We start from the raw sequence: 176,621 nt of genomic DNA on the forward strand, positions 1-176,621 counted from the left end.
TAACAGTTCATAATCCACGCCACATTCTTTAAGCACTTGAATATCACGCTGTACTGCATCAAGTTGAGCTTCATTACGGAAGACTTGTAGTGTGCCTTTTGAGCGATGTTCGTAACTGATTCCCGTCTCTTTTCTAAGCTCTCTTAAACAATCACGGCTATATTCTGCAACACGGGTCATGCGCTCTTTATTAATGGCATAGCTATTTGGATTGCAGTTTTTAAGCATTTGCGCCATCCAATTCAACTGCCACATACTGCCATCAATATTAATGGCAAGTGGCGCATGATGTTGGAACATCCATTTTACAGCTTTAAAAGGAATCCCTGGTGCAGCCCAAGGTGTAGAATATCCAGGTGAGATTTGTCCTGCATTACCAAAACTGGTTTCTTCTGCTGGACCTGATTGGCGGTCCAAAACAGTTACGGTTGCTCCCTGCTGCGCTAGGTAATACGCACTTGCAACACCAATAACACCACTACCTAAGACAATTACACGCATCGCTCTTCCTTTACGTATATTTAGTTTATTTAACTAGTATATTTTGCAATAAATAGTTTTTTTCACTGTTTTAATCACTATAATGTAGTTAAATTAATAAATTCAGTATGAAATAACCCTAAAAAAAGGAAAAAACTCATGCGTAAATTAGATCGAATTGATCATCAAATTTTAGAGATCTTGCAACGTAATGGGCGGATTGCAATTAGTGAGTTGGCATCACGGGTTAATTTATCGACCACACCCTGCTCTGAACGTGTGAAGCGTTTAGAACGGGATGGCATTATTATGGGCTACTATGCTCGACTTAACCCTGAGCTGGTAAATCGTAGTTTATTGGTTTTTTTAGAAATTAAATTATCGGCGAAATCGGGTGATGTATTTGATCAGGTTGCCCGTGATTTAGTAGAAATTCCAGAAGTCTTAGAATGCCATCTCATTTCAGGTGAATTCGATTATTTGGTCAAAGCACGGCTAAAAGAAATGAGCGCCTATCGTCGCTTACTAGGTGATTTACTGAAGAAATTACCCTCTTCCGCCTCATCGCATAGTTATATCGTGATGGAAGAAGTGAAAGAAACACTGTACCTCGATTTGAGATAACATTTAAGACGAATAAGACGAACTAAAAATCGTCTTAAATGTAAATCTCAACAAAACTTTGCTGTAAAGAAAGCTGTTTATGCGTCAACAATCACGCAATAGCTTGATCAGGTTAATGCCCGACATGATTCAAAATTTCTGAAAATTGTTGAATTCGTGCTTTGGGTTGTGCCGCATCCAACTCTGCTTTTGAACCATAACCATATTCCACCGCAATGGTTTCTATTCCATAACGACGCGCACCAAAAATATCATGTTCACGGTCACCAACCATCAAACATTCAGCCGAATCTAACTGTTCTTTTTTAAGAATATATTCAATCAAATCGCCTTTATTGGTACGCTCCCCGTTTAATTCGCTGCCATAGGGATATTCAAAATATTGCAATAAATCAAAATGCTCTAAAATTTGTCGTGCATACACTTCAGGTTTTGCCGTTGCTAAAAATAGACGATAGCCTTGTTGTTGCAATGCTTTTAAGGTTTCAGCCACTTGAGGAAAAACGTGGTTTTCATATAGGCCCGTAACCGCAAATCGTTCACGATATCCCATCAAAGCTTGTTCAGCCAAAACATCATGTACATCGACATTTAAAATTTTTGCCAGAGAGGCTTTTAATGGCGGGCCAATAATCCAATCAATATTGACATCATCGGCAATGGGATGACCAATTTTATTTAAACCATAACGTGCACTGGTGGTAATCCCCACTTTGGGATCCGTAAGTGTTCCATCTAAATCAATCAAAATATTTTTAATCACAGACTGACCCTTTTCACTTAAATTTTTACTAAATAAATACTATCGAGACTTGGCTCAAATTTGCCTATACTAAGGCAAATTTTGTCAAGAAGGATATCATGGTGCGCCCTACTGTACTTTGCTTTTCTGGTTTAGATCCATCAGGCGGAGCTGGCTTGCAAGCAGATATTGAAGCGATTGGTCAAAGTGGTGCACATGCAGCCATTGCGTGTACCGCCCTGACAATTCAAAACTCGCAACAAGTGTTTGGCTTTACAGCGACCTCTAAAGAACTTTTACTTGCTCAAGCCCATGCTGTGGTCGGCGATTTGCCCATTAAGTGTGTGAAATCTGGCATGCTCGGCACCACGGATAATATTGCGGCTTTGGCTGAATTTCTACGCGAGCATCCAGACTATTTATATGTGCTCGATCCTGTACTCGTTGCCAATAGTGGCGGTTCACTAGGGAATCAGGAAACATTGGTTAAAGCTTTTGTAGAGCTCGTTCCTTTGGCGACTGTGATTACTCCAAATACTGTTGAACTGCGTGCTTTAACTGGTGAACAAGACTTAGAAAAAGCCACAGCGAAACTCTTCGAAATGGGTGCTCAAGCCGTTTTAATCAAAGGTGGACATGAAGACACCCCTGACTATATTCGCAATGCTTTATACAGCAAGGGTCAGATGGTTTCTGAAACTCGCTGCCCGCGTCTGGAAGGGGAATATCACGGTTCAGGTTGCTCATTGGCGAGCTTTATTGCAGGGCGTTTAGCGCAAGGTGATGAATTAAAAGTTGCTGTTAATCATGCTGAAGCATGGCTCTTTGGCGTACTGAAAAATGCTGAAATGCCTGTGCCAAATGGGCAGAGAATTCCCAAGCGCTTTTAATCCTCAAGCGATTAAAACCTGTTCATCCATTCGTTTATCGCTTGGAGATCAGGTTTTATCCTATTTTAAAAAGCGGCAACAGGTGTTTCATTGATCTATAAAAAAGTATGTATTCATACATACTTTGATGTACATATGGCTTTAATTTAAGCTGTTAAATCTTTAATTGTCGTACTTGAACCATTACTTTTGACCGACTCAATTCCCTTTTCACGCGATTGCTCAGTTGAATAAAATTGACTGGTTCCAATAATTTGATGATTAACCGCTTTTAAATTAAAATAAGGCTTACCATTTTTTGCTTCCTTGCGTTCAAAATGACCATCATCTGCACTATTTTTTTGTACCGATTCAATCCCATTTTGTGCAGAGGCTCTCGCCTTATATAATTCACTGGTCAAAATGACTTCGCCATTTCCTGCTTTTAAAACAAAGCGATATTGTCCGTCACTACTTTGACTCAATTCATACCATCCAGACATTGTGAATACCCTCTTGTTATTTTAAAGTTTATAAAAAGTATTGTGTTGATTAAAGATTAATCAATTTGTATTCAATATAAATGACTTTTTGCTTTTTCAAAAGTATGTTTTGTTACGAATTGATAATGTGATTTTTTCTTAAAATATAGCTTCAACAACCCAAATTATTGAATAATTGGGATTGAGTCATCAAATCATAAAAGAGAATGAAATCTAGGATCTCATCCTCTATTTCATCCTATTTACTTCTACAGATTAGACAATTTTTTTGCTGTATGTTTCTTTCTGCATTTCTAAAATTTCTACACAAATTTGCAAACTCAATTGGCTTTGCTTAGGCAAATGCTGCTCAAGTATGCTTAATAATAATTGGGAAATTTCCTGTTGTAATTCCACACTTCGCCCTGTCAATAACGAAACTTTGGCGTGTACATAAGCTTGTGATTCATCCCCTAAACCAATGACATAATCATGCTGACAAACAGCACGACTTTTTACATCATTGGCTGAATGCACATACGTGCCATCGAGCAATGCTTGGTTTAAAGCAAGCAGAAGTGGTTGCGGTGCTAAGTTTTCAAGATTGGCTGAATATTCCAAATGAATATGTGGCATAACAAAAATCCTTTAAGATCATTGCTTCGTTATAGCATGCTGTGTGCTGAATCAGCAGACCAATCTATTCATATTTAATCAATCGGTTCAGTAAATTCATTACGCCCGCTTAAAAAAAGCCCTCACATTTTAGCGAGGGCTTTTTTAACTTCAAACGATATTCATTAAGCTTTTTTTACAAACTCAGATTTAAGTTTCATTGGACCAAAACCATCTACTTTACAATCAATATCATGACCATCACTCGCATCTGTCAATAAGCGAATATTTTTCGCTTTTGTACCCACTTTTACTACAGATGAAGAGCCTTTAATTTTCAGATCTTTAACGACTGTCACCGTATCACCATCACTGAGGATATTGCCATTTGCGTCTTTAATGATTGTGACTTCTTCAGCCTTGCTTTCACTCTCTTTCCATTCATGAGAACATTCTGGACAAATCAGCAAATCACCATCTTGATAAGCATATTCTGAGTTACATTTTGGGCAATTTGGCAAAGACATAAAAAACCTCAAAAATACTAATATAACATTTTATCCCTAAGTCGATTGCTAAAACCCTATTTATTTTATGGAATAAATCAGACTTCAACCGACTTATCCATCTCTGAAGCGACTGTATAAATACGTTTTATATAGATATTCATGAGGATCTATCCGTTAAACATATTAACTCTCCATCGAAATGCCAACTAAGGTCTCATCACGATCCAGTTCTACACACAAAACATATTGAGTTACCTCTTCTGGTAGGGTGAAATCAATCCGATAATTTTCATCCCCCTCAAGCACCCAATCAATATGTGGACTTAGTTCTAGTACCTTTAAAACCTGTAAAGGTTGAGGTGTTACAGTCCCCAAGTTTTTAAGCCAATACTCTGGCTCAAGCTCCTCTAGATGATGTTCAGCATATAAGCGAACTTCATTTTCATCAGCAGCACTCTGATAGGCAGATAAGATTGCAGCTCGAGCTTTCTGTTCTAATCTTTGAATTTGTTCAGTATTATTCATCTATTACTTCTCTGTTTTTTATTATGTTTACGCTTATATGTCATACGAGTAAATATACATTAATGAAATTCACTCAAAACATAATGAACTTTTATTAATCGGGAATTTCAGGATTAACCAACAAAGCCAACAATTGCAATGACTCTTGCCATCCTAAATAACAGGCTTCAACTGGAATAACATCGGGAATACCCGATTGCGTAATATTAACCTCCGTCCCCACAGAAACGGCTTTAAGCTGAATGATCACTTCAATTTGTCCTGATAAATTCGGATCATCAAACTGGTCGGTATAGCGCAATAACTGGTTGGGAACCAGCTCATGATAGGTTCCACTAAAACCGTGACTCGAACCTGTAGAAAAATTACCAAAGGACATTTTATACGTTCCACCCACTTGAGCATCAAGATGATGAACTTTGGCGGTAAAGCCATGCGGTGCCATCCATTTCACTAAAGCATCTGGGTCAATAAATGCTTTAAATACCCGTTCTGGTGGCGCACTGAATACGCGATGCAATTTCACTGTATGACTCACGATCTCATTCCTTATTTTTGTTTTATCAGGACAATATTTTACGCTGTATCACTTTAACTTTTGTATCGTTTTGGCTTGTGTATGGTTTTAGTTGGATCTGGCATGGATAAAAAAGCATGATCTTGCCAAATTTTTTAATATTTACCATTTCGTTTTAATACTTACCAGTAACTGGTTACAAACTGTTGAAAAAGCTATCAGCAACACAACATTAAACGTATGAGTCATATAGGGCATAAGTAGATGATGTACAGGAAGCTTTAGGCTCTGTGGTAACGTCCTAATCGCTCCCTGTCATGTTTTTCAAGTCAATTTCTTATCCGTAATTTGGACTTTATTAAGAAAAATCTAATTCTTTTTCAAATGCCTTTAACTCATAACGAGCCATTGCTAAGTTCGATTTAGAACGATCCAACACTAAATAAAGAAATAATGCATCATTTGAATCTAAAGGACGGATTAAATGATATTGCTTACCCAACGTAATTAAAATATCTTCAATATCATCATTTAGTTGCAATGTTTTAGCAACCTTACGTTTTGAACGAATAACTTCAGTATTACCTGCTGCAGCCAGCTCTAAATCTACACCACTCCCCTGTGTTGCCAAAGCTAATCCGCTTTCACTATCCACCAATGCAGCTGCAACAAAACCATCTAAATTTGTTAATGTATCTAAACCAATACGTGCCATTTTTTACACCTCAATAATAGGGTTTCCCCTGAAAAATTTATTTATAAGCCAAGTTTCTTTCGAAGCTTTCCAAAAAAGCTTCGAAGTTTATTTGTCTGACCCATTTCAATCTGGTTTATATCTGTAAAAAACTTAACTTCATCCGATTCAACAAACCGCCCCAATTGAAGTAAGCTTGCACAGCCAATAAAATTTAATATTTTTTCATCGGTTAACTTCAGATGTTGTTTAACAGCCTCAATATTGGCACCTTCTGAAAAACAGGCTGCAATTTTCAAGTAATCTCGTCGACGTATATCTCTTTCAAACTGTGGCCAAATCTCTAATTTAAAATTCTGATTCAGTTCTACTTTCGGAAGCTGCAACATGGAAGACTGACTTAAAATTAGCCACAACCAAACTCGCAAATCATAAATTAACTTGCCTTCTGTTTGCTCTTGAACAATTTGACTCGTTGCATAGGTTTGGTTCAAAGACTCGTTAAACTGTAATCCAGTCATATTTGCTTCAACCCATACACGCTCTGTCCGTGTATCGATAAGTGCAATAAAACCACTGGCATCAAACAATTGAATATACCCATTGCGTGGCGTAAAGATCTCTGCAAATACGTCTTCTATAGTCGCATCAGGTTTCAAAGCGACAGGAAATTTACTTCTTGTATCAAGATAAAATTGCTTATCATTTCGCTCAGATTCGATAGGCTTAATATCAGACAAAATTTCTTGTGCAAGCCACTCATGCAAGTATTTTAAATCTGAAAAAGGATAGAATAATTGATCATCAATAATTCGCCCCAAATCACTATTCGACTTGGTTAATCTCAAATATCGTTTCGCTCTTTCTTTTAATACCTTTTGAATACCAATCGAATTAAAAAAAATATCACTAACGAATAACACATCAATTTTATCCTCAGCAATATTGACCCACTTAAGATGAGTATCTGAAGGCAGACATAACAAAATCTGAGTCTTGAATAGGTTTAGGTCTGTCGTGTTTAAACCAAATATCGCTATTTTCAAAGCTTGTGTCATTTTAAAACCATATTAAAATCATAATATTAGCTATATTCAAAAGAATTAAACCTCTGATCTCAGCTACTGAATATTTAAGACACTTTTTTAATTTGAGGCTTTGCTAAACTATCACTCAACTTTTTGAAGTAATACAACATTTGCCCCATCAAAATGTCTTTATTGGTCACAGCAACAATCACCATAGGATGCTGCGGATGGTCTACAGCAGTTAAAAAAACTTTGCCATTTTCCGCATCTAAAGTAATTGTTTGACATCCGAACAATTGAATTTCGGATATGAAAGCGGAGACCATGGCTAAAATTGAGCTACTTACGGCAGCAATTTTTCCGGTGTTCTCTATATTTTTTTTTGAAGCAAGCGACAGCTCAAAACCATCAGATGAACACAACATAACAAAATTTACACCACTCACTTCATTTAAAAATTCGTGCAATTCTTGGCTAGAAAATGCTTTGAATTCTTGTCCTACTTCACGTGAATTAATCATTTTCTGACCTTTTATATATTTATTGCAGGTTGCATTTCTAATTTCGCGATGAGCGTTTCTATCATTAACAAAACATCATCTTTTTTACGTGCATCAACTGCAAATAAGGGGAATTGTTTTTGATGAATTTGCATCCAATCCCGATATATTTTTAACTTTTGATCATGTTCTAAATCTAAATGTGTTACCCCAATGACAATATTCGTACCCAAATCTTCAAATGCTTTTAAATAGAACTCTAAGTCTTTTAATCTTTGGGAACTACTGTGATCAATTAAAACGACAATACCTATTGCACCTTTACATACAATTGACCACATAAAATCAAAGCGGTCTTGTCCGGGTGTACCGTATAAACCTATCTTAGTACCGTCATCTAAACTAATTTCGCCATAATCAATGCCGACAGTTGTTAAGGCTTTTTGATGTGCTTGAGTGTCCGTATTAACTGCTTCTGTGCTTACAACACCAGTATCAGATAATGCTTTTATGGCAGCAGATTTTCCTGCTCCCATTGTTCCCCCGAAAACAATTTTATATTGCTGCAATATCACGATGTAAACCTTATTTTTTAGAATTAATGCGACATGTTTCACATTATATTTCAAATACGAGTTCAAAAAAAGGAATTTTAATAAATTTATTTAATTTTTCTTTTTAAAATCAATGATTAGTTAGCAAAACTTCACAATCAACCAAGTCCTGCTTAAGTGAATCCTTTTCCCCCACTGAATAGTTGGTTTATTTTAATGACATCACTCATCAGCGCATAAACTGTGCATAAATTCCTGCCAAATAAAAGTTATGGAATCCATCCATAAATGAGTATTTTCCTAATACTTCATCAGGGTAAAAGTCAGGTATGTAATGTGAGTTAATCTACATTCATCAAAAAATTATTTGCGAAGAGCAAGTCTTTTAAAATTTAGGAAGGTTTTGAATAGTTTATTTTTATACGGAGTTCATGCGCTAAAAAACTTTAAAGTTATTGAATTGAAGGCATTAATACCAAATACAAATGAATATAATTTCTGAAAGACTCAGCTGAGATAATCGGGTTCTGATGCATGCACCCTGTTGTTTTAGCGTTTTCCAATAAATTGTGCTTCAAAATACTGAAAAATATCATCAATAATACAAAATAAAGCCGTATACGCCATATATGGCGTAAGTATATGATGGCTAGAAGCTGAGGTCGTAGTACTTCCTAAGGGTTTCTAGCCATCTTTTTCAAGTCAATTTCTATCTAAACTTCGGATTAAATAACCAAATAAACTCATCGTTTAGATTGATTCTTCTTCAACATCTTCGTCATCGTAGACATAAGCCATGCAGCCCCAACCGTCGTATTCACCGCCATGCTGTTCTGCAATTTTGCCAAACCATTCTTCTAAATCCACGATGTCTGAATATTCAGGCTCCATATACACATAAATCGTAATCACCCATTCTGCTGTGTCAGAATCTTCATCTTCAAACATGCTGATTTTTTGTTCTTCTTTAAGCAAATAAAGTGCACATTTTTCAGCTTGTTCTTCAGTTTGAAATGCAATAGAAAATTCAATTTCATGCGCTTCTGTTAGGTCGTCACCATCTTCAACCATTTGCCACAGTACATTGCCATTGTCATCATCTGGAAATTGTTCAAAATTACGTGTCATGGGGAGTTTCCTTATCTTCATTATGTACAGCTATACCATTGTACGTAGATTAGCTCAAGTTTGTTTCAGTTTAGCGATTTAATCCAATATTGCGGTTCAATCCTGATCAATAGATGAGGTACATAAAGCAAAAAATATTCAAGATTCGATTCTTTAAAATTCGATTCTGTAAAATGAGTACCACCTAAACGTTTTTTTAATTTTCGCTTTACGAACCACTCTTATATTGACTCAAAAATGACGTATCAATGAAGCTGATTATGATTCTAAAATCATACACCCACAGCAATAATCTATGGTTGTTTTACAATCTACACTTTAAAATGGAAGGCTTCCTCTTATTTCAACCTCCACCCCACTCAACGGCTGCTTAAATGCCAAATAACTCGCATGTAATGCCATACGTTTCAATGGTGACTGTTGATAGTCAGGGTGATAAAACTGATCTCCTGTAATGGGATGTCCTATATATTGCATATGCACACGTAACTGATGCGAACGTCCAGTCACAGGAGTCAGTAATACGCGAGTGATATCGTCTGCCTCGAAATACTCCAAAGCTTGATACACGGTTTTTGCCACTTTCCCCAATTCAAAATGCACCATCTGACGCGGACGGTTTTCCCAGTCGGTCATCAGCGGTACATCCACACTGCCCTGACCTTCGAGTTTGCCTTGTACCAGTGCAATATAATTTTTTTTCACTGTACGCGCTTGAAACATTTTGCTCACTGCCACTTCGGCATTTCGGTGTTTGGCAAACATTAAAATACCCGAGGTTGCCATATCTAGGCGATGGGTGATTTTGGCATGAGGGTATTTTTCAACCACACGTAAATAGGCACTGTCTTGATGCTCAGGCAAACGCCCAGGTACAGACAATAACCCCGCAGGCTTGTCAATCACCACCAAATCATCATCTTCATAGACGATGCAAAGTGGTTTCTGCGGAGGCATATAAACAAAATGGTTTGGAGGCATGGTGTACAGGGTAATCGAAAAATTTAAGGCCGAAAATAACAAGGCAGAATTCAGCTGTCAATCACTGCATAAGGCCGTATCAGCTTAATCTGCTAGATAATAATCCACTGTTGACACGACCCGTACTTTCTTTAAATATGGTGTATTACTGTCCCGATCTTCAATACTAAACAAGCCTTGATTTGCCGATTTAATTTTGCCTAAACCACTTTTAGAATCGGCAGCAAATTTCTCTGCAACACTGCGTGCATTTTGAGTTGCTTGCTCAATCATGGCAGGTTTAATTTCATTCAATTTGGTAAATAAATATTCGGTTCTTTGTCCAGAGTCATCGCCACCAAAGGCAATGCCTTTTTTACCCAATACCACTAAACGACTTTGCGCCCCACGTACCGCATCTATTTTATGGGTATATACAGTAATGGTTTGCTGGGCGGTATAACGTAGCGCAACATTTGCATCGCCACCATATTGTTGGGCATATTTATCGGTGGTGCCGGGGGCAGCCGTGGTAATTTCCTCTGCCGTAAAACCTTCGCTTTTTAAGAAGGCCTGAATTTGTTGAGTATGAGTTTCCATCGTGTCGTATAACTGGGTCAGATCTTGATTGGCTGAACTAAAACGAATGGGCCATACGGCAACGTCGGCTTTCACTTCACGCTCCGATAAACCTTTGACTGAAACAATCCGTTCATATTGTTTAATTTTCAGTGCGCTATTGGCTAAAATCCAGCCCGCGATAATCATGCCTAAGCAAATTAAACCACCTAAAATAAGTGAAGGTTTGAGTTGATTCATTGGACTAAACTCCTTTTACCCATTATTTTTATCTAGCTTTTGTGCTTGTGTTATCGCTTATACAGCAGCATAAAAATTATTTTTAATATAAATTCAGGCTATATCACGATTCCCTGCATATGCAGCGGATGACCTTTAAAGTAACAGATTTGATCTAGGGATATGAATGGTTCATTTGTATCTATACTTTCTAATTTAAACTTTATTCTATGATTTTGATTTGTCATTATTTTTATATTGTTATGCTGTTTTATTTGATAGCGAATTTTTTAGGGTGTTGGGGAAAACATCATGTTTAACTTCAACAATTATAGCTTTGTAAGCGACAACTTTTAGCCTATAAACTTGTGATCTATAGCGTCCTAAGCAGAATCGAGACCTTTTGGGCGAGTACTACACTGACTTTATAAGTAACTGGTAGCATCTACTCTTTTCGATCCCCGTCACACCCTTGAGATATAATTTACCAAGATCACTTCGGGATTATTTCCCTAAGAAAAACTAATTCTTATATTTTTCAGTAATTTTTTTCACTTAAATTATTAAAAACAGTATTTATTACCATTTTAGATAAAATAATGATTTTTTATTGCATAAAAATACAATTTATTGGAATTTTAATCATTCTAAAACAACTTCACTTTAAGCAAAACAAATTGTGGTTTGAGATTTCCCTAAGGCTTTCGCTTGATACATCAGTTGATCTGCTTGATGTGTTGCATCTTCGCAATCTTTAGGCAAGGTACTAAAAATACGAATCCCCATACTAAAATCGATGCCAGACTGTTGTTTTAAGCCGCTGTTGAAAAACATTTCCCGTAGTTTTTCTCATTACGATGAAATACCCGACGTGGTTTTACTGTGTAAAGTAATTGTTTTTAATATATTTTCATAGTCAAAATCCGACCAAAATTTAACTTGTTTTGGGATAAAATGGCTGAATAAAATTGAGTGATTTTTCTTGATTATCGACCATATCGCCAATTGAATGCACGGTAAAATTTAAGCGTGTTAAAGCAACTTGAACGCGATGAACGGCACAAGATTCAGTAGCAGGATGCCAATTTTATAGACCGCCATCGCTGAATAATGAATTGCATCAAAGTTTTGATCCGACAGATTAAACCATTGTCTATGCAATTTTTTCATCCAGTTTTTAGCAAATGTAAATGCGAAAAACCAAATGAATAGAATGACATAGTTAATCAGCGTGCAATAAAGCAGGAAATCTGTAAGTTGAGCGATATTCATTATACTCACCCTGTTTTTCTTTATTTTCTGTGTTTATTTTAGGCTGAATTTAGGTGTGATATACAGTTTTGTAGTTTAAATTTTGAGGGGATAAGTTTTAAAAGCATCTCATTGCATAACAAGCGTATTGAAAGTTGCTGATTTTAAATATTTTCATGTAAAGTTGGCACATTGCTTTCAAAGAATATCATCATCATGAAAACAAAAATGGCGCTCTTGATTATGCTTATGGCACTCTCACTGAGTTCATGCAAAGTATTAAAAACACATATTGTAAAAGTGACCAGTTCAAGTGAACCACAAGCAGATGATGTTTTATTAAAAACTACCAAAGGCTATGTATATTTGTCCACACAAAAAATGACAGATAAACAAAAAGAAATTTTAAAAAACCTCCGCCCTTTTCAATGCTTAGAAATTAAAACGCCTGAACAGTTTGCAATGCAAAACAGAGAAGTAAGATTTTATGATTTTAAAATCAGATCCTTAGTCGAAAGCGATAAAGAATGCCGAAAAATTAAAGTCACGACACGTATTGAAGTGCATTAATTTTAAAGACGTTTAAACAATTTTCCGTCATGATCTCCAAGCTTATGGAGCGTAATTGGTTGTTATTGTTTTATCTAATTTAATTATAAATTAACAAAAAGCCCTATGGAGTAATAGGGCTTTTCTTTAAAACAGTGGGTAACTGTTTAAATTGTTCAGCTTAGGCATTCTTATTGTTAAATTGATTGCCTTGGCATTTGGTACACGGGGGTAAACGGTCTGTACCAATTTCTAAGTAAGTGCGATGCCCGCACTGGACGCAAAAATAGAAGCCTGTTCCGGGTTTAGAGCCAGCAGTAACCATTTTTGTTCTCCATGTGTTTTTAGAAATGGTGAACCTAGTATATTCCTTTTATGATGGTTGTCTATTGTTCATTTCGACGAGTGATGGTGGCGTTTGAGCAAAGCATAATTTTCAAATAAAATTTGACAACTTTACAAAGTTTTGCTGAGCTAATTCTCGACTGTTAAGTCTTCTAATCCTAAAAATTCTTTTCCAATGTTGGTGACTATAAGCCACTCGTTAGCGCGAGCATGCGCTACTAGCCATAAGTCATTGTTACAAATGATTTGGCTTTGTTTCTACAATTGATCATATATATCACTGTATTGAATCTGAAATTTGTATTTTTTGATAAGCCTGTTTCTGCTTTAGAGAGTAATTCACCTGAAATGATAATGGCTAAGAATAAGTTTTAAAATGAGACTAACTAAACTTACTCTTTAGCTCTAGTGACTAATATTTTGCGGTGTAACTATAAAATCTAAGCTTATTAAAATTTTATTTTTTTAATCCGATTTTTTTTGTCATCATTTTTTTTAATTCGGTTAATTTAAATAAAGGATTTCCTTTATGTAACATGCGATGACAATTAGAACAAACTATTGCTAAGTCTTCTAATTTAGTTTCAATTAATCCATCTGCTTGATGTAATGGAACTAAATGATGAACCTCACAAAAACCTTCACCTATTGCACCGTATGTATTTTTAAAATTAAAAGAACAAACCTCACATTCAAGTTTTCCTGTTTGAGAAAATACTATTTGCTTTTTTTCTTTCACTATTTTTCTATTTCTCTCCCTAATCAGATGTGTCTTAAATCTAGGATTTCCTTCCAGCCCAACACCCCCATCAACATCTTGAAAAATATCAACAAAGTCTCTATTTTTGATATATTTTTGTATTCTACTAACAAGATTTTTAGCCTCAGGTGCTTGAGCATACCATACATTACTTTGACCGATTCCACCTTTAACTGCTCTGGGAATTAATATAGCCCTATCATTAACGGGGATAAGATGTGCGTCAACAGAATTAGCTTCTATTAAATAAAAATCAAGTTTATTTTCTTTATGAATATTAGATAGTTTTAATAATTTTTGAGGCTCTTTATAAACTTTAGCATTTTTATACCATCCAACAACCACAGTTCCTCCACTATCTGGTCCTGCTGTCCATACTATAGTTACCCCATCTGCAAACTCATCCCCCTTACCAGCTCCTAACTTTTTAATATTTATTTTTCCTGAGGATCGAACATATCCAAATATTTTTCCATCTATTTCCGTAAAATTACATACTTCATGACCAATTGAATGATCATTAAAAGCTCCTCCTCTTTTAGGTATATCTCCTTTAGCTCCATTATAATTATTCATCCAACCTACATTACAAAATAATATTGCCATAGCTAATCCTTAATTTTCTTTTTTAATAAACAAACCCCACTTAAAAGTAGGGTTTTTCCAAACAATATCAATTACTTTCAACTTAAATACCCCTAGCCCCTCTTTAAAAAAGAAAGAGGAACTCCCTCCTTTGAAAAAGGAGGGTTGGGATGGATTAAAAAGAAGCAACTTAAATCAAGCCACATTCCCTTCCAAGAAATCCTGTGCAAAGCGCTGCAATACCCCACCCGCTTCATACACATGCACTTCTTCTTCGGTATCTAAACGACAGGTCACGGCAACTTCAACCACTTCATTTTTACCATCTTCAGTGGCACGCTCAATCACTAAAGTCAGGTCAGAACGCGGTGCAATATTACCTATTACACTATAAAGCTCCGTACCATCTAACTTTAAGGTTTTACGGTCTACACCTGCTTTAAACTCAAGCGGTAATACGCCCATACCGACCAAATTGGTACGGTGAATACGCTCAAAACCTTCGGCAACAATCGCTTCCACACCTGCCAAACGCACACCTTTCGCAGCCCAGTCACGGCTTGAACCCTGACCATAATCTTTACCTGCAATAATAATTAGCGGTTGCTTACGGTTCATGTAAACCTCTATCGCCTCCCACATGCGCATGACTTCGCCTTCAGGCTCTACACGTGCTTTAGAACCCTGCTTCACCGTACCATCTGAACGAAGAACCATTTCATTAAACAATTTCGGGTTAGCAAACGTCGCACGTTGTGTGGTTAAGTGATCGCCACGGTGCGTTGCGTATGAATTAAAGTCTTCTTCAGGTACACCCATTTTCGCCAAATATTCACCCGAAGCACTGTCCAATACAATTGCATTCGATGGTGATAAATGATCGGTGGTGATGTTGTCGCCTAAAATTGCCAACGGACGCATATTGGCCAAAGTGCGTGGTGCAGCCAAAGCCCCTTCCCAATATGGCGGACGGCGGATATAGGTACTTTGCGGACGCCAGTCATAAAGTGGGCTTGCTGCTTTTTCATTGACACCCAAATCAAACATTGGAATGTAGATTTTACGGAACTGTTCAGGCTTCACAGCAACTTTAACCAAAGCATCAATTTCCTCATCAGACGGCCAAATGTCTTTGAGGTAAATTGGATTGCCATCTTTATCGTTACCGAGTGAATCAGTTTCAATATCAAAACGAATGGTTCCCGCAATGGCATAGGCAACGACTAAAGGTGGTGAAGCCAAGAATGCTTGTTTTGCATAAGGATGGATACGACCATCAAAGTTACGGTTGCCCGAAAGTACCGCAGTCGCATACAAATCACGGTCAATAATTTCTTGCTGAATTTTTAGATCTAAAGCACCTGACATACCGTTACAGGTGGTGCATGCATACGCGACAATTCCAAAACCAAGCTTTTCTAAATCATGCAATACTCCTGCTTCTTCTAGGTATAAAGCCGCAGCTTTAGAACCCGGTGCAAAAGAGGATTTCACCCACGGTTTACGCATTAAACCCAATTCATTGGCTTTACGTGCCAACAAACCTGCGGCAACGGTATTTCGTGGGTTAGATGTATTGGTACACGAGGTAATGGCTGCAATAATCACCGCGCCATCTGGCATTAAACCATCAGTACGCTGTTCAACCACACCTGCAATGCCTTTGGCTTTTAAGTCAGCAGTCGATACACGCGCATGTGGATTTGATGGCCCTGCAATATTACGGGTCACAGTCGATAAATCAAAACGCAGCACACGTGGATATTCTGCTTGTTTCATCTCCGATGCCCAAAGACCAATTTCTTTGGCATAAGTTTCAACCAGTTTCACTTGCTCTGCTTCACGGCCCGTTAAAGTCAAATAATCAAGCGTGTTTTGGTCGATGTAGAACATGGCAGCCGTTGCGCCATACTCAGGGGTCATGTTGGAGATGGTCGCGCGATCGCCCACCGACATACTGTCTGCACCTTCACCAAAGAACTCAAGGTACGCACCGACTACACGTTCTTTACGCAAAAATTCAGTTAAAGCTAAAACGATATCGGTTGCGGTAATGCCAGCTTTACGCTGCCCAACCAATTCCACACCAATAATGTCGGGTAGACGCATCCACGATGCACGACCCAACATCACATTTTCAGCTTCTAAACCACCCACACCAATTGAAATCACACCCAAAGCATCGGTATGCGGGGTATGTGAATCTGTGCCCACACACGTATCTGGATAAGCCACGCCACCACGGTTTTGAATCACTGGCGACATTTTTTCCAAATTAATTTGGTGCATGATGCCGTTGCCAGCAGGAATCACATCGACATTTTCAAATGCTGTTTTTGTCCATTCAATGAAGTGGAAACGGTCTTCATTACGACGGTCTTCAATGGCACGATTTTTCTCAAAAGCATCTGGGTCAAAACCGCCAAACTCCACAGCCAATGAGTGATCGACAATGAGCTGTGTCGGAACCACTGGGTTGACTTTTGATGGGTCACCGCCTTGGTCGGCAATTGCATCACGTAAACCTGCAAGGTCAACCAATGCTGTTTGACCTAAAATGTCATGGCAGACCACACGTGCAGGATACCAAGGAAAATCATGCTCTTGACGGCGCTCAATCAGTTCTTTTAAAGATTGTTCTAAAATGACAGGGTCACAACGGCGTACGAGCTGCTCTGCAAGTACTTTTGAGGTATATGGGAGTTTTGCATATGCGCCTGGCTGAATATCTTCTACGGCTTGGCGTACATCAAAATATTCGAGCTGGGTTCCACTCAGTGGTTGACGATAATTGTTATTCATAGCGTACTTGCCTCTTGACTCATTTTTTACTGCATGTTTTTTTGATGACTAGTCACAATCGGTTCGTAGGCATTGTACGCTTTCAAAAAGCCATTTCCCAAATCGTATATATTTCATATAGTTAAATATAAAAATAGGGGTTTTTGAAACACTTAGTTACATATATTTTTTAATATTTACTCTAAATGTGCTTTTTTCTGCAAAATAGTGGAAAATTAGGCTAATTCTTTAGTATTAGATTCAGTATTGGTGAGCGATAAATGAGCAATTTAGCTTTTTCCTCATTCACACTAAACGGTGTGGATGCACAAAAATTCCTGCAAGGACAAGTCACACTCAACGTTGCAGCTTTGGCTGAGAACGTAACACGCTATACCGCAATCTGTAGTTTAAAAGGTCGGATTCAGTTTGGTTTATGGTTAAAAAAGCTTAATCCTGAAAGTTTTGAAATTGTCACAACACAAGATCAAAGTGAAGAGTTTGCCAAACATATTAAAAAATTTGGTGCATTTTCTAAAATGAAATTGGAACAAGCGGCACAAGTTTTCCCCACTTTAAATGATGACAGCACTGATTTCAGTTCGACTGAAACAGATGTTAATGTATGGCAACGACAAGCCATTGAAGCAGGTCAAGCTTGGATTTCGGCAACGACTGCAGAACTGTTTCAACCGCAAGAATTACGTCTGCATCAACGTGAAGGTGTGCATTATGACAAGGGTTGTTATATTGGTCAGGAAATTATTGCGCGTCTTTGGTTTAAGGCAAAACCGAAAAGTTGGTTGCATCTTGTTCAAGGCACAGGTGATGTTCCTGCCCCTGCAACTCAATTGAATAAAGATATCCAAATCGTCAATAGTATTGCGATTGATGGTGGTTACAAAGCATTGGTTGTGGCTAAACCTGCCGCACTTGAAGAGCTGGGTTTACAGGTTTTAGCTTTACCGACAAGTTTAAATGGTGATGTAGCTCGTCCGCAGTAAGTTCAAAAAACTTAGACAGGCTCTCTCCTTCTGACATAATAAATCACACCGCCTTTGTCATCTGAAAAATAAAATGATTGATCATCAATTCGATAGATATCACAAGGGCGGCCATACACAGTTTTACCCACTAAAAATCCATCCATAAATGTCTGTAGTTTTTGTCCTTTACGCATAATCACAATTTTATAGCCATGACCTATCGTGGCATCCGTAGAACCATGCAAAGTAACTAAAAAAGAATTTTTGATCATATCATCAGTACTTGTCTGATCAAAATAGTCAAAGCCAAGCGCCGATGAATGCGCAGGGAAATAGGCATAGGGAGGCAACACATTTTTACAACCTGACGGACGTTTAAATTTTGGATCTGCAAAAATTTTACCATTCGACGAATAACACGAAGCCCAACCATAATCAGTATCTCGTTTGAGTGCATAAAAAGTTTCATCAGGCTTATTTTTACCCAAATGGTCTGCACCTTGATTGGTGGCAAATAGAAATTTACCGATCCATTTCAAACCGACTGCATTGCGCAAGCCTTTGGCGAAAATCTTTTGTTCCGAACCGTCAGGATTCATTTCTAAAACGGTCGCTCGAACTTTTTCTTTCTCGGTGCAAGCATTGCAACTTGATCCAACTGAAACATAAATTTTCCCGTTTCCACCGACTGCAATCGTCCGCGTTAAATGCCAACCACCATATTTATAACTCAAACCGTAATCGGGAAAAGTCGCTAAAACTTCCGCTTTAATCGTGGGTTTAATTTCACCTTGGGTAAATTTTCGTCGGGTGAGTTGGTGGGTTTCAGCCAAATACAACCAATCTTGTCCTTCAGAGTCGGTATAGAACTGGACTGAATTTGGATTCCTTAAGCCTGTCATATAAGGAATGATTTTTCCGAATTGACCCGTTTCAACATTCCATTCATCCAGAATATAAATGCTGCCTTTTTTATTGTCGGTCAAATCATGCATATCCGTGATAAACATTCTGCCATCAGGCGCTTTAGCGAAAAAACGAACTCGTTTTAAGCCCTCTGCCGCTGGAATAATTTCGTAATTTGGCGGGAGATTTAAAGAAAAATGCGTCCCGTTTTTCAAGTTTACTGGATGAGGAACAAGTTTTGGCTGCCCTGCTAAACTTGTCACTGAACAAACTAAACTTATAAATAAGATTGACAGTATTTTTATCATATTTGAATATGCCTCAATTAATCTTACGAAAAAGAGTCTTCAATTTTATGTTATATAATTTGAATGAAGAGTACATAGCCAAATGCTTTAAGTTAAAAAAACATTCAGACAAATCACTGAAAACAATCAAAATTTTGAGGAATCACCATTAACGACCTATTTATCTGTAGTCGTAACCAATGGCGTAGTCCTGAGTGGTACTGCCACGCAAGGGAATGATTTTTTCTGTTGGCTTTGGCATACAGACACGCTCGGCTGGAACCAGCAAACAGGCAAAATATCAAGTGTCAGCCAAAGATATTGTTTGGGCAGATCTGATTGCAGTGATGGAATACAAACACAAAGAAGCTTTGCAGGAAAAAAATTTAAAGCAATTGAAACACAAGACCGTTATTGTTCTAGATATTCCTGACGATTATCATTATATGGATGAAGAACTCATTGAAATTTTTAAACTTTCAATGAGTACACATTTAACTTAATACTTTTAAAAACAGAAAATTACATCTATTAAAAATCATGAAACAACTTATTCATATCTTTAATCACATAATCTTTAAAATGAAAAGCACGTGCATGTTTTGCATCAAATTTCGCAGTATGACCGTCTTTTTCAAAAATATAGACCCGATCTTCTTTACTCACTAAAAATTCCGCACCCAATTTCATTAATAACGCATCAATCTTATCTTCATCAGCAATAGATTCATCCTGACTTACTTTTAAATAGTTACGCTTAATGCCTTTAATGAACATGGATCTACTCGCTATAAAATTCAACCGAGATTTAAACAAAGATTGGCTAAAAAGCAAAGTTCATTCTGATACTCATTTGATCTAAGCAGATTAAACTTCAATTTTTAACTTGAGCTTTCAAGTAAAAGGGAACATTTCTTCACATTGACTTAACATTCATTATGCAAATAACTACGAAATTCTATTGCAATACACAAATCATATATTTACATTCACACAATTAAACTTATGATGTTGTACTTAAGTCTTCCCTATACCCCCTAAACACATAAATGGAATTATGTGCATGTTTATAAAAGGTTTTTAATACTATGAAAAAAATCATACTTGCTAGCATCATCGCATTATCTTCAAATTTTGCTTTGGCAGAAACGGCAAAACCGTCTATCGATCCTGCCTTTGCCAAAATTGAAACCATGGTCAAAGCCAAGGATATGAAGGGCGCATATCAAGAACTAGATAAATTAGCAAAAACAGGCAACCCTCAGGCCATCTATAATTTAGGTTACCTCACGCAAACAGGTCAAGGCACCGCCAAAGATGAAAAAAAGGCGATTAAGCTATACGAAGAGTCTGCCAATAAAGGCTACCCTGTTGCCAACTATGTACTAGGCAAAAACTATATGGCGGGTACTTTGGGTCTTAAACAAGACATCAACAAAGCCAAACAGTATTTAGAAAAAGCATCTAAACAAGGTTTTGATGATGCCACTATCGATTTAGCCGTTTTGCTTTTTGCTGAAGGCACGCCTGCATCAGATAAATTGGCATTGCAAAAGTTAGACCCTTTAATTAAAAAGGATAACTATCAGGCCATCCATGCTAAAGCCTTATATGACATTAGTTTAGGCTTTAAAACTAAAAATGAAGCATCGATTAAACAAGGCTTAAAAGGCATGCAGGACTTAGCACAAAACGGCTATATTCCAGCGTTGATGGCAGTCGGCAATATGTTTACCAATGGTAAGATTGTTCCGCAAAATCTTGTAGAAGCGAAAAAGATTTTCTCAGCACTAGCAAAAGAAAATGTGCCTCAGGCAAAAGAGTCTTTAGCGGTGGTGGATAAAATGATTGCTGAAACCGCAAAAAATCCGCTAAAAGCTGAAAAGAAAAGCTAAAGCGTCTCAAACCATAAAACAGCTAAATGAATTAAGCCCCTAAAAATGAGGGGCTTTTTACTGTCACCAGAATTTACCACCACAGTGTAATCAAACTACTGATGCCAATAAAACCCAATATGGTACTTAACATTAAAGCAGTTAAGGCTTTATCGCTCAGTCCATAGTTTTGCCCCAAAATACCCAATACAATGGGCATGGGTAATGCAGCAAGTAACGTCCCTGCATAAAGCATTTCTTGGCTAACATTGGGTAAAATACTGAATAAAACAAAAATCGTCAGCGGCATCAGTACAATTTTAAAACCGACTAAAATCACACTTTGTATATTCAGTGCTTTTAAGCTCATTCCGACCAAACTTGCCCCAATCACGAACAACGCAATTGGAGAAGCTGTTTTACCTAACATTTCCAAAACTTGAACCACGTAAAATGGCAGCTGAATATTCAAAACGACACAAAACATTCCCAGCACAATAGACAAAATAACGGGGTTTTTAATGACATTGTACAAGGTTTGTTTAAGCAACTGAGATGTCACTTGATGTTGCTGCATCCCCACTTCAGCAATGACTAAAGTTAATGCCACAATCAGTAAGTTTTCAATAATCAAGGTCAAAGAAAGATAGATTGCGGCATGCTGCCCAATCAGCATCGTCAGTATCGCTGTGCCAATAAAACCTGTGTTGGACATCGATGCACCCATCGCCAACACCCCAGATTCGGTCAAACGGCATTGAAAATATTTACGATACAAAAGAAAAGCCAAAGCAAAAATAATCAGTGAACCGCCACCATAAGCAATGAAATAACTGGGATTCCAAATTTCATCGAAACGCTTACTGGCTAAAGCTTGCAGTAAAAATGCAGGTAATGAAATTTTAAAAACAAACTGACTTAAACCTGTAATATGCTCAGGTAAAATAAATTCAAATTTTACACAAATAAATCCCAATAGAAGCAGCAGGCATATCGGTAAAATAACAGTTAAAACCACAGCGACTCCCTATCTTGCAAAAGACCTCAGTCGACTTCATCTCTGCCATTTTCTGCAAGCACATTTTAAGGTTGAAAGGGTTTAAACAGTGATTTCACGCCATGTGGCTGGCAGCGTAAATACTGTGGTGCAATTTCAATTTTCGCACCCAATGTTGCAGCAGCATGCCAAGGCCAACGTGGCTCATAAAGCAGCGCGCGTGCCAAAGCAATCGCATCGGCTTGTCCCTTTACAAGAATACTTTCTGCTTGCTCCGCTTCAGTAATTAACCCCACCGCAATCACTGGAATATGAAGCGCTTTTTTAACGGCTTCAGCAAATGGCACTTGGTAATTGGCACCTATCTTAATGTCTTGCTGGGCGTGTAATCCCCCACTCGAAACATGAATATAAGCTGCACCTAAATCTTCTAATCGTTTCGACAATGCAACGCTTTCTTCTAACGACCAGCCTCCTTCAAACCAATCTTGGGCAGAAAGACGTACACCAATGGGGAAATTTTCAGGAACAGCAGCTTTCATGCTCTGAAAGGTTTCTACCGCCATCCGAATACGGTTTTCAAAGCAACCGCCATATTCATCACTGCGCTGATTCACTAAAGGCGACATAAACTGATGTAATAAATAACCATGCGCGGCGTGTAACTCAATTAACTCAAAACCCGCGTCAACCGCACGAATCGCCGCATCGCTAAAGTCTTGAATAATTTTTTGGATGCCATTTTTTGACAGTTCCTGTGGCGCATGATCGTGATCATTAAATGCAATATCACTGGCTGAAACAGTTTGCCAACCATGCTCTTGATCGGGGCTAAATTGACCTTTGCCATCCCAAGGTTTATCCGTAGATGCCTTCCTGCCTGCATGCGCCAACTGAATAGCAAAAGGCATAGGCGAAAGTGTCTTCACTTTGGTCAGTAATGTTTTGATTTGATCACGCTGTGTATCATTCCACAAACCTAAGTCAGCATAACTAATACGACCTTCTGGCTGTACAGCTGTTGCCTCAACCACACACAACCCTGCCCCAGACAATGCATAATTTGCCCATTGCTGTTCATGCCAGTAAGTCACTTCGCCCTGCTCGGTTGCAGAGTATTGACACATTGGGGCAATCACAATTCTATTTTTTAGTTCTAACTGACCAAACTGAATCGGTTCAAATAATAAAGACACTTTTTACTCCTTAAAATGCTTTGGTGATGCTTAAACCCGCGCTCCAATTCACCCCATCTGCGGGTTCAAAGAATCGATTATTGCCATCATTGACAATCACTGAACCGACATAGTTTTCATCAAACAGGTTATCGATACGTGCATAACTACGCACTTTCCAATCCTTATTTTTCCAGACATAGCCGATATTTGCCGAGGTCACGGTATAGCTAGGTGCTACATCGCTATTGGTGTCATTGACATAAATTTTATCCATATAACGCACATCAATGCCCGCATTAAAGCCCGTTTCAGGCTGCCAGCCTAAAGCAACATAGGCCTGATTTTTTGCAACACCGGGAATGTAGTTACCGCTATAAACAACTTTTTGAGGATCTGAATTCGGAATATCGGCATCAAATGTTGCATCTAAATAGCTATAACTGGCTTGTGCCGTCAAATCACGCCATAATTTTTTATTCCAAGACAGCTCAAGCCCCTCTCGTAAGGTTTTATCGGCATTCTGGAAGGTTGATCGACCATCGAATGTTCCTGCTGAAACAATATCGTCTTGAGTTTCACTGTGGAAAATTGCTGCGGTAAAATTACCAAAACTATTTTGTGCTTTTAAACCCAATTCATAGTTGTCACTGCTTGAAGGTTTTAAAGCAAAATTAATCCCAGACGTTCCTGTGGTTGGGTAGGCCATTTCAGTAAATGTCGGTGTTTCAAACCCCTTGGCATAACTCAGATACGTGCTCAACTGAGGGCTTATTTCCCAAGTGAATGCAGCGGAAGGCAAGAGCTTGTCATAGTCAGTCTTACCACTGTCATCAACATTTGTCCCTTGAATATAGTGATCTTTAGATTGGTAATGCACGTTGCTATAACGCAAACCTGTGTCTAAGCGCCAAGTGGGTAAAAACTGCCAAGACGCTTGTAGGTATGGATCTAAATTCCATAAGGTATTATTTTCATCACGGCGTAAATTGCCTTTTACCCCATAATTTCCTGCACTATCAAAGTTTTCATAGCCTTGACGGTCTTCATCCATGGCATCAAAAGCAAATCCTGCGGTAAAACGTGTATTCGGCAATAAGTCTTTGCCTGTCCAACGCAGATCAGTCCCGTAATAGTCACGGCTAAAATCAATCACACCACCTGCATGACGTGCATTAGCTTGAGCTGTGTTTGGAATGGATTGATATTGAGTGACTTCACGATGTCCCGCATAAGCCATGGCATAAAGCTCATGTTGGTCATTAATCGGCTTCGTCCACGTTAGTCCTGTTTGGGTTTGATTAATCTCTTTACGGACATCATAAATATTTTTTGCATCATTTACTTGTTTGGGATTGGCTTTCCATTGGTCTCGGGTTAAACCTTGCGGATCATCGGCATTCATATCCACATGATTCACAATCCAGTTTACTTTAGAACCATCGTCTAAATCCCAAGTCAGTTTGGCATTGCTTAAAACTTTACGCGCTGCACTGTGGTCACGATAACCATCGGTATCAAAATAAGAAGAACTCACCACATAGCTCGGCTCACCCGCTTTATCTGCACCACCTTGTAAGGTCATATTGGCACGACCTTTGTGATGACTCCCCCCAGCATAGCCTAACTCGATTGAATCACGCCCCTCACCCTGCTTGGTGCTGGTTAAAACAGTACCGCCAGAAGAATTACCATATAGCGATGAAAATGGTCCACCCAAGACTTCAATGTGATCGAGACTGCTTAAATCAATATTCGAGGTTTGTCCCTGACCATCAGGCATGGTGGCAGGAATACCATCGACATATAAACGAATCCCACGCACCCCAAAAGTAGAACGCGCACCAAAACCACGCATAGACAATTGTAAATCCTGTGCATAGTTTTCACGGTTATTTAGCTGTAGACCCGGTACGCCTTTCAAGGTTTCAGATAAATTAACCGCAAGATTATTTTCATTATTTTTTTGTTCAATACGATAGACCGATGCTGGGGTTGCTAACCAGTCGGTATCGGTACGTGCGGCTTGTATTTTTAAGGTTGGAAGTAAAACAGGTTCCGTAGAACCTGCTTCTGCATAAAGATTTTGACAAATACATGCCGTCAAGCAAAGTAAAGTCATATTGATGGACTTTATCGGTGATTTACTTTGCATTGAGCAGCCTCTATTTCGGATTAAAAAATGATTTTAGAGCTTAAACCAACTATCAGCGTATTATCAACTTTCCGTAACAGCAGAATTGATCACATACTGTAACAAAGGGGCTAACATGAATAATTTCAATGAATACTATGAATCGTTGAGCTGATTTTTAATCTATTTTTGAACTCAGTTTCTTACAGTATGTGCACGACTCATCTTATGCTTTAATTAAAACTTGTATTCTCGACCATTCATCCCGATATTAGCCATAATCCATTTTAATTTGCTAAAAATGCCTGAATTACCTGAAGTTGAAACCACAAAAATCAGTTTATTGCCTTTAATTGAGCAAAAAGTCATTTCTGTTGAAGTCCGACAATCCAGTTTACGCTGGCCGATTCCTGAAGATATTCAAAAACTAACTGGGCAAAAATTGCTTAAGCTTACCCGACGCTCTAAATATATTTTGGCGGAATTTGAGCACGATAGCATGTTATGGCATTTGGGCATGTCGGGGAGTTTTCGCCTGTGTGAACCCCATACAGAATTACGTAAACATGATCATTTGATCATTCAGTTTGAAGATGTAGAACTGCGTTACCATGACCCACGTCGTTTTGGCTGTATTCTCTGGTTAGATCAAAACTCTCAAACCAAGTTAATTGACACTTTAGGCCCTGAACCTTTAAGTGAAGCCTTTAATGCGGACTATTTAGCGAGCAAATTTAAAAAGAAAAATGTGGCTGCCAAAGTTGCTATTATGGATAACCACATGGTGGTTGGGGTCGGCAATATCTATGCCACTGAAAGTTTATTCAATTTAGGCATTCACCCTGCCCAGCCCGCATCCAGTTTAAGTATGCAGCAAATTGAAAAATTAGTAATCGAAATCAAACGGATCTTAAAACAAGCGATAGATTTAGGCGGTTCAACCCTACGTGACTATAGTAATGCCATGGGCGAAAATGGTTATTTCCAACAAACCCTATTGGCCTATGGCCGTGCGGGTGAAATGTGTGTGAACTGTGAAACCACTTTAGAAAATTTGAAACTCGGACAGCGTGCCAGTGTATTTTGTCCGCAATGTCAGCCTTTAAAAAACGTTAAAATGCTCACCAAGACACCATCTGAAGGGAATAAAGCATGAAATCTGCCATCGTGCGTCACATTTTAGTCAAAGACAAAGAGTTGGCTGAACAGTTAAAAAAGAAGATTAAAGCAGGTGCAGACTTTGCCCAAATTGCCAAACAACATTCCACCTGTCCTTCAGGCAAAAAAGGCGGTGAACTGGGTGATATCAAGAAAGGACAACTGGTCGGCCCGATTGATAAAGCAGTATTTACCTTAGCTGAACGTGAATTGCATGGCCCAATCAAAAGTCAGTTTGGTTGGCATTTACTCGAAATTAAGTTCCGAATGGATTAATCATCCTAAATTCCCTTTTTTCAAACAGGGACTTCTCCTTCCAGAGTAAGTTTTAAAGCACTACTGGAAAATAAAGTGCAAGAAAGGAAGATTGGAAGAAATTCAATTAAAAAACGGCACTACACGTGCCGCTCTTTTATCCTTCCACAATTTAAACTTGTGGACGACGTTTCAACTCATCACGGATTTCACGTAACAATTCGATATCTTCTGGCGTTGCAGCGGGTGCTTCTACAGGCGCTTCTTGTTTACGCAAACGATTCATGACTTTAACCAGTAAGAAAACCACCCAAGCTAAAATTAAGAAATTAATAAATACTGTTAAGAAACTACCATACTGTAAAACATTGACCCCTGCTTTTTGTAATTCCTCAAGCGTTTGTAAATTATTCGGGTTATCTCCCAATACAACGAACCATTGTGAAAAATCAACATCACCACCTGTAATCACAGAAATTAAAGGCATCAATACATCTTTTACCAAGGAATCAATAATTTTACCAAAAGCACCACCAATGATGACACCAATCGCCAAGTCCATCATATTGCCTTTAATGGCAAACTCTTTAAATTCTTGAACGATACTCATGAAACTCTCCAGCTCGCTTTGTCATATTCTTTTATTAAAATATTTTTAAACCGTTCCATATCAAAAATGTGAAACAGTTCATATAGATGAGTAATTTACTCGGAATTAAATGCTTTTAGAATATTTAGTTGCTCATTTCAAACAAAAAAAATGCTATCAACGAATTGATAGCATCTCTTTATGACCAAACGCAGTCACGGACAATAATTAAAAATTATTTTCCACGGTTACGTTTACGTTCGTTTTCAGTCAACCAACGCTTACGAATACGAACTGACTTAGGTGTAACTTCAACCAATTCGTCATCTTCGATGAACTCAAGCGCTTGTTCAAGCGTGAAACGAATTGCAGGAGTTAACGTTAATGCTTCATCTGTACCAGATGCACGCATGTTGGTTAACTGCTTCGCTTTAGTTGGGTTAACCGTCATGTCGTCAGAACGTGAGTTCATACCCACGATCATGCCTTCATAAACTTCTAACTGTGGTTCAGCAAATAGACGACCACGGTCTTGTAATGTAAACAATGCAAACGCTAAGCAAGTACCGTTAACCATTGAAACAAGTACACCGTTTTGACGCTTCGCTACAGTACCAGCTTTCGCTTTACCATAATGAGAGAAGCTTGAAGTCATAATACCAGTACCAGAAGTAATGGTTAAGAATTCAGAACGGAAACCGATCAAGCCACGTGAAGGAACAGTTGCTTCAATACGGATACGGCCTTTGCCGTCAAGTTCCATATTGGTCATTTCGCCTTTACGGAAGCCCATTTGCTCCATGATTGAACCTTGATGTTGTTCTTCAACGTCAAAAGTTACATTTTCATACGGCTCTTGGATTTCACCATCAATTTCTTTCATGATTACTTCAGGACGAGATACACCCATCTCGAAGCCTTCACGACGCATGTTCTCAATAAGAACAGACAAATGAAGCTCACCACGACCAGATACTTTGAAACGGTCTGGAGAATCAGTATCTTCAACACGTAAAGCTACGTTATGAATCAATTCACGGTCAAGACGTTCACGAATGTTACGTGATGTTACAAATTTACCTTCACGACCAGCAAACGGTGAGTTGTTTACTTGGAATGTCATCGAAACTGTAGGTTCATCTACAGACAATGGCGGTAAAGCTTCAACATTTTTCGGATCACAAATCGTGTCAGAAATGTTCAACAAATCAAGACCTGTGATACATACGATATCACCTGCAGAAGCATCTTCAACGTCTACACGGTCAAGACCATGGTAACCCATCACTTTTAAGATACGGCCGTTACGTGTTTTGCCATCTTTGTCGATTACAGTCACTTGCGTGTTTGTTTTAACCGAACCACGTTGAATACGACCAATACCGATTACACCTACGAAACTATTATAGTCAAGAGATGAAATTTGCATTTGGAACGGGCCATCAACGTCAACTTTAGGTGGTTCAACGATGTCAACAATGGTTTCAAACAATGGCGTCATATCTTCAGCCATTGCTTCAACATCACGACCAGCAATACCGTTAATTGCAGAAGCATATACCACTGGGAAGTCTAATTGCTCATCTGTTGCACCAAGGTTATCAAACAAATCAAATACTTGATCCATTACCCAGTCAGGACGTGCGCCTGGACGGTCAATCTTGTTTAATACAACGATTGGCTTAAGACCACTCGCAAATGCTTTAGATGTCACAAAACGAGTTTGTGGCATTGGACCGTCTTGTGCATCAACGAGAAGTAGTACGCAGTCAACCATAGACATTACACGTTCAACTTCACCACCGAAGTCAGCATGTCCCGGGGTGTCGACGATGTTAATGCGGTATTCAATATCTGTACGTTTGTCTAACCATTTGATTGCAGTGTTTTTTGCAAGGATGGTAATACCACGTTCAGACTCAAGCGCGTTAGAATCCATAACACGTTCAATCTCGCCCGCGCGGTCACCGAGAGCACCAGATTGTTGCAAAAGTTTGTCTACAAGAGTGGTTTTACCATGGTCAACGTGCGCAATAATGGCAATGTTGCGGAGAGTTTTAATATCTGACATGTAAATTCGATACGCTTTAAATTTGAGGGCAAATTATACAGAAAAATACTCACTTTTAGTAGTGACAGTTTATTGACAGTTACAAGTTTTTTTAAAAAATCGCTCTTTTTTTGGTTTGTAAAGTCCTGTAACTCGATTAGAATAGCCATAAATTGCTGCTGTACCGTTTTCAAATGTCTGATTTAACAAACTCTCCCGAGCAAAAAGATCATCTTGATTTGGTTTATGGATTGAACGACCGTCCAAAACCATTCATCGCTTTTTTAGCTGCACTGCAACATTTATTGGCCATTATTGTCCCGATTATCACACCCGGCTTACTGATCTGTTTAGCTTTAGGCGTCTCAAAACAAGATACCAACATGATTCTTTCCATGTCTTTGGTGATCTCGGGGATTGCGACTTTTTTACAATGTAAAAAAGTGGGTCCATTTGGCGCAGGCTTACTGATTGTTCAAGGCACCAGCTTTAACTTTATTGGCCCCATTATTGGTATTGGTTCTGCCATGGTTGCAGCAGGTACACCTGTTGAAGCGGTCATGGCCTCAATTTTTGGCGTGGTCATTGCGGGTTCATTTATTGAAATGGGCGTATCTCGTATTCTGCCTTGGGTGAAAAAACTCATTACCCCATTGGTGACGGGTATTGTGGTGCTGCTGATTGGTTTGACTTTAATTAAAGAAGGTCTTATCAGCATGGGTGGCGGTTATCAAGCCATGAGCGATAAAACGTTTGCCAATGCCGACAATCTCATCATGTCATGTACAGTATTGGCGATCATTGTTGTTTTAAATCGTATTCGTATCGTCTGGGTCAAAAGCTCGGCTATTCTCATTGCTTTAGTGATTGGTTATGTTGTTGCTGGTTTTATGGGACATCTTAATTTTTCAAGTTTAGAAGATACGCCCCTCATTCAAATTCCAACCCCGATGCATTTTGGTTTAAGTTTCTCATGGAGCTTATTTATTCCAATGGCATTTATCTATTTAGTGACCTCTTTGGAAGCCATTGGTGATGTCACCGCAACTTCAAAAATATCCAATCAACCTGTAGACGGCCCAGTATGGATGGAACGTATTAAAGGTGGTGTACTGGTCAACGGGGCAAATTCATTTTTGGCGGGTATTTTTAACACCTTCCCAAGCTCTGTTTTTGCACAAAATAACGGTGTAATTCAACTAACAGGTGTTGCAAGCCGTTATGTCGGGATCTGGATTGCAGTATTATTGGTCATTCTGGGTTTATTTCCTGCTGTTGCAGGCGTGATTCAGGCCGTACCACAAGCTGTACTGGGTGGTGCAGTCATGGTGATGTTCGGTGCTGTTGCAGCTTCAGGCATTAATATTCTGTCGGGTATTCAACTTGACCGTCGTGCATTACTGATTATTGCCATTTCCTTGGCATTAGGCTTGGGTGTGGCACAAGTACCTCAAATTCTTGAACACCTACCTGAATTAATTCGTAACATTTTCAGTTCTGGTGTTGCGACAGGCGGTATTGCAGCATTGTTATTAAACATTATTCTTCCTGAATCGAAGAAATAATTTCATTTCAGCATCAACCCTGCCCAGCATTGTCTGGGCAGAGTTTTTCAATGGCGAGATAAAAAATGGATCCTAGAAGTGAAGTTGTCATTCGACAGCACGAATATCTGTCTGGACGTGTACTACTCATTAATGCACCTACGGATGACTTACTGTCCAATTTAGAAAAAGACATCACTCCATGTATATGGACATGGAACTATAACGAATTACAATATTTTCAGTCCCAACAAGCCAATGTACATTTTGGTGTTGATCTTCCTACAGATGATTTTGACCAAGCGATTATTTTTGTCCCGAAGTCCAAAGAGCTGCTTAATTACCTCCTACATAATGTGGTCAGCCGTTTAAACGTCGGTGCTTCAGTTTTCCTTGTTGGAGAAAAAAAAGCGGGTGTTGAACGTGCAGCCAAACAGTTACTACCGTTTGGTCCAGCCTGTAAATTAGATAGCGCACGTCACTGTCAGATGTGGCAAATGACGGTTGAAAAAACCGTGACAGCGAAAAAACTGGATGATTGGGCACAACAATATACCGTTCCTACACCCAATGGTGACTTAAAGATCTGTGCCTTACCGGGCGTATTTAGTCAGAATCGTTTAGATATTGGTACTGCGGTGCTCTTACCTTATTTATCACAAGTCACTGCGGGTAAAATTGCCGACTTTGGTTGTGGTTCAGGTGTCATCAGTGCTTATTTAGCAAAACTCAATCCGAAAAATCGGATTTTTGCCATGGATGTTGATGCTTTTGCTTTGGCTTCCACCCAAATGACCTTTGAAAAAAACAATCTTGCGCCAGAACAACTTGAAATTACAGCAGTGACTGGTATTGAAGATGCACCGCTATTCTTGCATGCCATTGTCAGTAATCCGCCATTCCATCAAGGTATTCAAACCGATTACAACGCCAGTGAGAGTTTATGCAAAACGTCACGACGTCATTTAAAATCGGGTGGTGAATTATGGATTGTAGCTAACCGCTTTCTAAATTATCCATTATTAATTGAGCAAAATTTTGGTCAATGTACAACCAAAGCCGATCAACAAGGCTTTAAAGTGCTGTTCGCCAACACTCAAAAGAAACCTAAGGAACAATAATGAGTGAAATTGATCAACCACACTTACAGCGTAAACTTGGTGCTCGCCATCTAAATATGATTGCGATTGGTGGCTCCATCGGCACAGGTTTATTCCTCGCTTCTGGTGCAACCATTGCCAATGCCGGTCCCGGCGGTGCATTACTCGCTTATGCGCTTATTGGTGTAATGATTTATTTCTTAATGACAAGTTTGGGCGAACTTGCCACGCACAATCCCACTTCAGGTGCATTTTTTACCTATGGTACTAAATATGTTGAAGGTGGTTTTGGTTTCGCCTTGGGTTGGAACTATTGGTACAACTGGGCAATCACGGTTGCTTTTGAACTGGTTGCGGTTCAGTTCATTATGAAATTTTGGTTTCCAGATATTCCCGGCTTCTACTGGAGTGCCATTTTCCTTGCAATTATTTTTGCAATTAATTCACTGACCGTGAAAAGTTTTGGTGAAAGTGAGTTTTTATTCTCACTGGTCAAGGTCATTGCGATTATTGTCTTTATTATTATTGGCATTGCCATGATTGCAAAAATCATCCTAACACCGAATATGGTCACTTTCTCCAACTGGACCAAAGGTGATGCACCTTTTGTCGGTGGACTACAAGCCATGATTGGTGTGGCCATGATTGCAGGATTCTCCTTCCAAGGTACAGAAATGGTCGGGGTTGCCGCGGGAGAATCTAAAGATCCTAAAAAAACCATTCCTGTTGCCATTAAGCAAATTTTCTGGCGTATCCTATTATTTTATGTGGTGTGTATTTTCATTATTGGCACACTTGTCGCTTATGATGATCCTCGTCTTTTACAAGCCGCGGCTAGTGACAACATCACCCTTTCGCCATTTACATTATTGTACGAAAAAGCAGGCTTTGCTTTTGCTGCAAGTTTAATGAATGCGGTGATCTTAACTGCCATTTTATCTGCGGGTAACTCGGGAATGTATTCATCTACACGCATGCTATTTGATATGGCACGTGAAGGTCGCGCACCGAAATGGTTTGCAAAACTCGATACTCGTGGCGTACCGATGAATGCACTTTATGCAACGACTGCAATTGCGGCACTCTGTTTCTTAACCACATTTATTGGTGAGCAACAAGTGTTCAATTGGTTGCTTAATATGTCAGGAATGTGTGGCTTTATCGTCTGGTTAGGCATTGCGATTTCACACTATCGCTTCCGTAAAGGCTATTTAGCGCAAGGTCATAAACTGGAAGACTTAGCCTATACAGCAAAGTTCTTTCCCTTTGCACCATGGTTTGCCTTTATCCTCTGCTCGATCATTATTCTCGGTCAGAACTATGAAGCACTGATTGGTGGAAAAGTAGATTGGTTAGGTTTAGTTTCGACTTACATTAGTATTCCGCTATTTCTTGTCATCTGGTTAGGTTATAAATGGAAATATAAAACCAAGCTTATTCCATATAAAGACATGGATGTACAACCTGTCAATGTAGAAAATGATTAATTTTTACTTAAATAAGAAGCAGCCTTCGGGCTGTTTTTTATTGTGCAAAAATCATAAAGGTCTGGGTAACTTGGTCTTTTAATATAGCTATAGCTCACTTCTCAATAAGCGACAATCATGCAAAATAAAACGCTTTTAAATATGGTTGTTCTGATGCAGATATGAGTAAAACTTTAACCACTTTTATGCGGGTGAAATGTCTTGAGTCACAAAGGCTAGGTTCAACCCTAGAGCAGAGAATTACATGAGTAAAAATTAAACTCAGCATGTAATAACTCCGACTTTGAATTATTAGATTTCTTTCATCAGTCACTTTTCGATTAAAATAAGTGGCTTGTAAAGCCAAAATCAAAAATTGAATCCATCAAATGATGGCTGTGCTGCTTTTAAAAAACAAATATTGAACATTTTTTGATTTATGCAAATTATCTATTATAGAAATAAATTTTTCTTCATAAAAAAAGCAGCCTTACGGCTGCTTTTTTTAACTCAGTTCAATAATAAATTATTGAGCTGGTTGAGCAATTACAGTACGGCTACCAGAAATAGTCGCGAATACACGACGGTTCATAGCACGACCTTCTTTAGTTTTGTTGTCAGCAATCGGTTGATCCCAAGCAAAACCTTGAGTAGACAAACGAGCTGGATCTACATTGTATTCATTTACAAGTGAAGATTTAACAGAGTTAGCACGAGCCAAAGATAAACGTTCGTTTAATGCACGTGGACCAGTGTTATCTGTGTGACCTTCGATGCGAGCAGTAGCGTTTGGATATTCAACTAACTTTTCAGCAACTTTAGCAATTTCTGGTTTGTATTGATCTTTGATGTTTGATTTGTTTGTATCAAAGAACACACGAAGTTCCATGTTAAGGTCTTCAGTCAACTCTTGTGGAGCTGGTTGAACTGGAACAACAGGTTCAACTACAACAACTTCAACTACAGGTGCAGCTGGTTTCAAGTGACCACCAAGAACAACATTTAGACCAGCCAAAGCTGTGTAGTTCCAGAAATCTTCATCGATGTTGTAAGTAGCACGAGCTTCAGTACGTAAAGACAAAGCATCGTTTAAGCGCCAGAAAGCACCAAGACCAGCATTACCTAAAGTACCTTCTTCTTCAAGACCACGGGTATCACGACCAGCAGCGGTATCAAGCTCATATTTATAGTGACCAGCACCTAATAATACGTACGGCTTAATTTTGCTGTCGTAGTTTTTAGTGATCAAATCAGAAGTAGCATAAAAGTTACCATTGATTTGAGTTTGTTTATATTCGCCCTGATTAACGTCTGAATCACCTTTAACTTGGTTATATTCAGTTTCGAAACCTAACCATGGAGTCAATTCAACACCAATCGCAGCACCAACGAATAAATCGTCTTGAAGTTCTTGACCATTATTAGTTAGGTTGCCACGGCTGTTGTTGTGTTGCGTGTCTTGGAAAGTATAACCAACCATTAATGGGGTAATAGTTACGCCAGCATTCGCAGCAGCTAAAGGTGCAGCAACTAGCATAGCTAGTGCAATACGACTCATTTTCATGGATTTATCCTCCAGAGATAACAATTGTTGTTCAAGCTCAAGCCTAAAATTTGGCTATCCTGAAATAGGTTTTCTAATACCCAGTTTTATTTTTAAGCTACTCACTATGAATCATACAAACACTTTCTTTTTTTTCCAAGTGCTTGATAAATTTAATCAAGTGAATTATTGACAAAATTACTTACAATTTCCGTTGTAATTCGGTAATTTTTTACTCAATTTTTTGTTGCGAATAGCTTATGGTCACTTGCGAATTATTTTAACAGTTTTCTTAAAAGTTAAGTAATAAATATTACTTGCAGAAAAAACGATTAAAAACAAAACATTAATAACATAAACAATTAAAAAAATACACCAAAAGGTTAATTCAATGTTTTTTAAACAAAAAAATGGTTTTACGCTCATAGAGCTAATCATGACGGTCGCTATTTTAGCGATTATTGCAATCCTCGCTCTACCTTATTTTCATGAAGTCATGGCCAAACAAGAAACAATAAAAACCACCAACAAACTGATTTCAAGCATTCAATTGGCAAAGTCACATGCCGCTCTTCAACATAGCAATGTGGTTGTTTGTCCCAGCCAAGATAAATTAAATTGTCAAGTGAACCATTGGAATTCAGGTTTTATTATTTTTATCGATTCTAATAAAAACCGACAGGTGGATGCCAATGAACACATTATCCTGACCGAATCAACCGATTTGAAATATGGAAATTTAAATTGGAGAGGAACACTAAGCATTCCCAGTTTAACTTTTCAAGCAGCAAATGGTCTTCCTATTGGTTCGAATGGTAGTTTTTATTATTGCTCCACTGCTCAGCAAGCATCGCATAAAATCATACTCAGTCAGATGGGAAATATTCGTATTGAAAAGCCCTTCACTTGCTAAGAACCCATGAGTCTACAACTAGAGAACAATCAGACTTTATTCCTCTGTTTTTTTCAATATACTGCTTAAGTTTGGAAAATAATTTAGTTAAAAGTAAATATCGGAGCAAAACAATGACAGACATCGTAATTGTAAATGGTGCACGTACAGCAATGGGCGGTTTTCAAGGAAGTTTAGCGGCTGCAACAGCACCAGAACTAGGTGCAGCATCCATTAAAGCAGCGATTGCTCGTTCAGGATTACAACCAACTGATGTCGAAGAAGTCATAATGGGTTGTGTACTTCCTGCTGGATTAAAGCAAGGCCCTGCACGCCAAGCAATGCGCCAAGCGGGTCTGCCTAACTCAACAGGTGCAGTCACCATTAACAAATTATGTGGTTCTGGCATGAAAGCGGTCATGCAGGCAGCAGATATGATTAAAGCTGGTTCTGCTGAAATTGTGGTCGCAGGCGGTATGGAATCGATGACCAATGCACCTTATGTGTTACCCAAGGCACGTGGTGGTTATCGCATGGGTCATGGTGAAATCAAAGATCATATGTTCCTTGATGGCTTAGAAGATGCTGAAACAGGTCGCCTAATGGGTTCCTTTGCTCAAGATATGGCCAATACACGAGGCTATACGCGTGAACAAATGGATGATTTTGCCATTCGTTCACTCAAACGTGCTCAAATAGCTATTACCGAAGGCTATTTTGCAGATGAAATCGTGCCTGTTACAGTTTCATCGCGTAAAGGTGATGTTGTCATTGATAAAGATGAACAACCGTTTAATGCCAATATTGATAAAATTCCAACGCTGCGCCCTGCCTTTGCCAAAGACGGTACGATTACAGCTGCAAATGCCAGCTCTATTTCTGATGGTGCTTCTGCATTAGTATTAACGTCTGCGGACAATGCAACAGCAAAAGGTTTAAACCCGCTTGCAAAAATTGTGGCTTATGCATCAAATTCTCAGCACCCTTCAGAATTTACCATTGCACCAGTGGGTGCAATTCAAAAAGTTTTGGATAAAGCGGGCTGGACGGCTTCCGATGTCGATCTTTGGGAAATCAATGAAGCATTTGCGATGGTTACCATGTGCCCGATTGATGACTTTAAATTGGATGCTGAAAAAGTGAATATTAATGGCGGTGCTTGCGCACTCGGTCATCCTGTCGGTTCTACAGGTTCACGTATTATTTTGACTTTAATTCATGCATTGAAACGTACTGGCGGTAAAAAAGGGATTGCTGCTTTATGTATTGGTGGTGGTGAAGCAACTGCTGTAGCGATAGAGTTACTATAATTTCCGCCCCTCTATCTAGCTCTTTCCCATAGGGAGAGAGCACTTTATCCCTCATTATTGAGGGATTTTTTTGATTACAATTTATTCATTAATATTTAACATATGAGCTGGTAAGTTGTATCTGTCAAAACAACAATATGGACACATCAAGATGCAACTCAATCATTACCTTAATTTTCAGGGTGAAGCCGAAGCCGCATTCAACTTCTATAAATCTGTTTTTGGTGGTGAGTTTTCCAACCTGACCCGTTATGGTGAATTACCTGCTGAAGAAGGTGTCACCTTATCAGAAGCCGATAAAAATCTTATTCTGCATGTGTCACTCCCCATCAATAAATTTACCGAATTAATGGCATCCGATACCAATGATCAATTCTGTGCAGCAAATACTGTCTTTAGCAAAGGCACTAATCATTATATTTCAATTAATTTAGATGCCAGTGAGCAAGTAGAAGCAAAACGCTTATTTGATGCTTTATCCATAAATGGTCAAATTGAAATGCCTTTAGAAAAGACATTTTGGGGCGCATTGTATGGCACTTTTACCGATCAATTTGAGGTGAAATGGATGATTAATTGTCAGCTTGAACAGTCATAGCCAGCTTAAAATAAACGGTTCATGAATGCATATTTATGAACCGTTTGCTGATTAGCTCACGCCATTCAAAGTTTGATTTAAAATTTTCAAAACATTCTGGCCTGAGAATATGTCGGGATATCGTTGAATGAGTTTAGGCAATACCCGTTCTAAATTCTGCTTTTGCTGTGGCTGCCAATGTGGCGGATAAATTGCATAATTTAAATGCCATAATTGTCTTTGTACAAAGTCATCATAAATTATTTGCTCATCGGCATTATGGATAAAATCCCATTGCAATACATACCAATACAGCTGTTCCCATAGATTATATCCAGTAGCCAGTTCTAATCTCTGCAATAGCGACACAGGCTCATCCATTAAATCTATAAAGCTTTCAATTTCATGCAAACTCAATTGCTGACCAGAGATTTGCTGGATTTTTGAAAAAACGAGGAATGTTAGATTTTGCTCAGTCCGATGATAATAAGAAACAATCTGCTCAAAATTTACATATTTTCTTTTCAATGCGAATTTCATCACTGCATTGGCAATCACATTATTGTCTAAAGCTTGAATAATGTTAAAAAATTCAGTCTGCGAACCTTGCCTGATCACCCATTGATAGCCTCGAAGACGTAAAGACTTTTGAGACAAATTTTGAATTGAATGTTCCTGAAAATATTGATCAAAATCAAAATACTTTTGCCTTAATGCAAAATCCGCATAATCCATTACAGCCCAATATGGACTATGCCAAAATTGAATGAGATCACTTACAGTGAAAACATTTTTATCCCATAAGGCATTAAATAATGTGTACTGCACATCTTTTCGTTGCGTATTTTTTAGAATAGAGACCAGTTGCTGTTCAGAAGCCGACTGCATTATTTTATCCAGCCAATACTTACGAACCAGCTGATCGTTAGCCTGTTCGCACAGATGCATTAATTCATCATCTTCTAGCCATTGATATTCCGAAGCAAAAGCCAGAATAACTCTAGGCAGACGACCTTGCTTTTGTGTTAAGTTTTCCATCAGATAAAGTTTATTTTTTCCAATACTGTCTAAAAGTAAATGGAAGATTTCAGGGTTGACCCGCAACCGCTTTTGTAATGCCGTAATGTCAAAAAAATACTGCGTACACACAACTAAAAACTCTGGGCGTACTGCCCAGCGCTGTACATGATCGATGGCTAATTGCCGATTAATTTCAACACAGTCATTTAAACGCCACAACAAATGCGGAAATAATTCAGGATCAAAGCATTCCTTCAGATCTTCTAATATGGCTTGGCGGATATGGCCATCGTAACTTCTTAGTCGCAATAATGACTTTTCAAATTTGGATAAGCTTGGATCAACATAATAATAATTTTGATAATTGCCGTCATCATGTAAATTATCTGGATGTGCCCCCAATATAAGTACTTCAGCACTATTTCCTACTATGACTGCGTCATATTCCGCCTCAACTGCTGGATAAACTTGCTTAGGCGATAGCCACTTTTTTAAAAAATTCCACATCATTGATCTCTATCGATTCTTTTTTGAATACTAATAGCATAATTTTCTTTTCTTATTGAATAAAAAAGCCTCCATCTGGAGGCTTTTTTATTCAGCGTTTATGCTTTTTTTAGCTCAAGCGCCCGTTTGATAACTTGCTTGTGCAACTGCCGTCGATGCTTGGTACGGATGTTTAAAATCATGTAAACCTGCTGCCGCTTCATGAATATCTTTACCTTCTTTCACCACGAAAGTATCGAAACCCGAACGCTTCAAATAGTTCAACACATCTTTAAAAATATCACCTGTCGCACGAAGTTCGCCTTGATAGCCTTGACGACGTAATAGCGCTGCAAATGAATAACCACGACCATCGTTAAAGCCTGCAAACTCAATAAAAATTGCATCGAGTTGATCCAGTGGAAATTCGTTCACTTCAGGAGAAGCATCCACAGTAATGTAAAGCGCTTTTTTACCCGATACATTTGCAATTTGGTCTAACTGTTCAACGGTTAAAACCACATCACCTTGTGGCAAGATGCCATCTTCACCAATCACTTGATAAGTATTGTCTGCAATCGTGCCATCTTTAGCGAGCACTTGAAGTGCGGTATTAAGCATATGCACGCTCCTTGAAGGGTTGAATGCCAACACGGCGATAAGTTTCGATGAATTCTTCACCCTCGTTTCGAAGATCAAGATAGGTATTTAAAATTTCTTCAACCACGTCAGGTACACGGTCTGCTGCAAATGATGGTCCTAAAATGTCACCAATTGAAGCATCATGATCCGCGTTGCCACCTAAAGTAATTTGGTAGAATTCGGCACCTTTTTTATCGACACCTAAAATACCAATATTCCCCACATGGTGATGACCACAAGCATTCATACAGCCAGAGATATTGAGATCCAATTTACCTAAGTTGTAAATCGTGTCTAAATCATCAAAACGGCGTGAAATCGCTTCAGAGATTGGAATAGATTTCGCATTTGCCAATGAACAGAAATCACCGCCTGGACAGCAAATAATATCGGTGACAAAACCAATATGTGCACGCGCCAAATTATTCGCTTCAAGTGCTTGCCATACTGCAAATAAATCTTTTTGCGGCACATCAACCAATGAAATATTTTGTTCGTGCGTGGTACGAAGTTCACCGAATGTATATTGATCTGCAAGATCTGCGATCAAATTCATTTCTTCAGTGCTCATATCACCCGGTGCAATACCTGTACGTTTCAGTGAAATCGTAACGATACGATAACCTTTTACCTTATGTGCATTGGTGTTGATATTAAACCATTGCTTGAATTTCGGATAAGCTGCAAACAATTCAGTAAAGTCTTCATCTGCATAATCTTGATAATCAAACGGCGTAAACTCTTGGTCTAATTTTGTCAAAATTTCAGGCTGAATTTTTAAAGTCTGAATGGTATGAGCAAATTCAGCTTCAACTTTTTCCGCGAAAACTGCTGGCGTTAAAGCTTTGACCAAAATTTTGATACGCGCTTTATATTTGTTGTCACGGCGACCATGCAAGTTATAAACACGTAAAACCGCTTCTAAATATGCAATTAAATCTTCACGTGGTAAGAAGTCACGAATAAAGCTACCAATGACTGGTGTACGGCCTAAACCACCACCGACTTTAATTTTATAGCCAATTTCGCCTGCTTCATTCTTCACGATATACACACCGATATCATGGAATGAAACCGCTGCACGATCCGTTTCCGCCAATGCAGAGACGGCAATTTTAAATTTACGTGGCAAGAAGGCAAATTCTGGATGGAATGTTGACCATTGACGAATCAATTCACAGGTTGGACGCGGATCTGCAATTTCACCAGCAACCACACCAGCATATTGGTCAGTGGTGGTATTACGAATACAGTTACCTGAGGTTTGAATGGCATGCATTTGAACCGTCGCAAGTTCTGCCAACATGTCAGGCACATTTTCAAGTGCTGGCCAGTTAAACTGAATATTTTGACGTGTTGATACATGGGCATAGCCACGATCATACTCTTTTGCCAAATCCGAAATTTTACGCAGTTGATTTGAGTTCATTAAGCCATAAGGCACAGCAATACGTAACATTGGCGCATAGCGTTGAACGTATAAACCATTTTGTAGACGTAGCGGACGGTATTCATCTTCCGTCAATTTACCCGCTAAATAACGTTCCGTTTGGTCACGGAATTGTGCAACACGTTCATTGATCAGTTGCTGATCAAAATCAGTATATAAATACATGGCGTACAGCTAGTAGTTTCTATTATAACGATGCACAGCATAACGAGATTTAACCTATCAACAAAATGCGTTTTTTACATATTTAATAGCGGTTTTATTGATAAGGGTGTCAATGTTTCACAGATAGCGCGGGATACAGCAAAATCCTGCTGCCTTTATTCGATTTGATGTTCTTTTCACTTGTTTATCATTATTTCTCATATACAACGTAAAGATTCAAATATAAATAAGAAAATATATTGCAAGACAGAATAAACCCAATAAAAAAGCCTGACGAATCAGGCTTTTAAATCAACTATTTACAACAGATTGTTTTTAATCAGGTAAGGCATAAGCCACCAGTGCATCACCCATCTTGGTGCCAAATGAGCCATGACCACCCGCCATGATCACCACGTATTGTTTACCGTTGCTTTCATAGGTCATTGGGGTTGCTTGTCCACCTGCTGGCAAACGACCTTTCCAAAGTTCATCACCATTGGTCACATTGATTGCACGAATGTAATCATCCTGAGTACCACCGACAAACATCACATTACCCGCAGTAGAAATTGAACCGCCAAGCATTGGCACACCCATTTTAAATGGCGGTAACGGAATACCCGGCATACTGTCACGAATTGTACCAATACGACGTTTCCAAGCCACTTGATGCGTATTTAAATCGACACCGGCCACATAGCCCCAAGCAGGTTGTTTACATGGCAAACCGAATGGAGACAAGAACGCACTAATTTCAACACCATAAGGCACGCCATACATTGGCTGAATACCGGCTTCAGTACCCGCGCCTTTGGCCGTTTTTGGACGGTTCGGATCAGCTGGAATCAGTTTAGAGACAAATGGTAAACCAATTGGATTCATCACGGCAATTTGACGGTCTGGGTTGACTGACATACCACCCCATTCAAATACACCCAAGTTACCGGGGAACACCAAAGTTCCATTTTCAGAAGGTGGAGTATAAATGCCATCGTAGTTTAATTTATGGAAAGACACACGGCAGATCAATTGGTCAAACATCGTGGCACCCCACATTTGTTTATCCGTTAATCTTTCTTTTGGTGCAAGATCAAAATCAGAGAACGGCTGTGTAGCAGCATAACGCTCACCTTTGGTTTGAGGACCACGTTTCACTGTTTGTGGCACAGGTTTCTCAGTAATTGGAACAATTGCTGCACCCGTACGACGGTCTAAAACAAAAACATTCCCCGTTTTAGTCAATACATAAATTGCTGGAACGGTTTGACCCGATTGATTTTTAATATCAGTCAATGTCGGTTGAGCTGGTACGTCCATATCCCACAAATCATGATGCGTGGTTTGGAAGTTCCACACCAATTTACCTGTCGTTGCATTAATTGCCAACATCGAGTTTGCATAGCGCTCATGCAACTCAGTACGGTTCCCACCCCAAATATCAGGCGTACCGACACCCGTTGGCACATATACGATATCCAACTTCGCATCATAAGCTAAAGGTGCCCATGCGTTTGGCGAGTTTTGAACATATTTTTGACCCGGTGCAGGAATGGCATTTGGATCTTCTGCGCCCGTATCAAAGACCCAAAGAAGTTCACCTGTATTGACATCATAACCACGGATCACGCCCGATGGCTCTTCAGTCGAATAGTTATCTGTGGTTGAACCGGCAATAATAATGGTTGTACCGGTAATCACTGGCGGTGACGTTGGGATATAGCCCCCCGGATAAGGAAATGGCATGTCTTTTTGTAAATCAACTTCGCCATTTTTACCAAAATCGGTACAGGCTTTACCCGTTTTGGCATTGATCGCAACCAGACGACCATCATTGACAGGTAAAATGATTTTTTGAGGACACTCTGCTGAAGTGGTTTTTTTCACAGCTAAACTGGTTTCGAAACCAGCGGTATTGCTTGCATCAAAATACGAAACACCGCGGCAGGTTAAATGTTGGAAGGTTTTATCCGCTCTTAATTTCGGATCAAATGTCCATTTCGCCTGACCCGTTGTCGGGTCTAGCGCAACCAATTTTTGGTGCGTTGTACAGATGTACATATTGTCGCCAACTTTAATTGGAGTCACCTGATTGGTTGTTTCACCTGAGTCATTTTCAGTTTTAAAATCGCCTGTGTTATACGTCCAAGCGACTTTTAAGTCTTTCACGTTTTCTGAATTAATTTGAGTTAATGGCGAATAACGTAGACCTGACTGAGTGCGACCATAGGCTGGCCAGTCACCGTCTGCAATACCCGGAATCGGCTGTGCAGTGGCAGGCTGCTTAGTGGTTAATTCACCGCGAATTTCTTGCGGGTCATTAAATACCGCATAGATCATCACTGCAATAGTGATAGCCAATGTACCAGTCAGGGCAATTTTTGCCCCTTTGGTATTGTTAAAACCACGAGTGACCGCTGGAATTAACAATAAAAGACCAAATAGACCCAAAATATCTAAACGAGGAGCCAATGCGAAGAAGTCAGAACCCACTTCCCATAAGCCCCACAGCACTGTACCCAATACAAATAGTGCATACACAATCAGTGCCGAGCTTTTTAATTTTTGCAATAAAATTGCAGTCGCGATGAAGAATAAACCTGCAATGATGTAGTACCAAGACCCACCAAGCACTGCAAGATAAATCCCTCCAATCAGCAAGACTAAACCGAGAATAATAGCCACTATGGCTAAAATCGTTTTTAATCCTGAACCTGAAGATGGAGTATTCATATTAACCACCTATTTCTAAAATTCTTAATTGAAAAGCTCATACTTGTGAACAAGTATGAGCAGCTTTTTTTATTAGTTTTTAGATTTTAAATACCTAAGTTTAAATACCTAAGGCTACCGATATAGCATGTCTGAAAGCGCAAAAAATTCAAGGCTTCAGTTGTTACTCAAGTATTTATTATCTACAAACTAGAATGCTGTTTGGAACTTAACCCCGCCCACCCAAGCATTTTCGCCATGCTTATATGCACCGACATGACGAATATATTGAACATTCGGACGAATGGTTAACCAGTTGGTTGCATGTAAACCGTAGTAAACTTCTGCATCATATTCTTCGCTACGACCATCATTTAGATCATCGTTCAAATTGATACGTGCAAGACCTAAAGCCATTTCGTCTTTAGGACGTGAATCCATCGCACCTTTATAAACCAGACCGATATTTTGCATATCGCTAACGTTATTGGTTGCTGAATCATGCACAGTCAGGTTGACAAAACCAGTAAGACCACGAGAGACATCACCTTTATGTGCCGTTAATTGTTGCTTCGCAACAAGCCAACCACCTTGATGCTGATCTTTTTGATCTTGATGAGCAATCACTACAGCATCGGCTGTGCTGTAGTAAAAACCAGCACGGTATTCACCCGGAAGTTTTTGTTCACCTGTTTTCGGTGTCCAAACCAGTTCAGCAGGAATAATGGCACCATGAGAACCATCAGTGCTGAGGTTAAAGCCTTTACCGCGCTCTAAATTTTCAGGATTGTATTCGTATGCACCCAGCTGTGCATAAAGGTCTGGCGTGACGTTATATTTCACCCGTGCAGCCCATTGGCTGACTGGCCAGTTGTACCATTGATCACCAACCCAGTTACCCACTTGCGAACCACAAAGAGCCAAATTCTGGAAATCACAGTCAAAACTATTAAAGTCTTCACCTTCACCAAAACGGCCCACTTTCACATCTAATTTTTGATCTAAGAATTTTTTCTTGATCCAAAAATCAGTTAAACGCCAAGTTTGCCCACGCCCCCAAACTTCTTGTGTCGAGCTTAAATGACCATTTTCAACACCCGTAGATTGACCATTTAAAGCATCTGAAGTTTGTGAAAGTGAACGACCATTACGCTCAGTCACGGTAATTTGTGCTTCAGTATCTTGCCAACCTAAGATTTTGTTTAAATCGAAATGAGCACCAAGCGCGAATTGATCTGCATATTCAGTCCCATGGCTAGAAGCATGCTTTGCATCAAGCAAGGTTGCCACTTCACCAGTATAACCTAGGCTAAAATCATAACCTTTCATCTGTAATTCAGTACGTTGACCATTCCAATCACCGAACATCCAAGGGCTTTTAGATGAAAAAGTAGTATTAGCAAAAGTACTCTGTATTGCACAACTGACTGCTAAAAAGCTAATTCCAAAAAATATTTCCCTGCTATATTTATTCATCATTAGTGACCTTTTCAACAATATGTAACCTACGTATAGGTTACGCCTATTATTTGTTAATAATGATTTTTTTTGTTGTTTTTTGTTTAAAATTGACCATATTTTATCACATTGTGATATTTAAAAAGAATCTTCGCCTAATTTTTTGCCAATATGCTTGTAACTCATTTTTGAGCGTGAAAATTTAATCGGACATGCTAACTGAGGTTCTGTCTGTGTACTTTGCTCAGCAAGAGGAACATCAATCACCCATTGCCGTTGTTTTGCCAATGCAGAGTTTAATGCTTCATCTAGTTGCAAAACGGGTTCTACGCATACATCTAGTTTTGCAAAAATGGATGTCCATTCTGTGCATGTCTTGGTTTTAATTTTTTCTTGCAGCGCTTGCTTCACTATTTTTTGATCGGTTGCATCAAAAGAAGCGCCTTTTTCTAAAAGGATCGGCAGCTCTAAAATGGTGGCTAATCCCGACATAAACTGTGGTTCAATACTGCCTACCGATAAATATCGACCATCCAATGTCTGATAATAGTCATAATAGGTCGCACCATTTAAATGTGATTGTTCCGCATACTGTTTGGTTTCTCCAGCTAAAACTGCGGCGGCTGCCATGCTATTTAAAGTAGCCACACAATCGGTCATTGAGATATCAATATACTGCCCTTGCCCACTGCGTTGACGTTCAATCACCGCAGATAAAATACCAATCACCGCATGTAAAGAACCACCCGCAATATCAGCAATTTGAATGCCCATCGGCGGTGGGCCACTGTCTTGTCGACCGCTATGCCCGACAATCCCAGAAAGGGCGAGATAATTAATGTCATGACCGGCCTTATCTTTATAAAGTCCTGTCTGCCCATAGCCTGTAATGGAACAATAAATCAATCGTGGGTTAATTTTTGCGAGCGTTTGATAATCCAAACCCAGTCGTTTCATCACTTCGGGCCTAAACTGCTCCACCACAATATCAAAATCAGCAATTTTACTTTTAATCAACTCAACATTTTGAGGATCTTTTAAATCTAAGGCTATAGATTTCTTATTACGATTCAAATAACTATGTGAAGTTGCTTGTCCATTGGCATAAGGTGGGAAGAGACGAATCAGATCTGGGCGTGAAGGCGATTCGACATGAATCACTTCTGCACCTAGATCTGCTAAATACAATGTGGCAAATGGTCCCGGTAAAAGTGTGGAAAAATCGAGGACTTTCAATCCCTTTAAAGCTGTATCCATGTTATTTTTACTCACTCTATGTTGATTTTTTATCCATATTAGAAATATAAAAGTCATAAAACAATGTCATGTTCAGCCATTTACCTTGATCATTTCGGCAATTTAAGATGTAAACAAGGCAAAATACCCATTGTAAATTGCTACTCAAATAATTTTTAGCGTCATTTAGGTCAACTAAAAGTGAATATAAAAGAGACTGAAGGATTTAACATGAGTCGCGATACGATTAGTATCCACTTTGTCAATGCGGCTCTCACAGGTGTCAAACGTCTAGGCATGGACGTTGAAACTTTATTGTCCCATGTCGGCATAGAGGCAGAGTTATTACGTCAGCCTAAAGCACGTATTTCCCCAGAACAGTACACTCGTTTTATTAAAATGTTGTGGATGGTAACCCAAGACGAACATATTGGCTTTGATATTCAGCCACGTCGTTTAGGCACTTTTGCCATTATGTGTCAGCTCATTATCCACGCCAAAACGCTAGGAGATGCTTTAGAACTTTCATCGCAGTTTTATAAACTGTTTGGTGATGAATGGTCGGTCGCCCTAGAACGCGATAAGCATGAAGCACGTCTTGTTCCCCTGATTCCAAAAAGTCTAGATCCAGATCATTTCATTACTGAAAGCATGCTGATGATTTGGCATGGCTTAGCCTCTTGGTTGATTGAACGTCGTCTGCCTTTAGAACGCGTGCATTTTGGCTATCCTCGTCCTGCGCATGCAGATGAATACGATGCACTGTTCTTTGCACCTGTCATGCAATTTGATGCACAGCGTACCGAAATTACCTTTGCTGCCGACTATCTAGATTTACCGCTTCGTCAAACGGAAGAAAATCTTGAAGAATTCCTGAAAGCTGCACCTGCTCAGCTTTTGGTTAAGTTTAAAAACACCAACTCTTTAACTTCACGTATTCGTGACGTATTAAAGAGCCAAATTGGTGAAGAAATGCCAACCTTGAATGATGTCGCTTCGATGCTCTACCTTTCACCGCAAACCTTACGTCGTCGTTTGGCTGCGGAAGGTAAAAGTTATCAAGGCGTGAAAGATGCCTTACGCCGTGATGCTGCAATCCATCTATTATTAAATCCAAATTTAACCTTAGAAGATGTAGCACAACAAGTTGGCTTTAGTGAAACCAGTACCTTCCATCGTGCATTTAAAAAATGGACAGGTGTCACACCGGGACTGTACCGTCAATTACACGGCTATCATTAATTTCTCATGAATTGATAAAAAAGCCTGAGGGTTGCTCTAATGCCAGTCAGTTAAGAAATTGACTGGCATTTTTATTTTAAATTCATGATGTTATTCGATACGCGTAAACGTCATTCGCAATTGTTCGAGGCATGAGGTGTATACACCGCAAGATTGAAACAGTAAGGTTTCTGCGATGAATTGATCAATAAAAGGTATTTGACGAGTTTTGCGGTGAGGCGCACTGCGCCGCAAGATGCCTTTCTTGCGAACTCAAAATATATTTTGAGGATTCTCATTTGGGCTTATCCAAAGTAATAGATGAGCTTCAAGTATTTGATTTAAAGATATAAGACTCCGTCGTGAATAACTAAAAAGCTAAGAAGTTAATTGTAAAACCCCCTTAACTGATCAGCATTATGAGTATTACTCAGGCTTTTTTATTTCAATTGAAATCGCTCAAGCATTTTAAAAACTCTTGCGCCTGCCTAGGTGATGTTAAACGAATGAATTGAATATGTTGATATTTGGAGTCTTGCATCATGGCGACATATCTTTGTTTATTTTGTGGATATTTCTGAAACATCCAGAGGAAAATTGATTTTCTGGATAACATCATTTTCCAGTTTTCCCTGTTGTTAGAATTTTCCCATAATGGTTTTTGACTGATAGCACGAGATAAAGTCCGTTTAGTCAGACGATAAAAATTTAGTGAAAATGAATAATCCAACCAAATGACCGTATCAACCTGTGACCAGATCATTTCAATGCTTCGGGTATAGAGATTATCAATCACCCAACCTGTTGCAGCTGTCTCCATATTCGATTTAAGCTTGCAAAAGAAGGCATCATCTGCTGATTCCTGCCAATCGTCTAGCCATAATAAATTATCAAGTTCAATATATTGTAATTGTTGCTTTTGTGCCAATTTTCGGGCAAACGTCGATTTACCTGAGCCTGTGGTACCAATAATATTAATAAATTTCATTTTTTATCAGCACAATAAAAATGGCAGGCGAGTTTAACCAACTTGCATCTGCCTGTGAAGCATCAGATGCAAGTTATTCAAATTATTATCTTTCTCTTGCAGCAGTAATTAATTTCACTGCATTCTCACCTGTGACTTGCCAAGTCAGACAACGTACGCTGCCGCCCATAGGACAAACACTTTCCGCATTGATCGGAATCACTTTTTTAGTAGTATTCTGCTTGATAATGCTCAATGCTTTTTGATCATGTGGCATATTAAAGGTCGGTACATAAATATTATTATAAGTCACGGTCGAGTTGAGATTAACCCCACAAGCAGATTCAAATCCGTCCCATTGTCCTTTGGGATTGGTTTTATATTCAACAGGGACTTCAACTATTTTTGCTGATGGAAATGAAGACCTTAACTCATCCATGACCACCGTTCTAAATGATGGTGTTTTTGAGTAATCATTGACCAGCAGTGTGTTTTTATCCACCCAGCTGACCATTCCATCCGAGTGAGCGAGCACGTCTTCATCGGGTTCTAAAATTGCAACTTGACTCGCACCCAAGGTCTTTTTTAATTCTTGTTTTGCTTGCTCATAGCTCAGCGCATTATCTTCCATAAAACGGGTGGTGGTGATCACACGACCTGCATAATCATCGACAAGATTGCCACCATCAATCATTAAATCAGTTTTGGCTCTTTGAATCTGATAACGATCTGCAAAACGACTAAAACTTTTTTGCACGTCCTTACTTTGCTTCTGACTCATCGAAGCCCACGTATAGGTAAATTGTACAGGCTGTTTTGGATTAATGGTGGTGAAGTCACGCATCCAAATATCACGCACGTCATCCACCAGTAAAATATCTTCGGGGACTTTGCCTGTGAAATAAGGCTTGGTGTCTTCATCGACTAAAATCACCACATTATCATTGCCTAGAATTAATTTTGCATAATTAATTTGAAAATCGACAATGCGTTGAAATGCTGATGCGTAGTAAGAATCATGGATGGATGGTGCAGACAAGACCAAAAGCATTTTGTCATTGGCCACCTGATTCGAATAAGTCTGACTCATTTTATTTTTGCTCTCTGCAACATTATTTTTTCCAAGATCACCACCAGATGAATCACAACCAAATAAAGACAACGCCAACAAAATGACAGCAGAGCGACTTTTTCGTTTTATCATCCTCTTTACCCCATGTAATCAAGCAAAAGTATTGAAGATGCAGTCTAATTGAAAGCGAGCAAAAACTCGGCTAAAAAAGACAAAAATAAACAGCATGGCTGATCACAGCACAATTCCATCAGGTTGGCTAAAAAACTCATTTGATCTGATTCGTTCTGGTCATTGCACTTCAACAATTAATCATTAAAATCGAAAAAGCATAACAATTTTAAAGTCATAAAAAGGATATTGTATGAGCGAGGCTTACATCATTGATGCCATTCGCACACCACGCGGAAAAGGAAAAAAAGACGGTTTACTCTATGAAGTGAAACCTATCACTCTACTGACAACTTTACTCAATGAACTGAAAGATCGTCATCAACTGGATACCTCTAAAGTCGATGATATTGTGTTGGGCTGTGTCACCCCCATTGGTGATCAAGGTGCGGATATTGCCAAAACTGCGGCCATTGCGGCAGGTTGGGATAACGATGTGGCCGGTGTACAAATCAACCGTTTTTGTGCTTCAGGTTTAGAAGCCGTCAATATGGCTGCGCAAAAAGTTCGTTCAGGATGGGAAGATCTTGTGGTTGCAGGTGGGGTTGAGTCGATGTCTCGCGTGCCGATGGGTTCAGACGGTGGCCCTTGGGCACTGGATCCTGAAACCAACATGGCGGCAAACTTTGTTCCCCAAGGCATTGGGGCAGATTTAATTGCCACCATTGACGGTTATACGCGTTCTGATGTCGATACTTTTGCCGAGAACTCACAAAAGAAAGCTGCTGCTGCACAAGCCAAGGGTTATTTTAATCAATCGATTATCCCTGTGAAAGATAAAGCAGGTGTGACAATTTTAGCTGAAGATGAATTTATTAAACCCACTACCACTGCGGAAGGTTTAGCCAAACTCAATCCAAGCTTTGCCATGATGGGTCAAATGGGTTTCGATGCCCTTGCGCTACAGAAATATCCTGAAGTTCAAAACATTAATCATGTGCATCATGCAGGGAATTCATCGGGCATAGTCGATGGTGCGGCTGTGGTATTAATCGCTTCTGAAAAAGCCGTCCAAGAACAAGGACTCAAACCGCGTGCCAAAGTCTTGGCAACAGCATTGGTTGGTAGTGACCCAACCATCATGTTGACTGGCCCTGCGCCTGCTGCACGTAAAGCTTTAGCCAAAGCAGGCTTAACGATTGATGATATTGACCTGTTTGAAGTCAATGAAGCCTTTGCTGCTGTGGTCATGCGTTTCATCACAGAACTTAAGGTTGATCCCGCCAAAGTGAATGTCAATGGCGGTGCAATTGCAATGGGGCATCCGCTCGGTGCAACAGGCGCAATGATTTTAGGCACCTTGTTGGATGAACTAGAACGTCAAGGTAAAAAGCGTGGGCTGGCAACCTTGTGTGTCGGTGGTGGTATGGGTATCGCAACCATTATTGAATTGGTATAACCCCTTTCTCGTAGATATTTGATACACGCTGGTCATACGCAACTTGAGCAAAAATAAAGCACTGCTTTGTTTTTGGCGCAAGGGAAAACATGCAGCAAACAAATAGGTTTTGCGTATGACAATGGTTTTCTTGCGGAGTATCACTCCTCATTTTTCCGAATGAGAAATACCATTTCGCAAGGTAGGTCGAACCTGAATAAAGTTTAAGCACTGCTTTAACTGCAGTGCAAGAAGCTCTAGCAACCCGACATTAAATGGAAATTGGAAAGACTCCGCTGTAATAAGTAATTTTGAAATTAAGCAGCGATTGCCAATACCAAGTTCATTCTAAAAACATTTGGATAAAAATTTATGAGCGCAATTCAATATGAAAAAAATGCCGATAATATTGTCATTTTGACTTTAGATTCTCCAAATCAATCTGCCAACACCATGAACGCTGATTTCCGTGTGGCACTAGAAGATATCGTTTCCAAGCTACAAGCCGATGCAGAAATTTCAGGCATTATTTTCCGTTCAGCGAAAAAAACCTTTTTTGCAGGGGGTGACCTCGATGAACTGATTCAGGCAGAGCCAGATCATGCCACAACATTTTTCAACATGATTGAAGAAATGAAAGCCAAACTACGTTATATCGAAACGCGTGGGATTCCTGTGGTTGCAGCCTTAAACGGCACGGCACTAGGTGGTGGTTGGGAACTGGCTTTAGGCTGCCATCATCGTATTGCTTTAAATGATGCTAAAGCCAAATTTGGCTTACCTGAAGTCACTTTAGGTTTACTACCGGGTGGTGGTGGTGTGGTACGTATGGTGCGCCTACTCGGTCTGCAAAATGCTTTTCCTTTCTTGATGGAAGGTAAGCAGTTTGGTGTTGATAAAGCAAAATCACTTGGCTTAATCCACGATACAGCCGAAACTGAAGAAGCACTATTTGAAAAAGCACTAACTTGGGTCAAAGCCAATCCAATATCACAACAACCATTTGATGTAAAAGGTTATAAAATCCCCGGTGGCGACCCTAAAACACCTGCTGTTGCGCAAATTCTGGCGATTGCCCCTGCCATGCTACGCGATAAAACCAAAGGTTGTTACCCTGCCCCTGAAGCCATTATGGCAGCAGCCGTGGAAGGTGCTCAGGTCGATGTTGATACGGCTCTGACCATAGAATCACGTTACTTTACTTACCTTGCTACAGGTCAAATTTCCAAAAATATGATTGGCACCTTCTGGCACGGCTTAAATGCGATTAAATCGGGTGCAAGCCGTCCCAAAAACATTACCAAATGGAAAGCTACAAAAGTCGCTGTGCTTGGTGCAGGCATGATGGGTGCAGGAATTGCCTACGCAACGGCAAGTAAAGGCATTCACGTTGTACTCAAAGACGTGACGCTGGAAAATGCAGAAAAAGGCAAAGCCTATAGCCAAAAACTGCTGGATAAAAAAGTATCCCAAGGACGACTGACTGCTGAAAAACGTGATCAGGTTTTGTCTTTGATCACCGCAACGGCTAATGCAGCAGATCTACAAGGCTGTGATTTAATCATTGAAGCTGTTTTTGAAAATCCAGAACTGAAAGCTAAAGTCACCCAAGAAGCTGAAAGCTATTTAGTCAATGACGGTATTATGGCTTCCAATACCTCAACCTTGCCGATTACCGAACTGGCCAAAGCCTCTAAAGACGATAGTCATTTTATTGGTCTACATTTCTTTAGCCCTGTCGATAAAATGCAACTGGTTGAAATTATTAAAGGCAAAAACACCTCAGCCGAAACATTAGCCAAAGCCTATGACTATGTACAGCAAATTGGCAAAACACCAATTGTCGTCAATGACAGTCGTGGTTTCTTTACCAGTCGCGTCTTTGGTACGTTTGTACAAGAAGGCTTACGTTTACTCGCAGAAGGTGTGCATCCTGCCAAAATTGAAATGGCGGCCCTTAAAGCAGGTATGCCTGTAGGGCCACTTGCCATTCAGGATGAAGTATCGCTGACCTTATCTGAACATGTGGCAAATGAGACCCGTAAAGCCCTGCAAGCTGAAGGCAAAGACCTGCCACGCTCAGGTGCAGATGATGTGATTGAAACCATGATGCATCAATTTCAACGTAAAGGTAAAGCCGCGGGTGCTGGTTTTTATGACTATCCTGAAAATGGCAAAAAACATTTATGGGATGGTTTAAGCCACTGGAAAAAAGACACGGAAATTTCCGAACAGGAAATGATTGACCGCTTTCTGTTTGTACAGTCTTTAGATACTTTGCGCTGTTTTGAAGAAGGTGTTTTAGAATCTGTGGTCGATGCCAATGTCGGTTCTATTTTTGGTATTGGTTTTGCGCCTTGGACGGGTGGTGCGTTGCAGTTTCTAAATCAATATGGTTTAGAAAAAGCCTTAATCCGTGCCAATACACTAGAAGTAAAATACGGTGCGCGTTTTAAAGCGCCACAACTGCTGATAGATAAAGCCCATGCTGGCGAAAAAATTGCCTAATATGCGCTGATAAATACATCATATGATCGCTCTTTTCTTGATTCAAGATTAGGGCGATCATGTCTCAAACCGTTGCTTTTTCATTCAAAACATATCCCCTCTTTAACGTCCTCATATTCAAACCAGATTTGAGTTTTATTATATTTAAACGAAAGCTCGGGATTTTAATATTGACTTTAATCTCTTATTCAAATGAAGGGATTCGTTATTTAAGCATCGGCTTTCAAACAATAATGTGTTATAAAGTTACATAGATTCTGATTTATTTTTATCCATTTTGGTACTTTCTCATGACTAATAACACTTCTCCTGAAAAATCGCCTTGGGGTTGGAAAGCGCTCATTATTGCCTTTATTTTAAGTGCTTTTTTCCTCGGCTTTTTCTATCTTGCTGTAACCAATGAACCTGATTATATGCCAAGCCAGAAACGTGCTGAGAGCAATCAGACTGCTTTTAAAAATGCACCTGTTATGTCTCAAGAAGCACTGGCTGAAGCTGAAAAGCAAAAAAATACGAGTGGTGCAAGTGCGCCAGCAAGCACAGAAATGCATCACATGTCAGCAGGTGAGCATGCTGGAATGACAGAAAATAAAATGGCAACTGAACCTGAACATGGTCATTAATCTTTAGATTCAGCAAATAAAAGCCACTTTTCGTGGCTTTTATTGATTCAAAATCAATCATTCCATCAAGTCAATAAAAGTCGCATATCCACATGTGGAATGCCACAATCCAAATATTCATCGCCCTGCACGTTAAAACCCAAACTTTGATAAAATGCGATGGCATGCACTTGTGAAGACAACTTTAAAAATTCACGCTGTTGATGTTTCGCCTGTTGAATAATTTCAAGCATCAACAAACGACCAATGCCCTTGCCGCGATATTCTTTCAGTACAGCAACACGTCCGACACTGTTATTGTTCAAAAGTCGTGCTGTAGCAATCGGCTGATGCTGATCTAAAACCAGAAAATGTAAAGCAATGGCATCTTCTGCATCCCATTCATCTTCAGGAGTAATCTGCTGTTCATGAATAAACACCTGTTCACGAATCAGTCTTGCATCATTTTGCAATTCATCCCAACTGCCTGTGCGTATCATAAATGGGGTCATCAAAAATCATTTTCCTAGAAATAAAAAGCAGCCTTACGACTGCTTTATTCATTTTAAACTAACACTTTTCACCAATATTTTGCTGATCCCACTGATGATTTAGCAGCAATTCAAGCGAGTGTTTTTGAATACCATACATTTGCTTTAACGCCACAATTTGCGCCAAAACAGCCTGATCAGGGGCTTCAAAATCTTGACGTTTGGTCGCCAAAATCATTTTATTTTTACTGGTATGTTCCAAAGCCACAAACTCAAAAACTTTGGTTTCATAGCCATAGGCTTTTAACAATAAGGCACGAATGGTATCGGTGAGCATTTCCGCTTGCTGTCCAGCATGAATCCCAAATTGCAACATCGGCTTCAACACACTTGGACTTTGCATTTGTGGACGTAATTCTTTATGGCAACACGGCGCGCACATAATCATTTGTGCGTTTAAACGAATTCCGGTATGAATGGCAAAATCAGTAGCAACATCACACGCATGTAACGCAATCATCACATCTAAGTGTTCAGGCTGATAGGTACGAACATCGCCTTGGAAAAAATCCAGTTGGGTAAATTGCGACGCTTGCACCACCTTTTGACAAAATTCGACCATTTTAGGGTTCAGCTCGACTCCCGTGACAAATGGCGTTTGACCTTGTTTGGCTAAATAATCATATAAAGCAAAGGTCAAATAACCTTTACCCGAACCAAAATCAACCACCCGTAACGTATGCTCTTGCGCTGTGATTTGATCTAAAGCACCTGAAAAAATTTCCACAAATTTATTAATTTGTTTCCACTTACGCGCCATACTTGGAATAATTTGTGCTTTGTTGTCGGTAATCCCTAACGGTTGTAAAAAATAACTGTCTTGGTCAACATAACGATGCTTGGCACGATCATGTCCCTGTTGCTGTTCTAAAGTCTGAGCCTTTGCGGCAGCTTGATTTTTAGTGACCGTCAACATGGCTTTTTTCTTATTCTTTTTCAGTTGCAGCTCTTCTGTATGGGTAAAAAGATTGGCTTGTTTACAGTGCGCCAATAAATCGTGAATGAGTTGCTGCGCTTCTGCCAAAGGATAATTTTTGGTGACATCTTGAGTCTTATAACGATACAAAGCACTTAAAACAGGCTGATCTTGTAATAGAATGACGCGTAACGTGATTTTCTCTAAATGTTCTAATTCACCTTTATATTGGCTTAGAATTATTCGATCAAAATTTTGTTTTTCAATGGCTTGCTGAAAGGCATCTAAAAATTGTTGTTCCTGAATAAAAGAAGAAGCCAATTGCGACATGAAGATAACTCGAATAAATTAAGCTGTGAGTGTAAAACTTCTTACTTTAAAGGTAAAATTTCATTACTATACAAGTGTATTTTTAATCATAGAAATCCACCATGACGACCTCCAATATGCAATCTTACGATCCACGTGAAGAGAAAATGAATGCAATGAGTCATGCACTTGGCGCAGTACTCGCTGTCATTGCGAGTGTCTTGCTGTTGATTAAAGGCAGTGATTTACCACGAGGACAATTCCTAGGCTTATGTGTCTATGCGCTCAGTATGATCCTCCTTTTTTCAAGTTCTGCCCTTTATCACTTTGCCACTGACGACACCAAACGTTATTGGTACAAAAAACTGGATCACACTGCTATTTATTATTTGATTGCTGGAACCTATACCCCTTTTCTATCCATTGCGATTCCCACAGCAAAAGCGCATTACTTGTTAATTGCACTTTGGGTGATTGCCGTAATTGGTACACTATTCAAGTTAGTTTTCATTCATCGCTTTCATAAAATTTCACTCTTCGCATATTTGCTGATGGGCTGGCTTGCAGTACTGGTCATGGATGATATGCAACACTTTTTAAGTAAACCAGCGTTAACCTACCTCATCATTGGTGGGCTTGCTTACACCGTTGGTGCATTGTTTTATGCCTTAAAAAGAGTAAGATACACCCATGCTATCTGGCATGTTTTTGTATTGATTGGTGCTGGATCACATTTCTTAGCCATCTATCTTTACGTGATATAACCCTCTATTTCTACATTTTTTAGCAACCCTAAATCCGTAGATCTAAGTCGGTATTTCGTATTTTTTTAAGAAATTACGCCTTTTTTAAAAAGATTACCCTTTTAAAATTAAGTTTTTTTATTTTTACTAAGTGTAAGGTTCTTATGGCGTCATCAAATTTTATCGCTGCTCCAGAAGTAGCAACCAACTCAAAATTCCGTGTACTTAGCGCAAGCCTTGTCGGTACAACAATCGAATTTTTCGATTTTTATATTTATGCCACAGCTGCGGTCATTATTTTCCCTCATCTGTTCTTTCCTGCAAGTACAGACCCGACGACAGCAACCATCCAGTCCTTAGCCACATTTGCTATTGCCTTTATTGCTCGCCCGATTGGTGCAGCACTGTTTGGGCATTTGGGTGACCGAATTGGTCGTAAAGCCACACTGGTTGCGGCTTTACTGACCATGGGTATTTCCACCGTTTGTATCGGTTTACTGCCCACCTATGCGCAAATTGGTCTTGCCGCGCCACTGCTACTGGCACTGTGTCGTTTAGGACAAGGGCTGGGTTTAGGCGGTGAATGGAGTGGTGCTGTACTGCTTGCCACTGAAAATGCACCTGAAGGCAAACGGGCTTGGTATGGCATGTTCCCTCAACTTGGGGCACCTATCGGCTTTATTTTAGCCACAGGCTCCTTTTTAACCCTAGGTGCATTGATGTCTGAAGCAGACTTCATGCAATGGGGCTGGCGTATTCCATTCATTGCCAGTTCACTACTGGTGATTGTCGGTCTTTGGATTCGTCTAAAACTGCACGAAACACCTGCATTTCAAAAAGTCTTGGATAAGCAAAAAGAAGTCAATATTCCATTTAAAGAAGTCATGACCAAACATTGGCGCATGCTTATTTTGGGTACAATCGCTGCAATTTGTACCTTTGTCGTGTTCTATTTAACCACAGTCTTCGCACTCAATTGGGGAACCACAAAACTTGGGTATACCCGTGCTGAATTCTTAAAACTTCAATTGGTTGCGACATTTTGCTTTGCGGCATTCATTCCGCTTTCTGCTGTTTTTGCTGAAAAATTTGGTCGTAGAGCCACCTCAATTGGTGTCTGTATCGCCTGTGCATTCTTCGGTTTAGTGTTCTCGAGTATGCTTGAATCTGGCAGCACAGTCATGGTCTTCCTGTTCCTGTGTTTAGGTTTATCCTTAATGGGCATGACTTATGGTCCTATCGGAACAGTACTGTCTGAAATCTTCCCGACTTCAGTTCGTTATACCGGTTCGGCATTAACCTTTAACCTTGCGGGTATTTTTGGGGCATCTTTTGCGCCATTGATTGCAACCAAACTTGCCACCACGTATGGTTTACAAGCAGTCGGTTACTATTTAACTGCTGCATCCATCCTGTCACTGCTGGCTTTTTTAGCCATTCGTGAAACAAAAAATGATGACGTGAACAACCAAGTTTAAGTTCATCAAAGCCTAAAAAAACCAGCGTCATTTCACGCTGGTTTTTTTATATGATGTCTTATGAGGTTGATATGATTTTTTCAGAGATTGTTTTCTCAGATACGGTTTTCTCAGATTTGTTCATCACTTAACATTTCTTGATAGATCTCTTCAAAGACCATGCGATCACCACCGGCATTGTAATAACTCGGAACAATGTAAGTCACCAGTTGGCGATAGCGTTCTGTGCCATATAAATGCTCAAGCAACGCTTCCACATTATTTTCATTGAAGCCAAATGCCGCGATCAGTTGCTCAAACTTTTGATAAAATGCACGCGCAAATTCTGGCGTATTCACCTCATCCGCTGCTGCTTGCTGAAAGTCCTGTTCTAAACGGATAAAACCCGCTTCGAGCTGTGCCGATTGCGTTTCTGTTAAAGCAAAAAACTGTCCCACTTCTTGCGAAAAAGACATTGTCTCCTCCTATGGTTCTTATTTGATCTTTATCATATCGCAAATATTCAACACGCAAATTTATATTTCAGCGTTAAACCAACTCAATAATATCAATGGTTGGGGGGACACGAAAACGAAATGGTACACCCACCATTCCTGTTCCAACCGTCACAAACACATCGGCATTTTCGTGTTGATACAGCCCCTTTTTATGTCCAAGAATAGAGACTTTCTTCATAATATAATTGGTCAGCCACGGCAGCTCAACTTGTCCACCATGCGTATGCCCAGACAACATTAATGGCCGTGTTGGCAATTTTGGCACCATATCTACTGTATCGGGATTATGTGATAAAAGTACCCATGGCTTATCTTGCGGTAAGTCTGGCATATAACGCATATCGGTTTTTCCCGCCCATAAATCACCGACCCCAAGCAAACGAAATTCATCGAACTCCACCATCTGACCTTCAATATCAATCACATTATTGACCATCAAAGCATGTCTTAATAAATTTTGAATTGGGGGTCCAGGATACTGTTCATCATGATTGCCATTCACCGAATAAACGGGGGCTTTGATCTGTTTTAAAATCGCTAGTTCATCGGCAAGTGTGTTTTCTGGTTCATAAGTCCAATCCCCAGCCACCACCACTAAATCTGGATTCTGCTGATTAATTTTCGCGACAATAATATTAAGTTGACGTTCATGTCCTGAAAATAAACCAATATGTAAATCGGCAATCAATGCAATTTTAATCGGCTGCTGCATTTTTTGATCGGGATTCAATTGATATTGCATGGTTTTCACCCCAACATGATGGGGTTCAATAAAGCGCGCATAAATTAGCAGACAACTGAGTACAAAAATAAAAATGGCTTCATGAAGAGAATAATAGCCACTCCACCCTGCATACAAGCTAAAGAAAAATAAAGGGAAAAGTAAATAAGATAAATAAAATGCCAATAAATGAACAAAGGCTTTAAAGGGATGAATGGTTTCAGTACGCGTTTGGCTTAGCCATGCCTGTGCCACACCCCAAAGTCCGATCACGACAAAACTGATATAAAAATAAAAAACGACGGAGTGCGTATCCCACATAATAACTTCTCTAATGATAACGATGATATGACATCATTCATCTCTTTTGATATTTATCTTTTCACAGCTGGCACTTATACTCAAACCAATTTTTGGTATTGTTTATAAAATATGGCGCGATCTCCCCAACAAATAGCACAATTAAACAGCGGCAAAGGGTATGGTTCTTCTACCTATAGAACAGCGGTATTGTTGAGTTGTAGCCTCATTTTAGGGATTCCTGCATGTTCAACGCTCCCCAAACAAACACCTCAACCGATGGAATATGCGTTCGATACCGAAACAGAACAAACCTCACTGGCTAAAATCGTTGAGCCATTAAGAGAACAAAATCCTAATCTTACTGGTTATCATGTTTTATATGATCCGCTTGAAGCTTTAGCAGCGCGTATACATCTCATTGATAAAGCAGAAAAAACATTAGATTTGCAATATTATATTTGGGATAACGATAGAATTGGCTCACTGGCACTTTATTCTATTATTAAAGCGGCTGATCGTGGTGTAAAAGTCCGTTTATTGATGGATGATAACAATGCAAAAAAAATGGAAGGGATTTATCTTGCACTCGATCAACATCAAAATATTGATGTCAAACTCTATAACCCCTACCGATTTAGACATTACCGTGCCATGGATATGGTGCTCGACTTAAAACGCATTAACCGTCGTATGCATAACAAAAGCTTTATTGCAGACAATCAAATTTCTTTGATTGGTGGCCGCAATATGAGTAATCAATATTATAACGTCAGTGACAATTATCAATTTTCCGATGTCGATGTCATGCTGGTCGGCTCTGCATCTGATGAAATTATTCATTCTTTTGATGAATACTGGAATGATGAATATGCATTTCCAGTAAAACAGATTGTTAATTCAAGACACTATGCCTTACGTTTTGAAAGTTTAAAACAACAACTCAATACTTATTATCAAGAGATTACCGTACAAAATTATCTTGATTTAGCCACCCGATCCCATAATGTTGAAAAGTGGCTCAATAATAGTATTCAATTTGATTGGGTCAAGGCCGAAGTCGTTCATGATTCACCAAGTAAAATCAAATCTAAAGCCAAAAAAGAACAATATTTAAATTTTCAGCTAATTAATCATTTAGAAAACCCAGAACACAGTGTGGATATCGTTTCAGCTTATTTCGTCCCTGAAAAGAAAGGCGAAAAAATGCTTAGCGATCTAGCACAAAGTAATATTCAAGTCCGTGTCCTGACCAATTCTTTTAAAGCCAATGATGTCGCTGTGGTCCATGCTTTTTATGCTAAATATCGCAAAGATTTATTAAAAAATAAGGTAGAACTGTATGAGTTTTTGTCTGCACCTGAAGCTGAAAACTTAAATGCCAATACAGAGGAAATTGCGGAAAAAACCAAAGTCAGCTTAAAAGGTTTAAGCCGCTCTAGCCTGCATGCAAAACTCATGGCGATTGATCAAAAACAAGTCTTTATTGGCTCTTTCAATTTCGACCCTCGTTCTGCCTATTTAAATACTGAAATTGGCGTTCTACTGAATAGCCCCAACTTAGCCAAAGCAATTCATCAGACCATGGATGAAAATTTATCTAAATATGCCTATAAACTGGTTTTAGATGCCAATCAAAATATCAACTGGAAAATTAAAAAGCATAATGGCGACATTAAAATCTATCACAAAGAACCAAAAATGAAATGGTGGCAAAAAGCTGGGGTAAAAATCATTTCATGGCTGCCTATTGAAGGCTTTATGTAAGCCTTCCTGCTAGACGCACTGTTTTCCTTAGCCGTTCATCTTTAGTCATTTACGCTGTCGGTTTGCAGAACTCGGTGCTGCAACTGCGCTAAACCTTCGACCATTTTAGTTTGGACTTCTTGAGTTAAAGTCTCAACGGTATGCCCCTCAACCGAAATTGCTGGCAATGTCATTAAATGAGCGGTCACTTTAGGCATTTCCAAGACATTTTTGACATGGTCGACAAAACTCAAGTGACCGACAAACGGCGCGACCATATCCAGTTGTCCATGTTGATTCACATAACAAATTAAGCAAATTTGTATCGGACGATTGGCCTCAATCGCTGCACCTAAAATACGCCCATAGATTTTTTTTATTTTTGAACCATCGGAAGTGGTTGCTTCAGGAAAGAATAGCACTGGAATATCTTGCTTTAAGAAGGTGGTAATTTGTTCACGAATTTTAACTGAATCACCAGAACCCCGTTTAATAAACAGTGTTCCGCCCCCTTTAGCCAATTTTCCAAATAATGGCCATTTTTCAATTTCAGCTTTTGCCAAAAAGAACACCCGAGCGCCTGAGCCTAAAACAGCAACATCTAACCAAGAAACATGATTACTGACCCATAACGCAGGTTGTCTTGGAATCTGCCCATGAATTTGAACTTCAATATTAAACACTTTGCTTAACTGGCGGCAAAAGTGTTGCACATAGCGCGTATTATTTGGGTTGTTCGGATCTTTATATAAACGATGACGAAAAACCAAATAAAACCCTTGTATAATCGCCCCTAGACCAGCCAACAATTTTTTACTATATAACAAAAACTTAGACATGCTATTTAACGACGAACTTTCAGTTACAGAGGATTGAGTCATAGATTGATCACTAATTACCAGATACAGCATTAATCGTTCATGTACTGTCATTCTATACTGTTCATTTTCATCTTGCATTGATCATAAAAACCACCAAATACTTTTTTGCTGCATGATGAAAATGACTAAGTCTACGCTTTAAGCTAAAACACCCATTCTAACCATAGCGATATCGCCAGAATAAACATCTTCAAGCCTTAAAATGATTAATACTGTCAGCCAGTTAAAAACCAATTAAGGCTAATCATACTGACAAATTATGGCCTTATTTTTGTTCACTCAACGTTTTGTTACGATGCATGCTGAACTTTTCGCTATTTTTTACTATCAGCAGTAATTTTCCACTAAAATAAAGTTTTCATGTCGTTGAGATTGCATTTAGTGGAATATATTGAACAACATCAAGATAGCAACCGCGCCATATTAGTCAGTGTATCCGTACAACTGTTAGATGACCTTGATGTTGAAGAATTTCGCTTATTAGCTAAGTCTGCTGGTGCTGAAATTCTAGAACACATTACCGCTCAACGCATTAAACCAGATCCTAAACTGTTTATCGGCTCAGGAAAGGCTGAAGAAATCGCTGAATTAGCAAAAGCTTTAGAAGCAGATTTGGTAATTTTTGATCATACCCTCAGCCCCTCGCAAGAACGTAATTTAGAAAGAGTGATGCAATGTCGTGTCATCGACCGTACTCGCCTCATTTTAGATATCTTTGCACAACGTGCACGTACCCATGAAGGTAAACTGCAAGTTGAATTGGCACAATTAGACTATCTGTCTTCTCGACTGGTTGGTAGTGGCATTAGTTTAGACAGCCAAAAAGGCGGTATTGGTTTACGTGGACCGGGTGAAACGCAATTAGAAACAGACCGTCGCTTACTACGTTTACGCATTGGACAGCTAAAAGATAAGCTGGAAAAAGTTCGCCAAACCCGTATCCAAGGTCGTGCTGCACGGCAAAAAGCCGCTATTCCCACGGTCTCTTTGGTAGGCTATACCAATGCGGGTAAATCTACATTATTCAATATACTCGCCCGCTCTGATGTTTATGCAGCAGATCAATTGTTTGCAACACTTGACCCCACGCTGCGCCGTTTAAATTGGGATGGGATTGGTGCTTTAGTCCTTGCGGATACTGTGGGTTTCGTTCGTAACCTTGCACATGCTTTGGTGGAATCCTTTAAAGCCACACTTGAGGAAACTTTAGAGGCGACTTTACTGCTCCATGTCATTGACTCCAGTAGTCCCGATATGATGGAGCAAATTGAAGCAGTTGAGAAAGTTTTAAAAGAAATCGGGGTGGATGTTCCTGTACTGCGTGTTTATAACAAAATAGATGTTAGTGGTGAAGATGCCAAAATTGTCTACGCTAAGCCGCATGTCCCTGACCGTGTCTATGTCTCGGCACATTCTAAACAAGGCTTAAACCTATTACGCCAAGCCGTTCAAGAATGCTTGATGGGACAACTGCAAAGTTTCGAGCTGGTGTTAAAACCAGAATATGGAAAATTGCGCACTCAACTGTATGCTTTAAATGTCATTCAAACTGAAAATTATGATGATCAAGGCAACCTGCATTTACATGTCATTATTGCACCACAAAAGCTGGAACAATTGATTAAGCAAGCCCATCTACCGATTGATGAAATTCTAGGTCATAAAGCGACCCAGTTTAAAAGAGCACTTGAGGAATTTGAAATTAAAAGATAAATCGGTTAAAACGTGATAAGTATAATTTTAAAGTTTGGTAAACATGGACTGGATAAAAACAATCGACTGGCCTGCATGGATCGGTACACTGGCATTAATCATCTGCTTTCGTGAGGGAGCAGTCTGGTTAATGACACAATTTAATCATCCTGAATTAGGCAATTTAGTCGGTTTAATTGCTTTATTAATGACATTACTGGTTTGGAGAAATGTGCATAAATTACCAGCCCGTTTAGTCGATACCAACAATAAAATTATGAAAGAAAGTGCTTTTGCCTTTTTACCCATTAGTGCAGGTTCACTGATTATGTTGGTACAAATGGGCAAAGAGATTCCGCTTTTTCTCATCGTCATGTTCATCAGTACCCTTATTCCATTATGGGTGTATGCAAAAATGGCTAAACGCTGGTTATAGGGAAATCATATGTTCGCAGTACTTTCTGGTTTTATCATCACGCTCATGGCTTATCTGATTGCTAAACCTATTAATAAAAAACTTCCACAAGTTCCAATCATCGTAATTGGGATGTTCTTCATTATTGGGCTGTTGTTTGTATTTGGTATGCCTTATCAATCCTATATGACCCAAGTTAATCCGCTTTTTAATCATTTGCTCGGTTACGTCACGGTTGCCTTAGCCATTCCGCTAGCAGCAATGCGTTATGACGACTTACCGCTCAAAGCAATTGTGGGTATTTTGGTCTTTGCCAGTATTAGTGCAGTTGTATTACCTATGGGACTTGCTTATTTATTGCATATGTCAGATGCCAGTATTATGGCATTTGCAACACGTGCTGTGACCACGCCCATTGCAATTAATATTGCTACGCTACTGCATGCCCCACTCAGCCTAGTGATTCTGATTGTGATTTTATCTGGCGTGATTGGTGCTGCATTTTCTCCATTTATCTTACGTCACATTCATGATGAAAGAGCATCTGGTTTAGCATTAGGTTTAGCCGCACATGCCATTGGTACTGCACAAGCATGGCAAAGAGGCAGCGTGGCTGGACGCTATGCTGCTTTTGGAATGGCTGTAAATGCCGTATTTACAGCAATTTGGTTGCCAACTTTTATACTTTATTTACAAAAAATGTGATTGAAAAATCATAAACTAATGATTGTTTAGTATAAAAAATAACCTTAGAATAAAAATGAGTCAAAACATTATCAAAAAGGAATTTGTTGATGAAAAGCATTAAAATTGTAATGGCGTTGGTTTTTTCTTCACTTAGTAGTCTTGCATTTGCAGAAGACATTACGGGGACATGGAAGAATATTGATGATAAAACAGGCTCATCAAAAGCAGTTCTTGAAATTCGTCAAGAAACAAATGGTACATATACAGCAAAAGTTATAAAAATAACGCCACGTCCAGGCTACACCCCAAAAGAAATCTGTGTCAAATGTCCCGCACCTTATACCAATAAACCCATTCTGGGGATGGATGTGTTAACTGGTTTAAAATATGCTGAGGGACTCAATTTCAGTGGTGGTAAAATTATCGACCCACTATCTGGCAATATTTACAGCATGAAAGCAAAATTGAGTGCTAATGGAAAACGGCTAAATTTACGTGGTTATGTCGGTATTTCAGCTTTGGGACGTAGTCAGACGTGGATCAAAAATGATTAATTTTGACAAAAAGCCACACTATGTGGCTTTTTTATTCACAGTTATTTAAATCATTCACATTATTGTTCTTTTTTATGACGCAATATATTGACTAATTCCCAGACAATCATAAGATGTGCTTAATGGATACAAAAATTACTCTCCATAAGCAAAGGAATTGATATGAAAAAGAATATTTTGCTTGTTACTTTTGCCAGTTTATTTTTCAGTGGAAATGTATTGGCACAAGATCTATCAGGGATATGGCAACAAATTGATGATAAAACAGGCTCTCCAAAAGCGATTATTGAAATTTATAAAAGTCTAAATAATACCTTTACAGGAAAAGTTGTTAAAATCACCCCTCGCCTAGGCTATACCCCTCGGGAAAAATGTGTCAATTGTCCTGCTCCTTATACAGATCAGCCCATTTTAGGTTTAGAAGTCTTCAAAAATTTAAAATTTGAAGGAGAAAACCTGTACGCTGGCGGTCAAATCCTTGATCCACTTTCTGGTAAGATTTACAATCTGAAAGGAAAACAATCAACTAATGGTAAACGCCTGCTTTTAAGGGGCTATATCGGCATTTCTGCTATTGGCCGCACGCAAACTTGGATTCGCCAAGAATAGGCTTTTGCGCCAATTGAAGTTTTAAAGTGGCGATGGAATCGCATAGGAATATTTATGAAGCTAAATTTGAAATTGGGACTTCTGCTGCTTGGTGCTGCAATAAGCGGATCTGCATTGGCGCAGGATTTAAGCGGTACGTGGCAACAAATTGATGATAAAACAGGCTCTCCAAAAGCAGTGATTCAAATCAATAAAGAAAGCAACGGCACCTATACGGGCCAAATTGTGAAAATCACGCCTCGTCCGGGTTATACACCAAGAGAAATATGTAATAAATGCCCAGCACCATACACCAACAAACCTATTTTAGGCATGGAGCTTCTCAAAGGTTTGAAACATGTGGAAGGCACCAACAACTATGAACATGGCCGCGTGATTGATCCACTTGCGGGAAAACTCTATGATGCAAAAATGAAATTGAGTGCATCAGGCAAACGCTTAACCCTCAGAGCCTATATGGGTGTTTCAGCACTAGGTCGTAATCAGACTTGGATTCGAATAGACTAAACTAAACTGCTCGAACCATCAAAAAAGCCGCAAAATTGCGGCTTTTTTTATTTCAACAAAATACTTAAAACTAAAAATCACAGCACTGGATTATCGACTTTAAAAAATTCCTTATCTTCTAGGCGATAAGCGATTAGTTGATTGCCCCATACACAACCACCATCAACATTCTGAATTTGTGGATTAATGGTTTTACCCTGTAATGCCGCCCAATGACCAAAAATAATCTGATGCGTTTTGGCAGCTTGTGATTCAAATTCAAACCAAGGCTGAAAACCAACAGGCATCGGATCATCAAGCGAATCTTTAAAACTAAATTCCATTTTCCCTTGCGCATTGGTTAAACGCATACGGGTTAAATAGTTGGTAATACAACGAAGGCGTGCATTATCCTGAAGATCATCTGACCATATATCAGGCTGTTTACCATACATCTCGGCTAAGAAGGTATCCACCAAATCAAAATTATCATGACTAATCATGGCTTCAACTTCTTTAGCAAAAGCAAAAGTTTGCTCTGCCGACCAAATACATGGAATACCCGCATGTGTCAAAATAGTTTGATCATTCGGAAAAAGACATAATGGCTGTTTACGTAACCAATCAATCAGATCATCACTGTCAATTGCATCAATCACATCACGTGTATTGTCTTTATCCTTTAGCTCTTTTAAACCACGTGCACAGGCTAAAAGTGTTAAGTCATGATTACCCAATACTGTTGCAGCAACACCCCGATCAACCAATTTTTTAACAAAACGGAGTACACCAATTGAATTTTCACCGCGGGCAACCAAATCGCCTGCAAACCAAATAAAATCCAGATCGGGATCAAACTTAATTTCTTTTAGCAATGCTTTCAAGGCTTCGAAACAACCCTGAACATCACCAATCACATAATTGTATCTAATCTCAGAGCGAACCACTTAATCCACCATTTGGTCTGACAAAGCCACAAATTGAGCCATTGTTAAGGTTTCTGGACGCGCCATTGGATCAATCCCAACATTCTCAAAACCATTTTCTACCAACATTCCTTTCAAACTATTACGCAAAGTTTTACGACGCTGCGTAAAGACATGTGAAACCAAACGTGCCAAAGCTTTTTCATTTTTTGCCACAATCGGTTTGACTGCATATGGTTCTAAACGGAAAACAGCCGAAGTGACTTTCGGCGGTGGATTAAAAGACCCAGGTGGTACTTCAAACAAAAATGTCGGTTTACAATAATACTGAATCATGACCGACAAACGACCATATTCTTTGGTATTTGGAGCGGCAGTAATACGATCAACGACTTCTTTTTGCAACATAAAGTGCATATCTTTAACTTTGTCACCAAATTGTAAAAGATGAAAAAGTAATGGCGTTGAAATGTTATACGGCAAGTTCCCGACTACACGTAATGGGCGATCTTCTTGAAATAATGCGGTATAGTCATATTTCAAAGCATCTGCTTCAATAATGGTTAAACGCTCAGGATGTGGCACACGACCTGATAAGCCAGCTGCCAAGTCACGATCCAGCTCAATCACCGTTAAAGCATCACACTCACCAATCAAAGGTGAAGTTAATGCTGCAAGACCGGGACCAATTTCAACAATATTTTCACCTGCACGCGGGTTGACCGATCGCACAATTTTGGCAATCACACGTTGATCATGTAAAAAGTTTTGACCAAATCGTTTTCGAGCCTGATGCCCTTCTTCTTTTGGGTTTAGGGCATTAATCTGATACATAAAAACAGTTCCAACGTGAAGGTTATTCACCAAAAAATCAGTGACGGGCTAAATCAAGGGCTAAATCGACAGCAACGTGCAAACTTGAACTTTTTGCCAGTCCAGTACCTGCAAGGGAGAGCGCTGTACCATGATCTACAGAAGTACGAATAAACGGTAAGCCTAAAGTAATATTAATGGCTTCACCAAATCCCTGAGATTTTAACACAGGTAAGCCTTGATCGTGATACATCGCCAAAACTGCATCTGCACCTTTTAAATGTTCAGGAGTAAATAAGGTATCGGCAGGAAGGCTTAAACTCATATCAATGCCTTGTGCACGATAGGTTTCAAGCACTGGATTAATCACTTCAATTTCTTCACGACCTAAATAACCGTCTTCACCTGCATGTGGATTTAAGCCACAGACCAAAATATGCGGCTGATCTATCTTAAATTTGGTTTTTAAATCATAAATTAAAATATCAATCACTTGATGCAGACGCTCTGCGGTAATGGCATCTGGTACATCGCGTAATGCAAGATGCGTGGTCGCCAATGCAACCCGTAAAGTCTTGGTTGCCAACATCATCACCACACGTTCAACAGCCGCAAACTCTTGATAATATTCGGTGTGCCCACTGAAATGAATGCCTGCGTCATTGATAATTGATTTTTGTACGGGTGCCGTTGCAACGCCGACACTTTTACCCTGCATGGCATAATCGGCTGAACGACGTAATTGTTCGAGTACATAAGCTGAATTTTGAGAATTTAATTTTCCTAAAACTACCTCTGTATTTAATGCAACATGCTCCACATAAAGTTGCCCCTGTGCAGATGTATCAGATTGTCCTTGATACTCAATCAATTCTACATGCTGATTTAAAATTTCAGCCCGCTGCTTCAGCATATGAATATCTGCCAAAACCACAATTGGACGCTCATCAACCCGATCTGCCAAACTTAGGCAAATATCAGGACCGATACCAGCAGGCTCGCCGCTGGTGACATATAGAGGAAGCATGGCTGACCTTATGCAGATTTATTTCAGTACCGCTATTTTACTGAATCTAGAAAATAAATGCCGTTGCTTTTTATGTTTTTAGCTAGGATGATGGTGGAACAATAGCACCAGATAAATAAGCAATAAATAATACAATATAAATGAAAATAGCGATAACAGAAGCAATGCCACATGCTTTAAGAAGCCAATGCAGCATGAGCGGAAAAGAGCGATATAGCAGATATACAAGGCTTAAGGTCCTCATCAGAAAGAGACTGTAAGCAATCGGTACTCATAAAATAACTGTACAATCTGCTAAAGTAAAATAGGCAATAAAGCCAAGCCCCACGTAATAGCAACCATTACAGCCAATAAGACAAAGATAATCCACACCCCTGCATTAGTTTGAATTATAAGATAATACAAAGGGATACATAATGTCGGCAAAATATGCGCAAATAAAATTAGCCCAATAAATTGAACTTTAGTACTCCCAACTGTCGTTTTTATTTTGGCTTTCAGCATTTTTATTTCAAATCAAATCATTGATATTCATTAAAATAAACAAATAGCACAATATCTTAAAAGTCACTAGTCAAATATTGAGCAATAGCCTATAATACAGCGCTTGAAATTCTATATTTTCATTGTGATTCACCTGTCTTTCAGGTAGAATTCGGTCTCCTTTTGTTTGGACAGATTCCATAGTCCAAACCAACTATAATAGGTAGTGGTTTAATGAAAACTCTCAGCGCTAAGCCTGCTGAAGTTCAACATGACTGGTATGTTGTTGATGCTTCTGGCAAAACTTTAGGTCGCCTTGCGACTGAAATCGCTCGTCGTTTACGCGGTAAGCATAAAACGTCTTATACTCCGCACGTTGACACTGGCGATTACATCGTTGTTATCAATGCTGAAGAAATTACTGTAACAGGTAAAAAAGCTCAGGATAAGAAATACTATCGCCATACTGGTTTCCCTGGTGGTATCCGTGAGACTAACTTCGAGAAGTTAATTGCTCACAAACCTGAAACAGTTTTAGAAAAAGCTGTAAAAGGTATGTTACCAAAAGGTCCTCTTGGTTATGCAATGATCAAAAAAATGAAAGTGTACGCTGGTTCTGAGCATCCTCATACTGCTCAACAGCCACAAGTTTTGGACATCTAAGGGATAACAGCACATGGCTACTAATTATGGTACAGGTCGCCGTAAGACCGCAACTGCACGTGTTTTCCTATCAGCTGGTACTGGTAAACTCGTAATCAACAACCGTACACTTGAGCAATATTTCGGTCGTGAAACTGCTCGTATGGTTGTTCGTCAGCCTTTAGAACTTCTTGAAGTTACTGAAAAGTTTGACCTTTACATCACTGTTGCTGGTGGTGGTATTGGTGGTCAAGCTGGCGCTATCCGTCACGGTATTACTCGTGCGTTGATCGCTTCTGACGAAACATTAAAACCTGCTCTTCGTCAAGCTGGTTTCGTTACTCGTGATGCTCGTGAAGTTGAACGTAAGAAACTTGGTTTACGTAAAGCACGTAAACGTCCTCAGTTCTCTAAACGTTAATTCGTTTACCGAATCGGACAAAAAGCCTTGGTTTATCCAAGGCTTTTTTATGTCTTAATTTTTGTACATAGTCTAAATATTTTAAATTTTCATGTTCAACTCATTAGTTGAAAAAACAATACCGCAATTACCACCACCACCCTAAAAAACCCATGCTCAATAAAATCAAAGACAACCGCATAAATTATTGCTTCACCACATCTGATTAAAATTTCTATCATTTGTTCTCGTGATTTTCATGCTGAATTTTAGTATCCTATTCTATTCACTTTGCTTTGTTTGGGATTATGTCCGTCGAAACCGCACCTCTTCAAGGAATTACACTGTATAGCCATGCAGATGACTTTCGTTCACATTGGATTCGTTATGTCCTTGCCGAGAAGCAAATTAAATATCATCTTATTATGGTGGATGAAGACGACGAAGATCTCGCGAGCTTAAATCCATACAATCAATTGCCAATGCTGATTGAAAACGAACTCAAACTATTCAATACGGGAATTATTTCTGAATATTTAGATGATCGTTACCGTCAAAATAAACTCTATGCAGATGCTCCTGCACCTCGTTCAGAACAACGTCAATATATTTGGCGCTTCGAGCAAGACTGGTTAAAACTTGCCGATATTATGTTGCGTCATCCTGATAGCTTGAATGAAAAAGAAAAAGCCAAAGCCCAAAAACAACTGCGCGATATACTGATTTCCTTAACCCCGCTATTTCAGCATTTCCCCTATTTCATGTCGGAAAATTTCACCATTCTAGATTGTATGTTAGCCCCTATCTTTCTACGGTTAAATTCAATGGGGATTGAACTGCCAAAACAACATTGCCGACCCATTTTATTATATTGCCAACGTATATTTAGCCGTCCTGCTTTCACCAAGTCCATGACCATGCAGGAAAAAAACAAATATCGTGATATTTTAATTAATCAATAGAGTATTTTTCAATGTCTGAACCAGAATTAAACCTCACTCCTACACGCCCTTATCTTGCTCGTGCAATTTATGAATGGATTTGTGACAATAACCTCACTCCTCACTTATTGGTCGATGCCACCCAGCCAAATACCATGGTTCCAGAACAATTTATTCAAGATGGGCAAATTGTTCTCAATCTAGCACCTCATGCCGTACACCAATTAAATATGAGCAATCATACCATCACCTTCTCTGCTCGCTTTGGTGGCGTTTCTCGTGATATTTACATCCCCTTAAATGCCGTAATTGGGATTTATGCACGTGAAAATGGTCAAGGCTTATTCTTTGACCCAAATGAATATGAAGATACCCAAATCCCTGAAGATACTTTAAAATCAACTACACAGGCAGAAGAAACCAAACAACCTAAGAAAAAACCGAGCCTACGGTTATTAGACTAAAATAATATGGAGTAAGTTGATGGCTTTTGATTTAGTACAATATTTTGCTGAGCAGATTTATACTCAGAAGCCTCAGCTTCTCGAAAAATACAGCAAAGAAGAACGAAAAGAGTATTTATTAGAAATTAATGCGCTGGTATTAGGTAAGTTAATTACACTCTGGCGTACTGATGACAAAAAAGTTTATCAAGAAATAGCGTCACCCGATGAACTCTTTATCCAAGAGGTGGCACGTCATCTCACCACTTCTTCAAACAATCAATCCATATTACCTAAAAAGGAATTAGAGCAAACCGTCACTGAGATATTAAAATTACAATTGGCTGAACTTAAACAACTCAATGATATTGGCAATCTCAAAATTCACGGATTACATGAACTGCTTATCGGACAAATTGAGCATCTTTCAGGTCAAGCCGCTGACTGGGTTTGGCTAACAAATGGTCTGTCAGAACTAAAAGGCTCTAAACCGATCATGCAAGAAGAGATATCATTAGACTCAACAATGAAGGAGTTTAATCAAATGGTCAGTCAACCACAAATCCATGCAAATGAAGATCTACACAATCACTCAGAAACTTTAACAGTAACTATTCCAATGTGGTCGAAAATTTTTGAACCTATAGTCGCACTCATTATTCTTTGGGTTTTATATTGTGCAGCAACTCAAATCTTTGTTTAATCACGAAAAAAGATAACCTATCTTTAGGTTATCTTTTCAATGACCTAACATTCAAAATTACTCTCTTTGAAACTCCCGCCACGTACTAATATGTAACTTTGCGTTAAATCATGTAACTTTATAAGTTTTTCACTAATTTTTACATTTTTTTACATTATCAAATAATTCCAAATATTACAGTAAAACAACACAACGAACATGCACTTATTTAGAAAAAATGTGAACCAATATACATTTAAACTGACTAAAATGATCAACTTTTTAGCTCTACTTTCGATAACATTGGGTTAGAAAATTAATTACATTGATAAAATTAATCGCACTTCTATAATGAAATTAACTTGTTAACCAACAGTTCAAGCAAGCCAAAAACATAATCAAATAATTCTTTATAACAATCAGAGAGAGAAAATAAATATGGCTAAAATATCACTTGATTCATTAACAAATATCGATGGCTTCCATGCGGCTGCATTAGTTGACGGTGAAAGTGGCTTAGCACTTGCAACACAAGGTGGAGGTGACATTGATCTAGAACTAGCTGCTGCTGGTAATACAGAAGTCGTTCGTTCTAAACGACGTGTGGCAAAAGCCTTAAATTTGAATGATGCAATTGAAGACATCTTGATTACTCTAGGCAAGCAATACCATATCATTCGTCCACTTGAAAAAAATGAGAATGTTTTTCTTTATCTTGTGCTTGACCGTTCTAAAGCAAATTTAGCCATGGCACGTCATGAATTAAAAGGCTATGAAAAAGGACTAAATTTTTCTTAAGCCTGATAAAAGCCTTGTATATTTAGATCTACAAGGCTTTTTAGTTCTTAAATTCCCCTAAACCTAATTAAACAGGGTGAGCATATGAATAAGCAAAATCTCAATATTGCGATTGCTGGATTAAGTCTCAATCATTCTGAAGAATTAAAAATTCAGCTCCGTAGCTTAATCCCACAAAACTATATGCTCCAATGGGTTACTGCTACAGATCCCAATATTGATTGCCTATGTATTGATGAAAGCTTTTACAAAACAGAAAACATACAGCAAATCATCAATAAAAAATGCTTTCCTTGGTTAAAAACATCAATACCATCATCAACCCAAGTACAGCTTGAAAATAACATCTTATTTTTACCTGTAACTGAACAAGAAAATTTATTTGAATGGATCAATCGCTCTTTGATTAGTACTCCCCATAAAGAAACGCTATCTGATGAACTTCTGATTACAAATGAAATGGAAACTGAAACTTTAGATAAAAAGTTTTTTCTTAATTTATATGACGTCCAACATAACTCAAAATTACATTTACACGATGATGCTGGAACCTTAGCTGTCATAAACCCCGCTCAAAACACGGCTTGGCTAAATACGCAAAGGACGATCAAAAGTACAAACCATAGTTTTCATTATAATTTAGCCAATACAACGGATCTAACCAAAGTTTCACGCAAAGATAAGTTTATATTACAGGATTGGCTATGGAATCTATTTTGGAACTCACCTGAAGTTATTGACAATTTAGCTCCTGAAGATGGTCATTATAAAATCCATACATGGCCAAAACCATCGGATCAATCTAATCGGAAAATTATTTTTCAATTATCCGCCTGCTTTATACAAGGCGGGAAAATTTCAAAAATAGCAGAACAACTTAATTTGTCTCAAAATACTGTACGGCACTTTATCGCAACCAATATTGCAGCAAATAATATTGAAAAAATAAATATCTGGGACAAGCATTACGCCCCACCACCGCAGGAAATCAAACAAGAAGAGCAAAATACGATACAAAGCTTTTTCGGTAAATTACGCAGAAAATTTGGCTTTTAAGGAATAAGTTATGATTCTACAACAATACAAAATAGTTTTTGCAGGCTCAATGGGAGCTGGTAAAACGGAAGCCATTCGCTCACTCTCAGATGTGCCTGTTTTACTGACTGAAGCATTTAATACCGATCAGCAAAGCCACAACAAAATGGAAACCACAGTCGGCATAGATTATGGTGAAGTAACCCTTGAGGATGGTATTAAAATCGGTTTATACGGTACTCCAGGGCAAAGTCGTTTTGATTTTATTTGGTCTGTCATATGTAAAGGTGCCATTGGTGCCATTATTTTAATCGATCATACCGTTGAAAACCCAATTGAAGAACTCGAAAACTACCTCGATACATTTCAAAATCATACTGACAATATTGCAATTGGTATTACACATACAGATGTAGACAATACAAAATCAACTTTAATTTACAAAGATTGGCTGATTAGTCAGGATCTATATTCCCCTCTATTTTTTATTGATGCTCGAAAAAAAGAAGATGCACTGCTTTTACTTGAAGCATTAATCACCTCTGTAGAAGTTAATCATCAAATAACTGCATAAAGGAGTCATTATGTTTGCACTTAAAAATAACAGAGCAGCATCACCTGAGCTAATTCAATTTGCTAAATATCAAATTCAAGAAATTATACATAGTGTTAGAGGTGTTAACTTTATTATGCTGTGCTCAACGGATGGTTTTGAGCTTGCGACCATTCATAAAAAAGACAATTATAATAATGGCAAATTAGCTGCCGTCAGCAGCTCAATTCTTGCGATGGTTTCCGCTTTTATGCAGGAAATCCACTTAAATGGTTGCCAATCGATCACTCTAGATGCAGAAAATGGCAAGGCTATCTTAACCTCTGTTCCTTCTGCGACTCATCCGATGATTATTATTGCTTTAGCAGAGAAAGATATTCTTTTAGGGCAATTATTATACATGCTAAAAAATAGCAGTAATTTAATACAGCAAGAAGCTTCATAATAAAGGTGCTGGAGTTCTTGAGTATTTTTACTCCCCCCTAATATTTGATTTATCAACTTCCGCGCATAAAAAAACACCCCAACTCGTTTGAGTTGGGGTGTTTTCAGGAATAATGAGCTGGCGATGACTTACTCTCACATGGGTAACCCCACACTACCATCAGCGCGAAGAGGTTTCACTTCTGAGTTCGGGAAGGGATCAGGTGGTTCACTCTTGCTATTGTCGCCAGCACAACTGTTTATGGATACTTGCTTGGGTCTTATTGATTCACTTTTCAGTGTATGCCTTCGCTTTTTCCAAATGAGTTATTAACAGATTATGCTAAATTTGAGTTGGTATTGTAACTAGCTTTTGAACTAAATCAAGTATTTTGTATCGAATTAGAAGAGCAATACAACTGTTTGGGTGTTGTATAGTCAAGCCTCACGAGCAATTAGTATTGGTCAGCTTCATGCATCACTGCACTTCCACATCCAACCTATCAACGTCGTAGTCTTCAACGGCTCTTTAGAGGACATAAAGTCCTTGGGAAATCTTATCTTGAGGTAGGCTTCCCGCTTAGATGCTTTCAGCGGTTATCCCTTCCGAACATAGCTACCCGGCGATGCGACTGGCGTCACAACCGGTACACCAGAGGTTCGTCCACTCTGGTCCTCTCGTACTAGGAGCAGATCCTCTCAAATTTCCAACGCCCACGGTAGATAGGGACCGAACTGTCTCACGACGTTCTAAACCCAGCTCGCGTACCTCTTTAAATGGCGAACAGCCATACCCTTGGGACCTGCTTCAGCCCCAGGATGAGATGAGCCGACATCGAGGTGCCAAACACCGCCGTCGATATGAACTCTTGGGCGGTATCAGCCTGTTATCCCCAGAGTACCTTTTATCCGTTGAGCGATGGCCCTTCCATACAGAACCACCGGATCACTAAGACCTACTTTCGTACCTGCTCGACTTGTGGGTCTCGCAGTTAAGCGCGCTTTTGCCTTTATACTCTACGCGTGATTTCCGACCACGCTGAGCGCACCTTCGTACTCCTCCGTTACTCTTTAGGAGGAGACCGCCCCAGTCAAACTACCCACCAGACATGGTCCTCGCTCCAGATAATGGAGCAGAGTTAGAACCTCAATATTACCAGGGTGGTATTTCAAGATTGGCTCCACTCGAACTAGCGTCCGAGTTTCAAAGCCTCCCACCTATCCTACACAAGTAAGATCAAAGTTCAATGTCAAGCTGCAGTAAAGGTTCACGGGGTCTTTCCGTCTAGCCGCGGGTACACCGCATCTTCACGGCGAATTCGATTTCACTGAGTCTCTGCTGGAGACAGCGCCCCCATCATTATGCCATTCGTGCAGGTCGGAACTTACCCGACAAGGAATTTCGCTACCTTAGGACCGTTATAGTTACGGCCGCCGTTTACTGGGGCTTCGATCAAGAGCTTCGCTTACGCTAACCCCATCAATTAACCTTCCAGCACCGGGCAGGCATCACACCCTATACGTCCACTTTCGTGTTTGCAGAGTGCTATGTTTTTAATAAACAGTTGCAGGGGCCTGGTTTCTGTGGCTGCCAACCGCTCAGGGAGTAAATCCCATCACCGTCGGCAGCGTACCTTCTCCCGAAGTTACGGTACCATTTTGCCTAGTTCCTTCAGCAGAGTTCTCTCAAGCGCTTTGGTCTACTCGACCTGACCACCTGTGTCGGTTTCGGGTACGATTCCTGTGTAACTGAAGCTTAGAGACTTTTCCTGGAAGCATGGTATCAGCCACTTCACTGTACAAGTACAGCTTGCTATCAGTTCTCAGCATAGAGTACCCCGGATTTGCCTAAGATACATGCCTACAACCTTTCACCTGGACAACCAACGCCAGGCTGACTTAACCTTCTCCGTCCTCTCATCGCATTACACAGAAGTATTGGAATATTAACCAATTTCCCATCGACTACGCCTCTCGGCCTCGCCTTAGGGGTCGACTCACCCAGCCCCGATTAACGTTGGACTGGAACCCTTGGTCTTTCAGCGTGCGAGTTTTTCACTCGCATTGTCGTTACTCACGTCAGCATTCGCACTTCTGATACCTCCAGCAGACTTCTCAATCCACCTTCATCGGCTTACAGAACGCTCCCCTACCACTTGCAATAAATTGCAAATCCGCAGCTTCGGCATATAGTTTTAGCCCCGTTACATCTTCCGCGCAGGCCGACTCGACTAGTGAGCTATTACGCTTTCTTTAAAGGGTGGCTGCTTCTAAGCCAACCTCCTAGCTGTCTATGCCTTCCCACATCGTTTCCCACTTAACTATAATTTTGGGGCCTTAGCTGGCGGTCTGGATTGTTTTCCTCTTGACTACGGACGTTAGCACCCGCAGTCTGTCTCCCGGATAGTACTCATTGGTATTCGGAGTTTGCATCGGTTTGGTAAGTCGGGATGACCCCCTAGCCGAAACAGTGCTCTACCCCCAATGGTATTCGTCCGAGGCGCTACCTAAATAGCTTTCGGGGAGAACCAGCTATCACCAAGTTTGATTAGCCTTTCACCCCTATCCACAAGTCATCCCCTGGCTTTTCAACGACAGTGGGTTCGGTCCTCCAGTTAGTGTTACCCAACCTTCAACCTGCTCATGGATAGATCACCTGGTTTCGGGTCTATACCCAGCAACTAATTCGCCCTATTAAGACTCGATTTCTCTACGGCTCCCCTATTCGGTTAACCTCGCTACTGAATATAAGTCGCTGACCCATTATACAAAAGGTACGCAGTCACCGGACACAATGCCGGCTCCCACTGCTTGTATGCATGCGGTTTCAGGATCTATTTCACTCCCCTCACAGGGGTTCTTTTCGCCTTTCCCTCACGGTACTGGTTCACTATCGGTCAGTCAGGAGTATTTAGCCTTGGAGGATGGTCCCCCCATATTCAGACAAGGTTTCACGTGCCTCGCCCTACTCGACATCATTATCTAAGCCCTTTCGTGTACAGGACTATCACCCACTATGGTTGCACTTCCCAGAGCATTCCACTAGAACTTAGATAACTTAATGGGCTTTTCCCCGTTCGCTCGCCGCTACTAAGGGAATCTCAATTGATTTCTTTTCCTAAGGGTACTGAGATGTTTCACTTCCCCTCGTTCGCTTCGCATGACTATGTATTCATCATGCGATACCTACCTTATGGTAAGTGGGTTTCCCCATTCAGAAATCTCCGGATCACAGGATATTTGCCGCCTCCCCGGAGCTTTTCGCAGGCTATTACGTCTTTCATCGCCTCTGACTGCCAAGGCATCCACCACATGCACTTAATTACTTGACTATACAACCCCAAACAGTCGTTTCAACACTACAAGTTAATGTTGATGACCTTGCTTCGAGTTTTGTAGATTTAACTACAGTACAGCTTCAATCTAGTTCGTTTTCCAAAACGCTTGATTCAGTTAATCGCTAGTGCTCAGTTCTTTATTTCATTTAACAGTAACAAGTTACTGCTAAATTCAATTCAGTTCTGAGTTTAAACAATTTATTTCAACTCAAATTTATAATCTGTTAATGATTAACTACGTCTTCGTCAGATCGTAGGTAACTGTGATAAATCACAGAATTTAATAAACATAATACCAATCAATCATTTGATTGTATATTTACTAAATTCTGTAATCACCTAGCTTTATATATGGTGGAGACTAACGGAGTCGAACCGTTGACCTCCTGCGTGCAAAGCAGGCGCTCTACCAACTAAGCTAAGTCCCCAGCTTATCATTAGATTCGATATATCTTCTTCTCTGTCTCTCAATGAATTTCTTCATCTTCGTTCGTTAGATTGGTGGGTCTGACAAGATTTGAACTTGTGACCCCACGCTTATCAAGCGTGTGCTCTAACCAACTGAGCTACAGACCCTCAGATACATCTTCATGAAGAACAACTTGTTGTGGATTCTTACCGATCGTCAATCTTTCGTTAAGGAGGTGATCCAGCCGCAGGTTCCCCTACGGCTACCTTGTTACGACTTCACCCCAGTCATCGGCCACACCGTGGTAAGCGTCCTCCTTGCGGTTAGACTACCTACTTCTGGTGCAACAAATTCCCATGGTGTGACGGGCGGTGTGTACAAGGCCCGGGAACGTATTCACCGCGGCATTCTGATCCGCGATTACTAGCGATTCCGACTTCATGGAGTCGAGTTGCAGACTCCAATCCGGACTACGATCGGCTTTTTGAGATTAGCATCCTATCGCTAGGTAGCAACCCTTTGTACCGACCATTGTAGCACGTGTGTAGCCCTGGTCGTAAGGGCCATGATGACTTGACGTCGTCCCCGCCTTCCTCCAGTTTGTCACTGGCAGTATCCTTAAAGTTCCCGGCTTAACCCGCTGGCAAATAAGGAAAAGGGTTGCGCTCGTTGCGGGACTTAACCCAACATCTCACGACACGAGCTGACGACAGCCATGCAGCACCTGTATGTAAGCTCCCGAAGGCACCAATCCATCTCTGGAAAGTTCTTACTATGTCAAGACCAGGTAAGGTTCTTCGCGTTGCATCGAATTAAACCACATGCTCCACCGCTTGTGCGGGCCCCCGTCAATTCATTTGAGTTTTAGTCTTGCGACCGTACTCCCCAGGCGGTCTACTTATCGCGTTAGCTGCGCCACTAAAGTCTCAAAGACCCCAACGGCTAGTAGACATCGTTTACGGCATGGACTACCAGGGTATCTAATCCTGTTTGCTCCCCATGCTTTCGTACCTCAGTGTCAGTATTAGGCCAGATGGCTGCCTTCGCCATCGGTATTCCTCCAGATCTCTACGCATTTCACCGCTACACCTGGAATTCTACCATCCTCTCCCATACTCTAGTCTCTCAGTATCGAATGCAATTCCTAAGTTAAGCTCAGGGATTTCACATCCGACTTAAAAGACCACCTACGTACCCTTTACGCCCAGTAAATCCGATTAACGCTTGCACCCTCTGTATTACCGCGGCTGCTGGCACAGAGTTAGCCGGTGCTTATTCTGCGAGTAACGTCCACTCTCCTAGAGTATTAGTCTAGGGAGCCTCCTCCTCGCTTAAAGTGCTTTACAACCAAAAGGCCTTCTTCACACACGCGGCATGGCTGGATCAGGGTTCCCCCCATTGTCCAATATTCCCCACTGCTGCCTCCCGTAGGAGTCTGGGCCGTGTCTCAGTCCCAGTGTGACGGATCATCCTCTCAGACCCGTTACAGATCGTCGCCTTGGTAGGCCTTTACCCCACCAACTAGCTAATCTGACTTAGGCTCATCTATTAGCGCAAGGTCACAAGTGATCCCCTGCTTTCCCCCGTAGGGCGTATGCGGTATTAGCATCCCTTTCGAGATGTTGTCCCCCACTAATAGGCAGATTCCTAAGTATTACTCACCCGTCCGCCGCTAAGATAAGGTGCAAGCACCTCATCTCCGCTCGACTTGCATGTGTTAAGCCTGCCGCCAGCGTTCAATCTGAGCCATGATCAAACTCTTCAGTTTAATATTGCTTAGCACCTTAAAGGGTGCCAATCTTGGCTCATCAATTTTCTGACAAATATTTCTCAAATAAACTTCGAGTAATTTCTACCATCAATCAATGAAAATAATTTCGATCAATCAACCAGTAAAAATCCACACAAGTTGTTCTTCATAATCTCTTAATGATCTTCTTGCTGATTCGTCATCAACAAGCTAGGTCGGCTATACTACTCTCTTTCCAGAGAAAGTCAATAGGTTTTGTTAAATTCTTTTCCGACAAACCCAAGCTTAATTCCAATCTTAAAATCTCATTCGAAATCTTAACAATCCAACCAACTTATTGATTTATCAGAGGTTTTATTTAACATCACCGCCGATGGATACGCATTATAGGCCAAAAAAATAACCATGCAACCCTTATTTGGCATATTTCATTTTACATGCTTGATTTTCAAACCACAAAACACATATATAACTGATATATAAGCTTTATTTATTTTTAGTGTTTTTATAATTTTTTAGATCACTCATCAATATTTGCAACAAATAAACATAAGATGTTGTTTTTTATTGTTAAATTTACACTAATATGTTTAATCTGAAATTTATCGTTTAAATTTAACACCAATCTTGCTGTATTCTGCATCACATTGGCTGTTTAATCATCAGAACCCCGTTTTATATCCCAGATACTCTTTTCAAACTTTAGGCTCAATATCACTCAAATATGCATTTAGGTAGCTCTAAAAAAGAAAACCGCCATTTCTCAACAGCGGTTTTCCATATTTATAAAGATAAAATATTAAAATTTCATACTGATTCGTGCCCAATAATTACGACCGGTATTGTTGAATTGTTCATTACTGGCAAAACCAAAACCTGAACTTCCCGCTTTATTTAAGTGTTCGGTGTAGGTTTTATCTAAAATGTTATCCACGCCAACGGCTACATCAACATCTTGCATTAAATTATAAGAAGCATTTAATGCCAGTGTGCTAAATGCTTTGCTCTCATTTATGTCATAGCCCACGATATTCCCTTGATTTAAGCTAATACGATCTTGTTTCGCCACCACACGCCACAACATGCCCAAAGTATATTTATCTTGAACATAGCGCAGATTAAAGCGTCCTTCTAACGGCGCGATTTGCGGTAATGCTTTGTTGTCTGCGGTGTTTTCACCCCATGCATACATGGCACTCACATCGACCTGAATGGCATCACTAAATTGATAGCCTAATCCTGCTTCCGCCCCTGCAATGGTGGCATCGACATTTTTCGCCCCTGCACTGAAACTTGAGCCATGACCATGCCCACCTGAAGTCGGATGATTATGATAACTCATTAAAATATAGTCATTAATCAAACCTGCATAAGCTGAAACCCATGAATTAAAAGCACCATGTTGATGTTGATAGCCCAAATCCAACTGCAAGGTTTTTTCAGTATCCAAATCATTAAACGTAGGTTTTGACATGCCTGAATTACCATGCGCAGTACTGAATAACTCCCAATAATCAGGCACACGCTCAACATAACCTAAACCAATATAGCTTTTGGCATCATGTTCAGGATGTTGATTTTCCAGACGAATAAAACCACTCGGTAAAGTTTCTGAACGTTCATCATTGAGCTTCAGCGCATCAATTTTCACTTGGTCAAGTCGTGCACCTGTCACCAGTTTTGAAGATTCACTGAATTGATAACCGAGTTCACCAAATGCACCATAGGACTGGAATTTCATATTGGTGGTCAATGGCATGTCCATCATCAAGGATTTCATACTTCCTGCATGATGATTCTGCTGAGAGTCAATTCCAGTGATTAAATTCAGTTTGTCCCACGCACTGGTCATGGCGAAACGGGTATTCAAAGTACGACGGGTGACTTGCATTTCTGATGGATTGGATACCATTTGATGCGTCATCATGTCGTGTGTCATTGGTGGTGTTCTTAATCTAAAGTTATCCATGACATGGTCGTTATAACTATAGTTCACCTGCCCTTCGACTTTCTGAATCACATCGGTCAGGTTTTTCTTTTCAAAACGCAGTCCTAAACTTTCACGTGCGAATCGCGAACCATCCATATCACGACCTGCATACAAAGCCTCACCATCCGACTTTCCACCCGTTAGCTCCAGCCATGTATTTTCATCTGGTGTCCACCCCAGTGCAACATCGGCATTCCAGCGCTCCCAAGCAGAAGGGACTTTATTACCATCGCCATCTTGATAACTATTCGATTCTGAACGATTGGCATTTAAACGGATATATTTTTTTGCATCCCCGAGCGTTGTTTCCACATTTTGATCTAGTCGCCCAAAGGAACCCATTAGTACACTGGCTTGACCTTGATAAGGTTTTGCAGCAGTGAGTTCTGGTTTTTTCCGTTCAAAAATAACCGTTGCCGCTGAGCCTGTATTGGCGTATTGCACGGTTTGCGGGCCTTTAACCACAGAAATTTGATCATAACTTTCGGGCTGAATATAAGACGTCGGTGCATCCATACGTGCTGGACATGCACCTAGACTTTCAGAACCATCGGTTAAGATTTTAATGCGTGAACCAAACATGCCACGAAATGTGACATCGCCATTGGTTCCACCATTTTTAATTGAACTAAAGCCCGGAATACTTTGTAAATAATCTGCACCATCGGTGGCAGGAATCGGTTGAATCGGCTGTTTAGGATCGGCCCGAATAATCAGGCCATTGGCATCATTTGCAGTCTGAGCTGTCACAACGATTGGCGCTAAACGTTGTGCTACATGGACTTGCTCCGCAGCAAACGCTGCCCCTGAATAACACGCAACAAAAATTGCAGCCGATAAAGGCTGTAAAAAGAATTTTGGCTGAGCCATTTTCATCTCTCTTAAATCATAAATATGAGCTGCGAATAAAGCAGCACAAGATCTAGCGTCTTAAAGACCCTAAAAATTAAGTTTTGATTTAAGCAAAGTGTGGTGGGGCTCGCCCTTGAGGGAGTAAATAGAGGCGTTGCAGAACAAAATAAACATGTAAAAATGCTTTTTGAAAGGCAACTAAACGAATCTGTATCCGATCTAACACTTCTTTGACATTCAATTCAGGTGGCAAAACCAAATTGCCATAAACCGTACAGTACTGACATTGATGATTGGCATCGTGATGATGTCCTGCATCTTGGCTATGCAGTTGACTGTCCTGATCAACAGTATGATGAGAATGATCGGAAGATTGATGATGGGACTGATGAGAAGCCGCAGGCTGAAGCAATAATGCACGCGTAATGGTTTCACAGACCGGAGCAATCTGATACTGCTTCGGTAACAAGGGCTGTAAAAAAACAGCAATCTGTAAAAACACGGCTATACAAGATAGCAATAACCCACTACGTAACAGCAAAAAGTGAATCCTGCAATTTTTCGCGCCACAAGTATAACAAAGCCCAATCAGAATTGGGCTTTGTTTGAGATATTTTTTCTTAAAGCAGTAACTTAACGCTTTACTGTGACTTTGTCTTTTTGGCGCTGACGAACCACTTTTTCCACTTTTTCACGTGCACGTTGACGCTTTAATGGCGATAAATAATCGACAAATAATTTACCATTTAAGTGATCCATTTCATGTTGGATACAAACAGCGAGAAGTTCGTCTGCTTCTACCTCAAATGATTGACCTTCAAGGTTAATGGCCTCAATTTTTACGCGTGACGCACGCTCAACTTTATCGTATATTTGAGGCACAGATAGACAGCCTTCTTCATAAGGCTGAGTTTCTTCAGTTAATGGCGTAACCTTCGGATTAATAAACACCATGGGTTGATCTTTGTGTTCAGATAAATCCATGACAATCAGCTGAATATGTTGATCAACTTGTGTCGCAGCCAAGCCAATGCCCGGAGCTTCATACATGGTTTCAAACATATCTGCTGCAAGCTGACGAATTTCATCAGTGACTTCTTCGACTGGTTTAGCAATGGTGCGAAGACGGGGATCCGGGAAACTTAAAATAGGTAATAAGGCCATACGGTGTCCTCACTTATGCCATTGATCAAAAAACAAAATGAAGGAATGCTTCATCAAAAAAATGTGTGTAATATCGTTATTATAACGCAACTACATACATAATTTTAGGAATTATGATAATGAAAAAGGTTTTTAAGGGCATGCCAACTTTTAGTGCCTTGGGGTTTAAAAAACAATTATTGGCACTTGCTGTTTGTGTAAGTGTTGGGGTTGGTGTCGTCAATGTTGCTGAAGCGGCACCTGCTCGCAATGTCAATCCACCTGCGTTAAAAGCGGGTGCACCACAGGTCTACGTGGTAAAAAAAGGCGATACGTTATGGGATATTTCAAAACGTTTTTTAAAAAACCCTGTGCGTTGGCCTGAAATTTGGGCAAGCAATAAACACGTAAAAAACCCACATTGGATTTTCCCCGGTGACCGTTTATTGATGTGTACCTATAATGGCCGCCCAATTATCGGTAAAGATGAGGGTGATGGTTGTGAAGGGATTATCCGTCGCTATACAGGTGGCACCAAGCTACAACCTCAAGTTCGCATTGAATCTTTAAATAATGCCATTCCTGTGATTCCACTGGAATATATCCAACACTGGTTAGAACGTACCAGTGTTGTTGCGCCTGAATCCATTCAATCTACACCTTACATTTTAGGCACCGCCGACCAACGTGTCCTTGCGGCAAAAGGGCAAACTGTTTATGCCCGCGGAAATGGTCTCGAAATTGGTCAACGTTATGCAGTTTACCGTGAAGGCGAACCGTATATGTTTACTGGTGCAAATGGCAAAAAATTTAATGCGGGTCTTGAACTCATTCAAGTGGCCGCAGGCGTTGCTATACGCGGTGAAAATGACATTACCACCCTTGAACTGACTGACACTTATAATTCTGAAGTTCGTCGTGGTGACCGTGTTCTGCCTGAATATGATCCAATGTTACCGACATTATTCTATCCAACCAATGCCGAAGATGTTGTCGCTGGTGGTCAAGTGGTTCGCGTGATGGGCTCCATTGGTACTGCTGCAAAAAATAGTGTGGTGACGATTGATCGCGGTAGCTTACAAGGTGTTCAAGTCGGTCATGTGTTCAGCATTAACCAAAAAGGTGAAGTGGTCACCGATCCAAAAACCAAAGAACGTATTCAATTACCTGGACAACGCATTGGTAATGTCATGGTGTTCAAAAGCTTTGATAATTTAAGCTATGCTTATGTTCTTGATAGTGAATTACCGATTAAAGTTGGCGCTGGTATTCAACCACCGCTGATGGATGACTAATTGATATAAGGTCATTTTATGTTGAATCATTTGTCAGCAACGCAAATTGAAACGATTACGTTATGGTATTTGGTTCAACATTCTCTATCGAGTTTTTATAAACTAGAACAACGCTTTGGCAGTGTTCAAAACGCAATTGATCCTAAAAATTTCCCGCAATGGTCGACACTCGCATTACATAAAAGTCACTTACAGCGCCTCAGTGAATTTCAGACCGCAATAGGGCAACAAAAATTCCAAACCCTATTACAAGACATTCAGAAAAATAGCGATTTTATTCTGACACTGGATCATCCAGCCTACCCGCCCCAACTGCGCCCTTATTCAGATAAACCACCTATTTTATTTGGTCAAGGTGATGCCCAAGCCCTATCACAACCCCAAATTGCCATTGTCGGCAGTCGAAAACCCAGCGCTCATGGACGACAAGTCGCCTATGACTTTGCGTATTATTTAAGTGAAAAAGGCTTTTATATTAGCAGCGGCTTGGCGCAAGGCATTGATGAAGCGGCACATCAGGGAGCTTTAAGGCATCATAAAACCATTGCAGTGATGGGCACAGGTTTAGAACAGACTTATCCCTCACAGCATCAAGCATTACGACAACAAATTCTTGCCCATTCAGGCACAGTCATTACTGAGTTTTTACCCGGAACCCCACCTTTACAACATCATTTCCCACGGCGTAATCGAATTGTCAGTGCTTTAAGTTTAGGCGTAATCGTCGCTGAAGCCGCACTGAAAAGTGGCTCACTGATTACCGCAAAACTTGCGGCTGAACAAGGTAAATTGGTTTTTGCTATTCCGGGACATATTTATAGTGAACACCATCAAGGCTGCCACCAACTCATTCGTGAAGGTGCGATTTTAGTTGATCATCCTGAGCAAGTGCTTGAAGACTTAGCACTGCCAACACAATGGCAAAATCAACAACAGATTGAACAATCAAAAAGCATTCCTGAGCTTGAAGTACAAATCGAATTGCCTACGCACTTAGCAGCGTTGTATCAGCAACTGGATTGGGTTGGGCAAAATATAGATGAGCTGATTGCCAAACTGCGATTAGAAATCGGCACATTGACCAGCCAACTTATGGAATTAGAGTTACTGGGCTTATGTATACAGCAAGCAGGTTTGTATCTCCGTTGTCGTCTCAGCAAATAAGGTTCACAATAGCCCTTTAAAAAACTTGACGAGATAAAATCTAATGATTACCACCTCTGTTGCCGAAGCTGCTGAATGTTTAAAACAAGGACATGTTTTAGCATACCCGACAGAGGCCGTTTGGGGCTTAGGCTGTGATCCTTTTAATGAACTCGCTTTTTTAGAAATTTTACGCTTAAAACAACGTCCAATTGAAAAAGGCGTTATTTTATTGGCGGCACAGATCACACAAGTCGAACATTTATTAGAACACCTCAGTACAGAAATGCGCCAAAAAGTCATCGATTCTTGGAGTCACCGTTCACCCACCGAAAGAGCAACCACATGGTTATTGCCTGCGGGTGACAATATTCCAACATGGATTAAAGGCAACCATCCCAAAGTGGCTGTACGCGTCACAACCCATCCTTTATGCATGGCGCTCTGCAATGCATTTCATGGTTTTATTGTATCGACCAGTGCCAATCCTGCGGGTGAAAAACCAGCCCTTTCACTACAACAGGCCAACCAGTATTTTTCAAATCAAATTCATTATTTGAATGGTGATTTAGGGCTTAGCCAAGAAGCAAGCCGAATTATTGATGCTGAAACAGGTGAAATTATTCGTGCTTGAGCATGATATCTGAGTTGACAAAAATTGAGATAAAAAAAAGCTCAACCATATAACATGGTTGAGCATAAAAAAGGATGTGCATAAACACATCCAGAGGGTCTATCAATCTGGCGGTAAAAGCTAAGTAATTATCAAAAATAACTTAAATATTTACGATATGCGTATTATGTAATAAATTGTTTTATTATACAAATATATTATTCATCTTATAAAAAATTTGAATATGAGAGTGGATTGATCACTTTTTCTTAACAATTTAAATTATCTCACTATTTTTTAATAAACTTTTGTTAAAAAAAATATTTTAAAATGATTATTCACACTCTCATTCCATTAAAAAGCAGTCAAAAAAATAAATTTGTTTGGTTGTTTTTTAATCTAATCTTACATTACACATTTAATTTTGCGACTTTGACTGCCCCATCTTTCTTTTGTGCCAATAAAATGCCCAGTAAAATGATCACACCACCTATACTGTGATAAACCGTCCATGCTTCTGCTAACCAGATATTAGCAATAATCGCGGTAAAAACCGGCATTAAGTTCATAAAAATACTGGTTCGATTCGGGCCAATCATTTGCACTGCCAACATCCAAACCAAAGGGGCAATCAGCGATGGAAAAATACCGGCATACAGCACACTCCCCACATTTTGTGGATTAATTGCATCTAGTCCTAACCATAAAACAAAAGGCAGATGGTACAACAATGCAAAAATAATCTGCACATACAGACTAATCATCAATGGAATTTGCAACTGCCATTTTTTCAAAAATACGCCATAAAAAGCATAAAAGAATACCGCAAGCACCATCATGACATCACCTAGATGCCCCCCAGATTGCACCAGATTGAGCAGATTTCCTTGTGCCATCACATAGAGTAAGCCCGCAAAAGATAAAAGACTTCCCACCACAGCAAAACGGTTAGGAATGTCCTTCAGCATCACCATAGAAACAAAAATGGTAAAGATTGGAATAAAAGCATTGATAATGCCCATATTGGTCGCAGTGGTATAGTGCGCTGCGGTATAGCCCAAACCTTGATACAGCACCATTCCAAAAGCAGCAAGTACCGCAAGCTGTTTCCAATGTTGCACCACCAACTGACGTTCACGCCAAACTTTAGCCGACATAAAAGGGGTTAAAACCAGAAAAGCCACCAACCAACGATAAAAACTAATACTGACGGGAGAAATATAGTCCACCACATAACGTGTCACAGTAATATTCAATGACCAAATTAAAACGGCCAACAGCGGTAAAGCCAACGCCCACCAGACTGTTTTGTTTTGCTGCGTCATGTCTTCTCCCGATGTATGCATATTCTCAGTATTCATTTTCACTGAAGTCTGAAATAATTAGAATATCGAATTTCAGACATCAATATCGCGCTACAGACACCGCGATATTTTTTGTTTTGTCGTTCAATCAAATGTCTACGCACTAAGAAATGGACATATAGATAGATAAAAAAAGCAAAAATGAGGACATGGATATGTTGCTGCCGATTGAACAATATATAGAAGTGGATGATTTTTTTTATCAGAAAGATGAAATTGTGGCACCGCATAGTTCGCTATGGGGCGATTTTAATTTTAGTCTGAATGGTATTTTAGAATATGCAATTGAAGAACAAATTTATCTGTCACCACCAAATTATGGTTTATGGCTGCCCCCGCAAACAGCACATACCTCCATCGCTTTAGATGAACAAATCACGCACTATGTCTGCATTCGCATCCACCCATCCCTCTGTGGAGATTTTGCATCTTGCACCAAAACTTTAAGTATTCGCCCTTTTCTTCGCCATCTGGTACATGAAATTTTAGAACAAAAACAAAAAGGAAGTGCAACAGCGGATTATCGCCATTTATTACAGGTATTAGTCGATCAATTGAAGGCCGCTCCCGCCTATGAACATTATTTACCTCAGAGTAACCATGTTTCACTCAAGCCACTTTTACAACAGTTATCCAGTCCTGCGCTCTTTCATAAAAGCTTACAACAACTGCTCAACAATGCCTCGATGAGTGAACGACATTTGCTGCGTTTAAGCCAACAGGAATTACAGCTAAGCTTATCGGAATGGCGCAATCGCGCTAAAATTTTATATGCCATTACGCAAATTCGCCAAGGTAAAACAGTAAAAAAACTCGCCTATGAACTGGGGTATCAGCATAGTTCCAGTTTCATTGAGTTCTTTAAACGCTATACAGAACAAACACCTGCTCAATTACGTGATGTTTAATTTTTTACCAGTTTCAATCAGCATTTTTACAACTTGCAGCAGCTGAGCAACAAAAATAGCCTCTTCAAAATAAAGATCCAGATGTGATTTTTATTGCCATATTTAATTGAATAAGTGCGCTATTTTTAAATCTAAAAAATAGAATAAAGCTTAATAATGAAATTAAACCTATGCGGCTCAATATTAAAAACGATTTAAAAACAGTCGAGCAAAAATCCATAGATTGCTAAAACAACACCTATACTGTGCCCACAATCTCGAGCTGATCATGCAGAATAGCGCTATTAAGTTGTTTTCTTATTCTTTTATCACACAAATATTTATACACAAATCATAATAAATGCTTGTCGATATACCCAATAACCGTTACAACAAAGCAGTAATAATCTCAAGTATTTAAGGACAAGCGAATGAGCCATTCTGTTTATGACATCCCAGTCAAAACCATTCAAGGCAATGAAACCACACTCAACCAATATCAAGGTAAAGTACTGTTGATTGTAAATACCGCATCGAAGTGTGGTCTAACACCACAATATGAAGGCTTAGAAAAACTATACCAAGACAAAAAAGAGCAAGGACTTGAAATTTTAGGTTTCCCTGCCAATAATTTTTTAGCACAAGAACCTGGTTCTGATGAAGAAATTCAAGAATTTTGTTCATTGAATTATCAAGTGGCTTTTCCACTGTTTTCTAAAATTTCAGTCGCTGGTGAAGATAAACATCCGCTTTATCAAACTTTAACTCAAGCGATTCCAGAACGTATTGGTGAAGGCCCTTGGTGGAAAGACTTGGTGGATTATGGTTTAACTCCAAATGAACCACCAGAAGTGCTATGGAATTTTGAAAAATTTCTAATCAATAAAAAGGGTGAAGTGGTGGCACGTTTCGCGCCCGATATTACCGCAGATGATGCACGTATCGTAGATGCCGTTAACGCAGAACTTGCTAAGTAATTCATCACAGTAACGTAAGCATTTATACACGCTATAGCTGCTTACGTTTTTCATTACTTAGATTCTCAGACGAAGTGCAACAGAGCTGAATGACATAAAAATAGAATTTAACACTTCATACTTTGTTCATTATTTTAATACTTCAACAACACTTTATTCATGGTCTATCAATAGCTTAGAAATAAGATAACAGGATAAACAAACCACCATGAAGATAATTTAAAATATGAATACTCTCATCAAAGCCATCATTTTATCCTTATCTACTGCTTTAGTTGCAGCCCCTGTGATGGCTACTCCACAAGAGCATCATTCACAGCAACACCTAGCTCAACATCATATTAAAAAAACAGAACGTCCTTCGCACGATTGGCAGAAAGGTCACAAAGTACCAGCCCAATATCACGGCAACAGCTTTAAAATAGATGCCAGCAAATATAAAAAGCTAAGCAAACCGACTAAAAATCAGCAGTGGATTAAAGTGAATGGTGATTATGTGCTTATGAACACCGCGACATATAAAGTGATTAAAGTCATTCAAGGTTAAAACACACCTACCATTCGGTGAAAAGAGTGCTTTGGCACTCTTTTTGAGTGTGATGAAGTAAATTTGTTATTGCTTTGCAACAATCCGTTTTTTACCCATATTTCAGTCTTATATTCACTCTAATCTAGAAATAATATGAATTGAGTTATGAAAAAATTCATCCAAAATGCAATTTTACCTTTTGTGATGTTAAGTGCAGGCATTTTATTGAGTGGTTGTGAACAGGCTTCTGAACCTCAGTCTGATGACATTCGAACAACACAATCGACTGATACTGCCATGAACCAGCCCACCGAAACAACAGCAACAGCTGATTTAAAAAGCGGTAATATGTTTTATATGGTTCGTGATGTTGCCGATATGCAACTGAAAGCGGGTGATTATGTTGCCCAACTCAAGCAAACTCAAAATGAGTTGCAAACGGCAATCAATGACAAAGATCAGCAGCAACTACAAGCGACAGCCAAAACCCTGCAACAACAACTGACTGGATTTAATCAGGCACTGACCAGCTTGAACTTAAAAAGCCAAGAAATTGATTCAATTCGCCAAAATATTCTGCATGCCAATCAACAAGTCCTTGCTACACCATTTTTAAATGGCAATATCGATTTAAATCAGCTCGATTTCAAGAAAATTGAACAACAAATGGGCAGCATACAAACAGAAATGATCAAATTGGCAAGCATGATGATTCCACAAGGACAGGATAAGCAAGATCAAGAAAGCTAATATTCAAAGTCACTCAGACCAATTCATTAACACTGAATTGGTCGAGTAGAATGGATTGTTAAAGTCTCATATCAATAACAATACGACCATCAATTTTGCCCTGCTCCATGCGGTGAAAAATATCATTAATATTTTCTAATGGTTCGACATGAATATGTGCTTTGACCTTCCCACGTGCCGCAATATCCAGTGCTTCTTTCAAATCCAAACGTGTTCCGACAATTGAGCCACGGACTGTAATCCCTTCAAGCACCATATTAAAAATAGATAAGTCGAATGTTCCGGGTGGCAAACCATTCAAGACCATAGTGCCGCCACGACGTACAATCGCAACAGCTTGTTCAAAGGCTTTAGGCGATACCGCGGTCACCAGCACACCATGACACCCCTCACCAGCTGTGGCTTTTAGTACTTCTTCTTTCACATCAGCTTTAAGCGCGTTAATGGCGACATCGGCACCCAAGTTTTTGGCCAGCTCAATTTTACTGTCATCAACATCAATCGCGACCACATTAAAGCCCATGGTTTTGGCATACTGAATCGCCACATGACCCAAACCGCCAATTCCGGAAATGGCAACCCAATCCCCAGTTTTGGCTTCAGTCATTTTTAAGCCTTTATAGACCGTAACACCAGCACATAAAATCGGTGCAATTTCCAGTAGATCCACACCGTCAGGAATCAGCCCGACATAATCACCATCTGCAAGGCAATATTCGGCAAAACTTCCGTTGACCGAATAACCTGAATTTTGTTGTTTCTTACATAGCGTTTCCCAGCCTGCATAACAATGATCGCAATGACCACAGGCCGAATAAAGCCATGGAACCCCCACAATATCACCAACTTTTAAATGCTCAATTCCTTCACCTAGCTCAACAACTTCACCCACACCCTCATGTCCCGGAATAAAAGGTAAAGTCGGTTTCACAGGCCAATCCCCATGCATCGCATGTAGATCGGTATGACAAACACCTGTTGCAATCATTTTCACCAGCACTTTACCCGAACTGATTTTAGGAATTTCGACCTCTTGTATTTGTAGCGGTTGATTAAATTCAGTGACTACCGCTGCTTTCATCATATTCGCCATTGTGATGTTCTCCATATTCCAAATACCGAGAAAGTTCTTTTTTTAAGAACCATTATTTTAACTATATAGAATAATAAATAATCAAGAGTGGCGAATTTGTAGCGGATTCGATGGGTTGAGATGCCTATTACAGTTCATTTGTAGGCTCAGTTTTCATTACAATTTAAAGTGATGATTTTTAAAGTCTGTCCAGCTTTAAAATGCAGATCACCATTGATCGTACCCATCCAACTCTCGAGCAAAGTGCATATTATATGTAGCGTACTCAAGCGGTTGGCTTGGAAGTGATTTATTATTATTTTAACGCCAATTTAAACTGTCTCTTAACTACGAAATTGCTTCCGAAGAGTGAAAGCTATTTGTCTAAAATAAATGTACCTGCAACTCATCAAAGCTAAAACCATTCAGTTGAAATGAACGCTTTGATGAAATATTTAAGGCTAAAATGATGGGTAATGGTGAATGTTGTATTCAACTTTTTTTACTGCATAAACATGGTTTAACTTTTTTGACTGTCCTGCCAAGCTTTAAAAGCCAACTGCATAGCCTGTCGTTCATTAGGTTTGGCTAAACGGGATTCCATCTCGGTAAAATCACCCCGATAAGCTAAAGTAACCATAGACTTTGCCAAGGTTACAATACTTTCACGACCGCGATGTTCATAAGCCAAAATTTCATCCTGATTGAGCACCAAATCCCAACATGACACCACTGAACTCATATCGACAGCAATACTCAAATAATACTGTTCAAAATCTTGGTACAGTTCCCAAAAATGCGGTTCGTGTTCGATGATATTCATTAATAATCTTTATACAATTTCCTAAAAGCTTAACTCAATGCAAGCCTTAAACGAATTCAACTTTAGATATAATTTTTTATTCTTTCTTGCATCTGTCTGCATTCTAAAAAAGTCTGTCAGATAAAAAATTTAGTCTTTACGATAAAGCAAGGGCATTTTTCTTAATGGGTTGAATCCCATAAATACCCTTGCCATTCAACATTAATTTTAAAGTTGAATCGTTGCTTTACTACATTGACCAGATGAAGCTAGACTGTACTCAGTAATTGCTTTTTTACCCTGAGTATCATCTACTAATTTTAAATCTGCACCACCCACAAAAACACCGGGCTTAATATATTGCTGAATAAAATAATTTTTGCCGCTTTGTGCCTCAATTTTCAAATGATTTGGAGAAAATTCTGATTCAGTTGAAACTGTGTGATTTTGATTTCCTGCTACTTCTTTATAAAAAAATACACCTCTCGCCGTTTCACCCAAGCACTCCCCATCAACCCAAATATCTTTTTTTAATGCTGAACCCACAATATTATTAGAACGATAAACATATAGACCAGCTTTGCCTTCTTGAGGTGCTGTTAATTCCTTCATATTTTGAGACAGCTGTTGATCTACTTTAGGTACTGATGCACACCCAACAAATAATGATGCGACAAGCACTGGAAAAATTAATTTAATGGTCATTTGATGCCCTATTTTTAAGTTAAATATATAAAGTTGTAAAATAAGTAATTTTTAGAAAGATGTTATTTATAATAAAAGAAGCCACCTTTCGGTGGCTTCTTCAATCTCGAACCGTCTCTTATTGAGCGCGGTTTTTGATTTTGCGGATGGTTTCCAACTGTGCAGCAGTTTCTGCAAGAGCAGCCAATGCAGCAGCAGAGTCCAAATCGCTTTTTTGATTCGCAAGCAATGTTTCAGCGTTTTTACGCGCTTCAAGAATTGCTACTTCATCTAAGCTGTCAGCACGAACTGCAGTATCTGCAAGAACAGTAACAACATGCGGTTGAACTTCTAGAACACCACCAGATACATAGATTAACTCTTCTGTACCGTTTTCTAGCAGAACGCGAATCGCGCCCGGCTTAAGCAAAGTTACCAGTGGAGCATGGCCAGGCATAATACCCAACTCACCACCAGCACCTTTCGCAATTAGCATAGTTACAGTGCCAGAGTACAAAGACTCTTTTACACTTACAACATCACATTGCATAGTCGCCATGAGAATCTCCTAAATTAGAGTCGCTAATTAAAGTTTCTCTGCTTTAGCAATAACTTCGTCAATACCACCAACCATATAGAACGCTTGTTCTGGAATGTGGTCGTATTCACCAGCTAGAAGACCTTTAAAGCCACGAATCGTTTCTTTAAGAGATACTAATTTACCAGGAGCACCAGTAAATACTTCAGCTACGTGGAATGGTTGAGAGAAGAAACGTTGGATTTTACGCGCACGGTAAACAACCAATTTATCTTCTTCAGCCAATTCGTCCATACCCAAAATTGCAATGATGTCTTTAAGCTCTTTATAACGTTGCAAAATGTTCTGTACAGAACGTGCAATTTCATAATGCTCAACACCAACAACTAAAGGATCTAGCTGACGTGAAGTTGAATCTAGTGGATCGATCGCTGGGTAAATACCAGAAGACGCGATATCACGGCTCAATACAACAGTTGCGTCTAAGTGAGCAAACGTTGTCGCAGGCGATGGATCTGTTAAGTCATCGGCAGGTACATAAACCGCTTGGATCGAAGTGATCGAACCAGACTTAGTTGATGTAATACGCTCTTGAAGAAGACCCATTTCCTCTGCAAGTGTAGGCTGATAACCTACTGCAGATGGCATACGACCTAGAAGTGCAGACACTTCGGTACCAGCCAATGTGTAACGGTAAATGTTGTCAACGAACAACAATACGTCACGGCCTTTACCGTTTTCGTCTTTCTCATCACGGAAATATTCAGCCATGGTCAAACCAGTCAACGCTACGCGTAAACGGTTACCCGGTGGCTCATTCATCTGACCGTAGACCATTGCTACTTTGTCTAGAACGTTAGAATCTTTCATTTCGTGATAGAAGTCATTACCTTCACGAGTACGCTCACCAACACCAGCAAACACAGATAAACCTGAGTGAGCTTTCGCGATGTTGTTGATCAATTCCATCATGTTTACAGTTTTACCAACACCGGCACCACCGAACAGACCAACTTTACCACCTTTCGCAAACGGGCAAAGTAAGTCAATGACTTTAATACCAGTTTCTAAAAGATCAGTAGAAGCAGCTTGTTCTGCATATGAAGGTGGTTGACGGTGAATCGGCAAACGCACTTCAGTTGCAACTGGACCAGCTTCGTCGATAGGGCGTCCTAAAACGTCCATGATACGACCCAAACATGCTGTACCTACTGGTACAGAAATCGGTGCTTCAGTATTGGTCACGGTTAAACCGCGCTTAAGACCTTCAGTAGATCCCATTGCGATGGTACGAACTACGCCATCACCAAGCTGTTGCTGAACTTCTAAAGTAGTTTCAGTACCAACAACTTGCAGAGCGTCATAGATCTTAGGAACGCTATTACGTTCAAACTCGACGTCGATAACCGCGCCGATGATCTGAATGATACGACCGCTATTCATTGCTGTCTCCTCAATTCAAAATAATGTTAAACGGCAGCGGCACCACCAACGATCTCAGAAATTTCCTGAGTAATCGCGGCTTGACGCAGCTTGTTATAAATAAGTTGTAGGCTCTTAATGATGTCACCCGCATTATCCGTCGCTGCTTTCATAGCGACCATACGTGCAGATTGCTCACATGCGATATTTTCAATCACACCTTGATACACCACAGACTCGATATAGCGAACCAATAAGCCATTTAAAAGCTCTTCAGCTTCAGGCTCATATAAGTAATCCCAACCGTATGAACGGTTCAGATTATCGCCTTCTTCAGCCGCAGCCAAAGGAACGAGTTGCTCAATCTTTTGATTTTGAGTCATGGCATTCACAAAGCCATTCGATACAAGATAAATACGATCTAACTCGCCTTTATCAAATGCATCCAACATCACCTGTACAGAGCCAGATAACTGTTCAAGACTTGGCGTGTCACCGACATTTGTCGTTGCACCAAGCACTTTACCGCCGTAGTTTTTAAAAAACGAAACCGCTTTTTGACCAATTAAAGCAAATTGAACTTCAATTGACTGCTCTTGTTGTTGCTGTACGTGTTTAACAACTTTCTTGAACAAGTTAATGTTCAAGCCACCTGCCAAACCACGATCTGAAGAAACAATGATATAGCCAACGCGCTTTACAGGACGTTCAACCATATAACGGTGTTTGTATTCAGGGTTCGCTTGTACCAAATGAGCAATTACACGGTGCATATTTTCGGCATACGGACGGCCTTGAGCCATGCGCTCTTGCGCACGACGCATTTTAGAAGCAGCCACCATTTGCATCGCTCGAGTAATCTTTTGCGTGCTCTTGATACTGGCTACTTTGGCGCGAATTTCTTTTAAATTTGCCATACGCTTAACCTAGTATTCGAAGGCTTTTTCAAGCCTCCGAAGGTTGATCCGTGAACCAAACTTAACTAGCTTTTAGCAACTGCTAAAATTAGTAAGTTTGAGTCGCTTTAAAGCTTTCAATACCTGCTTTAATTGCAGCTTCGATGTCTTTGTTGTAATCACCAGACTCATCGATTTTTTGCATCAACGCAGCATTTTCTGAACGGAAGTAAGAAATTAATGCAGCATCAAAGTCTACAATTTTCTTCACTTCAACATCAGTCATATAACCTTCGTTAGATGCATAAATTGAAACAGCTTGGTCAGCGATTGAATATGGAGCATATTGTTTTTGCTTCATTAATTCAGTTACACGTTGACCATGTTCAAGTTGCTTACGTGTTGCTTCATCAAGATCAGAAGCAAACTGAGCAAATGCTGCCAATTCACGGTATTGCGCCAAAGCAGTACGGATACCACCAGACAATTTTTTGATAATCTTCGTTTGCGCAGAACCACCAACACGAGATACAGAGATACCCGCGTTCACAGCAGGACGAATACCCGCGTTGAATAATGATGTTTCTAAGAAGATCTGACCATCCGTAATCGAAATTACGTTAGTCGGTACGAATGCAGATACGTCACCCGCTTGAGTTTCAATAATCGGCAATGCAGTTAATGAACCAGTTTGGCCTTTAACTTCACCGTTAGTGAATTTCTCAACGTAGTCAGCAGATACACGCGAAGCACGTTCAAGTAGACGTGAATGTAGATAGAACACGTCCCCTGGATACGCTTCACGACCTGGTGGACGACGTAAAAGCAATGAAATTTGACGATACGCAACTGCTTGTTTAGACAAGTCATCATAAATGATTAACGCATCTTCACCGCGGTCACGGTAGTATTCGCCCATTGTACAGCCAGAATACGGAGCCAAATACAGCATTGCTGCTGGATCGGCTGCACCAGCAGCGACAACAGTTGTATACGCCATAGCACCAGTTTCTTCTAGCTTGCGTACAACGTTAGCGATAGTCGATTGTTTTTGACCAATAGCTACGTATACACATTTAATGCCAGAGTTTTTCTGAGCGATGATCGCATCGATCGCCATTGCTGTTTTACCAGTTTGACGGTCACCAATGATCAACTCACGTTGACCACGGCCGACTGGGATCATTGTATCTACTGATTTATAACCAGTTTGTACAGGTTGATCCACTGATTGACGCCAAATTACACCTGGTGCTACTTTTTCAACAGCATCAGTGAGTTTTGCATCAATCGGGCCTTTACCATCAATTGGGTTACCCAAAGCATCTACTACACGGCCTAAAAGTTCTGGACCAACCGGAACTTCTAATACACGACCTGTGCAACGTGCTTTTTGACCTTCTTGAAGGCTTAAGTAGTTACCTAAAACAACGACGCCCACTGAATCCTGTTCTAGGTTCAGTGCCATACCGTATAAGCCGCCGTCGAATTCGATCATCTCACCGTACATTGCATCAGCAAGACCGTGAATGCGCACAATACCGTCGGAAACCATAACAATGGTCCCTTCGTTTTTAGCAGTCGCGCTGGTGTCCAGATCGCCGATACGCTGTTTAATGAGCGCACTGATCTCGGATGGATTCAGTTGTTGCATTGCGCTATACCTCAATCTTTTATTAGTTCAGTCTTCTTCGAGCAGTTATGCAAGAAGACGAGTCCGCATTTTTTCAAGCTTGTTAAGCGCAGAGTCATCTATCACTTGGTCGCCTGCACGAATAACAACACCCGCGATTAACGCTGGGTTAACTTCAACAGAAACATTTACTGCAGCGTTAAACTTTTTCTCTAACGCATGAGTCAATAATTGTTCCTGTACAGAAGTCATTGGGAATGCTGATTCAATCACAACATCCACAGTATTGTTATTCTGTGATTTGAGTAGTTCGTATTCTGCTTCAATTTCAGGTAACAACGCTAAACGCGCATTGTCCGCAAGAAGCGTCAAAAAGTTTGACACTGCTTGTGTTTGGTTTTCACCTAAAACTTTTGCAAAAATACTCACCTGCTCAGCAGGAGTAAGCTCAGGGCGATTCAAATAAGCGGAAAATGCTTCGTCTTGCACCGCAGCACTAAGCACTTGTAACGCATTCGACCAATTGTCAGTTGCACCTTGCTCAGAAGCGAAAGCAAATGCTGCTTTGGCGTACGGGCGTGCCAACGTCAAGAGTTCAGCCATATTTCGCCTCGCTTAAAGTTTAGCAGCCAGCTGAGTTAGCATGGCATTGTGAGCTTCTGCGTCAACTTGCTGGTTTAGAATTTTTTCTGCGCCAGTTACTGCTAAAGCAGCCACGTGTTGACGCAATTCTTCGCGAGCAGCATTGATTTCAGTATCAACAGTTTCTTTCGCCTGTTGACGAATACGCTCACCTTCAGCAGATGCTTGGGTACGCGCTTCTTCGATCAATTGTGCGCCACGACGGTTCGCTTGTTCGATCAATTGAGCCGCTTGTGCTTTTGCTGCGTCTAGCTCTTGCTTCACTTGTGCTTGCGCATCTGCAAGGTCAGCTTTTGCTTTTTCAGCAGCATTTAGGCCATCAGCAATACGACGCTGACGTTCACTAATCGCATTGATTAGTGGTGGCCATACAAATTTCATACAAAATGCGACAAACATCGCAAATGAAATCGCTTGACCAATCAATGTGAGGTTAATATTCATTGCTATTCCTCAATAGTTTAATTTAGGAATTAAGCTGATTAACCTACAAATGGATTAGCAAAGATGAAGAACAAGCCAATACCAACACCGATCATAGGCACAGCATCAAGAAGACCTGCGATTAAGAACATACGAGTTTGAAGTTGTGGAGCCAATTCTGGTTGACGAGCAACAGCTTCAAGGAAGCGGCCACCTAAAAGACCAAAACCAATTGCAGTACCTAAAGCACCAAAAGCGATTAGGATTGCAGCAGCAATAGCAACTAAACCTGGAATAATAGTTGGTTCCATGAAAAATTCCTCAGAGGTTAGGTTTTCACCTAATTAAGTTTAAAAAACTGTACCTAACCATCTCGTGATAGTTAGGCAATACCATTAATGTTTTTCGCTTGCCATGCTCAAGTATACGATAGTCAACATCATGAAAATGAATGCTTGTAGCGTAATAACAAGAATGTGGAAAATCGCCCAAGGCACAGACAACGCCCATTGGATCCAGAACGGTAATAATGCGATCAAGATGAAGATTAACTCACCTGCATACATGTTACCGAACAGTCGTAGAGCCAATGAAACTGGACGTGCAAGGAAAGTTACTAATTCCAAAATAAGGTTTACTGGAATAAGCAACGCTTTTGCAACTGGGTTACTTGGGTTAAATGGGTTGAGTGCCAATTCACCGACGAAACCGCCGATTCCTTTTTCACGAATACTATAGAACAAAATCAGAACAAAAACTGACAAAGACATACCTAAGGTAATGTTTGGATCAGTAGATGGAACGATTTTAAAGTAAACGTGGTGAGGATCCATACCAAATACATTTGCACCAATCAGTTGAGCCGTATACGGGATAAAGTCAACAGGAATTAAGTCCATTGCGTTCATGAGGAAAATCCACACGAAAATGGTCAGTGCAAGTGGTGCAATTAAGCGTGATTTGCCATGGAATGTGTCACGGACACTTGAGTCAACAAACTCGATAATCATTTCGATTGCAGACTGGAACTTGGTCGGAACACCAGAGTTAGCAGCTTTCGCTACGCACCAGAACAACAAACAGAAAATCACACCAAGGGTGATTGACCAACCCATTGAATCCAAATGAATAGCAGTGAACCCCATCTGTTGAGCTTCATCAGCAGTCTCAGCCAACTTCCATGAACCATCTGGCATTTTGCCATAGGTCAAATTGGTCAAGTGATGCTTGATATACTCGGTCGAAGTAAGGGCATGTTCTTCAGCAGCCATAAATCACACCTGGTCAATGTCAAATACTAAATAGAGTGAACGAACATCGCGTGCTGCTTGATATCTCGTTCATCTCCTAAAAAACTTTTCAATTTTTTGTTGCGCCTATACTCGTTTTTGTTGCCGTGACACCCAAAATGGCGCGACCCACGACATGGCTTGAACGAGAATAAAACCACAAAACAATGCCGCCGCTGACAACGGCTTAACAGTGTTTAAAATTAAAATGAAACCAACAATCACAATTGCAAACTTGCCCATTAGCCCCCGATACATGTTCGAAAGAACTTGTTTTGTGGCTCGCGCACCTGCGGCTCGAAACGATTGCCAAGAAAAATAACAACTGGCAAGCCAACAAACCAACGCACCAAGTGCGGCGCTTAAAGCTGCAGTTGAGTCTTTCAAGACCCACGCTATCAAGGCTGAAACAGGGATCATGCCTGCTTGTAAAATGACTAAAGCTTTCGCTAATCGTCGGTCAACCATGCGACTAGTTCGGCTCATTATTTATTCACTCACAGCATTCATGCTTGACAAGTCTAGCTGATGATCGTTTTTAATCGCAGGCATTATAGAGTTACACCCCTGAACATGCAATCTTTTCCCGACCTTAGTCGTGTTTTTTTCGAAGTTCAGCCTGCTTTACTACAATCATTTTTTGTTTATTTTTTACCTTACTTTCGTGCATTTTGCACACAGTTAGAGGTTTTCGAAGCCAATGCTTTCCATGCCAGCACAAAATCCCCTGCCCCGCTCATACTTTCATCGACCGCTTGAAAGGTAATAGGATTTAGCTTCTGATACTGATTTTTACTGGCATGTCCCTCTGCCAAGAGGCACATATTTCGATTTGGACGACTGTCATTTAGGTATTTAATTTGTGCAAGGGTCGGTGCAACATGCGGATCATCCGTCAACGCTCCAGCAAATTTTAAATTTAAGGCGCGCTCTAAATATTGATAAGCATCATGATATGACCAGTAAGTCTTCAAAGATGAGTTGCTATTATAGTGTTGTGCCGTTATTAACATTTCTTGGGCAAAACGTTTTGCATTCGCCCAATACGCCTCTTTTTGTTCAGGGACTTGTTGTGAACGCAATGCAGCAATAAAAAAACCAATCCGTACCGCATTATTTGGATCAAGCCAAACATGGGTGTCGACAGTATTGTTTAAAGCAACACCACGAGTATTACGCTGCGGTAGCGTTTGAACAATATCTGAACCTAAAATAGAAATCGCTTTAGGATTATCTGATAATAACTTATCTAACGGTGCTTCATGGGCCTTACCCAACCAAATCACCAAAGAGGCATCTTGAATTGCCTTGCGATGAGCAGGTGTTAAAGTCACATCGTGTCCAGTTTGGTTTTCCAACAACAGTACAGGTTTTTCAATACCTTGCGTGATTTCTTGCGCAATCAAATAAATCGGATGCGTTGAAACCACTAAACTGTGTGACCAGCCTAAGGTGCTCAATAAAGCCAGTGTACAAAATGCAAAAAAACGGGACATGAAGAGGATCACCAAATATTCATTAGGTGTTATAATATAACAAATAGGCAGAAATACATACGTCTAATCGAAACAGCTGGCGCTTCATGTTAAGATTTCATGTCATTTTGTTTTTATCAATTTCGCTCTTGAGGTTTTGCTATGAGCTTATGTTCACATGAACATCACAATGCATTACATGGCGTACATGACCATCATAATGTCGAAACACGTCTTGCTGAAGCAGAAAACCTCTGTGCAATTGTTGGTGCACGCTTAACGCCCTTACGTAAAGAAGTCCTCGAACTGATTTTAAATGCGACAGGCCCAATGGGTGCATACGACTTGTTGGCAAAAATAAAAAGTGAATCTGACCGACCTGCTGCCCCACCCACGGTATATCGCACTTTAGACTTTTTATTAGAAAAAGGTTTAATCCACCGTTTAACTTCAATTAATGCGTATATTCCGTGTTGCCATCCGCGTGAAGGACATCAAGCAGCTTTTTTAATTTGCACAGAATGCAAAAATGTTAAAGAAGCATCTGCACAAGGTTTACTTAAACAACTAGATGAGCTTTCAGCATCTGATCAATTTACTGCACATCACAGTATTATTGAAATTTCTGGGATATGTCAGCAGTGTCGCAACAAATAGTCACAGCGAATACGCTGATTGCCTTAGATAAAATCAGTGTGCGAATTGATGAAATCGACATTTTAAAAAATGTCGATTTTACGCTACATGAGCAAGAAATTGTCACGCTGATTGGTCCCAATGGCGCAGGGAAATCGACCTTAATCAAAGTTCTGTTAGGCATTGTAAAAGCCAATTCAGGCAAAGTTTTGAGCCAGCAAAAATTAAAATTTTCTTATGTGCCACAAAAGTTTAATCCATCGCATAGCTTACCGCTGCGCGTACAGGATTTATTGGCTTTAGAAAAATGTGATGCGATAAAAAAAGCAGAAATTATTCGCGATACTGGCATTACTCAATTACAGAATTCCAAAGTGCAACAACTCTCTGGTGGCGAGCGACAACGGGTGTTATTGGCACGAGCTTTATTGCGTCAACCCCACATTTTAGTACTTGATGAACCGATGCAAGGTTTGGATATTCAATCTGAAGCCGAACTGTATGATTATGTGCGTAGCCTGCCACAAAAATATGGCTGTGCTGTACTCATGGTTTCACATGATTTGCAATGGGTGATGCAAGGAACCCATCGGGTGGTCTGTTTAAATAAGCATATTTGCTGTAGCGGCTTACCTGAAAACGTACAACAACACCCAGAATATCAAGCTATTTTTGGCACCAATCGTGTGTTCTATCAACATCATCATGACCATTGTGGACATGGTGATAGTGCCGTTCCATGTCAACATGATTCACGACCACACATTCACCCTGAACCGGAAGCCTAAGCCATGATGGAATGGTTACAACTCTTGTTACCTGCATGGACAATGGGCACTTTATTGGTGTTTCTCACTGCGCCACTGGGTTGCTTAATGTTATGGCGACGCATGTCTTTTTTTGCCGACACCATGGCGCACGGAACTTTACTGGGTGTAGCCATTGCAGGGGCTTTAAGTTTACCGCTTTGGCTGGGTGTGACTTTTTTAGCCTTTTTATTGGTGGCTATTTTATGGGTACTCCATGACCCTCGCCTCCCGAATGATGCTTTGCTTGCGCTCTGTTCAGCTACCCTACTTTGCTCAGGTTTATTGTTTATTCAACATATTCCAAGCTTGAGACCTGAATTACTCAGCTACTTATTTGGCGATTTACTACAAATTTCATGGTCAGACTTGCCCATGTTTGCCTTAGTGATTATTGCTGCTTTAGCTGTGCTCTATAAAAATTGGCAAGCGCAAATTCAAATTGCCATTGATCCTGATATTGCTGTAAGCGAAGGGGTAAATGCGCAATGGCAACGCTTGGTGTTTATGTTGCTGTTGGCATTATTTACTGTATTGGCTTTACGTGCCGTCGGTTCATTATTGATGGGTGCACTGCTGGTTATTCCCGCCTTAACGGCACGTTTACTGGCACACTCGCCGAAACAGATGGTGGTTTGGGCCTTTGTGATGGCGCAAATTGGGGTGACGGTTGGTTTATGGTCAAGTGCTGGTTTAAATATTTCCACTGGTTTAAGTATTGTTCTCACCATGGCTATTTTATTTACGGGGATTTTTATTTTTCAGAAAATGAAGAAGATGGCTTAAAGCCTATTTTTTAGTTCCCCTTCCGTAACAGAAAAGAATGCTTCTCTCCAGATGACTCAGTGGAGCATGCTTTTCTGTTTAAAGCAGATGTTTTAGACAGTTCAATTATTGATGCAGCATACTTAAGAACAAAGCCGCACAGCTAAATAACACGGCAAAAGTACGATTCATATATTTTTGTTGCTTTGGCGAAGTTAATAATCTAAGCACCTTCGCAGCTAAACCGGTATATCCAGCCATGACAATCAGATCAATTGTAATCATGGTCACAGCCATAATCAGGTATTGAATCCACTGCGGTTTAGACAAATCCAAAAACTGCGGTAACACCGCCAGTAAAAAGACAATCGCTTTTGGATTACTTAAATTGACCCAAAAACCAGCCAAAACCAATTGAGAAATAGACTTATTCGGTTGCTCTATTTGAATATCCAGAGATTGCGTCGGTGCTGTCCACTGTAAAAAAGCCAAATACAGCAAATACAAAACGCCAAACCATTTCACCAGCATAAAAGCCCAAGGGCTTGTGGAAAATAATACCCCAACCCCAGTCGCGACAATGCCGATTTGTAGCAATAAGGCCAATTGCAAACCTAAAGCATTCCAATAACCACGTCGAAATCCATAATTTAAACCACTCGACATGGATGCAATTGCACCTGCACCAGGTGAAATGCTAATCATCCAGCATGCCAACATATAAGCCAGCCAAACTTGGTAAGACATATTCAACAGCGCAAGAAAAAGACCTTCAGATTATATGATGTTTCATCTTTTAAATGCGCAAATATCCACCCACTAAAATAGAACTTTAGGCTATTCACTCTCTTGATGATCAGGCACAATAAAAGCTAGCCACGTATTTTATAAAAATTTTAGGAGCCATAAATGACCGCCCAATCTGTAATTTTGCCCTTACCTTCAGATCATGCTCGATTTATTGTTCTGCGTTTAAAAGACTTAAGCATTCAAGAATTAAAAGAAAAATTTGAAGATTTATTATCAACACGTGATCGTTTAATCACGCAATATCCTCATGCACAAATAAAAACAGCCATTGCTTTTGGCCCTGAGCTTTGGGCACAAATTTATCAACAAGCACCTGAAGGTTTTAAACCATTAGCCCCCATTCATGGTTCTTTTGAAATGCCTGTAAAACCTGCCGATGTGCTCATTCATATTGCAGCGCAGCGTACAGATATCTGTTTTGCACTGAGCCAAGCTTTTTTTGAAGGGATTACGGACAAGGTTGATGTACTGGATGAACGCGTTTGCTTCCGTAATTTTGATGGTCGTGACTTGACGGGTTTTATTGATGGTACTGAAAACCCTCAATTCCCAGATGACCGTGCTGAAGTTGCTTTACTGGGTGAAGATCAGGGTATTTTTTCTGATGGGTCATTTGTATTTGCGCAACGTTATGCACATAACTTAGAAAAATGGAAACAGCTGAAAGTTGATACACAAGAACAGGTGATTGGCCGTACTAAATTAGAGTCTATCGAACTTGATGATGAGATCAAACCTGAAAACTCTCATGTGGCCCGTACAGTAGTTGAAGATGCTGAGGGAAAAGAAATGGAGATTCTTCGTCATTCACTGCCTTATGGTGATGGTAAAGGTGATCAAGGTTTATTTTTTATTGCTTACACCCAAGATTTAAACATTATTGATGCCATGTTACTTCGTATGTTTGGAACCAGTGGTGATGGTATTCATGACCGATTGCTTCATTTTGTCAGCCCAATGGATGGAGCGTATTACTTTGCACCAAGTGAAGAATTATTAGAAGAAGTGTTGGTGGGGTGAAATGAATAACCCAAATCCTGCTTAAATCAATATTTCATGAACTTGAATCGTTGACTTAAGCAGGATTCAGTTTAGTTACAATTTTTAATTAAAATAGATTTAGGGATTTTTTGCTTAAAAAGTTTGAACTTTTTAGCGATACTCTTATTTTTATTTCCAATAAAATATTTTTTGCTAACTAGCTCCATATCATTGTCATTTGAAACAGTATTGTCATCAGCAATGAGATCTTTTAAATCATCATCAGTGACTAATAAACCATTCTTATATCTATAAGTTAGATGAGATGTCTTTATCAAATCATTTGCTTTAAATTGAAAATTGTAACTTTCCTGACCAGACTCATTATAAATATTAAGTATAAGAGAGCAGTTATTTCCACTCTTTTGCAGTTCAATTGCCCCTCCTTCTGCACTTATTTGCTCATTAGTTAAGTCCAGCTCAAATATTTTATTTTTTTGAGTATTCTGATTTGCAGAACTACTACATGCGACTAAAAATATGAATAGAAAGATATAAGTTTTGCTAAAAATTTTATTCAACATCATATTTTACCTTTAAAGGATTTCCACCTGCACTTTCAGTTAACGCCCTTAATTGCGACATCGTTTTGCCAGTTTTTAGTTGGAAGTGCGGATTATCAACTATTGATTTCCAATCTCCTCCCCATTCAAGTCCAATACTTTTACCTACAGACGAAATTTTTCTAAGAATCTCAATATTTTTCTTATCTGACTTTGCATCCATATGCAACTTGCCATCATTCCACAATGGAAAAACATCAACAGCTAAAGCAAAGTTATGATTACTTTGCCCTCCTTTTGCATTTGTTACAATACTCCCAGATGTAGTCCTACCTTTTGCATATAAAGCATCTTGTTGTGCATATGTACGATAGTCCTGAACTATAACGAGCTGTACCTGATGCTTTATGTATACATCATTAATAAACCGTCGTATCAACCCTCTTACTTGAGGATGTAATCTAGCTATTGATTTTTCATTTCTTTGGGAAACTTTTAAAAGTACTGTAGTACTAGATTCTACCTTTGCTACTGGTGCTTCTTCTTTATTTTTAGATGCATCTTGCTTAACCATTAGTTGGCTTGTTGGCTTATTTTCTTCCTTTTTATTCTCTACTTGAGACTCTGACACTATACGCGTAACTTTACGGTCATAAACTGTTAATTTTTGATTTTGAATAAGTTTACCACTACCTAAATTATTAAGTTTTTTAATTTCATCTACAGTATTGTCTGTAAGTTTGGCAATTAAAGGTAAATTATCTTTTTGCTGCACAACAATAACCTTTATTTTTTCTTGCGGGCTAGACTTTTTTACTTTAGGTTTATTTTCAGACTGTGAAGTAGATATTTCATTCTTTTTAATAGGAATTTTTAGTACTTGTCCTGGATGAATATCTGTCTCACTTTTTAAATTATTGATTGTGACGAGTACTATTGTAGTTGTATCGTTATCATTGGCTATTCGGGATAAATAATCACCTTCAGCAACAATATACGTTGATCTTAAATATGTGCCTGTCACTACATCTTTAGCAGATAAATTTACCCCCTTCAGTAACACTTTAGGACTACGTACAATGAATGTGGTCTTATCTCCTATCAGCTGTATTTTTACCTTAGATTTATATTCTGCCGATACAAGATTTCTTATTTTTACATCAATAATTGTACCTATTGGACGTTTAATCCAGACAGACTCCCCGTTATCAAGAGTGATATGATCAGATATAAGTAATGAACCAACCCACAGTTGATGAGCTAAGGCATTAATTGGCTGATCAAGAGCATCTAAAAATTTAATATTTGCTAAGCAGTCCATAATTATATCTCCCTCTCATTTTTAAGATCAGCATGTGCCCCACAACTACAGCTATATTCGAGATCATCATCCTCACTGTCATCATCTATTGAAACCATCCATTCATCATCCGTTCCAATCAAAATGTCATGATGTTCATTAGTCATTGTATTCATGCGCTGAGTTCGGCCATGCTCATCTAAAACCCCTGAAATATAAGTATTATTTTGATTATTAATTAATTTATATCCCACATTCGAGAAATCCGTTTCATAGAATAAGTCATAAAAATCCCACTTATTGGTAAATACTTTTATTTTATTTATACTTGACAATGAAACTATTTCTGCTTTTACTTTCTGCCCCCCCACAAAACTATGCTGCCCCGCTTTACTCTCAAACTTTCCACCCGTCGTGGTAAAAATACCCTGAGCATTAATTTTGATTTGAGAACCACCAGCAGTCAGTACAATTTCTTTTGGGCTAGTTATCTCAATTTTTTCTTCAGTTGAAATCAGCTTTATAACTTTACGTGCAATCACTTCAATCGCATCATCCTGAGCTTGAATTTCGACCTTGCCTTTCGCAGCAAAGGCTTTGACTCCTTTTTGTGCTGCAAATAAACTAATCTTCTCTTGAGCATGTGCCACAATGTTTTTCTGCGCACTTAAGTTAATTGAACCTTGTGCACTCGTCACAACATCCTGAGACGCTTGTAAAATAATGTCTTCAGGTGTGGTTAAAGCAATACCATTCGGTGAAGCCAATAACATCAGTGCTTGTCTAAACAATTTTCCTTGTTGTTGTTTTTCAGTATCACGACTGCTTTCTAAACCTTGGGTATACCCCTCCATAAAGCCTTGTAATGAACTCAATGCCTTATTTGGTGTGATGTCTAATTTGTTGCCCTTACTGAACGTGCCACACGTACTCCTCATGTCAAAATCTTGGATATCAACATTTGCCAACACTTTGCTCACTTCTTGTAAACTGCCGAAAGGATTCGATTCAATATTCTCCCTTATACTCGCAAGTTTGCCTTTGATCAGGTCAGAACCATATTCTTCGACATTTTCAATAAAGTCTTTTAAATTTTCGACTGCTTCTTTTGCATCGGTAAAAAAATGATTAAATTCATCAACCACGCCTTTGCTATGTTCAGCAAATTGCCCCATATCCTGAATAAAACCAGCACAATCTTTTAAAGCATTCAGTGGATCACGACTGACACCCTGTTTAAATAAATCAAGTGTGGTATTCAAGGCTTGACTGGTACTTTTGAGTTCCAAAGATTGAATCAATTTCGGTAAGCGACCAATCACATTGAGTGCATCGGTTTGCTGTTTAACGGCAATGTCACTCAGCATTTTCATGCTTTCATGACCTTGGGTGAGTAAAGACTGAGCTTGTGCTGCATCTAAATGATCTGCAATGGCTTGTTCCTGAGCATAGGTGCTGATTAACATCCCTTTACCCGCTCGAACAGCACCGTACTGATCCGTTCTGAGTTCAAAGCCTTCTCCTCGACCAACACTGGTCTCGGCAGTTTTAGGATGACTTAAATGCCCCAAATTGAGCTGACTCGCGCCATGACTACTCTGCAATTGGGTACTGATTTGTCCCGTCGTATCATCAAAACGCAGCTGGTTAAACCCCAAACCACTAACCTCTTGTGAACGGATACCACTGAGTTTTTTGGTATCGGGTAACTGTCCTTTGCTATCAAACATGGTCTGATGTCGTTCAGCTTCATGAATACGCCCCACCACAAAGGGACGATCAACATCACCTTCAAAGAAATCAATCACTACAATTTCACCAATTCGTGGATGAAATCTCGCCCCATAGCCTTCACCTGCCCAAGGAGTCAACACATCCACCCAAGCAGAATCGGCATCATTGTCATTGCTTCCCGCACCGCCATCATGTGCATGGTCATCGGCACGGGTAAACATAAAGCGAACTTTAATCCGTCCCCAAGCATCGACATAAATCGTTTCACCTTCAGGTCCAACCACTTTGGCACGTTGTGGATAGGCTGCTGGACGATGCTGTAAAGGATGATATTCAGGCACAACGGCAATTGTACGACGTACCACATACAGCTCATTGGCTTGTCGTTCATCCCCTTGATGCTGCCAATGACTTAAACTTAATAGATGATCGAATTGTGGGAAAATATCTTTGGGCAAATTGTTTTGCTGATAAAAATTTTTGCCTAAAATTAGAAACTCTTTGTCTGAACCTGAATGTGAATCAATTTCAGGATGATCAATCAATTCAAACCAGTAACCGACCTGTGCATCACGTACACTACTCTTGGCAGTAAAATATTTGGATTGTAAGTTCTGATATTGCGACAGTTTTTGACTAAGCTTATCTAATTGCTGACTGCCTGAAACCGTGCTTTGATCTGCCCCTGTTAAATCAGCTGTCCATGCGGGACTGAGGCTCCAAGCCTGTTCCAAACTTAAACTTTCATTGTCTTGTACATCACTATGCTGATGCTGAGTCAGTAGACTATTGCTTTGATCCTGAGATAGGCGATTGGCTTGCCAACGCTGCGTCTGTATAGCCGTTGCTTGTAAATAACGTTGTCCAGTAAAACTGGTGATGCTATCTAAACGTTCTGTGGCATGACTGCGATGAAAACGAATGCATCTTCGGTTTAAAGCACTATATTGTTGATGATCATCAATTAAACGTAATTTTTGTGCTTGAATCGCTGCCGCTGAAGTCATCACCATATGCTCAGCTTCATCAACCAGCCAATTGATGCCTTCACTGCGCCAGAGTCGTGTTAAAAACTCATAATCGGTTTCATTGGCTTGCATGACAAAAGGACGCACGTCATATTCTTGGCTTAAGCCCTGCGCATTTAAACTTAGGCTTGCTGCAAATAATGCACTCTTACTTTGCCATTCTTTAAATAAGATTTCACTAATCTCAGGCACAGTTTTGTTCATAAACACGCGACTATTACGGCGTTTGTGCCAAAGTGTGGTGGCATCTTCAAGGGTCAATTTGTATAAAGTTAATGCACCATCACTTTGCCCTTGGCTCGCCCCCGTAATGATGCCTGTGATTCGGTACAGTTCACCTAAATCCGTGACTTGATCGACTGCCACTTGGGCGCCAATAAATTGTTTTAGTGGAATATATGCATTACTCGATAAGCAAATCAGTTCAGCTTTAAGCCCCTGATTGATACGATGATCGCCTTCAATTCTTTGAATCAAGACTTGAGGATTGAGTAATTCATTGGAAAAATGGATATGCAGGGCGCGCTTTTGCAAACTTAAGCCCATAGCCTCCATAACAGCATGGATTGTTTTTAGCATCATAATTTATTGTTGTAAGGGTATTATTTTAATTAGTGGCTGCATTCTAGAAAATGTTGTTTTTTTAGTCTAGTTAATTTTTGATTAATTTTAGCCAAAAAAGAAATTCGGTTAAATTTATGCGTCAATTTTAAAATTAAGCGATTAAATTTTCAGGTTTATTTTTCTATTACGAGGTTACTGGTACACTCAAAAATGATCAAAATACATTAAAAGAGTTCGGGTCATGCTTCAGCTCCATTCCAAACTACCTGCACAAGGGGTCACGATTTTTAGCGTGATGACCGCCATGGCACAGCGCTTAAATGCTTTAAACCTATCGCAAGGCTTTCCAGACTTTGCTGCTCCGCCTGCACTACTTGAAGCCCTCAGCCAAGCCACTTTGGATGGATTTAATCAATATGCTTCGGGCGATGGGCTGATTGCACTGCGTGAACAATTGGCACAGCAGTTTTTAAAGCGCGATCAACTTATCATTGATCCTTTGACTGAAATTACCATTAGCTCTGGGGCAACCATTGCCATTTTTTCCGCTATTCAAGCACTCATCTCTACCGATGATGAAGTGATTATTTTTGACCCCAGCTATGACAGTTATGCACCAAGTGTGCAACTGGTCGGCGGTAAAGCCGTCCATATTGCTTTAACGCCAGCAAATTTTTCGGTGGACTGGAATCAAGTCAAAGATGCGATCAATGACAAAACCCGAATGATCATTGTCAATACTCCGCACAACCCAACAGGTGCAATTTGGTCACATCAAGACTGGCTAAATTTAATTGAATTAATGGGGGATAAAAACATTGTGCTGCTGTCCGATGAAGTCTATGAACATCTGATTTACGATGATCAAAAACACTATTCAGCGCTGTCTTTTGCTGAATTGCGTGATCGCAGTATTGTGGTCGGTTCATTTGGAAAAACCTTCCATGTCACGGGATGGAAAACGGGGTATTGCATTGCTGCCCCTGAACTGACGAAAATGTTTCGACAGGTTTATCAATTTGCCAGTTTCTGCGCTGTCACACCAGTACAAATGGCATTGGCAACTTTTATGCAGCAACATCCCGAACATATTGAAGAATTGGCGAGCTTTTATCAGCAAAAACGCGATCTGTTTAATTCAGGATTGAAAAATTCACGCTTTCAATTTACCCCCTCGCAAGGCACCTATTTTCAGAATTTAGATTACAGTGCGATTCGCCCCGATTTAAATGATGTGGAGATGTGTACCTTTTTGGCCGAACAGCATGGCATTGTCGCCATTCCGATTTCGGTTTTTTATCAACAAGCGCCCGAAAATTTACGTTTAATCCGTTTTTGTTTTGCGAAAAAAGATGAAACACTCGAACATGCCGCTGCCATTTTATCGGCAGTTTAAAGCTATTATTACTGGATAAATTTGTGCCTTAGTTACCTAAAAGCTAAGGCTTTTTTTAACCAACTCAGGTAGTGTAAGTTTAAATCTGCAAAATGATAAAAATATACTGACAGGACGTTCAATGCCTAAAAACCAGCCGATGGTTAATCAACACAATTTATGGAAAACATTTTTTATTTTTCTCATGCCCTTGATTGCGACTAATATTCTGCAAAACCTGTCAGGCACCATTAATACCATTTTTGTCGGACAAATGATGGGCGTCAATGCGATTGCTGCCGTGGCGGTATTCTTCCCCATTTTATTTTTCCTGATGGCTTTTGTGATTGGACTCTCCGCGGGTGCAACGGTCTTGGTCGGACAAGCTTGGGGCGCACAAAATATTGAAAAAGTCCGCTGTGTCGTTGGTTCAACGCTATTTATGACTTTAATTGGCGGCAGTGTGATTGCGTTATTAGGTGTGGTGTTTGCCAAACATATTCTGCTGGCTTTAGGCACAGACCCAGATGTGATGCACCTGTCCTTGCCCTATGTACAGTGGATGCTGGCAGGAAGCCCACTGCTGTTTCTCTATATTATTTATACTTCTATTTTACGCGGTGTTGGTGACAGCACCACACCGCTGATTGTTTCAGGGATGACCATTTTAATTGGTTTATTGATTACCCCTGTGCTGATTGCGGGTTATTTTGGCTTTCCAAAAATGGGCATTATTGCCCCTGCAATTGCCACCATTGTCGGCTATTTTGCCGTACTGATCTTTTTAGTACTGTACTTAAATAAAAAAGATCACCCACTCAAACCAGACCATCTGCTGTTGAGTCATATTCGCCATCATCCCGAACTGAGTAAAATCGTGCTGCGTTTGGGGATTCCAACAGGCATCCAAATGGTAACGACATCCGTTGCAGGTTTGGTGATTGTCGGTTTAGTCAATCATTATGGTTCAAACGCAACAGCAGCTTATGGTGCCGTCAATCAGGTGTTGAATTATATTCAATTCCCTGCCCTGTCTATTTCCATTGCTGCTTCAATTTTTGCAGCGCAAGCCATTGGTGCAGGAAAATCGGATTTACTCGCGCAAGTAACGCGTACCGCACTGAGTATGAATATTTTGGTTACGGGCACTTTGGTCACTTTAGCTTATCTATTCTCCAAATATTTAATGGCCTTGTTCATTACTGACCCTGAAGTGGTGGCACTGGGGCAACAGTTATTGTTTATCGTGTTGTGGTCCATTCTATTCTTTGGTGCCAGTTCGATTTTTGCCTCAATCATGCGTGCCAGCGGCACGGTCACTGTGCCCATGATCATTAACATTTTCGCTATTATTGCCATTGAAGTGCCATGTGCCTATTTATTTAGTCAATGGTGGGGGCTGCAAGGCATTTGGTATGCCTATGCTTTGGCATTTGTCTGCTTATGTGTTCTGCAAGGTCTGTATTATCAATTGGTCTGGAAAAGAAAAACCATTCAAGCGTTGATTTAATGCCAAGATCAATCTGATTGAGATCATGTTTGAGATAACATCAGTATTTTTTATGCTGTTTGATTTTCAACAATCGCCCATTTTTACTGTTTATTCTTAAACACATAAAAACTTTATGTGTTTCAAGTAACTGTTTTAATTCATTTTTATATTTGGCATAAATATTGAAAGATGTACTATTGAGAAAAATACAATCAATAGGATAGAACAATGTCAAAACGTCAAATTAAACTGGGTGCCTTTATTCCAACCACCTCACAACATGCCGCAGGTTGGCGTCATCCAGAGTCACGTCCGCAGGATCACTTAAGTCTAGCTTATGCCATTGAACTGGCGAAAACTGCTGAAAAAGGTTTATTTGATGCCTATTTTCTAGCAGATGGTTTATCGGTGCGTTGGGGTTCTGCACAAGAAGGTGAATTGGGCTTAGGCGATAAAGGTGTTGGTTTTGAACCAGTGACTTTATTTGCCGCACTTGCCACTGTAACCCAAAATATTGGCTTTATTGCAACGGCTTCAACCACTTATGAAGAACCTTATCTTTTAGCACGTAAATTTGCATCGCTAGATCATATTAGTCATGGTCGTGCGGCTTGGAATGTGGTGACCACAGCCTCTGCCGATACCGCGCGTAATTTTAGTTTAGCACAACATCCCAGCCCTAAAATTCGCTATGAACGTGCCGATGAATTCATCGAAGTGACGCAAAAATTGTGGGATTCTTGGGAAGATAATGCCTTTGTCTATCAAAAAGAAAATGGGCAATTCTTTGACTCGCAAAAACTGCATGAACCTGAACATCAAGGCAAATACTTTACTGTCCAAGGGGCATTGAATGTCTCTCGTCCACCACAAGGCTACCCTGTGATTGTGCAAGCAGGTCAGTCTGAAGATGGCCGTGAACTTGCAGGGAAATATGCCGAAGTTATTTTCACCGCTCAACAAAATTTAGCCGATGCACAAGAATTTTACCGTGATGTTAAAAGCCGTCTAAGCAAATATGGTCGTCATGCCGATGACTTAAAAATTATGCCCGGCGTTTCGATTTTTGTGGCAAAAACTGAACAAGAAGCACAAGAGAAATATGAATTACTCAATAGCTTAATTCATCCCAAAGTAGGTTTAAGTTTATTGTCAGGTTTATCGGGAGGGATTAATTTAGATCAATATGATTTGGATGCACCCTTTCCGAAACTTGAAGATGCCGACATCAATTTCTCTAGTCGCCAGCAAATGATGATTGATATTGCCAATAAACATCACTTCAGCATTCGCCAACTGTATGAATATATTGCTTCTGCTCGCGGTCACTGGACTTTAATTGGTACAGCCGAACAAGTGGTCGATCAGCTACAGCAATGGTTTGAAAATGAAGCGGCTGATGGTTTTAATATTTTGCCACCGACCACGCCCGCAGGTCTGAATGACTTCGTCGCGTTTATTGTGCCGGAATTACAGCGCCGTGGTTTATTCCGCACAGAATATGAAGGCACGACCTTACGTGAAAATCTGGGGCTAAAACGACCTGAAAACCAATATATTTTAAAGCAGAATACCGCCCAAGCATCATAGTTTTTGCTAGTCCTCCTGATCAAAGGGGGACTTTTTTAGAGCAATCCCGCCAATAAAAAAGCCCGCATTGATTGCAGGCTTTTTTATGTCCCCCGTATTACCATGCAAACTGATAATCAGCGAATTGCTTTGGTGTTGAATCAAGTAATTGGTCTTTGAGTGGGTCGCTAAAATCAAGCAAGATATTATTTTTAATGTTGGTTAAACGGACATCTTCACGTTTCCGTGGATGCGCGACAGGCACATCCACAATACGTTTAATCCGTCCCGGATGCGGCTGCATCACCACGACTCGGTCACCCAAAAATACCGCCTCTTCAACATCATGCGTGACAATAATCATGGTGATTTTTTCCACCTGCCAGATGCGCTGTAGCTCATCTTGCAGGTTTTGCCGCGTCAAGGCATCCAAAGCACCAAAAGGTTCATCGAGCAATAAAATCTGTGGACGATTGACCAAACTACGGGCAATCGCTACACGTTGATTCATCCCCCCAGAAAGTTGTGATGGATAAGCATCTTTAAACTGGGTCAATTTGACCAATTCTAAATGTTCATCAATCAATACATCTTCTTCAGCACGACTTAAATTGCTCTGATGTAATGCAATCCGAATATTTTCTTTCACGCTTAACCACGGAAATAAGCGGTGATCCTGAAAAACAATGCCACGATTCAAACTGGTGCCAGCAACCTGCTGACCTTCAACTAAAATTTGCCCTTGATATTTATGTTCTAAACCCACCAATAAACGTAATAACGTCGATTTACCACAACCGCTACTGCCCACAATACTAATAAATTCACCCGATTTAATTTCGAGATTAATATCTTCTAAAACGGTGAGATCTTCATGATATTGTGTGGGATAACTTTTGCTTAATTGCTGAATGGACACAGCACCTGCATCATAGGTCATCGTCTAATTCCCTTATTGAGGAAGCAATTTTTGACTGCTTAAAGTTTAGCCAAAGACACTTCAGTCGACTTGATCAGTACAACAACCTCGGAACCGACTTTTAAATCTAGATCCTTAACAGATCGTGTACTGATAATCGAGGTAAACGTCCCCGCTTTGGTTTCTACATTCACTTCAGAAACCACGCTGCCTTCTACAACTTCCTGAATAACGCCTTTAAATTGGTTACGAACATTGACGGATGTGATAGTCATTATAATTACTCTGTTGTTTATAATTGTCTTAATATAAAATAATTTAAGGTGATTATTTATCTTGATTTAATATTTAGTTATCGTTGCTGTATTTATCTTTTATCCATATAAATATTGCTATATTCACTTTATAGGGTAAATGGATAATCAAATACTGATTTATTATTTATATTTTATATTTAATTCTTTCATGATGATGAGCATTTTAATATATCGCAATAAAAATCATGACTATACTTACTCATCCTTATATTCTTCCTACACGACGTGTAGAAAAGGCAACCGCCACCGTTTTTGAAGACCCGTTATCCAAGGCTTTGCTGGATCGAATTCAGCAAATTGCACCCAGTGAAGCCAATGCTTTAATTATTGGAGAAACGGGCACAGGAAAAGAATTGGTGGCACGTCAAATTCATGCCTTAAGTAACCGTGCCAAAGGGCCTTTTATTGCAGTGAATTGCGGTGCATTAACCGAAACTTTGGCCGAAAGTGAATTATTCGGACATGAAAAAGGGGCATTTACAGGGGCTATTCACAGTCGGGTGGGTTGGTTTGAAGCTGCACATCATGGCACTTTATTTTTAGATGAAATTGGTGATTTATCCCTGCCAATGCAGGTCAAATTATTACGTATTTTACAAGAGCGTGAGATTGTCCGTGTGGGTTCACTCAAACCCATTCCAATTAATGTACGTATTATCGCTGCCACCAATGTCGATCTGGAACAAGCCGTGCTCGATGGTAAGTTTCGTGAAGATTTATTTTATCGCCTCTATGTTGCGCTATTACAGATTCCTAAACTGGCTGACCGCCGTGATGATATTTTACCTTTGGCAAATTTTTTTATCGAACGCTATCAAACCAACCCGCATTCAACCACTTTGCGTATCAGTGCCTTGGCGGTTAAAAAATTAATTCAACACCGTTGGCCGGGTAATATTCGTGAACTTGAAAACACCATTCATCATGCCGTTTTAGTCAGCCAAAATGGAGTGATTGAACCTGAGGATATTAGCTTTTCAAATTTGCTCAACAACACAACTTACCGTGGGCATATTTCATCCTCACTTGAAAATGAAGATGCACCGCCTTTTGCTGCAAGTATTCACAGTACTCAAGATGCCGAACAACTTCTACAAGCGACTTTTCAGCGTCTCTTTTTAGCCTCACAACAGCTCACTGAATTAAATATAAATGAGCTAATTGAAGAACAGTTTATTCGCAGCGCCTATACATATTGCCAGTATAACCAAGTGCATACTGCACGGATGTTAGGGGTGACTCGCAACGTGATTCGTACTCGCTTACTTAAATATGCCTTGCTATAAATTTATTATTAAAGCATTTTTATATTTAAATCAATGAATGTTTTTTATTATAAAAAAACCAATCCAATCATTTTATCTAAAATTTTACTTTATATAAAAACGAAATCAATATGATTAAAAAATCACTCTTCATTTTATAAAAAACCAACTCTATTTTGAGTTGGTTTTTTATTTAAAAATATGATCAGTGTAAAAAGTAAAAGTATTATTCAACTGGGATTTTTTTCCATGCCGTAAAATATTTTTCGATAGCCAATAAAATATAATTAAAACTTAAACCGACCAGTGTAATCACTAAAATCCCCACAAACATTTGCGGAATTTCAAAGCTATATTGTGAATAAATAATCAAGTACCCCAAGCCAGCTTTAGCACCAAACATTTCGACCGCCACCAAAGCTAAAATTGAGATTGCCCCTGCTAAACGAATACCGACAAAAATCGTGGGCACGGATGCAGGTAAAATCACTTTGATAAACAATTGATGTGGTTTTAGCCCCATAGTACGGGCAGATTTAATCAATAAAGGATCGACCGTTTGTACCCCAGTAATGGTGTTCAGTAAAATGGGCCATGTGCAGGCATAAACCAATAAACTGATTTTGGATGCTTCACCAATTCCCAAGAACAAAATAAACAAAGGCATTAAAGCCAAGGCGGTGGTATTACGAAACAGTTCTAATAGTGGATTGAGTGTTTCTGCGACCAATTTGTACCAACCAATCACCAGCCCCAAGGGAATAGCGATGGCTAAAGCCAAAATAAAACCAATCAGTGAGCGTTGAATACTGGCAAAAAAGTGGATGCCCAACTGACCAGTTTGATAAAGTTGCCATGCCGTATCTAAAACCACAGATAGAGGTGGTAAAAATGCCGGACTGACTATGCCTAAACGTGGCAAGCTTTCCCAAAGCAGTAAAAACAAGACAATTGCAATGCTGCGTTTAAAAATAGTATTGACCCATGTAAATGGTAAATGGGGCTTCAAACTGCGATAACTTTCATTATAGCCAATGGCTTGTTTAGTCGATGACATATGGATAACCCTCAAATTGATTTATATATGTGCAAGCTGTTTATCTTTTTCGAGCGCTTGCGCTTTAATGACTTCTTCACTGAGCAATGACCAAATATGGTGGCGAATTTTCCCATAATCCGTACTGGAGCGAATGTCTTCACCTTTACTTTGTAAGCTCGCTGGAATTTCAATAATTTCTTTAATCCGCCCCGGTCTTGAGGTCATAATCGCCACGCGCTGACTTAAATAAATGGCTTCATCAATACTGTGGGTAATAAATACAATGGTTTTTTGCGAAGCCTGCCATATTTTAAGTAACTCCTCTTGCAAGGTTTCACGGGTCTGTGCATCCAGTGCGGCAAAAGGTTCATCCATGAGTAAAATTTCAGGTTCATAAGCGAGGCTACGGGCAATCGCTACACGCTGTTTCATCCCCCCTGAAAGCTCATTCGGATAGTGTTTTTCAAACCCTGAAAGCCCGACCAGTTGCAGGTAGTACTGTGCTTTGGTACGGCGTGTTTTTTTATCTACCCCTTTGGCTGCTAAACCAAATTCAATATTTTCTAAGGCTGTCAACCATGGATATAACGCATATTGTTGAAAGACAATGCCACGATCTAAACCCGGCTGCGTGATTTGTTTGCCACTGAGTAGAATTTGCCCTGCGGAGGGCTTGGTTAAACCAGCAATTAAATCTAATAACGTCGATTTTCCGCAACCACTTGGTCCCACAATCGACACAAATTCGCCTTGTTTAATATCTAAACTGACATTTTCAACTGCAACAAATTCAGGTTTGTAATGTTTACTATTCGGATGATTTTGCGCAGGAAATACCTTACGCACATGGTCTAAATTTAATGCACTGGTCATGGTTATTGTCCTTTTTAATTTTCATTGAGTGGGCTTGCATATGAATTAAATGCATTGCTATAAATTGTGTTTGGATCAAGTTGTTGTGGCTTTAATTTTTTCTCTTTCACCAGCAAATCAATCCAAGGTTTAAAGTCTGCTGCTTTTTGCAGGCCCCCTTTTGCCGATATGCCATAACTTGAAAAATAAGGCATTAAGGCAAGATTTTCATTACGCTGACGTGAACGAATAATCTGACTGAAACGAGCGCGTATTTCTTCTATTGGCGTGACCTGTAGCCATTCATGGGCTTTGGCAATACCCGTCACAAAAGTTTTTGTGACTTGCGGATTTTGTTGAATAAAGTCCTTACGCATGGAATAACTACCAGCAGTAAATGAACCGTATAAATCGGTATCGGCAAAGACACGGCGTACCCCGCCATGCTTTAAGGCAATTTTTTCTAAAATATTGGTCAGTACAGCAACATCAACCTGCTTATTCCTTAAAGCCTGCTCAGAACTGATCGGCGGTAGCATAATCAGTTCCACCTGACTAATTTCTTTTTGCGTCAGACCATTACGTGCCAAATAGTCTTTTAAAACAAAATCGTAATGCGCACCAAAGGTATTCACAGCAACTTTTTTACCAATCAAATCACGTGCGGTACGAATTTTACTGCCTTCAAGCACATAAAAACCGACATTTTGTGCTTCATTACTGCCATACGATGCCACCACAGGCACAATATCTAAATCCGCTGCAATCACCCTCACCACCGCCCCATTAAAGGCACTGGCAATATCGACATCACCTGCAACCAGCGTTAGTAAGTCTTGTGGCCCGCCTTGTACTGAACCGACATAGTTCAGTTGAATATCACCGAGATAACCCAAATCTTGTGCCAATTCAGGCAATGAAACTAAGCCTGGATAACTTTGATAACGTAATTCTGTGACTTCAGCTGCATGCTTTTGCTCAACTTGCGATGTGCTACAGCCCACCATCACACTGCCAACTAGTAGCAGGCTCAGCAGGGTTTTGTGCCATATTTTAGGACGTATTTTCATTATTTTTCTCCTTATATGGGCTGCTGCCAACGCAGTAATTTGCATTCAAACCAAAGCAAAGTCGCATTTAACAGAACACCGACCAAGCCAATCAGCAGCATGCCAAAAATAATTAACGGCACATCAAAAGCTTGGCGACCTTGAATCACAATATTGCCTAGACCATTGCCATAACTCGCCAATAAAAATTCTGAACCAATGGTTGCTAACCAAGCAAAAATTAAACCCAGTTGTAAGCCGACAAAAATCTGTGCCGCGGCACCCGGTAAAATCAATTTGCGAAATGAATAGCTTCTGGGAAATTGGTAAACCTGAGCCACTTCACGATATTTATAAGAAATACTGCTGACCCCTTCCAAGGTATGTAATGCAACAGGATAAAAAACCGATAGCGTAATAAATAAAATTTTGGCGCTGTTGTCATAGCCTAAAAAGGTCGAAATTAGCGGTAACCAAGCAAATAAAGACACCTGACGTAAAATGTGAAAACTGGGTGCAAACAACCAATTGGACATTTTTGATAAACCCACCCAGACCCCAAACAGCACACCAAGCAAAGCGCCCAAAACAAAACCAATGACATTGCGCGTTAGGCTTTCAGCAAAGCTCAGCAAGAAATTTTCCTGCTGAATCACCAAGCCAGCTTTTTCTAGCACTTGCAAAGGTGAGGGAATCAGCTTTGGATCTAAACCATGAAATGCTGAAGAAAATGCCCACACAGCAATAAAAAGCACAGGAATCAGCAAGGATTTCGAAACGCTCTTCAACAGCACATAAAGGTTGAGCTGGGCAGATGTTTTTTGAATCGTACTCATGCTTTCGCTCCTACTCGTGTGGCGTAAAAACGCGCTGCTTTTTCCGCAATCGCCAAACCGCTATCGAGGAAATAACCAGTTAAACCAATCAGCACAATCGCCATAAAAATAATATCCATTTGCAGCAACTGACGGCCCCAAACCATCAAATAACCAATGCCTTCACTGCTGGCCAATAATTCAACAAACACCAATGCGAGCCATGCCTGCATAATGCCCTGCCGTAAACCGCTAATAATCGATGGCAATGCTGCTGGTACAATGACGCGTTGTAGCTTTTGCCATTTGCTGAATTGATAGACCTCTGCAACTTCAAGTAAATGGTTTGGCACATTGGCAATGCCCTTGTAAGTCGCAATCAGTACTGGTGGAAATACAGCCAGTGAAATCGCGGCAATTTTCAATGCTTCATCAATGCCTAAAAAAATCATCAATAAAGGAATCCACCCCACAATGGGAAACTGGGCAATTAAATTGATGCTGGGAAAAACATAATCACGGCTACGTTTTGCCACTGCCAACCATGTGCCCAAAAATAAGCCGACACTCGCGCCAATCAGCACACTCCAAAAAATTCGGCTTGCACTGACAGCAAAATGGAATTGCAACTCCCCCGACTGCCATAGCTCAACAGTGGTACTCCACACCAATTGTGGTGCAGGTAAAATTTGTTCAGGTAACCAGTGTTGCTGGGTTGCCATAGACCACAAACAGAGCATCAGAACCGGCAAAGCGAGTCCACAGATCAGTTGTAATCCGTGAGAGAAATAAGGTTTTATTTTGTCTAAAGCACGACGGTCGCTTTGCCAAGTGACCGATTGCGCCTCTGCTTGAGTTAGGCTCATGGCTCTTGCCTCTGTAATGGTGTGATTGAAGAATCTTCTTGTAAAAATTGTTGAAAACTCAGATTACGAAAAACGAAAATGGTTAAAACTAAAAATACGATGCCTATCGGCGCAAAGATCGCTTGTAAGCCAATATGCTGACCCAATGCTGCGCCAACCAAACCGCCCAATAAGCCACCCGCTGGACCCACCATCGCCAATAAAGGTGAAATTTTACTCATCGAGGTTTGCTCCCCAACTTTGGCAAAAGACATAAAGTTGGCAATGTGCAACATGCCCAAACCTAAACCGAGCGACACGCTTGCAGGCCATAACCAAAATGACTGAGTTGCGAGACTTAAACTCAATAAGGCAAAACTAATCAGGGCTAAACCAATCACATAAAATTTGTGATACCCCATCGTTTCAGCCAAAGCACCTAAACTAAATAAGCTCCCCACAAACACTAAACCTTGTGTGGTAAGCAGCATCACGGCCCATGATTCATGTAAATGAAAGCTTTGAATCGCAATCACCACAATGAAGAAACCAAAATAGTTATTGGCGATGTTGCTCATGAATTCCATGCTGCAAATCGTACGTAAATGCGGATGCTGCTTCACCAATCTTAAAGGCGCTAAAATTTCGTTCAATTGAAATTTGGGTGGCGCAGTCGTCGATTTTTCTTTTTCGGCAAAGCAGGTTGGAGCAAAAATCATGGCGATTAGAAACAGCACCGCCACTGCAAAAAAAGCACCGTGATAATTCATTTTTTCAATCAAAAAAATAGTCAGTGCAGGTGCAATTAAGAAAAAACCCATCATATGTGAACCGCGGAACCAACCTGCCTTAGTCGGCCCTAAGCGCTTTAAATGACTTAAAAAAACGGTATGAATAGAGACAAAACGCATCGGTAAAATAAAGCTCACCAGTGCGGTCAAAACCAGTAAATACCAAGCATTGGTATAGAGTGATTGCAGGCTATAGAAGCCTGCCCCCAACACACTGCCCAAGGCAAAAATTTTTAATGAACCAAAACGCTGTACCAGCACCCCCACAGGCAAAGCCATAAACAGCAAGCCTATGCTTTGTGCTGCGGCAATTAAGCCCAACTGTAATTCTGTCGCCTGAATATGCACGGCATATAACGAGGTCAGCACACGTGCCACCCCTACACCCAATCCCGCTAAAATGGTCAGCACAATAAAACTGCCAGCGAATTTCAGACTGATAGGTTCTAATGCAGGGTTATGATCAACAGGCATCATTTACAGTCCTTACTTCGGTTGACCATTGGCATTAAATGAACGCCAGTAGTTCTGTAAATTCAAATCTTTAAGTGCATTGTTTAAATATTTAGGTTCGTACCACGTTTTGGTATCGACATCACGGCGAATCAGCTTGGCTTGTTTGGCAATCTGTAGCGCACTGTCAATTTGCGAACGATGAAATTCATCTAGTAATGGGGTATTGCGATCTTTTAAGTTCCAACCATCCCAAGTACGCTGATAATCGACTAAAGGAATCCCACTTTGTGCCCACAGCTTATATTGGGTGGTACGATTGGCTTCCTCAGAACTCCACTTGGCCTGCTGAATCAGGGTAGTCACAACACGCTGTACCACTTCAGGATATTGTTTTTCAAAATTTTCGGTGACCCAAAAATGCGTCAGTGCAGCAACTTTAGGATCTTTAATTTCAAGTAGTGTTTTTGCGACTCCACGTGAAACAAGGCTGAAGGGTGAAGTAATCGTGGCATCAATATCCCCTGTTGCTAAGGCGGTACGTGCAGAATAAGAATCCTGATTAATGACACGTAAATCACGTTCCGTTAAGCCATATTTTGCCAAAATGCGGTTAAATACGATCTGACCATTGGTGCCTTTAAAGATCGAGAATTTTTTACCTTTCAGATCAGCGAAGCTCTTCGCACTCGAATCGGCTGGAACAGCCACATAAACAGGGCCAAAACGTCCAGTTGAAAAGAGAACTTTGGTTTTTAAACCTGTTGAACGCCCAACCAAAGAAGGCAGATCACCCTGAAAAGCAAAATCGACTTTACCATTGGCTAAAGCTTCATTGGTCGCAGGACCCGCACCTGGGAAAAAGAGCCATTTCACATGAATGCCATCTTTTTTAAATTCCTGTTCAAGCACACCACGAGCTTGTGCTGTCGCAATCGAAAAACCGCCTAATTTGGGTTTCCCTCCTTCTCCCGCACCAGATAAAGAAATACGAATTTCTTTTGGATTCGCTGCATGAATCTGCAAACTTAAGCCAAGTGCAGAGAGTGCTAAAAATGTTGCGGCTATTTTTTTAGAAAAAATTGGCATCGGTTGTTTTCCTTTAAGTCATTAAATTGTAGAAATTAAAATGTGTATTGCAGTTGCCCTTGCAACTCATTGGTGTCTTTTTGCGTCGTGGTTTCGATGTCGTATATGTAATGATTCAGCTGTAATTGAAACTTGGTGGTTTGCGCAAAAAAGAAGTTCAAACCCAAGGAATGAATGTCATATTCACCCACTCGACCACTGCTGACATCGAGAAAGTCTTTTTGATTTTTATTGGGATTAAACAGGTCATAACGGTAATAACCTTGAATAGACTTGGGCCAAAAATCATCAAATTTGGCATTTGACTTAATACTGTTATAAAACTGATCACCCAAGGTATAGAACGCAGTAAAGGTGTGACCTTCTGCTTTGGCTTCTTTGACCGATGCACTCGTTGTATCGATATAATCGGTTTTCCCTTGCAGATATTCATAGGTCACGCCAAAGGGCGCATGGTTATAATAAATATCGAAGCCTAAACGATCACGTTTCGCTTTTTCATCGCTAATCCCCGCACCTGAAATTTTGGCTTCACCTTGAATATAAGAGGCGCCAAACTTCAGCTCACGCAACCAACTGGCATAGTCCACCGGCAAGGTAAATGCCACCCGCCCAATGTAATCTTTTGCATTGTTATCATCGGCCTTATTGCTTCCATTACCATTGGTGACCCCAAGCGCATATTCAAATAATGGCGCACGATAATTCGACCCATAATCTACAAATGGCTTTAAATCACCTCGTGCAATCAAACCATTTTGACGGGTAAATAAACCCAAGTAGGTTGATGCCGAAGCCGTTGAAATTGTGGGACGTAAATCCTCAGGTGATTGCACATCTAGACCAAAAGGCAATAACTGTTGCCCAAGCGTAAAGTTCAACTTGGGGGTTTCTAAGCCTGCATTGGTGGAAAATGCGTGATAACGTAAGAAACCATCGAGCAGATTAAAGTTACTGTTATTGGTGCCATCATTGCGTTTGCTATAACCAAAAGATAATTGGTAATCTAAGTTTTTACCTTCGTTATAATCGCGAAATAAATTACCGCGCACACCAATCAGTGCCGTACCAATATCAAAGCTTGATTTTGGTGTATTTGGCGCATTATGGTTATCTTGCGCATTGGCACGTACTTGTACTGTTCCATACAACGTCGTATCACGTGTCGACTTTACCGTCTGGCGCTCATACTGACGAGACTGATCATATTTATAGTTTTCAACATCACTACGTACCCCATCAATATCATCTGACGTGGCAGGTAGCACTTCTGCCGCCAATTCAGTTCCTTCTTCGCCTTCAGCATGAGTAATATCACTTTGATCTGCCGCACCGACCTGTACCCCATCCGACAGACCAATTGCTGTTGGCGATTGAATACTTAACTTAGCTTTTGACTCCACAGCATTTAAGCGTTTTTGCAACGTTTGTATGTGTTGCTTTAGCACCTGCAATTCTTGCTCTAAATCGGCCTCTTGTGCAAAGCTGAAAGTCGAAGTCGTCGTTAGAATTAAGCCTATTGCGGTGGTTAAAATCTGTTTTTTCATTCTCTATTTCACTTTAAAAATAATCCCAAAAATACAAAGCTCCCCCAACCCCATACAGCATTGCGATGAGGTATTTTATTTTTGGAGGGAAAATTAAGCGGTCTGATGTTGCTTCAATTTTTCGTCACAGCATGCTGCTGGCTGTTTTAAAGCAACAATATTGCGCAATAGCGTCTTCGTGTACTGGGCTAAATTGATTGCTCTTAACATCAGTCATGATCACTGGGTCAACCGACTGCACTTTTAGCTCTGTGGAGCGGAATTTTCTGACTTTTAAATCGTGTAGATTGCTCATCGGTAGTCTCAAATTTTCATTGTTCTGTTATTCTTATTTAGCAACAAGCGTGCCAACATAATAAGTATTTGTTTTAATTAATTTTATTGTTAAAATCCTGACCAGATCTGTTGGTTTTAATACGCGATTGATGTTGATTTTCCAACACTTGCTTATTTAAATTCAGCTGCTATTTTTCTTTTTATTGCTGATTTTTAGCTATAACGCCGTTTTTAAGCCCCTCTGTTACCACTTCAATTGATATGCTAAAACCACATCAAAACCGATTTTTAGTGCAGTCCAAAAACTCAAATTTCAGACACAAAAAAACCCGCCATTCTGGCGGGTTTTCGAAGCGATTTTTTTATTTAAAACGCTTACTCCATGTCGTTGCCATTGCAGTTACTTTTTGATAACCAGTTGGTAAAACACGTTGAATTAAATCTAAGGTTTTTGCATCGTTACCAATCAATAAACGACGCTTATCTTTTTGTACAGCCTCCAAAATTTGACGCGCTGCTTCTTCAGGTGGACAACGCAATAATTTATTGAACGTCTTTGCCGATTTTTCAGGATTCATCCCCAGTGCTTTTAAGCTGTCATTCATTTTTGCTGCATTGGCAATATTGGTCCGAATGCCTCCCGGATGAACGCACAACGCACTCACGCCACAATTTTCAATATCCAGTTCTTGACGTAATGATTCAGTAAAACCACGCACCGCAAACTTAGTCGCATTATAAGCAGACTGCGTCGGTTGAGCCGTTAAACCAAAAAGACTTGAAATATTAATCACATGCCCTTCACCCGATTTCTTGATCAGCGGTAAAAACTCTTTGGTGCCATAGACCACGCCCCAAAAGTTAATATTCACAATCCACTCCAGTTCTTCATAAGAAGCCCCTTCAACGGTTGAACCCAGTGCGACCCCCGCATTGTTAAAAATCATGTTGACTGAACCATGATTGTGTACCGTATCAGCAGCCCAAGCTTTCATGGCATCACGGTCGGCAACATCTAACTTTTGCGTCGTGACACGAACATTACTTTTTTCTAGCAATTCAACGGTTTGTGCCAAACCTTGTGCATTGACATCACTCAATGACAAATGACACCCTTGTTTCGCCAAAAGAACAGCCAATTGCTGCCCAATGCCCGAACCTGCACCTGTAATTGCTGCAACTTTATTTTTAAAATTTTTCATGACTCATCCTTATTCAATTCTTTCTGCATCATCAAGCCAAACAGATTGGTTATTTTTTTACTGCAATGATGTACAGTTCATCCACCCAATATAATTTTGACAATACTCATTGTCAATATAATATTAGATCAACAACAGAATAAAGACCCTCCACCCATTTCCAGCATAGGTCTACGCACAAATTATTGTTAACATAGGGCAAACCTTGATTGCATTTGGCACACGACTTTTATGACTGAACCACACGACCATCTCCAAGAAAAACAAAAGAAAACGTCCAAAACCAAAGAACGTCAATTTAAAGGCTTATCTTTAACTGAACGTAAACAAGCACGTCGTGAAAAACTGATTGAAGCGGGCATTGAAGCTTATGGGACACATGGTTTTTTTGCGGTTACGGTCAAAGATATTTGCAATGAAGCCAAGCTTACCGAGCGTTATTTCTATGAATCTTTTAAGAAAAGTGATGAACTTTTTCAAACCATCTTTTTAACCTTAATTGATCAATTACAACACAATGTGATGCAAGCCATCATGCAGGCATCCACCGATCCACGAAAAATGATTGAAGCAGGTTTAACCGCTTTACTCACCACATTAAGAGATAATCCACGAATGGCACGGATTATTTATATCGATGCCATGCTGGTTCAAGAACTACATAATCAAGCCACCATTCATGAAACCATGTTACGTTTTGACCGAATGATTCAGGCCTTTGTCATGCTGATGATGCCGCATATTGATCGCTCAGAACGTGAAATTTCCTTCGTTGCTACGGGTCTAAATGGTTATGTGACTCAAATTGCGATTCGTTGGGTGGTCAGCGGCTTTAAACAATCGCTGGAAGATGTTTTATCCTCATGTAGTATCGTTTTTTTATCACTGCTGAATACTTTTTCAGAAAAAGGAAAAATATTAAAAAAAGAAAATCCTTTATCATGAGCATATCAAAAAACACTCAATACACTGAATTTATTATATTTATATGACTGATTTATTTTAAAATCTTGATTTTATCAGATAAAAATTGTCACATTTATTTGCTAAAATGGGCAGAGTGCCCTTTTCTGCAATGATACTGTCATAATTAATCTTTGTAATAAGCCTGTCATAAATACAAAACGGTTCACCGTTAACATCAAATAGGATATTGCGTTGTGAAAGATGACTATATTTTAATCGTCGATGACGAACTTCCCATTCGAGAGATGATTCATACCTCTTTAGACATGGCAGGCTTTCAATGCTTACAAGCAGAAGATGCGAAACAAGCGCACCAAATGATTGTGGATCAACGTCCTGCACTTATTTTACTCGATTGGATGCTACCGGGTGGGATCAGTGGCGTTGACTTGTGTCGCCGCTTAAAACGTGACGAGACACTGACCGAAATTCCAGTGATTATGCTGACCGCACGCGGTGAAGAAGACCATAAAGTTCAAGGTCTCGATGCTGGTGCAGATGACTATATGACCAAACCTTTCTCTACCCGAGAATTGGTGTCACGCATTAAAGCCGTGTTACGTCGTGCCAATGCTCTAAGTGGCGAAAAAACCATTGATGCCAATGGTTTAATCCTTGATCCAGTGAGCCAACGTGTGAGTTTTGGTCAGAATATTTTAGAGATGGGCCCTACCGAGTATCGTTTATTGGCCTTCTTTATGACCCACCCAGAACGTGCGTATACGCGTGCTCAATTGCTGGATCAAGTTTGGGGTGGTAACGTATATATTGAAGACCGTACCATTGATGTGCATATTCGACGTTTACGCAAAGTGCTCGAACCATATGCTGTAGACCGCTTTGTCCAAACGGTTCGTGGCACAGGTTATCGTTTTTCTACCCGCGCGGATATCGCTTTAGGTTAGCCGTTTTTTAGGTAAATTGTGTTTTATGTATGAACCGTACCCTGTCCCAGAATTGACACGAGAACATCAAAAATTTCGCTACAGCAGCTTATGGACTTTTGCGAAGCAAGATTTACGTCTACTCGCCTTTCTCCTGCTGATTGCCAGTTGCATTGGCATCGGGATTGGGTATTTTTGGATTTTAATTTTTATCGCCTTTAGCATCTTTTTTGTCCTGCAATTACGTTCATTGTATTTGGTCAATGAATGGATTTCCAATCGTCCTTATGATGTGCCGCCTAATTTAGATGGCATTTGGGGTGCACTGCTGTTTAATGTTTATCGTGCACAGCGCCAAGAACGTATTGTACAAGCAGAAATGGTCGGCTTAATTGATCGTGCGCAATCCTCACTGGTGGCATTAGCAGAAGCTGTGGTGTTAATTGACGAAGCACACCAAATTGAATGGTGGAATCCAGCAGCGGAAAAATTGCTGGGGATTCAGCCTTTAGACCGTGGGCGTAATATTTTAACCATTCTACGTCAGCCTAATTTTATTGAATATTTTAACCATATTGACCAAGCACCTGACGGTTTAAAAATGAAATCTTCAGCTTTTGAAGATCATTATGTGCAAGTTAAAATGACCCGTTTTGGTGGGGAAAGTCGTTTATTGGTCGCCTATGACGTGACACGTATGCATAACCTAGAACAAATGCGTAAAGACTTTGTCGATAATATTTCCCATGAATTACGCACGCCACTGACTGTGCTGAGTGGTTATATTGAAACCTTTACCGATCAAGAAGATTTAAACCCACGCTGGAAACGTGCCTTTGACCAAATGCAGGCACAAACCAAACGCATGAATGCCTTGGTCAATGACTTACTGCTGCTATCCCGTTTAGAAAGCAACAAACAAATTGCCAAAAATCAGATTATTGAAATGCCTAGTCTAATGAACCAATTATTTGATGATGCGCAAGCCTATAATGTTGATTATGGGCATACACTGAACCTCGAAATTGACAGTCATTGCGACCTGATTGGTTCGGATATGGAACTTGCCAGTGCGTTTAGCAACCTTATTACCAATGCTATTAAATACACCCCAAAAGGGGGCACTATTACCATGGGCTGGCACGATGACGGAGTACATGGGTATTTTACCGTTGAAGATACTGGCATTGGCATTGACCCCAAACATTTACCCCGTTTAACCGAACGTTTCTATCGTGTCGATAGCGCACGTAGCCGTCAAACTGGGGGAACGGGTTTAGGTCTGGCGATTGTCAAGCATGTGCTCATGCAACACGGCGCGCACTTAGAAATTGAATCGAAAGAAAATCAGGGTTCAACCTTTAAGGTGGTGTTCCCGAAAGAACGTCTCTACCATATGAGCTAACGATATAAATACTTTATAGTGCCTGTTTTTTTAAACTCGGTATCAATAATAGACTTCTTTTACAAGTCGTTTTTTCATCAAAATGAGTAGTTCGTAAAGCCAAAATTTAAAACAAATTTTAACAGGTATTGGATTCATGAGTATGGCATGGATGCCACACGTTTCCCATCCTTGCGCTGCGTTTTAAAGCAGTGCCTTAAAACTGGCTCAGGATGTCGTGTATGGGAAACAAAAGGTTTTTCTTGCGGACTCAAAATATATTTTGAGGATCCTCATTTTGACCTTTCAAAAGTAGAAATTATGCCTACGCAAAGGCATAAAAATTGAATTCATCAAATGAGGCAGTGCTGATTTTAAAAAATCAAATATTGAACATTTTTTGATTTATACAAGTTATCTAATTTAAGCTAAAGTTTGTTCTTTAGCGCGTGCACGTTGAAACGCGGGGCGTTGTGCAATACGTTGTAGGTATGCCTTGATATTTGGATAAGAACCCGTTGTTCTGGATTGAATCGCTTCTAATGGAAACCACATTTGAATATCCGCAAAAGAAAATGTACCCGCAAAATATTCATGCTTGGATAAATAATCTTCCAAATATTCAATATGATCTTTTAAACGAGGGCGAATAAATCCAGTCTTGACCCCGACTGTTATTTTTTCTGCAATGGGCTTAATCAGCCACGGCACATGTTTCGGTACATTATTCATCACCAATTGCATCACCAATAAAGGCATTAACGAACCTTCGGCATAATGCAGCCAATAACGATACTGCTGCTGCTCTGCTTTATGCTGCGGTTTAAACTGCTGCCTTACATCATAGCTTTCTTGCAAATACTGTAAAATCACCGCAGATTCCGCAATCGTTTGCTCGTCATCGGTTAATACCGGTGCTTTAGCCAAAGGATGCACCAATTTTAATTCAGGGGGTGCAGCAAAAGTCGGTAAGCGCTGATAAAACTGCACTTGATAATCAAGTTCCAATTCCTCTAAAGCCCATAAAATTCGAAAAGAACGTGACTGATCTAAGTGGTGTAATGTAATCATTTTTTGACCTCTATTTTTATGCTTTGACTATACGCATCGCTCTAAAAAAATGACACCCTGCTTTACACAAAATGTCATAACTATCGGGTCATTCAACAAGTACGGTCTTTATCTCTACACTACGCAACAAGGTTTTGGTCACAGGCGTTTTACTGCTCATCTCTAAAATTTTTTGCTTCAGTGCCTCAGGTAGCGGCTGTGCAAAAGATAAACGACGTTCAATCCATTCTTTGCCTTCTTTATTGGCATAAAAGTCAGCTTCAACCGAAAACTCACCCAACTCGATCCCTTTATGGCTAGCGTACATGCGTAGCGTGATCATGGTACAAGAAATCAGGCCAGCACAAATCAAATCATAAGGTGCAGGCCCTTGATCTTGTCCACAAAAAGACTCAGGTTTATCGGTGATAAATTGGTGTGTGCCACTTTTCACCTCACCCGACCAAGGTTCAGCAAGCGTTCGTACTTCTGCATTTGCAATAATGGCCATAATCATGAATCCTCCATTTTGTTTTTATCGCGATGCACGCATTTTATCTGGAAATGCTGGTGCTTCTAATCTTGGACCTAGATAATCCGCAATATCACCAAAGCGTTGATCTTGATTAATCCATTGATCTCGAGCAAGGCTTAATTCTTCCTGTGTACGTCCAACAAAATTCCACCATAGCAATATCGGTGACTCAAACGGTTCACCGCCTAACAATAAAATACGGCTACCAGCATGCAACTGAATTTCAATTTCAGCCAGACCAGGTTCTAACACCACCATATTGTCTTCAGTCAATTCATGACCATTGACCACAGCCGTCCCATCCAAAGCCATAAAACCATGTTCAAATTTTGGATTGAGTTGAAGTCGTGTGCTGGTCGATTCTTTTGCTGTTAAATCGACACCGAGTAATTCGGTATGCACCGCGACAGGCGATTTGGTTTTTAAAAATTCACCGACCAAAACGGTAAATTCGACCTGATCTTTTTCGACTACGGGAAGTTCTGGATAATGGTCAAAACGCGGTGCCATATTTATTTTATCATCAGGCAATGCAATCCAAAGCTGAGCAGCATGCATATGGGTTTCCGTTTCTGGCGCAACTTCAGTATGCGAAATACCATAACCTGCGGTCATCAAATTGACCTGCTTCGGGCGAATCAATTGTTTGGTGCCTAAGCTATCAGTATGCATCATGGTGCCTTCAATCATCCAAGTGAAGGTTTGTAAACCCATATGTGGATGTGGACCAACATCGAGGCCATCCCCTTGAGGAAAAGTGACTGGACCCGCATGATCTAAAAAGCACCATGCACCAATTAAGCGTTTGTGGCGACTCGGCAATGCACGTTTAATGATGGTTCCCTGCCCAATTTCTGCACTACGCAAAGGGAACTCCTGAATAAATTGATTCACGTATTTTTCACAATCGTCTGAGTTAGAAAGCTCTATATAGTTGCTATTGGTCATATTCTTATCCTAAGTCTTACGGACTAAACCGTGCTTTTAATGTCTTCATCTATTCTTATCATCATATAGACTCTTACAAACTCAGCCTATAAGTCACTTAATACGCTGAATACTATGTATAGGACAATATCATTTTTGAAACTTTTCTTGATGAGCAATCCTTTGCCGATTGATCCAATTGAATATTCATCTCTTATTCATATGAACTTTATACATATAAAAAAAATTGTCACAATTGTACTCACCGTTCAGTATTTATCTTATATACAAGATTTATTCTTCAGCATATGATCTTTACGTACACCCCATACAGGGCTGATTTAAATGTTTAGGAGAGATCAAAAAAGCTCTCGTGACAAAAATGATAAAAATAGTCATCATTTTAAAACACCTAGAGAAAAAAAATTCAACCATGAAACTGCTTATATTTTACCAGAGCAGGTATGTAGTGCTGAAAATCGAAAAATAATAGAACAGGCATTAGATGCTCCTATCACGCGTATTCCAGTACAATTTCAGCAATATTACTTAAACTATCAAAATAAACACCAACGACAATTTTTAAAATACGTTAATTACATTGGTCAACTTACATTTTTAATCTATTTTTTTGTAGATTGGTTCTTATTACCTGAAATCGTTATGATTTCTGCCATCTCACGGCTCGGTCTGGTACTAGGCGCAATATTCATCAATATCTTCTTCTTCCGTTACTGTAAAAATATTAATATTTTAGACAGTTTACTGCCTATTTATGTCGCAATAGCCGCGGTCATTTGGTTAGGACTATTATATTTATCACAGAGTCCGCTCGTTCATACCTATATCTATGCTTCTGTTATTTTTATTTTATTGGGAAATTTATGTATACAAGTCTCCTTTCGATATTCCATATTTACCTCTTTACTCATTAGTGCGGTCATTTTTGCAGGGGTATTTAACTTAGTCAGTTTTCAAGAAACCATTCTATTTTCATTAACATATATCCCCGTTTTATTACTCAGCATGTATATCAGTTGGAATAATACTTTAAATTCAAAACGAAATTTTTTACGCGTTTTATTAAATGATTGGAATTATTACGCTTTATGTCAACTCGCTCATACCGATGAATTAACCCAACTCAATAATCGTAGACAATTTATGCAAATGGCTGAGAAAACCATTCAGAAATGGCCAAAATATAATTTAGCCTGCTTACTCATGTTTGATATCGATTTTTTTAAAAAAATTAATGATACCTACGGTCATGATGTCGGGGATGAGGTTCTTCGTATACTGGCCGAGATTTCTCGCCAAGAAATGCGCCATACCGATGTACTCGCTCGTTTTGGAGGTGAGGAATTTATTGCATTACTGCCCAATACCACACTGGATGAAGCAATTATTATTGCCAATCGCTTATGCCAGAAAATTGAAAACCATCAAATTTGTGTTCAAAATAAATTCTTTTTTAACTTTACCGTGTCCATTGGTATCTCTCAACTGCAACCACAACAAAACGATTTAAATTTACTGATTAAAAATGCAGATATTGCACTCTATGAAGCCAAGAAAAATGGGCGTAATCAAGTCGCCATTTATACGTATAAATAACTAAAAATTTTCTTCGTCAAAACGATCCTGATCAATTTTGTAGATATGGAAGCTACGTTCGATTTGAACACCTAAGCCAAACTCAATCATCAGTGATGTGAGCTTCTCACCATCAATGAACACAATTCCCGATTTTTTAGCAGATTCAATTGCTTCTTTACTGAAACTTGAAGTCGTTATAAAAACACCTTTTTTCGCAACTTGATCCGCCAAAGCACCTTTGAATTGTTGAATATCAGGACGTCCGACAGTATTTTCCCAGCGCTTAGCTTGAATATAGATTTTATCTAAACCTAAACGATCTTCACTAATCACACCATCGATACCACCATCGTTGGTTTTACCAATCGCTTGAGCTGCATCTTGATGTGAACCGCCATAACCCATAGCAACCAGTAAATCGACAACTAATCTTTCAAAAAATGATGGCGAATTGTTTTTAATTAAATTCAATAACTCATCTTTCAGATCATTACTTAATATTTTTGATTGCTGGTAAATAATCTCAGGAGGTGTTAATTCCTCAGAGTTCGCACTATCTTTTTGTATATTTTCAGTTTTTTGTGCTTTTTCAGTTTTTGAATTTATTTTTCTAAACTCACTAAAACTATCAAATCGAGATAAATATTTCTTATCTATTTTTTCAATCCCTTTTAAATCTAAACCTCTCCCTACCTTAGATAAATTAAAATGCGCCCTTTTAGAATAATCAATTAATCCTGCTTTTTTGAGGTAAGTTTTCGCCCATTGTAAGCGATAAAAGATGACATTTCGCCCATCTTCCATTGTTTCATTTCGTTCTTCTTCTGAACATTTTAATTCTTGAAGTAACGCTTCATAGGCTTCTTTTAAACTATAAGTCACATCATGTGATTGCATAATACGAAGCAAAGGTAACATTAGATCATAATGTGTATACATACAAACTCAAATTTGAATCCCCATTTTCAAACAGTATAAAAAGAAAAGAGCGCCTAAGCGCTCTTTTTTAAAGATAATTTTCGTTAGAAAATTATTCCCACTCAATCGTAGCAGGTGGCTTAGACGACACGTCATAAACAACACGTGAAACGTCAACAATTTCATTCATGATACGAGTCGAAATTTTGTCAACTAAATCATATGGAAGATGTGCGAAACGTGCTGTCATAAAGTCAACCGTTTCAACTGCACGAAGCGCAATCACCCATGCATAACGACGACCATCACCTACAACACCAACTGATTTAACTGGTTGGAACACAGCAAATGCTTGCGCAGTTTTGTCATACCAACCACTGGCACGAAGCTCTTGCATGAAAATATCATCAGCAAGACGAAGAATGTCAGCATATTCTTTTTTCACTTCACCCAAAATACGCACGCCCAAACCTGGACCTGGGAATGGATGACGATATAGCATCTCAAACGGTAAACCTAAAGTCGTACCTAAACGACGGACTTCATCTTTAAACAAGTCACGAATTGGTTCAACCAATTCAAAGGCTAAATCTTCTGGCAAACCACCCACGTTATGGTGTGATTTAATCACGTGTGCTTTACCATTTTTAGTTGCCGCAGATTCAATCACGTCAGGGTAAATTGTCCCTTGTGCAAGGAAGTTTACGCCATCAAGCTTACGTGCTTCTTCAGCAAATACGCCAATGAATTCACGACCAATGATTTTACGTTTTTTCTCAGGATCCACTTCACCTTTCAGTGCAGTTAAGAAACGCTCTTCAGCATCGGCACGAATCACACGGATACCCATGTTTTTTGCAAACATGTCCATCACTTGCTCGCCTTCGTTCAAACGAAGTAAACCGTTATCTACAAATACGCAAGTCAGCTGATCACCAATCGCACGGTGTAAAAGTGCCGCCACTACAGATGAGTCAACACCACCTGAAAGACCTAAAAGCACTTTTTGATCGCCAATTTGTTGACGTAATTGTTCAACACGGAGGTCAATAATATTTTCAGAGTTCCACAGATTACGACATCCACAAATGCTGTGCACAAAGTTAGACAGTAACTCAGCACCTTTTGCAGTATGGGTCACTTCTGGATGGAACTGTACACCGTAGAAACGACGTTTTTCATCGCTTACTGCTGCAAATGGGCAGCTTGGCGTGCTTGCAGTGACTGAGAAACCTTCAGGGATCGCAGAAACTTTATCGCCATGGCTCATCCAAACATTGAGTTTGTTGTCACCACTTTCAGAATCAGCATCGTTTAAATCACCAAGAAGCTGATCACGCACTAAAACATCAACTGCTGCATAACCAAACTCATGAACTGTACCTGGCTCTACTTTACCGCCAAGTTGCTCTGACATGGTTTGTAAACCATAGCAAATCCCTAATACAGGTACACCTAAGTTGAACACAACTTCTGGCGCACGTGGACTACCTTCTTCATGCACACTTTCAGGACCACCAGACAAGATGATACCGTTCGGATTAAACGCACGAATGTCTTCTTCAGACATGTCATAGGCATACATTTCAGAATAAACACCAGCTTCACGTACACGACGTGCAATAAGCTGACTATATTGAGAACCGAAATCCAAAATCAGGATGCGATCTTCAGTAATTTGGGTATTGGTAGTCATGGATAAACCACTATGCAGGCAAACGAATATAAGCGCGACATTCTATCATTTTTATCTGCTAGACGCACACCATTCATACAAGGCGCACGCTCAATTGATTGCATTATATTTCAGCACTAAAAAAGCACCCATTTTCGGGTGCTCCATGCCAATCAATCCATCACTTTTTCTATTTTAACCACTTCAATATCGGTTGGTTTATAACGATGTTTATCTACTTCACCAATCGCTATAATTTTGTCACCCACCTGAACACCTGCCGACTTCCAAAGATCATCATCTATTTCAAGTAAAATTAAACCTGTGCCATCATTAAACTCATAATGCTCTTGCTTTAAATGCTTCACCAAAGTACCAGTCAAAGTGACGGCAGTTTCATCTTTTAAATTTTTAACCTCTGCCACTTTTACCTGATTGCTTGCAGCTTCTTGAATAACAATATGATCATCCTTACCCGCCCAAGTATTTACCGTTGTAAAAATAGAACTGGTGTATAGAATAACCATCAAAATCTTATACATATTTATTTTCCTATTCTAAAGTGCGCTAAAATTTTATCTAAACAAAATTTGCACTGGCTGTACGCTGACTTTTTGTAATTTCAAGGCCATTGAATCTAGATAAAATCACCCTTTATAACGCTCAAAATCCATCTATTATTTTTCAATATGATGATCTAAGCTGAATTTACCCGCACCGTGTAACATCAAGAACAATAGCCCACCCGTCATGGCCATATTTTTCATAAAATTGATGCCATCTTCTGCACCATTATGGAAAAGGAAAGCCGTGATCAAACTAAATATCGCTAAGCCCAATGCAGCAAAGCGTGCTTGAAAACCAAATAACAACGCCAGACCACCTCCAAACTCAACCAAAATGGTTAAAGGTAGCATAATGCCGGGTACACCCATCGACTCCATATAACCAACGGTTGCACTATAAGCCGTGATTTTCCCCCAGCCTGCAATAATAAAAATATAAGCCATCAAAACACGCGCAATGAAACTGATCAAAGCATCGGCCTGTGGGCCTTGAAGCAAATTTTTTAGCACAACATTCGGATTTAACATGAGATGACCTATTCAATATTTTTGTGATGATGGATTCATACTAGGCTGTTTTTTTTGCTGAATAAAGCTGCTATCTGTAGATACATCGTTGCAAATATAGAATGATTAAACTGGAATTTATTTACGTTTTTATACTGACTTTCATACCTTAGACTGCTAGGATTTCAACACATTTTCGCTGTCTGTGACCCCATGGAACTGATTGATTTTATATTACATGTTGATGACCATTTACTCGAATTTATCACCAATTATGGCATCTGGATTTATGCCATTCTTTTCTTAATTATTTTTGTAGAAACGGGTTTAGTGGTCATGCCATTTTTACCAGGTGATAGCTTATTGTTTGCCGCAGGTGCGCTAGCTGCTTCAACGGGCGTGATGGATCCCTTTGTTTTGGTGATGCTATTGTTTATTGCGGCTGTACTCGGCGACACACTGAATTATCATATTGGTAAACTTATCGGGCCACGTGTATTTGAGATGGAATCACGTTTTATTAATAAAAAGCATTTACATTACACGCAAAAATTCTTTGAGAAACATGGTGGCAAGACCATTATTTTTGCACGCTTTGTTCCTTTCGCTCGCACTTTCGCTCCATTTGTGGCGGGTGCAGGCAATATGAATTACAAATTCTTTCTCAGTTTTAATGTGATTGGTGCAATCTGCTGGGTTGGTTCATTTATTACATTGGGCTATTTATTTGGCAATATGCCGATTGTCAAAGACAATTTTACCCATCTTATTTTTGGCATTATTATTCTCAGTGTACTTCCCGGTATTATTGGTTTCATTCGTCAAAAACTGAAAAAGCACCATTAAATACGCGTGTGATAAAAGGTGTAAGCGTTAAAAAAACCGCATCACCACGGGCAACATACACAGCAGCAATAACATGGCCGATCCTTTATATAAAAGATCGGCTTTTTTTTGCTTGGATTGATCTGCCAAAATCGCACGTCCAAAAGACATCCAAAACATCACCGTTGGTAAAAGTACCAAAGCAAAGACTGCAAAAACTAAAATAAAATTGCTCGGATTCTGCCAAGTTTCAGGCGGCAATACGCCCGCAGCAAACAATAAAGCTTTTGGATTTTTTAAGGTCGAAAAGAACAGTTGGCGAGGTCGAATAGATGGATAGCGTTGACTATGCTGTTCCAAATGGGATGTTTTCCATAAATGAAAAGCCAGCCAAAAAACATACAGCGCACTGAGTAAATGTAATAAGTTGATTAAATGTGGCCACGTTGGACTACATAAATGGATAAATAATGCCCACAAATTAATGGCATAAAAATAACCCAATAGCTCTGCTGGAATAAAAAGGCTGGTTTTTGCCAGCCCTTTTTGATGTGCCGAGCTTGCAAGTAATGCATTGGTCGGACCGGGAATCATCAGAACCGCAATCACTGCCAATACAAAAAGCCAACTCTCAATCATACAGACCTAACATCACCATTAAACAGTGACACACCTTATATGAAAGTCATAAAAAGTGACAAGTCTTTCGATCAAAAAATATGACTTCATGCGTTTAAATATCACTTTAAAAACAATTAAGTAATTGATATTTAAAATATATATTTGAAACATTTTGCTAATATTTTATCACTCTGCTGTTTCTCAAAGAGTAACAACAGAGTGATCCTTACGACCATTATTGCGCTTTATTACGAATAATAATGGGACAATTTTTGAATTTTGCCGCTTGAACCACAGCTTCTTGCTCGCCTAAAAGACGTGCTAATTCAGTATTTTTCGTATTAGAAGACTGCCCCATGTTTACTGAAACACTTGGACCAATGCCCCAACCGCCACGACTGCCCCAGCCCCCACCTAATCCAACACCAACACCTACGCCAGTACGCTTAGCGGGTTGCACACCATTATCGACATATTGCTGAATACGGTTATATTCACTTTGTAATTGTTGGCAGTTCAAAGCTTGATACTGCGTGGGTGATATATAAGTCGGCTTTACTGTGGTCGCACATGCACCTAATAAAACGCTACTTGCCATGAATAGGCTGACATAAATTTTTTTCATAGGAAATCTCAAATCTTATTTTGCTCAATTTCATTGAACAACGATTGATAGGCTTGCGTCAATTTATGATCAGTAGCCAAATGAATGAGAGGCTGATTTTTAAAATGAGATTCCTTCATCAAAATTGACGGCGGCAACATGCTGGCTAAAACGGGTAAACCTTCATCTTTAAGTTGCTGTACCACTTCACGTGGTAATTTTGCTTGTGCTTGAAATTGATTCACCACAATACCTTCAATTTCCAAGCGATCATTATGATCGTCTTGTGTTTCGATGACATTTTCAATCAAGGTTTGTAAAGCACGTTTTGAGAAAACATCACAATCAAAAGGAATCAATACCCGATCCGAAGCAATTAAAGCTGATAGGGTAAAAAAGTTAAATGCTGGCGGTGTATCAATATAAACACGCTCATATTCTCCCTCCAACTGCTGTAAAGCATCACGCAATTTATAAATTTTATGTTTCGATTCTAAAGCATAGGCCAGCGCACCCAACGTTGGGCTTGCAGGAATCACATCTAAATTTTTAAAAGGAGATGAGTGCACATAACTTTGTAAACCTTTGGTACGATTTTTTAAAATAGAACCAATCGCGTTGCTCAAAAGTCCTTTACTTTGTGTTGTACCTAGCATTTCTTCAAAATAATTTTCAATATTCGGCTCCAAAGCGGGTTTATCCGCCGAATACGTTGCATCATCACCCAATAAATATTGGCTAGAATTGGCTTGTGGATCTAGATCAATTAACAAGGTCTTAAAACCTTGATATGCACTGATTGCTGCCAGATTCACGGCAATACTAGATTTACCGACCCCACCTTTTTGATTAAAAACCACACGTGTCCGCATTAATAACCTCCATGCTTTATATTTATGTATTGTTTGCAGTTTAACCTAGACCGATTGCTGCATAAATAATAATGTCTAACAATTAGCCGAAATTAGGCTTTAGCATCACCAAACCGATTATCGCAATCAGTGCCACCACAGCAATGGCTAAGCCTGCACGACGTTGTAGCAATAAAATATGATCATCTTTTTTATAAGCTTTGATTAAAGATGAAAATAAGACCAGAAATAATACGACTTTGGCATAAAACCATGATTGCACCTCAAAGTTTTTAATAACTAAAGAGGTCAGACCCGTCAAAACAATTAAAGTCATTGAAAGATGTTGTAATGCCACAAAAAGTTTACGTGCTACAGGATTCGGTTGATTGCCCTGAACGCCTACAAATAAAGTAAAAGCGCGCGCAATAACCACACCAATCAGTAAGGTCACACTGATCATATGCACAATTTTAACCGTCAGCTGCATGTCCATTTTTCAATATTCCTTATTTAGATTTGGGTGCATGCGCACATTCAGGGCTAGCAGTCGCTTGACCTTGCCATTCCGAAGCAACAAAAGCATGAATCGCTAAAGCATGAATCGCTCCAGGACTGAGTAAGTCGCCTGCGGCAGCATAAATTTTTTGATGACGCTGTACCAAACGTAATCCTTCAAAAGCATCACTCACCACAACCACTTTAAAATGTGACTCTTTACCTGGGAAATAACCACCATGACCAGATGACTCATTCACCACTTCTAAATGGCTTGGTGACAAACTTTGTAATCGTTGAATTAATTGCTGTTCTAAATTCAAAATAATACTCCCAAAGGCTCTAGTTCTCGCTTCAGTATAACGTGTTCTGATTCAATCTTTTGCCTGTCGTTCCAGAATCATTCATCATTTTCCAGCTCAAATTTTTCTTACAGCTATCAACTTTGCTGATAAAACAACCCATTTTTAGAAAAATGGTTTTATTTTATGCAATTGATACAAGTTTTTTCACAAAACGATTGACCACATTTTTACATGCTGTATTATACACGGCATGCGGGAATAGCTCAGTTGGTAGAGCATAACCTTGCCAAGGTTGGGGTCGAGAGTTCGAGTCTCTTTTCCCGCTCCAAATTTTTTAGTGTAAGTTTTTATTAAAAACTGCTCAATAAGCGGGAATAGCTCAGTTGGTAGAGCATAACCTTGCCAAGGTTGGGGTCGAGAGTTCGAGTCTCTTTTCCCGCTCCAAATTCAAAAAAGGCCCTCATCGAAAGATGGGGGCTTTTTTTATGTTTAAATATATTTTCTATTTTTAAGTTAACCTATCTCATGCAGATTGATTCTTTCTTGGCACAATATAATTTACCTCAATTCTGCTTAAGCGAACGACTCTAAAACTTCAAATTTAATGGTTTCATCTTAAAAAAATTATAAAACAAAGTCATAGATACTTAAAAAGCCTGACAAACCAAGTTTTTGATTCATCAAGCCACTTTAACGAAATTAAACTACTTTATAAAATAGGTAAAATGGATGGAATCATATCCTGAATTGTTTTGCCATTACAGGTTTCGCCTAATGCAGACATTTTCCATGCACCATTGTGACGATAAACTTTAGCAATAATTAACGCGGTATAATTACCTTTTGCTGAAAGATTATATTTTGCAATTTCAACATTTGTGGTCGCATCAACTACACGGCAAAAAGCATTTTCAACTTTCTCGAAGGTCTGCCCACGAAAACTACTGATGGTAAATACAATTGATTTTACTTGGCTAGGAACTTGAGTCAGATCCACATGAATCGCCTCATCATCACCTGCGCCATCACCAGTACGATTGTCACCAGAATGTTTGATACTGCCATCACGACTCTGTAATTGACCGAACCAAATGCTATCTAAAGCTTTGTTATTCTCATCAAAAAGGATTGCAGAGGCATCGAGATCGATTGAGTCCCCACCGCCACCAAACATACCCAGTAAACCGCCTTTTTTTGCGACATCCCAACCTGCGCCAAGAAATATTTTAGTTAAAGATGAACCATCACCTTTCTCTAAAGAAATTTTTTGACCTTTAACTAAACTAATGCCCATTGATAATTCACCTCAGTTTGAATTTGAATGACCACGACCTAAAGCCGTAGCTAACCACTGTAAATAACTCGCACGATTACGTGAACACACAATCACTTTGCCATGCCCACGGAACTTAATCACTAAACCTTCACCACTGGTAAAGCTATTGACGATATTGCCAACAAAACCACCACTGCCTGAACTTGGAATGCCAATATTATAATTTAACGATGCATCCCAAGCGGTAACATGACCATTGTCGATGGTGACTTCACCTTGCTCTGGTGTAATATCCAGTTCGAGTAAAGTTCCACTACCAGAAATACACACTTTACCCTGCCCACTGGTTTCCATGACCACAAAACCGCCCGTGCCTCCAAACAATGCACCGCCTATATTACTTTGCACTTTTGCTTTGATCATGGTGTGTTCGGTTGCTGCAACAAAAGAGCCATCAGATAAAATATACTGTCGTTGACCCACATCCAGAATCTGCATATCACCATCCAAATTCGGTGATAATAGACACTCTCCTGCACCCTTCACGGCTTTAATTTGCTGTTGAAACAAAGACTCTCCAGAGGTAAATTTACGCATAAATGCTTGGAAAATTCCGCCACGTAATTTACCGCCAACCTCAAGATTCTGCTCAACCATAACCATGGCATCAGATTCACAATAGATTGCTTCACCTTGCTTCATACTGACATGTAAAAAAGGTTCTGGGCTGCCAACAAGATTAAATTCTGCCATTATATTTACCTATCCACTCACGATATTTTTATTTTTTGCTTCTGTTAACCATATCGGAAATTCTTGAAGTAAAAAATCGTATAACATTGATTCAGAAATACTTTTAATATTATCTATTTTAAAGAAATTACAATTATCTACCACTCGGCCTTCCATGGTATCTAATTTTTCTAACACACCGTAATTTCGCCCCCCAATACCTACAAATTGCCAAAATATAGGTTGTGATGATGCCTCTTGTAAAATTTTCTTAATTTTTCTCGCTTCAGAAACACCACCATCAGAAATAAAAACAATATAGACAGGTAAGTTTGATGAACTGTCTTTATTAAAATAAGCCAATACTTCTTCAAGAACGGCAGGCTCATTATTATAGCCAGCTCCCGCATTCCATTTTTTATAGCCTCCTTGTTCTGAAGCTATATAGTTATTTAAATTATCAAGACGCACATCATTTAAACGTAGTGCTTTTTCTGCAAATGCCCAGCACTCAAAACCCCCATCATCATCAAAATTCAAAGCCAAAGGCATAATTCGGTCTAGCACTTGTTGTACATCACCCGATTTATATTGTTGGTTCATTGAACCTGAATAATCGAGAACCAAAGCAACACGCGCTTTGATGCCCAACAAATTGTTTTTTTCTAAACTAATCAATGATTTTTTAGTAAGATCTAATAGATGTGGCGCCACATTTTCAATTTTATCTAAAATCACTTTTTTCTTTAAATCAAGTTTAGCAGCGGGATGGATAGGAGAAGAGATCTCTTCAGCAACCTCCCCACCAAAATAACCAACCAAAGCCTTTAATCCGCCATTAAAGCCTTGTCCGATAGCAGCCATTCGCCACAGATCATTTTTAAAGTAAATTTCAGTCAGCATGACTGCTTTTTCTTGGCTAAAATTTGATGGATTTAATTGGTAATTTGCCAAAACTTCGCCTTGCTGATTCACAAGGGAAATTTGACCACTTTCAATATTTTGCATCATGGCTTGATCATTCGCCACTGTTGCACAAATCACAAATCGTGGGGTCTGTGCTACGTTGATTTTACTTAAATCAAAAGTAAATAAATTCAAATTTTCTTGCTGACGATATTGCACTTCACCGTAAGGTGTCTGAGGTTGATTATAAAAGGTCATATAATCATCATGGAAAAGTTTATCGTTCTGTCCCACAGCAAAACTTGAGATATCTACATCAAATGATGCGTTAAAATACACACGTAAAGTAAATGTCGTATCATTTTCAATCAGTTGATTTAGCGCTATTTTTTGTCCAGAAACTAACTGCATTTTGATTCTCTAATTTAGTACTTGAAAATAATTCAATATAAATAGATCTATATCAATTAATTACTTTCAAGTACTAAAAGATGACTCTTTTAGTACTTCATTTACTTACTTAAACTGCAACACCATAACTTGCTGCTAAAGCGCCAAGGCCACCATTAAAGCCTTGACCGACTGCTTTGAATTTCCATTCACCATTGTGACGATATAATTCACCAAAAATCATCGCAACTTCAGTGCTACCATCTTCAGATAAATCAAAACGAGCCAATTCTTCTGCATTCGCATCTTGGTTAATCACACGGATATAGGCTTTATCAACCATACCGAAGTTTTGACCATTTTGCTGTCCTTCATGAATGGTCACAGCAAAGACAATTTTTACAACTTCTTGAGGAACCTTAGAAAGGTCTACAGAAATTGTTTCATCATCGCCCTCACCATCGCCAGTACGGTTATCGCCTTTATGGTTAACCGATCCGCATGGTGATGTTTTTTGATTGAAGAAAATAAATTCACCATCTAAACGAACTTTACCATCCTCACCTGTTAAGAATGCGACAGCATCTAGATCGAATGCTTTACCATCAGTTGCGCGTGGATTCCAACCTAAACCCAAGTCGACTTTATTCATTGTCGGAGCAGTTTTGGAAAGATTGATATTTCCGCCTTTTGATAAATTAATAGCCATTTTTGTTTCCTTAACTTTCGTTTATGAAGATTGTTGCTTTTTACTATATGAAATTGAAGAGATAACCGCCCAAACAATGAAGGCAACCCCCACCAATCCTGTAATAACCTCTGGAATATGTAGTCCTGTGCCGCTCGCCAGCATAATGAACGCAAGTGCACCAATTGCATAATGTGCACCATGTTCTAAATATACATAAGCATCAAGCGTACCTTTTTCAACAAGGTAAATGGTCATTGAACGGACAAACATCGCACCAATGGCAAGACCCAGCATAATAATTACCACATCACTGGTAATTGCAAAAGCACCGATTACACCATCGAAACTAAAAGAGGCATCTAATACTTCTAAATATAAGAAACCGCCAATACCACCTTTGACAATCGTACCTGTTGCAGTTGCGCCATTTGATTGCTCAGATTCATCATCGTTGCTACTGCCTTCTAATAGATGACCAATGACCTTCACCCCCACATAGACGACAATACCCCAAATTCCAGCCATCACTACCACCAAACGTGATGCATCAGGGATGTAGCTTGCGAGAATAAGTAGAACCACCAATGAAATGAAGACTGAAATCGCTTGAATATTGCCTAAATCGGCTAATCTGGATTCAAGCCAATGAAACCAATGTTCATCTTTTTCATCATCAAACAAGAAATTCAGAAATACCAACAATAAGAACATACCACCAAATGCTGCGATTTCAGCATGATGAGCCATCAGTTTTTCTGAATAAGACTTGGGATCATTTAACGCCAATTGAGCAACTTCAATCATGCTCATATCGGCTGTGACACCCACAATAAGCAAGGGAAAAATTAGTCGCATGCCAAATACAGCAACGATAATCCCCACTGTTAAAAACAGGGTACGCCAAAATTGGTTCCAATGTTTCAATACAGAGGCATTGACGACTGCATTATCAAAGGAGAGTGATACCTCCATGACCGCTAAAATTGCAGTAATAGCCAATACTTTGAACATTGCCATTAAGCCTGCTTGGGGACCATGGGTAAAACCCCAATAGGCTGAAATGGCCAAGCAGATAATGCTAAAGATTATCGAAAAACGGAAATGTTTCATTTTTCACCTAAAAATAGCGTTTAAATACTGATGCCATATTGACGGCACATGGCACTTAAACCACCGTTATAACCTTGGCCTACAGCTCTGAACTTCCATTCACCGTTATGACGATATAACTCGCCAAAAATCATCGCTGTTTCTGTCGAGTAATCTTCATTTAAGTCAAAACGTACAATTTCAACATTCGTTTGATCATTGACGACGCGAATAAACGCATTTTGCACTTGTCCAAAATTTTGACCACGGCTTTCTGCATCATGAATGGTGACGGTAATGGCAATTTTTTGAACTTCAGTAGGTACTTTAGCCAAATCAATTTTAACGGCTTCATCATCACCATCACCTGCACCCGTACGGTTATCGCCAGTATGTTCTACAGAACCTTCTGGAGAGCGCGTTTGGTTATAAAAAATAAAATCTGTTTCACCACGAACTTTGTCGTTTGCAGCCAATAAAAATGCCGAAGCATCCAAATCAAAATCTGCGCCATCAGTAGCCCGAGCATCCCAACCCAGCCCAATCAAGACTTGGTTGAGTGATGGATCTGTTTTACTTAAAGATAGATTTCCACCTTTATTTAATGAAATCGCCATAATTTTCCCTCTTCTTTATTACATGTAAATTAAATTGATACGGTTAATCTTTTGAGCCTTGAGTCCAACGGAAACCAAAGCGATAAAACTGATCTAAAAATTGTTGGTCTTTGAAATAACGGACTTCTCGATTGGCTTGAATTTCGCCATTTATATTTTTTAATTCTACAATTGCACAAGTCGTTAATTGATTACCTTCGGTTAAACGCACCTCAATTTCAGGTTGATCAGGAAGACGGATGGTTACTACGCCATCTGTTGCTGCCCATTGTGCTGCACCTTCATAAATATAAGCATAGATGACAATTCGCTCAATGCGATCCCATTGATTGCCATTAATATATAAATTTTCACCATTAATAGATGCGCCTGTACGGTCATCTGCATCTAATTTGATATAAGGGACTTGTTCAAAATGACCAAAGCGATTTCCAAGCGGTTGGACTAAATCAATACTGCCATCTTTAAGCTGCACCATTGCCCCTAAATCTAGGTCGATTGAATTAGAACGGGTTAATTTTTGGAAAAAGGATTCTGATTTAGCTGCGGATTTATTCCAGTTTAAATTCACCGAAATTTTGCCAAAACCTGCACCTTTTTTAGTTAAATTAATTCTAGAATTATTTTTATCTAACTTAATTTTTGACAAATTAAGACTCGACTTTGTTGGTGTTGGTGTTGGTGTTGGTAGAATGTTACTTTGAGTCTCTTCAATCACCACACCAAAGTTTTCAGCCAAAGGTTTCAAACCGCCATTAAAGCCTTGATTGATAAATCTAAATTTCCACTTATCGTTATGCTTATACACCTCAGCCAAAATTAAGGCTTTTTCAGTTTTGGCTTGAGTCTCTACGACTGCATTGGCGATCATTTGACTACCCGATAAAAGTTCCATCTGAATAGGAGCTATTCGACTAAAATTATTCGGTTCATTGAGCGTTGCACATAAGGTAACTTTTTGAATTTCTGGATCAAGCAATGCTGTATTAATTTTAAGTTGAGTTAAATAGGGATCATTTGAACTAGATTGAACTAAAACAACACTCTGATTCGGAGTTTGAGGCTGTCCATAGAAAATCATATCTTGGTCACCCCGCACTTTTTGCGTACTTTGTGCTAAAAGATATGCCGTAAGATCAAGCTCAATTTGTGTAGAAACACTTGTTTTTATGAGTATTTCAACAGTCTCAGAGACTAAACCAATATTCCCACCAGCAACAAGTTGCATAGACACCCTCTTAAGAGATCGTAATATTTTTTTAATTCATTAAATATATGAATTATTAATATAAAAATTGAGATTACTCGTCAAAAAACGAGTTAAATAAGCTTCTATTGTTTTAACATATTTTTTTTAAGCTCAATAGCAAAATTGAGTTTTTTAATCAATTTCTGCAATTGCATATTTGGCCTTATAAAATCATTGCGTCAACAGCATGAAAAATTATATATTCCTGACGCGGTATATATCAAAAGCACAAATTAATACTTGTTATTCAAGAAAATTGAGATCAAATCAACTGTGAAATCGCACTACAACATCTGGATTGCTGAAAGTTATTCCTGTCAAAATGACATTATTCAATTATTAAAACGCTCAAATTTAACTGCCCATCTGACAATTTTTTGTTCTCATAGTAAGCAACGCCCTGAACTAAAACTGCACGCAGATCATTTTTTTCAACAACCTCCCGTTGAAGACAGCGCAACTTGGCTTTTAGAACAATGTAAAGTGCACTCCATTCAACTGCTATTTTGTGGAAAACACAGTCAATTTATTGAAAAATTTCGTGAAGAATTTGCTCGGCATGATATTCAACTGGTGACAGGTGCCACTGGCATAGCGCAGCATGAAAACATGAACAATAAATTCCTATTTGGAGAAATTTGTGAAGCTTTAAACTTACCGAACATTCCTGCTGCAAAAGTGGATCATGTTGTTGGATTAAAGCAAGCAATTGCTGATTATCAAAAAAAATATTCACATATTTGTGCAAAACCTGTGTACGGCGTATATGGTTCTGGTTTTGTCCAACTGCGCAATGAAGTTTCATATTTTAAGCAATTTCAACTCAATACGCAGTGTAATACGCAACAATTTATAGAAGCCTATGCTCAATTAGATCAACCTATTGAATATTTAATTATGCCTTTTTTAACGGGACAAGAATGTTCTGTGGATATTGCCTGTAGCCATGGGCAAATTTTAGCCTTAGTGACTCGAATTAAATTTAAATTTTATCAGCAATGCTATATCGAGCATCCTTGTCATGAAATCTGCAAAATTCTGGTGCAACATTTCCAATGTGATGGATTGATCAATATTCAATTTAAGCAAGACGATCTGGGGGTATGGCATATTTTAGAAATTAACCCGCGTCCCGCAGGCGGTTTTGCCTATACACAACATACGGGTATTAATTTAATTGCAGAATTAATTGCTAAAAAATTGCAATTAACACTGCAACACACTGAACTGGTTCCCGTCGTTCAAGTTTTACCCATTACACAAAGTATAAAAATGGATTGTAAGCATTGATAAAACATATTGATTTAAGTCGTGGTCGTATTAGTGTGACTGTGAATCAGCATCATCCACAATGGAAATTGGATGATCTGCTCAGTTTTGCAGAAAGAATTAATCCCAAACGTGCATTTTTATTTGTTTCTAAAGTTCTTGGAAAACATATCCCTGTTGCACCGTCGACTATGCAAAGAAGTTATCAAGACCTTGCTGCAATCGTTCCTAAAGATCTGCCCTACCCCATTAGTGTGATTGGTATGGCAGAGACCGCAGTGGGTTTAGGGGCAGGTGTTTATCGCGAACTCAAACAAGATTTTGGGCAAAATGCCCTCTTTTTAACCACCACGCGGCATCCGGTTGAAACATTGCCTACGCTAGGTTTGTTTTTAGAAGAACATAGCCATGCACAAGATCAATTTATTTTATCTAGCCATGATCCGCTTAAGCATCAACATATTATTGCATCAAAAACGCTCATTTTAATTGATGATGAAATTTCAACAGGAAAGACCTTTAGAAATTTAATCTTGAGCCTGAAAAAATCGGGTTTACAACAGGTAGAACGGATTATTTTGGTGACTTTGGTCAATTGGGCGGAACAACATTTAGTCACTGATGACTTAGGGATTCCTGTTGAAGTGGTGTCATTATTACATGGTCATTGGCAGTGGCAGCCAAACCAACAACCTATTGACATTGACATGCCCGATGTGAGTTCAACCCAACAGCAAGCACAAAAAATTATTGCCCCTCATGATTGGGGACGCGAACCGACCTTTCTCAATTGTAGCGCTTGGCAAAATATTCAACCACCTCTGCCTCATGAAAAAATCTTGGTCTTAGGTTCAGGGGAGTTTAGCTGGATTCCATTTCTGATTGCCGAGCAATTAGAGCAGCAAGGGGCTGAAGTTTATTACAGCTCAACCACACGCTCTCCCATCAAGCAAGGTCATGCCGTTGAAAGTATTTGTTCATTTAAAGACAATTACGGACTGAATATTAATAACTATGCCTATAACGTTAAACATCAACAGTTTGATCGAGTTTTATTGGTCATTGAAACAGCACAGAATAGCGTTGACCCTCTCCTGTTTGAACAAATAAAGAATTTGGAAATTATTAGTTATGAATCCTAAGCCGTTAATTTTTGTTGACTTAGATGACACGCTGTTTCAAACAAATCGTAAAAGTACCCCGACACCACTACATAAAATTGCCACACTAGATCAATTTGGCGAGCCGCTGTCTTATATGCTTCCCAAACAGCAAATTTTTGTAAATTGGCTGTTGGCATCCGCAGATGTTATTCCTGTGACTGCACGCTCAGTTGCAGGCTTGCAGCGCGTACATCTTCCTTTTCTGCATGGTGCGGTATGTTCACATGGTGGAACTATTTTAGCGGCAGATCAACAGGTTGATCAGGAATGGCTTGAAATCCAGCACAAGGCGGCAGCTGAACTGGATGAGTTACTGAGTAATTTACCAGCGCTATTGCTCGATTATGCCAAACCATTTGGTTCAATTCGGACGTGGACGATGCAAGAAAATGGTGGGAAAATTTATACCGTTGCCAAGCAAAATGATCCTGCACCTTTATTTCTGCACCAAATGATTGAACACTTACCTGCTGAAGTACTTGAACACTGCTATGTCCATATCAATGGCAATAATTTAGCCATTCTTCCCAAATTTGTGTCTAAACAAAAAGCGGTTGAGTTTTTTATCAATAAATATGACCCAAATCGCGAACGTGCCATTTTAGGTTGGGGCGACAGTTTGTCTGATGCAGGCTTTTTAGGCTGCTGTGATTGGTTTGGTATGCCTAAAAATAGTCAGCTCGATAAGTTTTTAATCCAAAATTTAGTACAAGATCATCATGCAAAAGGATATTTAGGACATGTATAAAAACCATGCGTTAGCATCTAGTCTTAAAACACTGGGTTTCCATGGCTCTTATCGACCTGAAGATGTGACCTTTTTGCTCAATATTGATGAAATAGACCCGACACCAGTCGCTGAAAAAGAATACCTGATTCAATCAGGTAAAAAACATTACTCCCAAATGATTAGTGTTGAGCATCCGCCTACAGATGAGCAAATGCGACATTTCGAATACGCTTTTGAGCAAGGTGCTGAACGTCTGGCTAATGATGTGCAAAAGATTGGCAACTCATTGCTGAGCCGATTTAAAAATCAACCAATTATTTTGGTTAGCTTAGTGCGGGCAGGTGTTCCTTTAGGGGTACTACTGAAACACTATATTGAAAAACATCAGCAGTGCGTACATTACGGTATTAGTATTATTCGTGATCGCGGCATCGACTTTGCCGCCTTACATACCATTATTGAGCAACATGGCGCGGAAAATATTGTTTTTGTCGATGGCTGGACGGGTAAAGGCGCAATTTGTCGAGAATTGACCCAAAATTTAGCAGATTATCCAGCATTGTTTGATGCTGGATGGGAAATTCCACGCCTTGTCACCTTAGCCGATTTAGGTGGCTATTCATGGTTAAGTGCCAGCTGTGAGGATTGGCTAATTCCGTTTGGTATTCTAGGATCTGTGATTTCCGGTTTAATCTCACGGACGATTTTAAAAGACACCATCGATTTCGATCTGGCAAAAAGAAATTGCTCCGATCCAAATAATTGGCATAGCTGTTTAGTTTATCAACATCTGGCTCAGCATGATATTTCCGTCGAGTTTATAGACAAAATTTTAAATCTTATTCAGCAGAATCCGCATAGCGATTTGGCAGATTGGAATAATCACATTCGACTCAAACAACAAAAAATTTGTTTAGACACGATTGATTGGATTTCTGACACCTATATGATTAAAAATATTAATCATATTAAACCCAGCATTGCAGAAGCCACACGTGCTGTATTAAGACGCATTCCTGAAAAAATATTAATCCGTGATCCTTCCAATCCGCATGTACAATTGCTACTCCATTTTGCCAAAGAACAGAATATTCCCGTAGATATTTTAGGTGCCCAATTAGGTCCATATCATGCAGTGACTCTGATAAAAAAAGTCGAGAAAAATAAATGAAACAACTGCAACATGCGATTGAACTGGGTGCAACCATGTACATTCCTGCAACCCATGAGCAATTATGGAACGTTACTGAAGGCATTAAATTTCCAATACTAAAATCGATTGCGGTCTGTTTAGAAGATGCCGTGTTGGAAAAAGATGTACAAACTGCAATGGTCAACTTAAAGCACTTATTACAAAAGCGCTTAGAGCAACCAAACTTAAAAGCACCTGCGCTCTTTATTCGCCCTAGAAATATTGAAATGGCGAAACACATTGTCGATTGGGACTTAAATCACACCTACAGTGGCATGATTTTACCCAAGTTTACGCTGCACGATCTAAAACAGTGGATGGACGTGCTACCGCCCAACATTAACCTGATGCCAACGCTTGAAACCAAAGAAATTTTTGATATGGGGCATAATATGGAGCTTAATCAAGCACTCAAATATGACTTTCATAAAACCCTCTGTCTAAGAATTGGCGGTAATGATCTGTTGTCCTGTTTGCATTTACGCCGCCCTAAAAACAGCACAATTTACCAAACGCCAGTGGGCATGTTAATTTCACAATTGGCAGGCTTATTTATTCCATCTGGCTTTCAACTCAGTTCACCAGTCTGTGAACATATTGACCATACGCAATTGCTGATGGATGAATTATGCCAAGATATGAATAACGGCATTTATACCAAAACGGCCATTCATCCCTCGCAAATTGAATATATTCATCGCGCCTTTCAAATCAATAGCGAAGAATTTCATGAAGCAGAGCAAATTTTATCGAAAGATGCTAAAAGTGTATTTAAAAGCCACGGCTCCATGTTAGAACCAGCGACCCATCGTAATTGGGCAGAAATGATTTTATTACGCTATAAAACTTTTGGTTTATGTAAGTCTCAACCATCTATCCAAGATAAATTCATGCTCAATACATTTTAACGCTAAGCTTCAACCATCTGTACGACAGCCAAACGGCCACCCTCTTGTTTTGAAAGTAAAATTTGAACGCCATTTTTGAGTTCAATTTTACCTCCAATCGGGATCACCGTTTTGGTTGTCACATCCGTCAAATCTGTAAGACCCTCATTGACTAACCACCAACGCTCATTATGCAAGACAAAATACCCTTTACGTGTCGTTTGTTCTGATGTTAAACGCTCATTGGGTGCAATCATATTATTGGCATGCCATGCAAATAAAGACTGTCCTGTCCAAACCATTAAACGATGATTATCGGGTCTATAATTCCCTTGTTGACGTGCTGAATAAAGATTCAAAATCGGTAATTTACCGATAAAAGCGGTATTACAAAATGGGCATTTTGGCTGAGTTGTGTTATCAAATACATACCATTTTTGACTACATGCTGGATTGTGACAGGGTTGGATTAAATCGACCGTTTTAACCAAGGCTGTTTCCCAATCATTGGCAGATGGACGTTTACTTGGCTCATGTAAACCCTCAATAAAACTCTTGTTAAATAATTCTGTTAAATAGGGTCCAGTGACTTGATATGAAATTTGACTGGGATCAGCCCAAGGCAATTGTGATGATTTCAGTTGATTAGACTTCACCTGATTACTATGATCCGTTGGGTGTTCAACAAATAATGCTTTTTCCCCCATGCCAATATTTTCATCTTTTTGTGGATCATCCATATCATGAATTTTGCCACCGCGCAGTGGATGTCTGTATAACAAATACATATAGATCAGCACAGCTAAAGCATGTTTATCCGTTGCAATACTGGGCAAAAACCGCTTTGGATCCTGTTTAGATAAATGATTGGTCATCACCACTTCAGGTGCAATAAAATCAGGTGTACCCACAACATCAGGCGGATATTTCCCCGGAACGACTAAACCATCTACATCAATCACACAAGCGCTGCCTGTAACGGGATCAATCAGTACATTTTTATAAGATAAATCCGAATGTGCTAGACCAGCAGCATGCATTCGACGTACAGCCCGTGAAATTAAAATACCGATTTTCAGGTAATTCAGCCAACTTCCCTTTTCGCGCTCATCTAAAAAGCGGTTTTGGTTATTGGCACTCGCAAACCACTTACCTTCTTTTTCCTTTCCTTTGATTTTTAAAAAATCGTTATTTTTTGAACCATAAGCAAAAAAGTAATATTTCTTATAAGTAGGCGCGGTAATTCCTAACAAATCATTGTACTCAATGAGTCCATCAGGCCAACAAAAGATATTTTTCCAATAATCGCCACCGACACCATTAAAAATACCATTCCATTTATTGCCCACAATTTCTTTTAAGCGATCTTTTTGCTGTTCTAATGCTGCTTTTGATTCATAAAATTTATTTTTTTCTTTACTGAAAAAGCACACCACATAACTACGGTCAGGGGAAAAATAAACATCTTTCATTGCACCTGAAGCAATCACTTCATCAACAAATTCAATTGCTCGACCATCTACAGTGTTGCACTTAATAATCTTTGCAGACATATGTATTCACCTCATCTTTAAACTATTTTACTGAAGCAACTCTGCCTTATTTTTATTCCAAAGTACCGCCAAGGTACGGTCATCATGATGGCCTGGAGTAAAGAAATGCATCCACTCCAAAAGATTACTTGCAGCATTTTCAGTTTGTAATAAAGGAACTAACTGCCCATATAAGTCTTTCCATTTTTGCTGGTTTGCCAAACCAACCTCTGTTTCAAAGATAGGATCTGAAATACCATCGGTCATCACTATAATTGCATCAATATTGCTATAACATCCAATTTTGATCCGAGCGCCCAATTCTTGCCCAATACTGCGGTCTAAAAACTTGGTTTGACCTGCATATTCGCCACCATCCGCGACATTCATAATGCGAACCAGCTCATCGCTATAGGCTGCAATGACACCATCCCCGACTGAAAAAGTGCTCATAAACGTTTTATCTGGTTGGTGACACAGTACCGCGATTAATAAAGTTGTGGAAAAGGCCTTAGCAGCCACACCCATGTCTTGAGCGTGTTGTTCTATTTGAGTGATAATGGATTTATAAATTTCATAATAAACATGAAAAAATTGTTGATTCAATTTATGTGCAATGACTTTGGTTTGCTCATCTTGACTACCCACTCGCCATTTTTTGATATCTTCATTTAAAGATTCGATGGTGTAATCGTGTAAATAACGCTGAAATTCACTTTGCACAATTTCCACTGCAATACGTGAGCCTTCCCTAGAATACTGTGCACTCCCCGCTCCATCAGCAACTGCAATCACTGACCATGCACTATTCGGAATATGCATGATGGTAAAATCATCATCACGAAATGTCCCCGCATGTTCATGTGAGCGACCACGTCGACTGGCTGCAATGATCTTATAATCTTCAGTCTGTATCATTTTTTGTTCTGTATGCGTTTTAATAAAAGGCTGTTCTGCTTCAGGCTCCAGTACTTTCCATAAAGTTCGTGGATCAGGAATAATATTCATTTTGCACTTTGCCGTGCGCGTCTCATTTTTAATCCCGTATTGAAACGAAAAGATCAGTTCTTCTGCTCGTTCAGGTTTGCCTTGGATGGTCTGTGTTGCCTCATCAAAATAAAAATCATGCTCAGCAAATTTAAAACTGTCTGATTTAAATGTAATCTGTTTAGGATCATGCTTAGACATCACCATAATGCTTGATTGGTACGGTTGACCTACACGAGCATTCTCGACCTGAAATTTTACGTCATCTGCAAATACTTTATTAAATACATCCGCAATTTCGGCTCTATTTTTATTTTGATTGAGTGTCGTTGTATCTATGTGAATAGCATCTTGAATATTGACTTGATCTACGACTGATTCCGTTTTGTTGAAATGAGACTTTAAAGTCGTGCCCATATCATCAATTTTATTTTCAATGGATTGATCTAAATGTGGGTATTCCGTTTCACGTTGATCTTCTAAGTAAACCATCGCAGATGGTACTTTAGTGCTTTCTTCTGGCATTAAAAAAAGATTGGGTATGCTTTCTGCTGTATTGACAGGATCATCATTGGATTGAAGAATGGGTTCCATGATGGCAATCTCAAGCGCTTCAATTTCGGTCAATTTTAATGGCGCAGCGGCTTTTTCTTGAGCAAAATTTGGCTTTGTTTCAGGTTGGGAAATTCCGATGCCTAAACCCGATTTTGGCTTAAGGCGCAAGGCTTGTAATAACTTGGATAATTGTCCTAAATTTTCATCAGTAGAAATATAGCGAATAAATTGATCATTCAATCCCATATCATTTTTTTCTAACAATGTTTTTATTTTACATTTAAATTCAGTCATCACTTTCCCCCAGTCTGAACCATTTTGCTATTTTTATGCCTTAACCTTGCCCACGAGTGAGATTAAAATCTTCCCCAGATGCAGAAAAACTAATTTGACGAAGACACCATGGACAAACTGCAAATTCACTGTATCCGTCATAGCACATCAAATTGCCACATGCACACATTGCAAAAGCTGTTTCAGCATAACAATGAGGGCAATTAGAACCGCCCTCTAAAACAGAGGTATTAATTTTAGGCTTTTCAGCAGTATGATCTGTCCAACTAAAATAATCCTCTGAAATACCTGTACACGTTTGTAATTTAAAATTGTATAAATTGATATTTACATCAGAAAGCTCGCCATACTGTAAATGACGTGTATATTTTAAAATATAAGGATGATGCAGCTTTTGACAACGTCCTATAAATGTCACCGTACGATCATCAACCTGACCTTTTCGGAATGAAAGTTTCTCTTTAGCCAAATGCATATAGCGCTCATCTAATGGCAAAAGATCTTGTTTTTCTTGATTATTCCCAACACTAATACTTTGTGAAACCACAGAAGCACTAATCCATTTACATAGGCTTTTGACATATTCATGATCAATCTGGGTCAATGAAATACAATGTGTTGTTAAACGTTTTAATATGGAAAAATCAACATCTTGCCCCAAACCAATAGCGACTAAGGTCACTTTGTTTTCATATTTAGCTTTCCAACGAGAAATCGCATCTTCATAATCATCTGTCGGACGACCATCCGTAAATAAATATACAATCGGTTTCCAGTCCCCTTTGACATCTGCCGTCGTTCTCATCACAGAACGTTCAATTTCTTTAGCCAAATGATCAAGTGCTTTGCCTAAATGTGTACCTCCACCTAAAGGAAGTTCACAACTTCTATAGGCAAAAAGCTCTGTCAACGGTACTAAAGTTCGTACAATTCCTGCATAAGCAAGCACTGAAACATAGACCGTTTCTAAAGCATAGGGATCGGTACGCAAACCACTCATGATAAAATCAATGCCTTCCTGTACTGCCTGTAAAGGCTGTCCAGCCATAGATTCAGAACAATCAATGACGAAAAAAACGGGTAATCGGCGCATATTTTTTACCTAGGTTGTTTTTGTTATATCAATCAAATATAAAGTGTTGGGATATTCAAAAGACCGTTATGAATGGTGCCTATGTCTTTTGAATACGGACTATAAAACCAACTGAATTTCCGATGGCGGTGGTGGTAAAGAAATAGAGTCAGTCACTCCAGCACTGCTACTCCCCGCAACCACACTGGCTGAAACCCACTTAAAGAAACTTGAAAAAGAATTAGAGTCCATTGTGTCGAGTACAACCACCTGATTGGTTAGCTGTAATAAGAATTCTGTTTTCGCTTTCGGTCCCGCAGCACAAGCGACAATACTGGCAAAGTTTAATTGCTGAATGACAGGTACAATTTGTTGATACGCATAAACGTCCGATGGTGAACCATCTGTCATTAAGAATAACAATGGACGCCAATCTCCTCTTTGCTCGTCTGTCGTTTTTTTAACATTTTGCTGAACTTCATGCGTTAACAACTCCAAAGCAGCGCCCATAAAAGTTGCACCCACATTCGGTACATCAATATCTGGAATTTGGATTTGATCTAAAGGCGTTAAAGGCAAATATACTTTTGCGTCCATATCAAAGGTGATGACGCTCAAATGTACACTTTCTAAAGCATAAGGATCCTGCCTTAATGCGCTGAGCATAGACTGAAGCCCAACATTGAGAGAATGAATCGGTTCTCCTCGCATAGAACCCGAGGTATCAAGCAAAATATAAACTGGTAGACGACGCATTTTTATCTCTTTAGACGTATTTTTTTAACCATTCTACAAAATTATCAGATGCAGAAGATGAACCTAGCGCATTAAATTTCCAGCCATTACTTTCACGAACCAATTCTGCAAATAATAATGAACGTTGTTGATCATATTGATCTTTTCCTGACAAATTAAAACGCACCATCTCTTTACCAGAAGCATCAACTGCACGAATAAATGCATTCTGCACTTGACCAAAGTGCTGATTATTTTTAGCGCCCTCATAAATCTGAACAATAAATACAATCTTGTGATAATCATTCGACAGTGAATTTAACTTCACAATAATTTGTTCATCATCCCCATCACCTGCCCCAGTACGATTATCTCCGGTCAGCCAAATGTCCCCTGAACGATGTTTTAAATTATTAAAAAAAATTACATCACTGTTTTTAAGCGTTGGATTTCCTGACGCATCACGTCCAACATCTCGGACTGTATCGTTTGCATCACATAAAAAAGCAACCACATCGAGATCATATTCGGCAGGTTGCTCACCAAATAATCCCCCTAAAAAACGCTTCTTTTGTGCTGCAATATCCCAACCTAAACCTATAGTGACTAAAGACAAATTATGTTGTGATTTTTCAAGACTTAAACCTTGCCCTTTGGCTAATGTGATGGCCATTATTATTTCCTTTGTATTATTAAATTTTAATTAGAGTACAACATTTACTTCTGGTGGTGGCGGTGGTAAATCATTCAATCCACTCACTTCTTTCTGATCAGCATCAACTTTTTGACTGCCCGTAGAAATACTTGCAGAAACCCATTTAAAGAATGCCTTGATGGTATTGGTATCGGCAGTTGCCAACTCGACCACAACCTCAGTGATTTGCTTTAAAATTGAAGTATCGGCATTGTGACCTGCTGCACAGGCAATAATCATTCCTGTTTTTACTTGTTTTAATTTTTCAAAGCCTTTTTTCCAATCATCAGTAGGAACACCATCCGTCATAATAAAAATTAATGGTTTCCAATCTCCCCGAGTTTCAGGCGTTGTTTTTTGAACTTCTTGTTCAATTTTATCCGCCAATAAGACCAATGCTTCGCCTAACTGTGTTGTTCCTGTCGCTTGTAATGGTGGAGAGTTAAACATTGCAATTTCAGTCAAAGGGATTATTTGTTTTGCATGTGTGTCAAAACTAATGATCGAAAGATACGCTGTTTCTAATGCATAAGGATCTTGTCTTAATGAAGAAACCAGTGTCTCAACACCATTTTTGACTGCTTCGATAGGTTCCCCCATCATTGATCCTGATGTATCGAGTAATAAATAAACTGGTAATCTTCTCATTTTCACCCCTAAAAAATTTTAAATTTTTTCTTATTCTGCCACGGCTCATCACAAAATTTGATTCGGCACAAAAGTACCTATAATTTTTTTCTATTGAGTATTAATAATATTAAGCAAAGAGAACCACAAGTGAAAGTTACAATTTTTTGATCACTCATTCAAATCTCCTTGATGAAATTCATTAGATAAGTTGCAACAAACCACCATTCAACCTGTATGACCAAAACTTAAAGCAAATAGGCTTATCCATTATTTTCAAAAGTCACAACGGATGAGTTAAGCCTAAAATTTTGGATTACTCATCAATTGTTATTCATGTTCTCGTTCAATATTTGATGAAACATTGCAGCCTATCGTTCGCGCAATGCTTCTTGCGCTTTATTAAAGGGTTTAATCAAATAATCCAAGACTGTTTTCTCACCCGTACGAATATCCACGGTTGCCACCATGCCGGGGGTAATACTGAATTTTTTCCCTGCTTTATTGCTTAATTTGTCTGAATCTGTGCGGATATAAACCCGATAGTAAAATTGATCCTGCTTCACTTCATCCCGCAAAGTATCTGGCGAAATGATAGTAACTTTGCCTTTCAATCCGCCATAAATCGAATAGTCATAGGCGGTGATCTTGACCAAGGCTTCCTGTCCGGGATGAATAAAGGCAATATCCCGCGGTGAAATTCTCGCTTCAATCAGCAGTTGTTCATCTAAAGGGACTATCGTCATCAATTTGCCATTTTGCGGCACAATGCCACCAATGGTCATGACATCAATTTCTTTGACCACACCACGGACGGGTGATTTAAACACTGCACGGCTTAAGGTATCCGTCTTGCCCTTTACCACTTGTTGTTGAGTTTCAATATCGGTATTTGCCTTCGACAACTCTTCACGCGATTTCACATAATATTGGTTGCGTATATCATTCATTTGATTACGTAATTCATTGGCCTGACGCTTTAAACGTAAAACTTCAACTTCACTCGCCGCCCCTTTGGCAACCAAAGGTTCCGTCATGGCTAATTCTTGTTGCACCAGAACCAAAGCCTGCGCTAAACCAGAAATGGATTCTTCCAAATTGGCACGACGTGAACGGTACAAAGCCGTTTCTTCATGCACCAATTGGGTTTCGGATAACACTTCAGGCGGGAAAATCAGGGCTGTACCATTGACCTCCGCACGTAGCCGCGCCGCTGTCGCTCGGGATGACATCAGCAATGACTCTGACTCACCCACATTGGATGCAAATCGTGTTGGATCTAACTGTGCCAAGACTTGACCTTGAGTGACAATTTCCCCTTCATGCACATTCATTTTGGTGACAATACCGCCTTCTAAAGACTGAATAATTTGCTCTTTAGACGATGGAATGACTTTACCTGTTCCAGTAGAAACTTCTTCCAATTTAAACAACCAAGCCCAAGCCAAAATAACCAATAAGCCAATACAAATAATCCAAATAAAAATACTTGCTTTTGGTAGTGGTGGTTCTAATTCCACCACCTTCATTGGACGTTGTAATGCTAATTTTTTCTCGCCCATGATTTAGCCCCCGACCACATGCACTTTTTGTGGTTGTTGATTGTGATTTTGGTTCAAAATTTGATCCCGTGGCCCATCCATCACCACCTTGCCGTCATTAATGACAATAATCCGATCCACCAATTCCAAAACAGCACGACGATGTGTTGCAACCAGCAATGTTTTTTGCCCAAGCCAGCCTTTTAAATGCTCAATGAATTGTTTTTCCGAGACATCATCAATGGAAGCTGTAGGTTCATCTAAGAGCAGAATATTCGGTTGACGAATCAGCAAGCGCGACAACAGTAAGGCTTGTTTTTGTCCCCCAGAAAAACCGACACCGCCTTCTAAAATAATGTGGTCTAAGCCTTCTTTCTTTTCTTGTACGAAGTTAATCGCCCCCGTGATTTTCAGTGCAGCTAAAATTTCTTCATCATTGGCTAAAGGCGCGCCTAAAGTTAAGTTTTCGCGGACCGTGCCAAAAAATAAATGCGCGTTCTGATTTAATAACGCCATATCACGACGCACATCTGAAGGATCAATCAAACCTAGCTCTACACCATCTAATTTAATTTTTCCTTGCACAGGTGTCTGCATCCCAGACAATAATTGCAATAAAGTCGATTTACCTGCCCCATTACGCCCAAGAATGGCGATTTTCTCACCCACTTTAATTTCAAGCTTCGCAATCATCAAACTGGGCTTGGGATCATCTTTGCCATATTTAAAATCCACGCCTGTTAATTCATAATGCCCATTCAGCACTGGTCGATGGATTAAATGCGCATGATCGGGTTGATCGACTGCTTTTTTCATTAACTCATCTAAACCCATTTTTGCGACTTTGGCTTGTTGCCAACGTCCTAATACCCCAGTGATTTGTGCAATTGGACCCAACATGCGAGAAGACAACATCGAACACGCCACCAAAGCACCTGTGCTCATATCACCTTTCATCACTGCAAAAGCACCCACCAAAACCACAATAGCAAAAGCCAAGCCTTGGATTTTTTGTGTCCATGCCGACATGACCCCGACAATTTTACGTTGTCGCATCGAAACATCCGCAGATGCTTCATTCATATGGTTCCATTGGTTTTGAAAGCGTGCTTCGGCACGAAGTAATTTAATATCTTCAATGCCTTGTACCGCTTCAACCAACATGGCATTACGAATCGCTCCTTCGCGCATCCCTTCATTGGCCAGTTTAGCCAAAGGTTTTTGCGCCAATAAACCGGGAAGAATCATTAAAGGCACAATAACCAACATCACCCAAAATAAATTGCCACCAATCAGCCAAAAAATGCCAAGAAATAAGAAGAAAAAGGGTAAATCTGAAATGGCGGAGATTGTGGTCGAGGTTACCAAATCGCGCACACCCTCCAGTTCACGGATTTGTGAAATAAAACTCCCCGTTGATTTAGAACGTTCACTATTTTTAATTCTGAGGGCATGACCAAAAACCCGATCAGAAATACGTAAATCGGCACGCTTACCAATAATGTCAGATAAATAAATCCGTGCGACTTTTAAACTAAATTCAAAAATAGCCGCAATTAACACCCCACCCGCCAGTACCCAAAGCGTGGTGGTCGATTGTGCAGGGATGACCCGATCATAGACATTCATGGAAAAAACGATGGTGGCCAAGGCCAAAATATTGGCCAGCATGGATGCAAACATGACATCGACATAACGCTTCCAGTCGCGTAAAACAATCGACCAAAACCAGCTGCTTTCATAGGGTTTAATATATTCATCGACGCGCGCATCAGGCACTGACTTTGCAGGTCGGAGAATATAAACATGACCAATATTTTCCTTCAGTACATCGAGCGTTAAGATTTGCGCCAGTCCCTGATCACCACTGAACTGAACACTGGCATTGCCATCGACATCGACCTTGTCAATAATCGCCACTTGCCCACTATGAAATTCAACCAGCACGGGCAGACGCCATGGGTTGATTAAATCTTCACTAAAACTGGCTTTGCGCAGGCTCATGCCAATTTGGCGTGTGATTAAGGTCAAGATGTCATCAATGCTCTGATTCGGATTCCAATCCAATTGCAAACGAATACGTTCTTCAGAAGGCTCGATACGATAATGCTTGGCAATGGTGAAGACCGCTTGCAGCCACGGTTGATAATTGATGCTATGACTCATGGCTGCACCTCAAACCCTTGAATGGAAATATTATTGAGGTCATATAGGTCACGTGAACGACCCGTGACTCTGATATATCTCACAATAGCGCTATAAATGTCATAACGTGCGGCTTCAATTTCTTGTGCTGCACTGTGAATCGCTTGTTCTGCATTTAATAAATCCACCACTGTGCGTGTCCCTAATTTATATTGTTCTTGATACAGCTCTTTGGTACGAACCGTGGTTTCTTTTCTGGCCGCCAACACACCGATTTGCCTTTGTTTATTTTCAATTTCTTCACGAATCAATCGGATTTGATCTAACACCTCAAGATAGGTGGTATTGACTTGCGCCTTTGCTGCCTCTTCTGCATAACTGGCCGCACGTGTTTGCGAAGCGATTGCACCACCTTGATAAAAATTGCTCGATGCTTCTAGCATGATGGAATTATAAAAACCGTCATCTTCATTATTATTGGGGTTTCGACCATTAATGGCTTGGCTTAAAGAGCCTTTGACGTTCAACGTAGGATAATTGCTCAGTTTGGTTTTTTGCTTTTGTAATTTTGCAACTTCCACCGCCACTTGTGCCACCATCATGCTGGGAATTTGATTAAATTCTGGATCACGATACAGTTCAGAATCTTTAACCAAACGTTCTGGAATTTGCCAGTGGATTGCGGATATATCATAACCCAGCAGAGTTCTGAGCTTTTGTTGATACTGCCCGAGGTAGGTTTGTTGAATAATTAAATTCGATTGTGCCGCTTCTAAATTCGACTGTGCTTGGATGGGATCAGCTTGGCTACTAATACCCGCTTTGGCACGTAAATTGGCAATTTCAGCAATCCGGCCAATGCCCTTGATTTGCTGATTTGCAATCAACACAATGTCCTGATAACGCTTGATATTGACAATCGCATCGGCAACTTGGTAGGCCATATCATCCATCGTCACCAGCACCTTAGCTTGTTCTTGTAATCGTTTGGCTTGCTCAACATTGACTGAGGTTTTAACCTTCCCAAAGTCATACAGCATTTGCGTCGCGGAAAGACTCAGTACTTGCCGCCCACGCTCCCCCGAAGTTAAATCCCCAGTGCCAATCCCACCCGAAAGTTGCGGATAGTACTGCGCTTTTGCCACATCAATATAGGCACTTTGAGCAGCGACTGACGCAATACTCTGGGTAATTTCAGGTCGGCGTTGTAATACCGCTAAAATCGCCTCATTAAAATTTAAGCTTGTTGCATAACCCGCAAATGGTTTTTGCCTTACAGCATTAGCCCCTACGGCTAGGGTCACTTGCGGCAATTCTTGAACTTGAGAAGTATCTAATTGAAAATGACTGAATGAGCGAACACTGACTTTATTGACATCTTCTGCCGGTTTTGGGGTAAACAGTTGACTGATTCCACTCTTCACAGAAGTTAAATAGTCTGTTGATGTTTCTGCATGAACAGATGCAATGGGTACATAAAAAGGCAAAAGTAAAATTATTGTAACCCTTGTTTTCATCATTAAGTAATTTATAATTAAAATTGATTTTCTTATTTAACCATATATTCTTAATTATTCCACCTGCATTTTAAACCAAAATAAAAATAAAAATTCATTATAAACATAAAAAACACAACCTCTTAGAATAACAACAAATACAAAAAATAGAGCAGATTAAAATCCAGTACAAATCATTTTAGATAACGAGCATCACTCAAACATCGTATTAAAATATTTTATTTTATCGAGCAAAAAAACTCACTTATATCATTTAATAAAAAAGACCTAAGCATCATAATTATTTTGATAAAATTTATATTATTTTCACACCACATGCTCATTAAAATTCAATTTTATTTTCTTCTCCAGCCTTATTCAGAACCATGACATGAATATATAAAATCATTAAAACCATATTTAAATTAATATAAATCAAATACTTAAAACATTTACTCATTCCACCCATGCTGATTTTTAATTTAATAAAGACTCAAGCACATGTTGATCATTTGAAAAAATAAAAACCATATTAAATATAAGACATTAATTCAAAACAGGATCAGCACAATATAAACACCATACAACCCATTTAAAAAATCCAACCAATTGCAACAATTTACAATATAAAAAATAAACCCTTTATTAAAGTTAAAAAATTAGAATATAGAACAACAAGATTGAATTTACCAACATCTCAATTAATGCATAAATTCATCTTTAAATAGTCATTAAGTGAATAACATTCAGCATAAAAATTATTCATAGTTTAGCAAATTAATATTTTATTTTTAGCTTAACTACATTAAAATTAAAAACATAAATAATAATAGATTAACCACCACAAAAAATATGAGTGGCAGTTAATATAGTTTTTAGGTTTATTAAATTTTATTTAAAAAATTTTTCATTGGCTAAAATACGTTCCTTTTGTGACATCGGATATTTATTGTCTGTAATCAATTTTTGTATTGCTGCCTTACCCGCATCACGATAGGCAACACAATAACTTGCTGCAACAGCAAGTTCGTCCAAAGCACGCCACTCATACACACTGGCATCCACAAATAATTTATCTTGCGGTAGGCTAATATTGACAGCTTGCTGTGCAAAATAACTCGCCAAATCAAAAGTTTTCTTCCCTCTATAATATCGTGCTAATTCATATAGTGGTTCTGCGCGTTGCTGCCGAGCAATCCAACTTTGTAGATACTCTTTGTAGACAATTTCTTCACTTAGCCCCAGACGTTCAGCCATTTGAGCCGCACGAAATTGCGCCATCCAACGCTCTTCTTCCCAACCACCTGCACTGGCTCTTTTTAAGTAAAACTCACGACTTTTTTCTAATAATTTTGCATCACGATAACTCTGGGCTAAATAAAATAAATAGCGCAAATTATCAGGTTCATCCTGCAAACCTTGCTCCAGTAATGCAATGTCCTTTAAATAAGTATCGGCAATTTTTGCTCGTGCACCATCATGCTGAACACAAATATTCAAGCCTTCTAAGGTATGCCAAACATGGGGCGATGCAGAGTGTAAAAATTCATGTAATACGCCTTTCCAAATCCATGTTAACTGGGTCGAAACCAAAGCATTACGTCTATAACGCAAACTGCCATAAACCACATTAAAATAATAAGCAGACTCTTTTAGCGGGGGAAGGCTAAAATCTGGATCGGTAAATAAGGTTTCATCTGCATCAATAAAGAGTAAATAGTCCGTATGCGGTAAATCATTGGATTGAGCCAGTTCAATTGCTTCTGTACGATTAAAGCCAAAATTTTTCCAAGGACGTTCATATAACTGTCCGGGTATATCTTTTAAATAGTCCTGAATAAGCTTCTGAGTACCATCGCTAGAACCCGTATCCACAATACACCAAGAGTCTATCCATGGTTTTACAGAGGCTAAACATCTTAAAATAACATGAGCTTCATTTTTGACAATCATATTAAGGCGAATATGCGTTTCCATTAAATTCAAAATCTCCTCATTTATATAATCAACACAAAAATATACATTAAATTAATGCCTTATCAACTTATAAGACACTTTGCAAACCAATTTACAAAGTGCCTTTTGCATCCCTTAAATTCTAAAATCTAAAAGATAATTTGATCGTTATTCAATAAATCTTGCAGATTTGTGTCGATATTTTTTAAGATCAGTAAATCGACTTTTCCTGTAAAGGCTGTACCACCACCATCACGGTCAATGCGAATAACCGTATCAGTGCCATTAAAACTGACCGACAAATAATCACCTAAATTTGCATCGGTTTGATGACCATCTAAGAGACTCGCGATATTAATTTTATCTGCTTCGGTATTGGTATTTACATTTCCGAGGGTAAAATCAGTCCACGTATCAGTGCCATTGCCACCTCTTGTATCAAGATTATCTAATAACTCAAACAATGCAGTATCGGCACCAGTACCACCCGTGAGCGTATCATTACCAGATCCACCAATCAGTAAATCCTTGCCTGCCCCGCCATTTAAGATGTCGTTACCGTCTCCGCCACGCAGTAAATCATGGCCTGAACCGCCAATCAGCGTATCGTCACCATCGTAGCCATATAATCGAACACTTTCGGTTTTGGTAGAATGATCCAATATATTGGCTAAAGTATTGCCTTCGAAAATGTATTCTTGACCATTGCTGAATTGATCCAGCAAATTCACGTCAACTAAGCGATCACCGCTTGCTGATGCCGATTCGCCTTGACTGTCAATTGCAGTGAGGGAAACCGAGTTTAGGACATTGGTTGTCAGCAAGTTCCCCGTCAACAAAGTGCCATCTTCAGCTCTTAACTCGACTGCGGCTAATAGCTCATTCATGGCAAGATTACTGATGGTTTTGCCATCCAACGATGTAATGATGAGCGTATTACTATAACCAAGCAGATTTAATAAACCACCCTTAGTCACAGATTCAACTTTTAAGCCCAACTCTGCTGCTAATTCTGCACTCACAGAATAGTAAGCACGGGTTAGACCCACATTCACCACTGGTTGATAGACCAATTCAACACGCTGTAAATTATGATTCACATCAATCACTGAATAGGCCTGACGGCTTAAATCCAGTAACCCAAGTGCATCTGCACCAATCAAGCCTAAAAGCTGATTGAGTTCGACACTCACTTCTGGTGCAACATTGTTTGGATCAAAGTCTGGTAAATATTTATTGGCATCCTCTAAACTACCGACAATTAAATCCACATTGTGTGTATCGGTATCGCCATCTCCATCTTTAATTTCAATGCCAATATTGAGATGATCATCAGCTTTAATTAAGTCATAAGTGGCTTGATCAACCGTTTTATCTCCAATAATTAATTTACCTGACTTCAACAAGTACGAAATCAAGTCTTCCTTATTGGCAAACTGCCCTACAAAGCCTGTCACACCCTCAAGCACAATCACTTGATCGACTGCCGTTGCGGTATTGCCTGTACTGCTGATATGAATTTCAGTATTGCCCGCATTTTCAACAAAGAAGAGATACTGACCAATGTTTACCGAGTTCGTTCCCACACGGCTCGCGCCAGACAATAGACTGGAAAGATCAAGTACATCACCACCTTGAGCAACCGAACGGATATCAAAATCCTTAATCCTATCGGTTGCTGGCACTCCCACAGTACCTTGATCACCTGCTTCCCAGCGGAAAACGTCACGACCCAAGCCACCGGTTAAAATGTCATTACCTTGACCGCCAATAATGATGTCATTGCCTGCACCACCATTAATCGTATCAGCACCAGTACCACCACGAATAATGTCAGCAAAGTTACTGCCTATGATGGTGTCATCTCCACCTAGACCGTAGATACGAACCGAAGAAGTGGCGCTACTTTGATCTAAATTAACATCATTGGCTGATGTCCCTTTAATAATAGAACTATTTGCAGCGCTAGTAGAACCTAATACATTTGCACCTAATACTGAAGTTACCGACTCAGTATCACCCAACGTATTTGCATCAGTCACTTTCAAGGTATAAGTAGGCACTACTTTTAAATCAATGCCCAAAGCAGCATTATTAATATAAACAGTACCTAAAAATTCATTTAATACCTCACTAGAAACAGGCAATCCATTTGTAGCAGTAATGGTGAGTTTGCTTCCAAAAATACCACTATTATCAATTGTTTGCCCTGCTGTTGTAACAGTTAAACCTAATTCCTGAGCAAGCTCTACTGACCATTGTAATTTTAAATTGCTTAACCCAAGTGTAGATAACAAACCAGCCAGCCCACCGCCTACGGCATTAAGTAAACCAGTCAATCCTAATAAGTTAAAGATTCCACCAAGTACAGGTACATTAGAAATAAAGCTCCCTAAAGCTGCCGATAATGAAACATCAACACTTGTAATGTTTTCATTCGCATCACTGACACTGAATAATTGATTTTGACTTAAATCCACAACACCCAAAGCATTCGCATCAACAATACCCAGCAAGCCGCCACTAGAGTTAATCTTCGCCTCAGGCGCTTCGTTGACTGCAACGCCCTGACCTGTCACCTCTACAGTATAGTTACCTGTATTCAGATTCACTGTAATGGTCTCACCGCGGACAGTGGTGACAATTAACGATGTGCCTGAACTATCCGTCACGGTATGAGCAGCCACGACATTGGTGCCCGTAAAACTAGGTGTACCCACCGTAGTTCCATCGTAGGTGAAATTCACACCTTCAACAGTGACTTTACTCACATGTGCGCCTTCGGCATCACCACCAAACGTTGCGACGGCACTACCGCGATAGGTTTGCGGTGTACTCACAATCAGCGTATCTGCTCCTTGTGTCACAGTTTGGGTTAAATTGGCACTAGCAGCTGGTGTTGCAGTCGGTACGTCATCGGCAATTTCAAGTTTCAGTACATCATGGGGCTGACCGCCTGCCAAGACTGGAATGTTAATCGTGAGCTTGTCTGCACCTGCTAATTTATGGTCAAAACTATGACTTTGTACAATGCTGTATGTACCAGCATCTGTAAGGGTAATTTTTAATGCCTCAACACCATTTGCTTTTGCAATAAATGGATCAGCACTTGTACCTGTACCACTCCATACCAGCGGTACACCACCAACAGTCAGTGGAACTGGATTACCATTACCATCAACAGCCGTCACTGGCTCTGTGGCATTATTCATGCCCAAACCTATACCTGCTTTAAGATTACTGCCTGTTACAGGTGGGTTTGCACCTGTGCCTGCAAGCACGGCATCACTTAAGAGGGCAGGAATATTAAGGCTATAAGGTTCATCATCAACGGCTGGTAAGGATGCATTCCCTGCGGCATCTGTAAATATAGCTTTTACATGAACATCACCCGCACCTTTGGCAAATTGACTGCCTGGAATGGTTGCTGTCCATGTCCCTGTCAATGTGTTTACAATCGCCTGATAATCTTGCCCGTTCACTGTGACTGTGATGCTCGTTGTGACTGCATCAACAGGGATAGTCACTGTACCTGTTACCGAGATATTCGTGCCCGCTTCGCCTGTATCAACCACACCATCGCCTGCGATTGGTGTATTAATCGCAACTGTACCGCCTATAGGGGCAAGCGTATCAATTTCAAAATTCAGTTTTGGTGATTGATTTGAGACATTACCATTGCTGTCTGACACCGTATAAGCAATGTCATAATTAGTATCTGGCCAACCAGTCGTAGGTGTGTAGCTCCATTTACCATCCGCCTGCACAATGATGGGGGTTCCTGCTCCAGTCACTGCAATACCATTGACATAAAGCGTTATGATTTCTCCTTGTGTCCGTCCGCTACCTGTAATTTCTGGACGATTATCATTGGTCACCGAGCCATCGGAAATATTGCCTATATGCAATGGAATATCATCAATGGCTATTGGGGCAAGCGTTGGAACGGCTGGCGGTAAAACATCAACAATAATTGAATTAGATGTACGATCAACAGTACCCCACTCATCTGTTGCTGTGACCTCAATTGGATTTTGACCTTCTCGTACAGCGACATTTACATTGAGTATTCCACTGCCCACTTCTGCTGCATTAAGAATATATTTGTCACCATTGACAACAACGATGTCTCCCGCTTTAGCACCTGTACCCAAGGTAATTTTAACGGCTGTATAATTTTTACCATTCATTTCGACAATATTGAGCGTACCATCCACATTCGCATCATTCGGGAAGGCAATTGACTCTACAATATTGCGAGCTGCACCATCGACACTGATATCCTTCGAAGTATCATCTAAGAGAGCACCTGCCCCCGTTTTTATTTCAACCTGAAGTGTTTCCTTTTGCCCTTGTGTGACTGGAACATTATTAAACTCCACATAGCCATTACTTATATCCGCGGCAATTACTGTATGGTTTATGCCATCCAAAGTAACAACATCACCTACTCGAACATCGGCACCAATCTGAACACGCACATCAACGGTATTGCCTGCACCTAACTCGCTATTATCAATAACATTATTGTGATTAGCATCGTTTACAACCTCAACATTGCCAATGTATTTACCCGCTGATACTTCAAAAAATTTAAATTCTACATCTGTTTGACCTTGTGGATTCTTAGCGTCTACACGAATAAAATTTAGCCCATCAACAACAGTTACAGGAACTGTAATTTCTTTAGCAACGATATCCGCTGGGATCAATGTGTGGCTTGTACCATTGACAATAACCGTGTCACCCGCTTTTGCATCTTGGCCTAAAGAAATCGTTATTGTATTTGGGCCATCCCGAAGCTCTCCCTGACTTAATTTACCATTAGAGTCAGCATCAGAATTTAGTTTAGTTCCTGTTATCAAATCAGCTGAACCACTTACACCCGTAGAGCCTGTTCCACCTGTAGCACCCGTTACACCTGTAGAACCCGTTGCGCCAATATCACCCGTCGCACCGGTAGAGCCTGTTCCGCCTGTAGCGCCAGTCACACCTGTAGAACCTGTTGCGCCAATATCACCCGTCGCACCGGTAGAGCCTGTTCCGCCTGTAGCGCCAGTCACACCTGTAGAACCCGTTGCACCTATATCGCCAGTTGCACCGGTAGAGCCTGTTCCGCCTGTAGC

General features: G+C 39.7%; 167 protein-coding genes, 4 tRNA genes, 3 rRNA genes and 1 pseudogene (1 of these 175 cut by a window edge). 63 read left to right on the forward strand and 112 right to left on the reverse strand.

Annotated elements, in window-relative coordinates:
- Positions 1–501: the start of a D-amino acid dehydrogenase gene (locus tag B9T24_RS04990; protein ID WP_086164769.1), read on the reverse strand. It extends 759 nt beyond the left edge of the window; 501 of the gene's 1,260 nt are visible here — the first part of the coding sequence; it begins with the start codon at positions 499–501; its stop codon lies off the left edge, out of view.
- Between the two features lie 138 nt (positions 502–639).
- Here B9T24_RS04990 and B9T24_RS04995 point away from each other — a divergent pair, with 138 nt between their 5' ends.
- Positions 640–1,104, forward strand: coding sequence for an Lrp/AsnC ligand binding domain-containing protein (locus tag B9T24_RS04995; protein ID WP_086164770.1), 465 nt, complete (start codon positions 640–642; stop codon positions 1,102–1,104).
- A gap of 112 nt (positions 1,105–1,216) precedes the next feature.
- On the opposite strand, the gene B9T24_RS05000 is transcribed toward B9T24_RS04995, so the two are convergent.
- Complete coding sequence (locus B9T24_RS05000; protein ID WP_086164771.1) at positions 1,217–1,867, reverse strand: HAD-IA family hydrolase; 651 nt, start codon at positions 1,865–1,867, stop codon at positions 1,217–1,219.
- A 101-nt stretch (positions 1,868–1,968) separates the two neighbouring features.
- On the opposite strand from B9T24_RS05000, the gene B9T24_RS05005 reads away from it, so the two are divergent.
- Complete coding sequence (locus B9T24_RS05005; protein ID WP_086164925.1) at positions 1,969–2,736, forward strand: hydroxymethylpyrimidine/phosphomethylpyrimidine kinase; 768 nt, start codon at positions 1,969–1,971, stop codon at positions 2,734–2,736.
- 146 nt (positions 2,737–2,882) lie between these two features.
- Here the strand turns inward: B9T24_RS05005 and B9T24_RS05010 are convergent, their stop codons facing one another.
- The 14 genes from B9T24_RS05010 to B9T24_RS05075 form a co-directional block, all read right to left on the reverse strand.
- On the reverse strand, positions 2,883–3,218 hold the full coding sequence (locus B9T24_RS05010; RefSeq protein ID WP_086164772.1) for a YegP family protein: 336 nt from the start codon (positions 3,216–3,218) through the stop codon (positions 2,883–2,885).
- 255 nt (positions 3,219–3,473) lie between these two features.
- A complete protein-coding gene (locus B9T24_RS05015) occupies positions 3,474–3,833 on the reverse strand; it encodes a 5-carboxymethyl-2-hydroxymuconate Delta-isomerase (protein ID WP_086164773.1) in 360 nt (119 codons plus the stop codon).
- Positions 3,834–3,997: 164 nt separating this feature from the next.
- The gene (locus B9T24_RS05020; RefSeq protein ID WP_086164774.1) at positions 3,998–4,339 is read right to left on the reverse strand and encodes a zinc ribbon domain-containing protein YjdM; all 342 of its coding nucleotides are present in this window, start codon (positions 4,337–4,339) and stop codon (positions 3,998–4,000) included.
- A 165-nt stretch (positions 4,340–4,504) separates the two neighbouring features.
- On the reverse strand, positions 4,505–4,846 hold the full coding sequence (locus B9T24_RS05025) for a DUF2004 domain-containing protein (protein ID WP_086164775.1): 342 nt from the start codon (positions 4,844–4,846) through the stop codon (positions 4,505–4,507).
- A 94-nt stretch (positions 4,847–4,940) separates the two neighbouring features.
- Positions 4,941–5,384 carry an SRPBCC family protein gene (locus B9T24_RS05030; RefSeq protein WP_086164776.1) on the reverse strand — a complete coding sequence of 148 codons (444 nt, stop codon included), beginning with the start codon at positions 5,382–5,384 and terminating at the stop codon, positions 4,941–4,943.
- Positions 5,385–5,721: 337 nt separating this feature from the next.
- Positions 5,722–6,078, reverse strand: a complete 357-nt coding sequence (locus B9T24_RS05035; RefSeq protein WP_004649182.1) for a hypothetical protein — start codon at positions 6,076–6,078, stop codon at positions 5,722–5,724.
- A 41-nt stretch (positions 6,079–6,119) separates the two neighbouring features.
- A complete protein-coding gene (locus B9T24_RS05040) occupies positions 6,120–7,115 on the reverse strand; it encodes a hypothetical protein (protein ID WP_086164777.1) in 996 nt (331 codons plus the stop codon).
- Between the two features lie 74 nt (positions 7,116–7,189).
- Complete coding sequence (locus B9T24_RS05045; RefSeq protein WP_086164778.1) at positions 7,190–7,606, reverse strand: roadblock/LC7 domain-containing protein; 417 nt, start codon at positions 7,604–7,606, stop codon at positions 7,190–7,192.
- An 11-nt stretch (positions 7,607–7,617) separates the two neighbouring features.
- On the reverse strand, positions 7,618–8,160 hold the full coding sequence (locus B9T24_RS05050; RefSeq protein WP_086164926.1) for a GTP-binding protein: 543 nt from the start codon (positions 8,158–8,160) through the stop codon (positions 7,618–7,620).
- 729 nt (positions 8,161–8,889) lie between these two features.
- Positions 8,890–9,267 carry a ribonuclease E inhibitor RraB gene (locus B9T24_RS05055; protein WP_086164779.1) on the reverse strand — a complete coding sequence of 126 codons (378 nt, stop codon included), beginning with the start codon at positions 9,265–9,267 and terminating at the stop codon, positions 8,890–8,892.
- Positions 9,268–9,585: 318 nt separating this feature from the next.
- A complete protein-coding gene (locus B9T24_RS05060; protein ID WP_086164780.1) occupies positions 9,586–10,248 on the reverse strand; it encodes an RluA family pseudouridine synthase in 663 nt (220 codons plus the stop codon).
- Positions 10,249–10,332: 84 nt separating this feature from the next.
- Entirely contained in the window at positions 10,333–11,046 is a 714-nt protein-coding gene (locus tag B9T24_RS05065; RefSeq protein WP_086164781.1) for an SIMPL domain-containing protein, read from the reverse strand.
- Between the two features lie 642 nt (positions 11,047–11,688).
- Positions 11,689–11,859 (reverse strand): diguanylate cyclase, encoded by a 171-nt coding sequence (locus B9T24_RS05070; protein ID WP_143223734.1) that lies wholly within the window; start codon positions 11,857–11,859, stop codon positions 11,689–11,691.
- Between the two features lie 198 nt (positions 11,860–12,057).
- The gene (locus B9T24_RS05075; RefSeq protein WP_086164782.1) at positions 12,058–12,297 is read right to left on the reverse strand and encodes a DUF6868 family protein; all 240 of its coding nucleotides are present in this window, start codon (positions 12,295–12,297) and stop codon (positions 12,058–12,060) included.
- Positions 12,298–12,492: 195 nt separating this feature from the next.
- Here B9T24_RS05075 and B9T24_RS05080 point away from each other — a divergent pair, with 195 nt between their 5' ends.
- Complete coding sequence (locus B9T24_RS05080) at positions 12,493–12,846, forward strand: hypothetical protein (RefSeq protein ID WP_086164783.1); 354 nt, start codon at positions 12,493–12,495, stop codon at positions 12,844–12,846.
- A gap of 160 nt (positions 12,847–13,006) precedes the next feature.
- On the opposite strand, the gene B9T24_RS05085 is transcribed toward B9T24_RS05080, so the two are convergent.
- The 3 genes from B9T24_RS05085 to acnD all read right to left on the reverse strand — a co-directional run bounded on the left by B9T24_RS05085 (position 13,007) and on the right by acnD (position 17,317).
- Positions 13,007–13,177 carry a zinc ribbon-containing protein gene (locus B9T24_RS05085; RefSeq protein WP_228145693.1) on the reverse strand — a complete coding sequence of 57 codons (171 nt, stop codon included), beginning with the start codon at positions 13,175–13,177 and terminating at the stop codon, positions 13,007–13,009.
- Between the two features lie 450 nt (positions 13,178–13,627).
- On the reverse strand, positions 13,628–14,536 hold the full coding sequence (locus tag B9T24_RS05090; protein ID WP_086164784.1) for an HNH endonuclease: 909 nt from the start codon (positions 14,534–14,536) through the stop codon (positions 13,628–13,630).
- A gap of 174 nt (positions 14,537–14,710) precedes the next feature.
- A complete protein-coding gene (gene acnD, locus B9T24_RS05095) occupies positions 14,711–17,317 on the reverse strand; it encodes a Fe/S-dependent 2-methylisocitrate dehydratase AcnD (protein ID WP_086164785.1) in 2,607 nt (868 codons plus the stop codon).
- A 260-nt stretch (positions 17,318–17,577) separates the two neighbouring features.
- On the opposite strand from acnD, the gene B9T24_RS05100 reads away from it, so the two are divergent.
- Positions 17,578–18,300 carry a YgfZ/GcvT domain-containing protein gene (locus tag B9T24_RS05100; RefSeq protein ID WP_086164786.1) on the forward strand — a complete coding sequence of 241 codons (723 nt, stop codon included), beginning with the start codon at positions 17,578–17,580 and terminating at the stop codon, positions 18,298–18,300.
- An 11-nt stretch (positions 18,301–18,311) separates the two neighbouring features.
- Here B9T24_RS05100 and B9T24_RS05105 read toward each other — a convergent pair whose 3' ends face one another.
- Complete coding sequence (locus B9T24_RS05105) at positions 18,312–19,496, reverse strand: PQQ-dependent sugar dehydrogenase (RefSeq protein WP_086164787.1); 1,185 nt, start codon at positions 19,494–19,496, stop codon at positions 18,312–18,314.
- Positions 19,497–19,643: 147 nt separating this feature from the next.
- On the opposite strand from B9T24_RS05105, the pseudogene B9T24_RS05110 reads away from it, so the two are divergent.
- A pseudogene (locus tag B9T24_RS05110) lies at positions 19,644–19,978 on the forward strand (low molecular weight protein tyrosine phosphatase family protein).
- Positions 19,979–20,006: 28 nt separating this feature from the next.
- On the opposite strand, the gene B9T24_RS05115 reads toward B9T24_RS05110, so the two are convergent.
- The gene (locus B9T24_RS05115) at positions 20,007–20,252 is read right to left on the reverse strand and encodes a hypothetical protein (RefSeq protein ID WP_086164788.1); all 246 of its coding nucleotides are present in this window, start codon (positions 20,250–20,252) and stop codon (positions 20,007–20,009) included.
- Between the two features lie 311 nt (positions 20,253–20,563).
- On the opposite strand from B9T24_RS05115, the gene B9T24_RS05120 reads away from it, so the two are divergent.
- A complete protein-coding gene (locus tag B9T24_RS05120; protein ID WP_086164789.1) occupies positions 20,564–21,370 on the forward strand; it encodes a tetratricopeptide repeat protein in 807 nt (268 codons plus the stop codon).
- 73 nt (positions 21,371–21,443) lie between these two features.
- Here the strand turns inward: B9T24_RS05120 and B9T24_RS05125 are convergent, their stop codons facing one another.
- The 3 genes from B9T24_RS05125 to B9T24_RS05135 all read right to left on the reverse strand — a co-directional run bounded on the left by B9T24_RS05125 (position 21,444) and on the right by B9T24_RS05135 (position 25,676).
- Positions 21,444–22,367, reverse strand: coding sequence for an AEC family transporter (locus B9T24_RS05125; RefSeq protein ID WP_086164790.1), 924 nt, complete (start codon positions 22,365–22,367; stop codon positions 21,444–21,446).
- Between the two features lie 65 nt (positions 22,368–22,432).
- Positions 22,433–23,542, reverse strand: a complete 1,110-nt coding sequence (locus B9T24_RS05130; protein ID WP_086164791.1) for an NADH:flavin oxidoreductase/NADH oxidase — start codon at positions 23,540–23,542, stop codon at positions 22,433–22,435.
- 10 nt (positions 23,543–23,552) lie between these two features.
- Positions 23,553–25,676, reverse strand: a complete 2,124-nt coding sequence (locus tag B9T24_RS05135) for a TonB-dependent receptor (RefSeq protein WP_086164792.1) — start codon at positions 25,674–25,676, stop codon at positions 23,553–23,555.
- Positions 25,677–25,956: 280 nt separating this feature from the next.
- Between B9T24_RS05135 and mutM the strand changes: the two genes are divergently transcribed.
- Both mutM and B9T24_RS05145 read left to right on the forward strand, forming a co-directional pair.
- On the forward strand, positions 25,957–26,811 hold the full coding sequence (gene mutM / locus B9T24_RS05140; protein WP_086164793.1) for a bifunctional DNA-formamidopyrimidine glycosylase/DNA-(apurinic or apyrimidinic site) lyase: 855 nt from the start codon (positions 25,957–25,959) through the stop codon (positions 26,809–26,811).
- Positions 26,808–27,089, forward strand: coding sequence for a peptidylprolyl isomerase (locus B9T24_RS05145; protein WP_086164794.1), 282 nt, complete (start codon positions 26,808–26,810; stop codon positions 27,087–27,089). The genes mutM and B9T24_RS05145 overlap by 4 nt, the downstream gene beginning before the upstream one ends.
- A gap of 151 nt (positions 27,090–27,240) precedes the next feature.
- On the opposite strand, the gene mscL is transcribed toward B9T24_RS05145, so the two are convergent.
- Both mscL and typA read right to left on the reverse strand, forming a co-directional pair.
- Positions 27,241–27,678 carry a large conductance mechanosensitive channel protein MscL gene (gene mscL / locus B9T24_RS05150; protein ID WP_086164795.1) on the reverse strand — a complete coding sequence of 146 codons (438 nt, stop codon included), beginning with the start codon at positions 27,676–27,678 and terminating at the stop codon, positions 27,241–27,243.
- A gap of 214 nt (positions 27,679–27,892) precedes the next feature.
- A complete protein-coding gene (typA, locus tag B9T24_RS05155; protein ID WP_086164796.1) occupies positions 27,893–29,728 on the reverse strand; it encodes a translational GTPase TypA in 1,836 nt (611 codons plus the stop codon).
- A gap of 173 nt (positions 29,729–29,901) precedes the next feature.
- On the opposite strand from typA, the gene B9T24_RS05160 reads away from it, so the two are divergent.
- From B9T24_RS05160 to B9T24_RS05170, 3 genes are all read left to right on the forward strand, one after another.
- Positions 29,902–31,272, forward strand: a complete 1,371-nt coding sequence (locus B9T24_RS05160; protein WP_086164797.1) for a uracil-xanthine permease family protein — start codon at positions 29,902–29,904, stop codon at positions 31,270–31,272.
- Between the two features lie 65 nt (positions 31,273–31,337).
- A complete protein-coding gene (locus B9T24_RS05165) occupies positions 31,338–32,372 on the forward strand; it encodes a class I SAM-dependent methyltransferase (RefSeq protein ID WP_086164798.1) in 1,035 nt (344 codons plus the stop codon).
- Positions 32,372–33,838, forward strand: coding sequence for an amino acid permease (locus tag B9T24_RS05170; protein WP_086164799.1), 1,467 nt, complete (start codon positions 32,372–32,374; stop codon positions 33,836–33,838). The genes B9T24_RS05165 and B9T24_RS05170 overlap by 1 nt, the downstream gene beginning before the upstream one ends.
- A gap of 505 nt (positions 33,839–34,343) precedes the next feature.
- On the opposite strand, the gene omp38 is transcribed toward B9T24_RS05170, so the two are convergent.
- Positions 34,344–35,381: an outer membrane protein Omp38 gene (gene omp38 / locus B9T24_RS05175; protein WP_086164800.1), complete on the reverse strand. Its 1,038-nt coding sequence runs from the start codon at positions 35,379–35,381 to the stop codon at positions 34,344–34,346.
- A gap of 370 nt (positions 35,382–35,751) precedes the next feature.
- On the opposite strand from omp38, the gene B9T24_RS05180 reads away from it, so the two are divergent.
- The 3 genes from B9T24_RS05180 to B9T24_RS05190 all read left to right on the forward strand — a co-directional run bounded on the left by B9T24_RS05180 (position 35,752) and on the right by B9T24_RS05190 (position 38,160).
- Entirely contained in the window at positions 35,752–36,273 is a 522-nt protein-coding gene (locus tag B9T24_RS05180) for a GspH/FimT family pseudopilin (RefSeq protein ID WP_086164801.1), read from the forward strand.
- 113 nt (positions 36,274–36,386) lie between these two features.
- On the forward strand, positions 36,387–37,562 hold the full coding sequence (locus tag B9T24_RS05185) for a thiolase family protein (protein ID WP_086164802.1): 1,176 nt from the start codon (positions 36,387–36,389) through the stop codon (positions 37,560–37,562).
- 151 nt (positions 37,563–37,713) lie between these two features.
- Positions 37,714–38,160, forward strand: coding sequence for a VOC family protein (locus tag B9T24_RS05190; protein WP_086164803.1), 447 nt, complete (start codon positions 37,714–37,716; stop codon positions 38,158–38,160).
- A 51-nt stretch (positions 38,161–38,211) separates the two neighbouring features.
- Here B9T24_RS05190 and B9T24_RS05195 read toward each other — a convergent pair whose 3' ends face one another.
- The 6 genes from B9T24_RS05195 to B9T24_RS05220 form a co-directional block, all read right to left on the reverse strand.
- Positions 38,212–39,666, reverse strand: a complete 1,455-nt coding sequence (locus B9T24_RS05195; protein ID WP_086164804.1) for a hypothetical protein — start codon at positions 39,664–39,666, stop codon at positions 38,212–38,214.
- A gap of 114 nt (positions 39,667–39,780) precedes the next feature.
- Positions 39,781–40,266: a DUF934 domain-containing protein gene (locus B9T24_RS05200; protein ID WP_086164805.1), complete on the reverse strand. Its 486-nt coding sequence runs from the start codon at positions 40,264–40,266 to the stop codon at positions 39,781–39,783.
- Positions 40,259–41,902 (reverse strand): nitrite/sulfite reductase, encoded by a 1,644-nt coding sequence (locus tag B9T24_RS05205; RefSeq protein ID WP_086164806.1) that lies wholly within the window; start codon positions 41,900–41,902, stop codon positions 40,259–40,261. The genes B9T24_RS05200 and B9T24_RS05205 overlap by 8 nt, the downstream gene beginning before the upstream one ends.
- Before the next feature lie 315 nt (positions 41,903–42,217).
- Positions 42,218–44,614 (reverse strand): glucose/quinate/shikimate family membrane-bound PQQ-dependent dehydrogenase, encoded by a 2,397-nt coding sequence (locus B9T24_RS05210; protein WP_086164807.1) that lies wholly within the window; start codon positions 44,612–44,614, stop codon positions 42,218–42,220.
- A 189-nt stretch (positions 44,615–44,803) separates the two neighbouring features.
- The gene (locus B9T24_RS05215; protein ID WP_086164808.1) at positions 44,804–46,069 is read right to left on the reverse strand and encodes a carbohydrate porin; all 1,266 of its coding nucleotides are present in this window, start codon (positions 46,067–46,069) and stop codon (positions 44,804–44,806) included.
- A 120-nt stretch (positions 46,070–46,189) separates the two neighbouring features.
- The gene (locus tag B9T24_RS05220) at positions 46,190–47,308 is read right to left on the reverse strand and encodes a CaiB/BaiF CoA transferase family protein (RefSeq protein ID WP_086164809.1); all 1,119 of its coding nucleotides are present in this window, start codon (positions 47,306–47,308) and stop codon (positions 46,190–46,192) included.
- A 210-nt stretch (positions 47,309–47,518) separates the two neighbouring features.
- Between B9T24_RS05220 and B9T24_RS05225 the strand changes: the two genes are divergently transcribed.
- Entirely contained in the window at positions 47,519–48,529 is a 1,011-nt protein-coding gene (locus B9T24_RS05225) for an AraC family transcriptional regulator (RefSeq protein WP_004647956.1), read from the forward strand.
- Positions 48,530–48,953: 424 nt separating this feature from the next.
- On the opposite strand, the gene B9T24_RS05230 is transcribed toward B9T24_RS05225, so the two are convergent.
- Both B9T24_RS05230 and B9T24_RS05235 read right to left on the reverse strand, forming a co-directional pair.
- Positions 48,954–49,496 carry an AAA family ATPase gene (locus B9T24_RS05230; RefSeq protein ID WP_086164810.1) on the reverse strand — a complete coding sequence of 181 codons (543 nt, stop codon included), beginning with the start codon at positions 49,494–49,496 and terminating at the stop codon, positions 48,954–48,956.
- A gap of 85 nt (positions 49,497–49,581) precedes the next feature.
- Entirely contained in the window at positions 49,582–50,679 is a 1,098-nt protein-coding gene (locus B9T24_RS05235) for an agmatine deiminase family protein (protein ID WP_086164811.1), read from the reverse strand.
- Between the two features lie 232 nt (positions 50,680–50,911).
- Between B9T24_RS05235 and B9T24_RS05240 the strand changes: the two genes are divergently transcribed.
- The 3 genes from B9T24_RS05240 to B9T24_RS05250 all read left to right on the forward strand — a co-directional run bounded on the left by B9T24_RS05240 (position 50,912) and on the right by B9T24_RS05250 (position 55,227).
- Complete coding sequence (locus tag B9T24_RS05240; RefSeq protein ID WP_086164812.1) at positions 50,912–52,117, forward strand: acetyl-CoA C-acetyltransferase; 1,206 nt, start codon at positions 50,912–50,914, stop codon at positions 52,115–52,117.
- 351 nt (positions 52,118–52,468) lie between these two features.
- On the forward strand, positions 52,469–54,604 hold the full coding sequence (locus tag B9T24_RS05245) for a 3-hydroxyacyl-CoA dehydrogenase NAD-binding domain-containing protein (protein WP_086164813.1): 2,136 nt from the start codon (positions 52,469–52,471) through the stop codon (positions 54,602–54,604).
- 290 nt (positions 54,605–54,894) lie between these two features.
- Positions 54,895–55,227 (forward strand): hypothetical protein, encoded by a 333-nt coding sequence (locus tag B9T24_RS05250; protein WP_086164814.1) that lies wholly within the window; start codon positions 54,895–54,897, stop codon positions 55,225–55,227.
- A gap of 65 nt (positions 55,228–55,292) precedes the next feature.
- Here the strand turns inward: B9T24_RS05250 and B9T24_RS05255 are convergent, their stop codons facing one another.
- Both B9T24_RS05255 and B9T24_RS05260 read right to left on the reverse strand, forming a co-directional pair.
- A complete protein-coding gene (locus B9T24_RS05255) occupies positions 55,293–55,718 on the reverse strand; it encodes a GNAT family N-acetyltransferase (RefSeq protein WP_086164815.1) in 426 nt (141 codons plus the stop codon).
- A 58-nt stretch (positions 55,719–55,776) separates the two neighbouring features.
- Positions 55,777–57,003 (reverse strand): class I SAM-dependent methyltransferase, encoded by a 1,227-nt coding sequence (locus B9T24_RS05260; protein ID WP_086164816.1) that lies wholly within the window; start codon positions 57,001–57,003, stop codon positions 55,777–55,779.
- Positions 57,004–57,104: 101 nt separating this feature from the next.
- Between B9T24_RS05260 and trhA the strand changes: the two genes are divergently transcribed.
- Positions 57,105–57,746, forward strand: coding sequence for a PAQR family membrane homeostasis protein TrhA (trhA, locus tag B9T24_RS05265; RefSeq protein ID WP_086164817.1), 642 nt, complete (start codon positions 57,105–57,107; stop codon positions 57,744–57,746).
- A 143-nt stretch (positions 57,747–57,889) separates the two neighbouring features.
- Positions 57,890–59,203 carry an MFS transporter gene (locus B9T24_RS05270; RefSeq protein WP_086164818.1) on the forward strand — a complete coding sequence of 438 codons (1,314 nt, stop codon included), beginning with the start codon at positions 57,890–57,892 and terminating at the stop codon, positions 59,201–59,203.
- A 110-nt stretch (positions 59,204–59,313) separates the two neighbouring features.
- Here B9T24_RS05270 and B9T24_RS05275 read toward each other — a convergent pair whose 3' ends face one another.
- Together B9T24_RS05275 and B9T24_RS05280 are read right to left on the reverse strand one after the other, a co-directional pair.
- On the reverse strand, positions 59,314–59,658 hold the full coding sequence (locus B9T24_RS05275; RefSeq protein WP_086164819.1) for a hypothetical protein: 345 nt from the start codon (positions 59,656–59,658) through the stop codon (positions 59,314–59,316).
- Positions 59,659–59,731: 73 nt separating this feature from the next.
- A complete protein-coding gene (locus B9T24_RS05280; RefSeq protein WP_086164820.1) occupies positions 59,732–60,742 on the reverse strand; it encodes a metallophosphoesterase in 1,011 nt (336 codons plus the stop codon).
- A gap of 111 nt (positions 60,743–60,853) precedes the next feature.
- Here B9T24_RS05280 and B9T24_RS05285 point away from each other — a divergent pair, with 111 nt between their 5' ends.
- Complete coding sequence (locus B9T24_RS05285; RefSeq protein ID WP_143223735.1) at positions 60,854–62,488, forward strand: phospholipase D family protein; 1,635 nt, start codon at positions 60,854–60,856, stop codon at positions 62,486–62,488.
- Positions 62,489–62,529: 41 nt separating this feature from the next.
- On the opposite strand, the gene B9T24_RS05290 is transcribed toward B9T24_RS05285, so the two are convergent.
- Entirely contained in the window at positions 62,530–63,348 is an 819-nt protein-coding gene (locus B9T24_RS05290; protein WP_086164928.1) for a lysophospholipid acyltransferase family protein, read from the reverse strand.
- A gap of 360 nt (positions 63,349–63,708) precedes the next feature.
- Here B9T24_RS05290 and hflX point away from each other — a divergent pair, with 360 nt between their 5' ends.
- The 6 genes from hflX to B9T24_RS05320 all read left to right on the forward strand — a co-directional run bounded on the left by hflX (position 63,709) and on the right by B9T24_RS05320 (position 67,812).
- Positions 63,709–65,061, forward strand: coding sequence for a ribosome rescue GTPase HflX (gene hflX / locus B9T24_RS05295; RefSeq protein ID WP_416224349.1), 1,353 nt, complete (start codon positions 63,709–63,711; stop codon positions 65,059–65,061).
- Positions 65,062–65,104: 43 nt separating this feature from the next.
- Positions 65,105–65,476, forward strand: coding sequence for a hypothetical protein (locus B9T24_RS05300; RefSeq protein WP_086164822.1), 372 nt, complete (start codon positions 65,105–65,107; stop codon positions 65,474–65,476).
- Between the two features lie 9 nt (positions 65,477–65,485).
- Positions 65,486–66,160: an LrgB family protein gene (locus B9T24_RS05305; protein WP_086164823.1), complete on the forward strand. Its 675-nt coding sequence runs from the start codon at positions 65,486–65,488 to the stop codon at positions 66,158–66,160.
- Positions 66,161–66,249: 89 nt separating this feature from the next.
- The gene (locus tag B9T24_RS05310; RefSeq protein WP_086164824.1) at positions 66,250–66,696 is read left to right on the forward strand and encodes a DUF2147 domain-containing protein; all 447 of its coding nucleotides are present in this window, start codon (positions 66,250–66,252) and stop codon (positions 66,694–66,696) included.
- A gap of 162 nt (positions 66,697–66,858) precedes the next feature.
- Positions 66,859–67,305 carry a DUF2147 domain-containing protein gene (locus B9T24_RS05315; RefSeq protein WP_086164825.1) on the forward strand — a complete coding sequence of 149 codons (447 nt, stop codon included), beginning with the start codon at positions 66,859–66,861 and terminating at the stop codon, positions 67,303–67,305.
- A 54-nt stretch (positions 67,306–67,359) separates the two neighbouring features.
- Positions 67,360–67,812: a DUF2147 domain-containing protein gene (locus B9T24_RS05320; protein ID WP_086164826.1), complete on the forward strand. Its 453-nt coding sequence runs from the start codon at positions 67,360–67,362 to the stop codon at positions 67,810–67,812.
- A gap of 77 nt (positions 67,813–67,889) precedes the next feature.
- Here B9T24_RS05320 and B9T24_RS05325 read toward each other — a convergent pair whose 3' ends face one another.
- The 4 genes from B9T24_RS05325 to B9T24_RS05340 form a co-directional block, all read right to left on the reverse strand.
- Positions 67,890–68,723 (reverse strand): symmetrical bis(5'-nucleosyl)-tetraphosphatase, encoded by an 834-nt coding sequence (locus B9T24_RS05325; RefSeq protein WP_171264860.1) that lies wholly within the window; start codon positions 68,721–68,723, stop codon positions 67,890–67,892.
- 15 nt (positions 68,724–68,738) lie between these two features.
- Entirely contained in the window at positions 68,739–69,551 is an 813-nt protein-coding gene (gene rsmA, locus B9T24_RS05330; RefSeq protein ID WP_086164828.1) for a 16S rRNA (adenine(1518)-N(6)/adenine(1519)-N(6))-dimethyltransferase RsmA, read from the reverse strand.
- A 37-nt stretch (positions 69,552–69,588) separates the two neighbouring features.
- The gene (gene pdxA, locus B9T24_RS05335; RefSeq protein ID WP_086164829.1) at positions 69,589–70,557 is read right to left on the reverse strand and encodes a 4-hydroxythreonine-4-phosphate dehydrogenase PdxA; all 969 of its coding nucleotides are present in this window, start codon (positions 70,555–70,557) and stop codon (positions 69,589–69,591) included.
- Positions 70,558–70,851: 294 nt separating this feature from the next.
- Entirely contained in the window at positions 70,852–71,061 is a 210-nt protein-coding gene (locus B9T24_RS05340) for a hypothetical protein (RefSeq protein WP_086164830.1), read from the reverse strand.
- A 213-nt stretch (positions 71,062–71,274) separates the two neighbouring features.
- Between B9T24_RS05340 and rplM the strand changes: the two genes are divergently transcribed.
- The 9 genes from rplM to B9T24_RS05385 all read left to right on the forward strand — a co-directional run bounded on the left by rplM (position 71,275) and on the right by B9T24_RS05385 (position 76,979).
- Positions 71,275–71,703, forward strand: coding sequence for a 50S ribosomal protein L13 (gene rplM / locus B9T24_RS05345; RefSeq protein WP_004647928.1), 429 nt, complete (start codon positions 71,275–71,277; stop codon positions 71,701–71,703).
- 13 nt (positions 71,704–71,716) lie between these two features.
- Positions 71,717–72,103: a 30S ribosomal protein S9 gene (rpsI, locus tag B9T24_RS05350; protein WP_004647927.1), complete on the forward strand. Its 387-nt coding sequence runs from the start codon at positions 71,717–71,719 to the stop codon at positions 72,101–72,103.
- A gap of 287 nt (positions 72,104–72,390) precedes the next feature.
- Positions 72,391–73,044, forward strand: a complete 654-nt coding sequence (locus B9T24_RS05355) for a glutathione S-transferase N-terminal domain-containing protein (RefSeq protein ID WP_086164831.1) — start codon at positions 72,391–72,393, stop codon at positions 73,042–73,044.
- An 11-nt stretch (positions 73,045–73,055) separates the two neighbouring features.
- Positions 73,056–73,487: a ClpXP protease specificity-enhancing factor gene (locus B9T24_RS05360; protein ID WP_086164832.1), complete on the forward strand. Its 432-nt coding sequence runs from the start codon at positions 73,056–73,058 to the stop codon at positions 73,485–73,487.
- Positions 73,488–73,506: 19 nt separating this feature from the next.
- Positions 73,507–74,169 carry a hypothetical protein gene (locus B9T24_RS05365; RefSeq protein ID WP_086164833.1) on the forward strand — a complete coding sequence of 221 codons (663 nt, stop codon included), beginning with the start codon at positions 73,507–73,509 and terminating at the stop codon, positions 74,167–74,169.
- 417 nt (positions 74,170–74,586) lie between these two features.
- Positions 74,587–74,946, forward strand: a complete 360-nt coding sequence (locus B9T24_RS05370; RefSeq protein WP_074946016.1) for a roadblock/LC7 domain-containing protein — start codon at positions 74,587–74,589, stop codon at positions 74,944–74,946.
- A gap of 84 nt (positions 74,947–75,030) precedes the next feature.
- The gene (locus B9T24_RS05375; RefSeq protein ID WP_086164834.1) at positions 75,031–76,002 is read left to right on the forward strand and encodes a hypothetical protein; all 972 of its coding nucleotides are present in this window, start codon (positions 75,031–75,033) and stop codon (positions 76,000–76,002) included.
- Positions 76,003–76,012: 10 nt separating this feature from the next.
- Entirely contained in the window at positions 76,013–76,555 is a 543-nt protein-coding gene (locus B9T24_RS05380; protein WP_086164835.1) for a GTP-binding protein, read from the forward strand.
- Positions 76,556–76,565: 10 nt separating this feature from the next.
- Positions 76,566–76,979 carry a roadblock/LC7 domain-containing protein gene (locus B9T24_RS05385; protein WP_086164836.1) on the forward strand — a complete coding sequence of 138 codons (414 nt, stop codon included), beginning with the start codon at positions 76,566–76,568 and terminating at the stop codon, positions 76,977–76,979.
- A gap of 115 nt (positions 76,980–77,094) precedes the next feature.
- On the opposite strand, the gene rrf is transcribed toward B9T24_RS05385, so the two are convergent.
- The 8 genes from rrf to def all read right to left on the reverse strand — a co-directional run bounded on the left by rrf (position 77,095) and on the right by def (position 86,460).
- A 5S ribosomal RNA gene (gene rrf / locus B9T24_RS05390) occupies positions 77,095–77,209 on the reverse strand.
- A 182-nt stretch (positions 77,210–77,391) separates the two neighbouring features.
- A 23S ribosomal RNA gene (locus tag B9T24_RS05395) occupies positions 77,392–80,289 on the reverse strand.
- 358 nt (positions 80,290–80,647) lie between these two features.
- Positions 80,648–80,723: transfer RNA gene (locus tag B9T24_RS05400), tRNA-Ala, on the reverse strand.
- A gap of 71 nt (positions 80,724–80,794) precedes the next feature.
- Positions 80,795–80,871: transfer RNA gene (locus tag B9T24_RS05405), tRNA-Ile, on the reverse strand.
- Between the two features lie 61 nt (positions 80,872–80,932).
- Positions 80,933–82,472, reverse strand: a 16S ribosomal RNA gene (locus B9T24_RS05410).
- Together the 16S, 23S and 5S rRNA genes with 2 tRNA genes alongside form the textbook arrangement of a ribosomal RNA operon.
- 781 nt (positions 82,473–83,253) lie before the next feature.
- A complete protein-coding gene (locus tag B9T24_RS05415; protein ID WP_086164837.1) occupies positions 83,254–85,314 on the reverse strand; it encodes a TonB-dependent copper receptor in 2,061 nt (686 codons plus the stop codon).
- An 88-nt stretch (positions 85,315–85,402) separates the two neighbouring features.
- Positions 85,403–85,837 carry a DUF2946 family protein gene (locus B9T24_RS05420; protein ID WP_086164838.1) on the reverse strand — a complete coding sequence of 145 codons (435 nt, stop codon included), beginning with the start codon at positions 85,835–85,837 and terminating at the stop codon, positions 85,403–85,405.
- A 92-nt stretch (positions 85,838–85,929) separates the two neighbouring features.
- Complete coding sequence (gene def / locus B9T24_RS05425) at positions 85,930–86,460, reverse strand: peptide deformylase (RefSeq protein ID WP_086164839.1); 531 nt, start codon at positions 86,458–86,460, stop codon at positions 85,930–85,932.
- Between the two features lie 119 nt (positions 86,461–86,579).
- Between def and B9T24_RS05430 the strand changes: the two genes are divergently transcribed.
- From B9T24_RS05430 to B9T24_RS05440, 3 genes are read left to right on the forward strand one after another with little or no spacing between them, the layout of a single operon-like run.
- Positions 86,580–87,734 carry a LysM peptidoglycan-binding domain-containing protein gene (locus tag B9T24_RS05430; protein ID WP_086164840.1) on the forward strand — a complete coding sequence of 385 codons (1,155 nt, stop codon included), beginning with the start codon at positions 86,580–86,582 and terminating at the stop codon, positions 87,732–87,734.
- Positions 87,735–87,752: 18 nt separating this feature from the next.
- Positions 87,753–88,898, forward strand: coding sequence for a DNA-processing protein DprA (gene dprA / locus B9T24_RS05435; protein WP_086164841.1), 1,146 nt, complete (start codon positions 87,753–87,755; stop codon positions 88,896–88,898).
- A 43-nt stretch (positions 88,899–88,941) separates the two neighbouring features.
- A complete protein-coding gene (locus B9T24_RS05440) occupies positions 88,942–89,511 on the forward strand; it encodes an L-threonylcarbamoyladenylate synthase (RefSeq protein ID WP_086164842.1) in 570 nt (189 codons plus the stop codon).
- A 389-nt stretch (positions 89,512–89,900) separates the two neighbouring features.
- Here the strand turns inward: B9T24_RS05440 and B9T24_RS05445 are convergent, their stop codons facing one another.
- On the reverse strand, positions 89,901–90,815 hold the full coding sequence (locus B9T24_RS05445; RefSeq protein ID WP_086164929.1) for a DMT family transporter: 915 nt from the start codon (positions 90,813–90,815) through the stop codon (positions 89,901–89,903).
- Between the two features lie 194 nt (positions 90,816–91,009).
- Between B9T24_RS05445 and B9T24_RS05450 the strand changes: the two genes are divergently transcribed.
- The 4 genes from B9T24_RS05450 to B9T24_RS05465 all read left to right on the forward strand — a co-directional run bounded on the left by B9T24_RS05450 (position 91,010) and on the right by B9T24_RS05465 (position 93,997).
- Positions 91,010–91,762 carry a helix-turn-helix transcriptional regulator gene (locus B9T24_RS05450; RefSeq protein ID WP_086164843.1) on the forward strand — a complete coding sequence of 251 codons (753 nt, stop codon included), beginning with the start codon at positions 91,010–91,012 and terminating at the stop codon, positions 91,760–91,762.
- Between the two features lie 410 nt (positions 91,763–92,172).
- The gene (locus tag B9T24_RS05455) at positions 92,173–92,718 is read left to right on the forward strand and encodes a glutathione peroxidase (protein WP_086164844.1); all 546 of its coding nucleotides are present in this window, start codon (positions 92,173–92,175) and stop codon (positions 92,716–92,718) included.
- A gap of 226 nt (positions 92,719–92,944) precedes the next feature.
- The gene (locus B9T24_RS05460) at positions 92,945–93,265 is read left to right on the forward strand and encodes an RcnB family protein (RefSeq protein WP_086164845.1); all 321 of its coding nucleotides are present in this window, start codon (positions 92,945–92,947) and stop codon (positions 93,263–93,265) included.
- Between the two features lie 147 nt (positions 93,266–93,412).
- Complete coding sequence (locus B9T24_RS05465; RefSeq protein ID WP_086164846.1) at positions 93,413–93,997, forward strand: hypothetical protein; 585 nt, start codon at positions 93,413–93,415, stop codon at positions 93,995–93,997.
- Between the two features lie 58 nt (positions 93,998–94,055).
- Here the strand turns inward: B9T24_RS05465 and adhP are convergent, their stop codons facing one another.
- The 13 genes from adhP to B9T24_RS05530 all read right to left on the reverse strand — a co-directional run bounded on the left by adhP (position 94,056) and on the right by B9T24_RS05530 (position 104,894).
- Complete coding sequence (gene adhP / locus B9T24_RS05470; RefSeq protein ID WP_086164847.1) at positions 94,056–95,090, reverse strand: alcohol dehydrogenase AdhP; 1,035 nt, start codon at positions 95,088–95,090, stop codon at positions 94,056–94,058.
- Positions 95,091–95,589: 499 nt separating this feature from the next.
- Complete coding sequence (locus tag B9T24_RS05475) at positions 95,590–95,892, reverse strand: hypothetical protein (RefSeq protein WP_086164848.1); 303 nt, start codon at positions 95,890–95,892, stop codon at positions 95,590–95,592.
- A 207-nt stretch (positions 95,893–96,099) separates the two neighbouring features.
- Positions 96,100–96,576, reverse strand: coding sequence for a DUF2846 domain-containing protein (locus B9T24_RS05480; RefSeq protein ID WP_086164849.1), 477 nt, complete (start codon positions 96,574–96,576; stop codon positions 96,100–96,102).
- A 118-nt stretch (positions 96,577–96,694) separates the two neighbouring features.
- Positions 96,695–97,114 carry a F0F1 ATP synthase subunit epsilon gene (locus B9T24_RS05485; protein WP_086164850.1) on the reverse strand — a complete coding sequence of 140 codons (420 nt, stop codon included), beginning with the start codon at positions 97,112–97,114 and terminating at the stop codon, positions 96,695–96,697.
- Positions 97,115–97,141: 27 nt separating this feature from the next.
- Entirely contained in the window at positions 97,142–98,536 is a 1,395-nt protein-coding gene (atpD, locus tag B9T24_RS05490; RefSeq protein WP_086164851.1) for a F0F1 ATP synthase subunit beta, read from the reverse strand.
- Positions 98,537–98,562: 26 nt separating this feature from the next.
- Positions 98,563–99,432 carry a F0F1 ATP synthase subunit gamma gene (gene atpG, locus B9T24_RS05495; RefSeq protein ID WP_004649565.1) on the reverse strand — a complete coding sequence of 290 codons (870 nt, stop codon included), beginning with the start codon at positions 99,430–99,432 and terminating at the stop codon, positions 98,563–98,565.
- Between the two features lie 88 nt (positions 99,433–99,520).
- Positions 99,521–101,065, reverse strand: a complete 1,545-nt coding sequence (gene atpA, locus B9T24_RS05500; protein WP_086164852.1) for a F0F1 ATP synthase subunit alpha — start codon at positions 101,063–101,065, stop codon at positions 99,521–99,523.
- A gap of 45 nt (positions 101,066–101,110) precedes the next feature.
- A complete protein-coding gene (locus B9T24_RS05505) occupies positions 101,111–101,647 on the reverse strand; it encodes a F0F1 ATP synthase subunit delta (RefSeq protein WP_086164853.1) in 537 nt (178 codons plus the stop codon).
- Between the two features lie 12 nt (positions 101,648–101,659).
- Positions 101,660–102,130 carry a F0F1 ATP synthase subunit B gene (locus B9T24_RS05510; protein ID WP_086164854.1) on the reverse strand — a complete coding sequence of 157 codons (471 nt, stop codon included), beginning with the start codon at positions 102,128–102,130 and terminating at the stop codon, positions 101,660–101,662.
- Between the two features lie 38 nt (positions 102,131–102,168).
- Positions 102,169–102,420, reverse strand: a complete 252-nt coding sequence (gene atpE, locus B9T24_RS05515) for a F0F1 ATP synthase subunit C (protein ID WP_039620623.1) — start codon at positions 102,418–102,420, stop codon at positions 102,169–102,171.
- Between the two features lie 84 nt (positions 102,421–102,504).
- Positions 102,505–103,380: a F0F1 ATP synthase subunit A gene (atpB, locus tag B9T24_RS05520; protein WP_004649569.1), complete on the reverse strand. Its 876-nt coding sequence runs from the start codon at positions 103,378–103,380 to the stop codon at positions 102,505–102,507.
- Positions 103,381–103,485: 105 nt separating this feature from the next.
- Entirely contained in the window at positions 103,486–103,884 is a 399-nt protein-coding gene (locus B9T24_RS05525) for an ATP synthase subunit I (RefSeq protein ID WP_086164855.1), read from the reverse strand.
- 170 nt (positions 103,885–104,054) lie between these two features.
- Positions 104,055–104,894, reverse strand: coding sequence for a metal ABC transporter solute-binding protein, Zn/Mn family (locus B9T24_RS05530; RefSeq protein ID WP_086164856.1), 840 nt, complete (start codon positions 104,892–104,894; stop codon positions 104,055–104,057).
- A gap of 141 nt (positions 104,895–105,035) precedes the next feature.
- Between B9T24_RS05530 and B9T24_RS05535 the strand changes: the two genes are divergently transcribed.
- The 3 genes from B9T24_RS05535 to znuB are packed head-to-tail and all read left to right on the forward strand — an operon-like array spanning position 105,036 to position 107,101.
- A complete protein-coding gene (locus B9T24_RS05535; RefSeq protein WP_086164857.1) occupies positions 105,036–105,530 on the forward strand; it encodes a transcriptional repressor in 495 nt (164 codons plus the stop codon).
- Positions 105,506–106,297, forward strand: coding sequence for a zinc ABC transporter ATP-binding protein ZnuC (gene znuC, locus B9T24_RS05540; RefSeq protein WP_086164858.1), 792 nt, complete (start codon positions 105,506–105,508; stop codon positions 106,295–106,297). The genes B9T24_RS05535 and znuC overlap by 25 nt, the downstream gene beginning before the upstream one ends.
- A 3-nt stretch (positions 106,298–106,300) precedes the next feature.
- Positions 106,301–107,101 carry a zinc ABC transporter permease subunit ZnuB gene (gene znuB / locus B9T24_RS05545; protein WP_086164859.1) on the forward strand — a complete coding sequence of 267 codons (801 nt, stop codon included), beginning with the start codon at positions 106,301–106,303 and terminating at the stop codon, positions 107,099–107,101.
- A gap of 105 nt (positions 107,102–107,206) precedes the next feature.
- Here the strand turns inward: znuB and B9T24_RS05550 are convergent, their stop codons facing one another.
- Positions 107,207–107,827: a LysE family transporter gene (locus B9T24_RS05550; protein WP_086164860.1), complete on the reverse strand. Its 621-nt coding sequence runs from the start codon at positions 107,825–107,827 to the stop codon at positions 107,207–107,209.
- A gap of 162 nt (positions 107,828–107,989) precedes the next feature.
- Between B9T24_RS05550 and B9T24_RS05555 the strand changes: the two genes are divergently transcribed.
- The gene (locus B9T24_RS05555) at positions 107,990–108,910 is read left to right on the forward strand and encodes a Dyp-type peroxidase (RefSeq protein ID WP_086164861.1); all 921 of its coding nucleotides are present in this window, start codon (positions 107,990–107,992) and stop codon (positions 108,908–108,910) included.
- A 71-nt stretch (positions 108,911–108,981) separates the two neighbouring features.
- Here the strand turns inward: B9T24_RS05555 and B9T24_RS05560 are convergent, their stop codons facing one another.
- The 3 genes from B9T24_RS05560 to B9T24_RS05570 are packed head-to-tail and all read right to left on the reverse strand — an operon-like array spanning position 108,982 to position 114,075.
- Positions 108,982–109,455, reverse strand: a complete 474-nt coding sequence (locus tag B9T24_RS05560; RefSeq protein ID WP_228145689.1) for a hypothetical protein — start codon at positions 109,453–109,455, stop codon at positions 108,982–108,984.
- On the reverse strand, positions 109,445–110,755 hold the full coding sequence (locus B9T24_RS05565) for a M15 family metallopeptidase (protein WP_086164863.1): 1,311 nt from the start codon (positions 110,753–110,755) through the stop codon (positions 109,445–109,447). Before B9T24_RS05565 ends, B9T24_RS05560 begins: the two co-directional genes overlap by 11 nt.
- Positions 110,756–110,757: 2 nt before the next feature.
- Positions 110,758–114,075: a type VI secretion system Vgr family protein gene (locus B9T24_RS05570; RefSeq protein ID WP_086164930.1), complete on the reverse strand. Its 3,318-nt coding sequence runs from the start codon at positions 114,073–114,075 to the stop codon at positions 110,758–110,760.
- Positions 114,076–114,301: 226 nt separating this feature from the next.
- Between B9T24_RS05570 and B9T24_RS05575 the strand changes: the two genes are divergently transcribed.
- The 3 genes from B9T24_RS05575 to B9T24_RS05585 all read left to right on the forward strand — a co-directional run bounded on the left by B9T24_RS05575 (position 114,302) and on the right by B9T24_RS05585 (position 118,517).
- Entirely contained in the window at positions 114,302–115,456 is a 1,155-nt protein-coding gene (locus tag B9T24_RS05575) for a methionine aminotransferase (protein WP_086164864.1), read from the forward strand.
- Between the two features lie 121 nt (positions 115,457–115,577).
- Positions 115,578–116,945 carry an MATE family efflux transporter gene (locus tag B9T24_RS05580; RefSeq protein ID WP_086164865.1) on the forward strand — a complete coding sequence of 456 codons (1,368 nt, stop codon included), beginning with the start codon at positions 115,578–115,580 and terminating at the stop codon, positions 116,943–116,945.
- Between the two features lie 210 nt (positions 116,946–117,155).
- Positions 117,156–118,517 (forward strand): LLM class flavin-dependent oxidoreductase, encoded by a 1,362-nt coding sequence (locus B9T24_RS05585; RefSeq protein WP_086164866.1) that lies wholly within the window; start codon positions 117,156–117,158, stop codon positions 118,515–118,517.
- 97 nt (positions 118,518–118,614) lie between these two features.
- Here B9T24_RS05585 and B9T24_RS05590 read toward each other — a convergent pair whose 3' ends face one another.
- Positions 118,615–119,436 carry an ABC transporter ATP-binding protein gene (locus B9T24_RS05590; RefSeq protein WP_086164867.1) on the reverse strand — a complete coding sequence of 274 codons (822 nt, stop codon included), beginning with the start codon at positions 119,434–119,436 and terminating at the stop codon, positions 118,615–118,617.
- Between the two features lie 38 nt (positions 119,437–119,474).
- A complete protein-coding gene (locus B9T24_RS05595; RefSeq protein WP_086164868.1) occupies positions 119,475–119,690 on the reverse strand; it encodes a TOBE domain-containing protein in 216 nt (71 codons plus the stop codon).
- A 227-nt stretch (positions 119,691–119,917) separates the two neighbouring features.
- Between B9T24_RS05595 and B9T24_RS05600 the strand changes: the two genes are divergently transcribed.
- Complete coding sequence (locus B9T24_RS05600) at positions 119,918–121,018, forward strand: sigma-54 interaction domain-containing protein (protein WP_086164869.1); 1,101 nt, start codon at positions 119,918–119,920, stop codon at positions 121,016–121,018.
- A gap of 205 nt (positions 121,019–121,223) precedes the next feature.
- Here B9T24_RS05600 and B9T24_RS05605 read toward each other — a convergent pair whose 3' ends face one another.
- From B9T24_RS05605 to B9T24_RS05645, 10 genes are all read right to left on the reverse strand, one after another.
- Entirely contained in the window at positions 121,224–122,054 is an 831-nt protein-coding gene (locus B9T24_RS05605) for an ABC transporter permease (RefSeq protein WP_086164870.1), read from the reverse strand.
- Positions 122,055–122,075: 21 nt separating this feature from the next.
- Entirely contained in the window at positions 122,076–122,909 is an 834-nt protein-coding gene (locus B9T24_RS05610; RefSeq protein WP_086164871.1) for an ABC transporter ATP-binding protein, read from the reverse strand.
- A gap of 14 nt (positions 122,910–122,923) precedes the next feature.
- Entirely contained in the window at positions 122,924–123,958 is a 1,035-nt protein-coding gene (locus B9T24_RS05615; protein WP_086164872.1) for an ABC transporter substrate-binding protein, read from the reverse strand.
- Between the two features lie 11 nt (positions 123,959–123,969).
- A complete protein-coding gene (locus B9T24_RS05620; protein WP_086164873.1) occupies positions 123,970–124,773 on the reverse strand; it encodes an ABC transporter permease in 804 nt (267 codons plus the stop codon).
- Positions 124,770–125,618, reverse strand: coding sequence for an ABC transporter permease (locus B9T24_RS05625; RefSeq protein WP_086164874.1), 849 nt, complete (start codon positions 125,616–125,618; stop codon positions 124,770–124,772). Before B9T24_RS05625 ends, B9T24_RS05620 begins: the two co-directional genes overlap by 4 nt.
- A complete protein-coding gene (locus B9T24_RS05630) occupies positions 125,615–126,865 on the reverse strand; it encodes an MFS transporter (protein WP_086164875.1) in 1,251 nt (416 codons plus the stop codon). Before B9T24_RS05630 ends, B9T24_RS05625 begins: the two co-directional genes overlap by 4 nt.
- Positions 126,866–126,874: 9 nt before the next feature.
- Complete coding sequence (locus tag B9T24_RS05635) at positions 126,875–127,930, reverse strand: ABC transporter substrate-binding protein (RefSeq protein ID WP_086164876.1); 1,056 nt, start codon at positions 127,928–127,930, stop codon at positions 126,875–126,877.
- 35 nt (positions 127,931–127,965) lie between these two features.
- Positions 127,966–129,477 carry a carbohydrate porin gene (locus B9T24_RS05640; RefSeq protein WP_086164877.1) on the reverse strand — a complete coding sequence of 504 codons (1,512 nt, stop codon included), beginning with the start codon at positions 129,475–129,477 and terminating at the stop codon, positions 127,966–127,968.
- A gap of 124 nt (positions 129,478–129,601) precedes the next feature.
- The gene (locus tag B9T24_RS16870; protein WP_171264849.1) at positions 129,602–129,772 is read right to left on the reverse strand and encodes a hypothetical protein; all 171 of its coding nucleotides are present in this window, start codon (positions 129,770–129,772) and stop codon (positions 129,602–129,604) included.
- Positions 129,773–130,115: 343 nt separating this feature from the next.
- Positions 130,116–130,955 (reverse strand): SDR family NAD(P)-dependent oxidoreductase, encoded by an 840-nt coding sequence (locus B9T24_RS05645; RefSeq protein WP_086164878.1) that lies wholly within the window; start codon positions 130,953–130,955, stop codon positions 130,116–130,118.
- Between the two features lie 231 nt (positions 130,956–131,186).
- Between B9T24_RS05645 and B9T24_RS05650 the strand changes: the two genes are divergently transcribed.
- The 3 genes from B9T24_RS05650 (at position 131,187) to phoR (ending at position 134,210) form a co-directional block, all read left to right on the forward strand.
- Complete coding sequence (locus B9T24_RS05650) at positions 131,187–131,900, forward strand: TetR/AcrR family transcriptional regulator (protein ID WP_086164879.1); 714 nt, start codon at positions 131,187–131,189, stop codon at positions 131,898–131,900.
- A 215-nt stretch (positions 131,901–132,115) separates the two neighbouring features.
- The gene (phoB, locus tag B9T24_RS05655) at positions 132,116–132,826 is read left to right on the forward strand and encodes a phosphate regulon transcriptional regulator PhoB (RefSeq protein ID WP_004649592.1); all 711 of its coding nucleotides are present in this window, start codon (positions 132,116–132,118) and stop codon (positions 132,824–132,826) included.
- A 25-nt stretch (positions 132,827–132,851) separates the two neighbouring features.
- Complete coding sequence (gene phoR / locus B9T24_RS05660) at positions 132,852–134,210, forward strand: phosphate regulon sensor histidine kinase PhoR (protein ID WP_086164880.1); 1,359 nt, start codon at positions 132,852–132,854, stop codon at positions 134,208–134,210.
- A gap of 402 nt (positions 134,211–134,612) precedes the next feature.
- Here the strand turns inward: phoR and B9T24_RS05665 are convergent, their stop codons facing one another.
- From B9T24_RS05665 to B9T24_RS05675, 3 genes are all read right to left on the reverse strand, one after another.
- The gene (locus tag B9T24_RS05665) at positions 134,613–135,260 is read right to left on the reverse strand and encodes a glutathione S-transferase (RefSeq protein WP_086164881.1); all 648 of its coding nucleotides are present in this window, start codon (positions 135,258–135,260) and stop codon (positions 134,613–134,615) included.
- 88 nt (positions 135,261–135,348) lie between these two features.
- On the reverse strand, positions 135,349–135,750 hold the full coding sequence (locus B9T24_RS05670) for an OsmC family protein (RefSeq protein ID WP_086164931.1): 402 nt from the start codon (positions 135,748–135,750) through the stop codon (positions 135,349–135,351).
- 24 nt (positions 135,751–135,774) lie between these two features.
- A complete protein-coding gene (locus B9T24_RS05675; protein WP_086164882.1) occupies positions 135,775–136,722 on the reverse strand; it encodes a pirin family protein in 948 nt (315 codons plus the stop codon).
- 324 nt (positions 136,723–137,046) lie between these two features.
- On the opposite strand from B9T24_RS05675, the gene B9T24_RS05680 reads away from it, so the two are divergent.
- Positions 137,047–138,318: a GGDEF domain-containing protein gene (locus B9T24_RS05680; RefSeq protein WP_086164883.1), complete on the forward strand. Its 1,272-nt coding sequence runs from the start codon at positions 137,047–137,049 to the stop codon at positions 138,316–138,318.
- Here the strand turns inward: B9T24_RS05680 and B9T24_RS05685 are convergent, their stop codons facing one another.
- From B9T24_RS05685 to B9T24_RS05700, 4 genes are all read right to left on the reverse strand, one after another.
- Positions 138,319–139,239, reverse strand: coding sequence for a restriction endonuclease (locus B9T24_RS05685; protein WP_086164884.1), 921 nt, complete (start codon positions 139,237–139,239; stop codon positions 138,319–138,321).
- Positions 139,240–139,330: 91 nt separating this feature from the next.
- On the reverse strand, positions 139,331–140,914 hold the full coding sequence (gene guaA, locus B9T24_RS05690; RefSeq protein ID WP_086164885.1) for a glutamine-hydrolyzing GMP synthase: 1,584 nt from the start codon (positions 140,912–140,914) through the stop codon (positions 139,331–139,333).
- A gap of 152 nt (positions 140,915–141,066) precedes the next feature.
- The gene (locus B9T24_RS05695; RefSeq protein ID WP_086164886.1) at positions 141,067–141,435 is read right to left on the reverse strand and encodes a NirD/YgiW/YdeI family stress tolerance protein; all 369 of its coding nucleotides are present in this window, start codon (positions 141,433–141,435) and stop codon (positions 141,067–141,069) included.
- 135 nt (positions 141,436–141,570) lie between these two features.
- Positions 141,571–141,987 carry a DoxX family protein gene (locus tag B9T24_RS05700; protein WP_086164887.1) on the reverse strand — a complete coding sequence of 139 codons (417 nt, stop codon included), beginning with the start codon at positions 141,985–141,987 and terminating at the stop codon, positions 141,571–141,573.
- A gap of 192 nt (positions 141,988–142,179) precedes the next feature.
- On the opposite strand from B9T24_RS05700, the gene B9T24_RS05705 reads away from it, so the two are divergent.
- Positions 142,180–142,812 (forward strand): DedA family protein, encoded by a 633-nt coding sequence (locus tag B9T24_RS05705; protein ID WP_086164888.1) that lies wholly within the window; start codon positions 142,180–142,182, stop codon positions 142,810–142,812.
- 27 nt (positions 142,813–142,839) lie between these two features.
- On the opposite strand, the gene B9T24_RS05710 is transcribed toward B9T24_RS05705, so the two are convergent.
- From B9T24_RS05710 to B9T24_RS05730, 5 genes are all read right to left on the reverse strand, one after another.
- Positions 142,840–143,430 carry a LysE family translocator gene (locus B9T24_RS05710; RefSeq protein WP_086164889.1) on the reverse strand — a complete coding sequence of 197 codons (591 nt, stop codon included), beginning with the start codon at positions 143,428–143,430 and terminating at the stop codon, positions 142,840–142,842.
- Between the two features lie 217 nt (positions 143,431–143,647).
- Positions 143,648–144,037, reverse strand: coding sequence for a hypothetical protein (locus B9T24_RS05715; RefSeq protein WP_086164890.1), 390 nt, complete (start codon positions 144,035–144,037; stop codon positions 143,648–143,650).
- Positions 144,038–144,045: 8 nt separating this feature from the next.
- Positions 144,046–144,888: a ParA family protein gene (locus tag B9T24_RS05720; RefSeq protein ID WP_086164891.1), complete on the reverse strand. Its 843-nt coding sequence runs from the start codon at positions 144,886–144,888 to the stop codon at positions 144,046–144,048.
- An 82-nt stretch (positions 144,889–144,970) separates the two neighbouring features.
- Positions 144,971–145,363 (reverse strand): SirB2 family protein, encoded by a 393-nt coding sequence (locus B9T24_RS05725; RefSeq protein WP_086164892.1) that lies wholly within the window; start codon positions 145,361–145,363, stop codon positions 144,971–144,973.
- Positions 145,364–145,376: 13 nt separating this feature from the next.
- On the reverse strand, positions 145,377–145,688 hold the full coding sequence (locus B9T24_RS05730; RefSeq protein WP_086164893.1) for a BolA family protein: 312 nt from the start codon (positions 145,686–145,688) through the stop codon (positions 145,377–145,379).
- Between the two features lie 234 nt (positions 145,689–145,922).
- On the opposite strand from B9T24_RS05730, the gene B9T24_RS05735 reads away from it, so the two are divergent.
- A tRNA-Gly gene (locus B9T24_RS05735) sits at positions 145,923–145,998 on the forward strand.
- A 40-nt stretch (positions 145,999–146,038) separates the two neighbouring features.
- Positions 146,039–146,114 (forward strand) — tRNA-Gly (locus B9T24_RS05740).
- A gap of 265 nt (positions 146,115–146,379) precedes the next feature.
- On the opposite strand, the gene B9T24_RS05745 is transcribed toward B9T24_RS05740, so the two are convergent.
- The 7 genes from B9T24_RS05745 to B9T24_RS05775 all read right to left on the reverse strand — a co-directional run bounded on the left by B9T24_RS05745 (position 146,380) and on the right by B9T24_RS05775 (position 152,599).
- Positions 146,380–146,964, reverse strand: coding sequence for a TerD family protein (locus B9T24_RS05745; protein ID WP_086164894.1), 585 nt, complete (start codon positions 146,962–146,964; stop codon positions 146,380–146,382).
- Positions 146,965–146,976: 12 nt separating this feature from the next.
- Positions 146,977–147,699, reverse strand: coding sequence for a TIGR00266 family protein (locus tag B9T24_RS05750; protein ID WP_086164895.1), 723 nt, complete (start codon positions 147,697–147,699; stop codon positions 146,977–146,979).
- A 9-nt stretch (positions 147,700–147,708) separates the two neighbouring features.
- Positions 147,709–148,995: a vWA domain-containing protein gene (locus tag B9T24_RS05755; protein WP_086164896.1), complete on the reverse strand. Its 1,287-nt coding sequence runs from the start codon at positions 148,993–148,995 to the stop codon at positions 147,709–147,711.
- 109 nt (positions 148,996–149,104) lie between these two features.
- Positions 149,105–149,683, reverse strand: a complete 579-nt coding sequence (locus B9T24_RS05760; protein WP_086164897.1) for a TerD family protein — start codon at positions 149,681–149,683, stop codon at positions 149,105–149,107.
- Positions 149,684–149,704: 21 nt separating this feature from the next.
- On the reverse strand, positions 149,705–150,775 hold the full coding sequence (locus tag B9T24_RS05765; protein WP_086164898.1) for a DUF475 domain-containing protein: 1,071 nt from the start codon (positions 150,773–150,775) through the stop codon (positions 149,705–149,707).
- A 20-nt stretch (positions 150,776–150,795) separates the two neighbouring features.
- Positions 150,796–151,371, reverse strand: coding sequence for a TerD family protein (locus tag B9T24_RS05770; RefSeq protein ID WP_086164899.1), 576 nt, complete (start codon positions 151,369–151,371; stop codon positions 150,796–150,798).
- Positions 151,372–151,414: 43 nt separating this feature from the next.
- Positions 151,415–152,599 (reverse strand): TerD family protein, encoded by a 1,185-nt coding sequence (locus B9T24_RS05775; RefSeq protein WP_086164900.1) that lies wholly within the window; start codon positions 152,597–152,599, stop codon positions 151,415–151,417.
- A 294-nt stretch (positions 152,600–152,893) separates the two neighbouring features.
- Here B9T24_RS05775 and B9T24_RS05780 point away from each other — a divergent pair, with 294 nt between their 5' ends.
- From B9T24_RS05780 to B9T24_RS05800, 5 genes are read left to right on the forward strand one after another with little or no spacing between them, the layout of a single operon-like run.
- A complete protein-coding gene (locus B9T24_RS05780) occupies positions 152,894–153,910 on the forward strand; it encodes an ATP-grasp domain-containing protein (RefSeq protein WP_086164901.1) in 1,017 nt (338 codons plus the stop codon).
- Positions 153,907–155,031: a phosphoribosyltransferase domain-containing protein gene (locus B9T24_RS05785; protein WP_228145690.1), complete on the forward strand. Its 1,125-nt coding sequence runs from the start codon at positions 153,907–153,909 to the stop codon at positions 155,029–155,031. The genes B9T24_RS05780 and B9T24_RS05785 overlap by 4 nt, the downstream gene beginning before the upstream one ends.
- Entirely contained in the window at positions 155,021–155,800 is a 780-nt protein-coding gene (locus tag B9T24_RS05790; RefSeq protein WP_086164902.1) for an HAD family hydrolase, read from the forward strand. Before B9T24_RS05785 ends, B9T24_RS05790 begins: the two co-directional genes overlap by 11 nt.
- Positions 155,793–156,953, forward strand: a complete 1,161-nt coding sequence (locus tag B9T24_RS05795) for a cysteine protease StiP domain-containing protein (protein WP_086164903.1) — start codon at positions 155,793–155,795, stop codon at positions 156,951–156,953. The genes B9T24_RS05790 and B9T24_RS05795 overlap by 8 nt, the downstream gene beginning before the upstream one ends.
- Entirely contained in the window at positions 156,950–157,882 is a 933-nt protein-coding gene (locus B9T24_RS05800; protein ID WP_086164904.1) for an HpcH/HpaI aldolase/citrate lyase family protein, read from the forward strand. The genes B9T24_RS05795 and B9T24_RS05800 overlap by 4 nt, the downstream gene beginning before the upstream one ends.
- Before the next feature lie 2 nt (positions 157,883–157,884).
- On the opposite strand, the gene B9T24_RS05805 is transcribed toward B9T24_RS05800, so the two are convergent.
- The 11 genes from B9T24_RS05805 to B9T24_RS17020 all read right to left on the reverse strand — a co-directional run.
- Positions 157,885–159,414, reverse strand: a complete 1,530-nt coding sequence (locus tag B9T24_RS05805) for a helix-hairpin-helix domain-containing protein (protein WP_086164905.1) — start codon at positions 159,412–159,414, stop codon at positions 157,885–157,887.
- Positions 159,415–159,441: 27 nt separating this feature from the next.
- Positions 159,442–161,229, reverse strand: coding sequence for a PP2C family serine/threonine-protein phosphatase (locus B9T24_RS05810; protein ID WP_086164906.1), 1,788 nt, complete (start codon positions 161,227–161,229; stop codon positions 159,442–159,444).
- Positions 161,230–161,269: 40 nt separating this feature from the next.
- Entirely contained in the window at positions 161,270–162,322 is a 1,053-nt protein-coding gene (locus B9T24_RS05815) for a TerY-C metal binding domain-containing protein (protein WP_086164907.1), read from the reverse strand.
- A gap of 99 nt (positions 162,323–162,421) precedes the next feature.
- Positions 162,422–163,057, reverse strand: coding sequence for a vWA domain-containing protein (locus B9T24_RS05820; protein ID WP_086164908.1), 636 nt, complete (start codon positions 163,055–163,057; stop codon positions 162,422–162,424).
- Between the two features lie 10 nt (positions 163,058–163,067).
- On the reverse strand, positions 163,068–163,709 hold the full coding sequence (locus B9T24_RS05825) for a TerD family protein (RefSeq protein ID WP_086164909.1): 642 nt from the start codon (positions 163,707–163,709) through the stop codon (positions 163,068–163,070).
- A 30-nt stretch (positions 163,710–163,739) separates the two neighbouring features.
- Positions 163,740–164,378: a vWA domain-containing protein gene (locus B9T24_RS05830; RefSeq protein WP_086164910.1), complete on the reverse strand. Its 639-nt coding sequence runs from the start codon at positions 164,376–164,378 to the stop codon at positions 163,740–163,742.
- Between the two features lie 350 nt (positions 164,379–164,728).
- Positions 164,729–165,919 (reverse strand): HlyD family type I secretion periplasmic adaptor subunit, encoded by a 1,191-nt coding sequence (locus B9T24_RS05835; RefSeq protein ID WP_086164911.1) that lies wholly within the window; start codon positions 165,917–165,919, stop codon positions 164,729–164,731.
- Positions 165,920–165,922: 3 nt separating this feature from the next.
- Entirely contained in the window at positions 165,923–168,064 is a 2,142-nt protein-coding gene (locus B9T24_RS05840) for a type I secretion system permease/ATPase (protein ID WP_086164912.1), read from the reverse strand.
- Entirely contained in the window at positions 168,061–169,563 is a 1,503-nt protein-coding gene (locus B9T24_RS05845; RefSeq protein ID WP_086164913.1) for a TolC family outer membrane protein, read from the reverse strand. Before B9T24_RS05845 ends, B9T24_RS05840 begins: the two co-directional genes overlap by 4 nt.
- 867 nt (positions 169,564–170,430) lie before the next feature.
- A complete protein-coding gene (locus tag B9T24_RS05850; RefSeq protein WP_086164914.1) occupies positions 170,431–171,516 on the reverse strand; it encodes a glycosyltransferase family 2 protein in 1,086 nt (361 codons plus the stop codon).
- Between the two features lie 128 nt (positions 171,517–171,644).
- A partial coding sequence (locus tag B9T24_RS17020; RefSeq protein WP_143223737.1) for a beta strand repeat-containing protein occupies positions 171,645–176,621 on the reverse strand: 4,977 nt, incomplete at its 5' end.

This window comes from Acinetobacter sp. ANC 4654, assembly GCF_002135425.1.
GTDB classification, from domain to species: domain Bacteria; phylum Pseudomonadota; class Gammaproteobacteria; order Pseudomonadales; family Moraxellaceae; genus Acinetobacter; species Acinetobacter kyonggiensis.

What these genes read in the sequence shown, in the direction of transcription:
- B9T24_RS05120 (WP_086164789.1), top strand. Translation starts at nt 20,564, where the DNA reads ATGAAAAAAATCATACTTGCTAGCATCATCGCATTATCTTCAAATTTT.
- B9T24_RS05645 (WP_086164878.1), bottom strand. Translation starts at nt 130,955, where the DNA reads ATGAAAAATTTTAAAAATAAAGTTGCAGCAATTACAGGTGCAGGTTCG.
- acnD (WP_086164785.1), bottom strand. Translation starts at nt 17,317, where the DNA reads ATGAATAACAATTATCGTCAACCACTGAGTGGAACCCAGCTCGAATAT.
- B9T24_RS05240 (WP_086164812.1), top strand. Translation starts at nt 50,912, where the DNA reads ATGAGCGAGGCTTACATCATTGATGCCATTCGCACACCACGCGGAAAA.
- atpB (WP_004649569.1), bottom strand. Translation starts at nt 103,380, where the DNA reads ATGGCTGCTGAAGAACATGCCCTTACTTCGACCGAGTATATCAAGCAT.
- B9T24_RS05850 (WP_086164914.1), bottom strand. Translation starts at nt 171,516, where the DNA reads ATGGAAACGCATATTCGCCTTAATATGATTGTCAAAAATGAAGCTCAT.
- B9T24_RS05720 (WP_086164891.1), bottom strand. Translation starts at nt 144,888, where the DNA reads ATGCGGACACGTGTGGTTTTTAATCAAAAAGGTGGGGTCGGTAAATCT.
- B9T24_RS05570 (WP_086164930.1), bottom strand. Translation starts at nt 114,075, where the DNA reads ATGCTAAAAACAATCCATGCTGTTATGGAGGCTATGGGCTTAAGTTTG.
- B9T24_RS05630 (WP_086164875.1), bottom strand. Translation starts at nt 126,865, where the DNA reads ATGATGCCTGTTGATCATAACCCTGCATTAGAACCTATCAGTCTGAAA.
- B9T24_RS05340 (WP_086164830.1), bottom strand. Translation starts at nt 71,061, where the DNA reads ATGCTGAAAGCCAAAATAAAAACGACAGTTGGGAGTACTAAAGTTCAA.
- B9T24_RS05485 (WP_086164850.1), bottom strand. Translation starts at nt 97,114, where the DNA reads ATGGCGACTATGCAATGTGATGTTGTAAGTGTAAAAGAGTCTTTGTAC.
- B9T24_RS05190 (WP_086164803.1), top strand. Translation starts at nt 37,714, where the DNA reads ATGCAACTCAATCATTACCTTAATTTTCAGGGTGAAGCCGAAGCCGCA.
- B9T24_RS05505 (WP_086164853.1), bottom strand. Translation starts at nt 101,647, where the DNA reads ATGGCTGAACTCTTGACGTTGGCACGCCCGTACGCCAAAGCAGCATTT.
- B9T24_RS05460 (WP_086164845.1), top strand. Translation starts at nt 92,945, where the DNA reads ATGAATACTCTCATCAAAGCCATCATTTTATCCTTATCTACTGCTTTA.
- B9T24_RS05715 (WP_086164890.1), bottom strand. Translation starts at nt 144,037, where the DNA reads ATGAAAAAAATTTATGTCAGCCTATTCATGGCAAGTAGCGTTTTATTA.
- B9T24_RS05825 (WP_086164909.1), bottom strand. Translation starts at nt 163,709, where the DNA reads ATGGCCATCACATTAGCCAAAGGGCAAGGTTTAAGTCTTGAAAAATCA.
- B9T24_RS05440 (WP_086164842.1), top strand. Translation starts at nt 88,942, where the DNA reads ATGATTACCACCTCTGTTGCCGAAGCTGCTGAATGTTTAAAACAAGGA.
- B9T24_RS05415 (WP_086164837.1), bottom strand. Translation starts at nt 85,314, where the DNA reads ATGGCTCAGCCAAAATTCTTTTTACAGCCTTTATCGGCTGCAATTTTT.
- B9T24_RS16870 (WP_171264849.1), bottom strand. Translation starts at nt 129,772, where the DNA reads ATGAGCAATCTACACGATTTAAAAGTCAGAAAATTCCGCTCCACAGAG.
- mutM (WP_086164793.1), top strand. Translation starts at nt 25,957, where the DNA reads ATGCCTGAATTACCTGAAGTTGAAACCACAAAAATCAGTTTATTGCCT.
- B9T24_RS05100 (WP_086164786.1), top strand. Translation starts at nt 17,578, where the DNA reads ATGAGCAATTTAGCTTTTTCCTCATTCACACTAAACGGTGTGGATGCA.
- B9T24_RS05275 (WP_086164819.1), bottom strand. Translation starts at nt 59,658, where the DNA reads ATGTCTTTTTCGCAAGAAGTGGGACAGTTTTTTGCTTTAACAGAAACG.
- atpG (WP_004649565.1), bottom strand. Translation starts at nt 99,432, where the DNA reads ATGGCAAATTTAAAAGAAATTCGCGCCAAAGTAGCCAGTATCAAGAGC.
- B9T24_RS05685 (WP_086164884.1), bottom strand. Translation starts at nt 139,239, where the DNA reads ATGTATACACATTATGATCTAATGTTACCTTTGCTTCGTATTATGCAA.
- rplM (WP_004647928.1), top strand. Translation starts at nt 71,275, where the DNA reads ATGAAAACTCTCAGCGCTAAGCCTGCTGAAGTTCAACATGACTGGTAT.
- B9T24_RS05215 (WP_086164808.1), bottom strand. Translation starts at nt 46,069, where the DNA reads ATGAATAAATATAGCAGGGAAATATTTTTTGGAATTAGCTTTTTAGCA.
- B9T24_RS05595 (WP_086164868.1), bottom strand. Translation starts at nt 119,690, where the DNA reads ATGACTATCACATCCGTCAATGTTCGTAACCAATTTAAAGGCGTTATT.
- dprA (WP_086164841.1), top strand. Translation starts at nt 87,753, where the DNA reads ATGTTGAATCATTTGTCAGCAACGCAAATTGAAACGATTACGTTATGG.
- B9T24_RS05255 (WP_086164815.1), bottom strand. Translation starts at nt 55,718, where the DNA reads ATGACCCCATTTATGATACGCACAGGCAGTTGGGATGAATTGCAAAAT.
- B9T24_RS05235 (WP_086164811.1), bottom strand. Translation starts at nt 50,679, where the DNA reads ATGATAAAACGAAAAAGTCGCTCTGCTGTCATTTTGTTGGCGTTGTCT.
- B9T24_RS05065 (WP_086164781.1), bottom strand. Translation starts at nt 11,046, where the DNA reads ATGAATCAACTCAAACCTTCACTTATTTTAGGTGGTTTAATTTGCTTA.
- B9T24_RS05035 (WP_004649182.1), bottom strand. Translation starts at nt 6,078, where the DNA reads ATGGCACGTATTGGTTTAGATACATTAACAAATTTAGATGGTTTTGTT.
- guaA (WP_086164885.1), bottom strand. Translation starts at nt 140,914, where the DNA reads ATGACTACCAATACCCAAATTACTGAAGATCGCATCCTGATTTTGGAT.
- B9T24_RS05525 (WP_086164855.1), bottom strand. Translation starts at nt 103,884, where the DNA reads ATGAGCCGAACTAGTCGCATGGTTGACCGACGATTAGCGAAAGCTTTA.
- B9T24_RS05195 (WP_086164804.1), bottom strand. Translation starts at nt 39,666, where the DNA reads ATGTGGAATTTTTTAAAAAAGTGGCTATCGCCTAAGCAAGTTTATCCA.
- B9T24_RS05555 (WP_086164861.1), top strand. Translation starts at nt 107,990, where the DNA reads ATGACCGCCCAATCTGTAATTTTGCCCTTACCTTCAGATCATGCTCGA.
- B9T24_RS05840 (WP_086164912.1), bottom strand. Translation starts at nt 168,064, where the DNA reads ATGAGTCATAGCATCAATTATCAACCGTGGCTGCAAGCGGTCTTCACC.
- B9T24_RS05565 (WP_086164863.1), bottom strand. Translation starts at nt 110,755, where the DNA reads ATGGACTGCTTAGCAAATATTAAATTTTTAGATGCTCTTGATCAGCCA.
- B9T24_RS05510 (WP_086164854.1), bottom strand. Translation starts at nt 102,130, where the DNA reads ATGAATATTAACCTCACATTGATTGGTCAAGCGATTTCATTTGCGATG.
- B9T24_RS05830 (WP_086164910.1), bottom strand. Translation starts at nt 164,378, where the DNA reads ATGAGAAGATTACCAGTTTATTTATTACTCGATACATCAGGATCAATG.
- B9T24_RS05725 (WP_086164892.1), bottom strand. Translation starts at nt 145,363, where the DNA reads ATGGACATGCAGCTGACGGTTAAAATTGTGCATATGATCAGTGTGACC.
- B9T24_RS05300 (WP_086164822.1), top strand. Translation starts at nt 65,105, where the DNA reads ATGGACTGGATAAAAACAATCGACTGGCCTGCATGGATCGGTACACTG.
- B9T24_RS05200 (WP_086164805.1), bottom strand. Translation starts at nt 40,266, where the DNA reads ATGCTTAATACCGCACTTCAAGTGCTCGCTAAAGATGGCACGATTGCA.
- B9T24_RS05105 (WP_086164787.1), bottom strand. Translation starts at nt 19,496, where the DNA reads ATGATAAAAATACTGTCAATCTTATTTATAAGTTTAGTTTGTTCAGTG.
- B9T24_RS05180 (WP_086164801.1), top strand. Translation starts at nt 35,752, where the DNA reads ATGTTTTTTAAACAAAAAAATGGTTTTACGCTCATAGAGCTAATCATG.
- B9T24_RS05605 (WP_086164870.1), bottom strand. Translation starts at nt 122,054, where the DNA reads ATGTCATCGACTAAACAAGCCATTGGCTATAATGAAAGTTATCGCAGT.
- B9T24_RS05625 (WP_086164874.1), bottom strand. Translation starts at nt 125,618, where the DNA reads ATGAGCCTAACTCAAGCAGAGGCGCAATCGGTCACTTGGCAAAGCGAC.
- B9T24_RS05710 (WP_086164889.1), bottom strand. Translation starts at nt 143,430, where the DNA reads ATGATTGAGAGTTGGCTTTTTGTATTGGCAGTGATTGCGGTTCTGATG.
- B9T24_RS05055 (WP_086164779.1), bottom strand. Translation starts at nt 9,267, where the DNA reads ATGACACGTAATTTTGAACAATTTCCAGATGATGACAATGGCAATGTA.
- B9T24_RS05810 (WP_086164906.1), bottom strand. Translation starts at nt 161,229, where the DNA reads ATGACTGAATTTAAATGTAAAATAAAAACATTGTTAGAAAAAAATGAT.
- B9T24_RS05650 (WP_086164879.1), top strand. Translation starts at nt 131,187, where the DNA reads ATGACTGAACCACACGACCATCTCCAAGAAAAACAAAAGAAAACGTCC.
- B9T24_RS05445 (WP_086164929.1), bottom strand. Translation starts at nt 90,815, where the DNA reads ATGACGCAGCAAAACAAAACAGTCTGGTGGGCGTTGGCTTTACCGCTG.
- B9T24_RS05765 (WP_086164898.1), bottom strand. Translation starts at nt 150,775, where the DNA reads ATGAAACATTTCCGTTTTTCGATAATCTTTAGCATTATCTGCTTGGCC.
- B9T24_RS05135 (WP_086164792.1), bottom strand. Translation starts at nt 25,676, where the DNA reads ATGCAAAGTAAATCACCGATAAAGTCCATCAATATGACTTTACTTTGC.
- B9T24_RS05670 (WP_086164931.1), bottom strand. Translation starts at nt 135,750, where the DNA reads ATGGCCATTATTGCAAATGCAGAAGTACGAACGCTTGCTGAACCTTGG.
- B9T24_RS05165 (WP_086164798.1), top strand. Translation starts at nt 31,338, where the DNA reads ATGGATCCTAGAAGTGAAGTTGTCATTCGACAGCACGAATATCTGTCT.
- B9T24_RS05145 (WP_086164794.1), top strand. Translation starts at nt 26,808, where the DNA reads ATGAAATCTGCCATCGTGCGTCACATTTTAGTCAAAGACAAAGAGTTG.
- B9T24_RS05845 (WP_086164913.1), bottom strand. Translation starts at nt 169,563, where the DNA reads ATGATGAAAACAAGGGTTACAATAATTTTACTTTTGCCTTTTTATGTA.
- B9T24_RS05455 (WP_086164844.1), top strand. Translation starts at nt 92,173, where the DNA reads ATGAGCCATTCTGTTTATGACATCCCAGTCAAAACCATTCAAGGCAAT.
- B9T24_RS05090 (WP_086164784.1), bottom strand. Translation starts at nt 14,536, where the DNA reads ATGGCAATATTATTTTGTAATGTAGGTTGGATGAATAATTATAATGGA.
- B9T24_RS05580 (WP_086164865.1), top strand. Translation starts at nt 115,578, where the DNA reads ATGCCTAAAAACCAGCCGATGGTTAATCAACACAATTTATGGAAAACA.
- B9T24_RS05360 (WP_086164832.1), top strand. Translation starts at nt 73,056, where the DNA reads ATGTCTGAACCAGAATTAAACCTCACTCCTACACGCCCTTATCTTGCT.
- B9T24_RS05280 (WP_086164820.1), bottom strand. Translation starts at nt 60,742, where the DNA reads ATGTGGGATACGCACTCCGTCGTTTTTTATTTTTATATCAGTTTTGTC.
- znuB (WP_086164859.1), top strand. Translation starts at nt 106,301, where the DNA reads ATGATGGAATGGTTACAACTCTTGTTACCTGCATGGACAATGGGCACT.
- B9T24_RS05365 (WP_086164833.1), top strand. Translation starts at nt 73,507, where the DNA reads ATGGCTTTTGATTTAGTACAATATTTTGCTGAGCAGATTTATACTCAG.
- B9T24_RS05355 (WP_086164831.1), top strand. Translation starts at nt 72,391, where the DNA reads ATGTCCGTCGAAACCGCACCTCTTCAAGGAATTACACTGTATAGCCAT.
- B9T24_RS05020 (WP_086164774.1), bottom strand. Translation starts at nt 4,339, where the DNA reads ATGTCTTTGCCAAATTGCCCAAAATGTAACTCAGAATATGCTTATCAA.
- B9T24_RS05800 (WP_086164904.1), top strand. Translation starts at nt 156,950, where the DNA reads ATGAAACAACTGCAACATGCGATTGAACTGGGTGCAACCATGTACATT.
- B9T24_RS05805 (WP_086164905.1), bottom strand. Translation starts at nt 159,414, where the DNA reads ATGTCTGCAAAGATTATTAAGTGCAACACTGTAGATGGTCGAGCAATT.
- B9T24_RS05635 (WP_086164876.1), bottom strand. Translation starts at nt 127,930, where the DNA reads ATGCCAATTTTTTCTAAAAAAATAGCCGCAACATTTTTAGCACTCTCT.
- B9T24_RS05665 (WP_086164881.1), bottom strand. Translation starts at nt 135,260, where the DNA reads ATGATTACATTACACCACTTAGATCAGTCACGTTCTTTTCGAATTTTA.
- B9T24_RS05045 (WP_086164778.1), bottom strand. Translation starts at nt 7,606, where the DNA reads ATGATTAATTCACGTGAAGTAGGACAAGAATTCAAAGCATTTTCTAGC.
- B9T24_RS05755 (WP_086164896.1), bottom strand. Translation starts at nt 148,995, where the DNA reads ATGCAGTTAGTTTCTGGACAAAAAATAGCGCTAAATCAACTGATTGAA.
- B9T24_RS05475 (WP_086164848.1), bottom strand. Translation starts at nt 95,892, where the DNA reads ATGAATATCATCGAACACGAACCGCATTTTTGGGAACTGTACCAAGAT.
- B9T24_RS05680 (WP_086164883.1), top strand. Translation starts at nt 137,047, where the DNA reads ATGTTTAGGAGAGATCAAAAAAGCTCTCGTGACAAAAATGATAAAAAT.
- def (WP_086164839.1), bottom strand. Translation starts at nt 86,460, where the DNA reads ATGGCCTTATTACCTATTTTAAGTTTCCCGGATCCCCGTCTTCGCACC.
- B9T24_RS05320 (WP_086164826.1), top strand. Translation starts at nt 67,360, where the DNA reads ATGAAGCTAAATTTGAAATTGGGACTTCTGCTGCTTGGTGCTGCAATA.
- typA (WP_086164796.1), bottom strand. Translation starts at nt 29,728, where the DNA reads ATGTCAGATATTAAAACTCTCCGCAACATTGCCATTATTGCGCACGTT.
- B9T24_RS05820 (WP_086164908.1), bottom strand. Translation starts at nt 163,057, where the DNA reads ATGCGTCGTCTACCAGTTTATATTTTGCTTGATACCTCGGGTTCTATG.
- B9T24_RS05220 (WP_086164809.1), bottom strand. Translation starts at nt 47,308, where the DNA reads ATGGATACAGCTTTAAAGGGATTGAAAGTCCTCGATTTTTCCACACTT.
- B9T24_RS05705 (WP_086164888.1), top strand. Translation starts at nt 142,180, where the DNA reads ATGGAACTGATTGATTTTATATTACATGTTGATGACCATTTACTCGAA.
- B9T24_RS05115 (WP_086164788.1), bottom strand. Translation starts at nt 20,252, where the DNA reads ATGTTCATTAAAGGCATTAAGCGTAACTATTTAAAAGTAAGTCAGGAT.
- B9T24_RS05535 (WP_086164857.1), top strand. Translation starts at nt 105,036, where the DNA reads ATGAGCTTATGTTCACATGAACATCACAATGCATTACATGGCGTACAT.
- B9T24_RS05060 (WP_086164780.1), bottom strand. Translation starts at nt 10,248, where the DNA reads ATGCCTCCAAACCATTTTGTTTATATGCCTCCGCAGAAACCACTTTGC.
- B9T24_RS05695 (WP_086164886.1), bottom strand. Translation starts at nt 141,435, where the DNA reads ATGTATAAGATTTTGATGGTTATTCTATACACCAGTTCTATTTTTACA.
- adhP (WP_086164847.1), bottom strand. Translation starts at nt 95,090, where the DNA reads ATGGCGAATATGATGAAAGCAGCGGTAGTCACTGAATTTAATCAACCG.
- B9T24_RS05760 (WP_086164897.1), bottom strand. Translation starts at nt 149,683, where the DNA reads ATGGCTATTAATTTATCAAAAGGCGGAAATATCAATCTTTCCAAAACT.
- B9T24_RS05270 (WP_086164818.1), top strand. Translation starts at nt 57,890, where the DNA reads ATGGCGTCATCAAATTTTATCGCTGCTCCAGAAGTAGCAACCAACTCA.
- B9T24_RS05795 (WP_086164903.1), top strand. Translation starts at nt 155,793, where the DNA reads ATGTATAAAAACCATGCGTTAGCATCTAGTCTTAAAACACTGGGTTTC.
- B9T24_RS05770 (WP_086164899.1), bottom strand. Translation starts at nt 151,371, where the DNA reads ATGGCGATTTCATTAAATAAAGGTGGAAATCTATCTTTAAGTAAAACA.
- omp38 (WP_086164800.1), bottom strand. Translation starts at nt 35,381, where the DNA reads ATGAAAATGAGTCGTATTGCACTAGCTATGCTAGTTGCTGCACCTTTA.
- B9T24_RS05610 (WP_086164871.1), bottom strand. Translation starts at nt 122,909, where the DNA reads ATGACCAGTGCATTAAATTTAGACCATGTGCGTAAGGTATTTCCTGCG.
- B9T24_RS05370 (WP_074946016.1), top strand. Translation starts at nt 74,587, where the DNA reads ATGGCTAAAATATCACTTGATTCATTAACAAATATCGATGGCTTCCAT.
- B9T24_RS05305 (WP_086164823.1), top strand. Translation starts at nt 65,486, where the DNA reads ATGTTCGCAGTACTTTCTGGTTTTATCATCACGCTCATGGCTTATCTG.
- B9T24_RS05160 (WP_086164797.1), top strand. Translation starts at nt 29,902, where the DNA reads ATGTCTGATTTAACAAACTCTCCCGAGCAAAAAGATCATCTTGATTTG.
- B9T24_RS05790 (WP_086164902.1), top strand. Translation starts at nt 155,021, where the DNA reads ATGAATCCTAAGCCGTTAATTTTTGTTGACTTAGATGACACGCTGTTT.
- B9T24_RS05480 (WP_086164849.1), bottom strand. Translation starts at nt 96,576, where the DNA reads ATGACCATTAAATTAATTTTTCCAGTGCTTGTCGCATCATTATTTGTT.
- B9T24_RS05260 (WP_086164816.1), bottom strand. Translation starts at nt 57,003, where the DNA reads ATGTCGCAATTGGCTTCTTCTTTTATTCAGGAACAACAATTTTTAGAT.
- B9T24_RS05385 (WP_086164836.1), top strand. Translation starts at nt 76,566, where the DNA reads ATGTTTGCACTTAAAAATAACAGAGCAGCATCACCTGAGCTAATTCAA.
- B9T24_RS05070 (WP_143223734.1), bottom strand. Translation starts at nt 11,859, where the DNA reads ATGTTTTTCAACAGCGGCTTAAAACAACAGTCTGGCATCGATTTTAGT.
- B9T24_RS05245 (WP_086164813.1), top strand. Translation starts at nt 52,469, where the DNA reads ATGAGCGCAATTCAATATGAAAAAAATGCCGATAATATTGTCATTTTG.
- rsmA (WP_086164828.1), bottom strand. Translation starts at nt 69,551, where the DNA reads ATGTATCAGATTAATGCCCTAAACCCAAAAGAAGAAGGGCATCAGGCT.
- B9T24_RS05015 (WP_086164773.1), bottom strand. Translation starts at nt 3,833, where the DNA reads ATGCCACATATTCATTTGGAATATTCAGCCAATCTTGAAAACTTAGCA.
- B9T24_RS05600 (WP_086164869.1), top strand. Translation starts at nt 119,918, where the DNA reads ATGACTATACTTACTCATCCTTATATTCTTCCTACACGACGTGTAGAA.
- B9T24_RS05815 (WP_086164907.1), bottom strand. Translation starts at nt 162,322, where the DNA reads ATGCGCCGATTACCCGTTTTTTTCGTCATTGATTGTTCTGAATCTATG.
- phoR (WP_086164880.1), top strand. Translation starts at nt 132,852, where the DNA reads ATGTATGAACCGTACCCTGTCCCAGAATTGACACGAGAACATCAAAAA.
- atpE (WP_039620623.1), bottom strand. Translation starts at nt 102,420, where the DNA reads ATGGAACCAACTATTATTCCAGGTTTAGTTGCTATTGCTGCTGCAATC.
- B9T24_RS05230 (WP_086164810.1), bottom strand. Translation starts at nt 49,496, where the DNA reads ATGAAATTTATTAATATTATTGGTACCACAGGCTCAGGTAAATCGACG.
- B9T24_RS05575 (WP_086164864.1), top strand. Translation starts at nt 114,302, where the DNA reads ATGCTTCAGCTCCATTCCAAACTACCTGCACAAGGGGTCACGATTTTT.
- B9T24_RS05750 (WP_086164895.1), bottom strand. Translation starts at nt 147,699, where the DNA reads ATGGCAGAATTTAATCTTGTTGGCAGCCCAGAACCTTTTTTACATGTC.
- mscL (WP_086164795.1), bottom strand. Translation starts at nt 27,678, where the DNA reads ATGAGTATCGTTCAAGAATTTAAAGAGTTTGCCATTAAAGGCAATATG.
- trhA (WP_086164817.1), top strand. Translation starts at nt 57,105, where the DNA reads ATGACGACCTCCAATATGCAATCTTACGATCCACGTGAAGAGAAAATG.
- atpD (WP_086164851.1), bottom strand. Translation starts at nt 98,536, where the DNA reads ATGAATAGCGGTCGTATCATTCAGATCATCGGCGCGGTTATCGACGTC.
- B9T24_RS05290 (WP_086164928.1), bottom strand. Translation starts at nt 63,348, where the DNA reads ATGACTCAATCCTCTGTAACTGAAAGTTCGTCGTTAAATAGCATGTCT.
- B9T24_RS05590 (WP_086164867.1), bottom strand. Translation starts at nt 119,436, where the DNA reads ATGACCTATGATGCAGGTGCTGTGTCCATTCAGCAATTAAGCAAAAGT.
- B9T24_RS05530 (WP_086164856.1), bottom strand. Translation starts at nt 104,894, where the DNA reads ATGTCCCGTTTTTTTGCATTTTGTACACTGGCTTTATTGAGCACCTTA.
- B9T24_RS05080 (WP_086164783.1), top strand. Translation starts at nt 12,493, where the DNA reads ATGAAAACAAAAATGGCGCTCTTGATTATGCTTATGGCACTCTCACTG.
- B9T24_RS05450 (WP_086164843.1), top strand. Translation starts at nt 91,010, where the DNA reads ATGTTGCTGCCGATTGAACAATATATAGAAGTGGATGATTTTTTTTAT.
- B9T24_RS05170 (WP_086164799.1), top strand. Translation starts at nt 32,372, where the DNA reads ATGAGTGAAATTGATCAACCACACTTACAGCGTAAACTTGGTGCTCGC.
- znuC (WP_086164858.1), top strand. Translation starts at nt 105,506, where the DNA reads ATGTCAGCAGTGTCGCAACAAATAGTCACAGCGAATACGCTGATTGCC.
- B9T24_RS05075 (WP_086164782.1), bottom strand. Translation starts at nt 12,297, where the DNA reads ATGAATATCGCTCAACTTACAGATTTCCTGCTTTATTGCACGCTGATT.
- rpsI (WP_004647927.1), top strand. Translation starts at nt 71,717, where the DNA reads ATGGCTACTAATTATGGTACAGGTCGCCGTAAGACCGCAACTGCACGT.
- B9T24_RS05285 (WP_143223735.1), top strand. Translation starts at nt 60,854, where the DNA reads ATGGCGCGATCTCCCCAACAAATAGCACAATTAAACAGCGGCAAAGGG.
- B9T24_RS05025 (WP_086164775.1), bottom strand. Translation starts at nt 4,846, where the DNA reads ATGAATAATACTGAACAAATTCAAAGATTAGAACAGAAAGCTCGAGCT.
- hflX (WP_416224349.1), top strand. Translation starts at nt 63,709, where the DNA reads ATGTCGTTGAGATTGCATTTAGTGGAATATATTGAACAACATCAAGAT.
- B9T24_RS05040 (WP_086164777.1), bottom strand. Translation starts at nt 7,115, where the DNA reads ATGACACAAGCTTTGAAAATAGCGATATTTGGTTTAAACACGACAGAC.
- pdxA (WP_086164829.1), bottom strand. Translation starts at nt 70,557, where the DNA reads ATGCTTCCTCTATATGTCACCAGCGGCGAGCCTGCTGGTATCGGTCCT.
- B9T24_RS05835 (WP_086164911.1), bottom strand. Translation starts at nt 165,919, where the DNA reads ATGGGCGAGAAAAAATTAGCATTACAACGTCCAATGAAGGTGGTGGAA.
- B9T24_RS05775 (WP_086164900.1), bottom strand. Translation starts at nt 152,599, where the DNA reads ATGCAACTTGTTGCTGGTGGGAATATTGGTTTAGTCTCTGAGACTGTT.
- B9T24_RS05550 (WP_086164860.1), bottom strand. Translation starts at nt 107,827, where the DNA reads ATGTCTTACCAAGTTTGGCTGGCTTATATGTTGGCATGCTGGATGATT.
- B9T24_RS05210 (WP_086164807.1), bottom strand. Translation starts at nt 44,614, where the DNA reads ATGAATACTCCATCTTCAGGTTCAGGATTAAAAACGATTTTAGCCATA.
- B9T24_RS05380 (WP_086164835.1), top strand. Translation starts at nt 76,013, where the DNA reads ATGATTCTACAACAATACAAAATAGTTTTTGCAGGCTCAATGGGAGCT.
- atpA (WP_086164852.1), bottom strand. Translation starts at nt 101,065, where the DNA reads ATGCAACAACTGAATCCATCCGAGATCAGTGCGCTCATTAAACAGCGT.
- B9T24_RS05700 (WP_086164887.1), bottom strand. Translation starts at nt 141,987, where the DNA reads ATGTTAAATCCGAATGTTGTGCTAAAAAATTTGCTTCAAGGCCCACAG.
- B9T24_RS04995 (WP_086164770.1), top strand. Translation starts at nt 640, where the DNA reads ATGCGTAAATTAGATCGAATTGATCATCAAATTTTAGAGATCTTGCAA.
- B9T24_RS05675 (WP_086164882.1), bottom strand. Translation starts at nt 136,722, where the DNA reads ATGACCAATAGCAACTATATAGAGCTTTCTAACTCAGACGATTGTGAA.
- B9T24_RS05315 (WP_086164825.1), top strand. Translation starts at nt 66,859, where the DNA reads ATGAAAAAGAATATTTTGCTTGTTACTTTTGCCAGTTTATTTTTCAGT.
- B9T24_RS05465 (WP_086164846.1), top strand. Translation starts at nt 93,413, where the DNA reads ATGAAAAAATTCATCCAAAATGCAATTTTACCTTTTGTGATGTTAAGT.
- B9T24_RS05185 (WP_086164802.1), top strand. Translation starts at nt 36,387, where the DNA reads ATGACAGACATCGTAATTGTAAATGGTGCACGTACAGCAATGGGCGGT.
- B9T24_RS05745 (WP_086164894.1), bottom strand. Translation starts at nt 146,964, where the DNA reads ATGGGCATTAGTTTAGTTAAAGGTCAAAAAATTTCTTTAGAGAAAGGT.
- B9T24_RS05615 (WP_086164872.1), bottom strand. Translation starts at nt 123,958, where the DNA reads ATGAAAATACGTCCTAAAATATGGCACAAAACCCTGCTGAGCCTGCTA.
- B9T24_RS05585 (WP_086164866.1), top strand. Translation starts at nt 117,156, where the DNA reads ATGTCAAAACGTCAAATTAAACTGGGTGCCTTTATTCCAACCACCTCA.
- B9T24_RS05205 (WP_086164806.1), bottom strand. Translation starts at nt 41,902, where the DNA reads ATGTATTTATATACTGATTTTGATCAGCAACTGATCAATGAACGTGTT.
- B9T24_RS05310 (WP_086164824.1), top strand. Translation starts at nt 66,250, where the DNA reads ATGAAAAGCATTAAAATTGTAATGGCGTTGGTTTTTTCTTCACTTAGT.
- B9T24_RS05010 (WP_086164772.1), bottom strand. Translation starts at nt 3,218, where the DNA reads ATGTCTGGATGGTATGAATTGAGTCAAAGTAGTGACGGACAATATCGC.
- B9T24_RS05250 (WP_086164814.1), top strand. Translation starts at nt 54,895, where the DNA reads ATGACTAATAACACTTCTCCTGAAAAATCGCCTTGGGGTTGGAAAGCG.
- B9T24_RS05620 (WP_086164873.1), bottom strand. Translation starts at nt 124,773, where the DNA reads ATGAGTACGATTCAAAAAACATCTGCCCAGCTCAACCTTTATGTGCTG.
- B9T24_RS05375 (WP_086164834.1), top strand. Translation starts at nt 75,031, where the DNA reads ATGAATAAGCAAAATCTCAATATTGCGATTGCTGGATTAAGTCTCAAT.
- B9T24_RS05225 (WP_004647956.1), top strand. Translation starts at nt 47,519, where the DNA reads ATGAGTCGCGATACGATTAGTATCCACTTTGTCAATGCGGCTCTCACA.
- B9T24_RS05560 (WP_228145689.1), bottom strand. Translation starts at nt 109,455, where the DNA reads ATGTTGAATAAAATTTTTAGCAAAACTTATATCTTTCTATTCATATTT.
- B9T24_RS05430 (WP_086164840.1), top strand. Translation starts at nt 86,580, where the DNA reads ATGAAAAAGGTTTTTAAGGGCATGCCAACTTTTAGTGCCTTGGGGTTT.
- B9T24_RS05640 (WP_086164877.1), bottom strand. Translation starts at nt 129,477, where the DNA reads ATGAAAAAACAGATTTTAACCACCGCAATAGGCTTAATTCTAACGACG.